At 48.1% G+C, this 230,686-nt stretch carries 181 protein-coding genes, 8 tRNA genes, 1 pseudogene and 1 riboswitch (2 of these 191 only partly in view); of the genes and pseudogenes, 88 read left to right on the top strand and 102 right to left on the bottom strand.

Going from position 1 to position 230,686, the window contains the following annotated elements:
- On the bottom strand, window positions 1-512 hold the beginning of the coding sequence (dnaK, locus tag J2S36_RS06095) for a molecular chaperone DnaK (protein WP_309956548.1). The gene continues 1,369 nt to the left of window position 1, outside the view; the window shows 512 of its 1,881 coding nt (coding positions 1-512); it begins with the start codon at window positions 510-512; the stop codon falls past the left edge of the window.
- A 519-nt stretch (window positions 513-1,031) separates the two neighbouring features.
- Between dnaK and J2S36_RS06090 the strand changes: the two genes are divergently transcribed.
- Window positions 1,032-1,988: an ROK family glucokinase gene (locus J2S36_RS06090; RefSeq protein WP_309956546.1), complete on the top strand. Its 957-nt coding sequence runs from the start codon at window positions 1,032-1,034 to the stop codon at window positions 1,986-1,988.
- Window positions 1,989-2,233: 245 nt separating this feature from the next.
- On the opposite strand, the gene J2S36_RS06085 is transcribed toward J2S36_RS06090, so the two are convergent.
- The 7 genes from J2S36_RS06085 to J2S36_RS06055 form a co-directional block, all read right to left on the bottom strand.
- Complete coding sequence (locus J2S36_RS06085; protein ID WP_309956544.1) at window positions 2,234-3,472, bottom strand: anaerobic sulfatase maturase; 1,239 nt, start codon at window positions 3,470-3,472, stop codon at window positions 2,234-2,236.
- Window positions 3,469-4,614: an ROK family protein gene (locus J2S36_RS06080; protein ID WP_309956542.1), complete on the bottom strand. Its 1,146-nt coding sequence runs from the start codon at window positions 4,612-4,614 to the stop codon at window positions 3,469-3,471. The genes J2S36_RS06085 and J2S36_RS06080 overlap by 4 nt, the downstream gene beginning before the upstream one ends.
- A 112-nt stretch (window positions 4,615-4,726) precedes the next feature.
- Window positions 4,727-6,268, bottom strand: coding sequence for a sulfatase family protein (locus tag J2S36_RS06075; RefSeq protein ID WP_309956540.1), 1,542 nt, complete (start codon window positions 6,266-6,268; stop codon window positions 4,727-4,729).
- 18 nt (window positions 6,269-6,286) lie between these two features.
- Window positions 6,287-7,747, bottom strand: a complete 1,461-nt coding sequence (locus tag J2S36_RS06070; RefSeq protein WP_309956538.1) for a sugar porter family MFS transporter — start codon at window positions 7,745-7,747, stop codon at window positions 6,287-6,289.
- 394 nt (window positions 7,748-8,141) lie between these two features.
- Window positions 8,142-8,576, bottom strand: coding sequence for a cupin domain-containing protein (locus J2S36_RS06065; RefSeq protein WP_309956536.1), 435 nt, complete (start codon window positions 8,574-8,576; stop codon window positions 8,142-8,144).
- Between the two features lie 150 nt (window positions 8,577-8,726).
- A complete protein-coding gene (locus J2S36_RS06060) occupies window positions 8,727-10,052 on the bottom strand; it encodes an MFS transporter (RefSeq protein WP_309956534.1) in 1,326 nt (441 codons plus the stop codon).
- A 23-nt stretch (window positions 10,053-10,075) separates the two neighbouring features.
- Window positions 10,076-10,210 carry a hypothetical protein gene (locus J2S36_RS06055; protein ID WP_309956531.1) on the bottom strand — a complete coding sequence of 45 codons (135 nt, stop codon included), beginning with the start codon at window positions 10,208-10,210 and terminating at the stop codon, window positions 10,076-10,078.
- A gap of 187 nt (window positions 10,211-10,397) precedes the next feature.
- Between J2S36_RS06055 and J2S36_RS06050 the strand changes: the two genes are divergently transcribed.
- A complete protein-coding gene (locus tag J2S36_RS06050; protein ID WP_309956529.1) occupies window positions 10,398-11,720 on the top strand; it encodes a DUF4921 family protein in 1,323 nt (440 codons plus the stop codon).
- 30 nt (window positions 11,721-11,750) lie between these two features.
- On the opposite strand, the gene J2S36_RS06045 is transcribed toward J2S36_RS06050, so the two are convergent.
- Together J2S36_RS06045 and J2S36_RS06040 are read right to left on the bottom strand one after the other, a co-directional pair.
- Window positions 11,751-12,386 carry a GNAT family N-acetyltransferase gene (locus tag J2S36_RS06045; RefSeq protein WP_309956527.1) on the bottom strand — a complete coding sequence of 212 codons (636 nt, stop codon included), beginning with the start codon at window positions 12,384-12,386 and terminating at the stop codon, window positions 11,751-11,753.
- A 71-nt stretch (window positions 12,387-12,457) separates the two neighbouring features.
- Window positions 12,458-12,628, bottom strand: a complete 171-nt coding sequence (locus J2S36_RS06040; protein ID WP_309956526.1) for a hypothetical protein — start codon at window positions 12,626-12,628, stop codon at window positions 12,458-12,460.
- Between the two features lie 26 nt (window positions 12,629-12,654).
- Here J2S36_RS06040 and J2S36_RS06035 point away from each other — a divergent pair, with 26 nt between their 5' ends.
- The 3 genes from J2S36_RS06035 to J2S36_RS06025 all read left to right on the top strand — a co-directional run bounded on the left by J2S36_RS06035 (window position 12,655) and on the right by J2S36_RS06025 (window position 15,147).
- Window positions 12,655-14,004 (top strand): ATP-binding protein, encoded by a 1,350-nt coding sequence (locus tag J2S36_RS06035; protein WP_309956524.1) that lies wholly within the window; start codon window positions 12,655-12,657, stop codon window positions 14,002-14,004.
- Between the two features lie 488 nt (window positions 14,005-14,492).
- Window positions 14,493-14,756, top strand: coding sequence for a type II toxin-antitoxin system RelB/DinJ family antitoxin (locus J2S36_RS06030; RefSeq protein WP_309956522.1), 264 nt, complete (start codon window positions 14,493-14,495; stop codon window positions 14,754-14,756).
- Window positions 14,746-15,147: a type II toxin-antitoxin system death-on-curing family toxin gene (locus J2S36_RS06025; RefSeq protein ID WP_309956520.1), complete on the top strand. Its 402-nt coding sequence runs from the start codon at window positions 14,746-14,748 to the stop codon at window positions 15,145-15,147. The genes J2S36_RS06030 and J2S36_RS06025 overlap by 11 nt, the downstream gene beginning before the upstream one ends.
- 192 nt (window positions 15,148-15,339) lie before the next feature.
- Here the strand turns inward: J2S36_RS06025 and J2S36_RS06020 are convergent, their stop codons facing one another.
- The 18 genes from J2S36_RS06020 to J2S36_RS05935 all read right to left on the bottom strand — a co-directional run bounded on the left by J2S36_RS06020 (window position 15,340) and on the right by J2S36_RS05935 (window position 37,089).
- Entirely contained in the window at window positions 15,340-16,035 is a 696-nt protein-coding gene (locus tag J2S36_RS06020; RefSeq protein ID WP_309956519.1) for an ABC transporter ATP-binding protein, read from the bottom strand.
- Window positions 16,025-17,788: an ABC transporter permease gene (locus J2S36_RS06015; RefSeq protein WP_309956517.1), complete on the bottom strand. Its 1,764-nt coding sequence runs from the start codon at window positions 17,786-17,788 to the stop codon at window positions 16,025-16,027. The genes J2S36_RS06020 and J2S36_RS06015 overlap by 11 nt, the downstream gene beginning before the upstream one ends.
- A 61-nt stretch (window positions 17,789-17,849) precedes the next feature.
- Window positions 17,850-18,902, bottom strand: coding sequence for a thiamine ABC transporter substrate-binding protein (locus J2S36_RS06010; protein WP_309956515.1), 1,053 nt, complete (start codon window positions 18,900-18,902; stop codon window positions 17,850-17,852).
- A gap of 199 nt (window positions 18,903-19,101) precedes the next feature.
- Window positions 19,102-19,202: riboswitch (TPP riboswitch) on the bottom strand.
- A gap of 67 nt (window positions 19,203-19,269) precedes the next feature.
- Complete coding sequence (locus J2S36_RS06005; RefSeq protein ID WP_309956514.1) at window positions 19,270-19,527, bottom strand: DUF4235 domain-containing protein; 258 nt, start codon at window positions 19,525-19,527, stop codon at window positions 19,270-19,272.
- A 61-nt stretch (window positions 19,528-19,588) separates the two neighbouring features.
- The gene (gene mnhG, locus J2S36_RS06000) at window positions 19,589-20,098 is read right to left on the bottom strand and encodes a monovalent cation/H(+) antiporter subunit G (protein WP_309956512.1); all 510 of its coding nucleotides are present in this window, start codon (window positions 20,096-20,098) and stop codon (window positions 19,589-19,591) included.
- Window positions 20,095-20,523 carry an MrpF/PhaF family protein gene (locus tag J2S36_RS05995; RefSeq protein ID WP_309956510.1) on the bottom strand — a complete coding sequence of 143 codons (429 nt, stop codon included), beginning with the start codon at window positions 20,521-20,523 and terminating at the stop codon, window positions 20,095-20,097. Before J2S36_RS05995 ends, mnhG begins: the two co-directional genes overlap by 4 nt.
- Window positions 20,524-20,525: 2 nt before the next feature.
- Entirely contained in the window at window positions 20,526-21,419 is an 894-nt protein-coding gene (locus J2S36_RS05990) for a Na+/H+ antiporter subunit E (protein ID WP_309956508.1), read from the bottom strand.
- The gene (locus J2S36_RS05985) at window positions 21,416-23,125 is read right to left on the bottom strand and encodes a Na+/H+ antiporter subunit D (RefSeq protein ID WP_309956505.1); all 1,710 of its coding nucleotides are present in this window, start codon (window positions 23,123-23,125) and stop codon (window positions 21,416-21,418) included. The genes J2S36_RS05990 and J2S36_RS05985 overlap by 4 nt, the downstream gene beginning before the upstream one ends.
- The gene (locus tag J2S36_RS05980; protein WP_309956504.1) at window positions 23,125-23,658 is read right to left on the bottom strand and encodes a Na(+)/H(+) antiporter subunit C; all 534 of its coding nucleotides are present in this window, start codon (window positions 23,656-23,658) and stop codon (window positions 23,125-23,127) included. The genes J2S36_RS05985 and J2S36_RS05980 overlap by 1 nt, the downstream gene beginning before the upstream one ends.
- Before the next feature lie 3 nt (window positions 23,659-23,661).
- A complete protein-coding gene (locus tag J2S36_RS05975) occupies window positions 23,662-26,802 on the bottom strand; it encodes a Na+/H+ antiporter subunit A (protein ID WP_309956502.1) in 3,141 nt (1,046 codons plus the stop codon).
- A 150-nt stretch (window positions 26,803-26,952) separates the two neighbouring features.
- Window positions 26,953-27,564, bottom strand: coding sequence for a dCTP deaminase (gene dcd, locus J2S36_RS05970; RefSeq protein ID WP_309956500.1), 612 nt, complete (start codon window positions 27,562-27,564; stop codon window positions 26,953-26,955).
- Between the two features lie 94 nt (window positions 27,565-27,658).
- Window positions 27,659-29,296, bottom strand: a complete 1,638-nt coding sequence (locus tag J2S36_RS05965; RefSeq protein ID WP_309956499.1) for an MGH1-like glycoside hydrolase domain-containing protein — start codon at window positions 29,294-29,296, stop codon at window positions 27,659-27,661.
- The gene (locus J2S36_RS05960) at window positions 29,296-30,147 is read right to left on the bottom strand and encodes a carbohydrate ABC transporter permease (RefSeq protein WP_309956497.1); all 852 of its coding nucleotides are present in this window, start codon (window positions 30,145-30,147) and stop codon (window positions 29,296-29,298) included. The genes J2S36_RS05965 and J2S36_RS05960 overlap by 1 nt, the downstream gene beginning before the upstream one ends.
- Complete coding sequence (locus J2S36_RS05955; protein WP_309956495.1) at window positions 30,137-31,054, bottom strand: carbohydrate ABC transporter permease; 918 nt, start codon at window positions 31,052-31,054, stop codon at window positions 30,137-30,139. The genes J2S36_RS05960 and J2S36_RS05955 overlap by 11 nt, the downstream gene beginning before the upstream one ends.
- Window positions 31,055-31,095: 41 nt before the next feature.
- Window positions 31,096-32,385: an extracellular solute-binding protein gene (locus J2S36_RS05950; RefSeq protein ID WP_309956493.1), complete on the bottom strand. Its 1,290-nt coding sequence runs from the start codon at window positions 32,383-32,385 to the stop codon at window positions 31,096-31,098.
- 63 nt (window positions 32,386-32,448) lie between these two features.
- Complete coding sequence (locus J2S36_RS05945; RefSeq protein WP_309956491.1) at window positions 32,449-33,399, bottom strand: DMT family transporter; 951 nt, start codon at window positions 33,397-33,399, stop codon at window positions 32,449-32,451.
- Window positions 33,392-33,973: a NanQ anomerase/TabA/YiaL family protein gene (locus tag J2S36_RS05940; RefSeq protein WP_309956490.1), complete on the bottom strand. Its 582-nt coding sequence runs from the start codon at window positions 33,971-33,973 to the stop codon at window positions 33,392-33,394. Before J2S36_RS05940 ends, J2S36_RS05945 begins: the two co-directional genes overlap by 8 nt.
- On the bottom strand, window positions 33,967-37,089 hold the full coding sequence (locus J2S36_RS05935) for a glycoside hydrolase family 2 TIM barrel-domain containing protein (protein ID WP_309956489.1): 3,123 nt from the start codon (window positions 37,087-37,089) through the stop codon (window positions 33,967-33,969). The genes J2S36_RS05940 and J2S36_RS05935 overlap by 7 nt, the downstream gene beginning before the upstream one ends.
- A 384-nt stretch (window positions 37,090-37,473) precedes the next feature.
- Between J2S36_RS05935 and J2S36_RS05930 the strand changes: the two genes are divergently transcribed.
- On the top strand, window positions 37,474-38,508 hold the full coding sequence (locus J2S36_RS05930; protein WP_309956488.1) for a LacI family DNA-binding transcriptional regulator: 1,035 nt from the start codon (window positions 37,474-37,476) through the stop codon (window positions 38,506-38,508).
- A gap of 167 nt (window positions 38,509-38,675) precedes the next feature.
- Here J2S36_RS05930 and J2S36_RS05925 read toward each other — a convergent pair whose 3' ends face one another.
- The 3 genes from J2S36_RS05925 to J2S36_RS05915 all read right to left on the bottom strand — a co-directional run bounded on the left by J2S36_RS05925 (window position 38,676) and on the right by J2S36_RS05915 (window position 46,064).
- A complete protein-coding gene (locus tag J2S36_RS05925) occupies window positions 38,676-39,569 on the bottom strand; it encodes a class C sortase (RefSeq protein WP_309956486.1) in 894 nt (297 codons plus the stop codon).
- A 266-nt stretch (window positions 39,570-39,835) separates the two neighbouring features.
- A complete protein-coding gene (locus J2S36_RS05920) occupies window positions 39,836-41,320 on the bottom strand; it encodes a SpaH/EbpB family LPXTG-anchored major pilin (protein ID WP_309956483.1) in 1,485 nt (494 codons plus the stop codon).
- A 133-nt stretch (window positions 41,321-41,453) separates the two neighbouring features.
- Window positions 41,454-46,064, bottom strand: coding sequence for an MSCRAMM family protein (locus tag J2S36_RS05915; RefSeq protein WP_309956481.1), 4,611 nt, complete (start codon window positions 46,062-46,064; stop codon window positions 41,454-41,456).
- Window positions 46,065-46,657: 593 nt separating this feature from the next.
- On the opposite strand from J2S36_RS05915, the gene J2S36_RS05910 reads away from it, so the two are divergent.
- The 3 genes from J2S36_RS05910 to J2S36_RS05900 all read left to right on the top strand — a co-directional run bounded on the left by J2S36_RS05910 (window position 46,658) and on the right by J2S36_RS05900 (window position 48,780).
- Window positions 46,658-47,449: an electron transfer flavoprotein subunit beta/FixA family protein gene (locus J2S36_RS05910; RefSeq protein WP_309956479.1), complete on the top strand. Its 792-nt coding sequence runs from the start codon at window positions 46,658-46,660 to the stop codon at window positions 47,447-47,449.
- Entirely contained in the window at window positions 47,446-48,357 is a 912-nt protein-coding gene (locus J2S36_RS05905) for an electron transfer flavoprotein subunit alpha/FixB family protein (RefSeq protein WP_309956477.1), read from the top strand. Before J2S36_RS05910 ends, J2S36_RS05905 begins: the two co-directional genes overlap by 4 nt.
- Window positions 48,358-48,519: 162 nt before the next feature.
- A complete protein-coding gene (locus tag J2S36_RS05900; protein WP_309956475.1) occupies window positions 48,520-48,780 on the top strand; it encodes a GlsB/YeaQ/YmgE family stress response membrane protein in 261 nt (86 codons plus the stop codon).
- Between the two features lie 344 nt (window positions 48,781-49,124).
- Here the strand turns inward: J2S36_RS05900 and J2S36_RS05895 are convergent, their stop codons facing one another.
- Both J2S36_RS05895 and J2S36_RS05890 read right to left on the bottom strand, forming a co-directional pair.
- Window positions 49,125-51,659 (bottom strand): HAD-IC family P-type ATPase, encoded by a 2,535-nt coding sequence (locus tag J2S36_RS05895; RefSeq protein ID WP_309956473.1) that lies wholly within the window; start codon window positions 51,657-51,659, stop codon window positions 49,125-49,127.
- Complete coding sequence (locus J2S36_RS05890; protein ID WP_309956471.1) at window positions 51,640-52,389, bottom strand: helix-turn-helix domain-containing protein; 750 nt, start codon at window positions 52,387-52,389, stop codon at window positions 51,640-51,642. The genes J2S36_RS05895 and J2S36_RS05890 overlap by 20 nt, the downstream gene beginning before the upstream one ends.
- A 320-nt stretch (window positions 52,390-52,709) precedes the next feature.
- On the opposite strand from J2S36_RS05890, the gene J2S36_RS05885 reads away from it, so the two are divergent.
- Window positions 52,710-53,171, top strand: a complete 462-nt coding sequence (locus J2S36_RS05885; protein WP_309956469.1) for a nucleoside deaminase — start codon at window positions 52,710-52,712, stop codon at window positions 53,169-53,171.
- 14 nt (window positions 53,172-53,185) lie between these two features.
- Here the strand turns inward: J2S36_RS05885 and J2S36_RS05880 are convergent, their stop codons facing one another.
- From J2S36_RS05880 to J2S36_RS05850, 7 genes are all read right to left on the bottom strand, one after another.
- Window positions 53,186-54,115, bottom strand: a complete 930-nt coding sequence (locus J2S36_RS05880; protein WP_309956467.1) for a class C sortase — start codon at window positions 54,113-54,115, stop codon at window positions 53,186-53,188.
- Window positions 54,102-57,110, bottom strand: coding sequence for a CshA/CshB family fibrillar adhesin-related protein (locus J2S36_RS05875; RefSeq protein ID WP_309956465.1), 3,009 nt, complete (start codon window positions 57,108-57,110; stop codon window positions 54,102-54,104). The genes J2S36_RS05880 and J2S36_RS05875 overlap by 14 nt, the downstream gene beginning before the upstream one ends.
- A gap of 307 nt (window positions 57,111-57,417) precedes the next feature.
- Window positions 57,418-58,920, bottom strand: coding sequence for a SpaH/EbpB family LPXTG-anchored major pilin (locus J2S36_RS05870; RefSeq protein ID WP_309956463.1), 1,503 nt, complete (start codon window positions 58,918-58,920; stop codon window positions 57,418-57,420).
- A 70-nt stretch (window positions 58,921-58,990) separates the two neighbouring features.
- The gene (locus tag J2S36_RS05865) at window positions 58,991-61,993 is read right to left on the bottom strand and encodes a CshA/CshB family fibrillar adhesin-related protein (protein WP_309956461.1); all 3,003 of its coding nucleotides are present in this window, start codon (window positions 61,991-61,993) and stop codon (window positions 58,991-58,993) included.
- 400 nt (window positions 61,994-62,393) lie between these two features.
- Window positions 62,394-63,461, bottom strand: a complete 1,068-nt coding sequence (locus J2S36_RS05860) for an LLM class flavin-dependent oxidoreductase (protein WP_309956459.1) — start codon at window positions 63,459-63,461, stop codon at window positions 62,394-62,396.
- Window positions 63,462-63,869: 408 nt separating this feature from the next.
- Window positions 63,870-63,958: transfer RNA gene (locus J2S36_RS05855), tRNA-Ser, on the bottom strand.
- A 166-nt stretch (window positions 63,959-64,124) separates the two neighbouring features.
- Window positions 64,125-64,196 (bottom strand) — tRNA-Val (locus J2S36_RS05850).
- 381 nt (window positions 64,197-64,577) lie between these two features.
- Here J2S36_RS05850 and upp point away from each other — a divergent pair.
- The 3 genes from upp (at window position 64,578) to J2S36_RS05835 (ending at window position 67,110) form a co-directional block, all read left to right on the top strand.
- Window positions 64,578-65,216 (top strand): uracil phosphoribosyltransferase, encoded by a 639-nt coding sequence (upp, locus tag J2S36_RS05845; RefSeq protein WP_309956457.1) that lies wholly within the window; start codon window positions 64,578-64,580, stop codon window positions 65,214-65,216.
- 92 nt (window positions 65,217-65,308) lie between these two features.
- Complete coding sequence (locus J2S36_RS05840) at window positions 65,309-66,166, top strand: DUF5926 family protein (protein ID WP_309956455.1); 858 nt, start codon at window positions 65,309-65,311, stop codon at window positions 66,164-66,166.
- Between the two features lie 146 nt (window positions 66,167-66,312).
- Entirely contained in the window at window positions 66,313-67,110 is a 798-nt protein-coding gene (locus J2S36_RS05835; protein WP_309956453.1) for a glycosyltransferase family 2 protein, read from the top strand.
- 65 nt (window positions 67,111-67,175) lie between these two features.
- Here the strand turns inward: J2S36_RS05835 and J2S36_RS05830 are convergent, their stop codons facing one another.
- Entirely contained in the window at window positions 67,176-69,830 is a 2,655-nt protein-coding gene (locus J2S36_RS05830) for a hypothetical protein (protein WP_309956451.1), read from the bottom strand.
- Window positions 69,831-70,007: 177 nt separating this feature from the next.
- On the opposite strand from J2S36_RS05830, the gene pheA reads away from it, so the two are divergent.
- Window positions 70,008-71,135: a prephenate dehydratase gene (pheA, locus tag J2S36_RS05825; RefSeq protein ID WP_309956448.1), complete on the top strand. Its 1,128-nt coding sequence runs from the start codon at window positions 70,008-70,010 to the stop codon at window positions 71,133-71,135.
- Between the two features lie 42 nt (window positions 71,136-71,177).
- On the opposite strand, the gene J2S36_RS05820 is transcribed toward pheA, so the two are convergent.
- Window positions 71,178-72,353, bottom strand: a complete 1,176-nt coding sequence (locus J2S36_RS05820; RefSeq protein ID WP_309956446.1) for a diacylglycerol/lipid kinase family protein — start codon at window positions 72,351-72,353, stop codon at window positions 71,178-71,180.
- A gap of 128 nt (window positions 72,354-72,481) precedes the next feature.
- Between J2S36_RS05820 and serS the strand changes: the two genes are divergently transcribed.
- Window positions 72,482-73,762 carry a serine--tRNA ligase gene (serS, locus tag J2S36_RS05815; protein WP_309956444.1) on the top strand — a complete coding sequence of 427 codons (1,281 nt, stop codon included), beginning with the start codon at window positions 72,482-72,484 and terminating at the stop codon, window positions 73,760-73,762.
- Window positions 73,763-73,883: 121 nt separating this feature from the next.
- On the top strand, window positions 73,884-74,807 hold the full coding sequence (locus tag J2S36_RS05810; RefSeq protein WP_309956442.1) for an HAD family hydrolase: 924 nt from the start codon (window positions 73,884-73,886) through the stop codon (window positions 74,805-74,807).
- A 15-nt stretch (window positions 74,808-74,822) separates the two neighbouring features.
- Here J2S36_RS05810 and J2S36_RS05805 read toward each other — a convergent pair whose 3' ends face one another.
- Window positions 74,823-77,288 carry a hypothetical protein gene (locus tag J2S36_RS05805; protein ID WP_309956439.1) on the bottom strand — a complete coding sequence of 822 codons (2,466 nt, stop codon included), beginning with the start codon at window positions 77,286-77,288 and terminating at the stop codon, window positions 74,823-74,825.
- 238 nt (window positions 77,289-77,526) lie between these two features.
- Here J2S36_RS05805 and J2S36_RS05800 point away from each other — a divergent pair.
- The 4 genes from J2S36_RS05800 to J2S36_RS05785 all read left to right on the top strand — a co-directional run bounded on the left by J2S36_RS05800 (window position 77,527) and on the right by J2S36_RS05785 (window position 79,551).
- Window positions 77,527-77,614 (top strand) — tRNA-Ser (locus tag J2S36_RS05800).
- Between the two features lie 155 nt (window positions 77,615-77,769).
- Window positions 77,770-77,856 (top strand) — tRNA-Ser (locus tag J2S36_RS05795).
- A gap of 487 nt (window positions 77,857-78,343) precedes the next feature.
- Window positions 78,344-78,820 carry a DoxX family protein gene (locus J2S36_RS05790; protein WP_309956437.1) on the top strand — a complete coding sequence of 159 codons (477 nt, stop codon included), beginning with the start codon at window positions 78,344-78,346 and terminating at the stop codon, window positions 78,818-78,820.
- Between the two features lie 658 nt (window positions 78,821-79,478).
- Window positions 79,479-79,551: transfer RNA gene (locus J2S36_RS05785), tRNA-Arg, on the top strand.
- A 444-nt stretch (window positions 79,552-79,995) separates the two neighbouring features.
- Here J2S36_RS05785 and J2S36_RS05780 read toward each other — a convergent pair.
- Window positions 79,996-81,585 carry an ATP-binding cassette domain-containing protein gene (locus J2S36_RS05780; RefSeq protein WP_309956435.1) on the bottom strand — a complete coding sequence of 530 codons (1,590 nt, stop codon included), beginning with the start codon at window positions 81,583-81,585 and terminating at the stop codon, window positions 79,996-79,998.
- Between the two features lie 295 nt (window positions 81,586-81,880).
- On the opposite strand from J2S36_RS05780, the gene J2S36_RS05775 reads away from it, so the two are divergent.
- The 3 genes from J2S36_RS05775 (at window position 81,881) to J2S36_RS05765 (ending at window position 84,102) form a co-directional block, all read left to right on the top strand.
- Entirely contained in the window at window positions 81,881-82,273 is a 393-nt protein-coding gene (locus J2S36_RS05775; protein ID WP_309956433.1) for a rhodanese-like domain-containing protein, read from the top strand.
- Between the two features lie 63 nt (window positions 82,274-82,336).
- Window positions 82,337-82,645: an ACT domain-containing protein gene (locus J2S36_RS05770; protein WP_309956431.1), complete on the top strand. Its 309-nt coding sequence runs from the start codon at window positions 82,337-82,339 to the stop codon at window positions 82,643-82,645.
- A 95-nt stretch (window positions 82,646-82,740) separates the two neighbouring features.
- Complete coding sequence (locus tag J2S36_RS05765) at window positions 82,741-84,102, top strand: PFL family protein (RefSeq protein ID WP_309956429.1); 1,362 nt, start codon at window positions 82,741-82,743, stop codon at window positions 84,100-84,102.
- Window positions 84,103-84,139: 37 nt separating this feature from the next.
- Here J2S36_RS05765 and J2S36_RS05760 read toward each other — a convergent pair whose 3' ends face one another.
- From J2S36_RS05760 to J2S36_RS05740, 5 genes are all read right to left on the bottom strand, one after another.
- Window positions 84,140-84,691: a GNAT family N-acetyltransferase gene (locus tag J2S36_RS05760; protein WP_309956427.1), complete on the bottom strand. Its 552-nt coding sequence runs from the start codon at window positions 84,689-84,691 to the stop codon at window positions 84,140-84,142.
- Between the two features lie 84 nt (window positions 84,692-84,775).
- Entirely contained in the window at window positions 84,776-85,093 is a 318-nt protein-coding gene (locus tag J2S36_RS05755) for a hypothetical protein (RefSeq protein ID WP_309956425.1), read from the bottom strand.
- Window positions 85,050-85,340, bottom strand: coding sequence for a hypothetical protein (locus tag J2S36_RS05750; protein WP_309956423.1), 291 nt, complete (start codon window positions 85,338-85,340; stop codon window positions 85,050-85,052). The genes J2S36_RS05755 and J2S36_RS05750 overlap by 44 nt, the downstream gene beginning before the upstream one ends.
- A 94-nt stretch (window positions 85,341-85,434) precedes the next feature.
- Window positions 85,435-86,748, bottom strand: a complete 1,314-nt coding sequence (locus J2S36_RS05745; RefSeq protein WP_309956421.1) for a class I SAM-dependent methyltransferase — start codon at window positions 86,746-86,748, stop codon at window positions 85,435-85,437.
- Window positions 86,745-87,461: a TetR/AcrR family transcriptional regulator gene (locus J2S36_RS05740; protein ID WP_309956419.1), complete on the bottom strand. Its 717-nt coding sequence runs from the start codon at window positions 87,459-87,461 to the stop codon at window positions 86,745-86,747. The genes J2S36_RS05745 and J2S36_RS05740 overlap by 4 nt, the downstream gene beginning before the upstream one ends.
- 285 nt (window positions 87,462-87,746) lie before the next feature.
- Here J2S36_RS05740 and J2S36_RS05735 point away from each other — a divergent pair, with 285 nt between their 5' ends.
- Window positions 87,747-89,117, top strand: coding sequence for a hypothetical protein (locus tag J2S36_RS05735; protein ID WP_309956417.1), 1,371 nt, complete (start codon window positions 87,747-87,749; stop codon window positions 89,115-89,117).
- A 212-nt stretch (window positions 89,118-89,329) separates the two neighbouring features.
- Here the strand turns inward: J2S36_RS05735 and J2S36_RS05730 are convergent, their stop codons facing one another.
- From J2S36_RS05730 to J2S36_RS05700, 7 genes are all read right to left on the bottom strand, one after another.
- On the bottom strand, window positions 89,330-90,607 hold the full coding sequence (locus J2S36_RS05730) for a dicarboxylate/amino acid:cation symporter (protein ID WP_309956416.1): 1,278 nt from the start codon (window positions 90,605-90,607) through the stop codon (window positions 89,330-89,332).
- 180 nt (window positions 90,608-90,787) lie between these two features.
- Window positions 90,788-92,023, bottom strand: coding sequence for a tRNA guanosine(34) transglycosylase Tgt (gene tgt / locus J2S36_RS05725; RefSeq protein ID WP_309956414.1), 1,236 nt, complete (start codon window positions 92,021-92,023; stop codon window positions 90,788-90,790).
- 14 nt (window positions 92,024-92,037) lie between these two features.
- On the bottom strand, window positions 92,038-92,688 hold the full coding sequence (locus tag J2S36_RS05720) for a queuosine precursor transporter (protein ID WP_309957502.1): 651 nt from the start codon (window positions 92,686-92,688) through the stop codon (window positions 92,038-92,040).
- A 339-nt stretch (window positions 92,689-93,027) separates the two neighbouring features.
- Window positions 93,028-93,324 (bottom strand): GNAT family N-acetyltransferase, encoded by a 297-nt coding sequence (locus J2S36_RS05715; protein WP_309956412.1) that lies wholly within the window; start codon window positions 93,322-93,324, stop codon window positions 93,028-93,030.
- 70 nt (window positions 93,325-93,394) lie between these two features.
- Window positions 93,395-94,240, bottom strand: a complete 846-nt coding sequence (locus tag J2S36_RS05710; RefSeq protein WP_309956410.1) for a DUF4261 domain-containing protein — start codon at window positions 94,238-94,240, stop codon at window positions 93,395-93,397.
- Between the two features lie 65 nt (window positions 94,241-94,305).
- On the bottom strand, window positions 94,306-94,992 hold the full coding sequence (locus tag J2S36_RS05705; RefSeq protein ID WP_309956409.1) for a CYTH domain-containing protein: 687 nt from the start codon (window positions 94,990-94,992) through the stop codon (window positions 94,306-94,308).
- Between the two features lie 96 nt (window positions 94,993-95,088).
- Window positions 95,089-96,483 (bottom strand): hypothetical protein, encoded by a 1,395-nt coding sequence (locus tag J2S36_RS05700; RefSeq protein WP_309956407.1) that lies wholly within the window; start codon window positions 96,481-96,483, stop codon window positions 95,089-95,091.
- A 130-nt stretch (window positions 96,484-96,613) separates the two neighbouring features.
- Between J2S36_RS05700 and ilvA the strand changes: the two genes are divergently transcribed.
- The 7 genes from ilvA to J2S36_RS05665 all read left to right on the top strand — a co-directional run bounded on the left by ilvA (window position 96,614) and on the right by J2S36_RS05665 (window position 103,835).
- Window positions 96,614-97,903, top strand: a complete 1,290-nt coding sequence (gene ilvA / locus J2S36_RS05695; RefSeq protein WP_309956405.1) for a threonine ammonia-lyase IlvA — start codon at window positions 96,614-96,616, stop codon at window positions 97,901-97,903.
- 54 nt (window positions 97,904-97,957) lie between these two features.
- Window positions 97,958-98,794, top strand: a complete 837-nt coding sequence (locus J2S36_RS05690) for a DsbA family protein (protein ID WP_309956404.1) — start codon at window positions 97,958-97,960, stop codon at window positions 98,792-98,794.
- Window positions 98,795-98,894: 100 nt separating this feature from the next.
- Window positions 98,895-99,485: a 1-acyl-sn-glycerol-3-phosphate acyltransferase gene (locus J2S36_RS05685; protein WP_309956403.1), complete on the top strand. Its 591-nt coding sequence runs from the start codon at window positions 98,895-98,897 to the stop codon at window positions 99,483-99,485.
- A 127-nt stretch (window positions 99,486-99,612) separates the two neighbouring features.
- Window positions 99,613-101,160 carry an alpha/beta fold hydrolase gene (locus J2S36_RS05680; RefSeq protein ID WP_309956402.1) on the top strand — a complete coding sequence of 516 codons (1,548 nt, stop codon included), beginning with the start codon at window positions 99,613-99,615 and terminating at the stop codon, window positions 101,158-101,160.
- Window positions 101,161-101,245: 85 nt separating this feature from the next.
- Window positions 101,246-102,088 (top strand): aldo/keto reductase, encoded by an 843-nt coding sequence (locus tag J2S36_RS05675; protein ID WP_309956400.1) that lies wholly within the window; start codon window positions 101,246-101,248, stop codon window positions 102,086-102,088.
- 89 nt (window positions 102,089-102,177) lie between these two features.
- A complete protein-coding gene (gene thiD, locus J2S36_RS05670) occupies window positions 102,178-102,987 on the top strand; it encodes a bifunctional hydroxymethylpyrimidine kinase/phosphomethylpyrimidine kinase (RefSeq protein WP_309956398.1) in 810 nt (269 codons plus the stop codon).
- 125 nt (window positions 102,988-103,112) lie between these two features.
- A complete protein-coding gene (locus J2S36_RS05665; RefSeq protein WP_309956395.1) occupies window positions 103,113-103,835 on the top strand; it encodes an HD domain-containing protein in 723 nt (240 codons plus the stop codon).
- A gap of 92 nt (window positions 103,836-103,927) precedes the next feature.
- Here J2S36_RS05665 and dnaB read toward each other — a convergent pair whose 3' ends face one another.
- Window positions 103,928-105,337 carry a replicative DNA helicase gene (gene dnaB, locus J2S36_RS05660; RefSeq protein ID WP_309956394.1) on the bottom strand — a complete coding sequence of 470 codons (1,410 nt, stop codon included), beginning with the start codon at window positions 105,335-105,337 and terminating at the stop codon, window positions 103,928-103,930.
- Window positions 105,338-105,948: 611 nt separating this feature from the next.
- On the opposite strand from dnaB, the gene J2S36_RS05655 reads away from it, so the two are divergent.
- The 4 genes from J2S36_RS05655 (at window position 105,949) to J2S36_RS05640 (ending at window position 111,255) form a co-directional block, all read left to right on the top strand.
- A complete protein-coding gene (locus J2S36_RS05655) occupies window positions 105,949-106,533 on the top strand; it encodes a hypothetical protein (protein ID WP_309956391.1) in 585 nt (194 codons plus the stop codon).
- A gap of 106 nt (window positions 106,534-106,639) precedes the next feature.
- Window positions 106,640-108,061 (top strand): MATE family efflux transporter, encoded by a 1,422-nt coding sequence (locus J2S36_RS05650; protein WP_309956390.1) that lies wholly within the window; start codon window positions 106,640-106,642, stop codon window positions 108,059-108,061.
- A gap of 188 nt (window positions 108,062-108,249) precedes the next feature.
- The gene (locus J2S36_RS05645) at window positions 108,250-109,458 is read left to right on the top strand and encodes an amidohydrolase (RefSeq protein ID WP_309956388.1); all 1,209 of its coding nucleotides are present in this window, start codon (window positions 108,250-108,252) and stop codon (window positions 109,456-109,458) included.
- Between the two features lie 102 nt (window positions 109,459-109,560).
- Window positions 109,561-111,255 (top strand): MFS transporter, encoded by a 1,695-nt coding sequence (locus tag J2S36_RS05640; RefSeq protein ID WP_309956386.1) that lies wholly within the window; start codon window positions 109,561-109,563, stop codon window positions 111,253-111,255.
- A 182-nt stretch (window positions 111,256-111,437) separates the two neighbouring features.
- On the opposite strand, the gene rplI is transcribed toward J2S36_RS05640, so the two are convergent.
- The 7 genes from rplI to J2S36_RS05605 all read right to left on the bottom strand — a co-directional run bounded on the left by rplI (window position 111,438) and on the right by J2S36_RS05605 (window position 118,521).
- Window positions 111,438-111,887 carry a 50S ribosomal protein L9 gene (gene rplI, locus J2S36_RS05635; RefSeq protein WP_309956384.1) on the bottom strand — a complete coding sequence of 150 codons (450 nt, stop codon included), beginning with the start codon at window positions 111,885-111,887 and terminating at the stop codon, window positions 111,438-111,440.
- Between the two features lie 19 nt (window positions 111,888-111,906).
- Entirely contained in the window at window positions 111,907-112,143 is a 237-nt protein-coding gene (gene rpsR / locus J2S36_RS05630; RefSeq protein WP_309956382.1) for a 30S ribosomal protein S18, read from the bottom strand.
- 169 nt (window positions 112,144-112,312) lie between these two features.
- Window positions 112,313-112,846 carry a single-stranded DNA-binding protein gene (locus tag J2S36_RS05625; protein ID WP_309956381.1) on the bottom strand — a complete coding sequence of 178 codons (534 nt, stop codon included), beginning with the start codon at window positions 112,844-112,846 and terminating at the stop codon, window positions 112,313-112,315.
- A 29-nt stretch (window positions 112,847-112,875) separates the two neighbouring features.
- The gene (gene rpsF / locus J2S36_RS05620; RefSeq protein WP_309956379.1) at window positions 112,876-113,178 is read right to left on the bottom strand and encodes a 30S ribosomal protein S6; all 303 of its coding nucleotides are present in this window, start codon (window positions 113,176-113,178) and stop codon (window positions 112,876-112,878) included.
- A gap of 238 nt (window positions 113,179-113,416) precedes the next feature.
- Entirely contained in the window at window positions 113,417-115,615 is a 2,199-nt protein-coding gene (locus J2S36_RS05615; protein ID WP_309956376.1) for a transglycosylase domain-containing protein, read from the bottom strand.
- A 9-nt stretch (window positions 115,616-115,624) separates the two neighbouring features.
- Complete coding sequence (locus tag J2S36_RS05610; protein ID WP_309956374.1) at window positions 115,625-117,028, bottom strand: AI-2E family transporter; 1,404 nt, start codon at window positions 117,026-117,028, stop codon at window positions 115,625-115,627.
- 71 nt (window positions 117,029-117,099) lie between these two features.
- Window positions 117,100-118,521, bottom strand: coding sequence for a CCA tRNA nucleotidyltransferase (locus J2S36_RS05605; protein ID WP_309957500.1), 1,422 nt, complete (start codon window positions 118,519-118,521; stop codon window positions 117,100-117,102).
- A 139-nt stretch (window positions 118,522-118,660) separates the two neighbouring features.
- Here J2S36_RS05605 and J2S36_RS05600 point away from each other — a divergent pair.
- The 4 genes and pseudogenes from J2S36_RS05600 to trxB all read left to right on the top strand — a co-directional run.
- Window positions 118,661-119,185: pseudogene (locus tag J2S36_RS05600) on the top strand (NUDIX hydrolase); the annotation flags it as partial.
- Window positions 119,186-119,482: 297 nt separating this feature from the next.
- Window positions 119,483-121,921, top strand: coding sequence for a DUF6049 family protein (locus J2S36_RS05595; RefSeq protein WP_309956372.1), 2,439 nt, complete (start codon window positions 119,483-119,485; stop codon window positions 121,919-121,921).
- Window positions 121,922-122,110: 189 nt separating this feature from the next.
- Window positions 122,111-124,258 (top strand): protein kinase family protein, encoded by a 2,148-nt coding sequence (locus tag J2S36_RS05590; RefSeq protein WP_309956371.1) that lies wholly within the window; start codon window positions 122,111-122,113, stop codon window positions 124,256-124,258.
- Between the two features lie 94 nt (window positions 124,259-124,352).
- The gene (gene trxB, locus J2S36_RS05585) at window positions 124,353-125,288 is read left to right on the top strand and encodes a thioredoxin-disulfide reductase (RefSeq protein ID WP_309956369.1); all 936 of its coding nucleotides are present in this window, start codon (window positions 124,353-124,355) and stop codon (window positions 125,286-125,288) included.
- A gap of 69 nt (window positions 125,289-125,357) precedes the next feature.
- Here the strand turns inward: trxB and J2S36_RS05580 are convergent, their stop codons facing one another.
- From J2S36_RS05580 to rpmH, 8 genes are all read right to left on the bottom strand, one after another.
- Window positions 125,358-126,554 (bottom strand): ParB/RepB/Spo0J family partition protein, encoded by a 1,197-nt coding sequence (locus J2S36_RS05580; RefSeq protein WP_309956367.1) that lies wholly within the window; start codon window positions 126,552-126,554, stop codon window positions 125,358-125,360.
- A gap of 55 nt (window positions 126,555-126,609) precedes the next feature.
- A complete protein-coding gene (locus tag J2S36_RS05575) occupies window positions 126,610-127,563 on the bottom strand; it encodes a ParA family protein (RefSeq protein ID WP_309956365.1) in 954 nt (317 codons plus the stop codon).
- 363 nt (window positions 127,564-127,926) lie between these two features.
- Window positions 127,927-128,565 (bottom strand): 16S rRNA (guanine(527)-N(7))-methyltransferase RsmG, encoded by a 639-nt coding sequence (gene rsmG, locus J2S36_RS05570; RefSeq protein ID WP_309956364.1) that lies wholly within the window; start codon window positions 128,563-128,565, stop codon window positions 127,927-127,929.
- An 88-nt stretch (window positions 128,566-128,653) separates the two neighbouring features.
- The gene (locus tag J2S36_RS05565; protein ID WP_309956361.1) at window positions 128,654-129,301 is read right to left on the bottom strand and encodes a Jag family protein; all 648 of its coding nucleotides are present in this window, start codon (window positions 129,299-129,301) and stop codon (window positions 128,654-128,656) included.
- Window positions 129,302-129,632: 331 nt separating this feature from the next.
- Complete coding sequence (yidC, locus tag J2S36_RS05560) at window positions 129,633-130,832, bottom strand: membrane protein insertase YidC (RefSeq protein ID WP_309956359.1); 1,200 nt, start codon at window positions 130,830-130,832, stop codon at window positions 129,633-129,635.
- Window positions 130,833-130,983: 151 nt separating this feature from the next.
- On the bottom strand, window positions 130,984-131,241 hold the full coding sequence (gene yidD / locus J2S36_RS05555) for a membrane protein insertion efficiency factor YidD (protein ID WP_309957498.1): 258 nt from the start codon (window positions 131,239-131,241) through the stop codon (window positions 130,984-130,986).
- A 52-nt stretch (window positions 131,242-131,293) separates the two neighbouring features.
- Window positions 131,294-131,674 carry a ribonuclease P protein component gene (gene rnpA, locus J2S36_RS05550; protein WP_309956357.1) on the bottom strand — a complete coding sequence of 127 codons (381 nt, stop codon included), beginning with the start codon at window positions 131,672-131,674 and terminating at the stop codon, window positions 131,294-131,296.
- 16 nt (window positions 131,675-131,690) lie between these two features.
- The gene (gene rpmH, locus J2S36_RS05545) at window positions 131,691-131,831 is read right to left on the bottom strand and encodes a 50S ribosomal protein L34 (RefSeq protein WP_309956354.1); all 141 of its coding nucleotides are present in this window, start codon (window positions 131,829-131,831) and stop codon (window positions 131,691-131,693) included.
- 453 nt (window positions 131,832-132,284) lie between these two features.
- On the opposite strand from rpmH, the gene dnaA reads away from it, so the two are divergent.
- The 12 genes from dnaA to J2S36_RS05485 all read left to right on the top strand — a co-directional run bounded on the left by dnaA (window position 132,285) and on the right by J2S36_RS05485 (window position 144,305).
- Window positions 132,285-134,021, top strand: a complete 1,737-nt coding sequence (gene dnaA / locus J2S36_RS05540; protein WP_309956352.1) for a chromosomal replication initiator protein DnaA — start codon at window positions 132,285-132,287, stop codon at window positions 134,019-134,021.
- 377 nt (window positions 134,022-134,398) lie between these two features.
- Window positions 134,399-135,532, top strand: coding sequence for a DNA polymerase III subunit beta (gene dnaN, locus J2S36_RS05535; protein ID WP_309956350.1), 1,134 nt, complete (start codon window positions 134,399-134,401; stop codon window positions 135,530-135,532).
- A gap of 99 nt (window positions 135,533-135,631) precedes the next feature.
- Window positions 135,632-136,921, top strand: coding sequence for a DNA replication/repair protein RecF (recF, locus tag J2S36_RS05530; protein ID WP_309956348.1), 1,290 nt, complete (start codon window positions 135,632-135,634; stop codon window positions 136,919-136,921).
- Window positions 136,918-137,577, top strand: a complete 660-nt coding sequence (locus tag J2S36_RS05525; RefSeq protein WP_309956346.1) for a DciA family protein — start codon at window positions 136,918-136,920, stop codon at window positions 137,575-137,577. Before recF ends, J2S36_RS05525 begins: the two co-directional genes overlap by 4 nt.
- Before the next feature lie 326 nt (window positions 137,578-137,903).
- Window positions 137,904-139,919 (top strand): DNA topoisomerase (ATP-hydrolyzing) subunit B, encoded by a 2,016-nt coding sequence (gene gyrB, locus J2S36_RS05520; RefSeq protein ID WP_309956345.1) that lies wholly within the window; start codon window positions 137,904-137,906, stop codon window positions 139,917-139,919.
- A gap of 167 nt (window positions 139,920-140,086) precedes the next feature.
- Window positions 140,087-142,600, top strand: a complete 2,514-nt coding sequence (gyrA, locus tag J2S36_RS05515) for a DNA gyrase subunit A (protein ID WP_374717345.1) — start codon at window positions 140,087-140,089, stop codon at window positions 142,598-142,600.
- Between the two features lie 62 nt (window positions 142,601-142,662).
- A complete protein-coding gene (locus tag J2S36_RS05510; RefSeq protein ID WP_309956340.1) occupies window positions 142,663-143,106 on the top strand; it encodes a DUF3566 domain-containing protein in 444 nt (147 codons plus the stop codon).
- Window positions 143,107-143,370: 264 nt separating this feature from the next.
- Window positions 143,371-143,444 (top strand) — tRNA-Ile (locus tag J2S36_RS05505).
- A 35-nt stretch (window positions 143,445-143,479) separates the two neighbouring features.
- Window positions 143,480-143,608, top strand: coding sequence for a hypothetical protein (locus tag J2S36_RS05500; RefSeq protein ID WP_309956338.1), 129 nt, complete (start codon window positions 143,480-143,482; stop codon window positions 143,606-143,608).
- Between the two features lie 23 nt (window positions 143,609-143,631).
- Window positions 143,632-143,704, top strand: a tRNA-Ala gene (locus tag J2S36_RS05495).
- A 104-nt stretch (window positions 143,705-143,808) separates the two neighbouring features.
- Window positions 143,809-144,021 (top strand): type II toxin-antitoxin system RelB family antitoxin, encoded by a 213-nt coding sequence (gene relB, locus J2S36_RS05490; protein WP_309956336.1) that lies wholly within the window; start codon window positions 143,809-143,811, stop codon window positions 144,019-144,021.
- Window positions 144,018-144,305 carry a type II toxin-antitoxin system RelE family toxin gene (locus J2S36_RS05485; RefSeq protein WP_309956334.1) on the top strand — a complete coding sequence of 96 codons (288 nt, stop codon included), beginning with the start codon at window positions 144,018-144,020 and terminating at the stop codon, window positions 144,303-144,305. The genes relB and J2S36_RS05485 overlap by 4 nt, the downstream gene beginning before the upstream one ends.
- Before the next feature lie 29 nt (window positions 144,306-144,334).
- Here J2S36_RS05485 and J2S36_RS05480 read toward each other — a convergent pair whose 3' ends face one another.
- Window positions 144,335-146,005, bottom strand: coding sequence for an ABC-F family ATP-binding cassette domain-containing protein (locus J2S36_RS05480; RefSeq protein WP_309956333.1), 1,671 nt, complete (start codon window positions 146,003-146,005; stop codon window positions 144,335-144,337).
- A gap of 1,310 nt (window positions 146,006-147,315) precedes the next feature.
- On the opposite strand from J2S36_RS05480, the gene J2S36_RS05475 reads away from it, so the two are divergent.
- The 13 genes from J2S36_RS05475 to J2S36_RS05415 all read left to right on the top strand — a co-directional run bounded on the left by J2S36_RS05475 (window position 147,316) and on the right by J2S36_RS05415 (window position 167,685).
- Entirely contained in the window at window positions 147,316-147,804 is a 489-nt protein-coding gene (locus J2S36_RS05475) for a sensor histidine kinase (RefSeq protein WP_309956331.1), read from the top strand.
- Window positions 147,797-148,456 (top strand): response regulator, encoded by a 660-nt coding sequence (locus J2S36_RS05470; RefSeq protein WP_309956329.1) that lies wholly within the window; start codon window positions 147,797-147,799, stop codon window positions 148,454-148,456. Before J2S36_RS05475 ends, J2S36_RS05470 begins: the two co-directional genes overlap by 8 nt.
- 387 nt (window positions 148,457-148,843) lie before the next feature.
- Window positions 148,844-154,318 (top strand): endo-alpha-N-acetylgalactosaminidase family protein, encoded by a 5,475-nt coding sequence (locus J2S36_RS05465; protein WP_309956328.1) that lies wholly within the window; start codon window positions 148,844-148,846, stop codon window positions 154,316-154,318.
- A 386-nt stretch (window positions 154,319-154,704) separates the two neighbouring features.
- Entirely contained in the window at window positions 154,705-155,583 is an 879-nt protein-coding gene (locus J2S36_RS05460) for a CAMP factor family pore-forming toxin (protein WP_309956324.1), read from the top strand.
- Window positions 155,584-156,193: 610 nt separating this feature from the next.
- Entirely contained in the window at window positions 156,194-158,659 is a 2,466-nt protein-coding gene (locus tag J2S36_RS05455; protein ID WP_309956322.1) for an HtaA domain-containing protein, read from the top strand.
- A 97-nt stretch (window positions 158,660-158,756) separates the two neighbouring features.
- A complete protein-coding gene (locus tag J2S36_RS05450) occupies window positions 158,757-160,724 on the top strand; it encodes an HtaA domain-containing protein (protein WP_309956320.1) in 1,968 nt (655 codons plus the stop codon).
- A 108-nt stretch (window positions 160,725-160,832) separates the two neighbouring features.
- Window positions 160,833-161,903, top strand: coding sequence for a heme/hemin ABC transporter substrate-binding protein (locus J2S36_RS05445; RefSeq protein ID WP_309956318.1), 1,071 nt, complete (start codon window positions 160,833-160,835; stop codon window positions 161,901-161,903).
- Entirely contained in the window at window positions 161,904-163,058 is a 1,155-nt protein-coding gene (locus J2S36_RS05440; protein ID WP_309956316.1) for a FecCD family ABC transporter permease, read from the top strand.
- Window positions 163,058-163,882 (top strand): heme ABC transporter ATP-binding protein, encoded by an 825-nt coding sequence (locus tag J2S36_RS05435; RefSeq protein ID WP_309956315.1) that lies wholly within the window; start codon window positions 163,058-163,060, stop codon window positions 163,880-163,882. Before J2S36_RS05440 ends, J2S36_RS05435 begins: the two co-directional genes overlap by 1 nt.
- Window positions 163,883-164,041: 159 nt before the next feature.
- Window positions 164,042-165,070 (top strand): ABC transporter ATP-binding protein, encoded by a 1,029-nt coding sequence (locus J2S36_RS05430; protein WP_309956314.1) that lies wholly within the window; start codon window positions 164,042-164,044, stop codon window positions 165,068-165,070.
- Window positions 165,067-165,843, top strand: a complete 777-nt coding sequence (locus J2S36_RS05425) for an ABC transporter (RefSeq protein ID WP_309956312.1) — start codon at window positions 165,067-165,069, stop codon at window positions 165,841-165,843. The genes J2S36_RS05430 and J2S36_RS05425 overlap by 4 nt, the downstream gene beginning before the upstream one ends.
- 130 nt (window positions 165,844-165,973) lie before the next feature.
- Window positions 165,974-167,056, top strand: a complete 1,083-nt coding sequence (locus tag J2S36_RS05420; protein ID WP_309956310.1) for a sensor histidine kinase — start codon at window positions 165,974-165,976, stop codon at window positions 167,054-167,056.
- Window positions 167,053-167,685: a response regulator transcription factor gene (locus tag J2S36_RS05415; RefSeq protein WP_309956308.1), complete on the top strand. Its 633-nt coding sequence runs from the start codon at window positions 167,053-167,055 to the stop codon at window positions 167,683-167,685. Before J2S36_RS05420 ends, J2S36_RS05415 begins: the two co-directional genes overlap by 4 nt.
- 263 nt (window positions 167,686-167,948) lie before the next feature.
- On the opposite strand, the gene J2S36_RS05410 is transcribed toward J2S36_RS05415, so the two are convergent.
- The gene (locus J2S36_RS05410; protein WP_309956306.1) at window positions 167,949-168,875 is read right to left on the bottom strand and encodes a hypothetical protein; all 927 of its coding nucleotides are present in this window, start codon (window positions 168,873-168,875) and stop codon (window positions 167,949-167,951) included.
- A 330-nt stretch (window positions 168,876-169,205) separates the two neighbouring features.
- On the opposite strand from J2S36_RS05410, the gene J2S36_RS05405 reads away from it, so the two are divergent.
- Entirely contained in the window at window positions 169,206-169,715 is a 510-nt protein-coding gene (locus J2S36_RS05405) for a peptidylprolyl isomerase (protein ID WP_309957496.1), read from the top strand.
- 220 nt (window positions 169,716-169,935) lie between these two features.
- Window positions 169,936-170,583, top strand: coding sequence for a rhomboid family intramembrane serine protease (locus tag J2S36_RS05400; RefSeq protein ID WP_309956303.1), 648 nt, complete (start codon window positions 169,936-169,938; stop codon window positions 170,581-170,583).
- Between the two features lie 332 nt (window positions 170,584-170,915).
- Here the strand turns inward: J2S36_RS05400 and J2S36_RS05395 are convergent, their stop codons facing one another.
- On the bottom strand, window positions 170,916-171,194 hold the full coding sequence (locus J2S36_RS05395; RefSeq protein ID WP_309956301.1) for a cell division protein CrgA: 279 nt from the start codon (window positions 171,192-171,194) through the stop codon (window positions 170,916-170,918).
- Window positions 171,195-171,443: 249 nt separating this feature from the next.
- Between J2S36_RS05395 and J2S36_RS05390 the strand changes: the two genes are divergently transcribed.
- Both J2S36_RS05390 and J2S36_RS05385 read left to right on the top strand, forming a co-directional pair.
- The gene (locus tag J2S36_RS05390) at window positions 171,444-172,454 is read left to right on the top strand and encodes a class E sortase (protein WP_309956299.1); all 1,011 of its coding nucleotides are present in this window, start codon (window positions 171,444-171,446) and stop codon (window positions 172,452-172,454) included.
- A gap of 1 nt (window position 172,455) precedes the next feature.
- Window positions 172,456-172,611: a hypothetical protein gene (locus J2S36_RS05385; protein ID WP_309956297.1), complete on the top strand. Its 156-nt coding sequence runs from the start codon at window positions 172,456-172,458 to the stop codon at window positions 172,609-172,611.
- Between the two features lie 175 nt (window positions 172,612-172,786).
- Here J2S36_RS05385 and pknB read toward each other — a convergent pair whose 3' ends face one another.
- From pknB to J2S36_RS05355, 6 genes are all read right to left on the bottom strand, one after another.
- The gene (gene pknB / locus J2S36_RS05380) at window positions 172,787-174,718 is read right to left on the bottom strand and encodes a Stk1 family PASTA domain-containing Ser/Thr kinase (RefSeq protein ID WP_309956295.1); all 1,932 of its coding nucleotides are present in this window, start codon (window positions 174,716-174,718) and stop codon (window positions 172,787-172,789) included.
- A 128-nt stretch (window positions 174,719-174,846) separates the two neighbouring features.
- Window positions 174,847-176,280: a penicillin-binding transpeptidase domain-containing protein gene (locus tag J2S36_RS05375; protein ID WP_309956294.1), complete on the bottom strand. Its 1,434-nt coding sequence runs from the start codon at window positions 176,278-176,280 to the stop codon at window positions 174,847-174,849.
- Window positions 176,277-177,812 carry an FtsW/RodA/SpoVE family cell cycle protein gene (locus J2S36_RS05370; protein ID WP_309956291.1) on the bottom strand — a complete coding sequence of 512 codons (1,536 nt, stop codon included), beginning with the start codon at window positions 177,810-177,812 and terminating at the stop codon, window positions 176,277-176,279. Before J2S36_RS05370 ends, J2S36_RS05375 begins: the two co-directional genes overlap by 4 nt.
- Window positions 177,809-179,233 (bottom strand): PP2C family protein-serine/threonine phosphatase, encoded by a 1,425-nt coding sequence (locus J2S36_RS05365; protein ID WP_309956290.1) that lies wholly within the window; start codon window positions 179,231-179,233, stop codon window positions 177,809-177,811. The genes J2S36_RS05370 and J2S36_RS05365 overlap by 4 nt, the downstream gene beginning before the upstream one ends.
- Entirely contained in the window at window positions 179,233-179,733 is a 501-nt protein-coding gene (locus tag J2S36_RS05360; RefSeq protein ID WP_309956287.1) for an FHA domain-containing protein FhaB/FipA, read from the bottom strand. Before J2S36_RS05360 ends, J2S36_RS05365 begins: the two co-directional genes overlap by 1 nt.
- Entirely contained in the window at window positions 179,730-180,428 is a 699-nt protein-coding gene (locus J2S36_RS05355; protein ID WP_309956285.1) for an FHA domain-containing protein, read from the bottom strand. Before J2S36_RS05355 ends, J2S36_RS05360 begins: the two co-directional genes overlap by 4 nt.
- 261 nt (window positions 180,429-180,689) lie before the next feature.
- On the opposite strand from J2S36_RS05355, the gene J2S36_RS05350 reads away from it, so the two are divergent.
- Window positions 180,690-180,775: transfer RNA gene (locus tag J2S36_RS05350), tRNA-Leu, on the top strand.
- An 88-nt stretch (window positions 180,776-180,863) separates the two neighbouring features.
- The gene (gene nadE / locus J2S36_RS05345; protein WP_309956283.1) at window positions 180,864-181,679 is read left to right on the top strand and encodes an NAD(+) synthase; all 816 of its coding nucleotides are present in this window, start codon (window positions 180,864-180,866) and stop codon (window positions 181,677-181,679) included.
- A gap of 10 nt (window positions 181,680-181,689) precedes the next feature.
- Here the strand turns inward: nadE and J2S36_RS05340 are convergent, their stop codons facing one another.
- The 6 genes from J2S36_RS05340 to J2S36_RS05315 form a co-directional block, all read right to left on the bottom strand.
- Window positions 181,690-182,661: a DUF808 domain-containing protein gene (locus tag J2S36_RS05340; protein WP_309956280.1), complete on the bottom strand. Its 972-nt coding sequence runs from the start codon at window positions 182,659-182,661 to the stop codon at window positions 181,690-181,692.
- Between the two features lie 290 nt (window positions 182,662-182,951).
- Window positions 182,952-183,062, bottom strand: a complete 111-nt coding sequence (locus J2S36_RS05335; protein WP_309956278.1) for a methionine/alanine import family NSS transporter small subunit — start codon at window positions 183,060-183,062, stop codon at window positions 182,952-182,954.
- Window positions 183,059-184,714, bottom strand: coding sequence for a sodium-dependent transporter (locus J2S36_RS05330; RefSeq protein WP_309956276.1), 1,656 nt, complete (start codon window positions 184,712-184,714; stop codon window positions 183,059-183,061). The genes J2S36_RS05335 and J2S36_RS05330 overlap by 4 nt, the downstream gene beginning before the upstream one ends.
- A gap of 177 nt (window positions 184,715-184,891) precedes the next feature.
- Window positions 184,892-185,677: a trimeric intracellular cation channel family protein gene (locus J2S36_RS05325; protein ID WP_309956274.1), complete on the bottom strand. Its 786-nt coding sequence runs from the start codon at window positions 185,675-185,677 to the stop codon at window positions 184,892-184,894.
- A 107-nt stretch (window positions 185,678-185,784) separates the two neighbouring features.
- Entirely contained in the window at window positions 185,785-186,687 is a 903-nt protein-coding gene (locus J2S36_RS05320; RefSeq protein ID WP_309956272.1) for a macro domain-containing protein, read from the bottom strand.
- 328 nt (window positions 186,688-187,015) lie between these two features.
- Window positions 187,016-188,365 carry an MFS transporter gene (locus J2S36_RS05315; RefSeq protein ID WP_309956270.1) on the bottom strand — a complete coding sequence of 450 codons (1,350 nt, stop codon included), beginning with the start codon at window positions 188,363-188,365 and terminating at the stop codon, window positions 187,016-187,018.
- A gap of 419 nt (window positions 188,366-188,784) precedes the next feature.
- Between J2S36_RS05315 and J2S36_RS05310 the strand changes: the two genes are divergently transcribed.
- From J2S36_RS05310 to J2S36_RS05300, 3 genes are all read left to right on the top strand, one after another.
- Window positions 188,785-189,843, top strand: a complete 1,059-nt coding sequence (locus J2S36_RS05310) for an MvdC/MvdD family ATP grasp protein (protein WP_309956268.1) — start codon at window positions 188,785-188,787, stop codon at window positions 189,841-189,843.
- Window positions 189,824-190,915: a SagB/ThcOx family dehydrogenase gene (locus J2S36_RS05305; RefSeq protein WP_309956266.1), complete on the top strand. Its 1,092-nt coding sequence runs from the start codon at window positions 189,824-189,826 to the stop codon at window positions 190,913-190,915. The genes J2S36_RS05310 and J2S36_RS05305 overlap by 20 nt, the downstream gene beginning before the upstream one ends.
- 197 nt (window positions 190,916-191,112) lie before the next feature.
- Window positions 191,113-191,586: a ribonuclease H family protein gene (locus tag J2S36_RS05300; protein ID WP_309956264.1), complete on the top strand. Its 474-nt coding sequence runs from the start codon at window positions 191,113-191,115 to the stop codon at window positions 191,584-191,586.
- 1,013 nt (window positions 191,587-192,599) lie between these two features.
- Here J2S36_RS05300 and J2S36_RS05295 read toward each other — a convergent pair.
- On the bottom strand, window positions 192,600-193,283 hold the full coding sequence (locus J2S36_RS05295) for a DsbA family oxidoreductase (protein ID WP_309956262.1): 684 nt from the start codon (window positions 193,281-193,283) through the stop codon (window positions 192,600-192,602).
- A 182-nt stretch (window positions 193,284-193,465) separates the two neighbouring features.
- Here J2S36_RS05295 and J2S36_RS05290 point away from each other — a divergent pair, with 182 nt between their 5' ends.
- Complete coding sequence (locus J2S36_RS05290; RefSeq protein ID WP_309956260.1) at window positions 193,466-195,778, top strand: S9 family peptidase; 2,313 nt, start codon at window positions 193,466-193,468, stop codon at window positions 195,776-195,778.
- A 96-nt stretch (window positions 195,779-195,874) separates the two neighbouring features.
- Here J2S36_RS05290 and mtnN read toward each other — a convergent pair whose 3' ends face one another.
- The gene (mtnN, locus tag J2S36_RS05285) at window positions 195,875-196,762 is read right to left on the bottom strand and encodes a 5'-methylthioadenosine/S-adenosylhomocysteine nucleosidase (RefSeq protein WP_309956258.1); all 888 of its coding nucleotides are present in this window, start codon (window positions 196,760-196,762) and stop codon (window positions 195,875-195,877) included.
- A 5-nt stretch (window positions 196,763-196,767) separates the two neighbouring features.
- Window positions 196,768-197,544 (bottom strand): Fur family transcriptional regulator, encoded by a 777-nt coding sequence (locus J2S36_RS05280; RefSeq protein ID WP_309956256.1) that lies wholly within the window; start codon window positions 197,542-197,544, stop codon window positions 196,768-196,770.
- A 457-nt stretch (window positions 197,545-198,001) separates the two neighbouring features.
- Between J2S36_RS05280 and nrdH the strand changes: the two genes are divergently transcribed.
- The 5 genes from nrdH to J2S36_RS05255 all read left to right on the top strand — a co-directional run bounded on the left by nrdH (window position 198,002) and on the right by J2S36_RS05255 (window position 202,836).
- A complete protein-coding gene (nrdH, locus tag J2S36_RS05275; RefSeq protein ID WP_309956254.1) occupies window positions 198,002-198,250 on the top strand; it encodes a glutaredoxin-like protein NrdH in 249 nt (82 codons plus the stop codon).
- 258 nt (window positions 198,251-198,508) lie between these two features.
- Window positions 198,509-198,910, top strand: a complete 402-nt coding sequence (gene nrdI, locus J2S36_RS05270) for a class Ib ribonucleoside-diphosphate reductase assembly flavoprotein NrdI (RefSeq protein ID WP_309956252.1) — start codon at window positions 198,509-198,511, stop codon at window positions 198,908-198,910.
- The gene (nrdE, locus tag J2S36_RS05265) at window positions 198,895-201,042 is read left to right on the top strand and encodes a class 1b ribonucleoside-diphosphate reductase subunit alpha (RefSeq protein WP_309956250.1); all 2,148 of its coding nucleotides are present in this window, start codon (window positions 198,895-198,897) and stop codon (window positions 201,040-201,042) included. Before nrdI ends, nrdE begins: the two co-directional genes overlap by 16 nt.
- A 224-nt stretch (window positions 201,043-201,266) precedes the next feature.
- Complete coding sequence (gene nrdF / locus J2S36_RS05260; protein WP_309956248.1) at window positions 201,267-202,244, top strand: class 1b ribonucleoside-diphosphate reductase subunit beta; 978 nt, start codon at window positions 201,267-201,269, stop codon at window positions 202,242-202,244.
- A gap of 10 nt (window positions 202,245-202,254) precedes the next feature.
- Entirely contained in the window at window positions 202,255-202,836 is a 582-nt protein-coding gene (locus J2S36_RS05255; protein ID WP_309956246.1) for a low molecular weight protein-tyrosine-phosphatase, read from the top strand.
- A 40-nt stretch (window positions 202,837-202,876) separates the two neighbouring features.
- Here J2S36_RS05255 and J2S36_RS05250 read toward each other — a convergent pair whose 3' ends face one another.
- Both J2S36_RS05250 and hrpA read right to left on the bottom strand, forming a co-directional pair.
- A complete protein-coding gene (locus tag J2S36_RS05250; protein WP_309956243.1) occupies window positions 202,877-203,362 on the bottom strand; it encodes a SprT-like domain-containing protein in 486 nt (161 codons plus the stop codon).
- Window positions 203,363-203,604: 242 nt separating this feature from the next.
- Window positions 203,605-208,050, bottom strand: coding sequence for an ATP-dependent RNA helicase HrpA (gene hrpA, locus J2S36_RS05245; RefSeq protein WP_309956241.1), 4,446 nt, complete (start codon window positions 208,048-208,050; stop codon window positions 203,605-203,607).
- Window positions 208,051-208,407: 357 nt separating this feature from the next.
- On the opposite strand from hrpA, the gene nrdD reads away from it, so the two are divergent.
- Window positions 208,408-210,564, top strand: coding sequence for an anaerobic ribonucleoside-triphosphate reductase (nrdD, locus tag J2S36_RS05240; RefSeq protein ID WP_309956239.1), 2,157 nt, complete (start codon window positions 208,408-208,410; stop codon window positions 210,562-210,564).
- 29 nt (window positions 210,565-210,593) lie between these two features.
- Window positions 210,594-211,151 carry an anaerobic ribonucleoside-triphosphate reductase activating protein gene (gene nrdG, locus J2S36_RS05235; RefSeq protein ID WP_309956237.1) on the top strand — a complete coding sequence of 186 codons (558 nt, stop codon included), beginning with the start codon at window positions 210,594-210,596 and terminating at the stop codon, window positions 211,149-211,151.
- 119 nt (window positions 211,152-211,270) lie between these two features.
- On the opposite strand, the gene J2S36_RS05230 is transcribed toward nrdG, so the two are convergent.
- Complete coding sequence (locus J2S36_RS05230) at window positions 211,271-213,628, bottom strand: VaFE repeat-containing surface-anchored protein (protein WP_309956235.1); 2,358 nt, start codon at window positions 213,626-213,628, stop codon at window positions 211,271-211,273.
- Between the two features lie 193 nt (window positions 213,629-213,821).
- On the opposite strand from J2S36_RS05230, the gene J2S36_RS05225 reads away from it, so the two are divergent.
- Window positions 213,822-214,943 (top strand): endonuclease/exonuclease/phosphatase family protein, encoded by a 1,122-nt coding sequence (locus tag J2S36_RS05225; RefSeq protein ID WP_309956232.1) that lies wholly within the window; start codon window positions 213,822-213,824, stop codon window positions 214,941-214,943.
- A gap of 88 nt (window positions 214,944-215,031) precedes the next feature.
- Entirely contained in the window at window positions 215,032-215,358 is a 327-nt protein-coding gene (locus tag J2S36_RS05220; protein WP_309956230.1) for a hypothetical protein, read from the top strand.
- A 24-nt stretch (window positions 215,359-215,382) separates the two neighbouring features.
- Here J2S36_RS05220 and J2S36_RS05215 read toward each other — a convergent pair whose 3' ends face one another.
- Both J2S36_RS05215 and pgm read right to left on the bottom strand, forming a co-directional pair.
- Window positions 215,383-216,486, bottom strand: a complete 1,104-nt coding sequence (locus J2S36_RS05215) for an App1 family protein phosphatidate phosphatase (RefSeq protein ID WP_309956228.1) — start codon at window positions 216,484-216,486, stop codon at window positions 215,383-215,385.
- 173 nt (window positions 216,487-216,659) lie between these two features.
- Window positions 216,660-218,339: a phosphoglucomutase (alpha-D-glucose-1,6-bisphosphate-dependent) gene (pgm, locus tag J2S36_RS05210; RefSeq protein ID WP_309956226.1), complete on the bottom strand. Its 1,680-nt coding sequence runs from the start codon at window positions 218,337-218,339 to the stop codon at window positions 216,660-216,662.
- A 155-nt stretch (window positions 218,340-218,494) separates the two neighbouring features.
- Here pgm and J2S36_RS05205 point away from each other — a divergent pair, with 155 nt between their 5' ends.
- Genes J2S36_RS05205 through J2S36_RS05195 form a run of 3 tightly spaced genes read left to right on the top strand, consistent with a single transcriptional unit; the run spans window position 218,495 to window position 221,642 of the window.
- Window positions 218,495-218,824, top strand: coding sequence for a hypothetical protein (locus J2S36_RS05205; RefSeq protein WP_309956225.1), 330 nt, complete (start codon window positions 218,495-218,497; stop codon window positions 218,822-218,824).
- A 3-nt stretch (window positions 218,825-218,827) separates the two neighbouring features.
- A complete protein-coding gene (locus tag J2S36_RS05200; RefSeq protein ID WP_309956223.1) occupies window positions 218,828-219,481 on the top strand; it encodes an ATP-binding cassette domain-containing protein in 654 nt (217 codons plus the stop codon).
- Window positions 219,482-219,509: 28 nt separating this feature from the next.
- Window positions 219,510-221,642: a hypothetical protein gene (locus J2S36_RS05195; protein WP_309956221.1), complete on the top strand. Its 2,133-nt coding sequence runs from the start codon at window positions 219,510-219,512 to the stop codon at window positions 221,640-221,642.
- A 78-nt stretch (window positions 221,643-221,720) separates the two neighbouring features.
- Here J2S36_RS05195 and J2S36_RS05190 read toward each other — a convergent pair whose 3' ends face one another.
- From J2S36_RS05190 to purB, 5 genes are all read right to left on the bottom strand, one after another.
- On the bottom strand, window positions 221,721-222,752 hold the full coding sequence (locus tag J2S36_RS05190) for a lysylphosphatidylglycerol synthase transmembrane domain-containing protein (RefSeq protein WP_309956219.1): 1,032 nt from the start codon (window positions 222,750-222,752) through the stop codon (window positions 221,721-221,723).
- 5 nt (window positions 222,753-222,757) lie between these two features.
- Window positions 222,758-225,241 (bottom strand): heavy metal translocating P-type ATPase, encoded by a 2,484-nt coding sequence (locus J2S36_RS05185; protein ID WP_309956217.1) that lies wholly within the window; start codon window positions 225,239-225,241, stop codon window positions 222,758-222,760.
- Window positions 225,242-225,364: 123 nt separating this feature from the next.
- The gene (locus J2S36_RS05180; protein WP_309956215.1) at window positions 225,365-225,607 is read right to left on the bottom strand and encodes a heavy-metal-associated domain-containing protein; all 243 of its coding nucleotides are present in this window, start codon (window positions 225,605-225,607) and stop codon (window positions 225,365-225,367) included.
- Window positions 225,608-225,726: 119 nt separating this feature from the next.
- On the bottom strand, window positions 225,727-226,458 hold the full coding sequence (locus tag J2S36_RS05175; protein ID WP_309956213.1) for a DedA family protein: 732 nt from the start codon (window positions 226,456-226,458) through the stop codon (window positions 225,727-225,729).
- Between the two features lie 10 nt (window positions 226,459-226,468).
- A complete protein-coding gene (purB, locus tag J2S36_RS05170; protein WP_309956211.1) occupies window positions 226,469-227,896 on the bottom strand; it encodes an adenylosuccinate lyase in 1,428 nt (475 codons plus the stop codon).
- A gap of 49 nt (window positions 227,897-227,945) precedes the next feature.
- Here purB and J2S36_RS05165 point away from each other — a divergent pair, with 49 nt between their 5' ends.
- Window positions 227,946-228,128: a hypothetical protein gene (locus J2S36_RS05165; RefSeq protein ID WP_309956209.1), complete on the top strand. Its 183-nt coding sequence runs from the start codon at window positions 227,946-227,948 to the stop codon at window positions 228,126-228,128.
- Here J2S36_RS05165 and J2S36_RS05160 read toward each other — a convergent pair.
- Together J2S36_RS05160 and J2S36_RS05155 are read right to left on the bottom strand one after the other, a co-directional pair.
- Window positions 228,125-229,543, bottom strand: coding sequence for an FtsX-like permease family protein (locus tag J2S36_RS05160; RefSeq protein ID WP_309956207.1), 1,419 nt, complete (start codon window positions 229,541-229,543; stop codon window positions 228,125-228,127). The two genes, J2S36_RS05165 and J2S36_RS05160, sit on opposite strands and share 4 nt — an antisense overlap.
- On the bottom strand, window positions 229,543-230,187 hold the full coding sequence (locus tag J2S36_RS05155) for an ABC transporter ATP-binding protein (protein WP_309957495.1): 645 nt from the start codon (window positions 230,185-230,187) through the stop codon (window positions 229,543-229,545). Before J2S36_RS05155 ends, J2S36_RS05160 begins: the two co-directional genes overlap by 1 nt.
- A gap of 391 nt (window positions 230,188-230,578) precedes the next feature.
- Between J2S36_RS05155 and J2S36_RS05150 the strand changes: the two genes are divergently transcribed.
- A protein-coding gene (locus J2S36_RS05150; protein ID WP_309956206.1) for a sensor histidine kinase crosses the window boundary here: on the top strand, window positions 230,579-230,686 show its start. 672 nt of this gene lie beyond the right edge of the window; 108 of the gene's 780 nt are visible here — the first part of the coding sequence; its start codon is at window positions 230,579-230,581; its stop codon lies beyond the right edge, outside the window.

The raw sequence follows: 230,686 nt of genomic DNA, 5'->3' as shown, positions 1-230,686 counted from the left end.
TCGAAGACGAGGATCAACTCATCTTCTTTACCTTTTTCGAGCCCGTATGCAAGCGCCGCTGCCGTCGGTTCGTTCACGATTCGCTGCACGTTGAGCCCAGCGATCTGACCAGCATCTTTCGTTGCCTGCCGCTGTGCGTCATTAAAGTATGCTGGCACGGTGATGACGGCATCCGTTACTGGCTCACCAAGGTATGCTTCTGCATCTTTCTTCAGCTTCTGCAGAATGAAAGCTGAAATCTGCTGCGCATTGTAGCTCTTTTCGTCAATATCGACTTTCCAGGAGCTATCACCCATATGGCGCTTCACTGAGGAAATTGTGCGGTCAACATTCGTCACTGCCTGACGCTTAGCGATTTCGCCAACGAGCACTTCACCCGTCTTGGAGAAGCCAACAACAGACGGAGTGGTGCGAGCCCCTTCGGCATTTGCAATAACGGTTGGTTCGCCGCCTTCAAGTACGGAAACAACGGAATTGGTAGTACCAAGATCAATGCCTACTGCACGAGCCATTTTCTTTTCTCCTTATGTTTTGCGATTCAAATCGAATCCCGGTTGCTGCGATTCCCGCTGGTGCACAATTCACGCAACCAGCGAAAACCTCAGACCTGCACGAAAATTTGCGTACTTTTCGTGCGCGGAACGCGATTTGATACTTTTGAAAAACTCTTCATTCTCAAGTTTGCTACGCTTCATTAGCTTGCGCCAAATCGACTGACCAATTCTTGAGTCTACTACACTCAACTTTTTGTACGGCAGTTTTATTCCCGAAGAGCTAATGTGTTTCATGTCATAAATTAATTCGGGCTTTATGAAACGCTTGCAATCCAATAATTTCACGCACAAAAGCACATCAGGAAGGCCAAAAACAGCGATCAGCAAATCCCCGGCTGACGCAATACCTCAAAACAATACCTATTTCGGCAGGTCACAGATGCGCAAGCAAATCACAAATCACAGCATCCCGCCACAATCACAAAATTCCAGCCATAAGCCCTGCCTTTAGCACCAAAAACATGCGAGAATATGAGTATGACTCTGAGTATTGGTATTGACGTTGGCGGAACAAAAATCGCCGGCGGTGTGGTAGATGAAAACGGCGAAATTTTGGAGATGGTGCGCATCCCCACTCCTGCAAAAGATTCACAAGCATCAATTGACGCTGCAAGTGAAATCGTAAACGAACTGCAAACGCGTCACGATGTAAAAGCCGTCGGCATCGGCGCTCCCGGCTTTATTAATAGCGACCGTTCTGAAGTCATTTTTGCCCCGAATGTAAACTGGCGCAACGAACCCGTAGCTGCAAAAGTTGCTGAAAAGACCGGCCTTCCCGTCGTTTTGGAAAATGATGCAAACGTAGCCGCATGGGGCGAATTCAAATTCGGAGCAGCAAAAGAGTGCAGCTCCGTCGTGATTGTAACTGTTGGCACCGGTATTGGCGGCGGAATTATTCTCGACGGCAAACTGATTCGCGGTTCGCACGGTTTCGCAGCCGAAATCGGGCATATGAGTCTCGTTCCAGACGGACCGCTCTGCCCATGCGGGGAATATGGCTGCTGGGAAATGTATTCATCCGGCACCGCTTTAGTCCGACTCGCTAAGGAGCGCGCAGAAAAATCTCCGGCGACGGCAGCAAAACTCCTTGAGCTGGTAGCAGGCGATATTGATGCGATTGACGGCAAAATTATCGATCAAGCGGTTGCCGCTGGTGATAGTGCCGCATCCGATTGCTTCGCCGAAGTTGGCAAATATCTCGGGCAAGGAATGGCGAACCTCGCAGCAGCACTCGATCCGGAAATGTTTGTGATTTCTGGAGGAGTGTGCAATTCCGGCGACTTCCTCTTAAAGCCAGTCCGTGAAGCTTTCGAAACACGCGTAACAGCCCGCAGCCTGCGCCCACTGCCAGAAATTCAACTTGCAAAACTCGGCAATCTGGCTGGGCTAATCGGAGCGGCAAATATCGCATTAGAGACGGAATACACAGCTTAAAAGGGAATCCACCGCACGCTTAATAAAGCGTGCGGACAAAATAAGCTCAGCAGGCAGACGGAACAAGGTTAACTAAATATATAAAATAACCAAGGTTGCAGAAATTAACGACGAGCAAATTTGCTGCTGCGTAACTGGTGACGGGAAGTCGGTTTCGCCACCAGTTACGTGCGATTGCGGGGATTATGCCACCAATTACGTAACCCGCAAGCATTTCGCCACCAGTTACGCAAATTTTGCTTTCGTTAATCAGATTCCTGAGACAGGTTCATCTTCATAATTTCACTCGCCTCACGCCCAGCTGCCACTAAACGCGCCATCTGCAACACATCAGCGCGGATATGCCGATAAAAATCCTGATACCCGGCGCAGAGATAATTTTCCGCATTACCTTCCCGAAAACTTCCGCCAACAAAACGATCTTTCGGGCACCCTCCCCAGCAGAACCGCGCTACATCGCACGAACGGCACTTTTCAGCTATTTGCTGCAGTTTCTTTTTCTGAAATGTCTGCATTTTTTGCCCTGCAGCAAGCTCTGCAAACCCGCTGCGATATACATTCCCAAGCTTCCACTCCGGCTCCACCCAGTGATCGCAGGCATAAACATCGCCATTGAACTCCATCGCGAAATTATTTCCACAGCCAGGCGCATGAACACAAACCGAATACGTGCCGAACACTGCCGCCAGTGCCGCATCAAAATCCTGCACAAATACCGTGCCCACATCGCGTTTCACCCAAATATCAAAGATTTCACGTAAAAACTTTCCATACCGGAGCGGATTCACACTCCGCGAAGTTACCGCGTCACCATGCTGCTGATACATTAACTGTGCACCGTGCCCCCAGCCGGCTTCAGCTTTCGCTAAATCTTTCCGTTCTACACGTTCAACAATTGGAATGAACTGCAAGAATCGTGCGCCAAGCACATCACGGAAATATTCGTACACTTCGCGGGGATGGTCTTGATTTGCCGCATGTACCGTACAGAGAATATTCGTTTCCACACCAGCGGATTGGAGAATTTCCCATCCGCGCAGTACTTGTTTGTGTGTGCCGCGGCCAGCTCGATTTACCCGATATGAATCGTGAATATTCGCCGGCCCATCCATTGAAATCCCGACCAGAAAATTATTCTCCCGAAAAAACTCAGCCCACTCAGCATTAATTAAAGTGCCATTAGTCTGAATTGCATGCGAAACCTGCTGCTCGGGACGCGCAAACTGCTTTGCATAGTCCACAGCGCAGCGAAAAAAATCCAAACCGCGTAACGTTGGTTCACCGCCTTGCCAAAGCAGCGTAACCGGCCCATCAGGATGGGCTGCCAAAAATTCTTGAATATACACACGTAAAGTCGCTGTGCTCATTTTTTGCTGCTTCGCATTGTAAAGCAGCTCTTTCGAGAGAAAAAAACAATACGAACAGTCAAGATTACATGCAGCACCAGTCGGTTTTGTAACCACAGAAAGCGGAATTCGCTTCATAACCTCATCACCGTCGCGATACTCTCGTTTTTTATCTGCAAAGCCGCGACGGAAGTTTTCACCGCGCAAACCGCACCCCACGCACAAGCAGCACCATCCATCGGGATAGAACTAATCGGCACTTCCCACTGAATCGCCGGACTAAAATGCCGGCGCATTTGCGCTTGCGTAAGCGAAACAATCTGCGGTAATTCCGCCACGACTTCACCGCCAAGATAAATATGCGACGGATGTGCCGCCATTGCAACTTGCGCACAGGCAAAACCAAGCGCAGCTGCCCCGCGATTCAGCACATCAGCCGTCTGCGGATCTCCAGAATCTAATTTCTGCCGGAAATCAGCTAAAGATTCCACTTCCGCTCCATTGCAGAGCGCCGCATAGGAAGCCGCCAATTCAAGACATCCAATATTTCCGCAGTGACACTTCTGTGCAATACCCGGTATCGAAACATGCCCGAACTCTCCCGCAACCACTTGCGGAATATTTTCCACCGGAGAACTCCACATAAAACAGCTGCCAACGCCGCCGGAAAGCCGCACATACATCTGCGGCGAAGCCGCTAAACTTCCCGCCGGTGAATGCAAATGCGCCAGAGCCGCCATCGCCACAATATTGTCATACACGCATCCGCCCGACCATTCTTCACGCACCATCGCCGCAGCTTTTGCCGCATCACTATCGCGAAAAGCAGACATCGGCAAAGCTACCCCGGTACCGGCAATCTTTTTCGTATCAATCGAGTTTTCAGCTATTCCGCGCATCAGCAGTGAAAGCAACTTTTGCAGCGGCTTTTCCCAACCGCGGTATGCCAAATACTCAAAACTTGTTGAAAACAGCTGCTGACCAGCACGATTAATCAGTACCCCAGCAGCCTCATTCCGCCCAATACTCAGCCCGACGATATATGCTGCACCGTCAACAAGACTCAAATACTGCACTGGCCTGCCAGCGCCGCCTTCACGCGCAGAAACCTCACTCAAAACAAATCCGTCGTGAATCATCGGATCGAGAGCACGAGAAAGGACGGGGCGCGAGACACCAAGCTTTCGCGTAAGCTGTGCGCGAGTATAGCTTCTTTCACCAAGCGCCAATGCAATCAAATCTTGCAGTGTATTGCCGAATTGGTTTATTTGCGCCTGCACTGCCGCCCAATCTCCTCTCGAAGTTTCTTTACATCTACGAAACTCTTTATTATTTCTGAAACAAAGAACTCCAATCAAGAGCTGTGATATCTTCAAATATCACAGCTCTTGATTAAGAACCGAGAACTTCGTCAAGATCAGAACGCGCGGTATTCACCAACGGGACATCAAAATCCGTCATTGCCGCCATCCACTTTGCAAATGAATGGTCGCCGCGCGCACGCAGCTGCTTGTAAAGATTCGTTGCCAGCTCGCTGCGAATCTCACGATAAGCCGGAGCTTCATAAACGTTATTCATCTCCGCCTTGTCATACCGCAAATCGTAAAGTTCATTAATTGATTCCGGAGAAACAACAAGCTTAAATTCACGGGTGCGCAGCATCCGCTGCTGCAGCGGGAAGTGGTGGCCATGGAATTCACAGACAATATCCTCACGCCAATCCGGCACTGTCTCGCCGCGGGTCAGATCCACAATCGACCGTCCATCTTCAACCAAAACCGGATCAAGCCCCGCAATATCGAGCACGGTTGCCGGCAAATCAATTAGCGAAACGAACGCATCTGATTGGCCGACGGCTGAAACACCTGGAATATGCGCAATAAACGGCACGTTATAGATATCGTCATACATTGCCGGGCCTTTATCGTTCATCCGATGCGATCCAGTAAATTCACCGTGATCGGCACAGAAGAACACTGCCGTATCGTCAAGGATTCCAAGTTCACGCGCCACATCCATGATTCGCCCAATCTCGTAATCAATCATTGCCACGTAGCCCCAATAGACTGCAATCAGCTTTTTCCACTGCTCATTCGTAAACGACGATGTCGACCAATAAGTAGCATAATTTTGCTGAATCTGCGGTTTCCCAATCAGCGTATCGCCAAAGTTTTCCGGAAGCGTTACAGAATCAGGATCAATCAAATCGAACCATTCATCCGGCAAGAAATATGGCAGGTGCGGTCCATAGAAATGAACATCAAGCGAGAACGGTTTGCCGTCGTTTTTCCATTCACTGGCATATTTCCGCATCCGCGCAATTGCCGTATCTGCGATAAAACGTTCAAACGTAGCTTCTTCCGGCTGGTCAAGACGAGCGGCAATAATATGCCCGTCGCGATTCCCCGGCAATTTTCCGCGCCAGAAATCGTGAGCTTTCACCGGCGGCAAACCATTTTCCTCCAGCCACGCCACATAGCGTTCATTCGCTACCGGATTCTCTGCACCCCAGAAAGAGTCATCATCCATCCCGAACTTATCCGGCAGATTATGCCCGCAATGATACTTGCCGACGATCCCCACGTTATAACCGTGATCGCGCAGCTCTTGCGTATAGGTCCACGAATCTAACGGAATGTCGGTATTGTATGCGATATTCCATTCTGGATTTGCCAAAACTTGATGCTTCCGCGGAAGTTTCCCGGTAAGCAGCGAAGCGCGGGCCGGAGTACAGATTGCCGTCGGAGTGAAAGCTTGCGTGAAAGCAAAGCCGTTGTTTCCAAAATTATCAAGCACAGGTGTTTGTGCGTGCGGATTTCCGAGGCAGCCAATCGTATCCACCCGATGCTGATCCGTCATAATTACCAGCACGTTCCGGACATTATCTGGAATATCGCGCTGCAAAGGTGCTTTCATACCAGTTTGCGATGTCATTTCTTCATTCCGTTTCGTTTACTTTGTTAATTTATCCATGTCTTCAAGCTCTACGCCTGAAGTTTCGTGCAGATACTTGCCGGTGAAAATCACTGCCAAAACGCCGAAAGCGAAGAAAATCCAGTAAACACCAGCCGGCGACCAAGCCACCATGTATGGGAAAGAAAGTACCACAATCAAGTTCACCACGAAATCTGCACCCGAAACCAAACTCATTGCGCCGCCGCGAATCTTTTGCGGGAACATTTCACCCATCAAAACTGAGAAAATTGGTCCCCACGAGGATGTGAAACCGAGAAGGAACAGGCAGAAGCCAGCAATTACGAGGTAGCCAAGGAACGGTACTGAAGTAATATCCGTATGCCCGGCAGCATTTGTTGGAGCGAAAGTGAATACCGAAGCAATAACGCCAAGCGCAATGAAAATCAGCGCTCCGCCAACCATCAGCATTCGTTTGCGGCCAACTCGATCAACAAGCAAAATACCTGCAGTCACACCAACAATCTTGAATGCGCCTAAGAAGAGCGTCTGATAGAGCGCCGTTGACTCGTCATAACCGACAGATTCGAAAATCATTGTCGAGTAGAAGAAAATTCCATTTGTTCCAGTGAGCTGCTGGAATGCTGCAATTGCGACGCCGACCAGGACGAGCGGACGCCAGTTCGAAGCGAGAATCTTCCCGACGCTCCAACCTTTCATTCCGACCTCGCCGATTGAAGCGCGAATCGAATTAATCGTATCCGCAATTGCGGTATGCTCTTCACCAGTGACTTTTTCCAGAACTTGCGCTGCTTCATGATCTTTTCCAACGCTTACCAGGTAGCGCGGAGATTCTGGAATCGTCGCGGTAAAAATGATAAAGCACAGTGCCGGAATCATCAGGAAGAGGAACATCCACTGCCAGGTCATAATTCCGAAAGCAAGCTCTTTTCCAGCGCCGCCCGAAATGCTGACGATTACCGCGTTAATTACTGCAGACGAAGTTAAGCCAATAATGATTGCAAGCTGGCGGAATGCGATTAACCGCCCGCGAATTGCAGCTGGAGCAATTTCAGCAATATAACCAGGGGCGACGGTGGTTGCCGCACCAAATCCGATACCGCCCACGATCCGGCAGAAGAGCAAGAAAAGATATCCGCCATTTTGCCCGAAAAGCGGTGAAATAACGCCGAAGATTGCTTCGAACATTAAGAATGGACCAACCCACATCATTGTGGTGCGACGGCCGATTTTATCGGAAATCCGCCCTGCAGCGAATGCACCGATAATTGCGCCGATAATCCCTGCCGAACCGGCAACGCCTTGTGCAAAAGCGCCCAGTTCAAAAGTTTTTCCGACGGCACCAATTGCACCGTTCAAGACCATCCCTTCAAAACCATAAAACAATGGACCGAGAGTTGCGATGAGTGCAAGACGGGTAGCATACTTATGCGCTTTTTCTTTTATTGCGGTGCGCTGCGCATTTGTTTGTGTAACCAATTTAATCCTCCGTTAGATTAAGCTGTTTAAGATTGAGCAGCCTGAGCGGCGGATTCAAAATCCGAATACTTGAGCCAGGCTGAAAGATGGATTCAAAAAATCCACATGTTTAATAGAAATAAATGCGTGTTGTTCTAATAAATCAACATCTAATCACGGAGGGGTTTTTGACCGTATGGACGGGCAAAACTGTTTTTTGTGAAGTGCGGCACACCGATTTATTTTCGGCTTTGCCATGTTTATCCGCGTAAATAATTAAAGCTATTTCGCCGCCAGTTACGTCAGCCGATACTCGGGGCACAAAGAAAAATTTGCAGAACCAGTTAAAAGCGCAATAATAAATGCCCGCCCCTCGCTATTCGCGGGAGACGAGCATCTATTTCACCAGGATCTCTTAGTCCTCTTCGTTTGGATCAGCTTCTGCATCCGCCTGTGTTTGATGCACAGTACCAGCCACATGATCCGGGTGAGCATAAATCGTGTAGAGCTTCAACGGCTCGTCACCAGTATTGGTTACGTTATGCCACATATCAGCAGGAACGAAGATTGCGTCGTCGTCATGAACTTCCTTTTCGAAATTCAAATCATCCTCAGCCGGACCCATCTGGCACAAGCCCTTACCGGCTTCAATCCGCAGGAATTGATCGATTCCGTGATGCACTTCCAAGCCGATATCGCCGCCAACCGGGATGCTCATCACAGTAAGCTGCAGCTTTTCACCAGTCCACATCGTAGTGCGGAAAGTATCATTATCGACGGTTTCTTTCTCAATATCGACAACCCACGGCTGCTTTCCTTTGTCATCATATTGATGTGCGTACTCTGCCATATCATTCTCCTAACGACGCCAAGCTTGGCGTTTATTTGGAATCATTACATTTTTATTATCGCGCGAAATTAAAATTTTCACGTTAACTTTTGCTAGAAATGAAATCTCACCCGAAAAATTAAATTTCACCCCAACAGTTTGCAGCTGCCGTTATCTTCCATGTGTGAAAAATATCCATCCAATAGCGACGGTAATCAACACGCCACCAGAAATCCAGTAGGCTGGCGAGAATCCGGCGAAGTCTACAACTAGCCCTGCCGCGATCGGGCCAAGGATCGAGCCAAAATCAGCTGATTGCTGAAAAAGCGAAACTACTGATCCGCCATTTTTCTTCCCCACAATATCGGCAAGCGCTCCTTGCTGCGATGGCTGGATCAGCCCTGACCCATATCCCGCAAGCGCACTCATTCCGATCAAAAGCCAGGTATTTGTCACGTCACCGGTAAATATCGTGAAAATTCCCGAAAGCAGCAAACCTGCCACTACCAGCCTGCGCCGTCCGTAAATATCTGACCAACGCCCCGCAGTGAAAAGCGAGGTTCCGTTGCCGGCAGCAAAAGCCGTCAGCATCCCGCCTGCCAGCCAGACGGGCGCACCCGCAATCGTGCCAGCCAATAGCGGCACGATTGAAAGCCGTACACCCATATTCGTCCAGCCTTGCGCGAATGACGTCAGTAAAATTACCTTAAATCTGCCAATTGCCCAAGCTTCTTTGACCGTAATTGTTTCCTGCGTTGCAGATGGGCGTGCCATTTCTGCTGATTTTGCTGCATCAGTTTGCCCTGACCCATCAGTTTTGCAAGCACTGCTTGCGCTTCCTGCTACCGGATCGTGTTTCTGCTTACGAGTTCGCCAGTGCAATTTATGTTTATTTTCACCAGGGATCATTACCGCGACGATAACTGCCGCGATCGCCAGGAAAATCGCATAGATCACGAAAGGTGGACGGTATCCGAACGGGGCAAGCAATGAGCCTACGGCTGGCCCGGCAATACTCCCGATCAGAAAACCTGAGCCATAAGCCGCCGAAGCACGCCCGCGCGCGCCATCTGGCGCCCATTGGAAAATTAGCGACATTGCCGAGACGGAAAACATTACCGAACCGATCCCACCGACTCCGCGGAAGATTAACAGCTGCCAGTAGTTCGTGGCAAAAGCCGCTGTAAGAGATGAAATTGAGACAATCGAAATCCCAAGTAGATAAACATTGCGCTCATTGAAGCGATTTGAAAACAAGCCGGCCGCAGGCGCAAATGCAAGGCGCATGAATGCAAAAACGGAAACTACGAGCGTTGCAGCAAAGTTCGTAACATTAAAGCTTTTCGCAAATTGCGGCAATACGGGAGCTACAATACCGTACCCGAGCGCAATCGATACCGATGCTGCTACAAGCACCCAGATTTCCTTTGGCAGAACCGTGCGCTTGCGCTTTTTGATTTCTGTTTGATTTTCCTGATTTGCCCGACGGCTTTCCAATTTCCACCTTTTCTTTTTTTACCTCACGCATTTTCCGATAATTCACCTGCGTCTTGCTGTGTAAAGCCGATGCGCCAAATAGTTAGCGCAAACGACCACAGCTTGACTGAATCTGGCCCGATCAATACAACTCGATCAGCTCGGCAAGGATCATCCATTCTCATACTTGTTTATCAGGAATCGCAAGAGATTTCGTTTCAGGAGCTTGTACTGTCGGCAACAATTTTGCGAATTTTACGTAGATCGTAACTCGCGCCACATTAATTTCGCGATTTTTTGGCTAATTCTCGCCTTTTTATAAAAAGGCACTAAAATTTTCTCGGCAGTGCGCGATATGCTTGATTCATGAACAATTCTTTCCGCCCACCACTGACAAAAATGGCTGACGGCACAGTCAAGCAGATCAACCCGTTTTCAGACACTGAAGTCTGGACGGTTCCAGGGCGTGCGCATCGGCCGCTCGAAATGAAACTTCCCAATCCACAGCCCATTGATCCGCAAACTCTTGGGCATACTTGTGCGTTTTGTACACAGCGCGTACTTGAAACCCCTCCGGAGAAATCCCGCCTGGTGAAGAAACGTGATGATGCTGTGATCTATCGTTCTACCGGCGTCGATATGCTTACACGTGAGTGGGAGTTTCGCCGGGTTCCGAATCTGTTTGAAATCGTTTCCTTCGATTACTGGGAGAAAAATTACGATTTCCGTCTTTCGCGGGATGCGCAGCAGCGCTTAGATTCTTATTTTGCTGATCCTGCAGGAAAATCCCATATCCTCAGTGTTTTACGTGCGAAAATGCGTGGCATATATTCAGACGGCGAATGGGATGAGATCCCGGAAATCGAAAAATTCCAACAAGCACGGAATTTATTCGCGTCAGGGCATGATTTGATCATCTCACGTCGTCATTTTATTGACGGAGCCACTGATGATTCGCAACTTGCCTCAGCTGGCACACTTACTCCGCAGGAACATGAATGGTACATCCGTTTAACTGTTGACGCGATGCACGATTTATATCAAAGCAACAGGTACGCGAAATACGTGCAGGTTTTCCAAAATTGGCTGAAACCAGCGGGAGCTTCATTTGATCATTTGCATAAACAGCTTGTCTCTATCGATCAAAGGCCCGTCACCGCGCAGCTTGAAGTGGAGAAAGCACGCCGGAATCCAAATCTGTTTAACGAAGCCGGAGTTGATTACGCCAGCTACCATAATTTGATCCTGGCAGAAAATCAGCACGCCGTCGCAATTGCCGGTTTTGGGCATCGCTATCCAACGCTTGAGATTTGGTCGCGTTCCCCGCATTGCCAGCCGTGGGAGCATACACCAGAGGAGCTGCACGCAATGTCTGATTTAATTCATGCAATGCATGCAGCTACTGGTCCGCTCGTACCGACAAACGAGGAATGGTATTGCAAGCCAATCGATGCAGATGTAGCAATGCCCTGGAAAGTACTGATCAAGTGGCGCGTATCGACACTTGCCGGATTTGAAGGCAGCACAAAAATCTATGTAAACACAATCGACCCGTGGAGTCTGCGCGATCGCGTGGTGCCGCGTCTGCTAGAACTGCGCGCAGAAGGAAAGATTGCTCAAAATATCAATATCGCCACCGAATGTTCATGCAAGGTAAACTCGCTAAAATACAACCCATTCCTGCAGTGAATGCAGGCGAACTAAGGCTGCGGTGAAAGATTATTTTAAGCTAATCCAATAGCGTTGGATTACTTTAGTTTTCTTCCCAGCCTGATCTTCGAAGTTTTCCGCAATTTCAGCTGTGCTTTCTGCTGCACGCCCTTTTTGTTCCACACATTCTGTGCCGGAGCCGTCTTTTTCGTCCGCCAATATTCCGACGGTATCGAGTACCTCATTTTCGAGTACTCCGCCGTTCGCAAGAATCGTCCTACGCGATCCATCGTTAGTTTTATTACAGGTAATAAGGACTTTTTCCAGACCTTCTTGTTTCGCAATTTGCAATACCTGCGCCAGCATTTCTTTCGCATACCCTTTGCGGCGCTGTGAAGGAAGCACACTGTAGCCAATATTCCCACCGAAATTGAGCAGAAACTCGCTAAGTTCGAGCCGTAAATCAATCATTCCAACAAGCTCATCGGTATCTTCAGCCACGCCAAGAAATACTTTTTGCGGCACGTAACCATCGCCATAAGCAGCGCGCCCGCGTTCTGCAAACCTGACCCACTGCGCAAAAGTTTCGCACCGTTCCAGGCCAGCGCAGCCGGCAAGACTATCCCCGTTCGCAAGCATTTGCGCTTTATAATCCATCACTTGCTGAGCATAATGCTCAGTTGGTACAGCTAATTTAATTCCCACTGCAGCCTACTTCCTCACGTTTCATAATTGCGCATTTTAAGATTTTTCATCTTCTCATTTTTCGCTATTTATTACAAAAGTTTTCGAAAATACGCGCGCGCCGCAGCACCTTGCTCTCGGGCGCTTTTACAGTGAAGAGGTGCTGAAATTGGAAAACATTTTTCAATTTGCGGCAAAACATCATTGAAACATTTTTCAATTTGCGTCAAAATGGGGTTAAAACATTTTTCAATTTGCGTCATTCAGCCTGTTACGGAAAGGTTTTCGGATGCAGTCTATATTCAAACGTAAAGCATACGACCAACTAGTTAAATGGAAGCGTCTCTCGAACGGAAACACAGCAGCCTTCCTGGAAGGCGCACGCCGAATCGGAAAAAGCACTGTAGCCGAAGCTTTTGCGCAAAAAAATTATGCAGACTATCTGCTGATAGATTTCGCTTCGGAAGGCCCAGAGATTCGTGAAAACTTTCGCGCGAATCTCAATAATCTCGACGAATTTTTTCGGCTGCTTTTCCTTCTGAAAGGAAAATCTTTACCCGCAGGGGATGCCGTCATTATTTTCGATGAAGTACAGCTTTTTCCGCTCGCGCGCCAAGCGATAAAAGCGCTCGTAAAAGACGGACGCTACCACTACATCGAAACTGGTTCCCTTATTTCCATCAAGAAAAATATTCGCGATATTTTAATCCCCTCCGAGGAATATAAAATCGTGATGTATCCGATGGATTTTGAAGAATTTTTATGGGCCTTAGGCGACAGTGTTACAGCATCAGCAATTCACACAGCTTTTTCTAAAAAATCGCCCGTCGGCGAAGCAATTCATCGAAAAATAATGAAGACCCTGCGCACCTACATGGTAGTGGGCGGAATGCCGCAAGCCGTGGAAGCGTATGTAAACGGCAAAGACTACGAAGAAATAGACTTTATCAAACGGTCCATTCTCAATCTCTATGAAGAAGACCTGCATCGTTTTGACGTAGAAGAAAAAGGACGAGTGGGGGCGATATTTAAAACGCTTCCCGAACAGCTGAGTTCGAAAAAACGGCAGTTTAGATATGCGCTGCTAGGGCAAGGTATGCGCTACCGCCGTCTGCTTGATTCACTCGACTTTTTAGCAGAATCGATGATTGTAAATCTTTGCACGCAGGTGACGGTTCCCGATGTAATGATGGAACTGTATGCTCAGCAATCTACGTTTAAAATGTTTATGGCAGACACCGGTCTGCTCATTTCGCAGACATCACCTAAATTTGACGCTTCGCTCTATAAAGCTTTAATTTTCGGTTCCTCAGGAGCGAATCTGGGCATGATTTATGAAAACATGGCGGCGCAGATGCTTACGGCAAACGGGCATAAGCTGCATTTTCACGAATTCAAATACCAACCAGAGGGAAAAGATAAGGAAAACTCATACGAAATTGATTTCGTGATTTTACAAGGAAAACGCATTTGCCCAATCGAAGTGAAATCTTCAGCATACAAAGCACACAAATCTTTAGATTCGTTTATCGCAAAATACCAAATGAAAATCCCAAACCGCTATGTGCTTTACACCAAGGATCTGCATTTTGAAAACGGCGTCACTTATCTGCCGCTCTATATGGCGATGTGTTTGTAAACGAATCTATAAAGCCGAAAGAGTAGCGCAAAGCGGTAATAATATGCCGCGGAATATGGAATTATCTAGCATAAATCGGCGCTGCACGTTTTATTTGTGTTGGGGCAATGAAACTGGTGTTTGATCGGGTGGAAAGTGGTGTTTTTGCATAGATCAAGCCTGACCGCTATGCAAAAACACCACTTGGAACCAGCTAAACTAGACCCAACTAAAAAGGCGCTGCACATTTTTGTTCGGGCTGCATGGCTACATCCGTCAGACTAACGAACCAAGAAACATCCGCCAGCTTAGCAAACACCGACTAAATCTGAATGCTCAAACCCCAATCAAGAACGGATTACGGGAAGCTAGATGCACAGCCCGCCGTCGCCAATGAAAACCATCTCATGCTCTGTGCCGCGCAATCAACAGGTAAAATAATAAACCGAAATGATTTACGTTGTAAACTATATTGCAGGCAATGTAAATATTTAAGTGAGGGATGTCAAATGGCTACCGTACCAACTCAAATTCGGATTGATGCAGATGTGAAAATTCAGGCAACCCAACTTTTTTCAAAGCTAGGGCTAGATATGTCGAGCGCAGTAAACGTGTTTCTGCGGCAGTGCTTAATGCGCGGGGGCTTACCTTTCGATGTTGCGGTTTTACCAAATGATTCCGAGATTGAAAATGTGTCCAGAGCTGAACTAAATGAGATTTCTGAGCGAATTATTACCCGCAACGCTAAGGTATATAACGAGCTTGCAAAATGAAAGTTCTTACAAGGGAAGACGTTCTCGCGCTGCACAAAGCTTTAATCTCGTATTTTGGAGGAAGTGCTCAACTGAGAGATTCTACGCTGCTAGACGCAGCCATAAATGCGCCATTTCAAACTTTCGGAGGTGTGGATTTATATCCACCTTAATTGAAAAAGCAGCATGTTTAGGTTATTCACTCTCAGCCAATCACCCGTTTGTTGATGGAAATAAGCGCATTGGAGCCCACGCTATGCTTGTATTTTTATCGGTAAATGGAGTAGAGCTTTCATATCGCGACGAGGAATTAGTAAAGCTATATTTAGATATTGCATCTGGAAAAGAAAGCCAGCAAAGTTTAGCGTCATGGATTGAAGCGCACATGATTGATAAGAATTTTCTTCAATAACATCTGACAGTCCCTGCACTTTCAGATTCGCACCAGATGCCGACGAATGGATTCATCCGATCGCGGATATACGAACTGCTTTCAGCAGGATGCGCTGCCTACTTTCAATCAGCCGAATCAACTGTAAGTGCGTGCAGCATTCTTTGCGGCAGCACACGCTTTATTTGCAGCAATATGCACTTTATTTACGATTTACGGCGACACACGCTTTTGCATCTCTTGCATCATCACAATCCGATCAGCTACCAACTTAGCTTCTTCACGATCATGAGTAACAAAAAGTGCGGTAGTACCGGCATCTTTCAAAATCTTCCGCAGTTGCTTCCCCAGCCCGGCACGCAAATCTTTATCGAGTGCAGAAAGCGGCTCGTCGAAAAGAATAATCTTCGGCTTAGCTGCAAGTGTGCGGGCTAAAGCAATTCGCTGCGCCTGCCCGCCGGAAAGCGTCGTCACACTGCGGGCAGCAGATTCACCCATTCCCACAAGCTGCAGCAGTCCCGTCACTTGCCTCTTGATTTCGGCGCGTTTCAAACCAGCCATTTCAAGTCCGTAAGCCACATTCTGGAAAACATTTCGATGCGGAAAAAGCTGCCCATCTTGAAACACCATCCCCACATTCCGCAAATGCGTTGGGATACGCGCCATATCGCACCCGTCGATAAGAATCCTCCCAGCGCTCACACGTTCAAGCCCGGCGACGGCACGCAGCAATGTAGACTTTCCCGAGCCGGAAGCTCCGAGCAGTGCCACGATCTCACCGCCGAAAACCTGCAAATTCACATCTTTTACCGCAGTAAATCCGTTCGGATAAGTCACGCAGACATGATCAAATACCAGCTCTGCTCCATGCTCACCTGCTACTTCAGCTATTTTTCCGCTATCTCGCACGAGATTCCTCACTTCCTTGCGCACCAACCAGCTCCGCAACCACCATAATCAGCCCCGTTCCGAAAGCAAGAATCATTGCACCCGCTAATGCCATACCATAATTATCCGCACCTGGCCGCGAAAGGAGCTTTACGATCACGACGGGCAGCGTAAGATAATCCGGGTTTGCCAAAAACGATGTTGCGCCAAACTCGCCGAGCGAAATCGCGAAAGCAAAACCAAGCGCTAAACCAAGCCCACGCAGCAAATAGGGCAAATCAATCGTCCGCAATACCTGCCACGGAGTTGCGCCGAGAGTCCGGGCAGCCTCACGCATTCGCGGATCAATCGCCCGCAAACTCGGCACCAGCAGCCGGATAAAAAGCGGAAGTGCCACAACTGCTTGCGCAAGCGGCACAAGCAGTGGAGAATCACCGATCGCACTGCCGCTAAAAGCAATCAGAAACCCGAATCCAACCGTCACGGTAGAGACACCCAAGGGAAGCAGCACAAATGCATCAAGTAGCTGTTGCGCTTGTGCCCAAGCACCGCGCACCCGACGCGAAAGCACTAACGCCAAAGGCACACCGATAAAAAATGTGATCAGCGTAGCGTCACCAGCAATTTTTACTGAATGTTCAACTGCTTCCCACACACTGGTACCGCCAGCAAAACCCGCCCCCGGTTCACTTAACAGCAGGTAGTTACGTATGCTCCACTTTCCGTCTGCCTGGAGTGAACGAATCAGGAGCGTAACCAACGGCAATAAAATAAAAGCCACCATACTCAGTGTGAGCCCGAAAGCCCACCAATCTGCCCGATACACCCGGTGATATGAGCGCGCCTTGATTTTCAGTGCTGTCTCGGTATGCACTGTTAGACGGCTGGAAACCAGTAGCGAAATTGCAACTATCAGAAACTGCAATACTGAAAGCATCGCTGCTTGATCCAGGTTAAAGAAAATTGCGGTCTGACGGTAAATCTCAGTTTCGAGCGTGCCATACCCAGGATTCCCGAGCGTAGTCACGATCCCGTATGCTGTCGAACAGTAAAGAAATACAACTCCGGCACCGGCAGCAACTGCCGGTGCAAGTTGCGGAAGTGTGACCGTGATAAAGGCACGCAGCGGCGAAGCACCAAGCGTTCGCGCAGCCTGGCTCATTCGCTCGTCAAGCCCCTGCCACATATTCCCGACCATCCGGACAATTACCGAAAAATTAAAGAAAAGCATTGCCAGCACAACAGCCCAGACAGAATTTTCCAGTCTCAAAAAAGCAAGTGGACCGCGAAAAACAGCACTAAAGGCGATCCCAACCACTACCGTCGGTAAAACAAAAGGCATCGCAATAATGCCGCGGATCAGCTTTTTTCCAGGGAAATCAAGCCGATACAGCGCATAAGCGCCCGGAATTCCAAAAAACACCGAGAGCAGCGTACCGGCGAGCGCCATCCAAACAGTCTGCCAAATAATTTGCCAGGTATACCCGTCGGTGAGTAATGTGCACAGACCCGTAAATAAACTGTTTTCTACGATCCTGGCACTGCCAGCATCAGTGCCGTTTCCGACAGCTTCGGTTGCCCCATATAGTCCGCGCGCAAGCATTGCCCCTACTGGGAAGGCGAAGAAAAATACGAGGAAAGCAAGCGGGATCCCCACTGCAATCCCCCAGCCAATCCACCGCATTTGCTTCATCTTTACTTCGTCTTTCTCCCGCTTATACTGCCCTCCGGCATCCCAGCCGCTACATCTGCTGCCACATTTTCCATAATGCACCGCGATTTTTCTGTTTTGACGGAGGGTAATATAAGTTACTTAAAGCGTACTTGTTTACTTGCTACTTTCCGACACTCTGATATAAGGCAGTAAAATCGTTCAGCCATGCCTTCCGCTGTTTTGCAACTTTTTGTGAATCTACCTTGATTGGATCAGCCGCACGCTTGGCATATTTTGCCCAATCTTCCGGTAATTCCACCCCGTTTTTCACTGGATACACGTACATCTGCTGCGGAAGCGAAGCCTGTACTTGATCAGAGAGCAAAAATTCAATAAAGGCTCGCGCCCCCGCCGGATTTTTCGCATTTTTTACCACACCAGCGTATTCGAGCTGCTCCACACAAGTACCTTCTAAAGCAGCCGTCGCCCCCTTCGACTCTGCAGGCGAGGAAGCATATGAGAGCACAATCGGGTACAAACCTTTCCCTTCCGCACCGGAGAAGTCAGTATAGTATGCATCCGACCAGCTAGAAGCAATTTTCGTGCCGTTAGCAAGCAGCTTCTGCCAATATTCCTTCCAGCCTTCGTCACCATATTTTGCGATTGTGCCGACGAAGAAGGCAAGCCCGGGAGTTGATGCGACCGGATCCGTGAGTACGGTCAGGTCTTTATATTCTGGTTTCAACAGGTCATCGAAGCTTGTTGGAGCCGCAATCCCCTTCTGTGCAAACCAAGTTTTATCAACGTTTAGGCAAACGTCACCTTGATCAATCGCCACAAGTTTGCCGTCAACCATTAGCGAAGCCGGTTCAACAGGTGTTTCTAGCTTTGCAGCAAGATCTTCTTTGATTACTTCTGAGACGGTGAAATTGTCGATACCGTAGAAACCATCTACGACGGGAGCGTCCTTTTTCAATCGAAGTTGATTAATGACGGTGCCGTCACCAGCGGAAATAGTTTTCAGCTGATATCCGCTCGTTTTTTCAAAAGCTGCAATATCAGCTTTATCTAAGGCGAAAGAATCGTGGGTCAAAATAGTGACGGTTTTTTGGGCTCCGTCTTTATCAGCGCCAGCATTAGCGTCTTTCGTTTTCTGATCTGCTAATGAGCAGCCTGCTACTGCAAACACTGCAACAGTAGCAAGTACAGCCGAAACTTTGTGGATTAGTTTCATTTTTCCTCCTCACAAATTGTTTGGAGGGGACTTCACATGATTTCACAGCTTCAGCGAGGAATATTCCAAAAGCATTACATTCATCGCAATGCCAGCACCAGCTGCCAGAGTAACTGCCAGCCTTTGTCAGAAATCATCCTTAGCCGCCAAATCAGCAGCATCTGGATACTGCTGCACTTTTGCCTGTGAAAGCAAGCAAAGTGGAGAGATCTCAACTTCCTTCGCCGGTACTAACCGGAGCAGGTTCGAGGGTCTGCTTTCGCACTCTCAGCGCCTTTCGGCGCTCCCCTGTGGTCTTTCTCAGTATAACCAAAGCCCACTATCTAAATCGCTATTTTCAATCTGGATAGTGGGCTATTTGATAATTTTATGCGTCTGATTCAACGCCGTTACGATACTTTTCTTTCATTTTGCGATCAATCAGTGCAGTGACGATCGCGTTGACGCCCGCAGTGACAGCAGCAAAAGCAGCAATCTGGATCGCCGGCAAATCAGCATCCGTATCATCACCTTTCGGCTTCTGATTTTTCAGCACTTTTTCCCAAAAAACTTCAACACCTTTTTGTACTATAAAACCAGCCCCCGCGCTTACACCGAGACTTACGAGTTTCCAAAGCGGATTCATTATTCCTCCAAATTTTTTCCGGCTTCGCTATTTATTATCCAAGATTTTCTGGAACGATTTATTAATATTCAGATTTTTCTGTACGCACAGAACTTTGTTCTGGATATAACGCGGCAGAGACCGCACGGGGAGAATTTTTTCCAGCATCGCTGAGTGCAGAAAAATTTGCCGTCAAATCCTCCACCGCGGCTTTTTGTATCCGATATTCATCTGTACCCGTGCGTAAATCCGTTGCCAATTCATCAAAAAGCAGTTCACTTTGCAGAACTCGCCCGGTACGGTATCCAGCACGCGAAAGCATATGTGCCGAAATTGGCGCAGAAACTAATTGAAACGCGATCACGATCAGCAGCGTCCAGGTAACTGCCGTGGTGCGCACAAGCAAAATCACTCCCAATAAGAACATGATCAACGAAAAAACCTGCGGTTTTGTCGCAACGTGTTGCCGTGAAAGTAAATCAGGATAACGCATCATGGCGATTGCTGAAATCAGTGTAAAAAGCGTTCCGAGCAGTAAAAATCCCATACCAAAAATATCTGCCAAAAATAGCCAATCAATCAGAAAGTTCACTTACGTTCACCCCGATCTGCAAATCCGTCAACATATTTCTGCCTCATGTGCAGATCATTTTCTGGCCGCGACATCATTTCTTTTGCCGCTGTTTCTAACACCTGGGAATCCTGCACCTTGGCAGTTTTCCGCTCAGCTGCCGCCTGCGCCAACGCTTTTCGCGTAGCACCACTCAAAGGAGCTGAAAATCGCGCTAACGTAGTAGACCCAATAAAGCCAATAATGCTCACAGCCACGAACACCGGAAGCAAATCTGCACGCCGTGTAGCCGCCGCAAGTAGCGCAAATCCGCCGATCACAATCGAAGTGAGCATATCGACAGACACCATCCGATCCAGAGCCGTCGGCCCTTTCGCCGTGCGATATACGATCAGCAGTGCGGAAATAAATAGCAGCACTGCACAACTGGAAATCACATAGCTCATGCCTATTTCACCTCGTCCGTGTGTTCGTTACGCACTTCAGTTTTCTGCCCTTGCAGCCGATTCCCGGCGATCTGCTCCAAAATCTTCGTCTTTTCTGCCGCCACTTCAGGCACTTCCAGCACTCCATATCGCATCAGCTCAGGCCCGGTAGCAGGCGCATAAGGGGTTGGCAGACGCCCCAGGCTCGGATGCGATCCGGGCACATATCCGGCATCCACTAGCTCGTCGTGTGAAGCGAATGCACGCAACACTCGCTCCTCCTGCTCCAGCACACTACGATGCACACCATCTGGCCCACCAGCAAGCCCCATATCAAACACATGCACATAAAGCATCCCGGTAGCGCGATGTGCATCAACCACTACTGAGCCTGGAACCAGCCCGGTCATTCCAGAAACCATTGCAAGATATACGTCCGAATGTGAACGCAGCTGCACGCGGATAATCGCTCCCCGCGGCTCTTTTCCGCTGAGAATAAAGCGCGCCTGCGCAAAAGATGCACGTATGATATCCGCGAAAAAAATCGTGCTCAGCCGGAGCACACCCCACGGCCGGAAGCGCCCATCAAAACGCGTGAATGGGAATGGGGCGATCGTGGTAATAAATAATGCGAGAATAAATCCTGCCACAAAATTGGTGGTATTTAATTTACCCCAGAGCATCACCCAGACGATGGTCAGCCAGATGATCGTCCCCATTGAAGCATGTGGGAAACGGCCTGGACGCCGAGTTACCAATGCTATTTGCCGGGCTGCTTGCGAATTTTTCGCTGCCTGCCGTCTTGCTTGTTTCTGAGCTTGTTTTCGCGCGCGTTTCGCAGTTTCAGTTTTTTGCTCACTGCTTGCAGCTGTGGCGATGCCCGCCGCTTGATTCCTGATGTCGATTTGCTGGATCATTTTGCCCTGCCTCCATCATCCGGCTTTGCTGCAGGCAGATTCTGCTTTGCCCCTGGCGCATTATTTTGCGCATCTTTTTCACTCTCCCGTTTTGTTACATCACGCGAGATTCCACTGCCGCGCCCATCGTCTGGAAGTACCGAAACCACATAAGGTGCACGAGCTTCCAGTTCTAATGCTGCATTACGCGTATAGAGATTTAGTGGGCCGGCAAAAATTGAAAGCAGTATCGTTACTCCCACGAGCGTTCCAGCGGCTGCCGTCATCCCACGCGGATTTTGTTTTGCCGGTAATTCTTCGGGCGGAGTCTGCCAAAATGCCATATTCCAGGCACGCATTACCGCATAAAGGGTCAGCAGTGAGGTAACGATTCCCGCACCAATCAGCACCCAATCGATCCAGAGTCCACGATCTGCTGAGGATTGAATCAACCCAACCTTCCCAAAGAATCCTGAGAATGGTGGAATCCCGGCAAGATTTAATGCCGGAACGAGATAAAGCACAGCAATTAGCGGAGCCGTCCGCACAAGTGCACCAAGTTTTGTTAAAGACGTAGTCCCGCCGTGCCGTTCAATCAAACCGACTACCAGGAAGAGTGCTGTCTGCACCGAAATGTGGTGAATCGCGTAATAGATCGTGGCACCTAGACCATTCACTTGCGAGAGTGAAATCCCCCAGATCATGTAGCCGATATGGGATACAAGAGTGAAAGAAAGAAGACGTTTGATATCGTGTTGCGCGACGGCACCAAGAATCCCCATGATCATTGTGAGAATCGCGAATACACCGACGATAAGATCTAACCGATCCCCAGGGAAAAGCAGTACTTGCGTGCGGATGATCGCGTAAACCCCCACTTTCGTCAGCAAACCTGCAAAGACCGCCGTGACTGGTGCAGGAGCTGTTGGATATGAATCTGGAAGCCAGGCTGAAAGCGGAAAAATCGCTGCCTTCACGCCAAAACCAACCAACAGCAGCGCTTGGATTGCAAGCCGCACACCAGAATCGATTTCCGGAAGCCGGAAAGCCAGCTGTGCCAGATTGACCGTGCCGGTAGCTGCATAAACCAAGGAAATCGCAATCAGGAAAAGGAATGAAGAAAGCAGCGAAACTACCACGTAAACTGTGCCCGAACGGATGCGATCACGCGTACCGCCCAGGGTGATCAGCACGAATGATGCCATCAGCAGCATTTCAAAACCAACATAAATATTGAATAAATCGCCGGAGAGGAATGCGTTAGAAACACCTGCCGAAAGAATCAAGAACGCAGGATGGTAGACGGCGATTGGTGCTGCTTCGTCTCCGTCAGCTGCGCCTTGTACCAGCGAATACAGCAATACCAGCAGTGTCACGGTAAGCGAAGTGAGCAGCATGATTGCCGAGAGACGGTCAGCTACCAGCACGATCCCAACCGGCGCTGCCCAGGAACCGATATCGAGCACGACAGGCCCATCCAGCGACATCACCAGTAAAGCAACCGCCACACCAAGAGATATCGCCAACACGGTTGCACTGATTATTCCCTGCAGCCGGCGTACCGAAGCAAATGCTAACGAAAGCCCCGCGCCCAGCAAAGGCAGTACGATTGGCAATGCGAGTAAAATATTCCAGCCGAGTGTAGCATGCCCATGAATTTGCGATTCAGCTGCGAATAGCGGATTTCCCAATCCGGGAAAGATACTCAAAATATTGATTTGGTTCATCAGCTCACACCCCACGAATCTTTCACCGGATATTGTTCTCGCGGGCGATCCAGAATCGGATCGATCGTGCCGATCAATTCACAATCTTCACGCACACCTTCGGTATCGTCATGCGTCTGGCTCGCATCTTCTTCCACGGTACTTGCAAGATCGGCACGGGCAGCAAGCTTTTGCCGCTCGATCCGTCGCGCAATCCGTTTATCTTCGAGATCGTCTTGTACTTCATCATTACCATGCAACTGCCAGGAACGATATCCCATTGCGAGCAGAAAAGCCGTGGTAGCTAAACCAATCACAATTGCAGTGAGCATCATTGCCTGCACAAGCGGATCAGCCATCGCTTCAGGTGCAGCAGACCCCACAATGGGCGGCTCACCTGAACGTCCGCCAGCAACCAGGAATAAGATATTCACTCCGTTAGTGATATTGGCTAAGCCAAGTACAATCCGGGAAAGTGAGCGTTCCAAGATCAGGTACACACCGACAGCGAGGAGTATTGCTCCAAGAATCAAAAGCGCAAGTGAACTTTCCATGATTTAGCGCACCTCCTGCATCTTTTCGGCGTATTGTTGCCCGTGATCTGCTGACGTGGAATTTTCCGGTATTTCAAATACGTAGCGCTGCGTAGAAAGCTCAGCTTCAGCTTGATCACGGCGCACATCACGCTCAGGCACAATATCGTAAGTTTCTGGAGATTCGATACCTGCGAGTTCTCCGTGCCGATCAATTTCTGCACCGAGGGAACGCAATATATCTAGCACTAGCCCGACCACTACCAGGTAGACTCCGATGTCAAAGAAGATTGCCGTCGCGATCTTCAATTCACCAAGCGCTGGCAGCGTGAGATAAAACTTTGCGGTCTGGAAAATTGTGCCGCCAAAGCACATCGGCACGATTGCCGATACGGCTGCAATCACAAGCCCCGCTCCCATTAAATGCCCTGGATGTAACGGCACCGCCGCCCCGAGCTCATACCGTCCACCAGCCACATATCGTAGTACAAGCGCAATTCCAGCCGTCATCCCCGCTGCAAAACCGCCACCGGGATAGTCGTGCCCTGCAAACAAGAAATATAGTGAGAGCATTACCAGAGTGTGGAAGATAATGCGCGTGCCAACTTCCAAAATCACGGAACGACGTTGCTGCGCAAGCGTATGTGTACCTGCCAGCCAAACCATATTCCGCCCCGGCGCACGCACAGTTTGCGCGATCTCTTTTGCCTGACGGCGGTTCCAGCTTTGCCGCTGGATTTCCTGATCGCCTGGCTTTGCCCACACATTAGCGTTCTTGACACTGCCATCAGCGAGATTCCGGAAACGATCGATCCGGCCTTTCTTGTCGCGAATGAAAAGCAGCGAGGAGACGCCAATAGCAGCAGCTACGACCACAGAAATTTCACCGAATGTATCCCAGGCACGAATGTCTACAAGCGTCACGTTTACAATATTTGAACCGTAGCCGTAGTAGTATGCTTCCTCTGGGAAAGCAAGTGAAATCGGTGCAAATACGCGCGCCCCGGCAGCGAGCCAGGCGATCGCAGCACCCGCTACTCCGACTACTGCGGCAAGAATAATGCGTGCCCAGCGGGTCATCCGCATTGGTCGATTCGAGAAATATGCTGGCAAACGGCGGAGTACCAGAATGAATACGACGAGGGTCATGGTTTCTGCCAGCACCTGCGTCAGTGCAAGATCTGGAGCGCCATAAAGTTCGTATGTGAGCGCCACGCCATAACCAGAAATGCCCATCAACAGCACGGCTTTCATCCGGTGACGCGCGCGGGCACCGATCAGCGCGGCAAGTGCGGTAACGATCGCGACGGCAAGCTGCCCGAGCGAATCAAATCCACGAACCGGCTTGATCACTGCAAGATTTCCTAAAATGAGCGCACTTGTACCTACCGCAAGGGTAAAAGTGAAGATCGTGGAGAGATATGCGGGTAGCGATCCGCGTTGTGTAAAGCTCGTCGCAAAGCCGGAAAGCGTTTCCAAACCGGAGATCAGTTTTTGGTAGGTACCGTCAGCGGTAATTGGGAATTTCCGTTTTTCCGCAATTCGCACAAAGGTTTTACGCACAATGAAAATAAGTACCCCAAGCACGATCACTGCCGTAGTGATCGCCAGCGCAGGAGTAAGACCGCCCCAGATTGCCAGATGCCCGGCTTCACCGGGAAGAGTCTGCGCGTGGAGTGTAAACACTTTTTCTACAGCTTGGTAAGCGAGCCCGAATCCGAGGCTGGCAGCAGCGAGAATGATCACTGGCAGTAGCATCAGCCAGGATCTGGATTTGATCTCAATCTCAGCTACGCCAGCTTTGTTTGCGAAAGCACCCCAGATAAAACGCAGAGTGTAGCCGACCGTGAGTGCCGATCCGAGTGCGATCACGATCCAGGTGCCGGTAGCGCGTAAATCTGCGCCCGGGCTGGTCAAGGCGTGCAGTGCAGCTTCTTTTGCGACGAATCCAGCAAGCGGCGGTAGCCCCGCCATTGATGCAGCCGCGATCATCGCCGAGATTGCTAGTACTGGCATTTTTCGTGCAAGCCCAGTGAGCTGACGCAAATCGCGCGTACCCGTCGCCCAATCAATAATTCCGACGGATAAAAAGAGTGCCGCTTTGAACATCGCGTGTGCCAGGAGCATCGCCAAGCCAGCAAGCATCATTGCGTTACTGCCATATCCGACCATGATCATCAGCAAACCGAGTTGCGAGACGGTTCCGAAAGCGAGCACAAGTTTCAAATCGTATTGTTTCAGTGCACGGTATCCGCCAAGCAGCAAAGTACAGCTGCCAAAAAGCAGGATCATTGCACTCCACACCGGATTCGTGGGGGCAAATCCTGGTGAAAGCCGTGCTACGAGGTAAATGCCAGCTTTCACCATTGCCGCCGCATGCAGATAAGACGAGACGGGAGTAGGGGCAGCCATTGCCGCTGGCAGCCAAAAATGCAGTGGGATCAGTGCCGATTTGCTGAATGCCCCCAGCAGGATGAGGATCAGTGCAGCTGTGATAACGGCTGGCGGTGTGGAATTGGCAGGGATCGCAGCTAGACCAAGTGTGCCATCCTGCGCGTGTGCCACAAGTTCGCTGATCGAATAAGAGCCGCCCGGAGCCTGCCCGAAAATGATGATCCCGAAAAGCATACATAGGCCGCCTGCCGTCGTGACCATGATTGCTTGCATTGCCGCACGGCGGGATGCACTTTTATCGAAGTAATGCCCGATAAGCAGGAACGAAAAGACGGTAGTCAGTTCCCAGAAGAGATAAAGCGCGAGAGTGTTATCGGTCGTGACAAGGCCAAGCATTGCCCCGGAAAACGCGGTGAAAATACCGGCAAATCTGCCCAATCCGCGTGCACTTGCCGAGAAATAACGCGAGCAGTATGCGAGCACTAATGCGCCAACTCCCGTCACGATCAGCCCCATCACCCATGAAAGCGAATCGATCCGGAAGGAAATCTCAAAGCCAAGCTCTGGTGCCCAAGGTAAATTTTCCGTGTAATATCTGGCTGCGGCGGTGGGCTTGGACGCTCCGGAAAGAGCCGTATCATGCAGTGTGAGCAGGTAGCAAAATGCACTGGCTGGGATGAGCGCCAAGATCAAGAAGCCAAGCCTGCCGCGTTGAAGTAAAAACGGCGCAATCATTGCACCTAGTGCGAACACCAAGAGCAATAACAGCATTGATTCTCCTTCAGCTCGTGGATCGTATTGTTTTGTTATCGGCGTGGGCACTGCACTGACTGAATGATCCCACGCCAACTTGCATTATTTGCGGTTCGTGATGGCACTTTTGTGCTTCGGGCGGTACTCGCCATGCAGCCCGGATTAGTTTTATGCTGTTTTATCGTCTGTATTCACGATCGTGCGCGATGTATCGACACGGTGAAAATTCAGATGGGAACGGGAAGCAGTTGGCCCGCGCTGCCCTTGATACCGCGAGTGCGTAGCACCCTGACCATATGGGCGATCTGCCGGTGAAGAAAGCTGGAAGAAGCACAGCTGCCCAACTTTCATCCCCGGATAGAGTTTGATTGGCATGGTAGCTGTATTTGAAAGTTCGAGCGTAACATGGCCAGAAAATCCTGGGTCGATAAAGCCAGCCGTGGAATGCGTTAGCAAGCCGAGGCGCCCGAGAGACGACTTTCCTTCAAGCCGGGCTGCAATATCGTTTGCCAAAGTGACTTGTTCAAAAGTAGATCCGAGCACAAATTCGCCAGGGTGCAGCACGAACGAACCGTTAGCAGGCACTTCGATTAGTGTAGTTAGGTCGGATTGATCAACGGCAGGGTCAATCACGTCGTAACGGTGATTGTTGAATAGCCGGAAGTAGCGGTCAAGATGTACGTCCACGGAGGACGGCTGCACCATTTCCCGATCCCACGGATCGAGTGTAATGCGCGAATTTTCAACAGCATGCAGGATATCTAAATCTGAAAGTAACACCCTTCGATTTTGGCATGAATTTGGATATTTTTCACTAGGATTTCGAGCTTGGCGGAATATGGTGCAGCCGTATTAGTAAAGCCTTGGTTTCACCTCACATCGGGGAGGTGAAAGACACACCCAAAGCGTTCTCATTTTTCTCGCGTACTGCCAGATCAATGTAAAGCGCAGCAGACCAGCCAAAACAAGTAGTAGCCGTCCGGCAACGTGTGCCGCTTCGAGAGTTCACATACTCTACCGGCCCGCCAGCAACCGCAAACATCTCAAGCGTAGACTCCCGCAATTTTGCCGCCAGCTCTAACTCTCCATTACTTTCCAGCCCGTCAGCTACAAGATATGTAGTATTCACCCACGTTGGCCCACGCCACATTGTATTTTCCGCAAAACTTGGATCGTCCTGCGCCACAGTAGGCAAAGGCCATCGCGCATGAAAGCGTTCCGGATTTTCAATATCGGCAGAAAGCTGCCGCAACCGAGAAGAATCAATTCCCGGAGCAAAACAGCCCAGCAATGAAAGGATCGTGCGATATTGGCGTACACCCGCATGGTTCTGTGCAAAATACGCGCCTTGCTCGTCATCCCACAAATCAGCCAACCATCGGCGCAACTGCGGCAAATTATCCAACGGGCATTCCACTCCTATTTCAGCCGCCCATTCCCGCAAAATCTGCTCCTGCACAATTAGATAGGCTAAGAGATCTGGCGAAACTACCGCCCCTGAGGCATCAAATACCGGGCTATCGTCCAACCCCGAAGAGTATGGATGTAAATATTGCGGGCGACCAAGCTCATCACAGTTTTCCGCACGCATCCACCATTGTTGATTTGCCAATAAAATGGGATACCACTTTCGCATCAATTCGGCGCGCTGCTGCGGAGGTAGCTCAGCAATGATCTGCTTCGCCGCCCACGCCCCTAACGGCGGTTTCGTTAAAGGCACTACTTCTCCGTAGCGCAGATTCCCTCGTTCACGCAAGGAAACCAAATCACATGGGGGAAGATCCAAGGATGAAGCCAGCCGACCTTTTTCGTGCACCACGTCAGGGAGTTGTCCGTCCGGTTCAGGCGAAAATGCGATTTCTAACTGTGCGATTGCCAGCTCAATATCTCCATGTTGCAAGCCGAGCGCAATAAAATATGCATCCCACTGCCAGAGTCCCACATACCCAAGCATGGACGGCACCACAATGGTGCGCATCGTTGCATTTTCACCAATTTTCAAAGCGATTTGATTCGCACCAAGCACCCACCAGCAAAAATCCGTCATTTCCTGACGGCAAGTAAGCACCCGTGGAGATTTTTCCATCCATTCCCGGACATAAGTATCAGCTATTTTTTGAAATTCCAGATGTGTCTGCTGAAGCGATTCCGCAGTGAGAAAATCATTTCCGAAAATGCGTAACGAGTCTGCAAGCTGATGCAACTCAATATTCGCTAAATCCACCCATTCAATCGCTGAAGCATTCAGAAGTTGTATCGAGCACGAATTTTCACATATTGCGAGTTCCCACTCTGCGCTGCGTACAAAGCCCCAGCCAATCTCGATTTCGCCTGCTGGAAGACGCGCCACCAAGCATTCTTGCAACGGTACTTCATAACGCACGTAGTAAAGGTCAAGTGTTTGATCTTCCGTCTTCAGCTCCGCAGGATCTTCTTCATAACGCAGCAAAAAACGCGACTTCGGCACTGTAAAAGGCACATCATACAAATCAATAAAAGCTGGATTTTGCATTATCTTCCTCCAAGCCCAGAAGTGGCGAGACTGCTCATGATGCGCTTTTGCCCAATCACAAAGGCAATCAGCATCGGGATTGTAGAAACGGTAGTGGCTGCCATGATCAACCCCGTATTCAGCCCACCGAATTGCCCTTGGAATTGCGAAAGCAAAAGCGGCACAGTGTAGAGTTCGGTGCTGTTCAGCAAAATCAATGGAAGCAGGAAGTTATTCCATGTATCAAGCGCGACGATAATTCCGAGTGCACCTAAGCCCGGCGTAATCAGCGGCAAGACGATCCTCCAATAAACCCGCCACCGCGAGGCTCCGTCCATCACAGCTGCTTCATGCAATTCTTTGGGGATCGAAAGGATAAACTGCCGTGCCAAGAACACACCAAATGGGTTTACCAAAATCGCGGGAATGATCAGCGCTAAGTGTGAATCAACCCAGCCAAATTTACTCATTAGCATATAGAACGGCACAAGCGTAACTTGCTTTGGCACCATTTGGGTCAGCAAAATCAGCCCAAAAAGCCACTTTGATCCTTTGAAAGAAATACTCGCAAAGGCATATCCCGCCATTGATGTGGTAATCAACGCGCCTGCTACCACCAGGACGGTGATGTAAATCGAGTTGAGATAGGCTCTGCCAAATGGGAGCGCTTGCCATGCTTCCAGAAAATTATCGAAGGTCCAGGGCTGAGGCCAGATACTTAATGGATCTGCAAGTAATTGCGGAAGTGTCTTAAATGAGGAAAGGAACATCCAAATAAAGGGAAGAAACATCACTACCGCAATCGCGCCGACGGCGATTTGCAACCCGATTTTGTGCTTCTTCCAAAAACGACGTACGGAATTAGTTGTCATAATGCACCAATTTCTTCTCAAGCCCAAATTGCGCCACAGTGATCACTACCGAGAGCAGCAATAGGCAAATCGCAGCTGCTGAGGATAGCCCCAATTGCCCTTTCTTAAAGCCCAGATCGTAAATCTGATACACGATCGTACGCGTGGCATTTTCTGGTCCAGCATCTTTGACCAGGACGAAAATCAAATCAAATGCCTGCAGTGAAGAAATAAACGCAATCACTGCCTGAAAGAAAATCGTTGGTGAAAGCATCGGGAGCGTGATCGAAAAGAAACTACGTACTCGACTCGCGCCATCCAATTGCGCAGCTTCCATTAATGACGGACTGATATTTTGCAGACCTGCCTGGAAAATCACGATATTCAAGCCAAGCGATGCCCAAATAGTAACCGCACAGACGGCGATCAAGGCAAGTTTTGGATCTTGCAGCCATTGCGGAGGATCGATCCCAAAGACGCTGCCAATCGTAGTCGAAAGCCAACCGTCACCACGTAAAAGTTGCTGCCAAATCAATGCCACCGCAACTGAACTGGTCACCACGGGAGCAAAAAGCATCACCATATAGACGGCTTTATGTTTGATCTGATTCACCATCACTGCAATCAAAATTGCAATAAACAAGCCAATCGGTACTGTCACTGCCGCAATTATCAGCGTATTCAGCACTGCTCGCAGGAAGAGCGGATCGTTGATTTGGTTCATGAAATTATCGAAACCGACAAATTTCATTTCACCAAAACCGTTCCATTCAAAAAATGCGAGATAGAAACTAAATGCGAATGGAATCAACGTAAAGAGCGTCATCCCAATGACCTGTGGACTCAAAAATACTGCCGCCCACCATTTATCACGTTGTTTCCATTTTGGGGTACTATTTACCGCCCCATTCACTGTTTGCACACTCATCGTAAACTTCTTACTTTGCTTCGACGAAAATCAAACTGCACTTACTTCGCACTCTTTTGGAGCCGCTGCGAAATTTCTGCAAGTGCATCTGCGGCACTTTGCTGCCCTTTGAACAACGGAAGCATGATTTGCGTAGCAATATCTGCCGATAGCCCCGGCACAGATGCTTCCGTAGGGCTGTTGGAGAATCCCTGATCCCGCATTTCAATGAGTGCGCTTACGTTTGCTGGTACACCAGAATCCGTGACAACATTATCTACACCCGAAATTGACGGTAGTGCATTTCCGTTATCTTGCAACCGCAGAGTTTGCCCAGCTTTACTCAAATACGCATTAAAGAATTTACATGCAGCAGTTTTATCTTTCGCATTTTTATTTACGGCAAGGAATGATGCTGCCACACCTGTTGGCTCAGCAGCGCCCGAAGCCGTCGGCCAGCGAACTACATCATAAGACTTCAGATCCAACCCGGCACCTGCAAGAGTTGCTACCGTATAGCGCCCCTGCACCATAAATCCGAGCTTATGCGTGACGAAAAGCGCGTCGCTATCAGATCCTTTCGGAAGCTCATCAGCCACAACCAGTTCTCCGGAAGCAAACTTATCTGCCCACTTTTGTAAGTTTGCTGCACTTTCAGCAGTATCAGCGACGAACTTTCCTGATTCGTCATAAGCTGGCGCACCGCTTGCCGAAAGAATCGACTGCCAAGTAGCCCAATAATTCCAGAAAGCAGCACCCTGCAAACCTGCCTTTTGCAGGGCAGCGGTCATTTCAAAGAATTTCTCAAAGGTCCATTGATCGTTATTCGCCAGTTCGACTGGGTCTGCGGTAATCCCAGCAGCTTTGAGAGCTTCACGGTCAAAGAAGAAAGCATCAGGATTCACATCATTTGGCAGTGCAAATGTAACCCCATCTTTTTCTGCTACACGATAGAGATTCTCGGCGAAATCAGCTTTCTTGATTTCAGCACCTGCAAGCGCAAGACAAGTATCGATTGGCTCAAGCACATCATTTGCGACAAGATTCGCAATCTGATCATCGCCGACATAAAACACATCTGGTGCGGTACGCGATGTGAGTTGAGTATTCAGTTTAGAGTGGTATTCGTCGTAAGATGCCACAGGCTGGAATTTTATTTTTAGATCAGCATTTTTCTCGCCGAACTGTTTATTGAAAGTTTCGTACACTTTCAACTCTTCAGGAGTGCCCCAGGTAGACCAGATTACTTGCCCTTCTGCACTTGCTGATGAGCTGCCCGAACAGCCCGAAAGAAGGAGCAGCGCTGATGTAGCTGCAGCTATAGACACATTAAATTTGTGTGATCGTTTCATTGTGAAATCTCCTTTGATTCGACATTTTTGATTTATTTTTGAGTTATTTGTTTTGAGTTTTATTTAGTTTTCTCCGACGCTATTTTCCGCAGCGGATTCGTCGGGGGATGTTGCTGATTTTGTTTCAATCAGCAACATTGCGGTAAGTACCAGGATCCCTCCCAGCACTAACCGGAAAGTTAGCGATTCGCCACCAAACATCACGGCAAAACCGGCTGCAAATACGGGTTCGGTAGTCATCACGATCGCCGCAGTGGTAGCTGAGATACGTGATTGTGCCCATGTTTGCAATACCAGCGCACCAAGCCCGGCAAAGAGCGCCATATAAAGCAAACTGCCCCACATCGGTGCCGTCACAGGGAATCTCACACCATCGAAAAGGCAAGCACTGCCAAGGAACACACCCACGAAAACGATCTGGATCAATGCAAGTGCAATCACATCAGCATTTTTCGTATATCGGCTAATGAGAATGATATGGATCGCGTACATCAACGCGCCTGCCAGCGTGAGCGTTTCACCCCATCCGAGCGCGAATCCACGCAAGCTCAAGATTCCCAGCCCAACGGTGGCAAGCAGGACAGCCGACCAGACTTTCAAGCTCATCTTCGTATGTAGTACGAGAGCTGCAATCAACGGCGTAAACACTACATACATTCCAGTAATAAAGCCGGAGACGGAAGCGTCAGTGTGCAATAACCCGACCGTCTGCAACCATTGCGCAATTGCGTATGCACCGCCAAGGACGGCGCCTTGCTTCCAGGTCTGCGCACTTGCGCGGCGCAGACGCGGAAATTGAAAAATCACGATCAGTAATGCTGCAATCGCGAAACGGATCCCGAGGAAATCATCAGGCGGCACGAACTGTACTAAATCTTTGATCAGGAAGAAAGTAGAACCCCATACTGCGGTCACGAGAAGTAATGCGAGGAATGGAGCAGCAGCAAATTCGCCTTTACCCGCTGCGGGAATTGAAAGTTTTTGGCCCGCTTGCAACTCTGCCTGATCACACATTTTCATCCCCTAACGCGAATTGTAATGGAGCAGCTTGCACACCGATTTTGCGGTTTCGCAGATGTACATAGCTGCCCGCACCGCCAACGATGCGCCAGGCTTCGTCTGGCTCGACAATTAAAATTTGCCCCTGCTTTAGCACAACCTCTTTTTTCTTTGCGCTTTGCGCTAAAGACGACAGATCAATTCTCGTGCGCACTGCATGTGCCTGCGCTCCCAGCTGCTGGTCTGTGATCGCTGATTTTTCCTGAGTCTGCACACTATCCGTGAAGTATTGGATATCGCGCGTATCATCGTATTTTTGCACTTCTTTCAACGCGCTGCGATCCTGGAGCTCAAGACGAGCCTCCCCCGCAAGCACATAAATAACGCTTTGATACATTCTGGAATGCATAAATTCTGCAGTATTTTCAGGCACAATACTCGCACACCAGTAAGTGAGCCCACTTTCAATTGAACGGGCATACTTTTTGGGGTTTGTGATACTTTTTTCAAATGCACGCACCACATTCATCCATTTGCGTGATTCTTGCTGCAACTTTGCAAAAATTTCTAGCGTAGGATAAATCAACATTGCGCCACCTCCGCTGCTTGCTCAGTCTTCGGCGCCTGCTCCGCACAGCCCGTGGCCGCACAATCTTTACCGCTAAATTTTTCCGACAGATTATTTACACTTTCGCGTAAGCTTTCCGCTACGGTTTGTGCGCACTCTCCTGGCGATAACCTGGAAAATAGCAGCCGCATCGTTATTTCCTGTGGCTGCACCTGGTACGACGGCGTCACCTCAGCACCCCACGAGTGCGAGCCAAGACCAAGTATTTTCTCTTCCCAACGCACCACGAGTTCTTGCGGCTCACCGAGTTCATCACGATGCACGGCAGTATCGATCGTATACGCATCCCACAACCAAGTAGACCAAGCCACCGGATTTGTTGCCATCACCAGAATTCCTGCTCCTGTATCATCCCGATGCGCCACCCACCGCACATCCGTGCGCAGCCCATAATCTTGTGGATACACATAAGGCGTTACTAAATCTTTTGCCGTCGTCTGGTAAATCCCCAGCAGTGCAGCTTGCGTCGAATCGGGATAGTTTTCTCCTGGCCCGCGCCCGTAATATTCGATTTGTGAAAGCGCAAGCGGAACCCGAAATTCTAGTCCAAGGTTTGGCAGCAATTGCGGCAGATCGCCATATGGTTGCGCTTTGAAATCAAGGATCAAGATTTCCTGCGCCTGATCGTATTGCCAAAAATAATCACAGTTCCAGCCACGTCGCACCGTGTCTGGAGCATATTTTGCGCGCAGGTGCGCAGTGTTTTGCGTTTGCGTAAATTCGAGTGGGATTTGCCGCGCAAGCTTAAGCAAAGCTGGTTCCCAGTTTTTCTCTGCAAGCGCACGATGATTATCAATTGTCGGTCGCCAGGTAGTGAATTTGGCAAGTTTCGTGGCAAGCTGCATCTGCTCAGCGCTAATCGTCAGTTCGCCCGTCACCGGATCTGCCATAATCTGCATTTTTGGACGTTTGATCACACTATTTTTCGGGCGCTCTTGAGATTTGGCTCGTTCCACTGTGCCAACCATAAATTGGTAGCGGCCAATTTCCTCTTCACCATCGAAAATCACGACGTTCAAGTATTCACATTCGGGTTGCTGAATCTCAAGCAGTATTTCAGTTTGCGCTGGCACATTGCCACACACAATCTCCGATTTAGCAACTATTTTCCCTGCCGTCATGCTTTCCAAACGAAGCCGTACTCCATCCAGACTCCGCGCATACCAGTTATTGCGCACGCACAACTTTCGCGAATCTGTTAGCGAAACTTTAACCGGGCAGATCACCTGCCCATATTCAATCAATCCCGGACTTGGCGCGAGCCACGGAAACACCAGCCCGTCAATACAGAAATTGCCATTATTTGGGCGATCCCCAAAATCCCCGCCATAACAGTATTTGTCTGAAACTTTGATTCCGTGATCGATCCATTCCCACACAAAATGCCCTTGAATCGATGGATGACGATCGAAGACCTGCTGATAATCGTGCAATCCACCCGGCCCGTTCCCCATCGCATGTGCATATTCCACCAGGATTCGCGGCTTTAACATCGCATGACTCCCAAAATCATCCATTTGCGATGCGCGCGAATACATTGTCGAAACTATATCCACGATTTCCGCATCCCGATCTTCTTCGTAAAGCACTGGCCGTGACGGGTCAAGCATTTTGCAATGCTGATACATGGCGTGAAAGTTTTTCCCCCAACCCGATTCATTACCAAGCGACCAAATAATGATGCTCGGATGGTTCCGCTGGGATTTCACATGGCGTTCGATACGATCCAGGAAGGTGGGAAGCCAGTTGGGATCATTTGCGAGACGATTTGGCTCACCCACAAGTTCCATTCCATGAGTTTCGAGATCTGTTTCGGCTAAGACCATTATTCCCAGCTCATCAGTAAGCTCATAGAACCGCGGATCGTTTGGGTAATGCGCAGTGCGCACAGCATTAATATTGAACTTTTTCATTAGCTCCAGGTCTGCACGCATACGTTGGAGTGATACTGCCCGTCCGTGTTCTGGATCAAAATCATGACGGTTTACGCCATGCATTTCAATATATCTACCGTTGAGTAAGAGCACCCCGTCTTTCATGTGAATATCACGGAAGCCGAAGACGATCGGCACAAAATCCGGATCCGAATTTTGTTCGGTTCTGAAAATTAGCCGATAGCGATGTGGCGCCTCCGGATGCCACCAATACACGTCAGGAATCTCAGCGTAAATTTGAAAAAGCTGAGTATTTTGAGTGCCACATTGGATATTTTCGCCATGTTTTCTGCTATTTTCTACACTCACTTCTGAGCTGGCATCTGCACTGCCTGCGCAAATCAATTCACCAGTAAGCGTCTCTAAACGCCAGTGAACTGCTACCGCATTGGCTGCTTGAATTTCTGCTCGGAGCACCCCGGGAGCAGTAGTTTGTGCATCGGGAGCATCGGAGATATGCAATAAAGACGTATCTACCGCAATATCTTGGATCGAATGCGCGGTACGCACAAAACTGTATATTGAACGGATAATTCCACCGCTCGACCACATATCTTGATCTTCTACATAGGAAGAATCCGCGTATTGCAGTACTTTCAGTAAGAGTATCGCCTTACCATCAATCACGTGATCGGTGATATCAAATTCGGACGATAGACGCGAGCCTTTTGCCCAACCAACGCGCGTACCGTTACACCAAAGCTCGTAATAAGTTTCTACCCCGTCCAGACGGATAATTCTTCGCTCTCCCGGGTTCAGCGGTGCAAAAGCAACACGTTTGCGATAAATACCTGTCGGGTTAAGTTTTGGGATCAGTGGCGGATCTACCGGAAACAAATATCCTTCGTCAGTGTAGTGCCAGCAACCATAGCCATGCACCTGCCACGGATCCGGCACTGAAATCGGTTTCCAAACTGCGGCATGGTCAGAGCCGGAACTCCAATCTGCTAAGTCCTGATCGTTGCAGCGGTCGGGTGAATCGAAAAATATAAAATCCCAAATTCCGTCAAGATCATAAAATCCACGAGCTTGCTCACGATCATTGGATCGAGCCGCTTCTAAGCTCTGAAAGTTGAAGAAATATGCGCGTGAAGGAAGAGCTCCTTCACGTATGAGCGTAGGATTTTGCCACGCTACTTTCATCTCTTTTTCTCCTTTCAACGCTTTTTAAGATTGAAACGGGACGGCAATAACGAAACTTCTTCGGATCGCTATACCAATTCTGAAACCGTTTTCAATAGAGTATCAAGGAGCGGAAATATGTGCAAGCGTTTTCCGAATATTCACTAGCGGGATCTTGCTATTTTCAACATCATGCACACCTTCACCGATTAAATCCGTATGCCAAAACAGTTTCGCCATTCTCTAACAAACCCATACACGAATCAGGGAAATCCCCCCCCCTCACTTCGGCAATCAGATTTCAGAGCAGCAAACTTCCGATGGACCCCCAAAAAAACATGCCCCACTATGCTAGTTCTGTATTGCAAGTTTTACAGCACAACGAGAACCCACTAGAGTGAAGTAGTGGATTTATCTAAGGAACTTCCCGCAAAGGCGCGGCGCAAATCAAAAGTAACGATTAAAGATGTAGCAGCTATGGCTGGCGTATCTCGCGCTACCGTCTCGCGTGTAATCAACGGTACTGCTGGCGTTGCCCCTGAAAAAGTGGCAGCTGTGCGCACCGCAATCAAAAAGACAAATTTTCAAATCTCAGTATCGGCGCGAAATCTTGCGAAAGGAAAATCGGAGGCTCTTGCCGTGATCCTCACAGAGCCAATAAATGAGCTCCTGACGGACCCAACCTTTGCCACGATTTTCCAAGGTATCCTCGACGCGCTTACCCCTACGCCAATCACTCCGATCCTGCTTTCCGCATCCACTGAACGTGAACTGAAGAAGTCACTTCATCTCTTTCAACGCGGTGCAGCCGACGCAATTATCCATCTCTCTCCGTATACTGACGACACCTTGCTATATGAACTTGCAGCTACTGAAATTCCAGTTGTGCTTTGCGGACAGTCCGATTTTCCGGCTGTGAAAACTTTTTCCGTAATTTACGCTGACGATCATGCTGCCGCAAAAACTGCCGGAGATTATTTACTCGCGCGCGGCACACGGCGAGCTCAGGCAATTTTAGGGCCAGAGAATAACCCTGCCACCACGAATCGACTCGCCGGATATCGTGAATCTTTGGCAGATTGCCTTTCTGAGCAGATAATTTATGGAGATTGGACGAAGAGTAGCGGATATTTTGCAATGAGTGCATTAATCCACGAAGGTTTGGATTTCGACACGCTGATTGCGGGAAATGATCGGATCGCTGCCGGGGCTTTGGTGGCTGCACAAGAGGCAGGTTTACAGGTTCCAAAAGATCTAAAAATCCTCGGATTTGACGATCATAAAATTGCACGCGAAACGACTCCGCAAATTTCCACTGTGCATCAGCCCTTCTATCAGCAGGGGGCTCATGCGGTTCGTTTGGCGGAAGAAATGATTGATGGGCATCCTGCGCGGACTGAAATTCTCCAGACGCATATTATCGAACGAGAGACAACTTAATCCGATCAACACCGGGCATGTACTCCAGCAACTTACCGTATTTAATTGCCGGTTTCAGGATCCTCAAATGCGACGGCTCCGATAGTAATTATTTTTTGCCCTCCTCCAAATCCAGGAAGTAGCTTCCATATCCGATCAGTCTATGAAACGGTAGCTTGCACGTAAAATTATTGTGAAAGCTCCTGAGCAGCCGTTTTCTGCTTGCGATATGCTTTCACTCCGCGCGCCAACCACCATGCTAAGAAAATCAGTACAACCGCGATTTCCACCGCCCACCACGGGAATCGTGGTAGTTCAGACGGCTTGCCGGCATTGTCAAGATCAGCTTGCGGAGTCGGGTATATTCGTTCCCCAGTGACGAGGATCCGATGCGAATTGATCCCGAGCGGGGTGCAGGTGACGAGTGTGAGCAGATCACGATCCGGGTCTGCTTTGATTGATTCAGTATCGTCTGGATTGACGATTTTTGTTTCGATTGTGCGGTAGACGAGCACTTCGCCGAATACTTCGATCACAATATCGTCACCAATGCGCATTTTATCGAGGTTGGTAAACATTGTGGCATTTGCCAGCCCGCGATGTGCAGTGATCACAGCACGCGTGCCGATTCCTCCAACGGGAAAACTTGTGCCTTGTAAATGCCCGGCACCTTTTTCGAGTACATCATCACCGGAGGTATGGTAGACGGGCAAATCAATATCTGCTGATTCTATTTTCAAACGTGCCATTAGCCCGTGATTTCCCAGACTGAGGATGTCCAGATAATCCCAAATATCGCTGCTTAGCGCGTGTGCAGCGCCAATATCTCCAACACCTTTTGCTTTGCGTTGGTTTGCTTCCAGGAGTGCACCTGAAGCAAGCGCTTCATTGTATCGATGGGCAGCAGCAAGTTGTGCTTCTTTTGCTGGCTGAGCGTTATCGATTTTTTTGCTCTCCGATTCGATCAGCAGCGACTGGTCGTATTGACTTTTCCATGCGGCAATGTCTGGATAAAGCAATAACCCAATCCCCAGGATCACGAGGAAGGCTACGAAGAATCGAGAAAAGAGAGCTTTAAACATATTTCAGACTTTGTGAATGCAGATTTTAGGGTGAGGGAGAGGCTGCGGCGCGGGGCGCGCAAATAACACTTGCGCTATTTATTGAGAGCAGAAAAAATGACGAGCAATTTGCCGCAGACGCACCACGGAGCAGAGTGGAAGAGAAAAGCTTTCACTTCCTGCTCTGCTCCGTGAGTTTGCTGTGTGCAAACTTTCACTGGCTGCAAATTAGCAGCCGTTTTCAATGTCAGTTTGCCCCAACAGAGATTTTGCTTAGTGCCGTGTAATTATGCACGCTTACGACGGGCACTTACGATCTGTACACCACCAGCGAATGCCAATACAGCAATACCAGCGATCGTGAGCAGAATCTTGCCCTGCGCACCAGTCAAAGGAAGGTTCGGACCAGGGACTTTACTATTATTGAAATCTCCATAGCTGTAATCAACTGTGTTATTCTGACGAGTCAACTTAACAGTCTTAACCGATGGATCTAGAATGTACCCGGCTGGTGCCTTAGTTTCCTTGAAATAATATGTTGCTCCATCTGCGAGTGGTGCGTTGTCGGAATCGATACGCAGATTCTTGAAAGTGAACACACCCTGTTCATTTGAAGTGGCTTTGGCAATTGGCTCACCGTTAGCATCAGGTGTAGCGTAAACTGCAAATTCAGCGCCGGAAAGAGGCTTGGAGTTTGCTTGATCAATCTTCTTACCAGTTATATTTCCATAATAAACTTTATCGCCAGGAGTTGGTTTTCCAGGTTCACCCTCAGAATCAGTGTAAGGGTCGTACGTAGGAGTTTCTGGGTAGAAATTGTTCTCTACAATCTTATTTTGTGGAATTTTGGTCACCTTTGTATTAATAGTCAAAGTAACCATATTCTTATTCAATAATTTTTCTAACCCAGACTGGAGCAAGCGGAAATGAATTGCTTTCTTATTATCCTTCTCAAGATTGGTAAGAACTTCGTAATCTTTCCCTACCTGCAGAGGAACTTGGTCTACCTTTACATCGGTAACACTTTCAAAGGTAAGATAATTTTCAAGCACATCGTACATACCGAACTTGCTATATGATTTTGCTCCATCTGCAAGAGCAGGAATAGGAAGCTCGATCTTCCACGGTAGCGTTTTGCCTTCGGTGAAGTGCGCGTCATACTGAGCAGTCTTCTTACCATCTTCATGTACCGAATTCTTCGGATACACATTAACTTCATATAGCCATTCATCAGAAGGATATGGAACAGCAACGAGGAATTTTTCGACGCCCTTCGTTACTTTAACCGGCTTTCCCTTTGACTTAGCCTGACTATAATCAGTTTCTTCGACAAGATATAGACCTAATGGAAGGCTCTCAAATTCGGCGACGCCAAGATTATTTGTTCGCTTTTTCTTAGCCTGATCAAGCTGATTCTCAGTAATTTGATTAACCTTATTATAGAGTGCTTTCGCCTGATCCCAACCTTCAGATTTAGTAAGATCAACGTCCTTCACCTGACGTATTGAAAATTCAACATTTTCTAGAGCAATTGCGCTATCGGGAATCTGATCTACAGCTTTCCCATCACCCTTTTTCCCAGTCCATACAGGATTCTGATACTTATGAATGATAATTTTGCCAGTTTGTGAATCCTTGATATTCGCTAAATCTAGCTGAGCCGCGCCAGGTAATCCTTGTGAATGTGCCGCACCTACACCCGTGAGGGATAAGAGGCCGGTGAGCACAGCAACCGCGAGCGCTTTTACGCCACGGGACTTCTTGATACTCATATTTTTCCTTTACATTACATTTTTTGATTGTTGCCCGATCGAATTTCATGATCAAAATTCGCTCAAGCTGCACAATCAGCTTTTTACTAACTCACATTTTGTGATTTGTCGGTATTGTGTGTTTTTCGTTGCCTTACTTCCGCGCCTTAAGCCACCGCCTTTCGGGCTGTGGTGCCAGTTCGGCTCCGTGAGTACGCCCTGCACTCGCAAAAGCAGCAGCTTTGCGGCGTCGTACAATTTCTGCCGTACCTGCAATTGCCAGCACAGCAAGTCCCAGTGCAGCAAAAATGTCTGCTGCGATGCCGCCGGTAAATGGTAATGGCGGCGCTTGAATATCTACCCGCGGGTCAAAGACGCGCGCGTATCCGTTATTATCTGCCGGTACTCGCACTTTTGTGCGCGGATCCTTTGGCAGCGCAAACCCCAGCGGAGCCCGCGTTTCAGTGATCACGTAATCGCCAGGCTCAATCTTTAGCCCCATGATTCCGGCGGTTGCAATCTGATCTACTGCAGGATTTACTTTTTCGCCTGCCGCATTCGGAGTATCCACTACTACGAGTTTGTGCGTACTAGCATTCCGTGCCCCGGCATCTAGCTTTCCGTCAGTGCCGATGCCGAGTGCATAAGTGAATGCTTCCCCGTCAGAGCGAGAAATTTCCCATTCGGAGCCTTTCAGCAAACCGCGTTTCATCCCATTTGTGGGGAAATCGCTTACGGCTGGATACGTTTTTTCAATCGCCGCCTGATCTTCCTGCGCATACTTTGCCCAGCAGATCGAGTTCATTTGCGTATTCGTAGTGCCCACGTAAATATATCCGTCTTTTACCCCGTCACGATTATCGGCTGCCGTAGTATCCGCAATGGTTCCGATAGTTCGCTCTGCTGGAAGTACATAGCCCGGCGCTGCCTTTGTTTGTACGACGGTATACGCACCGGCGCTCACATTGGCAAATTCTGCCCAGCCATCTTTATTGACGACGGCAGTTTGCACACTTACGTTTCTGCTCTTGGAGCGCAGCTGCACCTGCGCACCCGGCAGGGCGAGCGTGGCATCATTTACGTCATTGATCACTGCGCGCACCGTAAACGGCTGATTCCAGTTTGGCGGTTCCGGTGTGCTCGGCTTTGGTTCAACGTATGGAGCAGGCGGGTTGAAACTCCCTCCTGGCAGGTACGCCCAGGCGTATGCCCAATTACTGTTGCGATAGTTGTAGTTCGGTAGGCGGATCGAACTGGAAAAGTTCGCGTATCCTCCCGGCGCGTTAAGCAGTGTAAACGTGTAGGATCCTGGTTCGATCCAGAATTTCGCCATATTTGCAGCGCGCCCGCCTACGGCCTGCTGATCTGCACGAATAGTACACGAATATACATTCCGCCCATTGCATTTGAATTGCTTATCTTCGTCGTAACTCGTGATCCGCCAAGTAGTGCCCGGTACGGCAGCGCGCGGATTTGTGAGCCGACTATTCAATCCAGTTATATTGATCCCAGACTTCGTTGCGCTTGCGGTAGACATCCCCTCGTACTTATTTTCCTCATACTGCTTCAGCATTTCTCTTGCGTCCATGCTCATCGCATGGAAACGCACTTCAATTTCCGGCACATTCGTAGGTTTCGCTAGCTGAGCTGCCGGCTCACTCAATACATCAATCGCCACATTCCGGTCAGTGATTTTCACTGCCTGATTCGCCGCCTGATGATGCCCTTTCGCGCTGATTTGCTGCAGAATGTAATCACCGGCAGGGAGCTTCTGCCAGCTGGTTTTACCTGCAGTATTAGTCACGTGTGTATCACCTTGCGCATCAAGCAGTGCACGTTCCCCGGAATTTACTTTCCCGTCAGCATTTTTATCAACGAAAAGCGAAAAGACGGAGTTTGCCAGCACGCTGTCCGTGCCCTTGGCTTTATTCGTGACGGTGAGTGTGTATGTCGGAGTTTTTTCTGTCAGGAGGCAGACTTGTGCCGGATCGCCGGGAGTGTTCCCAATCGGCGGCTTGCGCTGATTTTGCACTTCGATCTGTGCATGCGCGGTAGTGCCACTTTTTGCGAGAATCACCGGGAAGTTATTGTTCGTCGGCACACGATATTCCGCAGGCACTTTTGTTTCCACAGCTACATACGCGCCCAATTGCAAATCGTTCCAAGTAATGATGCCAGCATCGCTTGTAAGCAGTTCAGCACTGATCCGCACATCCCCAGCAGAGAATTCTCCATTTTGGTCTTCATCACGGTAAAGGGTGAAGCCTGCGTTTGCCAATGGCTGATTATTCTCACCCTTCTTGATGAGCGTGATCGATCCTTGTAATTCTGGCTCGGTAGTATTCTTCACTTGGCATTCCATAATCCCCGAAATATTCTCTGGCACCTGGAATTTCCACGTACGCTTATCGCCCACAGTTTCCGCAAGGGCAGGTACATTCACGTTTCCTTTTGCGTGCGTACATTTGAGCGTAGAAGTGTACTGGCTCCAATTTGCCCAAGTGAACTGCTTCCCGTTGCGGGTACCTTTTTCTTCAATAATCAAGGTATTACCTGGTGTTACCAGTAAATCACGCGAGTAAGGTGATTCAGAGGCAGTCCCCTGTGTGTGCGTAGACTCCATGTGGTACTGGGCAAAATTATGCACGCCTGCAAATTTCATTGTGACGGTGAACTGATCTTGAGTATGCGCACGCTCACCCGCAATTATTTTCTTTACGCGGGCAACTGGCGCCAGCGAGCCACCGTAATCCATATCGGTTTGGTGATAATCGCCAATCAGCACCGGGAAGATATCTCGGTAATAATTACTTTTCGGCTCCGGAGCATTCTTCCCTCCCCAGTTAAAGGGGTCGCACATTCCTGCAGATACTCCAGAAGGCCCGCGTGAAGTATTAAAAGATAAGGCACCGTTATTGATCCGTTGACCAGTGAGGGCGGAAAATGCGCGCACACCAATCGAATTAGAATTTTCTTGCGCACCACCATAGACGGATTTACCTAACCCGTCATGGGTCGAAACAATCAAGTTGCCGCTGGAATCAAGCACCATCCCTGCTGCTTTTGATTCGTCAATGATTTTCCCCATGAAAAAACCACGTACATATACGGAATCTATTTCTTTCCGATTTGCTGCAGAACCACGCAGCGTCCACTTCGGATGGCTATCCCGGTCAATTTTTCCAGCATTTGGATCGCCTGGATTTTGGAAAGAATCGAACCGAATCAAACCAGTTTCCGGGTCGATCGGAAGATTCGCGAAAGGCTTTGCAAAAACACTTGCAATATCGGGATTTTCATTATATCTGGCATGTCCGGCAGCAATAGTCCATTGATTTTTGAAATTAGTGACGTACCCAGACTGTGCAAGACTCACGCCATTACGCAATGCCGTGTCATAGTCTGCAGCATTTACTCGCCGCATTCGCACCGTATTGTGATAGAGCTTGTCATATGTCGTATTTTCAGAACCACCAGCATATTCACTCATAAAACGCTGATCTTCTAATTGCGCGCCAGGGAATTTCTTTGCCGAGCTACCCGAAAGGAGATAGAGATTTCCACCCGCGTCAAAAGTTAAATCAAAATGCTTATCTCGCACACTATATGAATCGTTCGGATCTACCGCTTCTGCGCGCTCTTCGATATCGCCGAGATAACTTACTTGCCTGGTTTTCGGATTATAGGAAAACAGCTTGAAATTAAATGTATTATATTCGTTTCCTGCCGAGTATCCGCGGCTCCGGGCGTTGGCTTCATCAGCTACACGATTCACTCCGCCAAAGATGTAATTGCCGGACGGATCAACCGTGGCAGCATCGATTTCAACACCCAAATTTTCGACAAAGAATTTTGGCTGCGGATGCTGCAGGAAGTATGTGCCCAGATTGTCTTTATCGGCAGGTAATTCATCGAGATCATAGTGGTAGAAAGCAACAGCCTGGTTTGCACCACCAATATTGTTTCCTTCACCAGAACGGTGTGCGAAAAAGACCTCATTCGTCCGCCGGTTGATTCCCAGCGCATCATGCTTGCCAGTAGCGCCAGGGCTGACGTATTCGGAATATGGCAGGTAGCCAACGAGATGATACTTTGAATTAACAGTCCCGTTATAGTTCAGCCCGACTTTATACAATGCTTGTGTCGTAAGCACGTAAGCAAAATTTCCACTCTGCTCGCGTTCTGAATCCACCTGCGGCACTTCACAACGGCAGTTGCTGTATGACATATTCGTAGAAGTTGCAGGATTTACTGGCGGGCACGCATAGCCAGGAAGTGAATCCAACACATCAGGGTTCGGAAAATAGATTATTTCTGCAAGTGCCGTCGAACGGCGCTTGCGCACTTTTGGCTGAGCAGTATTTGCAGATGCTGTTTCTGCAGCATTGTTTTTCAACACATTCGCTGTTGCAAGCGGAGATTCAGTTGCTGGCGGGAGCGCCGCAGGCGCCTCTGCAGCAGCTTCTGCAACTGCCGCTTCTGCTGCAGGTTGCCCCGCTGGCTGGCTCTGATTTGCTGCTGCCGGTTCGGATTTGAACGTCTGGAGAGTATTTACTGAGCTGCTTTGAAAATTTGCAGCCGCTACTGGCTGAGATATTGCATATATTCGCTCTGCGGGGCTGGTGAATAACACTCCAAAAGTGAGTGTTGCCGCCATGAGGCTCCGGAGAATGACGAAACGATGAGCTGCTTTACGAACCTGCTCGCTTCGCCCACATCCGCGGTGTAGGACTTTCATCCAGACACCATCACGGAAACTCCCCATAACTTTGATCCTTCTCAAAAAATTTTTCGCAACACAGTTTTGCCAAACGAAAAGACACCCAAAAATCCGCAAAGATTTTTACAACACCGCATTGACCTGCATTTATAAAACTTTCAACATTGTCTTCAAACGCGTCGCGTTGCACTTATTCGTTTTGGTGCGATTGGCGAATCTACTCACGATTTATACTTCGGTCAATTTCCACTTTCCGTTTCCGGGAATTGAGTCCTAAGCTTTACAAATTTTTCAAATCTCAAATTGGCGCCAAATCAAATAAAAATCACCCCCCCCCCCGCAGATTTTTATGACCTTAGTCACTTTTTCAAAATGTGTATATTTCGCATTTTATTTGCTATAAAAATCAACTATTTTCTGATATTTATCACGGAAATAGCCGGTAAAATAACTCGACTTGAAAACCGAAAACACGGCACACCACACAAGAAAGTGAGACAAATTTAGATACCAAAGTGGGACATCCCACTGTTACTTCATGCAATACAATTGAAATCCAACAGTAAATTCCGAAATATTAGAAGTGCGAAATAGAGTTAAAAATCCGCAACCCGTCCAAACACATTTAAGGTTGAATCATGAAAATTGTAGTGCTCTATAAATGGGCTCCAGACCCGCAGAATGCTTCCGCTAATGCAGACGGCGTAATTGATTGGGGTGCGAAACGCACGATCTCTGAATACGATCCAGTAGCGATCCATGCCGCCCGCATTTTTGCCGATTCACTCCCAGAATCCACCGAGCTAATTGGAATCACCGCCGGGGAGGCAAGCGCAGCTTCTCCAAAAGCAACACAAGCAGCTGCTTCGCGCGGTCTTGATTCACTGCTCGTAATTGCTGACGACGCATTAAAAGGCGCAACGGCAGATGTGTACGCGCGGGTGCTTTCCGCTGCCATCAAAAAAATCGGCGGCGCCAATTTCATCATTGCCGGCGACGCCTCAGCCGATGCAGGCGGCCAAGCCGTGCCAGGTTTGGTTGCAGGGCATCTTGGCATACCGTCATTCGCAGATGTAAATCAGATTGTGGCAGGCGCAAATACGGGCGAAATCCAAATCCATCGCCACACCGCAAGCACCGCGCAGATCCTTCGCCTGCATCACCCTGCCGTCATTTCAGTAACTACAGACGCAGCTTCAATCCCACTTATCGGAATGAAAGATATGATGGCTGCACGCAAGAAGCCAGTCGAAAAACTCACGCTTGCAGATTTAGATCTCGTTCATGACGTGACACAAGCACAAGCCGCAACAACTCTGATCGCGACGGCAAAACCAGAAGTAAAGCCACGAAAGAAAATTATTTTTGATTCCGAGCAGGCTGCCGCCGAACTGGTAGCAGCCTTGCGTGAGGAAGGGGTACTTTCATGAACACTTGGATCATTACCGCAAGCAACTGTGAAATTGGCGCGATCCTCAAAGCAGCTGGCACAGACGCAAAACTTTTCGTCTGCGGCACTCCTGAAATTGCCGCAAACTTCACTCAAGCGCCAGTAGCGGAAATATTCCATCTCGATCCGCACGATACGCCAGCAGAGGCTTTCGCGCCCGCGATCGCGAAATTCCTCCAGGAAAAGGGTGCAACTACAATATTGGCAGCAAATTTTGCAACCGAACGCGCACTCGCCACTGCGGCAGCAGCAAAAATTGACGCCACCTGGATTTCCGGCGCAATTTCATGGGATCGCACCACCCGGAAAGCCGTACGAAATGTAGCTGCAATGGCTTTGGAAACTGTGGAAATCAGCGGTGCAGCTGCGCTTACACTTCCAGCCGGTACTGGTACTGCCGCAGGCAATCCTGCATCTGATAGTTCAGCACAAGCTGGAAACCCCACTTTCACCACGATCGAAATAGCCGCAGCCGATTCCGTCAGCATCGCCAATGAAACACCACTCACCACTGATCATATCGACCTTTCCAAAGCAGAACGCGTAATTGGCGTTGGGCGCGGAGTGGCGGAAATTGCAGATCTCGCCATGATTCGTGAACTCGCAACAAAGATTGACGCACAGCTTGGCGGCACCCGCCCGCTCGCCGAAGGATCAGGCTGGTTTGATTCCTATATCGGCCTCACCGGGCAACAAGTAGCAGCCGAGCTTTACCTCGCAATCGGCACCTCCGGGCAAATCCATCATGCTGGTGGCGTGCGTGAATCAAATATCATCGCCGCCATTTGCGACGATCCACAAGCACCGATTTTCCAGGAAGCCGATTATGGCATCGTGGGCGATTTATACGAGCTCGTGCCACAAATAATGACGGCTTTATCCGAGTAAATAAATTTGCGAGAGGCGCAAAACATCCACCAAGAGCAAAAAAATTAGTTGCTAACTAACCCATTTTCGCGATTCATACTAGGCTTTTTCGCGAATCTTCTTGACGTCAAAGATTCAATCAAGCAAGACATTCCAGTCTGACGTCACAGAAAGGAAACACAAATGGGAAATATTATCGGTACCCTAATTTTTGGTCTTGTGATTGGCGCGCTTGCCCGCCTGTTCATGAAAGGTAATCAAAACCTTTCCATCATCGCAACAATGCTCTTGGGCGTAGTTGGCGTAGTAATCGGCAACCTCATTCTCGGCGCATTCGGATACCCAATGGATACGCGCGGAATCGACTGGATCCGCTGGGTCGTCTGCACCGTCTGTGCAAGCGTCACAATTTCGATTTATCTCGGAATGGCTGCAAAAAAGTAATCATCTGCTGATCTTGCAGCAATTTTCAGGCTCCCGCCACAACGCGTGGGCTGAAAATATTAAAACGGTGGGCAGCCATCCACGCATTTGGCTGCCCACCGAGGGGGCGCGATTTGAAACTCTCGGAGGCACTAATTCCAAAATCTCAAACCGCGGTATTCACTTTGCACTCATACACACAACGACAAAGAAAACATGACAATCATAGAGAAGAATTTTGAAGTTCTGTCGTTATGTAAATAGTATGCACGGCAAACCTTGAAAGGCTCGCAAGTAAAGCTGGGAATTTCCTGGGATTTTTGCCAGCAACTTTTCTTCCGCAGCAGATTCTAGATTTGCGAGTTTTATGCCAGACGGCCACGCACAATCCGCCAAAGCAACTCAATTAAAACTACACCAATCCCACCGATCATTACCGCCGTCCACATCATTTGCGAATTACTCGAATCAAGCAAAAATAGCTGCTGCGTGAAACTCCAGTTGAAAATAATGCCATAACCTGCAAGCGGTAAAACAATCAGCAACCACTTCCACCAATTAAACGGCCGCGCCACACAAGCAAGCACCCACGTAGAAGTGATGATCAGCGCTGCAAGCGCCGCAGTAGATTCCTGCACATGCACTTGCGGCACCCGTCCCCCAGAAACTATCAAATAAGTAGCGAATGAACTTGCACCCACGATCACACCTGAAGGCATCGCAAAGCTCAATACCCGGCGCACAAACCCATCCCGTGCCCGTCGATGATTCGGCGGCAATGCGAGGATAAAAGCTGGAATACCGATCGTAAACCAACCCGTGATCGTCACATGGATCGGCTGGAATGGGAACGGCACAGCAGCAACTATCACGAGCATCGCCATCATTGCCGAATACGTGGTTTTCGTCAGGAAAAGATTTGCCACGCGCTCGATATTGCCGATCACTCGCCGCCCTTCTGCCACCACATGCGGCAAAGTAGCGAATTTATTATCAAGTAACACAATTTTCGCTACTGAACGTGAGGCTGAAGAGCCTGACCCCATCGCAACCCCAATATCGGCATCCTTCAAAGCAAGCACATCGTTTACGCCGTCTCCCGTCATCGCCACGGTATTTCCGCCGCGCTGCAGGGCATGTACCATTTCCTGTTTCTGCTCAGGCCGGACACGGCCAAATACTCCGCCTGCCAAAACTTGCGCATCAAATTCTGCACTATTTCCTTCATGATCCAAATCTCGGGCATCCACACCGTGGGAAGTATCAATCCCCAAACGGTTTGCGACGGCAGTCACAGAGCGGAGATTATCTCCAGAAATTACCTTCAAAGCAACATTTTGGGTATTGAAATACGCGAGTGTTTCTTCCACATCCGGACGGATCGTCTGATCGAATACAAGCACAGCTAATGGCGTAAATCCAGCACTAACAGCGCATTCTGCACGATATTGCGCCACTGCACAATTCACTTCACCAAGCAAAAGCACCCGCAAGCCGTCATTTTCATAAGCTGCCACTAGCGAAAGCCAATTCGCGTGATCCTCCGCGACCGGTTTAAGAAGCACATCTGGCGCACCAATAATATAGTTCGCGTGCTTCACGCCAGTTTCAGTTAATGCAGGCGCATTTTCCACAGCAGCTCTTGCCGGATCAGTATCGAGCGAAAAACTCACACCCGACCATTTATTCGCTGAACTAAAAGGCTGCCGGGCGATCTCATGCCACTGATCACGTGCAGCAGGTTGGCTAAATTCATTACGTATCGCCAGCATCGTCATATTCGGGTCTGGATCACTCCACGAGATTTGTGCCAGAATCTGCCGATATCTCTCACTCACAGCGATGGACTGCGCCGCTGCCGAAGCCGAGATTTCACTTCCACCCGCAGCAGGAGTGCTTACTTTTGTGCCGTCTTCACTTTCACGCGGCGCATACGCATCACGAAATTCGAGCTTATTCTCTGTGAGCGTGCCTGTTTTATCGGCACACACCACGTTCACCCGGGCTAATCCCTCAATTGCCGGCAATTCGTTTACTAAGCAATTCCGTTTTCCAAGCCGGATCACCCCTAGAGCAAATGCCGTCGAGGTAATCAAAATCAATCCTTCGGGCACCATTGGCACCAGTGCACCCGTAATTGCCAAAATCAACGAATTCCAATCCTGATGCCCGCCACGGTATTGCATCACAATCGTGAGCAGCCCAACCGGAATCAGAATCCAGACGATGTATTTCAAAATCGTGTCGATCCCCTGCTGCAGTTTCGACTTCGTGAGTTCATACTTCGCAGCTTGCGCAGCGATCTTCGCCGCATATGATGCCTCCCCCACGCGCGTTACACGATAGGCGCCGGTACCAACCACTACGAAGCTCCCAGAGAGGATCTCATCACCTGGCTGCTTCACCACCGGATCAGCTTCACCCGTCAGCATCGATTCATCAACGGCGAGATATTGTGCGTCAAGCACGCTCCCGTCTACCACGATTTCTTTACCTGCCTGCAGATAAATCACATCATCAAGCACGAGCTGCGCTTGCGGGATTTCGCGCTGTACCCCATCGCGAATCACTGTTGGATGTTCTTCACCAATCAATGTGAGCGATTCGAGCGTGGCGCGCGCACGTAACTCCTGCACGATCCCAATTGCCGAATTTACAACGATCAGCAGCCCAAAAGCACTGTTAATCCACGAACCCGTCGTAATCACCAGCACAAAAAGAACTCCGAGGATCGCGTTGATCCGGGTAAAGACGTTTGCGCGAATAATATCGCCGACGGTTTTTCCCGTGCGTGGCGGAAGTTTATTGATTTTCCCCTGCGCGATTCGCGTTTGTACTTCGCCTTCCGTCAAGCCGGACAAAGGCATCTTATTTTTCGGATTATCGACACTGTTTATCATTTCGCCGCGCCTTTTCGATCGTTAACTCACATACTCCGGGCCGCACTCGTGGACGCAAAAATGCGCGTTCGGAATTATCACTTAAATATTGCACGATTTGGCTAACTTGCCCACGATGGATTTCGCAGACGATTTGATCGATGCTGCCGTCCGTATCGCGGAATGGGCATGTGCCAATGCACAGCGTGCGGCAATTTTCGCTATTTAATTTCGCAGCATGGCCGACGGCAGAGAGTAAACTGCGTAAAATGAATACTTTTTCCTGGTCTGGCAGATCCTGATATTCGGTATCGCTGCGAATCAACCCCCGGGCTTCTGCGGCAGCAATTTCATCAAGCTCTCCAGCCCAATATGCTCCCAACGTATAGGCGAGCGATTTTGGATTATCTGATTTCATCCGGAACATTTCGGAAATTGCACATGCAAATTTTGAAACGTACACACCAAAGACCGCATCAGTTTTCGGCGCAATTGAATAGTATGCCCAGGCTGGCCGTCCCCGAGATGCGGATCCAACTTTGCTGCGCTCAATCAGACCGGCCGCGTATAACGCCTCGATACTTTCCCGCACGGAGTTTTGATGCAGATCTTGATCTTGCGCAATCTGCGCAATCGTCATTGGTTTGACCATACCTGAAAGATATCTGAGCATTGCATGATTTGCAGGAGAAAGTTGCTGCATTGCTGCGAGCAGACTGCCTGTTCCGATCGGCGGAGGCGTAGTGCGCATTCCGACTTCCTTACTATGAATTTTTCCAAGAAATATTTCGGACTATTTATACCGTCATAATCGTACTAAATTGCATGAAGTTTAACATTATCTATACATTTGATTAACATAATCTAGTTTTCTGATAATTCTGGATTTCCGCCGGCAATAAGCTGCCGTTTTCGGCTGCCACACCAGCTTTTCCTGGCAGCTGCGCAGCTGCGCGGATTTAGCTTAAAATTAGTTTTGATCTGGCACAGATTTTGTGGCGATCTGTATTTGGCAAAGTGCAAAATACTTCCCGATTTCGATTCGATCACCGGCAGCAGAAAGGCGTTTTGATGCGTGAATTTGCAAATAGCCTGATGCGTGAGGCGATGCTACTTGCCGATCAGGCAGGTGCAGCGGGCGATATCCCCGTCGGCGCGATCGTTTGTGATGGTGCGGGAAAAATTATCGGACGCGGATTTAATACGCGCGAAGTGGCTGCAGATCCGGTTGGTCATGCAGAAATCAATGCCTTGCGTGCCGCAGCGAAAAAACTCGGCGGCTGGAATTTAGCTGGGTGCACCTTAATCGTCACCCTTGAGCCGTGCACGATGTGTGCAGGAGCAATCATTAATTCGCGAATTGACCGGGTGATTTTTGGCGCATGGGATGAAAAAGCCGGTGCCGCCGGTTCTTTGCGTGATGTGTTGCGCGATGCGCGGCTGCCGCATCAGGTCGAAGTAATTGGCGGGGTGATGCACGCCCAGACGGCAAACCAGCTGCGGGAATGGTTTGGCGAAAACCTCCGCAGTTGATCTGCGCTGAGATTTTATTGCGAGCTGACGGCGCCCTGGTTTGTTTCTTGTGTTTCTTGTGTTTTTCGCTTTACAGGTGTGCGCGCAAACCAGATAAACCAGAGGCACAAGAGCAATGCCAGACACCAAATCACGATCCACCACGGAAAGTGTGGCAATGCTGATACTGCCTCAGCTTGTGCGACAGCATCATCTGGCTCTGGCGTTACTCGTTCTCCCGTCACAATGATCCGATGCGAATTGATCCCCAGCGGGGTGCAGGTAATTAATGTAGCGAGGTCTGCTCCCGCCTGAGCACGAATTGATTCGGTTGCGTCTGGCTCCACTATTTGAATATCTGAGATCTGGTAGACGAGGGTTTTGCCGAAAATCTGGAAGATGATCTGATCACCGATTTTTGCCTGGTCAAGATGCGTGAACATTGCCGACTCTGCCAGGCCGCGATGTGCGGTGATCACTGCACGCGTCCCTGCGCCGCCAACTGGCAGCGCGGTACCTTGCAAATGCCCTGCACCTTTTAAGAGTGTGGTGTCTGAGGAGCCGTGATAAATCGGCAAATCGATGTCCGCGCTCGGCACGAGCACCCGCCCCATCAGCCCGCTTTCGTCCACTAACAGTTGCTGATCATAGGGCAGTAGCCCTTGATTTTGCGTGGTTAGGTGCTTTTCGCGAGTGGTCGGCACGTGCCCGGCAATATCTACTAGCTGCTCCCCGGCAAGCAGTTCATTATATTTGTGTGCTTGCTGGATTTGTGTCGCTTCATCTGGCACCGCGCGCTGCGCAAGATCTTCGTATGCACTGACGATCCGTGATTGCCGCAGTTGGCTAAACCATTGCGCTGCCTGTGGGTAAAGCACTACAGTCGTGCCGAGCAGAAAAAGTACTGCTACCACGATCGCAGATTTATTGATTCGCTTTTTTGTTTTTTGCCTATGCTTTGGCACGCATCTGCCTCCGAATCGCAATCACGCCATAAATAAAAGCAACACCAGCCAGGATAATCCCAATTACGGTGAAAATGTAGCTGCCTAAACCACCAGTTATCGGAAGTTGCGGGAGGACATCAGCTGAAATTCGCGGATGTATCGCGTCTCCGGCAGCTTTTATCTTCCCCATTTCTTGAATTGTGATTTCGCCTTCGAGTGTATTTGGCGGGTCATATCCTGCTGGAGTTGTTGTTTCTTTGATTTCATATGTTCCAACTGGAATTTCCTTTAGTTTGAAGTATCCTGCGCGTGGATCTTGATCCAAGCCAGTGCATGCATCTGCCGTATCTGCCGCACAATCAGCAATATCTGAAATATTACTTTCCGCACCGTCTGGCGATACTACTTTTACAGTGAATACCGAACCACGCAAAAGTTCACTCGCTTCATTCACGGAACGCCAACTGATACCGGCAACTTCCCGTTCAGCTACCGGATTGCTCAGTTTCGCTTCGGTGAGTGTTTCACCAGCTAAGACGGCATTTGCAGCAATCTCTACCGGTTCCAGTACTGGTTTTGTCCAGTAGTAAACGCCACTGCCTGCCACGGGTGCAGCTTGCGGATTTCCGTTTGCCGTAATTGTTTCCTGTTTTACTACGCAAGTAGAGCCAGGAATGATTTGTTTTTGTGCCGGGTCTGATTTCCACACCGTTCCTGCTGCCACTGGCCCCCAAGTGCCCGTTACTGGTGCCTTATCTGCATCTGTGCCGGTTGTGGGTGGAGTACATGTGTATGTGCCAGAGAACCGCAGGTTTTGATCGTATGTTGGTGTGGTTTTCAGGTGCGTGCCATCAATTGTGGGTTTTACAGAAATCTGCGCGAAAGGCTGATTCACAAAGTTGCATTCGACGGCAGAGCTAGGCGTGAATTGAAATGCGATACCAGCAGCATGATCAGTGCTATTCGGAAGTACTTGCGGAGAAAGCGGCGTATTTTTTGGCCAAGCATAGGTGCCTTGCTGATTCACTGTTGCCTGTGTGCCTGTGCTTTCAGCTAGGATTTCACCTACCGGCGGTGTATCTACCCAGCTCGCTTTGGGAAGCAGCTTACATACTGGTGCCGTGTAGTTTCGGTATGCCGGATTGATAGCTTCTGTGATTGTTGCCGTGATTGGTGCTTCGAGGTTTGTTATCTCAGATACGTTCGTAGTAATCGGGATAGTTTTTTGCGAGTTAAACTTCATCCGCCACGATGCTTGCCCTTGCGCGTCTGTGGTTTGCGTGGCAGTGAGATTATCTTCAAGGAAGCTGATCCCAGGAGTATCGGCAGTGAATTTGAAGCCGTCTCGCTTTGCTGTGGGCACATCCTGCCCATTCGTATTAACGATTTTCTTGGTTACGTTAATTGCAGGACGAATAAGGGTTACAGCGTGATCTTCTACTTCACCATTTTCGACAAGGGAATTATGTTCAAAGGTAGACACATCTTGGGTAGTGGCAATTAGGCGCAGCAAACTAGGAGCAATATCAGGGCTTGTCTTGCTTGGAGTCATTGTACTATTAACATCCCAGACAAGTTTGGCTGATTTAGAAGCAAGCGAACACGTGGTGTTATAGCGTTCAGTTTCAGTGAATTTTCCGTCAGCATTCCAGTCTAACCATGCTGATACATGTGTAGTTTTTCCTTCAATGGGTGAGGGTTCACATTTGATTGTGAGTTCGTGTTTGCCCGGATATGCGGCGGTAATCAGTGGATCAGAAACAGCATCTTCGTCGTCGTAAGACTCGAGAGATGTGGAATTTTTCCGATCATCGTTTTCGAGTGTCGTCCAAGAATCTTTCCCAATGTATAGCGTTTCCGTATCAGGCCCGTTTCTGCCCAGGTATGGGGCAGGTACGCCTTCAACACGAGTTTTTTCTACGCGACGATCAATGAAATTAATATGGTGACCTTGCGGTTTCTCGGAAATTAGTGGCCACATATCACCTTGGATCAGCTGCTGCCCCATTGCGCCAGCCTGCCCGTAGCTTTTCGGCCCGTCGCCAAGGTCTACCCCGATCACCATCCCGATTGCAATATAGTTACCGCCCTCTGTCCAGAGTTCTACGTGTGCCCCATTTGCATTGGATGCAAACATGGTAGGGGTTGGGTGGAATTCTTTATTGCTTACACCTTCGGATGTGGTAACTTCGATTTGCCGATCGGTGGCGAGGCGTTTTAAGCTTGAGTGTTTCCAGCTTGCATTGCTATTTCGCTGCCCAATCCATAGGTTCTTATCGGGATTGGCAGGATGATATTCCAGCAGCCCCCATTCTACCTGCTTTGTGTCGATTTTTGCGGGTGTCATTCGATTATATTCACCCCCCGACATTGTTTCTGCATCAGCAAAAACTAGCCCTGAGAGGGGCACGTCTACGTCAGCTCCATTTTTTCTTTGCAATACAGCTTTACAAGAAACATCAAAGCGAACTCGCTGACTGATGTTTACACCGTACACACCAATACCTACTGGTAGACCTTTCTTTTTTACGTCATCGTGAGCTTGGTAAATATCGTCCCAACCGTCGTGGGGCCATGCGCCGGGAATATGTACTACTAGTGCTTTCTCATCACTAGCAAGCTGATCTGTGTATTTTCCATTGGTTCCTCCCAGATCGTGGTAAAAATTGGTGAGTTTACATGTGCGAATCAGTTTATTTTCCCCAATGGTGGAAACGTTTTCCGCCGTATATCCGCCGTTTTTATTGATCTGTGCGGCACTGATTTTGAAGGCTGCCTGTTCCGTCCAGTTGATTTTCTGCCCTGCAAGCTGAGCTGGATCTTTTGCTGCTGACCAGTCGATCCAGTCGATCAGGCTATGGTATCGAGAGGTGTTCTCTTCGGTGTAACCGCCTTCGCCGAATGCTGCGTAGGCAGGCTGTTCGCTCGAAATTGCGCTCACCACGGTAATCGGGGCGAGGATGAGTGCGATTGCACTTGCGATCAGCTTTTTTCTAATTCCAAGGCGGTTCATTTATCTGGCACTTTCTGTGGGGTGGGTAGCGCAGGGATCGCAGTTTGTAATTTCGCTGCTTTGCTTTGCCGTGCGTCTTGATAACTTGCCCGGCTTCTTGCACTACCTGTTTTCATTTAGAGTTAAATTTTTCCGCCCCCCCCCAGAAACACTTGCTTATGAAAAGGTTAGGTATTGATTTTTTAGTGCATCTTGTGATGCGGCAATAAAAGAGTGCTCGCCACAAACAATTCTGCTTTATTTGCGGCGAGCACCTACTTTCTTAGTCACAATGAGTGATGATTGATCCTCTTTGCAGTCAAGCTACTTACTGTTCGTTTGAGCGACGGCGGAGTACTACGAAACCGTAGCCGAGTGCAATTGCGGTAATTGCGGTGCCGACCAGGGAGAGCAGTACTGCGCCAGCTGCACCCGTGAGTGGAAGCTTTGGCAGAAGCTCAGTACCAGTTTCCTGTACGCGGAGGTTTACTACATCGAGTGTCAAGCCGGTGGTTTCAGGTACTGTTTTCACCTGAGCAGTCTTGTATTCATCCGCGATGTCATAGCCAACTGGTGCCTTAGTTTCTTGTACACAGTAATCTCCTGGTACTACCTGGAGCACTGCCTGCCCCGCATCCGTCTTAGTAGTAACTAATCGGAAAGCGCCCTCAGCTGGATCTTCACAAGCTTGACCCTTTGCCGGCCAAACCTTGAATTCAGCACCAGTCAAAGGTTCTTGCTGCTTGTTCTTCTTATTGATCGTCAGTGGCGCAAAAGCAAGCTTAGTTGGCGTTCCGATAAGAGGATCGCCTGGGTTTTTATGTGGATCATCGGTTGATGGGAAGGTTCTATTGTTGAAAGTTGTTTTTGCTTGGTTATCAACATTTCCTTCTACATTTTCCTTAATCGTGCCAGTAATCGTGACAACTACTTCATCTCCTGATTGAATCTTGTCAAGTATATTAGGAGCAAATGAAACCGTCACCAAGTTGTTGTTAGTCACTTGCTTTGTCGCAGTAATATCTGCTTGTGGTGCACCGCCACGCTTAACTTCTACAGTCACGTTGTTAGAATCAATCTTTTCCACGTGTGTTGGAATCTGGTCGGAAATGTTAAATACCTTCAGAGTCTCACCTTCAGCCAGCTTTGGTACACGCTGATTAATCGTCCAGGTGATTTTATCGCCTGGGAAATGTGGCTTCTTCGTGATCGTCTTTACTGGCTGATCATCCTTGGTTACTACAGTGTTCTTTGGATAAGCATTTACCGTATATTGCCATTGATCTTTAGCAACGTATGGAAGTACCACTAGGAATGGAGCAGCCGGCTTCGTAACTGTATATGGTGCAAACGTTTCCTTAATCAAATATACACCAAGCTCAAGATTGCTCTTCGTGGTAAGACCTTGCAAAGAAGTAGGCGTAAATTTTTCTTCTTTTCCAGTAGTAACTGGCTGCTGCTTAGCATCCTTCACAGTACCGTCAGCATCTACCTTCAAGCCTTTGATCTTTGCCCAACCAGCATTGGTTGTTAAATCAATATCTTGCAACTTTGCATAGGTGAATACCACGTTCGCAACTGGCTTTGCGCCTTCTGGAATCGGGTTAACCTCAGTGCCGTCAGGTACCGGCTGATTCGTATTATCTGGGTTAGCGTACTTGTGGATATTGATCGTACCCGTCTGGTTAAAATCAATATTTCCTGCACCTACAGCTGGTGCAGGAGCACCTGTCTGCCCAAACGCGAAAGGGGCGGATACTACGAGCGCTAAGCTCGTAAACATCCCAGCAATTAGGGCAAGTGTTTTCTTACCTACTTGCTTTGTTTTCATTATTTCTCCTTGTTTTTAATTACTTTGTGAACGCTTTGAGATCGAAAAATCAGCCAGCAGCTGCTGTGCTTTAATTCGATCCGCCCTTTTCACGCCGCTGATAAACAGTGATTCCTCCAAATGTTGCAACCGCGATGATCCCAACACCGAAAAGAACAAAAATGTATGTACCTAAGCCACCAGTGATCGGCAATTGTGGTAATACGGATGCCTTGATTTGCGAATGTGGAAAATCTCCCGCATTCTTTCCACCAGCTGCAATATCACCAGCGCCAAGCGTGCCGGAAATGTCGCTCGGCTGCTCATAACCAGGTGGCACTATGGTTTCAATAATCTGGTATCCGCCAACTGGCACGTTTTCAATCCGGAAAGTTCCAACGCCTGGGTCTTTATCCGCTCCCGTACATGCGGCAGCCGTTTCAGCTACACAATCGGTAATATCGTCAATATTGCTTGCCGCACCTGCGGTAGGGCGAAGCTCAACTCGGTATGCGGCACCAGCAAGCGGTGTATTTCCGCCGTCCACTGCCCGCCACGAGAGCGTGCTCAGCTTTACTTTCTCCACACTATTGATCACGGAAGCTTCTTGCAGCTCTTCACCGGCAAGTACTGCCTTAGCAGTGATCGGCTGCCCAACTTGAGCATCCTTCCAACGGTAGAGTGCCGAGCCAGCTACTGGAAGCGCATTTTCAGTAGTATTTTGAGAGCTGATCTTAGTTTGCTTGAAAGTACAGCTAGAGCCGGGAATGATGTGGGCTTTCGCCGGATCTGAAGTCCAAGCCTGATTAGCTCCGATCGGACCCCAGTCACCTTTTACTTCCGCAGCATTCGCAGCACTCCCGTTAGCCGGTGGAGTACAAGTATATGTTCCGCTAAAGCGCAGGTTCGGATCATAAACAGCCCCATTTTCGAGTGCAGCATTGTCCAGCGTCGGCTTTATTGAGATCTTCGCATAAGGTTGATTTTTCACCACGCAATTCACTGCCGAGCTCGGCGAGAATGGAATCTTGAATCCGCCCGCGATCGTCTCGCTTGCCGCAACCGATTCCAGGGTAAGCGGATCTTCCTTCGGCCAAGCATAGGTATTCGGCTGATTAATCGTATTATTATCTGCCACATTACCTACCGGGATAGTGCTCGTCCACGGAGCTTTCGGCTGGATCTGGCAAACTGGCTGCGGATACAGCTGATACTCAGCTCGTTTAAGTTCCTCAACCGTGGCTTGAATACCGGTTTGCAGATTCGTTAAATCGTCCACATTCGTAGTGAGTGGGATCGGCTTATTCTTATCTGCAGCAAACTTCATCCGCCAAGATGCTTTGCCAAGATTGTCTGTACTTTGCTTCGCTTGCAGGGAATCGTCCAAGAAGTCTACACCCGGAATCTTTGCCGTAAATTCAAAATTGGAAAGATTAGTGTTCTTCCCTGGAGTACCGGCTGTGCCCACTACCGATTTGGTGATATTAATCGCCGGACGCACGAGCGTAACTGCATGGTCCTCCACTTCGCCACGAATCACGAGCGACCCATGATCGAAAGGCTCTGTTACTGGATCCTGCACCGTGGCAACCAAGCGCAGCAAACTCTTCGCTACATCAGCTTTATCAGCGCTTGGCAGCATTTGGCTTGTCACATTCCATTTCAGGCGCGCTGTATTAGTATTACGATCGCAGAGCGTATCATAACGTTCAGTTTCGGTAAATTTTCCGTCAGCATTCCAATCTACCCATGCTGCGATATTCGTTTCTTTACCATGAACAGTGGTAGGCGTACACTTGATCTGCAAATCATGCAACCCAGGATAAGCTGCCGTGATCAGCGGGCCAGAAACCGCATCTTCATCATCATATGTATCTAACGAAGTGTAGTTTGCATTATCGTCATTTTGCAGGGTAGTCCACGAATCGTCACCAACAAAAAGCGTTTCCAAATCAGGGCCCTTTTCGCCAAGATACGAATCCGGTACGCCTTTCACTACAGTATTACGCAATCTCTGATCTGAAAGTTTCAGATAGCGATTGTCTGTGACGGATTCTAAAGCAGTGAACATATCGCCTTTGATCAGCTGCTGCCCCATCGCGCCAGCCTGCCCGTAGCTCTCTGGCCCATCGCCAAGATCTACACCAACCACTACACCGATCGCGATATAGTTTCCACCTTTAGTTTTCAGCTCAAAATATGCACCATCTGAATTTGACGCATAGAAGGTTGGGGTTGCAAACGGATCAGTGGAGCTGTCACGCATCTTATTAGTGACTTCGATTCCCCGATGCTTATCCAGATTCTGCAGCTTTGAATTTTCCAAACCGCTCTGACCCTGCAATTTACGCACAGACATATCTACTGGATCATCTGCTGCTTTATGGTATTCGAGCAAGCTCCAATTTACGGGTTCTGCTGGATCGATCTTATCTGGTACTACCCGATAAAGTTCCTGTGGAGACATCGTTTCTGCATCTGCAAAAACTAAGCCTGAAATCGGGATATCGAGTTTCTGCTTATTTGCGCGAACCAGCTTCGCGCCACATTTCACATCAAAACGCAGCAGCTTCCAAATATCCTGATCTCCACCGCCAATACCTACGGGGATCCCAATCTTTTTGCCAGCATCATACTTCTGATAAATCTTTGGCCAGCCATCACGATTATATGAACCAGGCGTGTGAAAATAAATTTTCTCCTCACCAGTAGCTGGGCTGGATGAATATTGATGCTGCTCAAGAGTTGTATGCTGACCAATTGTATTGGAGAAAAAATTATTCAAAGTACAAGTGGTCACAATCCGGTTACTCCCCACCTGCGTATCGCTAACTACGGTGTAACCATCTTGGATATTTTTTGCCGTAACACTGCCGGCTTTTTGACCACTCCAGTTAACTTCCTGGCTATCCATCTGTGCCGGGTTTTTGGCTTTCGTCCAGTCGATCCAATCGATCATGCCAAGATATTTGGAAGTATGATTCGGATCCGAGCCGCCTTTTGCAAATTCAGCATGTGCTTGCTGTAAATCAAGCGGAAAAACACTGACTGCCAGGGCAACAGCCGCAGTTGCTACCACAGCAAAAGTTTGCATCAATCGTTTTCTACGCTTACATACTTGACTCATCTTTATCCCTGCAATATAAACCAATACAAGCTTTCGTGAGATCTATAGATAACTACCAACGCTTCGCTTGGAAAATCTTCAAAATCCGATCTCCAGATTAAGGACACCATGTAGTAGGTGTAAACCTGCCTTGCTGATGATTACTGTCAGTAAAAATGAATGACTCAATTTAACCGCAAAACAACGCCATTACCGCCCCCCCCCCCCCGGAAAAATTATTTGAAGTAGATCACACCACCATCTCAAGGACTTTCAGCACAGTGATTTTGTATTTATTACGGGGAAAAACCTAAAAATAAATGCGCGCCTAACTTCGCAAAATTAGGCGCGCATATTAACCTGTTAACGCATTGTTTCCGGACGAACGTTACTGGATCGGATCACCTTCCGTCAGCCCTGCAGTTGCCGGAATCCAGCCGAGCGCAGGAGCTACATGCTCTGCGAAATTCTGCAAGATCCGCACATTCGTATCTACGCCGAGCTGATTTGGAATCGTGATCATCAACGTATCTGCTGCCGCGATTGCCGGATCGGCCTGCAGCTGCTCGATCAATACATCCGGCTCCGCAGCATAAGTGCGACCAAAAGTGGTCTTTGTAGCACCTTCGATATAGCCGATTTCGTCTTTATCCGATGCCAGCAACCCGAAAAGTTTCCGATCATCAGCAGAAAGTATCGGGAAAATCGAACGCGATACTGATACGCGCGGAGTCCAATCGTGCCCCGCCGCTTTCCACGCTTCACGGTAGACTCGAATCTGCTCCGCCTGCAATTCACCCAGCGAACTACCATCGGCTTCCGAAACTAAGGTAGATGACATCAGATTCACGCCGTCACGCGCAGCCTGCACCGCAGACGCATTCGTGCCAGAACCCCACCATACGCGCTGCTCCAGATTGGGCGAATGCGGGAAAATCGGCAGTGGCGTGCCCGGCTGATACATCCGCGGGTACTGCTCTTCAAGCGCATTTGCTTCCGCAATAGCATGCCCGCGAATTGCCGCTAAAAATAACTCGAACTTTTCACGTGCCATATCTGCACCATTTTCGGTTTGTGCAGCATAGCCAAATGCCTGCCAGCCTTTCTTTGCCGGCTCAGGTGAACCACGCGATACGCCCAAGGCGAGCCTGCCGTCCGCCAATAAATCAAGCGCTGCAGCTTCTTCAGCAAGATAGAACGGATTCTCATAACGCATATCGATCACGCCGGTGCCGACCTCGATATGCTTCGTAGCGCCGATTATTGCAGCGAGCATCGGCATCGGAGCCGCGCCCTGCGGAGCGAAATGATGGACACGGAAATATGCGCCATTTACACCAATTTCGTCCGCAGCTTTTGCGATCTCAAGCTGTGAATGGAGATTTTCTCGCGCGTCCATTCCGCGCTTGCCGCCAACGGCATGATGTCCAAAACTAAGAAATCCAAATGCTTTCATAATTGAATCTTAAACTATTTTATGTGTAAGCGCAACCCTGCATTGCTCCGCGCCACACCCGAAAAATCGCGACAAATTCCTCGCCGAACACACCATCGACAAAACCAAAAAATACCAACCCAAAAAAGGAACAATGACGCGAGACAACACCACACAAAATAAAAAATGCCTCGCGACATAGCCGGAACTATGTCGCGAGACAACACACATGGCGGTGACGGAGGGATTATCAAAATTTTTGTGCTGCTTCGCATCCCCAAAAATTCTTGCCCCGCTACCAGCACAGCTGGTAGCGCTAAGCCGAAAAACACTAACGTGTTTTCTTCACGGCTTAGCCCTCACGGGTTCAAATCCCCCCGAAAACACAAAAAGTTTCTGCCAAGTAGACAAGCTACTTGGCAGAAACTTTGGCGGTGACGGAGGGATTTGAACCCTCGGTAGCTATTAACTACACAGCATTTCGAGTGCTGCACCTTCGGCCGCTCGGACACGTCACCATGCGATAGAAACAATCACACGCCCTGTAATCATACGTGACGCCAACAAAATCGCCAACTCAGAAAATAACTCATGCGCATGAACTCACAAGAAACAAAGCGCCTACCATCTACCACCTACGCAAATCCGCAGCGCAGCAGTCAATTCCGCAAATAAAATAATCGGTGGGCGATACTGGGATCGAACCAGTGACCTCTTCCGTGTGAAGGAAGCGCGCTACCGCTGCGCTAATCGCCCGCACGAGTAAAACACCCGCCGTGTACTCAAAATAAGATAGTCGCTCAACTCTAAAAGTGCAAATAAAATGCAAAGATCCAAAACCTGCACTTACACACCTGCTACGCAAGCAACAAGGAAGATGCCACTCACGCCACGCAAAATCAGCTCACACCCAAACTCCGATCACGCATAGAATAAACAATTGCTGGTACCTGCATGGCGATTGCAGACGGTAAAATAAAACTCGAAGCACACATCAGCACCAACAAGTAGCTGAAAGTAGCAAAACTAAGCCAAAAGCTCACCCAGCAGATAATCAAATGATGCAAATTCTGCAAAATAAAAATAAACCCAGGTAAATTAAAGAAGATCAAGAAAACAAGAGATAAAGAGCAAAAAATGAAACTCACGGTAATTGACCATCCACTCGTCTCACACAAACTCAGTGTGCTTCGCGACGAAAAAACCCCGTCACCCGTATTCCGGCAACTCGTCGAAGAACTGATCATGCTGCTCGCCTACGAATCAACTCACGAAGTGGCAGTTACAGATCAAGAAATCACTACCCCGATTCAGAAAATGATTGGCAAAAAGCTTGCTGCACCAATGCCGATCGTGGTCCCGATTCTGCGCGCCGGGCTCGGAATGCTCGAAGGCATGATGAAACTAATGCCTTCAGCTGAAGTTGGATTCCTTGGCATGAAACGCAACGAAGAAACACTAGAAGCCGTCACATATGCGAACCGACTTCCAGACGATCTCACCGGACGGCAATGCTTCGTGCTTGACCCAATGCTCGCTACCGGAAACACACTCATTGATTCCATCGACTATCTTCTCGAACGCGGCGCCCGTGACGTCACCGCGATTTGTATTCTTGCCGCTCCGGAAGGACTTGCTGCACTTGAAAAACATATCGGCGATCGGGGCGATGTGAAACTTTTCGTAGCTGCTGTAGACGAAAAACTGAATGAGCACGGCTATATTGTGCCAGGTTTAGGAGATGCAGGAGATCGCCTCTACGGGATCGTTGATTAATCATCAATCCTCGATTAATCTGATCTCAACCTGAAACAAAATCAGAACACGCACACGAAAACACAAATACGCTACAGAAAACAGGAGTAAAAATGGGCAAACAAAGCCGTCGCGCAAAAGAAAATAAACCAAAGCGGAAGCGCATCCAATTCGTGGAGCGCCCCTTCGCCGGGATTCCATTTGAGGCCGAACTTGTAGCAATGCGCGAAATCCTTGCCGCTGGCACATTAACGGTAAAGACGAACGCCGAAAATGGCGCTGCCGATGTCATGCTCGTAAGTATGCTGCCGCAAATGGTGGGGGCGCTTCGCCGGAGCGATGGAAAACTTCTCGTTGCCCTCCAAACGGTAATGAATTCCGGCGATCTTTCCCTCGATGTAGCAGACCGTCTATTGCACGCACTTGAACTCAAAAATGGCGAAACATACACGCAAACCGAGCAGCCAGAGCCAGGTAAACGCTTACAAGACGTGCTCGATCTCGCAGCGGATACCGAATTTACTTTGCATGACGATTTTGGATTCTGGATCGGTGCTGACGAAGCTGAAAAATCAGACGTACAACAAGCCATTGCACAAACTAAAGAGCAGCTCTTCCCGACTGCGGAAGTAGCAGGCGTACCAGGCGCGTTCTGGACGAAAATGCAGCGCGAATTCCTGCGGTTAGTCCGCCGTGAAGATCAAGATACCGTACTGAACGCACTTGCACGGCTGCAGCAACGCCGCGAACTGAATTTTGATCTGGCCCGCTTCGTTGGCGCTTTCCGCGCACAAGGCCTCCTGATCCCAGTATTTGAACTCGACCCAGGTACCACGGCTGCAGATTTGGAAATTCCGCTGGCGAAATTTACAGAGCTGCTCGCTGGCGAAATCACAAATACGGCACCATTAACCCCAGAAGAGCGCCGTGCAAAAGCTGGGATCGTCTCCCGGCAAGTCACGCTACGCTAACTATTTGGCGTTAAATCAGCCATTCGCCTTTCAGTGCTGCACTCCCACCTGAGCGCAGCACTGAAACATCGGGCAGTGCACACGCTAAACGTATTAGAATAGAAGCTGTTATTCCAGCAATAAACAAGTTCACGAGAGGAACTGCCATGCAAGGCAATCAACGCGTCGCAGCGATTATTCCGGCGAAAGACGAGTCGGTGCGAATCGGCGCCACAATCCGTGCCGCGCGCGCGATCCCACACGTGGATTTAGTGATTGTAGTAGATGACGGTTCCGAAGACGACACCCAAAAGGTGGCACGAGCCGCAGGCGCCACAGTGATCCGTCATTCAGTAAATCGTGGTAAAGCTTCCGCGATGGAAACGGGAGCTGGCGTGGTTGCAATGCGCGATGCTGACGGGGTACCGCCTCGCCTGCTGCTTTTTCTCGATGCAGATTTGCAAGATTCCGCACTTGAATGCGCCCCGCTCGTCAGCCCAGTAGTGAATGGCGAAGTTGATTGCACGATCGCATATCTTCCACCGCAAGAAGGTGCCGGCGGGCATGGTTTCGTGACGGGGCTCGGGCGGAAAGCAATCAAACGTCTCACCGGCTGGCTCCCCCAGCAACCACTTTCCGGTCAACGCTGCCTGACCCGTGCAGCATATGAAGCAGTACAGCCTTTCGCTTCCGGATGGGGTGTGGAAGTAGGAATGACGATCGATCTGCTGGTAGCAGGATTCACGGTGCAAGAGATTCCATGCAAACTCGCACACCGTGCAAGCCGAAACGACCTGGCAGGCACATTGCATCGCGCAAATCAGTATAAAGATGTTTGGCGGGCAGCAATGAGCAGGCAGATCAGCCGGCAAGGAGTACCAATAGAAATGCGTTCAAATGCGGAAGCCTCCCCCGGCAAGCCATATAACGCGTACCGTGCGGATGTGCGGCCGAAACACCGCTAAGAATCAATCCTTGCTCCGCTGCGCAACAGCTTTGCGCCATCTATCCACTATGGAAACTGTAGTGATTACGCTTCGGTTGCAGAATTTGGCTGCTGCCAATCCAATAGTGTGCCGAAAGCGAGCGCAAAACCCAGCGGGAGCCCGTAAACCAGTCCGATAAAAGGTAGCAATAATCCCGAATCATTGATCGCTAAACCAAATATCAGCAGCATCAAAATCGCTATCTGGCAGGCCAGGAAATCAGCCGGCAAAACTACCTTCCCAGCGATCGTCAAATCCTGTGCATGAAACACCGTCCGCACCCGACTAAAATGCCGCAGCTTCCAGATTCCACATACCGCGAAGAAAATCACGAGCAGCCAAACGATACCCGACACATCAGTGAACCATCCCGCAAGTTTCCGAGAAACCACCGGAAAGAAATCTCCTTGCAAAACCGATTCAATAAATTTCCCTAAATGTGTACGTTTCCTCGCCGGGCGGAGCCAATCAAGAATTGCAATCCCGACGGTACTGGCCAAACCAAGTAGCAGAAAAACGAAAACTGAACGCCGATTCAAACGCCGCCCCAAATGCAGCAGCAACAATACCAGGAAAGCACAGATCATCGCCGGCGGCCCACCGAAATCTGCACCCAGCATTGGGGAACCATCTACATAGACTGCGAGTGCAAGCATGACCGTCACGAATAAATATCGGTAAGTGTTTGCGGCACTTGCGATGCGCATCAGGTGCAATCCGAAAGCCGTCAGAATCAACATTGAGAGTGCAAAAATGACGAATGCGGAATTCCCAAATCCATAGAATCTTCCAGCATGCTGCGCTTGCACTCCAAATATTGACGAGAAGTGCAAGTATGATCCGCCAATCACGTCAAGCGTGAGAGTGAGCACGGTGATCAAAGCAATCAATGCTACCGCAATCGTACTTGGCGCAATTTCCGGGATAGCTGTTGTGATCCGCCAAACTGTGCTCATCTTCCGGGAAATCTGCCAGATGCTTTGCGCAATCACCCAAGCCAGGAACAAGATCAGGAAGAGTGAAGTGAATGCGGAAAACGGCAAATACCACCAGGAAAATAGATTGATCAAGAATGATGACACTGGGATCGCACCGCAAGTGAGAAGCAAAATGTGGACGAAAGGAGCAGCAGCAAATGCCTCAAATCGCAGCTTTCCCAATCCTCGCGGTGCAGTAGGCGTTTCACGATCGGGGTCTGTAATTATCGGCGAAAGCGCTCCTTCCCGTCGGCGCAGGATCAGCACCGCAAGAATACTTAAAATAACTACAAGCACGGAGAAAGCTACGAAGGCAAATCCGAGCGATGAACGCACCGCCTCAGCTCTAATGCCGGTTTCGATCACTTTTGCGATTTGGCTGCCGGGCGTATTTTTTCCGAGATAATTCGTGATCGGAGCGCCAACAGCATTTTTTAGATCGACTTCCATGCCGTTGGCATTTTGGCTGTTTGCATTAGCAGCCAGCGTTGGCAATAAATCCGTACTTTGCACTACGCCAGCGATCCGCGTCGAATTTGTGAATGCGAGTTCGCTGCTATCGATCGCAGCACCGCTTTTGATCGCAGCAGAATTTGGCAGACTGGCTTGTTGAGCTACTGGCAGATCCGGTATATCCGCTAAATCTGCTGAAAAATAAGCTTGCATTTTCGCGCCAGTGCGATCAGCTTCTCCAAGTGAAGCGAAAATTATTTGTGTCCGGCGAATTTTCCCGGTGCTCAGAGAAAAATCATCATCTTGACGGCGCAATTCGTCAAGCACCAGCGCAAAACGTCGATCAATCTGCGCTACATCATTAGCAAGTGCCGCGCCAGGCGAAGCAGGCGGGTGAAAAGATGCACTCAGCGCGCTCGCGCTTTGCGGATCTTTTTTACCATGCGCAGCAAGCGGCGCATCATTGCGTGCCGCACCAAGATCTGCGATGACCATTTGCGCATCAGCCAGTTTCGCAAGGGCATTTTGCAATTGCACCACATCCGAGTTGCGCTTGCCTACTGCATTATCAGCGGCAGTAACAAGCCGAGCTTTACCAGCTTGCACCGGAGCAAGCTGGAAATACTGCACTTTCGTTTGCTGCATGCCAGTTTTTAAGTTTGCTCCAGCCATCCCAGATTTTAGCTGTATCGCGGAATCTCCGATATTTCCAGACTCATTTCCCATCGCGAGCGCAGCGCCTGCCCCAATCACCCCGATTTGCTGCGAGTTTGCAGCTAATACCTGCGCTAAGTTACCAAATTTCGGTTGATATTTATTCCCGTCATTTGCCACAAGATATTGCTCCCAATCAGCGATCTGCCAGGTGCGATGATTTGCTTTGATGATTGGCAAATGACGGCATTGTTCATCAGCTTGCGCTAACCCAATCGTGCGCACTCCAGTATTCAAAGTAAGCCACCCTGAATCAGGGCATGTTGTATCGGCTTGTACCTTCACCACTAAATTCGCTACTTTTGCCTGCTCAGAGGTGGCGGCACGAAGTAAGTTTGGAGCTGTTGCGGGATTCACAAGATCCCAACTCACACCCGTCGTACCAAGAAATATCGTGCGTTGTGCCGCTGGATTTCCAGGATTGCCAACATCTGCTTGCAGCTGTTTATCGAGAAAAGCGATCCGGAAAAGACTCAACAACACTACAGCAAACAAAACGCACAGACTAAGCATCAGCATGATCCTTGCCATTCGCTGCTGCATCGTTGCTTTCATCTTCTCACTCTCTGATTTATTTTCACCTAATGGGTGCTTGCGCCACTGTTCGCAAAATAGTTTTACACTTATTATCTAGCACAAGGCGTAATTCCTTCTAATGAAAGCGCCTGGTTTCTGCCATTAGCGGTGCTGATCGGCACGATTCGCGCCAATTCACATACAGGAGCTTTAATTATGGGGAAAAATCCGCAGCATCTGGGGGATCACGATGCTTCTTTTGCAAATCCGGATGGGCGGCTGCAGCGTTATGCTTTCCTTGGGCCGCGGGGCACATTTTGCCAACAAGCCTTGAATCAGGTGGCTGCGGAAAATACTGCGCTCCATATTCCAGCCCTTGATGCACCGCGGGCTATTGATCTGGTACGGCAGGGGAAAGCGGATTATGCCGTCGTACCAATCGAAAATTCAGTGGAAGGCGGGATCAACGCTACTCTTGATGCACTCGGGAAAGATGCGCGCTTAGTGATCACTGGCGAAGTTATTGTGCCGATCAGTTTCGTGCTTGCGGTAAAAGACGGCACGCACCTGAGCGATATTCGCCGCATTTCTACGCATAATGCGGCATGGACTCAATGCCGTGATTGGATCATGGCAAATCTTCCCGCAGTGGAATATCTTCCTGCTGCATCTACGGCAGCAGGAGCAGCACATTTAATGGAAAGCGATGCGCCCGGCTATGAGGCTACACTTGTCTCACCACTTGCCGCAAAGCAATATGGATTGACGGTTTTGCGTGATGATGTAGCCGATAATCCAGATGCACAAACACGCTTCGTAGTGATTGGCAAAGCCGGCGAAATTCCGTCGCCCACTGGAAAGGATAAAACGACCCTCTTAGTGCAGCTCCCTACTGATGCTGCAGGAGCATTGCTGCAACTGCTTACGCAATTTGCTGCGCTTGGGATCAATCTTTCACGAATCGAATCACGCCCGGTAGGTGATGCGCTCGGGCGCTACGCTTTTTCGATCGACGCTATCGGCCATATTGCTGAGCAGCGGATGCGAGCCGTCCTTGCGGGATTGCATCGCGTCAGCCCAAAGGTAACTTTCCTCGGATCGTATCCGGCAGCGCCGATACCTGCCACCGCGCGATCTGCGCAACGAAATCCGCTCCCAGAGCATCACTCTCATCATGCTGCTGGCAGTCATGCTCAAGATCCGGCTGCTGCTAATGGAACCACTCCAAAGGAACACAGCTTACACAAACTCACGGCAAACCAGCCCACACCAGGCACAAGGGATGCAGATTTTTATGCCGCAAACGCCTGGGTGGAAAGTTTGCTCGGGAAGCAGTTTAGCTAAAATTTACGACGGCATTGCGTGCTGCGCACAGTTCAAATTTCATTATTTGCGTACCCGCACATGCAAAGCGCCAGGATCAAGCGAGACGGAAAGCTTATTTGTATAGCCGAGTACATCACCATCGATCTGCACGGCTTGCAGTGTGCCAGTATGCACTGTGCATGTGCGCACCCGCAGTGTATCCAAATCTCCCGCCACAGAATTTTCTGGAAGCCAGGAACGATCACGCACTCCCAGATTTTTCGCAAGCACCCTTCGCACTAAATCAACCCAGCCAAATACTCCGCCTTTAATATTTAAGACCGCCAATTCTAGCCAGGAATCTGAAGGGTCAACATTCGGATCAAGCACGATCCCGCCGGTGAGCTCACCGCAGTTCATCAACATCACCGAGCGCGCCTCAGTGTTAATCCGTTTGCCCGAATCGCCCAGGTGGATCGCTACATGCATCTTATCCGCAAAGAGATTTTTCATGCCGGCACTCACATAAGCAAGCCAGCCTACTTTATCTTTCAAGGATGAACTCGTCGAATCCATCACGTCAGCATCAAAACCCATCCCGCTGATCACAATGAATGCATATTTGCCAGGTTTGGCTAATTTCAGCTCTTCTTTACGTGCCCACTGCACTAGCCGTTCATCGTGTAGATTGTCGGCAATTTCAATCCACCCCACATCTATCGGCCGAGTACTTCCCGTCAGCGCAATTGAAGCCATATCACGCGGAGAATTAAGTGGCAGATCAAGATTCCGTGCAAGTAAATTTCCAGTACCGACGGGAAGCAAACCAAGTGGCGTATTCGTGCCTGCCAGCTCTTCTGCCACCGCACGCACAGTGCCATCACCGCCAGCTGCAATCACTACTGAAGCGCCAGCAGCAATGGCTTTCCGGGTTTGCCCTGGGCCAGGATCTTCAGCAGTAGTTTCCAGCCAGACTGGCTCTGGAAGGGAAGCTGCTACCGATGCTTCCAATAAATATTTTCGCAACTCTTCCCAATTGGCTTCTTTGGTTGGATTGTAAACCACGTATGCTGGTCCAGAATCTGGTTCTCCTACTGTTCCAAGGATGCTTTGCAAAGTTGTTGGAGAAATATTTCGGATCACTTTTCGCAGATGCTTATGGGCGCGCTTCATCCGTCGCAAAATCAGAAAGCAGAGAAACAAAGCTGCGCTTGCTGCTATCAATGCCAAAATGGCTACAATCGAATCCCAATTCATGCTTCCATGCTAACCCATCGGCTTCGCAATCGCGCGGCAACAAGCAGTTGAATAACGAAATCGCCATGCGGTAACCAAAACTTGAAATTAATTCGCATAACATTGCAGATACGGCATATCCTAGAGGCATGATCGATATTCGTTTTATCCGGGAAAATCCAGAAATTGTGCGCGCCTCGCAGCGTGCACGCGGTGCAGATGAAAATCTTGTTGCAGAAATCTTGGCAGCTGATGAAAAGCGCCGTCAATCTCTGCAAGCTTTTGAAGATAAGCGTGCAGAGCAAAAAGCGCTCTCTCGTGAGATCGGAAAGGCCGCTAAAGAAGATCGGCCAGCAGTACTTGCAAAAGCAAAAGCACTCTCTGATGAAGTGAAATCGCTTGAGACGGCTTCTGGAGAAGCAGCTGAAGCTTTCAACACTGCGATGTATAAGCTGCCAAATATCATTGTTGCCGGCGTACCGTCAGGCGGCGAAGACGATTACACTGTGCTGAAGCAGGTCGGGAAGATTCGTGATTTTGCTGCCGAAGGCTTTACCCCGAAAGATCACCTCGATGTGGCAGAGGGAATCGACGGTGTTGATATGGCACGCGGCACGAAAGTGGCTGGCTCGCGCTTCTATTATCTGAAAGGTATTGGCGCACGGCTAGAACTTGCTTTGCTGACGGCTGCGGTGGATCAGGCTGAAAGCTACGGTTTTACCATGCTCACCACTCCCACTCTTGTAAATCCGGAGATCATGGGCGGCACTGGATTCCTGGGTGCGCATGCAGACGAAATTTATTACCTGCCAGCTGACGATCTTTATCTCACCGGCACTTCTGAGGTGGCGCTCGCCGGATACCATAAAGATGAAATCATTGATCTTGCTAACGGGCCAAAACGCTACACTGGCTGGAGCACCTGCTATCGGCGTGAAGCTGGATCTTATGGCAAGGATACGCGCGGGATCATTCGCGTACATCAGTTTAATAAGGTCGAAATGTTTTCGTATTGCGACCCAGCAGACGCAGTGGAAGAGCATCAGCGTTTCCTCGCTTGGGAAGAAGAAATGATTGCGAAAGCTGAATTGCCGTACCGGGTAATCAATACCGCTGCGGGTGATCTTGGATCATCGGCGGCGCAAAAGTTTGATTGCGAAGCCTGGCTGCCAACGCAAAATCGGTTCATGGAAGTTACTTCCACCTCGAATTGCACTACATTCCAGGCGCGACGGCTGAATATCCGGCATCGCTCTGAAATTGGTACTACTCCTGTAGCTACCCTCAATGGCACGCTTGCTACTACCCGTTGGTTGGTGGCAATGTTTGAAAATCACCAGCAGCCTGACGGTTCACTTTATATCCCGCAGGCGTTGCGGCCCTACCTGGGTGGCAAAGAAGTTATCGCGCCGGTAGCTGCTGCAAAATAACTGCCGGTGAGCGTGTGAATCTGGGCGGGATTGCGGTTGCTTCCAGTTTGCTGTTTTGTTTGCTGTAGAAGTTTTCGCAATTCCGGTCAAATAAGCTAATAACGAGTGAAGTAGGGGCAATTTGGCTGATCTGAAAATCTGGCATGAAGCAGTAGCGGAGGCGCGCCTGCATGGTTTGCCTGCTGCCGGGTCGCAGCTTTTTATTGCGCTCGATATTGACGGTACGCTGCTCCGTCATGATACTTCTGTTTCGCCACGGATCGTGGCAGCAATCCAGGCACACCTCACTGCCGGTACGCATATTGTGATCTGCACTGGGCGGGGGATTTCTGGCGCGCAGATCGCGATGCAAGATTTAGGGATCAATAGTGGCTATGCGGTATGTGCTAATGGGGCAATAATCGTTACCGTCGGGGATGGAAATGATGACGTGAGCAGCGCTGGGTTAAAACATGAAACAGTGCCACTTTCAAGCAACGTTAGTTTACCTACTCCGACGGTGCGTTTGCTTACTTCGCATACTTTTGATCCGCGAAAAGAGATCGAGCTTATTTCCCAGGCATTGCCACAAGCATTAATTTCAGTGGAATCTGTGCAGGATGTACGGCGTGTGAATCGCGAATTTCCTGCCGGTGAGATGACGGGAAAGTTCCAGGTATTGCCAGTATCTGAACTTGCTCACCCGTACTGCACTCGACTCACTATCCGCACCCCTGACTTATCTGGGGAAGAACTGCTAGCACGGATTGACGCGCTTGGATTACATGCGGTGGAATACGCGATTGGCTGGTCTGCCTGGATGGATATCAGCCCGAAAGGTGTTACGAAAGCTACCGGGCTTGCTGATGTGCTCGGCTATCTGAATTTGCCACGTGAGCATACTGTGGCAATTGGCGATTCCGGGAATGATTGCGAAATGCTCGCATGGGCACAGCTCGGAGTGGCGATGGGAAATGCGCCGGAATATGTGCGTGCCCACGCAAATGCAATTACTGAAGACGTAGATCACGACGGTGCAGCGCTCGTGCTTGCAGCTTTGCTTTAAGTTTTTGTAATAAATTCACGAATGTTTTTTCGAAAATAAGTGGCGCATATGCGATTCGTCTTCACGATTTCGCGCAAGAGTGCCTGTTAGTAACGCAAAAATTGCGGGCACTCCAATATATAGTCCTTCTTTAATCATGATTGCACCAGAATCGTTGATTGGTACAGCAATCAGGATGCCAGCCGTGATTCCAATAATTAATGGAATGGTTGCAGGCAGTGAAATCATTTCACGGATAGTTGCGAAATGTTCTCCGCTGAGCTGATTCAATTTCCGTGCTGCGAATATGCTTAACAGCGTGATCACAATGACCACTGCAATCAGCCAAAGCAAATCTGGCCGTCCGAAAAATGAACGCGTAACATCGCGAATTTTTCCTCCAATGAGGGCAAATGATTCTGCCGAGCCAAGGCTTTGCCAGAATTTACCAATATGAGAATTTGCGTTTCCACGTGCATCAACAAAGCCAACTATTCCCATTATGGTTACGGAAAGCAAGATCCACACTAGCCCATGCCACCAGCGTAAACGTAAACCGGCTAATAAAATTGCAGCGATTCCGAAGCTGGCAATGATTCCTGGCGGGCCGCCAAAATCTGCTCCCCAACTTGGCATGGCGTCTACCGCTAAGGTAAATAATCCGATTAACACTACTATTAGTGCGATTTTTTTCCTTTGCTGCGGCGATATTCGTGATCTTGCAGGTGCCGTTGATGCACTTTCCCGAATATCAGAGTTGGATGCAGCAAACTTATCCGTCATTTTGCTAATCGAAGTTATTTTTGCCCCTAAAATCTGATAAATAATTGGCAAAGTGGCAAGCAGGCCGGCAATAATCAAAATTAGATAAGTCCGATTTGAAATACCGTAGTATCGACGCGAAGTTAGCACTAGCGAGCCCATGAAGCCGTTGCGTTGATGTAGGGAACCAGCAATAATATCGCTGCTGAGCACAAGGAATGCGATTGCAGCGATTATTCCTACTGGGTGTTTTGAAAATTGCGCCAGCCCAGTAAGTAAACCGGCTAAGAAGATTGTGAAACCTATTCCAAATAGATTTGCCCATTCTGGAGTATCAAATCTCGGAATGACTGCAAGTTTCCACCACGGGAAAAAATTTAGAATTAAGGCTGCAGGCACAAAAGCAAACACAAAGGTATTTCCCAATTCTAAGATCCGCCAACAAATTCGCGGAGCACCCCATTTTTTACCGGCAGCTGCTGGCCGGAGAAAAAATAATATTAAAGTAAGCGCAATAAATATGGCTGCAAGTAAATTAAATATTTGATACCAGTTTGCAGTGGTGGTTTTTACTACATAGGCGTGGTCTTCTACGTCTTTTATGGTTTGTAATGCTTCGGCAAGAGAATTTTTTGAAATAATTTCTACTTCAGAGTAATCTCCAACAATAATTTCACGCACATTTGGAATTGTGATAAACCCAGTAGCACGCGTGGTAACAGAATAAATCACTCCAGGAGCAGTTGATATTGACGTATTTGAGCTGCCGCTATTTTGGTTCAGGTTCGAGTTCGTTGCAAAGAAATGTAACTGTGCGCTACGCGAACGATCTCCTAAAGAGGCAATCACTACGCGGCGGGGATTTTTGCTGCGCTCGTTAGCGCGTAACACGTTGCTGAGCTCGTTTTGGATTTGCGCAATACGAGGAGCAGTGTTTAAGAGTAGCGAATCCCCGTTTACACCGCCAATATCAACCAGCACATTATTTTGTGCGTGATTTAGTATTTGTATTAGACGATCTTGGGTAACCGTATTAGAGCGCGGGATATCAACTGCGGGATATGGATACCAGTTATTTACTTCGCCGTCGCTATTGGCAAGCGGCAGGGCAGCATTTCTGCCAACTCCCACAGTATCGGCAGGGAAAGGTGATTCTTTTTGCCATTTTGTATTGGCGATATGATTTGAAAACTCAGAAATATGCACTTTTTGCGGTGCAGTAAAATCACCGTCTTTTAATATTGACGGTTCTTCTGTAAAAATGACCGGATTACATTCCACAGTATTGGGATTTAACGGAGTCGGGGGCGATACTCGGTCAAATACGTCTCCATTAACACGCAGTGACATCCATCCTTCTTCTGCACATGTCCGCGGGTTCACGGTGCGTGGCGAAAGAGCTGCGAAGGAATAGTTTGCAAGGTTTTCTTTTAAGTTCGGATTTGTGAAATCTAAGTCGGAAAAGTCAATTCCAGCAGTGCCGATAAAAAGCACACCATCTGGATTTCGTTTTGTGTTTTTTTGTTGCTGCGTATTGTTGGCTGCATTCAACGTGCCCCCGTATTGAATCGGAGATTTGGAAGTTTGCATATCAGCTGGGAGCACAGAATTTTGAGAAGTGGCAAAAGCAGAAGTGGCTGGTAGTAGAATGGACATCAAGATTAGTGCGAAAATCGTCAAAATAAAAAAGATGCGGGCAGTAAAGCCTGTTCGCAACACAAAATCTCGATTTTTCCACACATTTGCTCCTTATTTAAGATTTACACTAAATTCTAGTTTATTAGCCGTTGCGAACTATTCGTAGAAGCTAAAAGTGAAAATGTTGTGAGTGATTTTCACCCTTATTTCATTTTTCTAATAATTTATTTTTATCTTTTTAGTGATTTAGTTTAGAATCGAAAGGCGTAGTTGCGCCAGTGGTCATGTGTTAAATCATTTTCGGTTTCCCTTGAAAGTGGTTTTGCGCAAGCTGCTAAGAGGAGAGTTGTCAGAGCGGCCGAATGAGCTGGTCTTGAAAACCAGTATGTAGTAACCCTGCATCGGGGGTTCGAATCCCCCACTCTCCGCCGTTTTGTGTTAGTAGCTGGTCTTGCACCAGCTACTAACACAAAACACTTGAGTCTGCGGATTCGAATTTATTTTCAATATGCGTCAGCAAAGTTAGGTTTCTTATTTTGCTCTTGTCGTGTAACAATTGAATACGGATAAATTCAATATATAAGGAGACATGCCTGAGTGGCCGAAAGGGGCACCCTGCTAAGGTGTTAGTCGCAATCGCGGCTCGAGGGTTCGAATCCCTCTGTCTCCGCTGAAGTTTCTGCCAAGTAGCTTGTCTGCTTGGCAGAAACTTTTTGTGTTGTTTGGGGGATTTGAACCCGTGAGGGCTAAGCCGTGAAGAAAACACGTTAGTGTTTTTCGGCTTAGCGGTACCAGCCACGCTGGTACCGCACCAAGAATTTTTTAGAGCGAAAGCGAGAAAAAATTTTGGACTCCCCCCGCAATGTCGTTGGCGCAACTTTCGCAAGAAAGTTGCAAGCACTCTCCGCTACACACCCCGTCAGACCGTTTGTTTGGCGGGATGTTTCTTTTGTTTAAGCTGTTTTCTGGCTCGCCGCGCAGAGTAACAAAAACTGAAAAACTACGGCATTAGCAGGGAAAACAGCAACACAAAGTGGTATACGTCATAAATTACTTATGGCGGTTAGTTCCATATTCAACTACACTTTCAGCCAGTAGGAACTCACATATTTATAAATAAAAGTAAGAATAAAACAACAAACGAAAGGCGAGTCTACATGGCACACTCCCTGGAAATTAACCGCACCTCGAAACGGTTCGACATCGGACTGCTCTTACTCCGTGTATTCCCGCTCGTGATGATATTTCACGGATTCGCGAAACTCGCTCACTTTTCTGGATTTGCGAAAAGCTTGGAAAACTTCCCAGTATCCAGTGCAGCCCCAACCCTTTTTGCAGTACTGATTGTTGGCGGCGAGATTGTGCTCCCAATCCTGGTCGCAGTTGGATTCTTTACCAGAATCAGCGCGCTTCTTGAAACAGCTATGATGTTTGGTATCTGGCTATTTGTTCCAGTTATGGGCTTAATCAATTCCGGCGGCAGCCTTCTCGATGAAAACGGCGGTGTCGTTGGGGAAGGCTCGTTAATGTATCTTGCCCTTGCACTTCCGGTAATTTTCCTTGGCGCAGGCCGCTACTCTCTCGACTCCGCTCTTGCGAAAGGCGGAAACCCGTTCTTCGCCAGCCAGGTTTAATTACGTTTTGAGATTTTCGCCGGATGGCGAGCGGAAGCTAAAACTGATTGCCGAAGATTACACATCTCCAGCGATATTAATATCCGCTCCTTCGCGGTTTGCCTGCTTCGCGATTCGTCGTGAATCTGATTAACTTTAATAAAAACGAGTCCTTTCAGCATTTTCTTTGATCGGACTCGTTTTTCTATTCGTTTTTGCAGCGTACCATCTGAAATCGTCAGTTAAATCAGTCAGAATCACTTCCTTACATATTCGAGGCTGCAAAGAATATCCGGCTGCGCAGCTGTGTGAATGGTTGATCTAAAATCTTTGATCCGTCTTAGGGCAGGCATTCTTCAGGCTGGAAAACAAACTTAAAAGGTTAATCTGCTCAAATCCGCTAAGATGCTTGTTAATTACTTTCAGGTATTGAGCGCCCCCTCCAAAACACTTCGGTTTTCTTGACCGTAATTACACCAGAGAGCTGTGAAATCACAATAGTCACCAAGGTAACTGCAATAAAGGCTAGTGCCTGCTTCTAAACGCACCTGTACCGGCATGAAAATTAAGAGAAATTGAATCACTGCACGCAAAACACAGAGTGTGTCCACCGCCACGTAGATTCCATTGGCTTTTTTCACGTCGTTCGCTATAAACTTAATGAGTTCAAACGGAACATGCGCCGATAGCTCAATGGATAGAGCACTTGACTACGGATCAAGAGGTTGGGGGTTCGAGTCCCTTTCGGCGCGCACTTCGGCTCGATGGTTGACTTCATGTCCTGTCGAGCCGTTTTTTATATTTTAAACATTTCCGCGAACAATCGGGGCTAAGTACCAAAATGCGGGTCTAATGGCGGCGTGTCGTTAGAGGCTAAGCGTAGGCCAAGCGACAAAGTTCGCGAATCGCACGTAACTAGTGGCATAATCCGTATTATTTAACGTAACTGGCGGCGAAATCGGCGGTTTTCTGTAGCGACGGGAGAGCCGTCGTCACCTTACGCCTGTGACCAGCACAAACGCAAGCACTTCCGACGGAAAAAATCCTCGCCTAAGTTCTTGCCACCACTTACGTAAAGAAACCAACTTCCCGCCACCACTTACGCAATGAACCCGACTCCCCATCACCACTTACGTAACAAAAAAAATGAAAGAGCCGCAAAACCCAATTGCCAACCCCTCAAAAAAAATCCGTCATTAACTTTGATAGTTCTTTATATTGAAGGTTGAATCAAATCTCGATAGCAGGCTGGCGCTGGGTTCGTGGGTAATAACGATGACGATTTTGTCAGTAATACCTAGAATGTAATCAAATACCAGTTCACTGGTTTTCGGGTCTAAGTTAGTGCTTGGCTCGTCAAATATCAGCACATCGTAATCATTGATTAGGAATCGTGCCATATCGATGCGCTGTTTTTCACCTTGTGAAATCTGGTGCCGCGCACCTTCTTCAATTTTTTGGCTGCGCAGTTCAGTACTAATCTTTAACTGCGCGTAAAGTTCAACAGGAGCAGCGCAGTCGCGGTTTAGCGTAATATTATCTTCGACAGTTCCGGGGATGAAAAAATCATTTCGTTGAATATAGGCAATGCGGCTAAATAAATCAGCGGGCAAAAGCGTCTCTCGCCGGGCTTCATTGATGAGCACTTTTCCGGTGAAAAATCCCGGATCATAATATCCCATCAGAAGTTTCATCAATGTAGATTTGCCTGATCCCGATTCTCCGACGATCGCGTACCGCTTACCCTTTTCAAAGCGGTAGTTAAATCCAGAAACCAAGTTTCGTCCGCTTGGCAATGTAACTGCCACATCCTGATATTCAATCTTTTCCACACAAGTATTTAATGCTGCTCCCGACTCCTGCGGAACGGTCAAAAGCTCGTTAAAGGAATCGAAAATTTCACTTACCGTACCCATCAGGTTCTTCGAGTGCACGAATGACTGTACCGGATTGAAAACGTTATTCAACAGATTGATTGCAGCTATCAGCATTCCAATCGTTAAATCACCATAAATTACGAAATACACCCCAACCCCGAAACAGAAAAGCTGCGCTAAGAAGCTAACAAATATCCCGAAAGAATCAGCACTCCAGCTGGTGGCGTAATATCCGCGTCTGCTTGATTCAAATTCTTTATCTGTATCCAGGTAAACATGCTGAAAGTTTGGAAATAAACCCAAAAGTTTAATCTGCTCGAATCCTCTCAGATGATTGTTAATTACTTTGAGGTACTGAGCGTTCTTTTTCGAAAACACTTCAGTCTTTTTGGCCATGATTACACCAGGAAGCTGTGAAATCACAATAGTCACCAGGGTAACCGCGATAAAAGATAGCGCCAGCTTCCAGCTAATCCAAAAAATCAGGGAGATACTCACAATTGCGGAGGCCGCATCGGCAACCATGTTGCATTTCGGAACCAAATAGTTCTCGTGCAGGATGTCGAATTTCTTTGTAAAAATATTCAGATAATATTCATTCGGCTTTGACTCGTATTCACTCAGCCGAAGACGATTAATTCCCGCATAAAGTCCCGATTTAGTTTGGTTGATTACTCGATATGCATAAAATGCCCGCAAAGCATTGTAAGCCAGCGAGAATAAAAACCAGCACGCAATAATTCCTACACACACAAAAAGTTGATACAGCAGCGAGTTTTGATCTTGGCCAATCAAATCAACTAAACCGCCAAGCTTCAAGGCAAATACACCGAGCGCCGCGGCACAAAGCAATCCAACAAAACCGGTGAACAGAAAAAGCAGACGATTATCAGCAATTATAGATTTCATGGATTAATCTCCTTATTCTCCTTACCTGCCGAAATTTTCGGAAAGGATAACGCGCCGCACGTTGAAATATCACCCTCAAAACTACCTTCCGCTCTATTTCCAATGCACAACACATTCCACTACACGAGACACTCGTTATAGCTTTAATCAGCCCCGTTCTCCGATTCCGCCCGAATCACTAACATTCTTATGCTCTACATCTGCACAGCAGCATTGCCGATCACGCGCTTGTGCAATAAAGCAGTAAACTTTCACACGCGATTTTTAACGCAAGTTTTAGGTATATCCTTGTCTCATGTTGAACTATCTAAAAATTCACGCAAAAAACAATCCACAGCAGGAAACCGCGAAAAAATCTGATCACAGACTTGAAACCGAAGCCGCATCCGATGAGCTGAAAACTGGATATTCAGCAAACACCGCCCCAATACTGCTTGACGTGCGCACTCCTGCAGAATTTTCCGACGGACACCTTGCGGGTGCAATCAACATCGATTTCACCGCGCCTGATTTTCTGCAAAAACTCCAAAACTTCGATCCGCACGCGCACTACATTCTATATTGCCGTTCCGGAGGACGCGCCTCGGCTGCACTCTCCCAGATGACACAGCTTGGATTTCAAAACCTTAGCAATGCCCACGGATACTCGCAGGCTTCCCAGGATTTACAGATCCCAATAGTTAAATAACACTTCAAATAACCGTTTTGAACATTCACCCGCAAATCACTTTTCTTTAGGTAGAATTTTCTCATGATTGCTATTATCACCGTCACCGGAAACGACCATCCCGGCATCATCGCTGCCGTCACTACTGGTCTTGCAGAATTAAACGTAAATGTATTAGATCTTTCTCAGCAAATCATGGGCGGATACTTCACCATGATTTTACGTGTTGATACCGCAAATCAACGCATCTCCCACGAAGCTACCGCGCATAAGCCGCAAGAATGTGGTTCGATCACTGCCCTGCAAGAAAAGATGACGCTCGTCGGTGATGCACAAGGCGTACTGATTCGCGTGCAAAGTGAAGAAATTTTCCGCGCGGTCACACATATTTAACCACCAGCCCAATCTCTCAAATTTCAGTGCATTAATGCATTTGAGCACTTACACAATCCCGATCTCCGTCCGCATCAACTCGAATCGAAAGCACCATGGCCATTCTTGACTCCACACAAATTCTCGACACGATCGATATGGTCGAAAAATACCGCCTCGATATCCGCACCGTCACGATGGGAATTTCACTACTCGAATGTGCCCGTCCGACGATGGAAGAAACCGCGCATGTAGTGTACGAGCGTGTTACTAATCAAGCAAAACACCTGGTAGAAGTGTGTGACGGAATTTCCCGTGAGCTGGGAATGCCGATTGCGAATAAACGGATTTCCGTCACGCCAATCGCGCTCGTAACGGCCAGCGCACAAGGCGACCCAATTTTCGTGGCAAAAGCACTCGACAAGGCCGCAAAAGAGACTGGTGTAGATTTTATTGGCGGATATTCGGCACTCGTAGAAAAAGGAACGACGGCTTCCGATCAGCGGCTGATTGATTCAATCCCGCAGGCTCTCGCGGAAACCGACTTCATGTGTTCGTCGGTAAATATCGGATCTACCCGCGCCGGTATCAATATGGATGCTGTTGCCCGAATGGGTGAAGTAGTAAAAGAAGCAGCCGAGCTTACCGCAGACCGGAACGCTATCGGTGCCGCAAAACTCGTTGTCTTTGCAAATTCGGTAAGCGATAACCCATTCATGGCTGGCGCATATCACGGCGTGCAGGAACCTGATTGCGTGGTTTCGGTAGGCGTTTCCGGGCCGGGCGTAGTTGACCGCGCACTCGGCACGCTTGCGGGTGCCACACTGAATGAAGTTTCAGAAGCAATTAAAGGTGCAGCTTTCAAAATTACCCGCGCCGGGCAGCTGGTTGGCAAACTTGCATCCGAACGGCTTGGTGTACCGTTTGGAATCGTGGATCTTTCGCTCGCGCCAACGGCTGAAGTCGGCGATTCCGTCGCTCGGATTCTGGAGCATATGGGATTAGATCATGTTGGCACGCACGGCACCACGGCCGCACTCGCCTTGCTGAACGATGCAGTGAAGAAAGGCGGAATGATGGCTGCTTCCCGCGTGGGCGGGCTCTCTGGTTCTTTCATTCCCGTCTCGGAAGACGAAGGCATGATCGAGGCTGCAAGGCTTGGCGTACTTTCGATCGATAAACTTGAGGCAATGACGGCAATCTGCTCCGTCGGCCTGGATATGATTGCAGTGCCTGGCGATACTCCAGCTGCCACAATTTCGGGAATGATTGCTGACGAAGCAGCAATCGGAATGCAAAATTCAAAGACGACGGCAGTGCGGGTGATTCCAGTGCCCGGTAAAGGTGTTGGAGAAGAAGTGGATTTTGGCGGGTTGCTTGGGCGCGCACCGATCATGCCCGTAAATCAGGTTTCAAATGCTGGCTTTATCGGGCGCGGCGGGTTTATTCCAGCGCCGATTCATTCACTGAAGAACTGACGCCGGTACCGATTCTCCGATTTTCCAAGCGAAACAGTTAGTTGAGTTCCTTTTTGTAAATATAGGCAGTGCCATGTATTTCGCTTGGCACATCGCCGATTTGCGCATATCCGTACTTCTCGTAAAGTCCAATATGCTGAGTAAGGATATAGATTTCACGATTTTCCATCTCTTTTAGCTTTGCTTCAAGGAAGTTCACAATACGCTCCGATAAATGCTGGCCGCGATACTCTGGATTTACATAAATAAACGCAATCCAGGGAGAAAATTCTGGGATTTCGATAAAGTCCTGTTCCACTATCGCGCCAAAACCGGCAATCTTCCGTGCAGTTTCCGATTCTGAATTCCGGGCAGCACAAGCAGGTGCGCTATCAGAAGCGGATTTACTCTCAGTATCTTCCACGTCTGTGTTAGCAGTATCCTGATCAAGCAAAAAGAACAGCTGTGCACTCTGCCCAAAACGCTTATAAAACGTACCTGCCGTGAGATGTTTATGCAGCATCTCGCCAGCTTTCCATTCAATTTTCAGAAGAAAACCCAGTAAATCATCCTGCATTGCCGTCGGGTTAAATTCTATAAACTCCATCATCTGCATATTCTCCTCAGAATAAAGCGCGCTTCTTCCAGTCTGATTCTCAGCGCATTTTTCAGACTTTTCTGCCAATCTAGAACTTCATCGGCATAGTTTCACAATAGCTTTACACGCGACAGCAAACAAGCGGTTTTCACATGAGGCAAGACAATGCCGGAATCGATACTTTCCTTTTCCGTGTCCGGACACCGGATCAATGATTCCGTGCTCTGCCATTTCACGCAGCAGCGCAGAGCTTCTTGTTGGTTTCAGGCCAAGCACCCGCTGAACATCAGATCTTCCAAATGCTCTCGCCATGCCCAATACCTCTTGTAATACCTGAATATGAGAAGCGGTTTTTGCTGTGAAAACATCATCAATGTTCACTTTCTCCACTCCAATATTCGCTTTTTGAGTCAATGTTCGCTTTTTCCGGTTCTTTGAAAATGCCGTCGATATGCAATGTTCGGTTATGCAGCGGATGATTCTCGTTAAGCAGAAGATTACGAAGAAACAATTCAAGATATTCCGTAGTTTCGTGAACACCATTTTTCAGATCATTATAGTTTGCCCTAACGAGTGAATTCCGAAAATACCATGCGTTCTCAGCGAAAATATCATACGGCTCGGATTCTTTGATGTATTCCTTAAACGGGTCTTTATTCACTCCAGATCACCTCGCTGCTTTTGTCCATGCAAGAAACTCACCGCTTCACACTTATCGTCTTTTCGCTGCTTGACGGTACTTCACTTGGCTCAACCTAAGTTTGAGATAAGAGAACGACCGTCTCCACATGATTTGTATGCGGGAAAATATCGACAAGCTGCGCTTGATCAGCCTGGTATGCTGGCATCTGCGCAAGATCTGCAGCAAGCGATTCAGGATTGCATGAAGAATAAATAATTCTTGCAGCTCCCGAACGATTCAGCATCCGCGCAAGCTCTTTTCCAATCCCGCGGCGCGGCGGATTTACCACCACAATACTGGGCTGAGCGCCTTGCGCTAGCTGCTCACGCGCCCACTGCACGGCATCACCGGCAACAAACTCTGCTGGCAGATTTTGTTGCCGAGCAGATTTATTTGCAGCAGCTACCGCATGTTCCGATACTTCTACACCACGAACCAAGACCCTGGAAGCCAGGTTTTTTCTGCCTTTATCCGCTCCAGGATCAACCCCAGCTGCACCCTTCCCTGTTTCTGCTGCTTTTACCGCGACGGCAGCCGCGAGCGCGAAACCTCCCACGCCGCAATACAAATCCCAGATCTCGATTGGCTTATGCGACGCACTGCAAGTTCCAATCTCACCGTCGATATTCATCAGGTGCGCTGCAAGATAATCGTAAATCCAACCTGCTGCCCGCGCGTAAAGTGCCTGCGCCATCTGCGTATTCGTCTGGAAGAACGACTTCGGCTGCAAGGAAAGCAGCAGTTTTTCACTATGCGAATTGATCCCAACCGTAAGCGGCATTTGCAGCTCGTTCCGCTTACTTACGATAATTTCTTCCGCACCTTCAATGATCGCCTTCCGTTCCGGCTGCACGTTGATTGAGCAAACCCGTAACTGTGGCAGGTTCGCTTCCAGCCAAGAATAATATTTGAAGATAATTCCTCGCACTCCCCGACGGCGCACTACAAAACGCACCATCAATTCTCCGCGCGCAGATTCCGTCACAATAATAAATTTCAGCACACCCGTGTTTGTCTCAAAACGATACGGGGTGAGTTCGCAGCGGGTCACAAACTGCGCCAGCACTGGAATTGCCGCACGAATACCGGAAGTCGGTAAAGGGCACTCACGCAAATCTTGATTGGCAATTCCCAGTTTTGGTGCGGCCGCGCTCCCTGATACCACAAGTTTTACTTTATTCCGAAAACCGCTAATCTCTGATACCGCTGGATCACACCATGCACGTACTGGAAGCAGTTGGGAAACTCGCGCAGTTTTCTGTGCAACCTGATGCTGGTACGGAATTTCGATCAGCGTGCATGAACGGCATTCCCCGCGTTCATAGTATGTACACTGCAATACACCGCGAAAAGTATCTGTACCGTCATTGACGCAGGAATTTTTCACTGCAAACTCCCACCAGCTCCAAGCTCAGCAGCTCGCGCATTTTCTGGAAAAAGTCCGGCGATTGCCGCCTGTACCGAACTCACCACGGAAGAAAAATCAGAATGATGGTCAAGCAGTTTCATCCCTGCTTCAATCAGTGACCGGTTAATCTGCGCATTCACCATTGCCCGCGCTGGATCAATTTTCTGCCAGAGCGCAAAAATTTCCATGCCCAGATTTTTATGAAAATTTGCCACCGCAGGCGAAGCATATGGAGAGTTTGCCGCACTTTTCTTCACCTCAGCATCGTTTACCGCGCTTTTCCCGTGGTGCGGTGCATGCGAACTTGTCTCATCAGTATTTTTTCCGCGCATTCCCCCACGATGGCGCATTACCGAAATCAGCCAGGAATGCCCGGTAGTTTGCGCCATTTCCAGGCTGGCAAGTGCCAAATCGAGTACCTGCTTACGTGGATCATCACTGCGATTTACCCGTTTCTCTACCGAATTTACCCACAACGGCAAATATCGTTCTAATACCACCAGGCGCAAATCATCGATTGACCCTACGTAGCGATAGATTGAATTTCGCGCAATCCCGGCCGCTTTTGCCACTGATCCTGCCGTTAACGCTCCCGGGCCAGATTCTCGCAAAATCTTCTCTGCCGCATCTACTAATTTATTAAACATCTGCTCATGATGCTCTTTTACTGTGGCAGCCGATATTTTTGGCATCTTGCGAGCCTTCCTTTGATCTATTTTGCGACACTTGAATTATAAAGCCTAATCTTATGCAGAAATCCCACCTTAAGCACACACGGCATATTCAGAAAATGCGATTGTGTGCCGGATAACCGCAGATCCGCCAGAAACCGATTTTCCGTGTAAGTCTGTAAAGTTTTCCTGCAAATGCACAAATAAAGCATCGGGTTCCACCCGATTCCTGCTCGCACTCCTTTTCTACCAGCAGGATTTCATTTTAGATTGAGCCTTTCACGTAAACCTGCCAGAATTAAGTGCATGGATTTCATGGATTGGGCATTGAAAACTGCCGGGAACCATCCCCAGCTGCATCATAGTTTGGTGACGGCAAACGGAGATTGGCTTGAGATTTTATTGGCTGACGGGCGCACATTCCGTTTTCGTCCAAGTGCTTTGATCCAGGAAGATGCGCCACTTGCGGCTCGTACCGAAGCGCTGAATCGTTTGATTTCAGTCGGGATCAAAAACGCGCCCGAAATTTCTACAGCTCACACTTCCGCTTCCGAGATTGCTCCGCAAGACTCTACCGCCCCGAAATCAGCTTTCCCGCTCCAGGATCCACTGCCAGGCGACCCCGAAAATAACAGTGGCACCCTGAAACAAGCCGTCCTTCCTGATCCAGATTCAGCCGCCAATCCGTTGCCTACTCCACTTGCGGATGCCGTACTACTTCCGATCGTGCGCAATGCTGAAATTTTTCTCAATTCGCATCATCGCGATGATTCAATAGTGTATTTGCCGCTTACAGATTTCATTGCCGCCGGTATCGCATTAGATTTCCCAGATGAGATTCGCCCAATCTACTATTCACAAATCACTGCTGATAATCGGGAAGTAGGAGAACTGCTCGCAAATTCAGTACTTGAATTGCGGGGGATCACCGATTCGCTGAATGATTCATTAAAACTCGAAGTAATGAAAATTGCCGGTGCAGAAATAATTTCTTTTACTAATCCAGCCAACTACGAATCGTCGTGGTTTTGCGATCTGGAGATGCTGCAACAACTTGCACAGCAAATTTCTGCTGCGCACGACGGGGCACTCCCTTTGTTTGTACCCGCAGCTACTACAAAGTTTTATCTCATATTCGACACGGATCCACATTTAGCTGATTTTTTTCGTGAGCTTTTAGCTGGGCGTGAAGCGTCCCAGGCAATTTATCCGCTTCCGCATACTGTAGCTGCTGACGGGTGGCGCGAATGGATTCCGCTTCCCGGATCAGAGCTCTCCGAAATACTCGGCACACTCCGCGGCTTTTTCCGTGAAAAAATTTATGCCACGCAAGTAAAACAGCTGCTCACCTGGGGAGATTTTGGTGCGGTGAAAGATTTCCAGGCGAAAGTAATGCAAAACGGTGAACGCGTATCCAACACAAATTGGAGTGATGCAGACCATATTGGCTCAATCCCTGATACTGATTTTATTACTTTTGTGCGTGAGCCTTCCCCACACCCGTGGGAACCAAATAAAGCAGCAAAGTTTACAATTCGCGCATATATTGCACGCGAAATCTGGGCTGAAGGATTCCACCGCGATGAAAATATGTGGCCACCGCGCTGGATAGTTTCCGGATTCCCTGACGAAAGAAAATTTGCAGAGCTGCAATCCGCGAGCACCCGCGAGTTTTGATAAAAATTTTATATGCCGCGAGGCATAACTTTTCAGATCAGAATTTCTAAAATATATTTTCAAGCTGAGAGTTAGCGGCAAATATTTGCTCCCACGATTCGGTGATCTGGCAGTAAATATGCCGAAAAATAAAAATATTCCCTGCTGCGCTGCCCTCAGGCAAGTAATCCACAGCAGGGAATATTTTTCAAAAAACGTTAATTCGGTTCAGACTACGCCTCTTTCGAAGTAAGCTCGCGACCAGAGACAATATCTTCTGCCGCTTCCATTGCCGCACCCTTCTCTGTGCCAAGCGAACCTTTTGAAAGCGCATCGACGGCGATCGCAATCGCACCGTCACCGGTAACATTAGTTGCTGTACCAAACGAATCAGCAGCAACATACATTGCCACCATGATGCCATACATCGGATCTGTAAATCCGAGCATTCCCTGCAATACGCCTTGCGCAGCAGTGATTGCACCTCCCGGCACGCCAGGTGCAGCCACCATAATCACGCCGAGCATCATGATAAATCCAGCCATCGCACTCGGAGCTGGATTAATTCCCATCATGTATTGCAGTGCAATCGCAAAAGCGGTAATTTTGATCGTCGAACCAGCTAAATGGATTGTGGCACACAGCGGCACCACAAAATCAGCAATTTCACGATTCACACCATTGTTTACTGCGCAACGTTCCGTTACTGGAATCGTAGCTGCCGAGGAAGAAGTGCCAAGTGCCGTAAAATACGCATCTTTCATTCCCCAGAGTGCCTTTAACGGATTCTGCTTTGCCATGCTGCCAGCAATCGTATACTGCAAAAGTAGCATCACGACGGTAAGCACAAAGGAGAAAATGAAGATTTTTCCAAGTGCTACCAGCACTTGTGCGAACTGCCCAGATTTCGACATATTCATAAAAATACCGAGAATATGCAACGGAAGTAGTGGCACGATCGTCTTGAGAATCACTTTCATAATCAGGTCGCGTAATTCTCGGAAAATCGCCATCATCTTATCAGCGCGCACTGCAGCCATACCAAGACCAAGTACAATCGCCAAAATTAGTGCCGTCATCACACCGAACACTGGAGGCATCGCAAAGCTCGGATCCATGATCGAAGCTACAGCATTTTCCGGGGATGCTAGGTCCGGCACTTTTTGCCCCGACAACAGCCACGGGAAAAGTAACAAGGCGATCCCCCACGTACCGAAACCAGCCACCATGGTTGAGCCATAAGCAATTGCCACAGTCAGGAGGAGCCATTTTCCAGCAGAACGCCCAAGCTCAAAAATCGCCGGAGTTACCAGCCCGATAATGATCATCGGCACAACGAAACTCAAATATTTTCCGAAAACATCATTGAAAGTGGCAAATGGAACAATTGCCCAGGACGGTAAAAACTGGCCTAAAATTGCACCGACAATAATTGCAAGAAGCACCCAGAAAAGGAGTGTCTTCGACATTCGTTTCCACAGGCTTAGCTGTGGTTGCTGCGTGGTATTCATGTTCAGCTTCTTTCTGTGAAATTTACGCTCTCACTAATGCGTTAATTTACGTTCAGGCTAATCTGCACAAAGCATAAATCCACCAAGCGTCCACACTTCGGAACGAAAACTGCCAGAAAAATAAAGAAAAGTGACGAAAAGCAATATTTTCGTCACTTTCCGTGTAGAAAAACTACCTTGTTACTGCGTTCTTGTGCCGTAAAAACGCCCCAACATCTCAGCCTTAAATTCATCATATTCACCGGCTTCAATTGCGGCACGAATCTGGTCTACAAGCTGTACTGTAAAATACTCATTGTGAATCGTTGCCAGAGTATTTGCAATCATTTCTTTCGCTTTGAAAGTGTGATGTAAATACGCTTTCGAATAATGGGTGCATGTGTAACAATCACAGTCTTCCACAAGCGGTGAAAAATCGCGTTTAAACTCGGCGCGGGAAATATTGAATCTGCCGTCGGGAGAATAAATCGCGGCATTTCGTGCCACCCGCGAAGGATTTACACAGTCGAAAGTATCCGCACCTGCTTCAATTGCACGGAAAAAATCATCCGGTTCAGAAATTCCCAGCAGATGCCGTGCCCGCCCTTCCGGAAGCTCCTCACACACCCAGCCCACAATTGTGCCCAGATTTTCTTTTTCGAGTGCACCCCCAATACCGAAACCGTCAAATACTTGTCCGTCAATTTCCATTGCCCCAAGATCACGCGCCGCTTTCCGCCGCAAATCTTCATACTGCGCGCCTTGAATCACACCAAAAAGCTGCTGATATGGTTTGCCTTCACGCTCAACCGTAAGTTCTTGATGCGCACGAAGGCATCGCTCAGCCCATAACCGCGTCCGTTCAAGCGATTCTTCTTGGTATGCGCGCGAGTTGAGTAAGGTGGTGAGCTCATCAAAAGCAAAAATAATATCAGCACCGATTTCATGCTGGATCCGCATCGAAACTTCCGGCGTAAAGCGATGCTTCGAACCGTTCAAATGCGAACGGAACCACACACCGTCATCATCTACATTTGCCAGGCGTTCTTTGCCATGAGCTGTTGCATTATCAGCTACCGTCTTCCCTGAAAATTCTTCTGAGAGGACCTTCTTAAAACCTGATCCCAGACTCATGACCTGAAATCCACCCGAATCGGTATATGTTGGCCCCTGCCAGTTCATGAACTTTCCAAGCCCACCAGCTGCATCAAGAATTTCTGAACCAGGTTGCAAATAGAGATGGTACGCATTCGCTAATACCGCCTGCGCGCCAACAGCCTTTATGCTCTCTGGCAGCACGGATTTCACCGTCGCCTTCGTGCCAACCGGAATGAATGCCGGTGTGTGGATCTCCCCGTGAGGGGTATGGATTACTCCGGTACGGCCAAGGTGTTTGCCGTCTTTAGTTTCAAGTCTTTTGTTTATCGAAAAGCTCATACTCACCAAATTCGTTACTTATACTCAATTTCGTGGCGTTTCACCCACCGGATCACCAGATACGTGATTGGCAATAACACCACTTCCACACCAACTTTATAGAGGATCCCCACGATCGTGAGATTCAAAATCGTGCCAAATGATTCCACTCCAAGCCATGCTACAAGGCAGAAAATTACAGTATCTGCAAATTCACCAACAACCGTCGAACCGATCAGCCGCGCCCACATCTGCTTTTCGCCATATTTTTCTTTGATCCACACAAGCACATACGAATTTAGCAACTGCCCGACGATATAGCCAAGCAGTGAAGCTGCCACAAATCGCGGAACCACGCCGAGCACTGCGGCAAAAGATTTTTGATATTCAAGATCGACGGCTGGAGTTTGAATAATGATCCAAAAAACTAATGACGCAATAATGGAAATTGCAAAACCCATGAAAATAGCACGACGTGCCCGCCGAAAACCATACACTTCAGAAAGTACATCACCAATAATATAGGTGAGCGGAAAAAGGATCGCACCACCGTCAAATACTAACGGCCCAACTGCGATCAACTTTGTTGCACCAATATTTGAAAGTAAGAGAAAAGCTACAAAGCAGACGGCAAAAATATCGTACATTGACCGACGGCCACGAAGAGATTTGCGCACATCTCTCATTTCATGCAAAATTTGGCTATTTTCAGTGTTTAGAGACACAACTCATCCTTTCGGTGGAAGCTTGCAAATCTTTCCAAGAGAAAATTCCGCCCATAAATCAAAGCGAAAAATCAGCACTCTAGCTAAAGATTTGAAAATAACGTGTAAAAATACTCGTCTGGCGCTGCCACCACCAAGACGCAAAACCGATGCATTGCCACTGACGGAAAATCAGAAAGCAGTGATCGCTTTTGTGGAGCAGATCGCTCTTACTCCACGGAAAATTTTACGCGGCACAAATCCTGCCGGCAAACATTTCCTGCGAGCCTGTGGGAAATCACAAAGTACTACACCGAAAAATCATTCAGCAACCGGATAGCCGGGATTATCTGCCACAAACTTTTGCACATAACTGCAAATTGGCACGATCTTCCGCACGCCTTGCTCCTTTTCAAAATCGAGCGCTGTGCGTACCAGCTCACCAGCAAGCCCCCGCCCCTGGAAGTCTTTATGAATAACGGTGTGGGTAAAGAAAATTTCTTCCTCATTCAGGTCGTAGCTGAGATAGCCAATCACGCGATCATCTGGCGCGAGCCGCAGCTCCCATTGCCCACGTGGTTCGTTGTTCACAATTTCGTAAGCCGCTTCGTCATTCATATTTACTCAATTCCTCCGTTGTTAGTTTATTTCTTAGCTTTTCCAAAGAAGCATTTCCCGCACTGCGGAATCAATACATCACACGGATCACCGCATTTTGATCAAAAGGTGAAAGTTCCTGCGTGATTGCCAGCTTTTCACCTTGCGAACTCCCCAAAGTTTGCCCTGGCAAAAGATAAGTATTTGAAGTAATCAGATAGTTTGCAATATCTGCTAGGAGCAAATAGATTTCATCCGGATTACGCAGAGATTCGCGAACCTCTAAATCAAGATGCCCAAATAGTGGCAAACCGAGTGTCCGCCCAAAGCTCAAACCGGCATTTTGGGTGCGAATATTCACCCACAACGGCAAGGGAACACGCCCTTGCGTTAAAGATTCAGCCAGCTCAGTGATCATTTGTGGTGGTTGCACTACCCCAAGTTCACTGCGAAATACGCCCACCGCAGCAGACTCGCGCATCAATGCATCAAGGATCTCCGTGAGTAGAATATGCGCCGAAACCATTCGCTTCCGCCGCTTCACTTCGGGGATTTGCTGTGAAATCCCGTCATTATCAGCATCTTCGCCAGCTAACACTCCCGCTTGTGCCGCATCAGCTGGCGCATAAAGTGTAATCGGCAGATGAAATACATGATCAGGCAATTTTCCGCCACCTGGCACTTGCAATGCGCCACTTATCGGGCTTAAAAGCGCTGTCACGCCCTGCTCCTGAAACTGATATAAATCCCCTGAGACTACATTTGGCTCATTCGGATCAGCAACTACATGCTGCCAACTACCGTCAGCTTTGATCGACCAAATCTCCCGCAAGCGGACAATCGCCGCCGCAAGATCTATCGGCGCATTAAATAACGCCACAACCGAAAGCACTTCCGGGGCAGACGGGTGAATTGCTGAAATTCCAAGCTGTTCCATAGCAGTATTTTATCCCAGGCTCAGGCACCGAAAACACATTGATTTCATGCTTCGCGTAAACATCTTTATGCACTCCGCAAATCAAGGAAAAACGGACCGCGCGCTGCAAGCTCTTGCCGGAATTGCGTATCCCACTGATTCCAAGGCTCTTTTGCCAGTGAATCATTTGTAAACCGCGCATCAGCAGTCACTTCAGTGACGGCAAAATCCGGGATTTGCAAATCAACTACTGGACTCAAGCGCTCACATTCAGCAACAATCAACCCTTCGTTTTGCCCTGCAAATACATCAAATTCCCAGCCATCTTCACTCACCCACAGTGAATATCGGGATTTTAAGACGAGATTCCCTGAGCGTTGCAGAATCTGCACTGCCACATCGAGATCCATTTCATGCTCAAGTTCGTACCGTTCACCATTTACTGACGGAGATTTCACAGCAATCGTAGCCTGCACACTCGCAGAATCGGCAGTCTCTGATCGTGAAAGCAACTGCGTAAGTATTTTCCGTTCATAAGCACCAAGGAAATCAACAGCTTCTGCAAACTTTGGGAATTCAATTTCACCCATCCCGCGAAAGCTCAACCGCACTCGGATCGCATACCCGCCCTGCGCAAATACGTAAGCCTGCACAATGATCTGCTGCGACCCATGCTCACGCGCAGCCTGCGGTAAATTCGCAACAAAAAATTTCCGTTCAAATTCAAAGGGGATTTCACGCCCGTCCGCACCTTCATGCAATTGCTCGTGCATTTGTTTTTCTTCTTTCCGTTACTTCCAAGATTTTAATGATTGTGTAATTTTCTGCTCACGCACTTTCCTTCAGCCTCTGCGCTGCAAATTCTGCACTTATTTTTCTTTTTCCGAACCATGCACACTTTGCGCACCAAGCATTGCGAAAACTCCATCCCGGTAGCTGAAGAATGTATCGCTTGCCGCTCCTGTACCGACAATAATTTTTCCAAAACTCGGATCAAGCACTTCTCCCGTCCGCACATTCACCAATCTTCCCTGCGCTAAACAGAATGGAGCCTGTGCGCTGACGGGGCGGCATGCACCACCAGGGCGAACCCCGCGCCAAGTATCCCGCCCAAGCCACGTATCCCCATATAAATACGCATCCAGCAGCTTTGTCTTTCCGTGCCCCGCAGATTCTTCCGCACCAGCACTAACGCCACCTTTATTTTCAGGCATTTCACTCTCTGCACCCGCTTTCAAAACTGCCAATTTCTGCATCAACTGAGTGAACTGAATCTCTGGAAATGCACCCACGAAGCGGTAACGCATTGCCGGAGCATCTTTTTGCAGCGGTAAAGTTTTTATTGGATCACCGTTCAGATCGTAGGAAGATAATTCCTGCTTCGCCAAATCCACACAAACTGCGCCCTTTTCACCGATTTCACACCAATCTGCAGGGAGCATCCGCATCATCGGGAATGCGAGTATCTGCTGCTGATCTGCCGGAGAATTCTGCGGCAAGATCACTTGGTTGCGCCGGAATTGAAATATCTGCGTGCGGCTTTCTTCCGCACTTTGCTTTTCAGTTTCTCCCTGAGCATCTCCCATATCTGCATCTGTGGATTCACCAGCAGTTTTTGGCAAGGCAAAATCTTGCTGAAAGAATTTCTCACTCGCAACTACTTTTCCATCCGCATCAAGAATCGCTGCCGTCATGCGCTGCTGCTCAATCTTAAACACTCCCAGACCGCGCAAATAACTCCCGATTATGGTTGGCGCCTGAGAGTCGAGCGGATTCAACTTCGACCATCTAAACTTTTCTTTCCCGTCGCGTAATTCCAATGCCACTAAATCAGTTTGCGCCCCCTCAGCTGCGCTCCCGATCACATTGAAATACACTATTCCGTCATGCGCGACAAGATTTTCAATCTTCCCTGACGGTACTGTATAAGTCCATTTTTCCAGCACCGCACTTTCCCCGACACGCGCTAAAGCCACCAAAGTTTGCTTCCCGGAATCTTTGGTGAGCACTACCACATCATCATTTTTCTCCGCAAACGTGACAGCAAGCGGCGCAGTGGAAAATTCCGCTTCCCAAATCCGCCTAAGCCCAGTTTCCAAAGGATTTAACCCAGCATTTTCCTGCTTTTCTTGCTCCTGCGGCGAAGGTTGCAGCTGCTGAAAATCATCTGGCTTTGCAGGTTCAAGCGCAGGCGTGCACGCCCCCACAACCATCGCGAGCGCGGAAAACACCGCCAAATATGCCAAGTTTCGGACAGGACGCATAAGCTTCTTCTAACCTCATAAAATAGGAGCAACACAAATAGCCTAATACACGCTTCGGGAGCGCGTCTCATTAATCACAGCTTTCGTGCATGTAAACAAGCTTCGCTATCCCATCACCATTTGGAGAATCATGGTCAATAACGAAAATCTATCCGATTACAATCTGCCGCAACTACCGAGCGGCACGGATGTGGTACTCGCAGCGCAAGTACTGGGAAACGAAATCCGGAAAACTCCGCTTGAACGCTCACCACGCTTGAGCAATAAACTTGGCCGCGATATTTTTCTCAAACGTGAAGATATCCAGGTGGGGCGCTCATATAAAGTACGCGGAGCATATAATTTCATTTCCTCACTTGCCGCTGCCGATGCTGCTCGCGGAGTAGTTTGCGCATCAGCTGGCAATCACGCACAGGGAGTTGCATATTCTTGCAATCGTCTGCAAATCCAAGGCACTATTTTCATCCCGAGCACTACCCCACGGCAAAAACGCAATCGGATCCGCGATATTGGCGGTGAATGGGTGCAGGTGCGAGAAGTAGGAGCAACTTTTGATGAATGCTCAGCCCAGGCTACTAAATACGCGGTAGAAGCTGGTGCCGTCTACGTACATCCATTTGATGACGCGCGCACTATTGCAGGGCAAGGCACGGTTGTAAAGGAAATTTTCGATCAATGCCCAAGCTATCCGGCCGCAATTCTCGTACCGATCGGCGGCGGCGGTTTGCTTGCCGGCACACTCGCCTGGATCAAGCAATTTCATCCCGAAACAAAAGTAATTGGAGTGGAGCCAGCAGGTGCAGCCTCAATGCAGGCAGCATTCGCAGCCGGTAAGCCCGTCACTCTTCCGGAAGTAGATACTTTCGCTGACGGCACTGCTGTTGCCCGCGTTGGAAATATCACTTACGAGATTGCTCGTAAATTTGTTGACGCGATCGTCACTGTACCCGAAGGCGCAATCGCTTCCGAAATGCTTGAACTTTACCAGGTGGAAGGAATCATTACTGAACCTTCAGGTGCACTTTCAGTTGCCGCATTACGGAAATATGTAGATTTAGCAGCTCTTCCTGCCGGTCCGATCGCCTGCGTGCTCAGCGGGGGCAATAATGACGTCTCCCGATATGACGATATCGTTGAGCGGGCAATGATCCATGAAGGCTTCCGGCATTATTTCCTCGTCACGTTTCCGCAAAAGCCTGGCGCGCTGCGTTCTTTCCTGAATGAAGTGCTTGGTGACGGTGACGATATCGTACTTTTTGAATATACGAAAAAACATAATCGTGAGAAAGGTCCGGCACTCGTCGGGATCGAAATTGATGATCCAGCGAATCTTACTGGACTTTTGGCGCGCATGGATGCTTCAGAAATTGAAGTCGAAAAGCTTGAACCAAATTCACCCGCATTTGGCTTCGTGCTGTAATTTCACCGGCACAGCTTTTCTCAATCTGCCCATGAAAAAGGTAGGGTTAAGGTTATGACTCAAGAAAACAGCTATTCGGCCGTAGCTCCCGCTGCAGCACAACAAAATAAGACCAGTAAAATATTGATTATTGCGCTGATTGTGCTGGCAATGGTAGCTACCGTCTTCGCCACTCTTTTCTTTACCTCCCAGGCAAATCCTGGTGCGAATCAAAAACAACGGGCACAAACGCAAACCGCGCAGGCTGATCAACCAGGATCTGCCACGCAAAATGGTACACAACCAGGAGCAGGCGAAAACCAGCAGCCTACCACTGCACAACCAGTTTCTCCTGAGGCAAAGCAAGCAATCGACGCGCAGCATCGTCTGGATCCAAAAGATCCAATGGCGAAAGGGGATGTAAACGCACCCGTTGTGATCGAAGTATACGCAGACTTCCGATGTGGGCACTGTATCAACTACACACTCAATACTGAACCAGAATTAGAATCACGCATCGCAGCAGGCGAAATTCGTTATGAATTTAATTCACTTCCAGTGCTCGGCCCGGATTCAACACTTGCAGCATATGCCGCACAAGCCGCTGCAAATCAGAATAAGTTCTGGGAATATCACAATGAGCTCTTCAAACTCGCTGCGAGCGGGAATGCTGCATATAACGACGCAACTTTCAATCAGCTCGCACAAAAAGTCGGGATAAAAGATCTCGCAAAATTTACTGCAGATATGAAGAGTCCGGATACTGCGCAAAAAGTTGCAGCTGATTCTGAGCGCGCCCAGCAGCTGGGAATCAATGGCACCCCGTCCTTCCTCATCGGATACAGCTATCTGCCTGGCAGTGTAGACACCGACACTTTGAATCACATCATCGACCTCGAACTCAAACGTTAAAATCGCGCAATCAGTTAAATATCCGATTTATCGATAAGCGTTTTCGCTACGGTAAAGCCAGAAAATTTTACTCTTGATACCCGACCTAGAAGGGATCCTTATGGGATTTTTGAAACTGCTTTCATCGATTTATCTTTTCTTCTCACCAGTAAAACTGATTCAAGGCTCACCGCTGCCGAAAAAGTGCATTGTGATCGGCGCTCCGCACACATCAAATTGGGACGGAATATTAATGGCGATCGGCTTATGGCAAACAAAACGGAAATTTCGTTTCTTCGTGAAAGACTCCGCAGTAAAATCGCCCTTTGGACCGCTGATCAAAGCCGTCGGCGGGATGGCAATAGATCGTTCAGCGAAACATGGCGTAGTCGGTGCCGCAGTCGAAGCAGCTCAAGCAGCTGATGATTTCCTCCTCGTGATCACACCGAAAGGTACCCGCGGGAAACGCGATTATTGGAAATCTGGCTTCTACCATATCGCCTACCAGGCAAAGCTTCCCGTCGTACTTGGATATCTGGATAAAAAAGGCACCAAGAGCTTTGGGTGGGGCAAGACGATTCAGCTTACTGGCGATATGCAGGCAGATATGGATCTGATTCGTGAGTTTTATGCCGATAAATCCGGATGGAATCCGGCATTGAAAAGCGAACCGCGACTGCGCGATGAAGATAATAAAATGTATCTACAGTAAAGCAAGATCAGGGCAGAGCTTCATCAGCCAGCATTTGGTCAGTGCTGGCTTTGGCAGATCAGCCAGTGAAAGTAAGCGAAACTGGCATGGTTGAAAATAACGAAAATAATGAAAGAAGATGAAAGCAGTGGTAGAAAAAATTACCCAGTGGCTCAGTACGCTTGCCCCAAAATATCTTGCGCAGGAAAATCTGAAATCCAATGCGCCGCATAAATTCCCTGGGTATCACACAATCGAATATCAGTTTCAGGCACCCCTCGATTTTTCTGAACAATATTTTGCAGCTTTTCAGCTTTCGCCCTCCGAACAGGCGCTGCTCCCGCCGGAAATCACCGTCTTCGCGCGAGAATATATTGGTGACGGCGGAGAAAATTTACCCCGCCTAGTCTACTTCCAAGGCGGCCCTGGCTCAGCTGGCACTCGTCCGGCACCAATGGGCGGCTGGATGCAGGAAATGCTTTCACATTACCGGATCGTAATGTTAGACGAGCGTGGCACGGGCTTATCGCACGCTATGGACGCGCTGCGGATCAGTGGAATTTCGAGTGTAAAAGCGCAAGCCGCATACCTTGCCTGCTTCCGTGCAGATCATATTGTGGCTGATGCCGAGTTACTCCGTCGGCTCTTGCAAGATAGTGAAAAATGGAGTGCTCTTGGGCAGTCTTTTGGCGGTTTTTGCCTCACCAGTTATCTTTCATTAGCTCCCGGCGGGCTCAGGCAGGCCTTCATTACCGCCGGATTGCCGTCCACCGTCCGCCATGCGGATGATGTGTATCTTCGCACCTGGGAAAGCCTGGAGCAGCGCAATGCCGAATATTTCCGGCAATTTCCCGAAGATGAACGTACTTGCTGGGAAATCGTAGAGCACCTGGCTGAATTTGCAGAATACTTACCCACGGGTGAACGGCTCACCCCGCGCCGTTTCCGGATGCTTGGCATCACGCTCGGCCGCTCTTTTGGTTTTGAAAAAATGCACTATCTCCTGGAAAATCCATTCATTGAGATTAATCCGCAAATAGCTGCAAAGCCAGATTCAGCTGCATCTAGCACCCGTCGGCTTTCCAGCCGATTTCTCACAGCCGTTAATGCCGAACTGAGCTTTGCCGATACGCCGCTTTACTGGACACTACATGAGACGATTTATGCCCAAAGTAACGCACTTTGCGCGTCTGGGTTGGGGAATGACGGCTCTGCCGCAACAGCATGGTCTGCACAGCGGGTGCGGGAAGCTTTCCCACAATTCCGACTACCAGATTTATCTGATGGAGCACGTGGCGAAGCTGAGTTACGAAAACGTGTGGAAGCCGCCGGTTTCGGTTTCCGATTCTCTTGTGAGCATGTATTTTCATGGCAAGGTAGCGAAGATCCGGCATTACAAGGACTAGCTCCCGCTACTGAATTTCTTGCCGGATTTGAGCATTTCCCGCCATTGCACCTGCCCGAAGTGCTCGCTGAGAATAATGTGCCGGTAAAAGCCTGGATCTATCAGCCAGATATGTTTGTACCCGATGATCTTTCGCTGGAGACGGCAAAACAGATTCGCGGTTTACAGCCCTTGATTTCTGAAACTTTCCACCATGATGCACTGCACACGCATACAAAAGAAATCATCTCTGCTTTTATCGCTGACGAGAATCGTAATCAGGCAGCGGGAATCGATACGGAAAATATTTGATTCATAGCAGCAGCGCAAGCAGAGTCTTAGTTCTCAATTTGTGAAAACTCTTGCGGCGCCAAACTTATCGGAGAAAAATAAGGTCATGATCCAAATTCCTGAATACACATTAAATACCGGCGCAAAAATGCCCGCATTGGGCTTTGGCACATATCAGGTAGCGCCGCAAGACGCCACCGAAGTAGTGCTGCACGCGCTTGAACTCGGCTATCGTCATATTGATACTGCCCAAATGTATGGCAATGAGCGTGAGGTCGGTGCAGCGATTGCAGCCAGCGGGATTCCGCGTGAAGAACTGTTTATCACTACAAAGCTGAATAATTGCAATCACGAACCAGACGCAGCGCGCGCTGCGTTCGAGCAATCTCTCACCGATTTAGGGCTCGACTATGTAGATTTGTTTTTGATGCATTGGCCACTGCCGATGCGGTACGACGGAAATTTCGTTGGCACGTATAAAGTGATGGAAGAGTTTGCCCTCGATCACCGTGCAAAAGCAATCGGTGTATCAAATTTTGAGCCGCATCATTTGGTGCAGATTCTGCGCGAATGTTCGGTTGTACCGGCAAGTAATCAGATTGAACGTCACCCTTATTTGCGGAACCGTGCGAATGCAGAGTTTTGCCGGAATCAGGGGATTCGCGTAGTAGCTTGGAGCCCGATTGCGCGTGGTGCCGTCCTGAATGATCCCGTAATCCAAGAGATTGCGCATGAATATGATGCTACTGCGGCACAAATCGTGCTTGCCTGGCATCTTGGGCGTGGCACGTCAGCAATCCCGAAATCAAATTCGCCCAAACGCCAGGCTGAGAACCTTGCCGCAGCGCAAATTCGCCTTACTGCCGGTGAAATAGCAAAGATCGACGCGCTCGATAAGGGCGAATTTGGAAGGCAGGGGCCGCATCCTGATCAAATGAACGCCATCTGAAACGCATCACGCAAGCACTAAACGTGCTGCGCGTGCATGCGTCAATGATTATTACTGCAACTCGTAAAACAACTAAAGTGAGGACGAAAATGGTTGCATTCGCATATACGATCGCTGGTTCAGAAGCTACTGGCGGTGCTGGATTTCAAGTTGATTTGAAAACCTTCCACCAGCTGGGATGCTATGGTGCAGGTGCATTGACTTGTATCGTCTCATTCGATCCGAATAATCACTGGGCGCATCGTTTCGTACCGGTAGCTCCACAGATTATTGCCGATCAGATCGAGGCTGCCACCGCCGCACAGGATCTGGATACGGTCAAGATTGGGATGCTTGGGCATCCGGATACGATCCATACCGTCGCCACAGCTCTCAAAAAGCAGCCTTGGAAAAATGTGGTACTTGATCCAGTGCTGATTTGTAAGGGGCAAGAGCCTGGGCAGGCACTCGATACGGATAACGCGCTGCGGGAAGAAATTTTGCCGCTGGCTACAGTTGCTACCCCAAATTATTTTGAGGCTTGCACTCTTGCGGGCATGGAAAAACTTGCTACTGTGGAAGATCTTGCCGAAGCAGCAAAGCGAATTTCTGCACTTGGCCCCAAATATGTAGTTGTAAAAGGTGGCACAGAGTTTCCGGGGCCAGATGCAATTGATGTGCTTTGGGACGGTAGCGAGGCGATTGTTTATTCCGCTCCAAAGATTGGCAATGAGCGTGTCTCAGGAGCTGGCTGCTCGCTTGCTGCCGCGATCACAGCTGAACTGGCAAAGGGCACTGAGATTCGCATAGCCGTAAAGATTGCGAAAGAACTAGTGACGGCAGGCATTCAGGCGCGCGTATCTGGGCATACTCCCTTTGATACCGTCTGGCAGGGTGCGTACGCTTCAAAGCAAGCATGATCTGCTGCAGCCGCTTTCACTATTTCTAGATCGTGGGGATTACTGTTGAATAATGGTAATCCCCAGATTTATTTTTATTTCTTTTTCTGATGAATTATTAGCAAAGATCAAGCGCAAGGAAAGTTATGGACAGTTTCGGGCGTTTTCCTGATTTCGCGCAGTTACGTGCATTTTTAGTGCAATCATTGCGGGAATATTTATTTTCGATCACTGAAAAATCTGCAGCTGCGCGCAAATATCGGTTTGAGCATTGCTTGCGGGTAGCACAGATTGGGCGGCAGGTGGCTCTTGCCGATTCAACTCCACACCAGCCGATTGATCCTGATTCGCTAGAGATCGGATGTTTGCTGCATGATATTGGAAAATGGGATGCTCTCGTGCCGGTAGATCATGGGCGTGCCGGAGCTTTACGCGCCTACCGTTTATTGCGTGATGCAGGGTTAGCACAATCAGTTTGCCAAGAGCTTGCACAGGGGATTGCAATGCATGTGGACGGGATTTGGAATCCTGGGGAAAATGGGGGCACTTTCACGAATCGTAAGGGAGAAAAATATTTCGTCTTTGATCATGCACCCTCATTCCTTGCACGGCTAATTGGGCAATGCGACGATATTGACCGTTTCTCTACTTACCGTATTTTCGATACCTTGCATTACTTTAAGTTTTTGGAATTAGATTCTGCTGCGCAAATTCAATGGATTGACCAATATTTAGAAAAGCTTGCTATCGAGAGCGAAAAATTGCGAGATACTGCAAGTTTGCGGCAGCGCTGGCAGGAAAATATTGATTATCAACGCCGGTACTTCCAACGCCTACGCAAAGAAATTGCAGGAAGCATCGCGCCTTAAATGACGAAAAACAAATCACAAAGCTAACTCAGCCGCGTATTTGTTACTTTCTGTGCGCATCGCGCAGAATTTCACAAGAAGTCTATGCAGTTTTAATAATCCTGGTTTGTGAAATTATCATTCGCTGCAAGATTCGCAAAACGTGTACGGTTACGCTGAAACATCAACTCCACCGAACCAGTTGGACCAGAACGATTCTTCCCAACAATAATCTCTGACGGCGGCTGATCCATCTGATCTTCACTTTCCTTATTGTGAATCAATAAAATCACGTCAGCATCCTGCTCAAGCGAACCAGACTCACGCAAATCAGCCACCTGCGGACGCTTATCATTACGCGCTTCCGGATTACGATTCAACTGCGCCACAGCAATAATCGGAATTCCTAACTCTTTCGCAAGCAACTTAATCGAACGTGAAAACTCCGAAACTTCCTGCTGCCGCGATTCAGGCGTCCGACCACCTGAAGTCAGCAGCTGTAAATAGTCGATCACAATCAATTCAATTTGATTTTGCTGCCGCAATCGCCGTGCTTTTGCGCGGATCTCCGTCATCGTTAAATTCGGGGAATCGTCCACATAAAACGGGGACTGCCCAATTCGTTCAAGGGTGGAAGCGATCGTATTCCAGTCACGTTGTTCTAAATCTCCACGAATCAACTTATTGAGAAATACTCCCGACTCTGCTGCAAGTGCGCGCATCACCAATTCTGTCCGGCTCATTTCCAGGGAAAAGAAGGCGACAGCTTTCCGCTCTTTGATTGCCACATTTCGGCAAATATCCATTGCCAGTGTAGATTTTCCATAACCTGGGCGCGCAGCCACAATAATCATTTGCCCCGCACGCAGTCCGTTCAGACTTGCGTCAAGATCATAAAATCCCGTAGGCAACCCCGCCATTTCACCATCACGTGCATTATTTATTTCGATTTCTTTAATCACATCTGGAATGATGTGCTCGAAATCTGCGTAATCATTCACGATATGCTGCTCGGCAACGGCAAACATTTCCTGCTGCGCTAAATCAATCACAGCATCCACATCCAATCCGTCACCACCTTGTGCCAACTGCACGATTTTTGTACCGGCGTTGATCAAAGCACGCAATTTCGCCGTATCTTGCACAATTTTTGCATAATGCACTACGTTTGCAGCCGTCGGCACCATACTCACTAAACGATAGAGATAGTCTTGCCCACCGCAACGCTCCAGTTCGCCGTCTTTCTTCAATGCCGCAGATATTGTGATTGCATCTGCCACACCGCCTTCACCAAAAATTTTGATGATTGCATCGAAGATCGTAGCATGCTGCGGACGGTAGAAATCCGTTGCCCGGAGTACTGGCACAACTTCCGAGATCGCGTCTTTATTGATCAGCATCGCCCCGAGGACACTCATTTCGGCTTCGAGATTTTGCGGGGGTACACGCGTGAAGTCCTGCTGCATCCCACCGCTCGTTGCTGCACGTTTTGCAAATTCATCTCGTTGCCGTTCCTGCACCATTTAACTACTCCTTCTGGATCGCTATTCGCCATCGCCGTCAGTCCTTGTTTAATTATGCGCAATTTTCTCACGGCAGCAATAATGCAGACGCAATTTGCACCAAGCGAGGTACTGCATTAAAAATACGTCATGCTCCATCTCGCTGCACCTGCTTTCCAGCTTTCTCGCTACTGCACTAAATCGAACTATGGAAATCGGTGCAAAATAGGTGAATCATGGATAAATGAAAAATGCAAACCACACGCTCAAAACGCCATGTGGATAACTGTGGACACTTTAAGAAAATATGTGGATTGGTTTTCAGATATTCGTGGATAAAACCATACTGAAGGCACTTTCAACGCACTTACCCACACGATTTTTATCCACAAAAGTGGATAATCTGCGAAGAATCGCGAATTTTAGCCACACGTAATTTCCACAGCTGTGGATACATATAAGTGGTGAAGATCCTGAATTTCACTCTGGATTTAGAAAAAGTTAAAGTTGAAACACGCCCGAATTTGACATGTATTTACCAACAAGCCGCACGCTGCTTCGCCCTAAACCGATAGACTGAAACTAACTATTCATCAAACCACACTTGATCTATGCGAGATAAAGGAAAAATCATGGCGCACGCTTTTGAATCCAGTAACACTTCCGGATCAGCCTGGATGGGTGGATCAAAGCATAATCCACTCAAATCAAAACCAGCAAGTGCATGGAAAATGCGCACAGAGGCCGCTGACGATTTCCTTGCCGGAGCAGTCTCACAACAAAAACCAGCTAAAGCAGCCCACACAAGCAATAATGCGCGCACTGCACGAGTAAAACAAGCAAAGCAACAACGCCCATCACGGCTTGTATCCGCACCGCAGAAACAACCGTTTCTGACACAACTTGCCGAATCGTTAAAGCAAGATATCGCTGAAGCTGCACGTGAAGCCAATAAAAACAACACAACAGCTACCGGAAATTCACAAACTACTCCCGCTACTCCGCCTCCAGCTCAAGCACCAGTGCCAGCCGATTCTTCCCTGCCGCAACAACTGGCAGCAAAGAATGAAAAAACATATGAATCTTTCAGTGAACTCCTGAAAAATCTAGACCGTCTTCAAGGCGAAGAACTCACTTCCGCGATAAAGAGTACTATCAGCGCAAATATCGGTGTAGTGATTGCCGTTATTTTCGTACTGTTCCTGATAATGTTCTGATTCTTCCAGTTTGCAACACGCCGATCTACAACACATCCGCACCTCCCTGCCCGCCGATCCGATCTTGCTCAGCTGAAATATCGTCACTAATATTCCCCACTTTCTCATGCATCAAAAACACGAAATTTCCCGTCTTCATCCCACCTTGCCGGCTGCTGCACCAAACGATCTACACGCAGTGGATCGGAAAATCATTCACCTCGCTTTAACGTCATTAGGCACATTGCTTGTTGAACCCCTCCTGGTCGCAGTAGATTCAACGATGATCGGGCGTCTTGGCACCACCGAACTTGCCGGGCTCTCCCTTGCCTCAGCCGTCCTCACCACGATTGTTGGACTCTGTATTTTTCTCACCTACGCCACTACCGCAGCTACCGCCCGCGCTTTCGGAGCAGGTAAGAAGCAGCAGGCTGCACGCTTAGGAATCGACGGAATCTGGCTCGCAGCCGCACTCGGCGGATTACTCTGGATTTTCATTTTCCTCTTCGCTACCCCAATTTTGCAGCTCTTTGGCCCGCAGCCGCAGGTATTGCCACATGCCGTCGGGTATCTGCAAGCCTCCGCAGCTGGTTTACCCGGGATGCTGCTTGTGCTTGCAACTACCGGAGCACTGCGGGGTTTTACAGATGCCCGCACGCCGTTGATTGCCTCAACTTTCGGAGCCTGCTTAAACATTCCATTAAATATCGCATTTATCTACATCTGGGGATTCGGGGTTACCGGCGCTGGGATCGGCACGGCCATTGCGCAAAATCTGATGGGCGCATTTCTGACCTGGCGCTTTGCGCGTATCGCCAAAAAAGTACAGGCAAATCTAGGTTTTTCAGGCTCTGGCGTGTTCAGCTCCCTGCGGGCTTCGTTCCCGTTACTGGTGCGCACGATTTCATTACGCACCGCGCTTTTGGCACAAATCGCCGCAGCTACCGCACTGGGAACTCTCGCGCTGGCCGCCAACCAAATCGTATTTACGATGTGGAATTTTGCAGCTTATGGTCTTGATTCACTCGCAATCGCCGCGCAAATCATGATTGGGCAAAGTTTGGGAAACGGCGATAAGCAAAGCGTAAAAACGATCCTGCAGCGTTGTATTAGCTGGAGCTGGCGTGCAGGCATCCTACTTGGATTTAGCTTTGCCTGCTTCGCCTTATTTATTCCACAACTGATGTCATTCGATGCAAAAGTGCAATTAATGAGCAGAGCTGCACTTTGGCTGATTGCGCTTTCGCTGCCGATCAGTGCGCTTACCTATTTACTTGACGGGGTATTGATCGGCGCTGGTGATACGAAAAAACTAGCCAAATATATGCTTATCGCACTTTTTAGTTTTCTCCCTTTTGCCGCCGCCTTGATCCAATTTGGTCCGCGACTAGCGCTACATTTCGCTACACCTACTCACGCCATGCTTCCAGACGGAATGACCCTCGGAATGCTTTTGCTTTGGGCTGCTTATGCGTTGATTTTCATGGGTGTACGTGCAGCTACGATGTATCGACGGATCAAAGATGAAGCTTGGATGCATCTTTCTTGATCCGAAAATTTAGCTTCACGATGAATCCCGAATCGGTAAATCCTCGCAGATCTCCATACGCTCCTTCCTCATTGTATTTACGCAGCTGAACATCTAGATACTCACGTATATCTCAGATACTTGCAAAAACCATCTCACGCGTGGAAAGCCATCTAGACCTAAAGGCTAATTAATGCATATAGTTAAGTATGAGCACAATATATGAAGCCTTAGAAAAGTATACTTCCTGGCAGGAAGATCTCTACGTCCATTTCCATCAGCATCCAGAACTTTCGATGCTTGAGGTGGAAACCGCAGCTAAGATTACCGAGATTCTCGATTCTCTTGGCTATACTACGCACCAAATTGGCGGCGGCGTCGTTGGTGTATTAGAAAATGGTACCGGGCCAAAGGTGCTCTTCCGTGCCGATATTGATGCCCTTGCCGTGAAAGAAACTACTGGTCTGCCATATGCTTCCACTGCAAAAGCACCGAACGCAGCTGGCGAACTCGTACCTGCAATGCATGCATGCGGGCATGATATGCATATTACCGCAGCTCTTGGCACCGCGCGCGCACTCGCAGAGCATCGCGATGAATGGGCTGGCACCTATATTGCGCTCTTCCAACCAGGTGAAGAGACTGCGCAAGGTGCGAAATCAATGGTGGCTGACGGGCTGACGGAAAAAATTCCTACTCCCGATTACTGTTTCTCGCAACATGTTCTCACCACTCCTGAATCCGGGAAAGTAGGTACTACTGACGGTCCATTCCTCTCCACGGCAGCAAGCTTGCGGGTGAAGGTTTTCGGCAAGGGCACACACGGTTCTATGCCGCATCTTGGAATTGATGCCGTCACCTTAGCAGCTGCGATCGTGACCCGGCTGCAGACGATCGTGGCACGCGAAGTGAGCCCATTCGATTTCGGTGTGGTGAGCGTCGGAAAAATTTCCGCTGGTGCTGCTGCAAATGTGATTCCAGGGGAAGCTGAATTGCTATTGAATGTGCGTGCATATTCCGCAGAGGTACGTGAACAGCTAATTTCTGCGATCAAGCGGATTGTCACTGCTGAATGTGCCGCTTCTGGATCGCCGCAGGAACCAGAAATCGACGTTTATGACGAATTCCCGCTCACTTATAACGATCCAGAACTGAATCAAAAACTCACTGCACACTTGCGTGCCGTCATGGGTGAAGAAAATGTGGTGGCGCTAAAGGCGCAAACTGCTTCTGAAGATTTCTCCACGATTCCAGATGCTTTTGGTTGCCCATACATCTATTGGGGATTCGGCGGATTCACTGCTGAGCAGGAGAAGTTCCCGAATCACAATCCTGGCTTTGGTCCAGCATTGCAGCCGTCCCTCGCGACCGGCACGAAGGCTGCAACCGCCGCAGCGATGCTTTTCCTTGGCAAATAAATTCAGCTAAAACGCTTTCGCAAACCGCTTTACTGATCCGGTTTGCGAAAGCCCTCATTGGATCTATACTGAAAAATTCATACACACTGTAGGGGGATTACCTTGAATGCAAAAACTGCGCGAAAGGCGCAAAAAGGGAAAGCTCCAGAAAAGTACCAAGGCACTGAGAAACTTCTTTGGGGGATCGTTCTTGCCGTCGTCACTTTCTGGCTTTTTGCGGGGACGGCAGGCACTGTCGCTCCCGAAATCATGGCGGATATCAACGCCAATCATGAATATCTTGACGCTTCGTCTATGAATCTTGCAGTTTCGATCACAGGCCTTTTCTCCGGTCTGTTTATCGTGCTTGCGGGTGGTACTGCCGATAAGGTCGGGCGCGTAAAAGTTACACTCGTTGGCGTAGCACTCAATATTCTCGGATCCGCATTGCTTGTTTTCGCAGCTGGCGCACTCGCACTTCCATTGCTGATCATTGGTCGTGTGGTCCAGGGCTTTGCAGCAGCTTGCATCATGCCTGCTTCAATGGCTCTGGTGAAGTCTTATTGGGACGGTGCCGCTCGTCAGCGCGCTGTGTCGATGTGGTCGATTGGTTCCTGGGGTGGTTCCGGCTTAGCCGCGATCTTTGGCGGTACCGTAGTGAATTATGTTGGCTGGCGCGGGATTTTCATTGCCTCGATTGCAATCTCCGTGATTTCTTTCTTGATGATTCTTGGCACGCCTGAAGATAAGGTCGAAAATACTGCCAAGAAGGGCTTTGATTACATTGGGTTGGCGACTTTTATTTCCGCTACGCTCGCTTTGATGATTGTGCTGCTTTATGGTTCAAAGATGGGTTGGGCTTCGCTCAACACAATCGGGCTCGCGATCTTCTCGATCGTTTGCTATACGGTCTTCTATCTTTGGGAGAAGAAGCAAAGTACGCCATTCGTGAACTTTACCCTCTTCAAGAACACCACCTTTACCGGTGCCACAATCTCAAACTTCCTGGTCAATGGCACAATCGGAATGTTGATCATTTCGCAGCAAGTAATTCAGATGGCAGGGCATAAGCCTGACGGCAGCGCATATACCGCATTCGATGCTGGTTTGCTCTCAATTGGTTACGGTATTTTCATCATTTCTTTCATTCGTGTTGGTGAAAAGCTGCTGCAAAAATTTGGTCCACGCAAACCAATGATTTGGGGTGCGCTGATCACGATCGTTTCTTGTTTGATGCTGATGGCAACGCACCTCCTGATCGGTGCATACGTTATTTTAGCGATTATTGCATACTGTCTGTTCGGTCTGGGTCTTGCATTCTACGCAACCCCGTCTACTGACGCTGCCCTCTCTGCACTTCCTGCAGAGCAAGCTGGTGCCGGCTCAGGGATCTACAAGATGGCTTCATCACTCGGCGGCGCAATTGGTACTGCAATTTCACTCGCGGTTTACTATGGTCTGCAGGGTTCTGTAGTACCAGATATCATCACGCTGCAGGGTCGTACCGATAATGCTTCGATTCGTCTTGCTGCAATGGTGGCACTCGGCGTTTCGCTAGTATTCCTGCTACTGACGATCGTTTCAATCGTGATGACGATTCCAAAGGGTGGTGGATCGAAGGATCTGGGTCGTGTGGAAGAGTCTGCAGCTCCGAAACCACAGCTTCCGCTTGATGCACAAAAGCGGGCACTGCTTGAGCGCCTTGCTCATCGTGATTTCTCAGATCTCGAATATGTCGAGAAACAGCTTTTGATTCGTGATTTGCAGTCACTTGATCGGCGTTTGCTTGAGGAAATAGTCGAGCAACGCAAGAGCTGAAGTCTCCCAAAAAGAGCCTGGTTCCGCAGATCCTGCGTCTAACCAGGCTCTTTTTAGTTATATTTTTAGTGAAGTTAATAGTTTTGCGCGGCACAAAATAAATGTGGTGGATGTGAGCTTTGGAGCTCACATCCACCACATTAAATTATTTCTCGTAACTCAAAGTTACTGTGCAAACCGCATTACTTTGCAGACTGCACTGCAATCTTCACCTGTGCGGTGATTTCATCGTGCAGTTTCACACTACCTGCATATTCGCCCACGGATTTGATCGTGGATGCGAGGTTCACTGCCCGGCGATCAATCGCCTTACCCGACAGTTCAGACGCAGCTGCAGCCACATCAGCAGTGCTTACGCCACCGAAAAGACGACCGTTTTCGCCAGCGGTCTTCTTGATTACGAGCACATTGGATTCGAGTGCATCACGCACTTCACGAGCTACTTCGAGATCGTGAGTTGCACGCTTCCGATTCGATTCAGCAATCTGATCGATCTGCTTCTGCGCACCCTTCGTCCATGCCACTGCATAGCCGCGTGGAATCAGGAAGTTCCGGCCATAGCCGTCCTTCACCGTCACTACTTCACCTGCGGTACCCAAACCTTTTACTTCGTGAGTCAGGATGATCTTCATATTTATTCAATCCTCCTTATCAGCGATTCGAGCTGGTGTAAGGCAGAAGCGCCATTTCGCGTGCATTCTTCACTGCACGTGCAATCTGACGCTGCTCCTGCACGGTTACTCCGGTAACGCGACGGGAACGGATCTTGCCGCGATCGGAAATGAACTTCCGCAGAGTTGCGGTATCTTTGTAGTCGATATTCTCGACCCGGGCCGACTTCAATGGGTTGGCCTTCTTCTTTGGCTTGCGCAATACTGGCTTTGCCATTTTCTTTTCCTCTTTCACACAAACCTTCTGCACTGCTCAACTTGTAAGCGATAGTGAATCACTGCTCCAAGAGTGCACGCAAAAGGCGAAAGTCTTTTCTCTCAACGCTCAATCGTTTAATGTTTCCGCAAGTAAATCTAAATCGAAACTTGCGAAAACTGATCAGCATTTAGAACGGCGGTTCATTATCAAAAGATGATCCTTGTGGATCTTGTGCCCACGGATCGTGATAAGCGCCGCCTGCCGGAGCGTCATAGGAGATTCCGCCAGCGTTCGGCTGGCCACCTCCCTGATTGAATCCACCACGGGAACCTGCACCATAGCCACCAGCATTTCCGCCACTCGTGCGGTTCACGGTAGCTGTGGCATAACGCAAAGATGGCCCAACTTCTTCGACCTGAATTTCAATCGAGGTCCCCTGTGAACCGTCCTGCCGCTGGTACGAACGCACCTGCAATTTACCAGTAACGATTACGCGCATCCCTTTCGTCAACGTCTCTGCCACGTGCTCTGCATACTGTGCCCAAACTGCACACCGCACAAACATTGCTTCACCGTCTTCCCACTCGTTGGTTTGACGGTTTAGCGTGCGCGGAGTGGATGCCACAGTGAAGTTCGCAACGGCACGCCCGGAGCTAATGTACTTCAGCTCTGGATCGCTGGTGAGATTCCCGACGATGGTGATACTTGGTTCGCCTGCCATCTTGCTTCGCTTCCCTTCAGTTTCTTCGATTAGTCCTCTACCGGAGCTGGCTCAAAACGCAGCAGCTTAGTGCGAAGCACTGCTTCATTCAAACCAAGCACACGATCGAGTTCCTGAGCGGTAGCTGGTGTAGCGGTCATGTATACCACTACGTACACGCCTTCAGACTTCTTCTTGATTTCATAGGCCAGACGGCGCTTGCCCATAATATCGACCTGATCTAGCGTGCCACCTTCATTTGGGACGACGGCAAGCAGCTTGTCGAGGAAAGATTGGAGATTACGTTCATCTACTTCTGGATCGAGAATGATCATCATCTCGTACTGACGCATATTTACCCACCTCCTTTGGTCTCTAGCGGCCATGGTATTTCCATGGCAGGAGGGTTATGCATCGGATGTTTTTCTGTAAAGTTATTTTCATCTTTGCCAGAAAAAGCACCACGCCGTTTGATTCTACCTGAAAACTCTGCACTTTTGCGTGCGGATTTCGCCACATCTTGCCAATGCTTTACTGCAAGGCACAATCGAAGCTAAAACAAGTGCAAGATCCGCCGGGTGCCGAAATAAATTATTCACCTTCCGAAACACCAGCGCCAGGATCTGGCTCACCAGCAACACCTGGCTGCCCACCGTCTGCTGGTGGCTGTGGTGCAGGAGCATTACCAGTAGTACCTTCTTGCCCAGATTGCGTTCCACTATTTCCTGCAGGCGCTTCTACTCCTGGCTGCTCCCCGCGCGGTTGCTCAACTTGCTCCTCAGCCGGTTTTTCCGTTTCGGAAGGCTTCGGCGCAACTGGTGGCGGTGATTGTAGTGCAAGTAATTTCGCTGGATCTGGGAATTTCAAACGCTCCGCGTTCAGCAACGCCGGCTTCGTATAATCCCACCAAATTTCTAAGGGGAAAGTCACGCCGTATACCGTCCGTACCCCGCCAAATGGGGTAAGTTTTTCTTCTGCACCGTTTTCTCCGCTTTGGAACATATTCACAGCCGTCACCATTTGCGGCGTATAGCCGATAAACCACCCCGAAACCGGACCAGAAGATGTGCCAGATTTTCCTGCATATTCGCGCCCTTTTGGCACGCCGATCCGCTTTGCGACGGCCGATCCGGAAGATACCACTGAACGGAATGCGTGCGTGGCAAGAGTCGCAGTATCTTGCTTGATCACTTGCTTTCCAGAGGTATTTCCCGTATAAATATTTGCCCCACTCGAATTTTCCACCGTCCGCACAGTATGCGCCTGGTGTAATTTTCCGCCAGCAGCCACTACACCATATGCCTGCGCCATTTGTTTTGCCGTCACTGACGTGGATCCAAGGACATTTCCGATATTTGCATCCAAACCCGGCGCATCTTGCGGGATCCCCATTTTCACGGCAGTCTCAGCAGTGGTACTCGCCCCGATTTCCAAGTTGAGATTAATATATGGAGTATTCGCCGATGTCCGCGTCATCCCCACCAAATCGAGCGCACCATAATTAATCAAAGAGTCATTAGAAAACTCAAGATCTGTACCAGGCACACGCATCGTTCCCGGTGCAGGGAATTTCTGATGCATCGGCACATCTTTTTCAATCGCACCTACGAGCGTGAAAATCTTAAAAGTCGAGCCTGCCTGCGCCCGCGATTGCGTAGCGTCATTTTGCTGTTGCACCAGATAATCTTTCCCACCGTAAAGCGCATAAACCTCACCATTTTGGGGATTCATCGAATATGCACCCACCCGATTATTTGCCGGGCGGTCTTGTGGCAGCGCATTTACAGCCTGCACCAACAGATCTTGCTTTTCCTTATTAAAAGTACTCACAATTTTATATCCGCCGTTAGCTACCTGATCCTCCGTAAAGCCAGCCTGATTCAGCAACTCAGCTTTCACCGTCTGCAGTAAATACCCATTCGTGCCAGCAAGCGTATTCGCAGTTTTTTGTTTGATCGTATCTGGGAATATAGCCAATGCCTGATCACGCTCTGCGGGCTTGATCCATTCATCTTCTGCCATTAATTTCAAGACCCGCGTATATCGCTGCCGCGCTTTTTCAGGATTGACGGCAGGATCCCAGGCACTCGGTGCTGGAATCACCGCGGTAAGCAATGCGGCCTGCTCCAACGTTAAATCTTTCGCTGGCACACCGAAATACGCTTGTGCTGCAGCCTCAATCCCATACGCTCCGCGACCAAAATAAATCGTATTCAAATAGTTTGCGAGAATTTCTTCTTTACTTTGCGACTGGTCAATTTTCAATGCCAAGATCGCTTCGCGCGCTTTCCCGAAAAGCGAAGTTGTAGTCCCTAAATAATATCGTTCAGCATACTGCTGGGTCAGCGTGGAACCCCCTTGCCTGGAACCGCCAGTAAGATTATTCCACAATGCGCGAATGATTCCCTTCGGAGAAATCCCGTTATTTTGATAGAAAGAACGATCTTCCGAAGCAACAACGGCATTCTTCATCACCGCAGGGATCTGCTCAGCTGGAATCACCGAGCGATTCACATCCGAAAGTGTACCAAGTTCAGTTTTTCCGTCATCATAATAGACGGTAGTGGTTTGCGCGATCGCAAAATCTGCTGGCTCCGGCACGGTAGTGCTCACATAAAGCCCGAAAAACATCCCGATCCCCAGCGCGAAAAGCAGCATGAACGAACCTACAACCACGCGCCAACTTGGCAACCAACGCCGCACCCGTCCCTTCCCGGCACGCGGATAATCAATTTTTCGCTTTTTTGGCCGCGTCGGCTGTTTTCTGTTTTGCCTGGCTGCTTTCGTCATTACAGATCCTTATTTCTTTTTCGCAGATTTTACGATACGTTGCACTTTGGCATACTTATTTGCCTTTGCTTTGTACTGATTCTTTGCCGTGCGCTTAATCTTTCGCGTCAAACCGTGCAATGGCCGTCCTTGCCTGTGGAAAAGCGGCAAATTCTGCACTCTCGTACCCGCAGCTCCTGGTACCGTTGCTGCAATTTCTTCTTCCATCGGCGCATGTTCAACGTCATACCAGCCAGCAGCTTCTCTTTTCCGCGTATCCTTCTCAGATACAAAGTAGACGTCTAGCCACCGTGTGCGGGGATCTGAATCAATCAACAACGCCTTCATGAAGAGGGTTAACGGAACAGCAAGGATCGAACCAAGCAGCCCCACAATCACCGTCCAAATAATTAAGGAAATAAAAGTGACAGACGGCGAAAGCCCCACCACATCACCAGTAAACTTCGGCTGAATAAAAGATTGGAACACGACATTAATGACGGTATAGAGCACCGCAACCCAAATCATCGCCTGCCATCCCTGATCAAGCAATGCCATCAGCATTGGCGGTAGCACGCCAATCACAAAACCGATATTCGGAATATAGTTCGTAATAAAAGCCCACATCCCCCAGGTCCAGGCCAGCGGAATTCCAATAAATTGCAGGGCGAATACGTCAATTATCGCCACGATCAAACCAAATATCGTGGAAATGATCCAGTATGCCCGGACTCGCTTTTCAAAACCTGCCAAAGCAATTGCGAGATTTGAATGACTCTTGCGCGCCACCCGCGAACGCACTTCAAGCCGGACAGTATCAAGAGTGATAAAGAAAAGTGAAATTACAACGACAGCGATCAACCCGCCAATCGAAGAGAGCGAATCAACCAGACTCCAGGCCCAGGAAATCAGCGAGTTATAGTTCAGATCATTTAAGAAATTTGAAAAATCTTTGGTCTTGATCCCAAATTGACTTGCAAAATTAATCGCTTGATCAATAGTTTCCTGAAATCTTCCCGAATAATTCAGGAGTGTTTCAGGCACAGGCGTAAGCGCCCATACCGTCACCGAAACTATCCCGATAAACACCACTATCAGCGTTACGAAAGTGGCAAGCATCGCGATCCAGCCAGGCACTCCGCGTTTGATCAGCGCGCGCCCAATTGGGCGGAATGCCAATACGAGCGTAAGTGCAAGAAAAATTGGCGTAAAAACACTCTCAATATAGTGAAATCCAGCAAGAGAAATCGTCAGCAATGAGAAAATCGCAAGCACCATCAAGCCCGTAGGCGCCCGCCCGTCAAGATGCTCATCATTTTCGGTACCAACCACGCGCGGAGCGCTCTCAGCTGCTTTCGCGGCAAGTAACTTACTTGCATCCTGAGAATTTCCACTAATTTCCTGAAGTGTAGGATTTTCGCTCGATTCCGCCATTTTCACTCCTCTCGAACTGCTCTAATTTTCGCACATTTTGCAGCAAATCCGTTGATCCTTCGCACCAATGTTTAAGTTTCACGCTCTGCCCACCACTGTTGCAGCCGCCTTGCAGCCTCCTGCTTTCCCAGTGGTCCTTCTTCCAGTCGTAAATCTAATAAGTATTGACGGGCAATTCCAACCTCTCGCCCCGGCCGCAAACCCAGCAACTCCATGATTTCTCCGCCGTCAAGATCAGGACGGATAGCTGCGATTTCTTCCTGCGCTTGCAGCATTTTCACGCGTGCTTCCAAATCATCCATACTTGCTTGTAAGATCCGCGCCCGCCGCTTATTGCGGGTCGTGCAATCCGCGCGGGTGAGCCGATTCAGGCGCGAAAGCAATGGTCCAGCATCTGTCACATATCGCCGCACTGCGCTATCTGTCCAAACCTGCTCACCATAGCCATGAAAACGTAAATGCATTTCGACAAGCCGGCTCACATCCTTCGTGGTTTGCTTATCAAAACGTAGTGCATTCATTCGTTTTTTCGTGATCCGTGCCCCTACCACATCATGAGCATGGAAAGAGACGGTACCGTTTGGCTCAAAGCGACGCGTAGCAGGCTTGCCGATATCATGCATTAGCGCGGCAAAACGGAGCACGAAATCCGGTTTCGGGACTTCACCGTCAGCATCTGTTTCTAAATCAATTGCCTGATCCAACACGGTAAGAGTGTGTTCGTATACATCCTTATGACGGCCGTGCTCATCAACCGTTTCCCGCAGTGCGGCAAATTCAGGAAGCACATATCCCATTACATCCGTCGCTACAAGCAACTCGATCCCCCGGCGCGGATACGGCGAAATTATCAGCCGCTTCAACTCTGCTTGGATCCGCTCTACCGAAACGATCTTGAGGCGCTCTGCCTCACTTACCATTGCTGCCATCACCCGCTCAGAGACGTCAAAACCAAGCTGTGCCGCAAATCTTGCTGCGCGCATGATCCGCAACGGATCATCAGCAAAAGACTGCGTCGCAGGCGCAGGAGTTTCCAGTACGCCAGCCACAAGATCAGCGAGTCCTCCGCATGGATCAACTAATTCAAGTTGCGGCAAACGCACAGCCATCGCGTTGACGGTGAAATCACGGCGAGTTAAATCACCCGCCAGATCCTTTCCATAATTCACTTCTGGTTTACGCGAATCAGGCTCATAATGTTCATCTCGATATGTGGTAATTTCCACCACTAAGCCGTCACGTGCACCACCGATCGTGCCGAACGCTTTCCCAATATCCCAGACACTTCCACCCCAAGAATCAAGCAATTCTTGGGTCTTTTCCGGATGCGCGGAAGTGGTGAAATCAAAGTCATGGATCGGCATCCCGAGAAAAGCATCACGAACTGGGCCCCCAACCAATGCCAATTCTTCGCCAGAACGTGCGAAAATAGAAGCTAGTTCAAGAATTGCTTGTGGAAGCGAGCTGAGGGTTTGGTGCCCCTGAGCAAGCATCCGAGCGCGCTGGTTGCGGCTAGCGTCTCCGTCAGTGCTAGGAGAAAGTGTAAATAGATCAGAATTCGTCACCCTCTAAGAGTGCCACGTTTCGGATCATGAAGCACTTCTTCAAGCCGAAATCACTACCAGACTTACAATGCAAGAAAGACCAAAACCTTTTCGCGGCAGGAGCGGTGGTCCACATTATGTGAAACGCGCCGCTAGCGCACGTACTTATTATCGGCGCAGTAACCTGCCGATTTCTAACGAGACTTCTGCCGGTGGCGTAGTCGTGCAGGTGCAAGATGGTCAAGCCTATGTAGCTGTAATTGCACGCAGAAATCGTGGGGGCAGGCTTGAATGGTGCCTGCCGAAAGGGCACCTGGAAGGGCAAGAGACGGCAGAACAAGCCGCTGTGCGTGAAGTGCGTGAAGAGACGGGGATTCATGGGCGAGTATTACGCCATCTCGCTTCGATCGATTACTGGTTTTCCGGAGATACCACGCGGATTCATAAAGTTGTGCACCACTTTTTACTGGAAGCATTAAGCGGTGAGCTGACGGTCGAAAACGATCCCGATCATGAGGCGGAAAATGTTTCCTGGGTGCGGATAGATTTAGTCAGCAGGCAATTAGCCTATGCTAACGAGCGCCGCATCGTAAATATCGCCCACGAGATTTTACAACCAGGTGTTACCCAGCCGTCTCCGCACACACCTTTGCAAACTCCGCAGAAGCGGAGAATTTATCCGGGATATCGGCAGCGCCGGAATGATCCCAATCCAGACTATAATTCAGGTAGATGACGGCAAGATGGTCATTCCCGGGCAGTGTAGCTGCCACTTCGGCATTACTCGATTGCCTTGCCGGAAGATAAACCACAAGTATAATTGCAAGATTTGATTTTCAGTAAGGAGCAAGCTACGAGCATTCAACGCAGAGATCATGCCGCCAACAAGCAGCAGAAAATTCGCTCCTGCTTGGCTTTTTTGAGTGCGCTTTTTACGGGAATCGCAGTACTTTTTGGGCAATTTTTTGCACTTCCAGCGGCGGGTGCAGCTACTTCTGCTGCTCCTGCCAAGCAAACTGCGCCCACCAGCCAAAACGCACATCTGGAAGTTGCGCCCGGTGAAATTACTGGAGAAATATCTCATTTTGCTGCACCTTGGTTGGCTCCAGCTGCGGATCTCAGATTCACTTTCGAGATTGCAAACGGCACGAAAGAACCCTTGCCAATTTCCCAGATTGCCGTCAATGCACAAAATACCGTCGCCAATTCGCAATATTTGCTTTATTACTGGATGCGCGGCGATATTGCTGCTCACCCACTATCTACCTATCCGGTAAAAATGACGGTTCCAGCTGGCGAAACTAAGCGTATTGAGGTGCGCATACCTGCTGCTGAAATTTCCTGGTCACGCAACGAATTTGGGTGGGGTCCGCGCGGAATTGAGGCGTGCGCGATCCCGGAATTTGCCGCTCGCGATCACGCAGCGAAAGATCTGAAATCCATCTGCGACCGCTCTGTGACGGTGGTTACAGCTGAAAAAAGTGTTACGCCAATGCCGGTAGCCATCTCGTATCCTGTGATTCTTAGCCCTGCACAGCTTTCCCAAAAAACTTCTCCGGCTGATTTACTCAGCACAAAGTTTCCTGCTCCGTCACAGCATCTGCGCGAAGCAGATGCGCCAGATCCCGATCAGCAATCAACTGCTGTTGCGAATGCGGGATCCACGGTGGCAGGTAGTGATTCCACACCGCAAAATCAAGATGCGCCCCCTGCTGAAGATCTCAAGAGTGAATCGAAACAACCTTCCGGAGCTGCTAAAGATTCCGATCAGCAGCTTTCGCCTCCGCAAGATGCGGCAGATCCAACGCGTTCTGCGCAAGCAGATTTAGAAATATTACGCGCGTATCTGCCACGGGAAATTTCAGAAAGTTTACAAAAAACCATTAGTAGTCTCGATTTCCCTGGGGTGACGGCTTTTCTTGATTCTGCTTTGCTCGCAAATAAGCAAGTGCAAAAATTCTTGCAGCATACACAACATTTACAACAGCTCTTCCTGCCGTATGCTGACGCTGATCTAGCCGCACTTTTTCTTGCAAACCAACCAGATTTAGCTCATGATGCATTGGCTTTCCGCCTGCAATCATTGCAGCAATCTCAAGCTCAGAGTAGTGCTGGAAAAAGAGCAGACGTTCGGCAAATTGCACTTTTGCAAGATTTGCCGAGCGCTACCCTGCTCAGGATGCTTGCGCAGGAGAATGTGTACACGGCAATTGTGTCCGGAGCGCAACGTGAAATTGCGGGCGAATTTTTCTACACGCAAGAAGCTACCCGGAAGATTTCGCTTCCCGGAGCGAAGGAGCATGCCGATAAAAAAGCTACCGAGTTCACGCTGCTCTTCAGCCACGATCAGATTTCTCATGCACTATCTGGCCGTCTCACCACCTATCAAGATACCGCTGGGATCGAGTTGGATCGCAGCGATCGGGAACCACTTGCGGTGGCACTTTCTGCCGTCTACTTCAATGAAGCTCCAAACCTGTCACGTCCACTTCTGATTCAGATTCCGCGCCAACTCGCAAACTCGGTGGCAGCAGACGGAAAACAAGAAAAATTAGCTGAAATATTAAAGTCACTCACCGCAGCACCGTGGCTTAGCGCCACCTCTGTATCTGGAATAATCAAGCAGGATCCGCCAATACGTGATCTTCCTTGGCGGGATCCTGTTCAAGCGGCTCCTGAAAAGGATTCAAAGCCTGCCGCTCAGCCGCTGATTTCTGCGCAGGAAATAGCACATCTTTCAGATGCCGCAGCGCGTTTCGTCAGCGATACGAAAATTTTTCCAGCAACGCCTGAATTTACCGATTTAGCAAAAGCGTCCGCGCTCACTGCACTGGCTACTTCTTGGCGGGAAAATCCGCGTGCGCGTGCAAAATATTTGCAAGAGCTATTCAATCCGGCACTTTTTTCGCAGAATTTGAGTTTTGAGCCGAGCTCCCCCATCAATATGATTTCGGAAAGTTCTTCTTTACCAGTAAAAGTACGTAATAATTTTAATTTTCCAGCGCAAGTACAAATTGATTTAGTTTCGCCTGATTTGCGGTTGAAAAGCAATCAGACGGTTCGCGTGCAATTACAGCCGAAACAAGTGCAGAGTGTCGGGATCCCGCTGACGGCTCGCGGGTCTGGCAATATTAAGGTAAAACTGAAAATTCTCGATTCTGCCGGTATGGAAATTGGCACTCCGAGCATCCTTCCGATGCGGATCCGTGCAAATTGGGAAAGTACCGGCACGATGATCCTTGGCGGATTTTTTGCGCTCATTTTAATTTACGGTATTTACCGTTCGGTACGTGGCGGACGGCGTGGCAAACCGATGAGCCAGGCTGAGATTGAATCAGCAGTTCAATAAATATTGGATATTTGCGTTGCCGCCGATTTCTTTTGAATTTGCACAAATAGTATTACTTGCTTCACGGTCTTGTCTTTACGCATTGACCGACTACTAGCAGGTAGACTTGATCTGAAGTATAACCATGAAGCATGGGCAATCATTTAGCTTGTGCTTCTTTCCCGAGCACGATTACATGGTGATTGAATTTTGGAAGACTCTGTTGCAAAAACTCTCATTGCAGATCGTTACGAACTCGTAAAACTCACTGCGCATCAGTATCACGCCCCGCAAACTGCCAGCTGGGTTGCCGATGATCAGGTGCTTTCACGGAAGCTGCGCGCAATTGTAATTGATGCAGATCATCCATTTTGCGCAGGAGCTGTTGATGGCGCTCGGCGCGCTTCACTATTTCGCGATTCACAATCCGTAGCGATTATCAGCGTGGAAGAAACACCGTCAAGCACAGTGATTTTTACCGAATTTCCGCTTGGGAAAAATCTTTCGACTGCGCTTCGTGCCGCCCCGAAATCTCCTGATCAGAAATCGTTGCTCCCATCAGATTTTGTACACGCCATGATTGGTCAGGTAGCACGGATAATTGCAAACGCGCGGCATTTTGGTTTGCGCTGTCTCCATCTCAATGCAGCAAATATTTATCTTACTGATGCAAATCAAGTAATCCTTGACGGTTTAGGAGTGCTTGCGCCGCTGCACGGAGCCGTCCTGGATCTTTCAAGCGAGCAGCTGGATCGAGCGGAAGCACGTGGTCTTGTGGTGTTCCTTGCTGCCCTGCTTTTGGGTGAAGATTTCCCACAAGATCCATCCGAGCATGATGCACGCGTCCACGAAGCTTTTGCGATGGCTACCGGAAGCAATCTGCCGCAGCAAATCATTGACGTTTTCCGCAATGAAATCAATGGTAATGGTCCACAATCCGCCGGTGATTTCATGCGGTTACTTGCACCTTGGAATAATGCAGCGATTTCGCAATTTCTTTCCACACTCAATATTGCGAGTGCGTTTGCAGATGATCTTTCTGCCAATATTGAAAATCCATTGGCGTCAGATGAATTTTTGGAGGAGGTTGCAGCAGAAAACGCGAATTTGGCGATCACTCCGAATTGGCCAAAAGTTTCTGCTGCCAGCACTGATCCTGCAAGCACTGCTGCCAACAGCTTGAGCGCAACTGAAAATATCGCAGATCTGCCGCTTGCCGAAGTGGTAAATGATGATGCGGATTCAGTTAATTCACTTGCTGCGGATCTAGTAAGCGCCGATACTGCTCATTCCAGTGTGGAAACATCGCAAATAGTAGCCTCCGCTGATGCTTCTCCGTCCGATTTGGTGCAAGAAATTTTATCCGTTCCAGCTGTTGATGATCCATTGGCTGGCAATGAAGATTCAGCGGATCCTGAAAATGCGTCTTCCCCGAATACTGTTGCAGATTCGCTTCATGATCCTGCGGGTGATGAATCAAGCTCAAATACGATTGAGATCGCTTCCGAAACTGTAGCTGAGATTGAAGTAACAGCTAAAACAGCGATTACGGGCGAAACTTTCAGCGATACAGCTAATCCAAGCATTGTTTCGCGAGAATTGGATGACTCTTTCCAAGAGGTGGCGGCTAAGACGCAATCCATGCAGGCAAAAGAAGTGCTCTCGCAGCAACCTCCTGCGCAAAATTCACGCTTAAATTCTGCTACTTTAGTGTTGCTCTTTTTCCTTGGAGTTATTACATTTGCACTACTTTTTGGATTCTGGCGTGTACTTCAGCCGCTTGATGCCGAGGATGCTGATCCGGGAACTGTGCAAAGCACAACAGAAGATAATCCAAAAAATAATGACGAAAAAGCTGAGAAACAAGCAGCGGCTGCTGCCCCTGCAGTAGCTGTGCCAGCCGTCATCGAATCGCTTGAACTGGTTTCTTCAGATACTTCCCTCTTGGCTGAAAATAATTCAGCTGCTGCTTCGCTGAAACAAGGTTTGCAGAATCTTGCAGACGATAATCCAGAAACTGCTTGGAGCACTTGGTGGTTCCGTACTCCGGCGGTCTACGAGCAGGGTAAATTGGGAGTTGTAATTACATTGAAAGAAGAAACGACTCTCAATGAAGTATTAATTAACACTCGTTCTAACGGTGGTCTAATTCAATGGCGCAAACTCGATGCTGCTCATCCTGTTGACGCAAATATTCTTGCGAAAGCTGAAAAGATCGCTGAGGCCGAATTTTCAGCTACCCTTTCACTAAAGGCAACGCAGCCGATGAAAACGAAAAAGTTCCTGCTCTGGATCGATCAAATCCCAAGTACCGGGAATGAAAACAGAGCTGAAATCGTTAATATAACACTGAAATAATTCTAATTCAGCACCTCTGCGTGCACTATTGCGAAATGAAAACTTTACGGAAAGTTTCACTCTGCAATTTGATAATCAAAGAATGAGAGGAAATATGTCTGAAATTCGTGATGTAATCATTGTCGGATCTGGTCCAGCTGGTTGGACTGCCGCTATTTACACTGCACGCGCAGGGCTCAAACCGCTTGTACTCGCAGGCGCATTAGATGCCGGTGGTGCTTTAATGACAACTACTGAAGTGGAGAATTTTCCTGGTTGGCCTGATGGAATTCTCGGGCCAGAGCTGATGGAAAAAATGCAGGCACAGGCAGAGAAATTTGGTGCCAGTGTGGAATATGAAGATGCTGTTGAGCTATCTTTAACTGGCGATATTAAAACTATCAAAACTGAAGATCAGGAGTATAAAGCAAAAGCTGTAATCCTTGCGCTCGGTTCGGCATATAAGAAACTCGGAGTAACCGGTGAAGCCAAATATTCTGGAAAAGGTGTTTCCTATTGCGCTACATGTGATGGTTTCTTCTTCCGAAATCAAGAGATCGCCGTTATTGGCGGCGGTGATTCTGCCGTTACGGAAGCTTTGTTCCTTGCCCGATTCGGTTCTACTGTGCATCTGATTCACCGTCGTGATCAATTACGCGCATCGAAAGTGCTGGCTGACCGTCTGCTCACAATGGACAATATAAAGATACATTGGAATTCCCAAGTTGTGGAAGCAAAAGGCGACGGATCTGGCAAACTCAACTCCCTTGTTCTACGCGATACTGTCACTGGTGCAGAACGCGATTTAGCTGCGCATGGAATGTTTGTTGCAATCGGTCATGAGCCTCGTTCTAAAGTGGTTTCACAGGAAATTGAATGTGACGAAAGTGGCTATATTAAAGTTGCTTCTCCGTCCACAGCTACGAATCTTCCTGGCGTATTTGCGTGTGGCGACGTAGTAGACCATCATTATCGGCAAGCAATCACAGCTGCTGGATCTGGCTGCGCTGCCGCGATTGATGCCCAAGAATATCTCACTGATCGCGCTTGATCCTTTCAGAACATATTTTCTTTTATAAATAAATTTTTGGGGCGTTTCACGTGAAACGCCCCAAAAATTTTATATTGGTTTTTCATTGATTGCGGCAAGGATTCGATTTAGATCTTCGGTTGATGCGAAATCAATTGTAATTTTTCCTTTTCGCAGACCGAGCGAAACCTTCACACGCGTTTCAAATCTTTCTCCAAGGCGTGTAGCAAGTTCAGATAATTCCGGCGCCTGCGTATAACTTCGGTTTTGCCGACTCGGTTTCATTTCAATATTTTCGCCAAGGGCAACAATTTCTTCCGTTGCTCGCACAGAAAGTCCTTCTGCAACAATTCGTTGCGCAATTCGCTCCATTGCAGCTGCATCCGGTAAAGCTAAAAGGGCTCTTGCATGCCCTGCTGATAGCACACCTGATGCGACCCGCCGTTGCACTAATGCCGGTAATTTAAGTAATCGCAAAGTGTTTGAAATTTGTGGTCTTGATCTTGCGATACGGCGAGATAGCTCTTCTTGTGTGCATTGGAAATCTTCCAATAGTTGTTGATATGCTGCTGCTTCTTCAAGTGCATTAAGTTGCGCACGATGAAGATTTTCCAATAGTGCATCACGTAATAGATCTTCGTCTTCAGTGCGTCGAACAATTGCTGGAACAGTGTCTTTACCTGCTAATTGAGATGCACGCCAGCGGCGTTCACCCATAATTAGTTCGTACCGGGCACTTGGATTATCTTTGATTTTTTCATTTAGTGGGCGTACAACGATTGGTTGTAATACGCCCACTTCTTTGATCGAAGCAGCTAATTCATCTAAATCTTCTTCGTCAAAAATCTGCCGCGGCTGCTTTGTATTTGGCACTATTTCAAAAACTGGAATTTCTCCAAATGTAACACCCGGTACTGGTACTAATTCATTTTCATCATTTACAGTGTCTTGCGCTTTACTACGCTCATAAACTTTCGCTTTTTTCTGTGCGTGATTAGAAATCGCGTTTCCTGAATCAGCAGTTTCATTTATTTTCTGAGTTGTTACAGATCGCTGTTCTTTAACTCTATTTTTGCTCGACTTTTGCTTTCGCTCTTTTTTGTTCTGATTATTAATCGGCTGATCCGCAATAAACGACGCTGCTATATCGGTGCGCTCAGCTTCGCTATTCGATTTTAGATTCGGTTTTGTAAAAAATACATCAATTGGACTATTTTTAGACTCTCGCTGGCTTTCAGGAATCAGCGCGCCAATCCCCCGCCCTAATCCTCGTCTTCTTTCAGCCATTTCCACTCCTTAAATTCTTTTAATCAAAATTATGATGTTTCACGTGAAACATCGATTATTCAGCTCGTTCAGCTATTTCTTTGGCCGCAGCCAAATACGCGATCGCTCCGGTAGATCGTGGATCGTATGTAATAATCGATTGCCCGAAACTAGGTGCCTCAGAAATTCGTACTGAGCGCGGAATTTCAAATGAGAGTGTTTCATTCGGAAAGTATTCACGCACCTCTGCCGCAACATCTTGTGCTAAATTTGTACGCTTATCATACATTGTGAGCAAAATCGTGCTGACAACTAGATTTGGTTGGAGATTCGCTCGAACGTTTTCAATCGTCTTCAATAATTGCGTTAAACCTTCAAGCGCATAGTACTCTGTTTGAATTGGAATCAATATTTCATTCGCCGCAACAAGCGCATTGAGTGTAAGCATCCCTAATGACGGCGGACAATCAATGATTATGTAATCTGGAACCGCTTCCGTTTCACGTGAAACATCGAGATATTGAGTAATAGCATCTCGGAGACGATATTCGCGTGCTTCACCTTGCACTAACTCGATCTCTACTGAAGAGAGATCGATTGTCGAAGGTACTACTGCTAAATTTTCTAAATTTGGAGAAACTGTAAGTACATCAAAAATCGATAAGGATCGATTGATCACTTCATATACTGATTGCGTACCAACTGAATGTACTACGCCAAGCGCGGTAGAAGCATTACCTTGTGGATCTGCATCTATCAACACTACTTTTAACCCGTATTTTGCAAGTGCTGCTGCGATATTAACAGCCGAAGTAGTTTTACCCACACCGCCTTTTTGGTTAGCTACAGTAATTATTCTGGTTTTTTGCGGCTTTTTGAATGGGGTGCTCTCAATTTTCCGCAGTAACTGTAAATCCAGTGCAAGCTCAGCGCCAAGCGGAGAGTCAAATAATTCATCCTCGCTCGCTGTTTTTACAGCTGATGCGGTATCAGAATCAGTACCAGTTACTTCTTTCGTTGGCTCTGTCATTGATTCTCCTTACTTCGTTTTCCAAATATACTCAGATTTTGTCCACAATGGGAATAGATCATTTTCGTAGTCCTTGTTTTTATCCCATCTAAAAACAATTCCTGAATGTATAAATTTTGAGATATTCTCCTGCTCATGCAACACGATATATTCGATATGTATTTTGTGTTTTTGAATCAGGATCTTCAATTAGTTCTCAAATCTCGTGTTAACTAGAATCGGGTAAACTTCCAAATCTATGATGTTTCACTTGAAACATTCACATATTCAAATTCAACAAAATATTATTTATTTTTTGTTTCACGTGAAACACGATATTAAAGTTCAAAACTTTTCAAAGTTAATGCAAAAATCTCGTTATCGCTACTTCTTTTTCACTTCGAGTACACGCGTTCCTTCATCAGTACCCCAAACATCAACATCGTAAATATCAGCCCAAGCGGCAGAATACTTTTTCAGTTGCTTTTTAGCTTCGTCTATCTCAGCCTCAGCTCGGATCCCTTTCAAAGCTAAAAGGGATCCATTCTCTGAAACGAGTGGTAATGTCCATGGAATTAATTTTTTCAGAGCAGCCACGGCTCGTGCAGTTACGAACTTAGTCGAATGTTTTCCGACCAATTCTTCTGCTCTTGCACGAATCACCTGTACATTCAGAATTTTTAATTCATCTTTAACATACTTCAGCCAGTCCGCGCGACGTTCCATGGTTTCAATAAGATACACATTAATATCAGGACGAATTGCAGCAATCACCATCCCAGGAAACCCTGCACCAGAACCAACATCTGATAATTCAGATCCGTGAGGTAAAAACTCCAGCAATGCAGTGGAATTTAAGATGTGCCGGCTCCATAATTTATCCATTTCACGTGGACCAACCAAACCGCGGAGTTGCCCTTCCGATTCTAGTAATTGCGCAAAGCCAAGCAATTTCTGCCAGGCTTCTTCGCCAAATCTCTCAATACCGCCCGCTGGCGGAGATTGAGTTGAAAAATTATTCATCTAAAAATAACCACCATCTATTCACGATACAAGAAATATTACCTACTAAAAGTGGTAAGTAAAGACTAAATAATTAGCAATAGAAAACTTATTCTTCTGCTTCCTCGCCGAAATCAGCTGCTACTTCATAATCATCAATTTCGTCAGCGCTAATCCCAGATTCGAGTGAATCTGCAGATTCTACTGAATTAATCTCATCTTCATCTTCGTAAGCAAATTCTTCAACAGTTGGCTCTTCGAGATAAATTACTACATGCCGCGATGAACCAAAACCTGAAGAATCTGAGTAGAGCCCTGCAGCAGCTACAACATCATGCACTACTTTCCGCTCAAAGGGATTCATTGGACGTAAAGCCACAGGCTCTTCAGTCTCTTCAACTTCTGCTACTGCTTCTCGTGCAATATCCTGAATCTTTGCACGCTGATTCTCCCGATATCCGAGCAAATCTAACATCAAGCGGGAACGTTCATTGGTTTGTTCTTGTACAGCCAAACGAGTCAATTCTTGTAGCGCATCAAGAGTTTCGCCATGCCGACCAATAAGCCGCTTTAATCTCCGATCTCCACCATCTTCAGCAACAATTGCGATATTTGCGCGTTCACCTTGTATTGAGATTTCTAAATCTCCATCGAGATCTGCAATATCAAGCAACTCTTCGAGATAATCTGCGGCAAGCTCACCTTCTTCATCAAGACGTGCGCGCAAATCTTTTACTTCAAATTCTTCTTCATTCATGATTGATCCTCAAATTCTCTTGCCGATTGGCTGGTGTTAATTAAATATAAAAGTCTGCTTTTTACAGTTTACAGTGGAAAAGCGAATCGAGCGAAGCAAGACGCCGAAAACTCCACCACATTCCGCACAGAAAGAATCACTAGAAAACTAACTTTTAGTAGTGGCAAAGGTGAATCGGAAAGCGTGCTTATTCCAAATAATTATCAGTGTGAGGTGCGTCGTTTTTACAACCGTTCTACTTCACATCGATAAGGAGAGCACAATATAAATTTTGGTGGTCTTCCGAGCAAAAGAAAGACCACCAAAATTTCATTTACTTTTTCACAGCGTTTTAGAAGTTACGATGTCGCTTCGACTGCGCTTGCTTCTTTTGCCTTGCCTGCTTCTTAGCTTGAGCTCGCTTCCGCTCAGCTGCACGTCGTTCATATCGCTTCTGTGCTCGCTGTGCATCTGTCAATCCATCAGCGCCAATCTCCGCACCATCGTCATCTGCTTGTGGATTCTCAGCACTCTCCTGCAAACTTTCGGGAAGTGGTCGGCCAAATGCATCAATCTTGCCAGAAGCTTTCTTAGAACGTGACTTTCCTAGCGGCTGCTGACGTTGCCCAGTTTGCAATTCCCCGTTAAACGAACCACTACGTGAATCTTCTTCAGGAGGCAATCCTTTAGCGATTCGCTTCTTTCGATCACGTTCAAGCTTCGCTTTGTAAGCTGCTGAGCCCGGAGCTGGATGACGATAAATCATCCAAGTCTGTTGTCCAATATTCCAGAAATTACCCGTCACCCAGTAAACCAATACGCCAACCTGGAAAGTAGTACCAGTAAATACATAAATCAGCGGCATTCCGTAAAGCATGTATTTTTGCGTCTTATACATTGGGTTACTCGGATCGAGTGCACTCTCCGGTAAATTCTTCGTCATAATTTGCTTTTGTGTGAAGAATAGCGTCACAATCAAGAGCAAAATCATGACCACTGCAACAATATAAACTGCCTTTGGTTGTTCATAAAGATGGGCACTACCAATTGAGCTTGAAAGTGGAGCACCGAATACGGTAGAGGTCGAAATTTCTTTCGCGATATGCTGATCAATTGGTCCAATTGATTTCGCAAGCCCATATTTTCCAGTAGAAATTGGTTCAAGTGCCCGAAGCAATTGGAAGAGCGAGAAAAAAATCGGCATCTGAATCACCACTGGCAGACATGAAGCAAATGGAGAAGTACCGTACTCACGATACAATGCCATCGTTTCTTCTTGCATCCGCCGTTGTGAAATTGGATCCTTGCGCCCTTTATATTTCTTTTTAATCTTTTGCATTTCGGGCTGCAGCTGCTGCCCCATCCGCGTTGACTTCATCTGCTTGTTAAAAAGCGGAATCATCAGGGCACGTACTACAACCGTCATTCCGACGATTGAAAGTACCCAGCCAATACCGGCGCCATCAGGCAATCCGAAAAGAGTCAAAAGTTTATGTACGCCCGTCATAATCCAGGCAATAACCCACATAATCGGGAGAAGGATAGTATCCACAGATCTTCTTTCCGTCGTAGCGCATCCTGCACAAGCACAGGGAGTGCCATATTTCTTTATTTTTCTAGTGCATAGTCTAACGAGAAACTCATATTTTTAGCACGTTCATTTTTGTTCTGCAGCAAATTATCGCTGCCAGCCGAGTAGAGAATTATTCTTCTGCTGCTCGCTCACGCATCAATTCGGTATAGCCAAGCGGTTTTTCCGGCCATTTCCCATGCCGTGGGACGCGATCCACTCCCCCTTTACTCCAAGGATTACAGCGTAATAAGCGCCACGAAGCCAAGAGCATCCCTTTCAATAAACCATGAATTTTCAAGGACTCAATCGTATAAGCTGAACACGTCGGATAATATTTGCATCGCCGCGGAAAATTTACAGAAATCTTTCGTTGATAAAGTCTGATCATAGCGATGAACGGGCTTACCAAAATTTTCCTGATATCGTTCATCTCGAAGTTTCTAGGACTCACTGAATGAACTTTCTTTTTCTAAAAAATCCCCAAATTTTAACCGCCGGAGATTTTTTTCCAGCGCCAGTGAAAGTTCAGCAGATGACGCGTCAGCCGCAGGGCGAAAGGCACGGATCACAATTTCGCTTGCACCCAATACAGGCAATTTTTTCCGCACGATTTCACGCAACCGCCGGGTAACTTTGTGCCGTGTAACAGAATTCCCCACTGCTTTACCTACGACGAAGCCGACCTTCGCGAGGTCGGCTTGTGTCTTTGCTTCACGAGATATCGCATACACCGCTAAAAGTGCGTTACTGCTCTTCTTGCCCTTGCGAAATACTTGTTGAAACTCGCTTGCTTTGCGCATCCGATTTGCTGCAGGCAGCATAATCAGCAATAAACCTTTAAGCAGAAATCTTTTCGCGACCCTTGCGGCGACGTGCTGCGAGGACTGCGCGACCTGCACGGGTGCTCATGCGCTTGCGGAAGCCGTGTACCTTTGCACGACGGCGATTATTTGGTTGAAAAGTACGCTTGGTGGTCATTGATGACTCCAAAATAGTCGAAAACGAAAACACAACATTTACATATTGCGGTGTGCCTTCTTAACACACTAGACCTTAGCACTTTACGTTGTTTTTCCTTGACGGGTCAATACTTTACACACCTGCGTGAGCGATATCTCAGAGCAAAAAAATTCCGAATTTCACTTTCTCGATTCATCCACATCTGTTGATAAATTTTGTGAATACATTTTTCTAAATAATTTAGCCAAAACAACAATGAAATTACACAAGTGTAATTTCCACAGGTGTGAATATTGCTGTGGATAAACTTATGCATTTCCACAATTTCTGTTTTATCATTATGAAGCAATGTGATATGTACTCAAATTTTCTGAAATCGTACTATTTCTCGTTCGCGCGAAATATGCGAAATAAAAGTAAAAAAGTAAATATTTTTATGCTCATTTTCTTTATGATTGGACGAAACTACACATGCACGGAAATTCATTTGCCGTCGATACTTGGAAAGCAGCCACTGAATTGCTGCGCGCTGAAGGTAAACTATCCGATTCGCAAATTGCCTTCGTTCGCCTTGCACAGCCACTGGCACTCAGTGAGGATCTCTTTCTCCTCGGTGCTGGTTCCGAATTTGTGAAAAACTGGCTGCTGGAACACGTTTCCGCAGTAATGACAACGCAACTATCAGAAATTCTGGGTCGTCCAATCAAACTGCAGATTTCTGTTGATTCGGCATTTAGCGAGCAACAAAATCACGATGCAAACCATCATGAAAATAATACAGACAGATATGAAAATGCTGGTGGAAAAACAAATATGCCAGTTCAAAGTACATATCCAGATACTAAAAATTACACTGCTGAAGATCTCGATTCACACTTCACTGCCCAAACCATTACCCCAAACAATATCTATGCCGAAGATTCACACTTTTCTCGCACGAATACTTCCGCAAATTCATTTTTTGACGCCCCCGATTTCACGGAAACAGAAAATTTCCCCACTCCTGAAGCACTAAATTCTTATGACGAGCCTCCTTACCGCGAAACACCAATAACTACAGAAGCTGAAATTCGTTTTACAAACTCACGTGAACCCAATTTTGCACCAGAATTTCCTGCCTTGACGCTCCCACAAATGCCGTCAATAACTACACTCCAAGCGCAAGCACGGCTCAATCCGCGCTACATTTTCGACAATTTCGTGATTGGCGAGTCAAATCGTTTTGCACACGCCACTGCCTTAGCCGTTTCTGAGGCACCCGGCTCTACATACAACCCACTATTCTTATATTCTGATTCCGGAATGGGAAAAACTCACCTGCTCCATGCGATTGGGAATTACACCGTCAGCCTTTATCCGAATAAAAAAGTGCTTTATATTTCCTCAGAAGAATTCACAAATGCATTTATTAATGCACTTCGTGATAACAAGATTTATTCCTTCAAAGATCAATTCCGGAATGTGGATGTACTTTTGATCGACGATATCCAATTCATTTCAAACCGTGATTCGACGATCGAGGAATTTTTTCACACCTTTAATGCGCTCTCGAATGCAAATAAGCAGATTGTGATTACCTCTGACGTAGCACCAAAATTCTTACAAGGATTTGAAGAACGCATGATTTCACGCTTCGCATCGGGAATTACTGCATCTATTGATTTGCCAAATTTGGAAACACGCATTGCGATCCTGGAAAAGAAATCTGCCGCTGAACAGCTGCACGTACCACGCCAGGTGCTAGAATTTATTGCATCAAAAATGACGACGAATGTGCGTGAAATGGAAGGTGCTTTGCGCCGTATCGCGGCTTTCGCTGATCTTTCTAGCCAACCCGTCTCATTAGATATGGCGCAACTGGTACTTAAAGATATGCTCACAGATTCTGATTTAATACAGGTCACGGCAGGAATTATCATGGCGCAAACGGCAAGCTATTTCAATATTTCTTTAGAAGATCTGAAATCGCCAGTGCGCACGCGCTCATTTACGATGCCACGCCATATTGCAATGTATTTGTGCCGTGAAATGACAGATTATTCCCTACCAAAAATCGCTGAACTCTTTGATCGTCGTGATCACACCACCGTGCTCAACGCACTGCGGAAAGTAGAAAAGCAGATGACGGAAAAACAAACTATCTTTAATCAGGTTACAGAGCTCACTACGCGGATCCGTAATGCAGCAAAAGAGCAAGCACAAAGTTAATTCAAATGCCAGCACTAATGAATATTCAAAGGCTGATTGCGGTGAATAAAAGCGAATAAAAGTTGTTTTCCACAACGCCAGCGAATAAGTTGTCAAAAATTGTGATTCAGATGTTGAATGAAAACCCAAAAGCTGTGGAGAAAAACTATTTGAAAATGGCTCATCCACAACCGTGAAGAATTCATCCAAATTCTTATCAACCAAAAATTCACAGTCGAAAATGGCTTTCTGAAAACGAAAAAGCTACTTTTCCACAGAATCCACAAGCCCTATTACTATTACTAAATAAATAATTACAAATTTGAGAATTTGCCAACGAGTGTCTATTCCGGAAATTCTCGCGTAAAATCGAATCAGATTTGAGAAAGAGGTACGTCGTGAAGATTCAGGTAATGCGTGATGTTTTCACAGAAGCTGTATCTTGGGTAGCCAAGACGATTCCAAGCCGTCCAGCAATGCCAGTACTTGCTGGTTTGAAATTGCGTGCTTCGCAGGAAGGTACGATTTCGCTTATTTCCCGAGATTCAGATATCACCTCACATGTCGATATTGAAGCTGCGGTCGATGAGCCAGGTGAAGTATTAGTAAATGGGCGATTACTCGCTGAAGTGTGTCGGAATCTGCCGAATAAACCAATCAATTTGGAACTTGACGGAACTCAAGTTGAGCTCGAATGTGGTTCGGCTCGCTTCACACTTAAAACGATGTCAATGGATGACTATTCAGAAATTCCACCACTTCCTCCCGTAATTGGCACAGTTGATGGAAATGAGTGGCAAGAAGCAGTTTCGCAAGTCACGGTAGCTGCATCAAATGATGAAACTTTGCCAATGCTTGTATCAGTATGTTTAGAAATTGATGGTGCAGAAATTTCACTTATGGCTACAGACAGGTACCGTCTGGCGTTGCGTGAAATCAACTGGAAGCCAGCAGACGAAAAGATTCAACAACGGATTTTAGTACGTGCTTCCCGGTTACTTGATATTGCAAAATCTTTGGGTACAGTAGGCACAATCGAAATTTCTTTGGATAATTTAGAAAGTCCGTCACTCATCGGCTTCAGTGGCGGTGGCAAACAAAATACCGTGCAGCTAATTGATGGTGAATATCCACAAGTACGCACACTTTTCCCGACTGAAGTTACGGGCTATGCCGTAGTTGATCGGCAGTTGATGGCTGATGCAATCAAACGATCAAAAGTGGTGGTAGAGAAGAATTCTTCGGTGCGTCTTTCATTTACTGAAGGCGAATTGGTGATTGAAGCAGGTCAAGGTGATATGGCGCAAGCTTCTGAAGCTCTTCCAGCTGAATTGAATGGTGAAGATATTTCGCTTGCGTTCAATCCGAACTTCCTCTCTGACGGATTAAGTACAATGAATGCACAAAATTTCCGTTTCTCATACACACAGCCAGCGAAACCAGCTGTTATCAGCCCAGAAAATGATCAGGGTGAAGTGGATGAAAGTTTTAAGATTCTCCTGATGCCAGTGCGCACATTCGGTGGACGGTGAGGCAGCTTCATCAGCTCTGTGCAAACGCCAGATCGTGTGTAGAAAATTAAAGAAAAATCGGAATTTTATTTCGGCAATAGTATTTAGTCGCAGGTAGAAGTGTATATTTCAAATTTAGCCTTGCATGATTTTCGCTCGTACCGCGAAGTTGTATTGCAACTAAATCCTGGAATGAATATTTTTATTGGCGAAAACGGGCAAGGAAAAACGAATCTCGTTGAGGGGATCAACTATCTTGCTACTTTTGAATCACATCGAGTTGGTGCTGATAGTGCTTTAGTGCGGTTGGGTGCAAAAGCCGGAGTAGTGCGTGCAAAAGTTTTGCACGGAGAATCTCCCACAATGCTGGAAGTAGAAATCCTTGCTGGGAAAGCAAATCGTGCCCGGATCAATCGCGGGAAAGCTCGTCCGCGGGATTTGCTTGGAATTGTGAAAACGGTACTTTTTGCGCCGGAAGATTTAGAACTCGTAAAAGGAGATCCTAGTGCACGGCGGAAATTTCTTGATCTTTTGATGATTCAAATTCAGCCGAAAATGGCTGGAATTAAAAGTGAATATGAAAAAGTTTTACGTCAGCGTGCAGCACTTTTGAAAACAGCAATGAAAACGCGCAACCGGGGTGGAATTTTTTACGAAAATGCGCTGGATGTCTGGGATTTGCAGCTTGCTACTTTGGGTGCACAGATAATCGTGGCAAGAACAAAAATCATTTCTAATTTACGCGGATTTGTAAAGAAATATTATGCGGAAGTTTCTGGCGGAAAAGGGGTGGCGCGCATTGATTATGATGCGAGTTTGCAGCGTGCGTTCGGATTTGAGCTGCCAAATGCGGAGTTGATCAACGCTGCTGAAGGGATGCTGGCACGAGAAGAAATCCAAGATCGTGAAACGCAAATGCGTGATCGAGAGCAATGCCAGGAAATGCTGCTTTTGGCACTACAGCAAGTACGTAGCAAAGAAATTGAGCGGGGAGTAAATCTCGTCGGCCCGCATCGGGACGATTTGCGTCTCGTGCTGGGAGCTTTACCTGCGAAAGGATATGCCTCACACGGTGAATCATGGTCATATGCGTTAGCATTGCGCTTGGCCTCGTGGGATTTATTGCGTTCACACGAATCAGATGTGTGGGCAGACGAGAGTGAACCGATTTTGATTCTTGATGATGTATTTGCAGAATTGGATTCACGCAGGCGCACGCGGCTGGCAAAAATAATTGCTCCTGCTGAGCAAGTATTTGTAACGGCAGCTGTAGGTGATGATCTGCCAGCAGAACTTTTCGGCACAAAGTTTTTAGTGGCAGACGGGGAAGTGACTCCATTTGCAGAAGAATCTCCTTTCTTGCAGATAGCTGAGCAGCTATCGGCAGAGTCCGGAGGTGATATCTCATGAGTTTCATCAGTAATGAGGAAGAAATCGATCAATATTCAGAGCAAGATTTTCTGCAAGATAAGATGCAAGCTGAGGAAAGAAATGTAGTTGCTGCAGCAAAAAAGGCTGCTGCTTGGCAGCATGGAGATGCGCTTCCGTTGCAGTTGCTTGCGCGTGCACGGCTGATGGCAGAAATGCATGGCTGGGTGCGTCGGAGAAAAGAAACAAAACAGATCGAGTCGAAAAATGAACCAATTGGCGATCCTGTATTTATCCCACTTCCTGGGCAGGAAGTAGGCTCAGGGGCACGGCCGTCAGTGCGTGATCCAAAATCTTTGGGCTTGATGCTCGGGCATACTCTGCTTGAACGTGGTTGGGGTGCACAACTGGAAGTAGCGAAATTGCATGGGCAATGGACGGTAATTGTTGGAAAAAATGTGGCGGCAAATGCGCAAATTGAAGAATTTGATGCGGCTGGTGTCCTCACTATTCGGGCGCGCACAGTTTCGTGGCAGACGCAGCTGCGTGCACTTGCGGCGCAGTTAGATGCACGGCTGGCACAATTTTTGGGTGAGGGAGTGGTGAAAGAAATCAAAATTCTCGGACCGCATCAGCGTTCTTGGAAGCACGGCAGGCTTTCAGTACCCGGTCGTGGTCCGCGCGATACCTACGATTAAAGAGTTTAATAAAAGTACTGTGCCAGATTTTGGGAAAATGCAAGAATTTAAGAACAGAAAAATCCTTAGCTTTCCGTAAAGGGAAAAGTGTAAATATCTTGCACGGAGAATGTGTATCTTCGATTTATTGTCTATTTCGCGGTACAATTGATTTGATTATCGGTTGTGTAGGCACCTACTCAAAGAACGGTAGAAACGAAAATAAACGTTACCATGTTATTTTGAGAGCTACCCCACACATAAGCCTGTTTCCGAAATGGCATGGCGCCAGGTTCGGATTACATTTCGTGAACGCGATGATGTAGATATAAAGGAGATTGCAAAGCGTGGCTGAAGAACAAAAGCCGACATATGGAGCATCAGATATTACTGTCCTTGAAGGTCTCGAAGCAGTCCGCAAACGTCCTGGCATGTATATCGGTTCTACCGGTGAGCGTGGATTACACCATCTTGTTTATGAGGTAGTGGATAATTCCGTTGATGAAGCTTTGGCCGGTTACTGTTCGCATATTGAAGTTACACTTTTAGATAACGGTGCGGTGCGTGTAAGTGATGATGGTCGTGGAATCCCTGTTGATTTACACCCAACGGAAGGTGTTTCAGCTGTACAAGTGGTAATGACGGTACTTCATGCGGGCGGTAAATTTGGTAATGGTTCGTATGCAGTTTCCGGTGGTTTGCATGGTGTGGGTATTTCCGTCGTAAATGCGCTCTCTACCCGGATGGAAACGCAAGTGCGTCGGCAAGGATATGTCTGGCGAATTTCCTACGAAAATGGTGTGCCATTAGCTCCGCTTGAAAAGGGCGAAGCAACTACCGAAACAGGTACTACCCAAACGTTCTGGCCAAATCCGGAAATTTTTGAAACTACACATTTTGATTTTGAAACTCTGCGCAAGCGCTTCCATCAAATGTGTTTCTTGAATAAAGGATTGCAGATCACGTTAATTGATGAGCGTGCCGAAGCCGTCAGCGAAGGGGACGAAGTAACTGGCGACGAAGCTGGAATCGAAGATAATCCAAAACCGGGGCATGCTGAAGTTACTTATCGTTACGATAATGGATTGCATGATTATGTATCACATTTGGTGCGCACAAAGAAAGTAGAACGAATTCATCCAGAGCCGATTTATTTTGAGGCCGAAGATACTGAAAAACATATTTCCGTCGAAATTGCAATGCAATGGACGAGTGCATACTCCGAATCAATGCACACCTTCGCGAATACGATCAACACTACTGAAGGCGGTACACATGAAGAAGGTTTCCGCACCGCACTCACTTCAGTGATCAATAAATATGCACGTGAGAAGAATTTATTAAAAGATAAAGATCCGAATCTTTCTGGCGATGATATTCGCGAAGGATTAACTTCCGTCATTTCAGTGAAAATTGGTGAGCCACAGTTTGAAGGGCAAACCAAAACAAAACTTGGCAATACGGAAGTGCGCACATTTGTGCAGCAGCAAACCTACGCCCAACTCACCGACTGGCTCGATATGCATCCCTCGGAGGGGCGTGAGATTATTCGGAAAGCTACGCAGGCATACAGCGCTCGGCTCGCAGCGCGGAAAGCACGTGAAGCAACCCGGCGCAAGAGCGTGCTGGAAACGGCATCAATGCCAGGAAAGTTGAAAGATTGCACATCCCGGAAGCCAGAAGAATGTGAAATCTTTATCGTTGAGGGTGATTCCGCAGGTGGATCGGCAGTTAGTGGGCGCGATCCGGAGCATCAGGCAATTATGCCGATTCGCGGCAAAATTTTGAATGTGGAAAAAGCCCGTCTCGACCGCGCACTTTCCTCCGATACAATTCAAAGCTTAATCACAGCGTTTGGAACTGGTGTGGGGGAAGATTTCGATATTAGTAAATTGCGCTACCACAAGATCGTATTTATGGCAGATGCGGATGTGGACGGGCAGCATATCGCAACACTGCTGCTTACTTTGGTCTATCGCTATATGCGTCCGCTGATTGAGCATGGAAATATTTATCTTGCGATGCCGCCGCTTTACCGAATCAAATGGACGAATTCTCCGCACGATTATGTGTTCTCAGATAGAGAGCGCGATGAGGTGCTTGCTGCGGGTATTGCTGCCGGAAAAAGATTGCCGAAAGCAGACGGGCAAGGAATTCAACGGTATAAAGGTCTTGGTGAAATGAATGATCACGAGTTGTGGGAGACCACAATGGATCCGAAGACGCGTACATTGAAACAAGTGTCAATTGGTGAAGCAGCAGCTACTGACGAGACTTTCGCAGTATTAATGGGTGAAGATGTGCAATCACGGCGTTCATTTATCCAACGCAATGCACACGATGTGCGCTTCCTAGATATCTAGAATTTGGAAATCTAAGTATCAATCCAAGGGCACAGCACAGATACGGCACCTGGAAAAGACTTCAAAACTTTGGCAGCTAAAGGGAAATCGTGAGTAAAGATAACGAAAAAAACGAAGTAAGCACCTATGATCACGGAGCGATCAAAGAGGTTGATCTCCAGCGCGAAATGGAGAACTCATATCTTGATTATGCAATGTCGGTCATTGTTGGTCGCGCACTTCCAGATGTGCGCGATGGACTCAAACCAGTGCATCGTCGCGTAATTTATGCGATGTGGGACGGCGGATACCGGCCCGATTCTTCCTTCTCAAAATCAGTGAAGGTAGTGGGCGATGTAATGGGTAATTTCCACCCACACGGCGATGCCGCGATTTATGACACGATGGTGCGTCTGGTACAGCCGTGGAATATGCGTTACCCGCTTGTTTCGGGGCAAGGTAATTTTGGTACTGCCGGTGATCTTGGTGCGGCAGCAGCGCGATACACTGAGGCGCGGATGGCTCCGTTAGCTGTCGAAATGGTTCGTGATATTCACGAAGATACGGTTGATTTTCAGCCGAACTTCGACGGCTCAGTGCAAGAACCCACAATTCTTACGGCACGTTTCCCAAATCTGCTCGTTAACGGTTCAGAAGGAATCGCCGTCGGCATGGCTACGCGGATTCCGCCGCATAATTTGCGGGAAGTTGCTGCGGGTGTGCAATGGTATCTGGAAAATCCGGAAGCTTCACGTGATGAACTGCTTGCCCAGCTAATGTTACGTGTGAAAGGACCAGATTTTCCGACGGGTGCCACGATTCTCGGGACAAAAGGAATCGAAGAAATGTACCGCACAGGGCATGGATCGATTACTCAGCGTGCAGTGGTAGAAGTGGATGAGATCAACGGACGGCAGTGCTTGGTGGTTTCAGATTTACCGTATCAAGTAAATCCAGACCGGCTCCTTGATCGAATGGTTGAAGGCATTAAAGACGGCCGTCTGCCTGGAATTGCAGATATCCGTGATGAATCTTCAGGGCGTGCTGGGCAGCGGATCGTCGTCGTCTTAAAACGTGATGCCGTCGCAAAAGTAGTGTTGAATAATCTTTATAAGCATACACAGCTGCAAAATAATTTCCCGGCAAATATGCTTGCCTTGGTTGATGGTGTGCCGCGCACACTTTCTCTAGACGGGTTTGTATATCACTGGGTACAGCATCAAATGCAGGTGATCCAACGGCGTACCGCATATCGTTTACGTAAAACCGAAGAACGCCTGATGATTTTGGAAGGTCTTGCGAAGGCACTTGATGCGATTGATGAAGTGATCGCTTTGATTCGGCGTTCGCAAACCCCTGAAGAGGCACGTACTGGATTGATCCAGCTGCTTGATATCAACGAAGTGCAAGCTGATCATATTCTGGCAATGCAGTTGCGCCGTCTGGCAGCTTTGGAACATCAAAAGATTCTCGATGAGAAGCGGGAAAAAGAAGCACTTTGTGTAGAGTATCGTGATATTTTGGCAAAGCCAGAACGTCAGCGCACGATCATTTCTGAAGAATTGGGTGAAATCGTAGCGAAATTTGGTGATGAACGGCGCACGAAGATCCTTCCTTTTGACGGTGAAATGAGCGTAGAAGATTTGATCCCAGAAGAAGACGTGGTAGTCACCATTACCCGTTCTGGTTTTATTAAGCGCACAAAGGTAAGCGAATACCGTGCCCAGCATCGCGGCGGAAAAGGGATCAAAGGTACGACGTTGCGCGGTGACGATGTAGTGGAGCATTTTGGTATTGCTTCAACGCATGATTGGCATTTGTTCTTTACCAATATGGGTCGGGTGTATCGAATCAAGGGCTATGAGATCCCAGAAGGTTCGCGTGAATCGAAGGGGCAGCATGTAGCGAATCTGCTTGCATTCCAGCCAGAGGAGACGATTGCTTCAGTGATCTCGATCAAGGACTATGAGCAGGCGGAATATCTGGTACTTGCCACTCGTGATGGTTTAGTGAAGAAGACACGCTTGCAGGATTATGATTCACCGCGTGCAGGCGGATTGATTGGAATCAAACTGCGTGAGCATGAAGACGGTACGACAGATCAAGTAGTAGCAGCACGGCTTGCAGATGAGGGCGATGATCTGATTCTCGTCTCGCGCAAAGGGCAATCTTTACGTTTCACCGCTACGAATGATGCACTGCGGCCAATGGGTCGCGCAACTTCTGGCGTGACGGGAATGAAATTCCGTGAGGATGATTCTTTGCTGGCTCTTGATGTAGTGCGGGAAGATTCTGAAGTTTTTGTAGTGACGGAAGGCGGATTTGCAAAGCGTACGAGCGTGGATCAGTACCGTGTACAAGGCCGTGGCGGGCTTGGGATCAAGGTGGCGAACTTGGTTGCAGCACGCGGTGATCTTGTGGGAGCTTTGATCACGCAGCCGGGTGATGAAGTGCTGTTGATTATGGCTTCTGGCAAGGTGGTACGTTCTTCCGTCGATGAAGTAAATCTCACGGGGAGAAATACGCAAGGTGTCACATTTGCCCGGCCGGATAATGGCGACGGCGTGATTTCAATCGCATTAAATCTGGAAAAAGATGAAGATGAAGTAGCTGAAGTAGAAACAGATGCTGTCGGTAATGTGGCGGAAGTTGATGCGGCAGCAGCGGCAGAATCTGCAAAAAGTGCGGAAGAAACTGAATAAAAGCGGTACTATCGTGTGTGATGATTTCTTTTGCACGATATTGGAGAATTTGGAGCAAAAATATGAACATCACTGAGAACCAGACGCAAGAAATGCAGGTTAATTCAGTTGCGGAAAGTCAGCCTGTAGTGCGACGGCGGACAGTTGGGGTGCGCACCGTAAAAATGACGGTATCGCGGATCGATCCATTTTCGGCGATTAAAATTTGTTTCCTTGTATCTGTAGCGATTGGAATCATGATTGTGGTTGCCGCAACAGTGCTCTGGTTTGTACTGGATGCGATGTATGTTTGGTCGAGTATCAATGATTTCTTAGTTACATTAAAGAATTCGGCGATGCTGCAGTTGGCGCAATTCCTGGAATTTGGGCGGATGATTCCGTTTGTGGTTGTGGTGGCTGTGTTGCAGGTGATCATGTTTACATTACTTGGCGGGATTTTTGCGCTCGTCTTTAATGTGGTGGCGATGCTTGTAGGTGGATTTAAGATCACTGTTACGGATGAATAACTAGAAATTGCTGACGGTACTGTTATTTGTACTGGGAGGCGTATTATTGAGCTTTGCTTTTCGTTTGCGGGTTCGTGAGTGAAGGTGAGGATCTGGATATGTTTTGCAGGATCCGAATGGTAGCTATCGGCAAAAAATATGTGAGCTGCATTGCTTAAATCTTGATAGTGGCAAAACAATTTGAAAAGTTTGCGTGAAGTGAGTTAATCTAGTTCGGCACGCAATGATGAATTTAGTTTTGAATTCTGAATGCGGTTCGCAAATGGGCCTATAGCTCAGTCGGTTAGAGCGCCACACTGATAATGTGGAGGTCGATGGTTCGAGTCCATCTAGGCCCACTGTGAGATGGTTTTCATCTCCACAAGGAGGAAAAATGAAGAAAGTAGTTTTCTTTGTTGTTGCAGCCGTGATTGGCTATCTCGGCTTTCTGAAGATTTCAGAAAGGCGCGGGATTCAGTCGATTTGGCAGCAAGCTACAGATGATGTAGAATCTTCCAAGTGATCACATTGTGATTGCGAACCTTCGGGGGTATGGCGCAATTGGTAGCGCACCTGCTTTGCAAGCAGGGGGTTAGGGGTTCGAGTCCCCTTACCTCCACCGTTAAGACGCTCATTTTGATACAAAGTGGGCGTCCTTTTGTTTTTCTCCTTGCTGACCAACCAGCTGTTTGAATACACTGTATTCAAGGGGAGGAAGGTGTCATGACTACGATGAGTATCCGGATGAACGAACACGATGCGGAATTAGTGCGCAGGTTCGCACAGTTCGAAGGACTCACGATTTCTGACTTCGCCCGCAATGCGATCTTGGAGAAAATCGAGGATGTCTACGATCTCCAGGAGTTGCGCGAGGCGATTGCTCAAGATTCTGGTGAACGTTTCAGCATTGATGATGTGTTGTCTGAGATTGCATGACGGCATCGCAGGGCACTGTGTGGCGTGTTGAGCTTACTGCGCGTGCGCGCAAGCAATTGAAGAAGATGGATCGGTTCGACGCGAGGATTCTTGCGACGTGGATTAAGAACAATCTCGACGGTTGTGCTGATCCGCGCGTCTTTGGAAAGGGCTTGACTGCCAATCGGTCGGGTGAGTGGCGCTACCGCGTTGGCTCATATCGGATCCTTGCACTCATCCGTGACGATACCATCACGATTGAAATCTTCTCAATAGGTCGAAGGGATAAGATTTATAACCATTAAACAGAACTTCAACTAGCGAAAGTTGAGAGTTAGCGCAGGTCTTGCGTTCCGAGCAGTGGATCTGCTGGGTTTAGCTCGAGTTGTGTTCCTTGCCAGTGGTTGATGAGCCAGCGGTCGTGACTGGCGATGATGAGTGTGCCGTTCCATTGACGTAATGCGTCCTCTAGTTCTTCAATTGCGGCTAGGTCGAGGTAGTTGGTTGGTTCGTCAATGATGAGAATCTCGGGTTTCTGCGCCACGGCCAATGCGATCTGGGCTCGACGCTGGTTCCCATCTGAAAGTTGACCGACCGGAGTGGCCCACATGGATGGGTGGAGTATTCCTGTGCCGAGTTCTCCGATCCCGTTGGCCCAGTGTTCTGGGCGAAAGTAGGAATCTGTTGTGCGTGGTAGTCGTTGTGGGACGTAAGCACGCTGCCCACTGGCCCAGATGGTGCCGCTGGCTTCGCCACTAGAGTCGCTTGGTGGTTTCCCATTTGCGATCCACGTGAGAAGTGTAGTTTTTCCTGATCCGTTCGAGCCAGTTAGTAATAAGCGTTCGCCTGCGGCAAGGTCAAACGTGATAGGTAGAAGCCTGCCAGTAACCGTGGCACTTCGTGCTGTGACGGCCAATCCACCACGTGAGCCGACTGTCGGAAGGTTGAGCTTGAGCTGGTAGTTGCGGGGTTTCCGCACCTCATGTTCAGCAAGCTCTTCTAGGCGTTGATCGTCATTACGGGTGCGTCGCAGTGCGGTCTTTTCTGCTCGGTCAGAAAAGAACTTACGCGCCTTACCCTGAGCCGTCGTTAATTTCACTCCACCACGAGCAATATCTTCGCTGCGACGGCGATGAATCCGAATCGCACGCTTTTCATGTTGCTGGATGGTGTGAAGCTGTTGATGTTCCATGCGGGCTTGTTGTTTGGCGGCAAGATAATTACTGTACGTTCCGGAGCATCGGTACACGCCCGACACGGCCTCTTCTCCTTCGGCTGTGGCCAGTTCCTGCCACGGAGCAATATCGAGGTCATAGATGACCGTGGCTGTCTTTTCAATAAACGCACGATTATGGCTGGTCATGAGCACTGGTCCTGGCCAGTCTTTTATCCGTTTAATCAGAAGGGCTACGGCTTCGTCATCGAGATGATTGGTGGGCTCATCCAAGACTAAAATTACTGGTCTAGCCAACAAGATGCCTGCCAGTTCGAGCCTTCCAGCTTGGCCGGGGGATAGTGTGCTGAGTTCGCGTTGTCGCCCACATCCAGTTAGCTGACCTAGACCTAAACCTGATAGCACTTCGTCGATTCGAGCTCCGAGCGACCAGGCGTCAGTTAGATTTAGCTTGGTGAGTAAGTGATCGTACTCTTTAACGAGTCGCGCTGAGCTTTGGGCAACTGCTAGTTGCTTCGTCACGTGGTCGAAGCGAGTGAGCAACTCCCGTGGGTCAGTCAATACGTCATCCAGATAGTCTTGAACCTTACCGGCGGAATCAAGAACGTACGGGAAGCGACAAGAACCCGCGCCCCCTGCATCAACGACGGTGATGTGGCCTTGGTCGGGGGTGAGTTCTCCTCGTATCAGGCGCAGCAGCGTGGTTTTACCAGAGCCATTAGGGCCAACAAGTACTGCGCGCTCACCGTCGCCAACGGTGAATGAGATGCCATCTAGGAGTGGCTGGGCGGAAAATGCAAAAGAAAGATTGGTTACCTCGATAGTAGACATATTGATCTCCATAGTCGTCGAAACATTTGGTTGCTTCTCGGCGTAGCTGAGTGGAGATCACAGGACCATCGGAATTAACACACTCCCAGGAATTGGAACGAACGCTACTTGGTAACTAGCCTCCATCATACCGAATACGCTGCTGGTAGTCACCCGGAACTCACTCGGGACTCCTGTCAGGACGAAATGCACCCACCCTGCATCGTTATGCACCCACCCTCGTGCCCTTTGCACACACCTAGCCGTTCAGTGCACCCACCTAGAGCCTTGTATCAAAATGAGCGTCTTTTGTTGTGTCGGGGGTGTTGATGCAGTGACGCAGGCTGAGCTGCGAAAACTTGTTTTTGGGGTTAAGCGTCAAAATTGTTGCTTATGAACACGCCGGTTGCGCAAATAAACGAAAGAATGCACTTGGCTGGGGCGCGTCTTGCGAGAACAAGTTCATACTCTCACTAATTTCGTCTAGCAATCCAGACTCACCCGATGCTGCAATTAGGATGAAGATTGTAGACTTTTCTTATTATTTATCGGTGGTGTATTTGCGATTGAAATGAGCAGATTTATGTTGAATCCCTCGACTATAGGTTGGATAGCGGCGTCTTTGCTTGTGCCGGTTGGGGGCGGCAATCGCGATAGCCACGCGTAAGACGAAGGCGTCTAGGGTTGTCCAAACCTACCCGAAGGAATCAAAGCTGTTCATGTTCCTGCTTGGTATTCTTGCCCTAGCAGTAGGTGTCTACCTTGTTCTTGAGGGGCAAGGGGAGAGCAGTTCCGAAACACCACGTGGTCGGAGACGAAAGCCTCGCTGGACAAAGTCAAGCAGGAGCTGGAAGAGCTACGCAACCAATTCAACACCAGCTCCACGAATATTTTTACGGCTGGTGGCGGCGTGTAAGGCATTAACAACGGGACTGTATCGATACACAAGCGTACTCGCGTAGAACGGTGAATTATATTTTGGTAAAGTTTTACCAACAACTCTGCAGTTAGTTCTATTACCTTGTTCACCCAAGATCGGAGTTTCGCGCTGGGCGCTGCACAATGCTCTAGCAGGTAGGGGAGTTTATGGTGAGTGCTGAGGATTTGACCGAGATTTCATATGGTGAGGTCTTCACTCGCCAGTAGGTCGTAGAGACCATGCTCGACCTCATCGGATACATCCCTGACCGGAACCTCGCTCGCACCCGCCTCATTGAAGCTTGCCACCCACAATTGATACAAATTGGCGGCTCGTATGCGTTGGCTGCGTGAGTGGTTCAAATGAGAGATGATTGGTTCACCCCGAGCTCGCTGACGAGATTGACCCGCTCATGGCCATTGCTCAGAATGCTTCTCGCCGATTACGCCCGACGATTATGGAATTAAACCTGTCCATGGCTGAGCCGAGCTTGCGCGCGACGGTGAAAGAATCCGCAGCGATGCTACGCACACGATCCATGGTGTTAAACGCGGAGATGGTTGCCGATATTGACCAGTTACTGTCTTGGAAGGCTTTGCTCACGGCATCGTTGTTTGTTCGTGAGGCTGCAACGAACGCGTTGAAATATGGGCAAGCGTCAACCGCGGTAGAACTTTACGTGGATCTTGAAGGCAGTGAGGTGGCGTTGATGATGAATAACCAGATAGGTACTGAGCCAATTAATCAAACCTTTAGGGGTGGATTCGGGATAGCAAATTTGCGATCACGGATTGAAAGTGAGGGCGGGTGTATGAGTTTCGCTTCTACCGGCTCACGGTGGGTTATTAACGCCACTATTCCGAACCGCAAAGCCAGTATCGAAGGAGATGCCGATGAGTGAGAGTATTCGAATCCTGATCGCTGATGACGATCAGATTATTCGTGAAGGCCTTGCTAACTTATTGAACCTGCAAGAAGGTCTTACCGTGGTAGCAGCTGTAGCGGACGGGAGTTCAGCGCTGCGGATGCTGGCAGACCAAAGCGTGGATGTGGCTCTGTTGGATGTGGATATGCCTATTCTTGACGGTATTACTACCGCGAAAGAAATTAAAAGATTGTATCCAGATATTGTGGTAGTGATGCTCACCGCATTCGAGCATGAGGATTCTCTTGCGCAATCTCTAGCTAGCAACGTGCGGGGGTTTCTCACCAAAGATATACCCGCTCCTGAGCTTGCCCAATTGATCAAACAAGCCTCCAACGGCCAGCGCGTGTTCGGGTCGCGCCCCACCCAAATACTTACAGAAGCCTATCTTGCTTCAGGTAAAAATGATTCCGCATACGATGACTTCCGCCAAAAGGTAGATCAGTTACCAGACTATCTGCGCGGGGTATTCGATCTACTGATCCAAGCCCTGCCGAATAAGACCATCGCCCGTCAGCTCGGGATCACTGAAGCTACTGTGCGTTCTTATATTTCTGAACTCTTCACCGCCACGGGCTTTACCAACCGAGGTGAGCTCACCATCACCGCCATCAAAGCAGGATACTAACATCCATTCAAGTACGACATAAGGCTGGTGACGATCTTTTCGATATCGGCTCGATTGGCATCTTATGCTTCAACCACGAAGGCTTACTCTTTACCCATACGGGATATTTGCAGTGTCTTGTATCGTTGACTTTATTGAAAATTCTTGCGCCACCGCGCGCTGTTGTAATAATTATGAACCAAATCAGCAACAACTATTAATATTTCTGAACCCTAATTGGTGCTAAAATCCTACTTGCGCGTTTTGTTTTAGCAGTAGAATGAAAACTCACAAACAACCAATATTTCTTATCAACAACGATGTTGACTCATAACGCGGCGCACAAGGCAGTGTGCGGACGTAAATGCAGCACATACACCGTTTGATATACATGTGACGGAGAAATACATGAGATTAAGAAAGATAGTTGCGGGCATCGGGGCTGCTGCGCTGATAAGTGCAGGTTTATTCACTCCTTCCGCGTTTGCCAAGGCGACATACGAAAAGCTAGATCAAAGCAAGATAAAAGCTGTGTTAGCTTCTTCGGAGGAACCTGCTGAAAATCCTAATGGGATGAAGGAACATACCCTTGATGGCAACAAAAATACGTTCTGGCATTCAAAATGGAGTCCAAACGAACAGCAGCCTCCGCACATCTTGGTTTATGACCTTGGTAGTAAGGTAGCGAATCTTGGGCGCGTGACGCTTACACCTCGGCAGGTGAACAGTTCTGGGCGGCTGCGTGATTATGTAGTGATGGTCACTAGCAATGAGCAGTGTGCTAATGCTGCTACTTTTACCAAGGTACAAGAGTCAGACTGGAACACTGTTGCTGAAGATACTGTGCCACGTGATGATACGCAGCATCGTTTCGACGATATCAATCTCGATTTCGCTCCGGCAGCTGCCCGCTGCGTTATGGTTGTTTACAAGAATTCCTATGGCGGCGACGGTTCTGAGAAGACGGCTTCGTCTCTTGCAGAATTTAACGCCTCCACAGTAACGGGATACGTAGCTCCGAGACTTCACACCATTGGCGGGAAAGTAACGGACGCTGATGGTGCAGCGTTGCCGGGTGTAACGATTCAGATCGGAGAGAAAAGTGCTGTTACCGGTAATAATGGTGTTTACAGTATTGAAGTCAATAAAGGCGAACACGTAGTTACTGCTGCAAAACTGGGATATACAGATGGTACCAAGACCGTCACTATGGAAAATGAGGATATTGCTGATATCAATTTCACTTTGACGAAAGAAGCAGAATCTCCGACCCAGACTCTGCGCACTCCTGCGATGACCGTGAAAGTAAAAGAAAATTTCCCGGCTGTGCTGAACTATACGCTGAAGTCGGGGAAGGTGATGAATGGTCAGCTGCGAGATGTACGCCAAGTAGCCATTAATGGCACTACGGTGACGCTGAAAGACAGCGATGTTTCGTTTCAGAAACTGAGTGATACACAAGCTGAATATGTATTAACCATAAAAAATATAGCGCAAAATATTGATGCACGGCTGACGGTAAAGATCGTTGCGAAAGATAATACGCTTGCGCTCAATATTACGAAGATCGAAAATAATGCTGGAGCCGAAAATCCAGTGCAGACGATTCAATTCCCGAATCAAAGTCTTGTGTCTGTGACCTCCGATGCTGAAAATGCACAGTTTACCGGGGCTCGTATGTCGAGTGATACCAGCAAATTTGGCGATACAAGTTTTGCTGTTGAGAAAAACACTAATGTGCTTGGGGAAGATTGGATTTATGCATTCGTTTCTGGCGGTGGCGTGAGTGCTGGTTTGTGGAGCAATTCTGAGCATGACGGCACGACTGCGGTGGATGTGGTTGCTGGTGGTGCTAGGAATACGAGAGTGATTGCTGATACTCAGAGTGTTGGTGCAGCTAAATCACTGGGGCTTTCCAGCGCGCCGTGGTATTACAAGCGGATTGTGCGGGATACCAAAGGGCATACCTATACTGTTGCTGAAACCGAGATGCCGAAGATGGCTGTGGCGCTTACTGAAGACGCCAACAAGGATGGTGCGATCAACTGGGAAGATGGTGCAATCGCTTATCGTGCGATCATGAATAATCCAGTGAAAGCTGAAGAAGTGCCAGAAATTGTGGCATATCGTATTGCAATGAACTTTGGTGGGCAAGCACAAAATCCTTTCCTAACTACTCTTGATAATGTGAAGAAAGTGGCTCTTCATACTGACGGTCTTGGGCAAGGAGTTTTGCTGAAAGGCTATGCAAATGAAGGGCACGATTCTGGACACCCAGATTATGCCGACATCGGGAAACGAATCGGCGGTCCAAAAGATATGAACACCATGATGGAAAAAGGTGTTCCTTATGGTGCTCGTTTCGGTATTCACGTGAATGCGTCTGAAATGTATCCTGAGGCAAAAGCTTTTAGCGAGAATATGGTGAAGCGTAATGGCAAAAACCTTAGCTACGGCTGGAACTGGTTGGATCAAGGAATCGGTATTGACGGCATTTACGATTTGGCATCCGGTGAACGTGAAAAGCGTTTCGCGCAGCTGAAAAAGCTTGTCGGCGAGAATCTGGACTTCGTTTATGTGGATGTCTGGGGCAACAATACATCTGGTCCGGAAGACTCGTGGGAAACCCGCAAGCTTTCGAAGATGATCACCGATAACGGGTGGCGTATGTCTACAGAATGGGGAGTCGGAAATGAATACGATTCTACATTCCAGCACTGGGCTACTGACCTTTCCTATGGTGGAAGTGGGATGAAGGGCGCGAACTCTCAGGTGATGCGCTTCCTGCGAAACCATCAGAAAGATTCTTGGGTGGGCGATTGGCCTGCATACGGGCCAGCTGCACAAGCTCCTTTGCTTGGCGGCTATAATATGAAGGATTTTGAAGGTTGGCAGGGGCGTAACGATTACGATGCCTATATTTCAAATCTTTTCACGCACGATGTGTCTACTAAGTTTATTCAACACTTTACTATTGATCGCTGGGTTAATAATCCGCTGAGTGCGACTTCTGTACAGGATCCAAATACGAATAATGGAAACGAGCAGATCGAATTGTCTAATTCTCGTGGTGATCAGCTAGTTTTGGCTCGCGGATCGAATACCATGAGTGATGCTCAGTATCGTAATCGGACGATGACTCTCAATGGTAAAGTAATTGCCCGCGGAGCTGTGCGTCCTGGAAACAATGATCGGGGTGTTGGTTCTGAATCATATTTGCTTCCGTGGAATTGGGATACGCAAACAGGAGAATTTGTTTCACCGGATAATGAGAAGCTCTATCACTGGAACGCTCAAGGTGGAACTACTACTTGGCAGCTTCCAGATACGTGGAGTGGAGTGCAAAATGTGAAGCTCTACCAGCTGACTGACTTGGGTAAAGCGAATGAGCGCATTATTCCAGTAAGTAATGGGCAGATCACGATCAATGCTGAAAAAGAGATTCCTTACGTGATTTATAAAGGCGCTGCAGCCCCTACTCCATTGACGGTGAAATGGAGTGAAGGTACGCATCTTGTGGATGTTGGCTTCAATGGCGGAGCAGAAAGCCTGAAGCAGAACTGGAATATTGCAGGAACAGGTACAGCTGTGATTGCGAAGAGCCAGTACAGCAACCCGATGTTGAAACAGTCTGGTTCTGTTGCAGCATCACAAAAGATTACTGGTCTAGTTCCTGGCAAACGGTATGCCGTATATGTGGGCGTAGACAATCGGAGCAATGGTGCTGCTGCGATGCGCGTACTTGCCGGAAATCGTGTATTGGGCAGTAATTACACTGAGCGAAGCGCTGCGAAGAATTACATCAAGGCTTATACACACAGCACAAGATCTGCAACTGTGGATGGAACCAGCTATTTCCAGAATTTGTATGTGTGGTTCACAGCTCCTGAATGTGGGGATGTTGCTTTGACCCTTTCACATGAGGGTGCAGGCGATGTGTATTGGGATGATGTCCGGATAGTGGAAAATGGCTATGACGGCATTGAATATGATAGTCATGGTCTGCTTTCCAAGCTGTCGAATGATTTTGAAAACAATGCGCAAGGTATTTGGCCATTCGTTGTCTCAGGATCTGAAGGTGTGGAAGACAACCGTGTGCATCTATCTGAACTACATGAGCCATTCACTCAGGCTGGCTGGGATGTGAAGAAGATGGATGATGTGCTTGATGGTACCTGGTCACTGAAAATCAATGGGCTCGTGCAAAAAGGCACGCTAGTTTATCAGACGATTCCGCAAAATGTGCGTTTTGAGCCAGGTGTTGAATACAAGATTTCTTTCGATTATCAGAGTGGTTCAGCAGGAATTTATGCAGTAGCCGTGGGTAATGGAGAATTCGCATCAGCCCAGACGGATCTTGATCCGTTGGAAAAAGCCTTAGGGACAGATGCTCACAAAGAGTTCACACTCAAGGGTGCTGCTGATGGGCAGAGCTGGTTTGGTATTTTCTCCACAACTACTCCACCTGATCTGCAAGGTAACGTGAATAAGAAGGGACGTCCTACTAATGCCGGAAATTTTGGCGGCTATATGGATTTGGTGCTAGATAATCTTGTGATTGAACGGATCGATCCTGCAACGCATACTGTGGCAGAGGTGAAAGAGAAGATTGAAGCGCTGAAGAGTAAGTATGCAAATTTTGCAGGCGTATCCGATGAGGCAGTGCGTGTTTTTGCTAGCAGTATCGTGAAGGCGCAAGTGCTTATCAATAAGGATGGTTCCGGTGAGAAAGATGCGGCAAATGCGTTTGCTTTGCTCGAAGCATTAGCTGAGTATATGCAGCATGCTCCTGGTAATGACGACAGTCCTGCCTGGGATATTGCTGCTGAGAATTACACTGTGAATGCAGGAAGTGCGCAATCGCGAAGCGGTAACGAAGGTCCAAAGGAATTAGCTAGCGATAATGATCCAAGCACATATTGGCATACTGCTTGGGGTAAGGATACTGTGGATGGCACTACCAATTCTGCAGCTTGGTATGAGTTCAATTTGCACAAGCCAACAACGGTTGACGGTGTACGTTATCTTCCGCGCCCGGGTGGTGGAGCCGCAAACGGGAAACTTCATCAGGTGAAGATCCTGATTACGAAGAAGGACGGCACTGTTACCACCGTGGATCACACCTTTGAGGATAATGCAAGATGGCAAAAAGTCACTTTTGCTGCTGTTGAGGATGTGACTAAGGTGCGTGTTCATGCGCTTACCACCGCAGGAAGTAACGCGTCTCAGGCAAATCAATTTGCTTCCGCTGCTGAGCTTCGTATCACCACTGTGCGTAATGTGGAAAGACCTGCAATCGAGGTAGATGTGGATTCCTTTAAGGGCGTCATTGCAAAGGCAGAGAAGCTGAAGGAAGCTAGCTATACTCCTGAAAGCTGGGAGATTTTGCGGAAAGCATTGAAAGCAGCGAAAGAAACTGCTGTTTCTGAAACTCCTGCAGCTTATGACGTAGCATTAGCGAAAGAAAATCTTGAAAATGCTCTTGCTGCTTTAGTTCTGATCTCTGATCCGTGCCAGCCTAGTACCGAACCGGGTGGCGAATCTGGTGGCGAACCGGGCACTGAGCCGGGCACTGAACCGGGCGGCGACCAGCCGGGTACCGATACGCCGGGTAAGCCAGAGGTGCCAGGTCAGCCGGGTAAGGATACGCCGGGTAAGCCAGGGGTACCAGGTCAACCTGATCTGGATCCGCCAAGTAAGCCAGGGGTACCAGGTCAGCCGGGTAAGGCTGCGCCGCTGCTGGTGGATGAGCGTGAATCTTTGAAGGTTGCGAAATTGTCAGAAACTGGTTCAACTCAAAAGAACGTTTTGCTTGGAGCAATGGCTCTGGGCCTAGTTGGACTTCTTGCAATCTTTGGATCACGAAAGCGTCGAGAGGATTAATGCAGAGAACTCAAGTATTTTCTGAAATCAACGAGTTCGATTAAAACCGAAAGAGATGGAGCAAGAATCTTGCTCCATCTCTTTTATCGCTTATTATCGGTATTTTTGGCTTAGTGGACAGCATCTGGCTTGGGTCGAGTGTCTCGCGGCATGCGGGTCTTAAGTGCCGAGTATTAGGATGGTTTTGAAAAGTTTGCTTAAAACTCGGTGTAAAGTCTGTGGAAATTAATTGAGAAATCAGTGTAAACGATTGTTTTAATTTCAAGAAAACGCTTGACAGCGCCCAATAGCGTGTGTGACTTTAGTCTTGTCGGATTTTTCGATATCAGGAAATTATTCGTATAGATCAATCCGTGTGGATAATTTCAGGAAGGAAATATTTTATTATGAAGCGTACTAAATTAGCAAAGATTGCTATTGTTCCTGCAGTAGTGGCTGGCTTGGTTTCTCCAAGCATTGTTGCAAATGCTGCTCCCGTCACAACTAAAGCTCCTGTTGTTGCCGCTGTTTCGGCTGATGCTAATGCACAGATTCGTGAACTTGATGCACTGGTGCAAGACGTTCAGAACTTTGAGGCTGAAAATGCTCAGGCAATTATGCAGGCGAGCATCTCTTCGCGGAGCAGCGAAAAACTGCCTAATTACGCGAATGAACTCAAAGAACTTATGAATACTGCTTTTGAGCTCAAAGGCACTATCACGGCTGCTATTTCTGGTGAGCTGTTGGTGGATCCGGCACAAATCACTGATTTCGTTTTCACAATTCCAGCGCGGATCCAATTGTTGAAGGCTGCGATTGATACAGTGAAGCGGGCTATTGCGGATGAAAACGGTCTGCGGAACAAGCCACAGTGGGTGCAATGGTCCGTAGGTTTGGCAATAACGAAAGCAAGCATCCGGATTCTGAACCCACTTGCTTCTACTGGTGATATCCAAAAGTCTCTCGAAGAACTGGCAAAGGATATGCAAGAAGGTCTTGCAGCTGCTGATCGTGGCGATAATGACCGCGCTAATATTTACGACAAGTCTGCTTTGAACAAGGTGATTTGGAATACTCGTTTCGAGCGTGATCGTCACGTCTTGGGCAAGGCAAAGTTTGCTGATTACAATGCGTTGAACAAAGAAATCACCAAGGCTGTTGGCGTATGGTTCCGGGTTAGCGCTACCTATGCTGAAGTGAAGACGACGATGGCTAATCTTGACCTTGCTTTGACAAAAGCCAAGGACGCTGCTTTGCGTAACGTAAACAAGCTGCCAAAGAAGTAATTTCTTTTCTCAATAGCTAAAACTAAATTACAAATGCTTTGCGGAGATGCTTGAAATTAAAGCATCTCCGCAAAGCATAATGAGTCGTATCCAGCTCCTCACGGATTGTGGTTTTCGTCAGCTCGTCGAAAAGTGGGAAAGCTTGGAAACTACCACTTTGCGTTTAGTGTAAAATTTCACACTAAATATTTCGAATATGGACCTTTTGTTGTTTTGCGTTTTGCTGTGCGAGTTTCAGGTTTATTGCTTCTGTGTTGGTAATGCGAAACTTTAGATTTGCCTAGTATCGAGGTATTTTTCGCTTATTATTGGGTTTTGCAACATAAATATTTCGATCCTACTGCACGCTGCAAAGTGTGATTTTGTCTTTCTGGGATAATAATTTAACATTAACTTTCTGGTGGGTTAGTGGTTAATTTCATCTGCAGCTACAACCTTGTTTTTTGGAATGACTTAAAAATACTTATTGTTGATACTTCAAATTTTCCTCTGTAAGCGATAGATTACTTAGGGTAGCCTAATTTCCGTGCTGCCTAAGTGATTTGGACGCCCGATTCACACCTGCTGTGATTCAGTCCGCACTTAAACTATTACAGAGGAAGAAACTTCAGTGACTTCAACTTCTTTTCTTCATGGCAAGTTAAGCCGTTGCGCATTAGCAACATTGGCAGCGTTCGGGTTCGTCGTTGCTAGTACCTATCCTGCGGCAGCAGAGACATCTGCGCCAAAGTCCGACTCTGGTGCGAAAGTAGATATTGCATCACTTCCAGTGAAAGGCGGGCAGTTAAACTGGTCCTTGCGTAGATCATTTACTAAGTATGCGGGAGGATCACGAGAATTCATTGACGGAGCTACTGAAAGTGCTCCAGACAAAGGTTATCGTTTTCCGCTTACCGCAGTTAAGTCTGAAAATGGGCGGACTGTGGCTTCATACCGTGGTGGCACAAAATTCCGTGCACACTGCGGTTCGGACGCGGAAGAGTCTTGTATCTTAAAAACAGATATGTGGAACCTTAGTGTAGTGCTAAACGAAGGTAATGGTCTTGCAGATCAAAACTGCAAATATCAAAAGTTTGATAAAGATACCAAAAAATGGTCCACAATCGAAGAACCGAATTGTGCCTATATTCAAGGCGAATTCATCTCTGGAATGGGCAATCCCCCCTATACTCCGTTCGCTTCACAAAATAGACCTGAGTCTTCCGCAGTTGAAAAATGGGCACCGGAAGGGAAACTGGTTTCCAAAGGGCCTGAGCCGCTAGTGCGGCTTGACCTAAAAGGAATTAAGCCAGAAAAAGCACAAGACGGCACAATTATTTATCGCGACGTACCTACCTATCTTCTTGAAGGCGGAAACGCGATGATGGGCTGGCAGTATGGATATGATCAGCCCATGGAGAAAGTTACCTTCTCATACAATCCTGGCGGGGTTATTGAAAAAGAAGCAGATCTTTCCGCGAAAGATAAAAAGTTCGCACCGGCTGATTCGTACTCAGATAAAGCTCCAGAAAAGTTGTCGAAAATCTTGCCTCGTCGAATTGGCAAGATTGGATCCGAAATTATTGTAGCTACTCCTTATACTGGTTTTACATTGCTGAATAGTAAGCTGCAAGAGGGCGGTGAAAAATCGAAACATTCGGCGATGCTGCCATATAATCCAGTATTCACCGTCGCTGAGAATTACGTCTATTTTGCAAAGACGAGTAAGCCCCCGAAAAACAACGACCCCATGTATGATTTCACGAAAGCAGCTGGCTCTGAGGTTTATCGTGTTCCGGTAAGTGGTGCAGCTTTCGGTAAAGAAGAGCTTGTAAAGAGTGTTCATGGAGTAATTACTGGCTTAGCTTATAACCCGAAAACGAAACTGGTAGGTGTAGTTTCGGTGGAAAAAGCCGCCAAGAACGATAAAGACGGTCAAAAGAGTTACGGGTATTTCACCGCAATTAAAGCAGATAAAACTGTTGTAGTAGAAAAGCGTCTCCCGCTAAATAAGGAAGTTTTGACAAAGTTCCCGCATACGATGAAGGAAACGGTTTTTGGAAAGACGAGCTATGTGGGGAATGCAGTACTGCTTGCCGCCGCTGATGGTTCATGGATTTACTATGCGGCACAAAATGTGAAAGATACCGATCCAAAATCAAAGTACACGGTAGTCGGACGAGCTGATGCTTACTCGAATCATAACCACAATAATTTGTTGTATCGAATTACTTCCGATGGAACTGCAACTTACCTGGAAGGATCAGATACTCCGCGCAGTTATGCCGATCAGGCAATGCCGTTCTTTGCTTTTGATGGAGTAAATCTGGTTCGGTACAACACTGAAAAAGCCGGTTTATCGCGGATGCAGGTTTTGAAATATAGTGACGGCAAGCTGACTACGCTTATTCCAGAGAGCCGTTTCGGTAATGCTATTGGCACTGCGACTGCCGCAATTGATCCGGCAAGCTGGGGCATTGGTGTGATTACACTTGATACACGGCGCGGAAAATTAGTGCAAATTGCACCTTCTGGGCGTGTAGTAGCAGAACAAGATATCCCAGGTGGAACATTTTCTGCGACATCTATTCAGCATCAAGGAAGCGCAATATTTGATTCAGCGAGTGGTATTTTATATGTGCCAATGCTGGGAACAGATGGAAAATTTAAGATTGGCAAATTCCAACGATCTGCAAACTATGTTGAACCAGTTGCAGAGCAGGTTCTTGGTACTGAACTTGATCCGTATGTAGATCGCGGAAATCCGAATGCACAGCCGCCAAATTCTGAACAGCCTGCAGCAGAAGTTCCAGCACCCGCAGATGGAAAGCCGCAAACTTTGCCAAACTCCAGTACGGTGCAAAATCACAATAACGCTGCCGACTCTACGAATAAGCAAAATGTGACTGCGAAAGTTAAGCAAGATTTACCGGCAAACAATGTAGCTGCTGGTGCTGATGCAAAGATCGCGCAGCTTTCAAAGACGGGCAGTTCAGCTGCAATCGCTGGCGGAATCGCACTTTCCTTCCTTGCAATGGGCGGAATTTGCGTGGCCTGGATATCTGCACGGAATCGTGCTGCGCTGAAATCAGAGTGAGATCCAGTTTGATGCTGGTGTCTTTCGCGAAAAACTGAAAATAAATTAAATCAACACATAAAACACATAAAAGTAAATCAACGGAAAGGATCGCCAAATGGCATCCACGCTTCGGAAATCATACTCAGCGCTGCTGGCTTTAGCAGTGCTGTGCTGTGCAGCTTTTATTGCACAGCCGGTGGCAAACGCAGCTGAGCAACAGCAAAATATTAAATCTTCCACTCTCGAATGGGGAGTGAAGAACAGCTTTCTCAATTACATCGTTAACTTCAAAGCCTTTGGTGGATACTATGAAAAGAAGGATGGTGTAACAGATAACGGTGGAAAAGCTGGTAAAGATTTGACATTCAATTGGCCAGGAGCTTCTACTGGCGGATTCGATGCAAAAAATTCAGGTACTTTGAAGTTCTCTGGCTCACTTTATTTCAACTCGCATAAAAGTATTTTAGAGACAACTTTCTCTGACCCACAGATTACAATTGAAGGCTCCACAGCAAAGCTTTCGGTAGCAGTAAAGGGACGTCCTTATAAAGACCCCTTCACAAAGATGGAAATTAAAGATTACGGACGGATGACTATTGCTGAATATGCTGATGTGAAAGTAGTGCAAGACGGAAATAACGTCACTATTACCGCAGGTACGGGCGAGATTACGACACAGGGAAAAATAGCTTTTGGCGAAGTCTTCTATCAAGTGGGAGATCCAATTAATGGTTTCACAGTGAATCTGACTACGGAATCAGCAAACGAAAAGCCTGCACCAAGTGCAGGTGCTTCGGAAAATCCTGCAACCCCGAATAATCCGCAGCCTGGGAAAGATGAACCAAAATCTGAAACAACCGGAAAACCGGCATTAACAGCCCAAGTTACGAGTGCAACTAAAGCGGGTTTGAACGTAAAAGCAGCAGTTACCAATGTAACTTTACGAGCAGCTGCTAACGTACCGGACACAAAGAAAGATGATGCCGGCGTATATTTCGCAGTAATCGCGAAAAACGATCTTGATTCTTTGCGGAGCAATCCAAAGGCCGCAGCCGGTGTCGCTTTCGTATCTAAGAAGATGCTGAAAGGGACGACAGCAGAAGCTACGATCAAAGTTCCGGCAGCGAAAATTGATTCTACGAAAGAATACACCGTAGTAGCGTGGAGAGCACACGGAATGCTGAATGATGCGCGGCTGCTTGCGGCAGCTCCGCTGGCCGTCAGCGCAGAACAGTTCGCAGCTGTGTTCCCGGAAAAAGTAGTGCAGCCGGGAGAAACTTCCACACCAGCTCCGGCTCCGGCAGTTAATCCCGGAAAAACTCAAGCCGAGATTAATGCGGCGCAGTGCCGCGATTTAGCAGCGCAAGTAGCACAGCGTTCTACCAAAAAGATCGTCGCTAATGGTTCACTTAATTGGGGCGTGCGTGACTCTTTCACTGCTTATATCCGTGGTGCTATCGCGAAAGGAAAGATTGAAAGCTCGATCTGGAACGGTACTACGTTTATTTGGCCAAGCGCCGGCGGAACCTATGATACTGCTACGAAGAGCGGTACTTTTAAGTATGGCGGCACCGCACATTTTACTGGGCACAATGGAATCCTTGATGTAACTATTTCTGCTCCGATTGTTACGATCAACGGTGGTACAGGTACGCTGTCCGCTTATTTGAAAGCAACTAACGTAGAAGGAAAATTAGTGCAAAACGGGCGCGTAAATCTCGCTACTCTCAGTGGAATTTCGGTAACTGCTGCAGGCAACTCTTTCTCCTTTACGGTTAAGAATGCAACTCTTACAAGTGCTGGAACTGCTGGATTCGGTGGCTTCTATCCAGTGGGTGAGCCATTGAATAGCCTCAGCGGAAAGGGAACATTGAGTGCACAGTATCAGATTCAAAAGAGTGCAGACGGTGTTTGCACAATCGTACAGTATGGAGCTAATGGTGCTGTAGTATCTCAGGGGCAAAACGTTAAAACCCTGAGCCAAACAGGTGGCGCAGTATTGCCTGCTGTGACTATTGCTTTGCTTCTTGTCGGTCTTGGTGCTTTGGCATTACTCGCTAAAAAGCGCATAAATATCCACTAATTAAAACCGACATTTAGTTGGGTGAAAAGGGTAGGTGTGCAGTAGCAATATAATGCACTGCACACCTACCGAAATTATGTTAATAAAACAATCTGTTTGGAGAATATAGTGAAAAGATTCGCAGTACTCCTAGTCGCAATTATTACTTTAGCCAGTGCATGTTCTGCTCATGTGAAAGAGGAAAAAGAGACAGTAGCAAGTAAAGATAAGTCGGTCAGTGTCGAGAAAAAAGCAACTTCACTTCCTGACCCGCGGGAAATTACGGGTCTATCTGCTGTGGAAGGAATACCTGATCCGGCGGTAATTGAGGGTGAGTTCTCACAAAAGCTTCCGGTAACCGTCACTGATGTAGAAGGAAGGTCAGTAACAATTACCGATACTTCACGCATTCTGGCTCTTGATATTACGGCCACTCTTTCACGCACAATTATTGCACTTGGCTTTGGTGATTCGATTGTGGGACGGTCAGTGTCTTCTACAGAAACAATGCTGGCAGATTTGCCGGTAGTAAGTTCTGACGGGATAGCATTGAACGCTGAAGCAATCTTGAATCTGCATCCGACGGTTGTTTTTACCGACCGCACTCTTGGGCCGCCAGAAGTTATTTCACAAATTCAAGCTGCCGGGATTCCCGTAGTCATTACTGAATCAGATCATTCTGTTGATACGGTTGGAACTGAAATTGAGGCGGTAGCATCCGCTCTTGGTGTGCCCGAAGCTGGTAAGGCTCTGTCAAAGCGTGCCGAGCAGGAAATTACTGCTGCAAAAGAGCAGATTGCGAAATGGGCGCCGAAAGATCCATTAAAAATTGCGTTTCTTTATGTGCGCGGTACAGCTGGAGTGTTCTTTATTTTTGGCGGTGAAGAATACGGGGCAATTGATCTCATTGAAGGTGTTGGCGGAGTTGATATTGCAGCGAAAACTGGAATTACAGGGCTTACACCAGCAAATGCGGAATCTTTACTTGCAATGAATCCGGAAGTTATTTTCACAATGACTGGAGGTTTGGAATCAACAAAAGGTATGGAAGGTCTTTTAGCAAGACCTGGTGTTTCTTCTACGATTGCGGGTAAGAAACAGCGAGTTGTGACGATTCCGGACGGTCTGTCATTAGCTTTCGGTCCGCAAACAGGCGATGTGCTGCTTGCAGTTGCACGTGCATTGTATGGGGTGAAATAAGTGAATCAACCGAATATCGCTAAGGGTAAAACAGTTGGAGAGCCGCAAGTAGGCGTGGAAAAAATACAAGCGGATTCGGAAAATGTAACCTGCGGCGCGCAAACTCTTACAAGTGGCTTATCTCGGCGTAAGCGTCGGCGGGCAATCACTTTTTTGATCCTGACATTATCTCTTGTGCTGCTCGTATTTCTTTCAGCTGGAATTGGGCAATTTGCGATTTCTCCAAGTAATGTGCTGCGCGGATTTTTCGCGTACTTCGGTTTTACGGAGCCACCGAAAGATCCGTTGATTATGGCAACTTTATGGAATATTCGTTTCCCGCGAATTGCGTTAGCGATTCTTGTTGGTGCTGCGCTGGCAGTGGCAGGAGCGGTAATGCAAGCAATTTTCTCTAATCCGCTTGCTGAACCAGGTGTGATTGGCGTTTCAGCCGGCAGCGCCGTCGGTGCATCAATGGCAATCGTCTTTGCGCCCTATGCCTTTGGCGGATTTTCTGTGCCGGGAGCAGCGTTTTTGACTGGACTCCTGGCTGCTTTTACCGTCTATATGCTTTCTTTCTCAGCTGGAAAAACCGAGCCGCTGACACTAATCCTGACCGGAATTGCTGTTACTGCGGTTGCGACGGCACTGACTTCGATTGCAACATATATTGCTCCTGCTACTGCACGTGATCAAATCGTGTTTTGGCAAATGGGATCCTTCGGTGCCGCAAACTGGATGCAGGTAGGAGTAGTTGGGGCAGTAGTGCTTACGGGTCTGATCTGGAGTGTGTTGATTGCACGCAAGCTTGACCTGCTTGCACTTGGTGAACGTGCAGCAGGGCATATTGGTTTGAATGTGCAAGGTTTACGTACCTGCGCAATCGTACTCACTGCTTTGCTTACTTCTGCTGCAGTAAGCTATGCTGGCGTGATTGCTTTTGTGGGTTTAATTGTTCCACACGTATTACGTCTTGCAATGGGGCCGTTAAATAGTTATCTGCTCCCAGCTGCTTTGCTTGGCGGAGCAGTACTGCTTACCGGTGCGGATCTTTTAGCGCGCACAATTATTCCTTTTTCTGACCTGCCGATTGGGATTTTCACTGCGCTTGTCGGCGGTCCAGTATTCTTTGTATTGCTTCGCCGGAACTTGCGCGGAGCGAGGAAAGCAAACTGATGAGTCATAATCTTAATACTTTAGAATCTGATGTGTCTATGAGCGATACGAGAATAAATAATCAGCCGATGCTTCGCGCAGATAATGTTTCTTTTTCTTACGGCACTCGTGAAATTCTGCATGAAGTTTCGCTAGATGTGTATTCTGGAGAAATTATTGGTGTGCTTGGACCAAATGGCACAGGTAAATCTACTTTGCTGGGAGTGCTCACTGGTGATCTTTCAGTGCAGCACGGCGTGGTTCAAATTGGTGGGAAATCCTTGCAGGAGTACACGCGCCAAGAGCTTGCACGCACACGTTCGGTAATGCCGCAGGCAAGCGAGTTTCCATTTTCTTATTTGGTTTATGATGTTGTTTCGATGGGGCGTTCAGCTTGGGGCACATCTGAAGCGGAAAATGCGCAGATCGTCCGAAATGCGATGCAATGTACTGATGTTGCAAAGATGGAAGATCGGGATATCATGACTCTTTCTGGTGGTGAAGCAGCGCGCGTCACCTTAGCGCGGGTGGTGGCACAGGAGGCGCGGGTAGTGTTTCTTGATGAGCCGACGGCTGCACTCGATATTGCACACCAGGAACGTACAATGCAATTGTGCCGGAATATGGCGAAAAATGGTGACGCAGTGATTGCAATTATGCATGATATTCAGCTTGCGGCAGCATACTGTGATCGAATTTCTTTGCTGAAATCCGGAAGGGTGGTTGCGTGTGGGACGCCAAGTGAAGTATTGACAAGTGAGCAATTGAGCTTTGTTTATGATTGGCCGATTCGTGTAATCCCACATGGTAATGGAGCGATTGCGATTGTTCCGGAAAGATCATGATTTTCGGGAGTTACTAAGCTAAATTGGCGTAGTTGCAACTGTGATCCTTGCGCAGATCAGAAGGTCGAGAAATTTACGTTTCCAAAATTGACGAAAGTCATTGCAAATAGATGACTGCACGCACTGCAAAGTGCGGAAAAGTTTATTCATAATCGAAATATGGATAAAACAAGAAAAGCTCTCGAACTAGTTTCAGTTAAGAAACATTTCGGAAAAATTCGTGCCGTCGATGGTATCTCACTCGATGTGCAGGCAGGTACTGTGCTGGCATTATTAGGTGCAAACGGTGCAGGAAAAACAACTACACTGGATTTGATCCTGCATCTGAATAAACCAGATGCAGGTGAAATTCGTGTCCTCGGTAGGCGGCCGAAAGAAGCAATTGCCGCAGGTGAAATTGCTGCAGTACTGCAAACGGGTGGGCTCCTAAATGATATGTGTGTCGGTGAAGTCATCTGGTGGATCGCAAGTACTTTCGGAAAGCAGATAGCGAATAAAGAAAATTGCGAACGTGTAATGCAGATCGCAAAAATCACTGAACTTCGTGATCGAAAAATTGGCAAATGCTCCGGCGGTGAACAGCAGCGCATAAAATTTGCACTCAGCTTGCTTTCTGATCCTGAAATCCTTGTACTCGACGAGCCGACAGCAGGCATGGATGCAAATGCACGGCATGAATTCTGGAAAGTAATGCAAGCACAAGCGGCAAAAGGGAAAACGATAATTTTTGCTACACACTATTTGCAAGAAGCGCAAGATTATGCCGATCGGATCGTGTTAATGCAACACGGAAAAATTATCGCAGATGGCACCGTCGGCGAGATTACTGCACAGCAACAGCGAAAAATTACTTTCACAGTACCGCCTGCGGAAATTGATCCCACGATACATGCTCTTACTGTGCGCTTCCCAGAACTGAAGATCACGCAAATTGGTGATTGGCGACTGATGATCGAAACACAAAATTCTGACGAATTTGCACGTGAGCTTTTACAAATACCCGCAGTTTCAAATTTGGAAATTGCTGCGCCGTCGCTAGAAACAGCATTCTTCACGCTTACCCGCACAGATACACAAAAGCAAGACGAAAGCGAAAACAAAACGGAAAGCAGTATCCAGAAACACAATAAAAATCAGCAAAACGCAAAAATTGCACAAGATCAGACCGTAAACGGAGATGCATCATGAACCGCTCACTGACAACGAAAATCTTTAGTTTAGAACTGAAGCGAACCTTTCGCGCTCCCGAGTTCCTGTTTTATACGATCGCGCTTCCGTCAGTGATGTATCTGATATTTGGTGCTTTAGCGAATTATGGAAAACTTCCGGTAGGAGATACCGAAACTAATTGGTCGTTTATCATTATGGCAAACATCGCTGCTTATGGCGCGATCCTCGCAACTACATCAGTAGCAGCTGATGCGGCAGTTGAATGGATCCAGGGATGGGGGCGGCAGATTGCGCTCACTCCGCTGAAAAGCAGCAGCTTCATCAAAATGAAGGTAAGTTTGGGGGCTGCAATTTCACTACTGCCGATCACAGCGATTTTCATTATTGGTGCAAGTACGACGGCGCAAGCAGAGCTAAAAGACTGGTTTATGACTGCATTAGTGCTTTTTATTGGAGCGTTTTCTTTTGGCTTTTACGGAATTGCAGCAAGTTTGATCTTTCGCTCTCAAAACGCCGTTTCGATTGCTACCGGGTTAACTACACTGTTTGCATTTGGCGGAAACTTATTCACTCCTCTTGAGGGTTTTTTACTTGATCTGGCAAGGTTTTTCCCAGGATACGGATATGGTGTATGTGTGCGGTACCTGGCAAGTGAAGGTACCCAAATCACGATGAATGGAAATTCATATACGGAAAGTCTCACGGTTGGGATGATTAATTTTGCTGCGTGGACGATAATTTTCCTGTTGCTTGCGCTTTTCGCGTGGAGGCGCGCAAGAACACGTCGATGATCGGCTTTGAATAGCACACAATACACACGGAAGTGAAAGAACTGGAAAAGTAATGTCATATACGCGAAAAGAAATTATTTTCAGTAGCTTAATGAGTTACATTTGGCTTATTTTTCTCTACAATCCAATTATGGCAGCGCTGGAATTGCCAGTCAGCTTCCGGATAATTTCCCTGATTCTCACTGGTCTGTTTGCATTGGCGGATATTTGCACACTTGCATTTTCGTGGATTGATGCATCAGTTGGTGAGAAAAATTATCAATATTTTGACGGAAAACATGCACTTCGGTACGATACTTTGATTTCTTTTCTGATACAGGTAGTACTCGTGGCGGCACAGATGCCATTTCTGGGAATCATGCAAAGTCTGAATTTTCTCCCATTCTTGGTGGCTGCTGCTACATTCGCACTTCCGCAGCTGACTGCAGGTATTACCGGAATCGGAATGGTGGCAGTTTCTTTTCTAATTCCATATTTATTTGATCCGACAAAACCCTACATTTCAGACTCATTTTTCTCGACGTTATTTGTGTTTCTTCTTGTGAGTGGAATTGCGTTTTCGGTTCGTGCCTCAGTGGAAAGTGAGCAGCGGAAACTGAAAACAGCAATTCTGGAAGAGCGAAATCGGCTTGCAGAAGATGTGCATGATGTATTAGGGCACACGCTTACCGTCATCGCGTTAAAAACCGAATTGGTAGCGAAAATTGCCGGAAAAGATCCGCAGCGGGCACAGGCTGAGTTGCGTGAAATAAATCAATTGGCGCGAGAATCGATTGAAGAAGTTCGTTCTACCGTGCTCGGATTGAAAGTGCATGATTTTAGTTCTGAACTAAAATCCGCAACCTATGCTTTGGAGACTGCAGGGGTCAAGGTAATTCAGCAAGGTGTGGAGGTGACGAAGCTAACTCCGCAAAAGAGCGTTATTTTTGCCTGGGTGGTTCGAGAAGCAACGACGAATATTATTCGCCACGCAAACGCAGCTAATGCGATGATTAAATGGGACGAAAAAACATTGCTGATAGCAGATGATGGAAAAGGAATTTCATCTAACACGGTAGGCGGTCAAGGGCTGGCAGGTTTGAAAGACCGAGTATCACGTGTGGGAGGAATTGTGAAAATCATAAATATTCAGCAGGCACAACAAAAACTGGAAACAGTAATTGGACTGTGTAACATCCCAGATTCGGGCACAATTGTTGAGGTGAGCTTTTGAGTAGTGAAAAAATCCGGGTGGTTTTAGCTGATGATCAGGCATTAGTGCGCGGAGCGATTGCTGCACTTCTCGAATTAGAAGACGATATTGAAATCGTCGGGCAAGCAAGTAACGGTCGAGAATTGCTGGCAGTAATACGTGAAGTTATGCCGCAGGTAGCCGTTGTAGATATTGAAATGCCTGATATGGACGGAATCACGGCAACAAAGAAAATTATGCAGGCACAGCAAAGCGGGATCGCTACAGATACAAAAATACTGATTTTGACCACATTTGGGCGTCCTGGATATTTGAAACGCGCTCTTGCTGCGGGGGCGAAGGGTTTTCTGGGAAAAGAGACTCCGGCAGCGGAATTAGCGCAAGCGGTACGCAAAATCGCCAGCGGTGGCACGCAGGTGGATGTGAAACTCGCTGCACAATCTCTTTTTGAAGGCGATAATCCGTTAACTGAGCGAGAAATCGAAGTATTGCGGGCAGTTGAAAAAGGGATGCGGATAAAAGATATTGCCGGAGCAGTACATTTAAGTGCAGGCACAGTAAAGAATTATCTTTCAAATGCGATTTCCAAAACGGGTGCACAAAATTCGGCTGGTGCAGCGCGAACCGCGCGCGATAACGGATGGCTTTGAGCTCGTTCGTGTACCAAATTTTCGTGCACACGAAATCAGTAGCTTGCTGGATTCTGCGATGAATCGCGAAAACGATGTGGCTTGATACTGTGTATGCGTGAATTTGCGGACGATAGGCGGCAAATTATTTTGATCCAAATGATGTAAAAACGAGCAGCACGGGAGAGGGGGGGGCGAAACCCGCATTGGCGGTTTTTCGATATTTACTCCCGCGCTGCTCGTCTGATTTTAATCAAACCCTGTTGCGCCTAAATTCGCAGATTTTACTTTTCTACTGCTTCCTTCGCTGCTGCTACTTTTTCTTCAGCGGCTTCCTTCAGTTCGGCAGCTTTTTCACCAGCGTCTTCGGCTAGTTTTTCAGCAGCATGCTTCGCCTGGGATACTTTTTCTTCAGCAGCCTCTTTTACATCCTCAGCCTGCTGTGCTAAATCTTCTTTCACAGCTTCGGTATCAAGCCCTTCAGCATCATCCCAGTATGCTTCAGCCCAGGGATCTTCTTCTGGCTCGCTCCGCTTCCATGCGTAATACCCAGCGGCTGCGGCTGCGCCGGCAATCAACACAAAGAATACCCCTTTGCGGCTCTTCTTTTCCTGCTGCGGGAAGAACTTGGCAAGCTCAGTACCGGCAAGCGCTTTTTGAATATCTTGCGATGCTGAAGCTGACAGCTTCTTTGTAGATTTTGCTAACTTTTTCGCGTCTTTTCGGTAACGCTTTGCTGCTTTCTTTGCCTTCTTTTCCGCCTTCTTCCGAGCGCGGCGAGAAAGCTTCTTGCCTTCTTCGGCTAACGGAGTAAGTGATTCAGATGCAGCAGCAGCGGCAGTTTTTACACCTGCAGTAGCACTTTCTACAAGCTTATCCTTGCCCTCTGCAACTTTTTCGCTGAGACTTTGCGCAATCGGCGCTACTTTTTCTTTCAAATCTTGTGCCATAGGAGAAACCTTCTCTTTCAAATCCTGTGTTACTGGAGTAATTTTTTCTTTAATTTCCTGCGCTACTGGAGTGACGGCCTTGCCGACTTCTTCAATTTTCGGCCCAGCCCAATCACGAAGCTTTGCTACGCCCGTCTCTGCGCTGCTCAGGGCAGTTTCGAGTGCTCCTGCAAAGACCTCCTGGGCAGTATCTTTCAAATCCGCTACCGTGGCCTGTTTTTTAGCTTTGCGGGAGGTAAGCAAATCACATACTTTTGCCATTTTGGCCTCCATATCTTCGGCACAACGTGCCGACTCAAGGTGACGGTTACTTGCGAGGAGAGAATTTTGCAGCGAGAAAAATTGTTTCCTAATTTCTCCACAGCTTTCCCCGTCAGAAATTTCGCTTATACATAAGACTATGTGATTTTTTCTTTGATCTGCATGCTTTTACGTAAATTCAGCTAATGGCAAGCAATCTTTTCGGTGCGCGAAAGGATTTGTTTCGATCTTTGTGTTGCAATGGAAGTTCGCGATTGCCGATAGCGAAAGTGGTAATAGGATTTTGGAAGGATTCGCGCCAAGTGTGTTGAGTGTGGAAAAATGATGTTTATGAAAGCTACATTAAAGACCAATTTTGGCAATATTGAAGTAGAGCTATACCCGCAGTATGCTCCGCAAACTGTCGCAAACTTTGCTGAGCTTGCAACGGGAAAGCGTGAATGGATTGATCCGCAAACTCGTGAAAAGACGATGCGTCCACTGTATGACGGTACGATTTTCCATCGGGTGATTGATGGTTTCATGATTCAGGGCGGCGATCCGCTTGGTACTGGTACTGGTGGTCCAGGTTATCGTTTTGGTGATGAATTCTCGCCAGAAGTTAACTTTACTGCGCCTTATATGTTGGCAATGGCAAATGCTGGCCCGGGTACGAATGGTTCACAGTTCTTCATTACTGTCGCGCCAACTACCTGGTTGCAAAATCATCACACTATCTTTGGTAAGGTCACTGACGAAGCTTCACAGGCAGTTGTGGATCAGATTGCCACCACGCCAACGGGCGCAATGGATCGTCCACTTGAGAACGTCGTGATCGAAACAATTACAATTGACGAATAATTTCTTTTTCGATTTTATCGAAGGCGGGTCTGCAAGCAGGCTCGCCTTTCGTCTCATTCCAAAGCATTTATCAGGGCTAAATTGACTACTAAACAGTAGAGTTATTCCGCAGATGTTTTCTGCCAGGCGGATTTGTGTGAGATCGATTCGTTCGAAAATTTGCGGTAGATGATTTTTTGTACGGCGAGAATTGTGACAAGCTGAAATGAACGGAGCATGAATGCGTAATTATGATGATTTCCGATTTAATAATGGTGCTAATTCTTGGCGTCGAAAATTGGCTGGAATCTTTGGAGCGTCTTCGGGAAAAGCGGCTAACGTTACGCAAATTATTATTGTTGTGACGATTGCTTTCTATTTACTTACGATGGTGTTTAAGTGGGTGTATTTAGATTTGCTCTTTTATCCGCCACTTGCATTCATTGAACCGTGGCGGTTTCTCACTTCTGCGCTTTTACATGCTGATTTTATGCATATTTTCTTCAATCTCTACTCACTGTGGCTGCTTGGTAGTGTAGTTGAGCCGATATTTGGCAAATTTAAGTTTGCGGGGCTCTATCTTTTCAGTGCGATTATCGGTAGTTTCTTCGTATATGGCTATGCCTTGCTTTTTGGGCAGATGCAAATAGCTTTAGTGGGTGCTTCCGGTGCGATTTTTGGTCTTTTTGGGGCGATGCTGATCTTAACGCGGCACGTAAAAGGGAACTCCACCGGGATCATGATTTTACTCGGAATCAATCTATTAATTGGCTTGCTTAATCCTCAAATTTCGTGGCAAGCACATCTGGGAGGGTTTCTTGGGGGCGCATTCTATACGTGGTGTTTGCTTGAGCTGAAAATGTTGCAGCGGAATGCTCGAAACTACTAGAGCGCTGATTTAACAATTTGTTTTAGTTATTTGCGCGCTGTGGATGATCGCAGCCGGTGGAAAGTTGATCCACAGCGAAAGCTCTTTCTGGCATCCAGAAATATGGATATTTCCGCAGGTCAAAGGAATTACACCGATGTAATTATCCACAAGTAAATTCACAGCTGTGGAGAATTACAATGATGTAATTTCGGGTTGGTGATCGCAATTTACGATAATTTATTTCGGCTTCATCATTACGAATAAAAACACATCGCCGGAATCTGTGGAGAAACCAGCGATGTGCAGAAACGAATCACTAATCGATTGACTGTTGTTAACCCAAGATGGATTTACTTCCAGCCCATCGTCATCAGGAAACCAACGAGCATTAAACCAATCCCTACAAACAGATTAATATTTCCATTGGTAAGACCAGGAATTGGCCATGCGCCATTCGTGACGTACGCCGTCACAATCACGAGTAAACCAATAATTGCAAACGCCACCATGACCGGCGCCCACCAGCGCGGTGATTGCGCCGGTAACTGGGTGTGTTGTGTTTCCGTAGTGCGACGAGCCTTTATTTTTTCGGCTGCTACTACCTTTTTCCGCTTTTTAGATTCAGGCATCTCAAATCCTTAATTACAAGATCGGGATAATTGTGTCTATTTATCTTTAGAATATCGGCATTATGCGAATTAGCGAAATGAAATCCGTATCTAGTGCGCCAAAACGCAGATTCTGCTGCATTTAGATTTTCAACTATCGGCGATAAATCATTTCACGCTAGAATTTCCCAGAGTAGACTTGCCGCTAACGATCAAAAATGCTTTATAGCGCATCACCCAAGAATCAGGGTATTTGAAAGGAATCACGTAGTGAACTCAGATAATATGGTCGGTAATTCGCAATTAGTATTGCAGCTGCCGAGAGATGCTGCTTCAGAATATCCAGATGGAACTGAGAAGAAGCCGCTACCGGTGCGCAGTGAGCCGCGCCATGCCCGTAATCCACAGCGGAGAAAACGCGGTTTCTTTTCAACACTTTTACTTATTATTGGTGAACTTTTGATGACTGCCGGGATCGTAATCGGATTGTTTGTGGTTTGGACTATCTGGTGGACGAACGTCGTCAGTAATCATGCGCTGGAACAAGAAACAATCGAGATTCAAGAGCAATTCGGTGAGTTGCCGCCAGTCAAAGCAGCACCAGCTCAGGCAGGCGAGCCGCCGAAAGTGGCGCCAGTGGGCAATGGAAAAACGATTGGGATTATCCGGATTCCTGCATTCGGTCTGGATAATCAAACTCCGATCAAAGAAGGCGTCGATAAGTGGATTCTTGATCAAGGTGTATTCTCACACTATGAAGAAACAGCCATGCCGGGCGAGATCGGTAATTTTGCGACGGCTGCACACCGCGATATTTACGGTTCCCGTTTACGTGACGTACACAAGCTTGAAGCTGGCATGCCCGTGATCGTTGAGACGCAAGATGCATTCTTGGTATATAAGATTCTCAGTTATGAAATCGTCACGCCAAAAGATGTATATACGATTGCGCCAGATCCTTTTGCAGCAAAAAAGTCTTGGCAGAGCAGTGGTACTGTTCCAGCACAGCATCCAACGCGTCGCTTACTCACGCTTACTACATGCGATCCAATCATGGTTGCCTCACATCGCTATATTGTTTACGCTGAGTTTGATTATTGGACCAAACGTGCAGATGGTTTACCGAAGGAACTGCTTGATAATAACGCTTTGCAAAAGCTTGGTGCGCAAGGCGCAGACGCTGCAGTTGTAAAACCACAGGTGCTTGCAATGAGTGGGGTAAAAGAAGCATTGAAGCAAGAATTTTCGACATTCCGCCCAGTGGCAGTGAAGGAGAACTAAGATGTATGGATTTATTTGGCGGCATTTGCCTGGTCCAACATGGCTAAAATTCATTGAAGCACTGATTATGATCGTTGGAATTGTGGCATTCCTTTTCTTCTATGGATTCCCGTGGATCAGCGAAAATACAAATCTCGGTTCAGTAACAGTGGATTAAAACGGAATATTTTGCAAAAAGGCAGCTGCTACATGTAAATACGGTGCAAGGTTTAGATGCACAATTTACTCCGTTTATTTTATTCAGCAACAAGTAAAATTGCCTTAATAATATCTCAGCCCTGCCGGTCTTGAACCGAGCAGGGCTGAGATATTATTAGCTGGCGCTGCTGATCTCACGGAGTGGAATTATTGCCACCGGCACCAGTGCCGTTGCCGGTACCGTCATAACCACCGTTATTGCCAGATCCACTGGAATTTTCGCCTGAATTATTATTCGGATTATCCTCAGACTCAGGATTCGGCGAAGAAGGCACTTGCGGAGCTGGTTGCGGACCATCCGAAATCACTAAAGTGATTCGCGTATTGTATGGAACCTTCCCAGCTAACGGCTCCTGACGCAGCACAGTGCCTTGCGGAGCCTCATTGTGTTCTCGATTCGAATCAAAGTTCAGCTTTAGTTGATTCAGTTCGTTCTGTGCGTTTTCGAGTGTCTTGCCCACTAAGTTCGGCAGAGAAACTTCGCCACTGGCTACAATCAGCTGTACTGCAGATCCGCGTGAGACTTTCGATCCGGCGGAAGGCTCGGTAGCAAATACAATTCCTTCTGCCGTACCCGCGTGATCATCTCGCTTTACAGTACCTATCTCAAGCCCGAGTGCTTTTAACTGCCTAATTGCCGCTTCTTCCGTCACGTTTCCGCTAGTTAAATCTGGAATCGCAACCTCACCTGCGCCAGAAGAAAAATGTACCGTCACTTCCGTGCCACGCTTTACTTCTGCCCCGACTTTCGGGTCGGAAGACACAAATAAACCAGCTGGGATTTTTGGATCTTCTACCGGCTCACCCTGCACGAATACCAGCCCAGCGTCTTCAAGCAATTGCCGTGCCCGTACCTGATTACTATCTTTCAGATTTGGCACTGCCACCACGGCTTTCTCAACAGCAGAATTCTGTGCAAAGGTAAACCAAAGCGTAGTTCCGATAGCCGCAATTACCAGGAAAATCAGGAAGGCCCATAAACCTGCACGAGATTTTTGTTCCACCTGCACTGGAGAAAGCGAATTTTGTGTATTTCCGCTGAGCGTATTTGGATCAGATATTGGACTGCCGGGGAAGATGGAAGTCGTTGGCGGTGCGGATAGGGCGGCTCCTGGAGCCACTTGCGTTACCATATCTGACGGACGCGGAGGAGTGCGGTGCGGCATTACGCGTGTTTGCCATGCGCTGATACTTGGAGCGTCAATATCCTCGCCACGAATTACCGAAAGCAAATCGGAACGCATCTGCGCCGCATCCTGATAACGATCTTCGCGCCGCTTCGCCAATGATTTCATCACTACGCGATCAAGCGCATTGGGAATATCCGAAGCAATCGTGGACGCTGGTTTTGGGGCTTCGGAAACATGCTGATAAGCCACAGAAACAGCCGAATCGCCTTGAAATGGCGGACGCCCCGTGAGCAATTCATAAAGCAGACATCCAGCTGAGTATAAATCAGAACGTGCATCTACCACTTCACCTCTCGCCTGCTCGGGAGAAAGATATTGTGCCGTACCAACCACAGAGTTGGTGGAGGTCATGGTTGCGGCAGAATCGGCTACGGCACGGGCAATTCCGAAATCCATCACCTTCACTTTACCGTCTTTGGTAAGCATGATATTTCCAGGCTTAATATCGCGATGTACGATTCCTTCATGATGTGAATACTCAAGTGCAGAAAGCACACCCACGATAATTTCCACGGCTTCTTTGATCGGCAATGCTTCGCCGCTACTCAGCAGCTTTGCGACGGTGCGCCCGCGCACATACTCCATCACGATATATGGCAGCGGCACAGACTTTCCGAGCTGATTGAGAACTTTTTCTTCGCCAGTATCATAGACAGCCACAATTGACGGATGATTCAGAGCTGCCGCTGATTGGGCTTCCCGCCGGAAACGAGCTACGAAAGTTGGGTCAGAGGCAAGATCTGAACGTAAAACTTTGATCGCGACAGTGCGCGAGAGGCGGGTATCGTAGCCAATATGTACTTGTGCCATCCCGCCGCGGCCAATCAAATCACCGACCTCATAGCGTAGCCCGAGTAACTTTGGGATATCCGTCATGATGAAAACTCCTTATGACATCTTTTCCGATATCTTGCATCAATATCTTTTTCAATCCTGCCAAATCTCAACAGGAAATAACATTCTGAAAGGTTGCGATTTCGTTACAATAAAGATTATTTCACTTATTATTTACTCCCCGCGGCATTAATCACAGCCATTCCAATCGGTGCAGCCTCACGAAAACCCCACCCGCCATTCTCAAGAAAGACGGCCACTGCCACTTTTGGATTTTCGCCAGAATCAAATCCAATAAACCATGCGTGCGGATCAATATTGGCACTGATTTCAGCAGTACCGGTTTTGCCCGCTACTTCGATCCCGGAAGCTGTGCGACTCATCCGATTAGATTTCATTACATCACCCATTATCGACTGCAGGATTTGCGCATTTTCCTGCGAAAGTGGGGTCGAAAATTCTTCCGGCGAATTTTCTTTGAGCACTTCCAAATCTGCACTAAGCACCTGATCTATCAGGTAGGGTTTCATTAATTTGCCGTCATTTGCCACGGCAGCAGCCACCATTGCCATCTGCAACGGGCTGACCTGGATATCGCGCTGCCCGAAAGAATCCATTGCCAATGCCACGGGATCAGCAGTATTTGGGAAGCGTGAAGGGCGCACATCGAGTGGGATTTGCAGCGGCTGATGGAAACCAAATTTCTCGGCTGTGGCAATCATCTTTTTTGCGCCGAGATTCATTCCGGCAATCGCGAATGGAGTATTGCAGGAAAGCTTCAGCGCAGTACGTAAATCGGCTTTTCCTGAGCCATTCCCGCAAGCGCCAGAAGTATTGGTGATTTCGATATTTGTGCCAGGAGGCGTCCAACGGGTGGGAGCTTCGAGAAGTTCCTCAGCAGTGATCCCGTTTTCGAGCATCGCTGCCGCTGTTACGATTTTGAAAACCGATCCGGGCGCGTAAAGGTCTGCGCCGATAGCGCGATTTAAGAGCGGTTTGTGTGGGTCTTTATTGAGCGTATCCCACGCATTTTTCGCAACACTGCCGTCAAGCGAAGCTAAACTGTTTGGATCAAAACCGGGTGTAGAGACGAGCGCCAGGATTTTCCCGGTGGCAGGCTCTAGGGCGATGACGGCTCCGCGCCGACCAGCCAGACCAGCAAATGCGGCTTGTTGTACACGAGGATTGATCGTGAGCGCGAGCGATCCGCCTTTTGGTGGGTTGCCAGTGAGCAACTCTTGCAATCTTTGCGAGGCGAGAGAATCCGCAGAACCGCCAAGAATTGCATTACTTGCGCGTTCTAAACCCGTCATTGACGCATAGGCGACCGAAAAATATCCGGTGAGTGCTGAATAGAGCGGACCATTTGCATATTGGCGCTGGAATTTATACGGCCCCTGAGCGGGCACAGAGTTTACAATTTCTTGCCCACCGGCGATCATTGCTCCGCGTTTCACACCAAATTCTTTATAGAGGGTTCGCACATTCCGCGAATCTGCATTCAATTTTGGGGCGGCGAAGAATTGAATATAGGTGAATGCGATCATTAACGTGAGAAACATGATCGTGATGACGAGCCCGATTCGGCGTAACGGACGGTTCATAGCTGTACCACCTCCGTCTGATATTCATGATCAAAATCTCCATCGGATGCAGTTTTTACAGCATCATTATTTTCTGCTGAATCGCTAAGGATCGTGGCAAGTTGTTCGGTAGAAAGCAGGGAAAGCGGCTGATCTTCCAAATCTACAGGGCGCCTTGCTGCGTCAGACATCCGCAGCAATAATCCAATGATGATCCAATTTGAAAGCAGCGCTGACCCGCCAAGAGCGAGGAAAGGCATTGCCAAACCAGTAAGTGGGATTACGCGGGTGATCCCGCCAACAATTAAAAATACTTGGATCGCAAGTACGGCACCAAGCCCGCCAGCAAGCAGCTTCCCGAACCCGTCACGGAGGTGAATCCCCGTCTTTAATGCGCGGAATACGATCAATAAATAAATCAAGAGAATCGCGATGGCACCTACAAGACCGAGTTCTTCGGCGAGGGAAGCGATGATCATATCGGAATTTGCAGCATAGGCACGAGTGGGATAACCCTTACCCAAACCTGTGCCAGTTAGACCACCAGAAGCCATTCCAAACCAGCCTTGCACAATTTGATATGAGCCGGCTTTAGCGTCATAAACTTCCTGATCGAAAGCATGCAGCCAGATTCTGAAACGGGCCAGGATATGCGGACGGAGCTGCACGATCACCCACACCCCGGCTGCGGAAAGGATCCCGCCAATCAAGATCCATGAAATACGCTCGGTAGAAATGTAAAGCATCACCACGAAAAGCCCAAAGACAAGCAACGCGGTACCAAAATCGTTTTCAAAAGCAAGTACGCCGAGGCTGAAAATCCAAGCCAGTAAAATCGGCGCAAAATGGCGAATTTGTGGTAGTTGTAGTCCGAGAATTTTTTTCCCGGCAAGTGCGAGATTATCACGCTGTACGACGAGATATCCGGCGAAGAAAATTACGATACAAATCTTTCCGATCTCTGCGGGCTGAAAGGAGAAACCAGCAAGCGAAATCCAGATTCGCGCCCCCTGGAATTGCCTGCCGATCCCCGGCAATATCGGCATTAACAAGAGAAAAATACCGAGGATTAGTGAAATATAAGTGAACCGCCGGAGTTTTCGATGATCGCGAATAATTACAAGAGTGGCGAGCATCGCAGTGAATCCGAGCATCCCGAGCAGCATCTGCCCGCGTACTTCGCTACTTTTCGCTCCGGCAGCGAGAAGTGAAAAATCGATTCGATGAATCATCACGAATCCAAGCCCGGTGAGTAAGACGGTACTGGGGTAAATTATGGGATCAGCCCATTTTGCAAAATAGCGAATTAGAAAGTGCCCACCAAAAATTATGCATGCGCCGATTATCGAAATGATGAGGAACCCAGACGGCGCTAAATAACTTGCTGGATCTGGAGCAAATGCGTAATCGGTAAGAAACCAACCCAATTCGAGAAATGCACACACGATAATGAGCAAACCAAATTCTTGCCGTCTTCCCGTCCGCGCAACGGGCATCCCGGGATCGCGGCGCTGTTCTGCCGTGCGGTGCGAATGTGAACTGGTGTAACTCATTCTGTTGCGGCTTTCTGATGTGTGGAAAGATTTTTTACGACTTCCCGGGCAGCGTTTAATGAATCACGGGTAATTGGAGTTTCGAGGCGAGTTTGCACAAATTCGGAAAGATCATTGATCCGCGTATCGCTGCGTTCAAGCAGGTGGCTGAGCTTGATCGGGCCAATTTCGGTAGGGATCCCGCGGTAAATTGCCACATATCCGTCAGCTGGAGCTACATAATATTTCGTCTGCGACCATGTGTAGGCAGCAAACAAACCACCAGAAACCAGAAGTAAAATCGCGAAAAAAGCAGCGATTTTCGCTCCGCGATGGCGTTTTCTTGGAATCGGTGTAGATGCCTGTGAATTAGCAAAATCTCTTTCTGGTGTGAGCAGTGCAGAATTTTCGGTTTCATGCTGCGGCAAGGCAACGGAATCCGGAGTAGGTAAGGCAATCAGCGCCGGATCGTCAGGTAAATTCACTAAGGCACTCCCGCCGATTTGCCCCGATCCGCCATCACCAGGAGTGGGGATCAATGCAGCTTGTATTGCCTGAATTTCTGCGGCGTGAAGAATTGAAATCTTTCGAGTTTCTGCTGCGCCAACGATTTGCGGCTGGGTGAATCCAATATTCTCAACCTTAGTTGTATTCGTTTCAGGGATTGGGGCTTCGCCGGTATCGTGTGAATCAGCGTTTGCAGCAGTATCAGGCACTTCGATCACGTCTACCACTACGACAGTGATATTATCTGGCGCGCCACCAGTGAGCGCGTGCCCGAGCAAAGTTTCAGCGCAATCTTCCAGATCTGCAATGCCAGCAAGCGTGGCATGGATTAATTCCATCGAGACTGGCCCATATAAGCCGTCAGAACAGAGCAGCCAGCGATCTCCCGGAATTGCTTCACGCACAGATTCATCAATCGCAATTTCCCGTTCTTCGGGGTCATCACCAAGCGCGCGCATGATCACATTTCGCTTCGGATGGGTTTTCGCCTCTTCGGCGGTAATCTGCCCAGTATCTACCAGATATTGCACAAGCGTATGATCGTGTGTGATTTGCGTGAGTTTTCCGCCGCGTAAAAGATAGGCGCGGGAATCGCCAATATGCGCCATTGCGAGTTTATTGCCGCTGCGTAACACTGCCACGCAAGTGGTGCCCATGCCGGCAAGTTCAGGATTTTTTGCAGTGCGGAGCACGAGCTCAGTATGGGCATTGTTGAGCGCCATACGTAAACGCGGTAAAAGTTCCTCTGGCTGATAGGTGCCGTCAATCTCTGCGAGATGCGCGATGGTGACGGCAGAGGCTAAATCACCGGCTGCTGCTCCACCCATCCCATCTGCCACGGCAAACAAATTAGGTGAAGCATATCCAGAATCTTGGTTATTTTTTCGCACTAACCCCACATCGGAGGCAGCAGCGAAACGTAGTTGAATCGCCATTAACGTACCTCCATAATGGTTTTTCCAATCGTTACCCGCACGCCTGGCGGTAAGGTGATCGCACCATGAACCTGCTGATCGTTCACCCAAGTACCGTTTGTAGAGCTTAAATCTTCGAGAATGACTTTCCCATCTTGCAGGTAAAAACGCGCATGCCGGGCTGAGGCGTAACCGTCATCAAGGACGAGTGCCGAATCTGGGGAACGCCCGACGATAATCGGGGAATTACTGATACGGATAGTGGTGCCGGCAAGTGCGCCTTGCAAGACGTAGAGACTTGGCGCTGCAAGTGTTTGCGGGCTTAGCTGTGCTGAGGATCCAGGCTGAGCTGCGGTATTGCTGTGGCTGATTTGCCGCTGGGCACGGGAGTTTGCGCGTTTCCGAGCTGGCAGACTTCCACCATAGACGTCATTGCGCACGGTTGCGAGTGCGAAGATGACGAAAAGCCATAGCAAAATGAGGAGCCCGAACCGAGCAATAGTTACTACTAACGCGCTCATTGCGCCTCCGGGGAAGTCCAAAACATGATTTTGGTGCGTCCAATGGTGATCGTATTGCCGTCAACCAATGTGGCGGCAGTGATTCGATGCCCCTCTACAAAGCTACCGTTGGTGGTGTCTAAATCTTTTGCAATCACGCCGTTTGGTGTTACTCGTAATTCAAGATGTTTGCGCGAAACGCCAGCATCATCAAGTACGATATCGCAGCTTGAACCGCGCCCGATAGTGGTGCGGGCACCGGCAAGAATATAACGATCAGCGCCGATTTCAATGATCGGGTTTTGATCGGAAGCAGAGGTGTAGGTAGCAGGAATGACGGCGCCGCGTTTTGCAGTGGCTGCTACGATAAACTTTCCTTTTGCGAGCGAATCGCGCTCTTCGAAGTTGATTGAAATCGGGCCGAGGAAGGTGTAGCGCTGCTCGCGCGCATGCCCTTGGGCTACTTTCGTGAGCTCTGTGATGAGCTCGGCTTCACCCCATTCAGCGATTTTGCCAAAATCGCCTGGAGTTAAAGCAATAGTGAAGGAATTCGGTACCACTATGCGTTCGCGGGTGATCGAGCTTGCACGGTCGTCCATCGCCTTTTTAATCCCAGTGGCTAATTCAACGGGCTGGAGGTTCGCAGAAAAAGCGCGTGAGAACAAGCTATTCACCGCGTTTTCTACGCCTTTTTCAAACTTTTCAAATGCGCTCATGCGCTCCGTACCTCACTTCCTCACACCAAATCTGGCGGGAGAGCGCAAATTTCTCCCGCTATCTTGGCTATTACTTCCAGATTTTACTCTATTGCATTGGAGCAAAGATAGTTTCAGGGGTGGAAATCAGGGTTTTCAGGGGTGAGTTGTGGATTTATTTTGCGTGAAGGAATACTTTGCGTGTAAGCTTTTCTCAGTTACACGACGCGATGAGCACGGTACACGGTTTTCTGTGGCAGTGCGTGAGTGGTTGGTAGCTTTGCTCGAGTGGCGGAATGGCAGACGCGCACGGTTCAGGTCCGTGTGCCCGCAAGGGCGTGGGGGTTCAACTCCCCCCTCGAGCACCAAGCAAAACTGCTGGTAGGAAACTTTCGTGAACTACCACTAGCAACATCCTCCTCCACGATAGTCGCTTGGAGGCAGTAGAATCGAGATATGTTACAGCATCAAATTATCTCCGAACTCGGCGTGAAGCCTACAGTCAATTACGAAATCGAGCTTGCACAGCGCGTCAATTTTTTGGTCGAATACTTGCAAGCTACCCGCGCAAAAGGGTATGTCTTGGGTATTTCCGGCGGTGTAGATTCCACGCTTGGCGGACGGCTTGCCCAGCTGGCTGCAGAACGTGTGCGGGCAGCAGGAGGCGCTGCCGAGTTTATCGCCGTCCGGCTTCCGCATCATATCCAACGTGACGAAGCTGATGCGCAGGCTGCTCTCGAATTTATCAATCCGGATCGGTTGATTACCTACAATATCGGCGCTACAGCTGACGCGATGGAAGCAGAATATGCGCAATCCATTGGCGTAAAAATCAGTGATTTCAATAAGGGCAATATCAAAGCTCGTTTACGCATGACTGCACAATACGCAATTGCTGGCGATCTTGGCATGCTGGTGGTCGGCACGGATCATGCAGCCGAAGCCGTCACTGGATTTTATACCAAATATGGTGACGGTGGAGCGGATCTCACTCCGCTTTCCGGCTTAAATAAACGGCAAGTGCGTGGCTTCGTGAAGTATTTAGGCGGCGGAGCGGCGCTTGTAGGTAAAGTGCCAACGGCAGATTTGCTTGACGGCAACCCTGGACGTACGGATGAGGACGAACTCGGTTTGCGCTACGACGACATTGATGACTACCTTGAAGGAAAGATCGTTCCCCCGGAAATTGCTGCGCGGATCGAGCAGTTTTTCGTGCGCTCACGGCATAAGCGCACGATGCCTGTGACCCCTTGGGAAACCTGGTGGAAATAAAATTTCTCGATCAGTGCTGCCGGCGATGAGCAGCGAGTACTGGAATTGCAAAAAGCGAACCCCAGATAAAACCACAAATCATTGAGCCGATCGTATCTGTAAGCCAGCTGAGGAACCCGCCAATTCCTGGTACGGCTGCAGGTGAATGTGCCAAGTAGTGAATGAAATCTAAAATCGGTGAGAAGCCTAAATCGGCGAAACCTTGCACTACTAGGTGCCCACCTACCCACATCATGGCAAGCGTCCCAACTACGGAGATGCAAGCCATTACCTTTGGCATCGCCTGTACTAGCCCGAATCCAAAACGATACTTGAAATCTGTCTGCTTTGAGGCGCCGTGCATCATTCGGATGCCGAAATCATCCATCTTCACCAATACGGCAACTGAACCGTAGACGAGTGCAGTGATGAGCAGCGCGGTCGCGATCATTGCCGCTACAAGCAGCCCAAAGGATTGATCTTTGATTTCGTTTAACGCAATCACCATGATCTCTGCAGAAAGAATGAAATCTGTGCGGATAGCGCCTTTCGCGAGCTGGTCTTCTGCTGCTGTGGTGTGTGTGGCACTTGCCGTGGCTGAAGTTTGCGCATCTTGATCGACGGCAGGTGTTTCTTTATGTGCACGCTGCCCAAGCAGCCATTCGATTACTTTCTCTGCGCCTTCGAAGCATAAATAGGTGCCACCGAGCATCAGCAGTGGCGTAAGCAGCCATGCTGCCCAATAGTTGATCGCCAAAACTGCCACAATGATCAGCAATTTATTGATCAAGGAGCCTTTCGCGATCCGTCCGATCACTGGCAGTTCGCGTGCTGGGTTCAAGCCTTGCACATATTGTGGGGTGACGGCAGTATCGTCTACCACTACGCCGATCGCTTTTGTGGAAGCTTTGCTGGCAGCGCCCGCAATATCGTCGAGAGATGCGGCAGCCGTTTTCGCAATTGCAGCAATATCGTCAAGAAGTGCGGCTAAACCTACAGCCATCGCAGGATCTCCTTCAAATTAAGTTTTGCGAAATTTTGCAGATGCAAAAATATCTGATTTTTGCACGAAATAAATCTACTCGCTCATTATATTCGGATCATGCTGGATCGTCTTGGTGTGGAAAGCGTTGTGCGAAAAACTGCATGTAGGCAAAAGCCGTGTGTCAGGTGAGTTGCACATGCGTAGCGCAGTTGAAAAAGATAAATGGGTTTGCGGCTCGCCATAGATCTTGACGATTCCGCAAACCCATTCGAGATATTAATGAATATGCATCTGTGTGCTGAAGAATTTTATTCAGCATATTCTTTCGTGTGTCGCATCAAGTGTACGACGGAGGTGATCAGCCCACCCCAGACTGTCACAAGGGATACTCCAAGCATTACAATCGCTGGTGTCGTCATGATAAATCCTCTCCGGCAAGTGCACGGGCGCGCTCTGCCTTGTGTGTTTCGAGAGCTTCGCGTGCTTTCTGCACTGCAGCTCGCTCTGTTGGAATTGTGGCTTCTGGATCGTGGAAGTCTACTGCTTCATATTTATCTATTGGAGTTTTCCAGCGGGCTACAGCGAACGCGAATGCCATATAGACCACTAGCGCAATCATCAGCCAACCGAACTGGTAGATAAATTCAGTTGGGTATCCACCGTATCCATCGATTAACAGTGAATAGATGGTAAGTACAAAACTGACGCCAAGCACGATCGGGGAAACTACAGCCACCAGGATGTACCACCATTTGCCGAGCTTGAATGATGAGTAGTGGTTGAGATGGTTTCGCAGGGCAGGCAGTTTCTTTGCCTGATAGCAAACTAATACGATCATGATCAGCGCGGAGGAAACGATACCGATTTCGTTGATGTACTTATCAACCACGTCAAGCGCATTTAAGCCGTTTGTGCTGGAGAAGAAAATAATGGATGCGGTGCCTGCAATACCGACAGATACAAAAGACGCTACCTTGCGGGTAAGCCCGAATTTATCCTGGAAAGCAGCAGCCGATACTTGCACGAGCGAGAGCAGGGAAGTGAAACCGGCAATTGTGAGCGACGCAAAGAAAATGAAGCCGAAAAGTGGACCGCCAGGCATCAGTGAAATCGTTTGCGGGAAAGTGACGAATGACAGAATCGGGCCAGTAATGCCTTCAATTTCGTTTAGTCCGACACCGCGTTGAGCAGCCATGTAGCCCAAAGTAGCAAATACTCCGATTCCGGCAAGAATCTCGAAAGAAGAGTTTGCAAAGCCGGTGACGAGTGCCGTAGAGGTGATATCAGACTTTTTCTTCAAATAGCTCGAATAGGTGATCATGATCCCGAAAGCTACTGAGAGTGAGAAGAAAATCTGCGAATATGCAGCAATCCAAACGGATGGGTTTGCCAAAGCTTCCCAGTTCGGGGTGAAAAGTGCCGTCAGACCTTCTGCTGCTCCTGCAAGGAAAAGTGCGCGCACTACGAGTGCCAAGAAAATTACTACGAGGAGTGGCACGAAAATCTTGTTTAGGGATTCGATCCCGCGCGTCACGCCAAGTGCAATGACGAATGCGATTCCAGCCCACACTGCAACAAGCGGCCAAAATACGCCTGGTACGATTTCGGCGTTAAACCCTGGATCTGAAACTTTCAGAAATTCTCCGGTGAAGAAAGCCATCGTATCTTCACCCCATGAGAGGTCGATCGAGAAAATCATATAGCGTGCAGCCCAAGCCAGAATCACGGCATAGTAAGCCATGATCACTAAGCAGATAAGTACATGGAACCAGCCGAGCGCTTCAAATTTATAGTTGATCCGGCGGAATACGGCTGGCGGTGAACCACGGAAACGGTGCCCCAGAGAGTAGTCGAGAAGCAGGATTGGAACACCTGCTGTCAGTAATGCCACCAAGTATGGGATTAAGAATGCTCCGCCACCGTTAGTATAAGCTATGCCTGGGAAACGCCAGATATTGCCTAAGCCGATTGCCGAGCCGACGGCAGCCATGATGAAGCCGAATTGACCAGACCATTGCTCGCGCCCGGCGGCGGTTGCCTTACCGCCACTTGAATGAGCTGTTTTAGCCATAGTGCCCTACCTTTGAAAAATCGAAAATCGCGTCGGTGATCAAATCGATCAATTCGACAATTAGTGCTGATTTGAAATCTGAAAAGATATGGCAAATTTAGGCGGAAAATTCACTTGGTGAGAATTTTGTCCATATTTTGGATAGTGTTGTGGGTGGTGGGGGCTTGCGCCGAGTTTTTACTCAGTATTCTGCTCATCATGCTGACGTTTGATTTTGCGCAGATTTCGCCGTCCGTCCTTAGCGTTTGCTGGTGGGGTGGAATGCGAATTGGTGTGGTGTAATTTCTCAGATATCCCAGCAATGCTTCCGGCGCCGATGATCCGCGGTCTGCGCAGCCTGACTTTAGTGATGTCGTAAGCGGTGGGTAGAATCCATTTGTATTTCCGGGCGAGAGAGCCAAAGACGGCGACGGAGATGATTGCCAATGCCATGCCGAGTGTGTAATGCCCCTGACGCTGGAAGAAGACCATCTGCGCAGAGGCAAAAATGGAAAATGTGGCGTAAAGCGGTGCCCCGCCGAAAACCGTCGGTACTTTATTGAGTGTGATATCGCGAATCATTCCGCCGCCGATTGCCGTCACTACACCTAGGAAAATTGCAGGGATCGGGCCAAGCCCGGCAGAAAGTCCTTTGGAAGCACCAGTAGCCGACCAGCATCCCAGGCAGAGCAGATCCCCTAAAATCATGACGGTTTGCCAGCGGCGAGAATCCAAAGGCAGGAAGAACGCGATCGTAGCCGAAAATACTACACCGCCTAAATACCAGGGGTCAGTAAGGGCGACGGGGAAACCGATGCCGAGCATCACATCGCGGAGGATTCCTCCGCCGAGTGCTGCCATCATTGCCAGAATGAAGAATCCGACGATGTCGAAACCGTATTTACGTGCGAGAGTAGCGCCAAGTAGGCCGTTTGCAATCACACCCGTCACGTCAACGATGCGAAAAATAGTTTCTGAATCCATTTGAATCCGTATCTTTCAGGAACCTGGCGGGATGAGCCGATCAAAGTCAATGAACGAATCCGAAAGCAGCGTAAAAGCTGACTGAAATTAGCAAACGTATGTTTGGATCAATCGGATACCCAAGTGGAGAGAGTGTGTGAGTAGACTTCCGAATCTACATCTGAATGCACTGAAAAGACAATCAAATCCAAGGCGTCTGGATGGATCCGCCACCATTCTTCAACTGTGTCAAGCGCAATCTTGCATGCTACATCTTTCGGGAAGCCGTTCATGCCGGTGCCGATAGCCGGGAATGCAATCGTCTTGATATCTCCCTTTTCGAGTGCGAGATTCAGTGAATTTCGATAACAATCAGCAAGTATTTGCTTGTGTTCATCAGTAAATTCGCCAGCAAAGCGCGGCATATGCGTATGAATAATATACTTCGCTGGCAGCCGATATCCGCGGGTGATCTTTGCTGACCCTGGAGTTTCCGGCTTTCCTTGTAGCTCCATGATCTTAGCTGCGTCATTCTTCAGCCACGGGCCGGCTTGTGAGTGGATCACCGAATCAAGGCAGCCGTGCAGCGGGATCGGGCAGCCGGAGAGGTCGTCAAGCGAGGTATTTACTACGGCATCTACCACCACTTCAAGGATATCGCCGCGGTAGAGCACCACATCGTTCGCGTTTACGAAATCGCAATTTGGAAGCTGATCCGAAATGCGGCGCAAATTCAATACTTCTACCCGACCGCGCTTCCCAATTTGCCGGTAGAGCAGGGTGTTGATTGCGCGTGAAGTGATTGGATCGATCGGGCTGGCCTTCCGGATTGCAAGCTCGGCAAGGAGCCAACGCAGCAAGCCGTCATCGGTCGAAAGATGAGCCATTGATGATGCGCCGGTATAATGTTTATCTTTCAATCCGGAGAGTGCCGTCATTAAAAGATCATAATTCGAGCGGCGATCATTCATCGGTGCAGGAAATTCTTCGTCTAACCGAATCGCATCGCGATAATCAGCAAGCTTGAGCATTTTCAGCCTTTCATTAAGCGGGATTTGCGGGCTTTCAGGGGAATGACTACGATCCGTGATGCGGTGAGCTGGACTCAGTTATTTGCACGACGTTTCGCAGTTGTTGTCTCCCTATAGCCTATCGTGCAAACCGGAGCCGGCGAAAGGTGAGAACCGCAGCTTTGAGGAGTTCCACTTTCTGATACAAATATTAGATTTTCAAATATATTTTACGTCCCGGTGTTTTATATCAGGGGGTGTGCGGTAAATATTCCAAAAGGAAAGGTTCTAGCGGATGTTTGGCGGCGCAGAAAGTTTTTCTGTGCACTCCTTCAGCTGCTGGTGTTTCTCATTTGCTGCTTGGGTTATTTGGGTTATTTGGACTGTCTGGGCTATCCGCAGCAGTTTCGGTGCTATTGACTGGGGTCCAGGTGCTTGAATTACCAAGGCTGCGGATTGCTTTGCTGCTTGCGAGAATTAACAGTGCGATGAGATTGATTATCGCACCGAGAGCAAATCCATAAGCGGCAAGCCCGTGATTTACGAGATTTCCGGCAATGAACGGAACGAAAGCTGTTAATCCGAATTCCATGATATTGCTTGCTGAACCGACTCGGGCTTGGAAATCGCTGGGGGTAGCAGAAAAACAATATCCGCCGAGCAGGGCGCCGATGAATGGGACAATCGCACCGTAGAGACTTAAAATGAGCAGGAGCTGAAAGTATTGGTTCCAGAAAATTGTGGCTGCAGCGATTAATGCCATTCCAAGAAGCAAAATGATTAAGCCTTTTCCGGCAGGAATCCGCGCGGAAAATTTTGCAGAGAGCGCTGCTCCGCCCATCATAATCAATGCAAATAAGGTACTTAAAAGTGATATTTCCAGTGGCGTATGCCCGCGGGTAATCAGCGCATAATCTGCGGTGAAAATAATCATCATCATTCCGCTGCCGATAAAAATGTTTGCAATCAGCAGCGGGCGAATCCGGGAATGAGTGAAAATAAATTTAAACCCGGTTTTCAGGTCGGCAAAGAAGTTTCGGATAATACTTTCTTTTTCCGCAGTATGATCTTTATTTTTCTGTGATCCGGCGATTTGCTGCGCCGATTCTTGCAGATCGGATTTAGGGCGTAAATCTGCACGGATTAGTTTTGCGCAAATTCCAAGAATTGCAAGGCAGAGGGAAGAGAAGAAAAATGGAATCGCGTGCCCAAGATGATAGAGGAAGGCTCCAATTGGTCCTCCGGTAAGCTGAATTGCGGCAGCGCGTCCTTGATTGATACTGCGGACAGCGATGAACTCTTCGTTGCTTTGAATAATTGAACGTAGTGCGGCGTTATCGGCTTCGCCAAATAAGCCGTCGGTGATACTGGTGAGCAGCACGATTGCGAGAATCGCCCAGACGGGAATAATTCCGATCAGGATTAGCGTCCCAAGTAATGCCCATAAGATTGCGCCGCTGAAACTGCGCAGGTACATGCCGATCCGCCGGTCGATCCGGTCAATTAGTACACCGCCAAAAAGAATTACTGCGAGTGTGGCTATTTTCCCTGCTGTTTGGATATTTCCGGAGATCGCGGCAGAACCAGTAAAGGAAATAATGATGAATGGGAGCGCTAAATCTTGAGCTGAGCGCCCAAACATATCTGCGGTGGTGGCGCCAAGCCAAAGCCCGTAGTCACGCTTATTTGAGATTTTCATATCTATATATCTACTTCTAAAAATTTATTTTTATTTGTGTATCTCGAAATTTGAACACATGTTTTATTCAAGGCTGCTTTTGATATGTTTGACTTACGGTGCAGAGTTGATTATAAACGAAATTTTAAAGGAGGTGAAATATGTCTTCGATGGTAGAACTAGCCAATCAAATTAGCGAGCTAGTGGAATCTCAAACAACAGTTACTGCAGATGAACGTATTAGTAATTTTGTCGACGACTACTGTTTTATGGATTCCGCTTGGATTATCAAGAAAGATAACTAATTTATTTTTATGGGCTGTATCAAAAGTTTCGATTAGAATTTTCCAAATCTAATATATCGTTTTAGATTATCCGGGAATGTTCTGTTCGAATTTTTTGGTACAGCCTTTTTTTATCTCTAACTTTTGAGGTGTTAAGTGGAACCGATTCTTTTTAGAACTTCTCCCTATGTTTATTCAAGAAAAACAAAAGATGTAGATTTTCAATCAAAAATGTTTAATCTTGGTGTCGCGCCTGACGTTAAAAATGTGGTGAATTGCATTATTGTCGCGACGAGTAGTGATGATAGTGAAATAAGTCATTTATCGTTGTATTTAGCAAAATACGGAATAAGGATGCTTCGTTTTGATTCTGATATTACCGACAATAAAATATCGACAATTCTGAACGGAATTATTTATACAAAGCAGGGTGAAAAGCTTAGACCATTATTATTTTGGAGGCGACATTTTACATGCGTCGATTATTTATCTTCGTCTGGAATGGTGAAAGATAGGGATGTTTATATTGGCTCACAGAGTGATGCGTTAATGGAGTATATATCAGAAGTTTCTTCTATTAGTATTAATGCGAAATCTGTTTGTAGAAGTAGAATGCGGCAGGTTGAAATTGCTTCTTGCGTCGGTATGTGTACAGTGCAATCTGTAGTTGTGACTAACCTTTTAGAAGCTATAAATATTTTTGGTGATGGGATTAAGAAATATATTGTCAAACCGATTGGATCTCATTGGATTCATTGGCCACCTTGTTCGCTCAAGGGAATTTTTCCGAAAATAGTTTTGCGTGATGAGATCATTAACGCGGAAGAAGAGCCAGTACCTGTTATGGTTCAGCCGTTTATAGAACATGCTTATGAAATACGAGTTTATTTAATTGGGACTGACATTATTGGATATTCAGTGACTGGTAAGAGTAATGCCGATTCTTTATGGGATTGTGGTGAAAATCTGAAAATAGCGCCGATAGATGTGGGAATTGAACTCCGAAAACTAATATATGACTTCCAGAGGAAGGCATCAATTGAATTTGGTGCCTTTGATTTTCTTGTCACAGAGGAAGGTGACCATATATTTCTAGAAGTAAATTTATTAGGAGATTGGAAATATTTTGAAAAATCAGCTAATGATCATCGAGTTACATGTGCGGTAACTAAATATATTTTAGAAAGGTTTAGAAGTGAAGATAGCTGCATCTAAGTTCGGGGTGTTGATGGTAAGGGACGGATTGCTTATATGGGATGATGTGCTTAATCATAAACAGATTCCAATCAATAATTCCGATCTTCCTTTGCTTGGAATTTTTAAACGTGTACGTGAAGTGAATGATGAACTGTTAATTGAATTAGCTAGACATGATATTGGTATGTACAGAGTTCAGCAGTTTTTACAATTGCAGATTTTACTTGATATTACTAGTGAAAGATACAGTCGCGAATTGGATTACTTAACTACTTGGTCAGGTTGGGGTAGTCTTGCAAGATTGTTTAATTTTTCCACACGGACGAATCGTGAAACACGTGTTCTTACGGTAGAAGAAGATAGAAAGCGCTTAGCAGAGAAAATTGAAATACTTCCTCCGCCGGAAAGGTTTTGGTCGCTAGAATCAATAGAAGATAGTGTCGCTAAAGTAGTTTCTCTACCGCGAGTAGAGACAATTAATGAAGTTTCTTTTATTGAAATATTAGAGTCGCGTCGTAGTATAAGAAGTTTTTCAGTAAATGCGGTTTCTCTTAAGATATTCAGTGAATTTCTTAAATACTGTGCTGGCGTTTCAGAGTCACGAATACGGACAGAGGATGATATTTTTTCGGGAAATTATTTTAGAGCAGCGGCATCCGGTGGTGGGCGTGCTTCAACAGAACTTTATGTTTATGTGCGTAATGTGGATGGTTTGATGCCAGGTAGTTATCGTTATTTGCCTGAAAGTAATGCTCTGGAGTGGTGTTCTTCGAGCGTTTCAGATGATTTTCTACTTGAAGCTGTCTCTGGTCAAAAATGGATGTTAAACGCTGCATTTATTATTTTTCTTACTGGAAATGTTGCTGCCCTTAAATGGAAATATCAAACTGCCCGTTCTTATCGTTGCTTATTCCTTGATGCTGGTCACATGGCGCAGGTTATACAAATGTGTGCAGCGGCTTTAAATTTGGGAAGTTGTTTTTCCCTTATGCAGCGTGATGAAATGTGGGAGGAAATGATGGGTGTTGATCCTGCACTGGAAGTGGCGATGGGAATAATCCCTTGTGGTTTTCCAGAATTTAATGATTAATGATTCCAAAAGCAGTATGTAGCCATTCTGTATAGATAATTTGTTTGAGTATCGCTGCTGCCGCTTGGCTTCCGCCCGAGCTGCGAATAAAAGTCAATCATACTGATAGTTGCCTTGGCGTGGTTATATGCCAGAATAGAAAGCGGTAAACAGGCAGAGATAAGTTCAGAAATACAGGAATCATGAGGGAGTATCAGATGGAAACGAGCGGGCCAGTTGGCGTAATTAAGCCAGGGTTTGATTTTATTGTGGCTACAGACGGTTCGTGTTCGGGTAATCCTGGGCCTGGCGGGTGGGCGTTCGTGGAGCAAAAGACTGGTTATCATGAAAGCGGCGGTGCGCATCAGACCACGAATAATATTATGGAGCTTACCGCAATGATTAAAGCACTCGAATATGTGGGCGCACAAGGATCGCTGCTAATTCGTGCAGACTCTTCATATGTCATTAACTCAATGACGAAGTGGGCGCCCGGTTGGCGCAAGCGCGGCTGGCGTAAATCTGACGGTAAACCAGTGCTGAACCGCGAGCTTATCGAACGGCTGTTAAATCTTTATGAAAGCCGGATTGGGCGGACGGAAGTTGAGTGGGTGCGCGGCCATAACGGTGATGTGGCGAACGAGTTTGTAGATCGGTTGGCTGTAGCGCAAACTGCCGCACACCAGCAGTAGCAGGCTATATATCAGCAGTAGCGAGCTGCGTATTAGCGGCGGATAATAATCATTTCTCCTTAATTAAAATTGAATACGAGCAGAGAGTAACTACTGGAATAATCCAGGAGCCGAGGAATATTACGGAGTATTGGCTGAATAAACTTTCAAAAAACACGAGTGTGATACACGCATACAGGGAAATTGTGAGCAGCGGCAGTGCAATTTGAAATTTCCGATTTAGATCGGGAGACGATAACAATTTCAATTCAAATGCGAGTAATAGTGACCAGATTGTGATGGCTACGAAAGCGGCGATATGTAAATTCAGAAAAGAATCGCCGCGCAGATAACTTGGAAGGAAAAATTGGTGATACCAGGAAATGCTGACGATGCAGATTAGGGGCTGAATAGTCAAAAGGGTAAAGAGAAGTACGATTTTCGTTCGATTTTTTAACATTTCAATCCTTTGCATGCAGCGGCGTATCTATATTTGTCTGATTAACTGTGCTGAAATATTGCGGCATTGCGATATTTCAGCCAATCTTTAAGTTGAAGTTGCAGATTAAACAGCCTGCAGGGGAGAATCTGCTAAGCCTGGCCGTTGCGGAGACAAACGCACATTATGCTTTCGTGAGCTTGCTTTACGGAAGTGATAGACAGGGTATTAAACTTGTTTTAATCGTGACCTGTGTTACTATCGTATCTTTAGTTGATGTGACTTGTCTAGCAAAATATCTAATTTTCGGAAGAAGATTACGAATTTAAAATAACGATTTTGCCCGATGAGATATTTTCGTGTGTGCGATTTCGGGGTGTATGAGTAAACGGTTTGAATTGGTTGTCTGTACAGCGTGATAAGTGCCGGTTTCCCTCGACTTCCGCCGGTTTCCCTCGACTTCCGCCGGTTTCTTCAACCTCCGCCATTTTCCGGCATTTCAAGCAGTATATTCAGGCGGGCTTGAAAGCGGTAAAATTTTGCTAAATGGCGGAAGTCGGGGTGTTTGCTGCCGTTAATCTATCACTTTTGAAACTTAGAGCTGCGGTTCTGCACGCATTTGCGTAAGTGCCTGTTTGATTCCGTCGGCGAAAATTTCAGCTGTTTGGCAGCCGGAAACACCGAGTTTTCCGCCAATCACGTAAAACGGTACACCAGTGATGTTAATCCGCGCAGCATCACGGATATCGGCACGGACCGAATCGGCGTGCTCGCCAGATTCAAGTTCAGCTTCGGTGTGCTCGCGATCCATCCCCAATTCTTCCGCAATATCGATTAGCGTATCTGAGTCTGCGATATTTGCGCCCTCAGAAAAGTAGGCTTTCCAAAGGCGTTCAAACATTTCCCCGCCTTTTACAGCCGCTTCTTCCGAATTTTGCCCAGTAGCTTTCGCCGCATAAATCAGCTGATGTGCGAGGAAAGTGTTCACCGGCTGTACTGCATTCCAGTCATAGGAAATTCCATACTCCGCACCCAACTCAGTGATTTTTGCAAAGCTTGCAGATACTTCCGTCAATGGAATTGCATGAGAATTCGCCAAATGTTTTGCCAAAGTCTCGTTCGTGCTTGCAGGAGCATCGGCGCGCAACTGATAAGAGTGATATTCAACAGCCACTTTTGCGCCCGAAAGTGCAATTCCTTTTTCTAGACGGCGTTTCCCAAGCCAACACCACGGGCAGGCGACGTCAGCCCATGCGTGCACCACAATTTCGTGTTCCATGCATTCCACCTTAGCGAGAAACGTGAAAAAATCCCACATTTTACAAATTTTGCTGGCAACATTTGGAATTTAGCTGCGCGATATGGGAATCGTAATTTAATCATGAACACATTATGAGGTGTTTTCCCAGCGAAGCAGCCATGATTCCGGATCGGATTGCGTAAATCCGTATAATGAAGGGCATGGCTGAAGAAATAGATCCAAATCTGGCAACTAAAATTCCAATGCTTGAAAAGCGTCCAATTACCCGAATTTTTCACGGTGATGAATTTGTAGATAACTACGAATGGTTGCGGAATGCGTCAGAATCCGAAGTATATTCGCATATTCGTGCAGAAAATAATTATTACACTACACAAACAGCGCATCTGGAAGATTTACGCAAACAACTTGTGAGCGAGTATGCGGCGCATACACAGGAAGACGATTTGGGTGTGCCTACGCTGCAAGGTGATTACTGGTATTGGAGTGAGACTCGTAAAGGAGCAGCGTATCCACTGTTGTGGCGTTTGCCGCGCACAGATTTTCCGAGCCGTCCTGCCGTTGGCAATGCAGCTGTGGTCAAGCAGGCACAGCTAGTTTATGACGCAAATTTACTTGCTGCTGGTGAAGAATTTTTTGCAATTGGATCACGCGCGATTTCGCGTGACGGCAGACTGTGTGCGCTCGCGATCGACACCTCTGGCGGTGAAACTTTCCGGTTGCGGATCCATGAAATCGCAAGCGGCGCAGTGATAGATGATGTGGTTGTTGGGATCACTTACGGTTTGATTTTCAATGCTGATGCATCGCGCATTTATTATTTGCGCGCCGATGATGCCTGGCGTACCTGCGAATTGTGGGTTCATCAGGTAGGTGCTTCTGCGATGCAAGATGTGCTGCTTTGGCGGGAAAATGACGCGCGATTCGAGGTCTGGATCGAAGCTTCGCGCAATGGAGATTGGCTGGTTCTCAATACTTCATCACGTACTACGAGTGAAGTGTATTTGCTTGATTTACGGGTGGCCAAAGCTGGTGATATAGCAGGAGTGGCAGCAAAGAGTAATGTTAGCGGCGAGCAGGATCGCGAAATAACTGCAAGCTATCTAGAAACTAGGGTAGCTCAAGATTTGCATCAGCCTGCACCGTTCTCGATCGGCGGCAGACGCGAAGGTGTGGAATATTATGCTGAGCTGGTTGCAAATGGGATCCTTGTCAGCCACAATTTGCATCATCCCGATTTTGAGATTGCGGTTGCAAATGAAGTAGCGCCATTTGATTTGACGCAACTTCCGGTAATTTTTTCTCCGCAACCAGGTGAGCGTGTTGTGGAGCTTGCCGGTTTTGCCAGTTTTGCTGCCGTCCAGATGCGTGTTGCGGGGATGCCGCAGATTCGGATTTTGCGCCAACGGCAGGATTCACTTTCGGCTGATCTCTCATCTGAGTCTGCCTGCTCTGATTTTGCAAATACTGCTCAGATTTGCTGGGAAATGGCGGAATTAATTCCCACGCGACCCGGTGAAACACTTGAACTTGGCGTGAACGCCGAGTGGGATTTACGTTCTTTGCAATTTACGCGTGAGGCACTCATTACGCCGCTTACCGTCAGCGAATATGATCTCGATTCGCGGCAATTGCAGGATTTGAAAGTTACGCCTGTGCCGAATTTTTCTCAGAGCGACTATGTAGAATACGTGGAATGGGTTACTGCCCGGGATGGTACGCAAATCCCAGTCACGATTGCACATCGGGCAGATTTGCGGCGTGATGGGAAAAATCCGGGATACGTAAATGGGTATGGTTCTTATGAAATCACGAATGACGTGTGGTTTAACAATCTGCTGATTTCACTGCTTGACCGCGGGGTGGTAGTGGCTTTTACACATGTGCGTGGCGGTGGAGAATTTGGGCGCGCCTGGTATGAGCATGGGAAATTGCTTGAAAAACGGAATACCTTCACTGATTTCATTGATTCGACGCGGTATCTGGTGGATCTTGGGTTGCTTGATCCACAGCGAATTGCAGCTGAAGGGCGCTCTGCAGGCGGACTTTTGATGGGGGCGATCGCGAATCTTGCGCCGGAACTTTATCGTGTGGTGCTTGCAGGCGTTCCGTTCGTAGATGCGCTCACCACGATTTTGAAACCGGAATTACCGCTCACTGTTGGTGAATGGGAAGAGTGGGGTAATCCGTTGGAATCACTGGAAGTATATGAATATATGCGGAGCTATTCCCCGTATGAAAACATTTCTGCGGTGGAGTATCCTGCGATTTTAGCGGCTACTTCGATCAATGATGTGCGGGTGAGTTTCCTTGAACCTACAAAATGGGTGGCTGCTTTGCGTGATCAGACGCTGAATTATGCGGATGCGGAAAATGGAACTGATATTGCCCGTCCGATTTTCTTGAAGACGGAAATGGTTGCTGGGCATGCGGGCGGATCTGGGCGGTATCAGCGTTGGGAAAACCGTGCCAGTGAATATGCTTTCATCCTTGATCAGCTGGGTCTTTCATAAAGATTCAGATTTTTCCAAGGACCAGAGTGGCTGTGCGGATCTGGATTTTGCAGTTTTGCAAATGCGGGCTTGCACAGCCACGGTTTTTTTGCAGTTTTACAATGATTTGGGCGCAAAATTTTCCACAATATCGAGTGCGATCTGTGCTGCCTGTGCAGCTACTTCGGAAAGCTCGGCATGAAAGGAGATTGACTGGTCTTCTGGGGTGCTGCAAAGATCAGATATTCCACGCACGGCCACGAACGGAGTATTTGCATACTTTGCTGCTACTTGGGCGAAAGCTTGTGATTCCATGTCTGCCGTCAGACCATCTGGAAATAATTCGCGGGTTGTTTCCACGTTTGCGTCCGTTACGAAGGCGTCTGAGCTGAGCATCTGACCAGAATATGCGGTTATCTTCAAGCCTGCTGCTCCTGCTTCGCTGCTGGCGGTTTTTGTCAGGGCGGCTGCGATTGCTGTACGTACATCGTCGGTGATTGAGATGCTCGCTGGATTTCCTGGTACCTGACCAGGAGCGTAGCCAAAAGCAGTGGCGTCGGCACGTGAATTGAGATATTCGGTGCCGATCACTACATCACGCACGCGCGAATTTGGATGCAAACCACCGGCTGAACCGGTACAGACGATGATTTCTGGTGCGTATTGTGTCAGTAGTGAGCTGAGCGTGGCGGCTGCGTTTACCATGCCGATGCCGCTGGTGGCGAGCAAATAGGAAAAATTCGGTTTTGTTTGTGCGTTTTCTTCCACGGATAGACGGATCGGGCACGTGATCAGTTCGGTTGCACCAAATTCCGTTTTTATCTGTGTGTGGTCGATTATTTTAGACTGGTTTATTTTTTTGAGTCGCGCGATGAGCGCATTTCGGAGTTCCGTACTTTCTGCTGGCATCGCTGAAATGAAGAGTGCGGTGATCGGGATCCGCGATATCGTGCGAGGTGTTAATTTGCTGGGTGGTTCTAGGATTTGGTCTTGGTGATTGTGCATACCTTTTATCCTTTACGGACGGGGGCTTTTTCCGATTTCAAGTGGCTCGGATCCAGTTCTTGACATTTTGGGCAGATTCCCCAGAATGTTACTTCGGCTTCGTCAATTATGAAATCGTAAGCATTATCGATATCGAGGCAGGGCGGGTTCGGGTTTTTACATTTCACGTCAATGATTTTGCAACAATTGCGGCAGACTAAATGGTGATGGTTGCGGTTACGTTGTAATTCGTAGCGCGGTACTGAGCCTTTTGGCGCGATGCAACGGAGCAAATCTTTTTCGGTGAGTGTGTGGAGCACATCATAGACGGCTTGTGTGGAAATAGATCCAAGACGTTGCGTAACGCCATTTTTTACTTCTTCCGCAGTTAAATGCGGATGCTCTGCTAATTCAAGCAAGATTGCCAGGCGCGGTTTGGTAACGCGGAGACCGGCATTTCTGATGTATTTTTCAAAAAAAGATTGCACGTTCCTATCTTTCCGGACTCTTGGTGTGTAAGCAACGTGAAGGGTGAAAATGCGGCTAATTAGTTTTTGTTTGATGGGTTTTTGATGTTTGTTTTGGGACTTTTTAGCCGTGTTGTGCAGATTTATTGTGATTTTGGTGGAGGGGTGTGCTGGTTTTATTGGTGGCGCTGTCAATTTACGACACGCCCGGATTTTCCGCCACGCCGCATATTGGGAAAATTTTACTGCTGTTCCGAAGCGGAAAGCATGAAATTTTCCACCATTGTGGATAATTTCCAGGGGTGAGTGTGGAAAGGGTGGAAAATTATTTTCCACAGGCTGTGGTTAAGTGGAAAATTTTTTTGAAATTTTTCTTAGGAAGTGAATTTTTTGGCGTAATTTCGGGGCAAAGTGTGCGTGGAATGAAAAAGCAAAGAAATTTCTGGGGAAGGTGATGCGATCCTGAAAATGTCCCAAATAGTGCTGGTTTTTCCATTACTTTATGCAATGGAAAATTTCGCTTTAGGTGGAGCAAGTGTGTGGTTCTCCTTTTGGCAAATGTCTTATTTTGGCAGTTGCTCCACCTTTTAGCGAAAGCTTTCCACAGTCAAATTGAAATCGGAAATAACGAGCGCGAGATATCACACAAGGCACACTATGTAGTGGTGCAGCGAAAATCGCGCCACTAGGTGTAGTGTTTATATCTGTAGTTCTCAGGGTTGATAAAACCGCAAAATTGAGCTGTTTGAAAGAAAATTAGCTAGTAAAACTAGCAGAGAGGAGCATGGAAAAAATGAGTATTACTGTTTACACCAAACCCAATTGTGTGCAGTGCAATGCTACGAAGCGTGCATTACAGAAGAACGGTCTGGAGTTTTCAGAAGTTGATTTAACACAAGACGAAGCTGCTCTCGCTACAGTGAAAGCACTTGGCTATCAGCAGGCACCAGTCATTTTTGCCGATGGTGATCATTGGGCTGGATTCCGTCCAGATAAGATCAAGGCTTTAGTGAAAGTTTCAGCGGAAGCTGTTTCTGCTTGATCTTTGAAGATGCAGTCTGGAGCGTTTATTTTGCAAATGAATAAGCGCTCTGGATGCATCATTTCTTCGTGGTGGTGCTTATCTGCAGCAGGTTCTGTAATGCTTTATTGGCAGCAATATAAGCGCTATATTTTGGCTGACGGTATCTTTGTAAGTTTGTTTCAAATACTAAGCGGTTTGAAGAATATCACAACGAAATTGCAGTAGCTTGGCGTAGCGTCAGTTTTCAAAAGTAGTCTCAGAAAGGAGTGGATGAGAATGGTGCAGATCGTTTATTTCTCATCTGCTACGAATAATACGCAGCGGTTTGTGGAAAAATTGGGATTTCCGGCGCAGCGGATTCCACTCCGCAAAACAGATCCAGAGGTGCAGATCAATCAGCCATACGTGCTCATTGTGCCAACCTATGGTGGAGGAAATCTAAAAGGTGCCGTCCCAAAGCAAGTCATAAAATTTTTGAATGACGAGCACAATCGCAGTTTACTTCGCGGAGTGATTTCGAGTGGTAACACAAATTTCGGCGAAGCCTATTGCTTAGCTGGCGATATTATTAGTGCCAAGACGAAAGTGCCGCATATGTATCGGTTTGAACTTCTTGGCACCCCAGATGATGTGAAAAAAGTACAAATAGGATTGGAAGAATTTTGGACACGACTTTAACCGATATTGGTGAAGAAATCACTGCTCCAGGTTTGGATTATCATGCGCTCAATGCGCAGTTGAATCTGTATGATGCTGACGGAAAAATTCAGTTTGATGCAGATCGGATGGCGGCGCGGCAGTACTTTTTGCAGCATGTAAATAAAAACACCGTCTATTTTCATGATCTTGAAGAGAAGATAGATTATCTGATTACTGAGGGATACTACGAAAAAGACGTGATCGAAGCCTACGATTTTGCTTTCATAAAAGAGCTATTCAAAGCCTGCTATGCGCATAAGTTCCGGTTCCCTACATTCCTTGGCGCATTCAAGTATTACACCTCGTACACCTTAAAGACTTTCGATGGTACACGTTACCTTGAACGCTATGAAGATCGCGTTTGCATGGTCGCTTTAACGCTGGCAAATGGAAATGAAGCATCCGCGATGGAATTAATGGAAGAAATTATTTCCGGGCGCTTCCAGCCAGCAACTCCTACCTTCCTGAACGCTGGTAAAGCAGCTCGGGGTGAGCTCGTTTCCTGCTTCCTATTACGCATTGAAGACAATATGGAATCAATTGCTCGTGCGATCAACTCGTCATTGCAGCTTTCCAAGCGCGGCGGCGGCGTAGCTTTGAATCTTTCAAACCTGCGTGAACTAGGCGCGCCAATTAAGAAGATCCAAAACCAATCTTCAGGTGTGAATCCAGTAATGAAGCTGCTTGAAGATGCTTTCTCCTATGCAAATCAGCTTGGTGCACGCCAAGGAGCGGGCGCCGTCTATCTCCATGCGCATCATCCAGATATTCTGCGATTCCTTGATACGAAGCGGGAAAATGCAGATGAAAAGATCCGAATCAAGACCCTCTCACTCGGAGTGATTATCCCCGATATTACCTTTGAGCTGGCAAAGCGCAATGCTGATATGTATCTTTTCTCGCCATACGATATCGAGCGTGTTTATGGAAAACCATTTACCGATATTTCAGTGACGGAAAAATATGAAGAAATGGTTAACGATAAGCGGATTCGTAAATCAAAGATCAATGCCCGCCACTTCTTCCAGACACTTGCCGAAATTCAGTTTGAATCCGGCTATCCCTACATTATGTTTGAAGATACCGTTAATAAAGCGAACCCGATCGCCGGGCGAGTTACGATGTCGAATCTTTGCTCGGAAATCTTACAAGTTTCCGAAGCATCTGAATTTAGTTCAGATCTTAGCTACACAAAAATTGGAAAAGACGTCTCATGTAATCTTGGCTCATTAAATATTGCCAAGACGATGGATTCACCAGATTTCGGGAAGACCGTCGAGACGGCGGTTCGTGCACTGACAGCCGTCTCGGATCGGGCAGATAATTCTGCTGTGCCGTCAATCGAGCGTGGAAATAAGATGTCACACGCAATCGGTTTAGGGCAGATGAATTTACACGGTTTCCTTGGGCGCGAGCGAATTCATTATGGTTCACCAGAAGCTCTCGATTTTACAAATATTTACTTCTATACAGTGGTTTACCATGCGATTCGTTCCTCAATGCAGCTCGCAAAAGAACGCGGAGAAAAATTCGAGAATTTTGAAAATTCCGATTACGCTAAAGGCACCTATTTTGATAAATACATTGATCAGGAATGGCTGCCTGAAACAGCGCGTGTAAAAGAGCTCTTCGCAAAGATCCAGATCCCGACACAAGAAGATTGGAGCAAGCTAAAGGAAGATGTGCAAAAATACGGCATGTACAATCAAAACTTACAAGCCGTTCCGCCCACTGGTTCAATTTCTTATATCAATAATTCCACATCTTCAATCCACCCAATCGTTTCACAAATCGAAATCCGCAAAGAAGGCAAAATCGGTCGCGTTTATTATCCGGCTCCATATATGACGAACGAGAATCGCGAATACTATCAAGATGCGTATGCAATTGGTCCACAAGCGATCATCGACACTTATGCCGTCGCTACCCAGCACGTAGACCAAGGGCTCTCATTAACGCTCTTCTATCCAGATACCGTCACTACGCGCGATGTAAACAAGAATTATATTTATGCGTGGCGGAAAGGAATCAAGACCCTTTACTATATGCGAATTCGTCAGGCAGCTTTGGAGGGCACAGAAGTCGAAGGCTGTGTTTCGTGTATGCTCTAATGCAGACAAAAGCAGGTAAATTGAGATTTGCAGATGTTTTTCACATTGAGCAAATTGGCGTTCAGCAAAACACTGCAGAATAAACAGTGGCAGCAATAATTCGGATGATAATTACCTGCGGGAAAATAAGCGGAAAATTTCCAGGCTACATCAGCCTGGAAATCCGTCAAAGAATTAACAGATCATAAATTTTACGAAATTGCTCTCAGGATCAAGGAGGCGCTATGGCAGGCGAAAAAATTAAGCTGGTTTCTGCAGTGCAGGCAATCAACTGGAACAAAATTGAGGACGAAAAAGATCAGGAAGTCTGGGAGCGCCTGACGGGTAATTTCTGGCTACCAGAGAAGATCCCACTCTCAAACGATATCCAATCGTGGAATACGCTTAAGCCACACGAACAGCTCATGACCACCCGCGTCTTTACCGGCTTGACGCTTCTCGATACGATTCAAGGCACCGTCGGAGCAGTATCACTGATTCCTGATGCCATCACCCCGCATGAAGAAGCAGTGTATACGAATATTGCATTCATGGAATCAGTGCACGCGAAATCATATTCCTCAATATTCTCCACACTGATCTCAAGTGAAGAAATCGAGGAAACATTCCGCTGGTCAGAAGAAAATGAATACCTGCAGAAGAAGGCTGAAATCGTGCTCAGCTACTACCGCGGAGATGATCCCGAAAAGCGAAAAGTAGCATCTACAATGCTCGAATCATTCCTCTTCTATTCCGGATTTTATGCTCCAATGTATTGGTCTGCACACGCAAAACTCACAAACACAGCCGATTTGATTCGCCTGATCATCCGCGACGAAGCAGTACATGGCTACTATATTGGCTACAAATACCAGCAGGCAGTGAAAAAAGCATCGCCAGAACGCCAGCAGGAATTAAAAGACTACACTTTCGATTTACTCTACGATTTATACGAAAACGAAGAAGGCTACACAGAATCTTTATATGACGAAATGGGCCTGACCGAAGATGTCAAGATGTTCTTGCGTTACAATGCAAACAAAGCCTTAATGAATCTCGGATACGAGGCACTTTTCCCATCAGATCAGACGGCAGTGAACCCGGCAATTCTCGCTGCACTATCCCCGAATGCTGATGAAAATCATGATTTCTTCTCCGGTTCAGGTTCTTCGTATGTGATTGGCACTGCTGAAGCAACTGAAGACGATGATTGGGATTTCTAAAATTATGAGTATGCCTTATCGCATACTTATAGTCTGCACTGGAAATATCTGCCGTTCACCAATGGGTGAAATCGTGCTGCGGGAGAAACTTTCACAAGCAAAAATTACTGATGTAGCAGTAGCTTCCGCAGCCGTCTCGGCTGAAGAGCAAGGAAACCAAATTGATACACGTGCGGCGCGAGTATTACGAGAAGCTGGATATTGTGTCCCAAACCATCGCGCACATCAAGTGACCCGAAAAGAACTGCAAGAATTTGATTTAATTCTGGCAATGACAGCCGGGCACGCGCGCAGACTACGTACAATGATGCTCACAGATTTAACGAAACTGCATCTCTGGCGCGAATTTGATGGCACTTGCGAATATGCTGTACACGGCGTATTCGGTGCAGGCGGAATACTTTCTAGCCCCAGCGAGCAAAACCAAAAACGCTCACGATATGCGGATTTCACAGTTTCTGACGGTGCATATGATGTTCCTGATCCCTGGTACGGCGGGCAAGCAGGATTCTATGACACGCTCGCCATAATTGAGCGCGGTGCTGAAGGGATTTGCGAATTTATAAACTCTAAACAGCGAGATACTCAATAAAATCGCGAAACTTCCCAGGATCATCGGATTGCGCTGGCATTTACGAAATCACCTCGCCGGTACGAGTATTGCGCCATGAAATTAGATGTTTGGGAGAAAAAGTCCGGGAGCATCTGGCGCAAGACTGCGGAGTGCGCGGACGGCGATAGCGGTCAATTTTGTGCTTTGCAGGGCAGGTGCCAATCCATAATGGTTTCGGGCGAGCAGCATTATGGATTTCATTTGTGGCATCTTCACGGAGGTAAGCGATCGGTTTTGCGCCAATTTCGATGCATTTTGCACGCCAAATTTGATTATGCCCATGCGCTGCGCCGACGAGTGCGTGCGCGATTTCATGCAGGATGATCTCTCTGACTTGGGTTTCTGAATACGCCGTTGTGAGCTCGCGCGAGAGGGTAATTTTTCGTTTGCTAAAATTTGTAGCTCCGGCACGACGGCGTGCACGATCAAAGCCGAAGCTCCAATCGTGCAATTGATACTCTGCTAATAATTCCCAAGCCAGTTCAGCGGCTGATATCAGATCCATAAACGAGTTTTCGATTTTCTTTGTTGAAAGATATCACTAATCGGAGATTTATCACGTATCACCAATTCGTGCCGGGGGGGGAAGCTTCCTTCCGCTTCCGCTTCCTTTTCTTCGATTACGAGTCTAGCGATCACACTGCGTTGAAATAAACTACAATCAGCTACTTTGACTGTTACGTGGAAAACATTGTTTCAATATGCTGATTTCGGCTGCCCGCGTCCGCTATATCGTAGTCCGCGTGATCAAGAAGAGAGAAGTTTTTGGATTCGCTGCGGAGAAACTTTCATTTTCGTACCTAGCGGCTGTGCAAAAAGAGATACCCGCAGTTCTTGGAGCATCCATTTTGCCTGCTCCAATGTGGAAGCGCGAACGGGATCGTATTTTTCGCTGCTGAAAGCTTCTTTCTCCGCTGTAAGTAAATCTTCCACTTCGGCAATAATTTCCGCATTTCCATCATCGCCGGCAAGATTTTCTGGTGCCTTCTCGATCCGATACTTCGCCCCGTTCAAATAACGAATCAAATCAAGCAAGGCTGCATCCGGCGTATTTGCAACAAAGCCGTCATAAATCAATCCGCTGATCTGGGTGCGCACATCTTCGATCGTGTTGATCATCGCTGGAGATTTTGCTGCCGGAGTGGTGTATGAACCTTGCACTTCACTCCATGCGGTGAAAATACGAGTACAAATTTGTGCGAGACGATAAATTTCATCTTCGATCCGGTCTTTCAGGAATTTATGCAAAGCACGATACTCTGCTTCGCTGCGGAGCCGTCCGAGCGGGCATTTATGCTGTTTTGCCCACTTCGTTCCAATATTTCGCACAGCGGCAAGATGTAAATCCTGCACAAAAGTAGCAGTATTCGGATATGGGGATCCGGCGAGTAAAAGTGATTCTGTACTGTTCCAGCGTGAAGTGATTCTGCCTTCAGGAAGCAGCAGTTCATTTGCCAAGAGCCGGATGATACCTTGCTTGTGATCTCGTACTTGCAAGGCAGGATCAGCCAGCACGCGCAAGGAGACGCTCACCTTGCTGGGATTCGCTCCTTGCTGCGTGGTGCCTGTGTTCGGGACTTCGCTTAGCGCAGGATAACCGCGGACCACAGTTCCGTTTGCGCCAACAGTTTCAACCAGTTCCGGCAATTTTCCATCGCGCAGCTTGGGCCAGGTCTGCAAATCTTCAAAATCTGCGGTTAAATCTGCTGCATCTGCTTTTGCAGTAGTTCCGTTCGCAGTTATTTTCTGTGCATGCGCTGCTGTCATTTGACCGTTTGGATGCATATTCTGCTGTGTTTGCCGAGCTGCCCCACCGACGATTATTTGTGCCCGGGCGGCGTCTAAAGCTTGCGCGACGGCTCCTTTTACTACACTTTCCACAGCATTGTGTGTTTGTGGTGCAAGATCACGTTGGAGTTTCGTCAGTGAGTGCCCTTCATCAAGCACTGCTCCCCGTTCAGAACGTACGATAAATTTTATTTCCAGATGCGCTGGAAGCGTCAAGGTATTCCAGGTTTCAGGAGGAATCTCGATATTCCGCAATATTTTCACAGCATCGGTGAAAGCTTCTGAAAAGCTTTGCAGCCGCGGAGAGTTCTCGTTATTTTTGAAATCCGGCGCAGCCTCATCTGTATTTGTAGCATTTTGATTTGAAGTATCCGCACGCTTTCCCAGATTTCCAGTGGCTTCATGCCATGACGGGAGAATCTGCAAAATTTCGCGCGCGACATCGGGGGCAGGTACGAGATTCCGGCGGATCGACTTTGGCAGGGCACGGATCGTTGCCTGCACCAGCTCAGGCAACATCCCCGGCACAAGCCAATCGAATCCAAGATCCTGCAGTTGTGGCAATACCGTAATGGGCACTTCGATCCGCAACCCGTCAGCATAAGCACCTGGCTCGAAACCATATTTGAGTGGCAATTCGATTTCGCCCTGCCGCCATATTTGTGGAAAATCTTCAGCATGATAAGCAGTCGTGCCAAGGAGGAAATCCTGCGTGAAATTGAGTAAATCTGGCTGCCGGCGCAGCTCTTTTTTCCACCACGTATCAAAATGCCTTCCAGAGACGATATCTTCAGGGATTCGCTCATCAAAGAAGGTAAATTGGGCATTTTCGTCGGCTACTAGCCCATATTGCCGCAGTCGAGTTGCAACTTCCTGAGCTTGTGCAAGCTCGCGCAGATTATGCTTCATGAACTTATGGTGTGCACGCCACTGGTTTTCAACAAGACCATGCCGGATGAAAAGTTCACGTGCCAATTCGCGTGCATCTGGTGTGCCAACTTTTGAAAGCAATACTGGCCGGTCGGCAACTATCGTCATCCCATAAAGCGTGATTTTTTCGTGCGCCATTGCAGCACCGTTGCGCGTAGACCAGTAGGGTTCTGAGTATTGATGTTTGATCAGATGCCCGGCAACTTTTTCAATCCAATCCGAATCTATCCGCGCGACAGTGCGGGCAAAGAGCCGGGAAGTTTCGACAAGCTCGGCCGCCATTACCCACGCGGGAGTGCGCCGATATAAACCAGAACCAGGCCAAATCACGAAATGCGTGCCGCGAGCACCAGCATAATCACGCTTACGTTCATCCCAATTGCCAAGATTTGAAAGCATCCCAACAAGCAGTGACTGATGGATCGCTTCAGCAGCGGGTACGTCAGCAGAATTTGCAAGTGTTTTGACGGCAGTAACTATATCGCGGTGGTGCGTCGAATCTTTGCCCTCATCGGCGAGTGCCCGTGCAGCCTCCTGTAGTTGCTGCTGGTCAGGGATGGAAATCTCGTTCAATGTAATCCCAAGCGGTTTCGCAAGCTGCCGAAGCTGGAGCACTACATCTTCCCATTCACGGAAACGAAGCCAATGTAAATATTCTGCCCGACACATTTTCCGGAATCCCGATCCGGAAAGTTCGCGCTGCTGTGTGCGCAGATAACGCCAAAGATTCAGGTAGGCGAGAAAATCAGAACTTGCTTCGGTGAAGCGGGCGTGGAGCTGGTCTGCCTGTGTTTTAAATTCAAGCGGGCGCTCGCGTACATCTTGGACACTCATCGCTGCCACAAGTATCAGCACTTCTGCAGCGCAGCCGTTTTCATTTGCTGCCAGCAGCATTCGGCCTAATCTCGGATCGATTGGGAGGCGCGCAAGTTTGCGACCAATCTTTGTGAGTTTTGGTTGCCGTACCCCAATTTCCAATGCTCCGATTTCTTCAAGGAGCTGCGCCCCGGCGCGCACGGCACGTAAATCTGGCGGGTCAATGAATGGGAAATCTGCTACTGTGCCGAGATTTAATGCTGCCATTTGGAGGATTACGGCTGCCAATGAAGTGCGCTGGATTTCCGGTTCAGTAAATTCTGGGCGGCTGGCAAAATCGTCAGCAGAATAGAGCCGGATCGCGATCCCGTCAGCAATGCGCCCGCAACGGCCGGAGCGTTGATTTGCAGACGCTTGTGAAATTGGCTCAATTGGCAGGCGCTGCACTTTAGTTTTGTTTGAATAACGAGAGATGCGTGCTGTGCCAGGGTCGATCACGTAACGAATCCCTGGTACTGTGAGTGAAGTTTCAGCGATATTGGTAGATAGGATGATCCGCCGATGATTGTGCGGCTCAAAGATCCGGTGTTGTTCGCCTGCGGAAAGGCGTGCGAAAAGTGGTAATACTTCCACTGCGCCAGGAATCTTTGAGCTTCCGCCAGGTGCGATATATCGCGAGCCTAATTCGTCGTGAAAAGCTTTTTGTGTTTCGCGGATTTCGCCTTCGCCGGAGAGGAAGACGAGAATATCTCCGGCACCTTCTTGCATGAGTTCCGATGCTGCGTTGAGGATTCCTGAGATTTGATCTTGCGGTTCAGCATCGAGATATTCGCTTGCGGCAAAGTCTGTTTCGTGATTGGGCGTGTTGATCTTTGCAGGGGTTGCAGGAGTGAAGGGCGAAAGTGTGCCCTGTTTGCAGCTGCCGTCAAGCGGACGGTAGCGGATCTCTACCGGATACGTGCGGCCGGAGACTTCAATTATTGGCACATTCTGGGATGCTGACTGTGTGTATTTCGCAAAATGTGCTGCGAAACGTTGGGAGTCAATGGTGGCTGAAGTGATAATTAATTTTAGATCTGGCCGGCTTGGGAGGAGTTGCGCCAAATAGCCGAGAAGAAAATCGATGTTCAGTGAGCGCTCGTGGGCTTCGTCGATAATGATGGTGTCGTATTTTTGGAGTAGCGGATCAGCTTGGATTTCAGCGAGTAGGATCCCGTCCGTCATGAGTTTGACGAGCGTATCGCGGGAGACAATTTCGGTAAAACGCACCTGATAGCCGATTGTGCCTCCGAGATTGATCCCAAGCTCTTTGGAGATTCTTTCGGCGACGGAGCGGGCTGCGATGCGGCGGGGTTGGGTGTGCCCGATCATGCCGTTTATCCCACGCCCAATCTCTAGGCAGATTTTTGGCAGTTGAGTAGTTTTGCCTGAGCCTGTTTCACCGGCGAGGATGACTACTTGATGTGTGCGGATGGCTTGTGCGATATTTTCACGCTGTGCGCTTACGGGTAGCTCGGCAGGGTAGTTGATGTGCGGCAGACTGGCCTTGCGGGCTGCTAATTCTGCCGGGGTGAATGGTTTGTAGCTATTTCGTGGCTGACGGCGATTTTTCTGCCGTCGGCTTTTATTGTGCGGGTTGCTATGCTGATTCTCCGTCACTAATATCTCTCCAAATCATTCCTGGAATTTGCCGATCTGCCGGCACCGGGCTATTTTCCTGTGTCTATCTTAATGCGTGAGTAGCAGCTGGCATGATTTTAGGGATGTTTATTTTTTATGTTTCACAAGTTTGATTTTTATCAGCATTTTTCCGTGAGTGATCTTGAGAACGTGATCGGTGCTGCATCGTTTGCATGAGCGATCTTTTTCCGGGTTTCGGTGTTTGATATTGGAAGATGGGAGGGCAAAAATGTGATTTTCGGAATCTGTGAAATCTTTGCGTGTGTCGATTGGAAATAATGCTTAAGGAAGCTCTAAACTCTATATCTAGTTGTTTCAAAACTAAGGAGCCACAAGATGTTGTTGGATAATATTGTTTCTCAGGATATTTGCGTAGAGAAGCGTGACGGGCGAAAAGTTCATTTTGACGCCTCGAAAATCTACCGTGCAATTTATCTTGCGCTGAACGCGAACGGCATCGAAGATCATCCATTTGTGATGCAGGCAGTGCATGCCGTCATTGAAAAGCTTCCTGCTCGCGATCTTTCAATCCCGGAGATCGAGACGGAGATCGAGAACTATTTGATGGCTACAAAATATCCGAATGTGGCACGTGCATATATTGAGTATCGCCATGAGCGTGATTTGATGCGTGAGCAAGCTACGGATGTTACCTATTCTGTGGGTCGTCTGCTGCAGCGTGATAAAACTGTGGTAAACGAAAATGCGAATAAGGATTCCAAAGTATTCAATACGCAACGTGATCTTACTGCCGGTTCTGTGGCGAAGGCTTATGCATTGCGTTCAATGTTGCCGCGTTCTGTAGCGAATGCGCATATCAAAGGCGAGATTCACTTCCACGATCTAGACTATAGTCCGTTTCAAGCAATGACGAACTGCTGCCTGATTGATGTTGCAGGAATGCTGAAAGACGGATTCCAAATCGGAAATGCGCGTGTTGAATCGCCGAAGTCGATTAATACTGCCACGGCGCAGATTGCCCAAATTATCGCGAATGTGGCTTCTTCACAGTACGGTGGCTGCTCGGTAGATCGCACAGACGAAGTGCTCGCGCCGTATGCTGAGCTGAATTTCCGCAAGCATCTGCGGGATGCAGAAAAATGGGTGGCGCCTGAACTGCAGGAAGAGTACTGCTGGGAAAAGACACGGAAAGATATTTACGATGCGATGCAATCGCTCGAATATGAAATCAATACCTTGTATTCCTCGAATGGGCAGACTCCGTTTGTAACTCTCGGCTTTGGTCTTGGTACTTCGGAATTTGAACGGGAAATCCAGTCTGCAATTTTACGTGTACGGATTCGCGGGATCGGGAAGGATCGGCACACAGCAATTTTCCCGAAACTTGTATTTGGTTTGCGCGATGGTGTGAATTTGCGTCCGGAAGATCCAAACTATGATCTTAAACAGCTTGCGCTTGAATGCTCAACAAAGCGGATGTACCCAGATGTGCTTTCGTACCGACGGATTGTAGAGCTTGAAGGGGATTATAAAGCGCCGATGGGTTGCCGTTCGTTCCTGCCAAAATGGGTTGATCCACAAACTGGTGAAGCGGTAAATGCGGGGCGGAATAATCTTGGTGTAGTTACGTTAAATATTCCGCGGATCGCAATCGAAGCGCATGGGGAGAAAGAAAAGTTTTGGAAGATTTTTGCTGAACGCATGGAGATCGTGAAGGAAGCCTTGCTCTTCCGTGCTCAGAGGTGCGAAGATGCGACCCCGGAAAATGCGCCGATCCTTTATAAGCATGGAGCATTTGGGATCCGTGCAGCGGAAGGTGAAACCGATGTGCTGCAGTTCTTCCGTCAGCATCGTTCGACAGTTTCGATTGGGTACCTTGGGCTCTATGAAGCTGCGACCAGTTTTTATGGTCCAGATTGGGAGACGGATCCGGAAGCAAAGGAATTCACGCTCGATATTTTACGTAAACTCAACGAATATGCCGAAGCGTGGAAAGCAGAATATCCGTATTGGTTCTCGATTTATTCCACTCCAAGTGAATCATTAACTGACCGTTTCTGCCGTCTTGATCAAGCGAAATTTGGTTTGATTCCGGATGTTACGGATAAGGATTACTATACAAATTCTTTCCATTATGATGTGCGGAAAAAGATTACTCCTTTTGAAAAGATTGATTTTGAGGCTCCGTATGCGCAATACACGAAGGGCGGGTTTATTCATTATTGTGAATATCCAAAATTGACGCATAATCAGGCGGCACTCGAAGCAGTATGGGATTATGCGTACGATAAAGTGGCTTATCTGGGTACGAATACGCCAATCGATCACTGTTATAAGTGTGGTTTTGATGGCGAATTTGAGCCGACGGCAGAAGGGTTTATCTGCCCCGATTGCGGTAATGAGGATCCGGCAACTTGCGATGTGGTGAAGCGTACTTGTGGGTATTTGGGTAATCCGCAAAAACGCCCGATGGTGCATGGGCGGCATGTAGAAATTTCACGCCGTGTGAAGCATCTGGATGCAGCTGAATAACCAATACACAAAATCGTGAAAATGCTGAAATGGCAAATTTAGATGAATCTGGAGTGCGTCAGCCTGCACCTGGTGAATGGCAGGCGGGCGCACTTTCTGCTGGGTATATTGCAGACTATAAGCCGTTTAATTTTGTAGATGGTGAAGGTGTGCGCTGCTCATTGTATGTTTCTGGCTGCCCATTTCGCTGCCCTGGATGTTACAACAAAGCTGCCCAAAGTTTTCGTTACGGAAAACCGTATACTGCTGAGCTTGAAGAACAGATTTTGCAGGATCTTGCCCAGCCGTATGTGGCAGGACTATCGCTGCTTGGTGGAGAACCGTTCTTGAATACAAATATTTTGTTGCCGTTGGTGCGGCAGGTGCGGGAACGTTTCGGCATGACGAAGAACATCTGGATTTGGTCTGGCTATACTCTTGCCCAGCTACAGCAAGAGCCAGATAAAACAGAACTTCTTGAACTGTGTGATGTGCTTGTGGATGGACCGTTTATCCAATCATTATTCGTGCGAAATCTTCCGTATCGGGGTTCAACAAACCAAAATATTATTGATTTACATACCGGCGAACTGAAGATTTACGAATGATTCACCTGTAATTGTAGCTTTCAGGTAAATCTTTCAAGCTTCAGTTCACCGGCGTTCCGAAAATAGCTGCTAACTATTTACTTTTGCTGATCATTTTGGTGATTCGGAAAGCGAAAACGTTATTCTTTCCGATTCCGGCGAATCCATAGAAGTGCGCCACCACTGCCGATAGTGATTGCAGCAAATAATGCGGGGAAGATAATATTTCCTGCTCCAGTAGCTGCCAGTTTTGGTTGATCTCCTGGATCCTTCGGTTCTGGTTCTGGTTCTGGATCCGGTTCTGGTTCTGGTTTAGGTTCCTCCGGTTTTGGTGCAAATTCGATTGTCTGATTTTTATCTGTAAGATCTGTGTGCACAGCGATTTCTTTTCCATCAGCAAAGAGTTTTTCAAATGCCACAGTGCGGATACCGGCAAATCGGGCAGCATCAACCTTGAATCTTACTTCACTGCATCCATTTGCAGTTTTGGGTGTGAATTTTTTGTGTGCAGTGATTTGTTTTTCGTCAGCACTAAGTAATGGTTTTCCTGACGGTAATTCCATGAGCTGACCGCGAATTTCATACTCTTTACCTGCTTGCAAATTGGTGTAGCAAATATTATCGACTAATTCTACGATTCCTGATGCGGGTGCCGTTTTCTTCCCTTCATAAGTAAGTGTGGTATGTAAATCTGGTTGATGTGAAACGGTAAATTGTTCGGTTTTATCCGTTACTGAACTGGTGTATGGTTTAACGCGGTCATCTCCTGGAAAGGATGTAACGAATACGTAAGTGCCTGGCGTTAATATTCCATCCGCGCTTTGTTTGGCACGAAAATCTGTGGCACCAATACTTGGGAAGAAACCATTATTTGCCGGAATGTTTATCACACTGCCGATTTGTGCGGCTTTTCCGATATTCTCATCAAGTACTGCCATCCCTTCCGGGAAGAAATATAGACGCTGCTCAATATGGGGCAAATCTTTCTGGAAACGTTGATTGCCGGCAAATATTCCATGATCGCGGGGGAACCCGGTAATGAAAACATCATCTACAAGATATGTGCCAGATTTTGTATTACGAATGCTCAAGGCAGTGTCGATAGCAATTTCATGACGGTGAGAAATAGTTTCTGCCGGGATTCCAAAACCGTCTGCCCAATCAGCGTGTATCAGTTCAGCAAGCTTTCCCTGAGCTGATTTTTCGACACTCCAAACAACCGTCACAAATCCTGGCTCAGCAGCTTGAAACTTTGCTTGAATTTCTTTTGGACCATCAGCTTTTACCACTACGCTGCCGATTTTCTTTGCGTCAGACGGTATTTTGGAAGATTGCGCGGCAGGAATAGCCCCAATGAAATATGCGGTAGCGCGGTATTGCACAGGCACATATCCTGGCTCGACGCCATAATCTTTTGCAGATTCACGATCGAGCGAAAGCCAATTTCCATCCGCATAATTCGGGTCTGCAGCAGCCTGGAACGTGTCCGTGAAAGTGCCGTCATCAGTGATTTTTTGTACCTGCGAGGTGCCGATTGGCTGGAAATCGTAAATTACTTTCCAAGTTGGGCCAGGAGTGGTAATCTCAGTTAAATCGATTTTCGGACGATTCCCGATTGTAATCGTATTTTGCGATTTGCCATTAGTCTCAAGCAAAGTAAGCGTAGTCCGTCCGCTTGCGATCCGTGAACTTACGCTCACAGTTCCATTTCCAGTAGCTTTCCATGCCAAGGAAATCGGTTCAGCTGCGGTGGTACCATTCCACGTATTCGTACCAGTTTCTGGAAAGATTGCAGGTCCGGTGAGGGTAACGGTGATCGACTTTCCTGGCAAATACATTCCCGCATGATTCGTTACGCCAAGCGAGTGAATTAGTCCGTGGCGTTTTCCTGCACCGGCGATAGTTCCTTTTTGATATCCGACAGGAGCGGCAGCAATTGCTTCTGCAACATAAATTCGTGCTTGTGCTTCGATGAAACTTGCATATTTTAAGACAGCTGCACGCAGATGCTGGATATTTTCCTGTGCCGTAGTATTCGGGTAGAGCGCGCGTACGGCACCGGGAGCAGGTTCATCTTCAAAGTTAAGATGCGCAAGATAAGAAACTCCGGCAAGCACATTAGGGTCTGTTGAATGCTGATATTTTTCCATCAGATAAGCCATTTGAGCAGTAGTTACTTGCAGTCCTGCGGGAGCAGTGACGGTTGGTTTAGTGAGTGTGGCGACGGAAAGCACATCTTCAGCCTTCGGGTCAGCTTGCGTTACATTTACACACCAGGTCGGGATGCCCTCTGAATTGTTCAGGTCGGGGTGCCGTCCAAGATATGTCGAAAATTTGTTTCCAGGAATCGGTTCAATCAAATATCCGAGCTGTTTATCTTCGCTTTGCCGGTACACTTTATAGCCGGTTTCGTCAGCTATTGCGTGTGGTAGCAAGCCGAAACATGCGCAGAAAAAAGCGATGCATCCGGCAATTATTCGTCTGCTGATCAAAATCACGTTGTTCTCCTTTGAAATAATTCTTTGGCAAAGTTCAGTCTGTATCGTTTCGGAAATAGAAGCAGCAGCGCAGCGCAAAACTGTGGAAGGAGTAGGCATAATCTTTCACTGTGTGAAACACATGAATTAAGCAGCTCTCATTTTTCATTGCAGAAGCATAATATTGCGTCACTTCCCGGCTAAGATAAAGCACATGACACTGTTTCTTGCCGCTATTGCAGTAGCGCTTTGTGCTTTTGCGATCTTCACCGTGATTCCCGGTATTTTCGGGGTGTTCGAGCTCTTACTTTCCTTACCGCTCGCACAGCTCATTTCATTCCGTTCAATTCTGACGGTGTTCTTCCTCGGAATTGGGATCTGCTATCTGCTACCAGCATTTCTCTCACGCAATAAGCTTCGCCGCATAATCGCATCAATAGCGGCAATTTGCCTACTCACCTCCGGTGCGGCACACGGAATGACAGTGATCTCACGCGGATTATATTTCTACGATAATCTTGCACAAATTGAAGGCGACGCAAAATCTGAAACTCCGCATCTAAACGTGCTTACCTATAACACTAAAGGCGGTGCAACAACCACTTCCGATATTGTAAAAATAATGCTTCACGACGCGATTGACGTAGCAGTACTGCCGGAAACATCCACGCAGCAAGGCGAAGAAATCCAGCAAGCGCTCGCGGCTGCAGGGGTAAATTTCCAGCGGTTTGATACGCAAACGAGTCAATGGGAGCCGGATTTTTCTTCTACAGTGATTTTAGTTTCTGGCAAACTTGGCGAGTACCGGCAACTTGATCTGAGCGCGATCAGCGGGAAAAAAGCAGCCGATCAGTCGGCAGGTAATCTAGAAAATGCACCGACGGAGAAAACGGGAGTAGCTGCACCATTTTCAATTGTTGGGGTGGCTCCGGCAGATACGCAATCAAAACTCCCGCGATTTTATGGAGTGCATCCAATTGCGCCACTGCCGTCTTTGATGCAGCGTTGGAAAGCTGAAATTACTAAAACTTACAGTTTATGTAAAAGTGGAGAAAATTTTGTGCTGGCAGGAGATTTTAACTCAACGGCAGACCATCAGGCAGCACTTGAGATTAGCTGCCGCGATGCGGTAAAGGAAGCAAGAATGGGCGGCTTGGGTACGTGGCCGGCAAAGTTCCCGGTGTGGCTTAGTGCGCCCATTGATCGCGTTTTGACTGGCGGGAATAACTATCGTGGAGCACAAGCAAAAATTGTGAAAGCTGGCGCCTCTGATCATGCGGGAATTGTGGTGCAATTGCGTGCGCATGAGTTTGCGACGGCTGCTGCGCGTTACTAAAAATTAAGTATGAGCTGAGTTTTTCATAGATTCGGTCTACACTGAAAGCAATGGATCAGTTGGGTAAGATCGGCAAAGGAGCAAATAAATGGCTTTTCTACGGACGGTAACAGTACTTGGTTTAGGCTATGTTTTAGGTGCGCGTGCTGGGCGCGAACGCTATGAACAAATCAAAAAGCAAGCAAAAAAGCTGTGGAATTCAGCGCCAGTGCAAAAAGGACGTAAGAAGGCGAAGGAGACTGCTTCGCAAACATTTCAGCGTGCCACGGATGCTGCAATTGCAAATGCGAAAGGCGCTGCAGCGAGCGTAAAGGATGCCGCATTTGGTAGTGCTGAAAGCGTGGCAAACGCAAAAACTCCAATGGCGGATGAGATTATCGTCGAGCCGATCGAGGATTTTAGAGAGCGCCGCTGACGGTATTTATTATTTACTGCTAGGTCAGTTCAGTGCTTGCGCGGCGAGTTCAAAGCCGTCGCGTCCACGTACTATTTGCGTGCCGTGCCGTTCAATATCAGAATCTTTGCGGATCCCTTCGCTTGCATCCGGTGTACCGTGTGAAAGCAGTTGCTCTACTGGATTTAGTTCGCGCAACAAAATCATTTTCACACGGCTTGGATGGTCACGGGTGAGATCATCGTAAATTAGCGGATCGTGCTGCCCGTCATCGCCGACAAGATACCATTTGATATGCGGAAACATAATCAGTAAATTTCGCAGCTGGCTCTTCTTATGCTCCTGCCCAGAACGGAACAAGCCAGTGGGAGTCGGCCCCCAATCCGTCATCAAAAGCGGCCCGATCGGGAAACGATATTTGCGGATAAACGCAAGCAAAGTGGAATAAGTGTTCCAGGCGCCGGTAGATAGGTAAAAGACGGGAGCTTCCGGATCGCACGCTAATAATTCACGATAAAGATCCGACATTCCGGGCACAACCTGCCGCGAATTTGTGGGCTTCACGAAAGAATTCCAGGCAGCGAGAGTGACTCGCGGTAGCCAGGTAACCAAAATCGTATCGTCGATATCAGAAATCAGCCCAGTACATGCAGTTTCAGACACGATCATCACTGGCGCAAAAGCCACTTCACCCTGGATCGGCGTAATTTTTACTTCATGCCATCCAGGGGAGAATCCATGATTTTCTACATTTAGCTCAATGTAACCGTTGCGGTCGGTCCGAGTATGGATCGTGTGTCCATTCACTTCGATCGTGACGGGTAAAAACCCAACTTGAGTAGTGAAAAACTGACGCCAGCCGCGTTGCGCTTCGGCTCCAGTGGTGATCGCTAACTCTGCAAAATCGCGGACGGCACGCGTAGTGTTTTTTCCTGGAATGCGCGTATTCCGCAGAAAATCAAGATTCAGATGCGTGCGCAGATGATCAGGCTCGGCCATTACTGCACGTGCAAGAATCCGCAACTGGGTAGTTGATCCGTAACCAGAATACGGGATAATTTGCGGCACCCAACCTTGCTTGCGCCGGCGCAAGATCCCGCGCCGGTTGATCCCGTCCTCAAGTGATCGGGCAAAGTTTGCTAAAGACATGCTTTCCTGTTCTCCGAATAAGCCCACTGCAATACGTGCGCGGCAGGCTTAACGGGGCATTTGGCTAATAATACTGCGAATATTAAAGCGAGCAGCAGTGGATGCGCCGAGACGATCCTGCCTGGCACATCTGAATCTGCTTCGTCTCACTCATGATTAATCGTTTTTCGATGCTAAGCATCAAGAGCTGTTGCCACAACTTCCTTCGCCGCTTCTTGTACCTGCTGTAAATGCTCTGCACCTTTGAAAGATTCTGCATAAATCTTATAAACATCTTCAGTGCCGGACGGGCGGGCAGCAAACCACGCATTTTCGGTAGTCACTTTCAAACCGCCGATTGCTGCACCGTTGCCGGGGGCATTTACCAGGCGTGCAGTGATTTCCTCACCTGCCAGTTCGGTAGCCGTCACAGCTTCTGGCGAGAGCGCGGCAAGCTTTGCCTTCTGCTCCTTTGTGGCGGGTGCGTCAATTCGTGCATATGCTGAAGTTCCATACTGGGCAGTTAGTTCACGATGTAATTGCGACGGCGACTTTCCGGTAACGGCAATAATTTCCGCAGCCAGCAAATCCATAATCAATCCGTCTTTATCGGTGGTCCACACAGTGCCGTCTTTCCGCAAGAAAGAAGCTCCCGCAGATTCTTCACCTCCGAAACCGGCAGTGCCGGAAAGCAGCCCCGGTACGAACCATTTGAAACCAACTGGTACTTCCATCAGCTGCTTGTCCATGCCGGCAACCACGCGGTCGATTAACGAGGAAGAAACGAGTGTTTTCCCTACCGCGTTTGTGCGCCAATTCGGACGATGCGTGTACAAATATTGGATGGCTACTGCCAAATAATGATTCGGATTCATCAAGCCCGCATCTGGGGTGACGATACCGTGGCGGTCAGCATCTGCATCATTACCGGTGGCAATATCGAATGGAGCCTTGCCGTCTGCTCCCGGTTTCATCCGCGCAAGCAGTGAAGCCATCGCGTACGGGGAAGAACAATCCATGCGGATCTTGCCGTCCCAATCGAGGGTCATAAATGGCCAAGCCGGATCTACTTCAGGATTGACGACGGTGAGATCAAGCCCGTAACGTTCACCAATTTCACCCCAATAGTGTGCCGAAGCACCACCCATTGGGTCTGCGCCGATGCGCACGCCAGCATCCCGAATTGCGGAAAAATCGATCATCGACTCAAGATCGGTAACATACGCTGAAAGATAATCATGACGGCGTGTGCTTTCAGCTGCTAAAGCATCCGTGTAAGAAACGCGCTTGACCTTGCGCCAGCCGTCGCGCAAAATCTCGTTTGCTCGGGCTGCGATTACTTTCGTGGCGTCTGAATCGGCTGGACCGCCGTGCGGAGGATTGTATTTGAATCCGCCGTCGCGCGGAGGATTGTGTGACGGGGTGATCACGATACCGTCAGCTAGACCTGGGCCCTGGGTGCGGACGCCGCTTGCTGTGCCTGCACCGTTTGCCGTCAAAATTGCGAGTGAGACGGCGGGAGTGGGAGTATACGAATCGCGTGCGTCAATGCGCACTTCGATATTGTTAGCTGCGAGTACTTCAAGCGCAGTGCGCTGTGCTGGTTCGGAAAGCGCATGTGTATCACGCCCAATATAGAGCGGGCCGGTGATTCCTTGCGCTGCACGGTATTCCACAATCGCTTGCGTGGTGGCTACGATATGTGCTTCGTTGAATGCGGCATCAAATGCTGATCCGCGATGCCCAGAAGTGCCAAAGACAACCATCTGATTTGGATCTTCCGGATTTGGTTCGAGTTCATAGTATGCCGAAATGAGAGCATCGACATCAATTAAATCTGCTGGGGTGGCTTTTGTGCCTGCGCGTTCGTTCATAGTTCCATCATGCCAAAAAATATGCCCGCGGGGTAGCGAAAAGCGTGCGGATTATTTTTCGAAAAAGCTTCTTTCGATTTAGCGGCAGTGTATGATTCAGGTAACGCTAGATACGGCGTTACCGGGTAATACAATTAATTTAAGAAGTGATTGTGATGACGAAGAAGTCATTAGCAAAATATCTTGCCGTGATTACTGTAGCGGCACTCTCATTTGCTGCCTTGCCTGCGTTTGCAATCAGGGCATCGGAATACGGGGTTGCCGCTTATACTTTTGGGCGCACGGTATCTGTGCAAGATATTTCAGAAGACGGCAATAGTGTATATGCGCTTTATAAACGTGCAGGAATTAAAACCGTATATACGCTGTATAACAGCAGCGGTGTGGGAACTACGGTTTCAAAAACGGATGCAACTACGATAAACGCGCTGAAAGCTTGTGTGGATGATTGGTTTACAGATACATGCAGTAAGTGGAAGTATTAGTTCATGATTGAAATACAGAACTTGACTTTCGGATATCGGAAAGGTGAGCCGATTTTTGATCGGCTCACCGCAAGTTTTTCTGCTCAGTCGATTGCGATTATGGGAAAATCTGGCGCGGGAAAATCTACATTGCTGCAGCTGCTGCAAGGCAGACTCCGCCCAGAGACAGGAAAAATAAAGGTTCTTGGTTATAATCTTGCAGATTTTCGCTCATACACAAAAATTTCGGCTTTTCGCCGTGAACACCTTGGAATCGTGCCGCAAATCCCAACTTTTATTGACGAGTTAGATGCACAAACGAATGTTGCAATTTCTGCTGCAATTTCCGGTACGCCAATGGATAAAGCAATGCGGCAGGCGCGAACAATGCTCCTTAAATGTGGGGTAGATCCAACGCAGCCAGTTCCCACCTTATCCGGCGGCGAACGCGGACGCGTGGCTGTGTGTCGCAGTTTAATCACCGAACCAGAGCTGATTCTCGCCGATGAGCCATCTGCTGCGCTAGATGTACCGACAGCGCGGAATATTGTGCAGCTGCTTTTAAAATCTCCAAAAGCGAAAAGCGTATTGCTCGTAACCCACGATGAAATGATTGCAAATATGTGTGAATTAGTGGTAAATCTCGATGAAATAATTTCACATAAGCAAAATAGTTAAAGATTTATTCAGTTTAGCAGGTTCATAGATGCCGCGATTTTATGCTTCACTTTTCACCAGCGCACGGAAAGTTCCTTCAGCAAAGTTTGCGCTTTCTTTTGGTTTTCTGCTGGTTTTCTTTGCGATACTTGCACTTTCGCTAATGCAGGGCGTGAGAACGGGAATGTATGAGCGGGAAGCTGCGCGCGCGCAGATAGTGTTAGCTGCGCCAGAATCTGCACAGGATCACTCTGGAGCTTTATATACACGTCCGAGACTGGGAAGCATGGCAAATGCAGATGTGTACGGGCTGATGGTTTATGTGGCAGACCCAGCTGCTGCTCCGCCCCATCCAGGGATTAGAAAATACCCTGATCCAGGAGAAGTTTTTGTTTCTGCACCGCTTGCGCAGGTGTACCAGCTTGGCGAAATTTCTCCGTGGGGGAAAGTGGCAGGAGTGCTTCCTGACGAGATTCTTTCTTTGCCAACAGAACATTTTTTCATTTCAGCAGTGAAACGCATCCCGATAGCCGATTATGAGACATGGGGAGAAACTATTGGTTATGGCAATGACGATAGTGCGAGCGGTGAAAGCTGGAATCTTCCCGAATTTATTTACATATTCTGGCAGTTTATGTTCTTTTCGGTAATCCCAGGAATCGTAATTATGGTTGCCGGACTTTTTGCAGCAGAAGCCTTTCGCGGCAGGGTTTTACTGCTTAGAGACCTATCTGCAAGCCGGAAGAGTATTTTCTGGTATGGCGTCTGTTTCGCGCTTTTACCGCTAATCTTATCCCTTGCAGTAATCTTGTTAATGCTCCTGATTTTGATGATATTTCCGCAAATATATTTGCCATTTGTAGATTTAGTCTTGCTGCGGGTGGATGTTTTCCGAGCGATGCCGTGGCTATTCGGAGGAATTGGCAGTGCCGTAGGTATTTGCCTGCTTATCAGTGGCAGTGCGGCACTCTATATTTCGCGTGGAAAATCTACGCTGAAAATAACAGCTTTGATTAAAACAATTTATGCAAAATTGAAACCGCTGCGAAGCGCGGCAGGATTGATCGCATTCTTTGCAGCGATTTACCTTGCGTTGCGCCCAGATTTACGCAGTGAAGAAGCCGCCGTCGCGCTTGTTGGAGCGTTAATCGTATTCTTTATCCTAATTCCGCGTGCGCTGATAATTGGCATTAATTATCTCTATAAAATCATTGTTCAGATTCGCCCAAATCCGGTTACGATTACTGCTGCCGCAAAAACTGATAAATGTGCAGGCGCCTTGGAGAAACTCGTTGCCGCTGTATTCGTCGCTTTTTCGCTCCTCGGAACTGCGAGTGTGTACTTTGCGCAAGTGGATACATCTGTAGAAATGCTGGCTTCAGCGGCGAAGCAAATGCAGTCATCGGTAACTGATTTCAGATGCAGTGAAGAAATTTCTGCAGATACTGAACTGGCGAATCTCTTACAGCCATACGGCGGTATTGCGCGGCTATATTTAGAATCTACGCCTGAGGGTCAAAATCCCGCATATTTAGTTATGGATGCGGCAGGCTTGCATAGGATTAATTCTGCACCGGGAAAACAGCTAAATTTTGAAAAAATGGCAGCTATGCTCGGCGTGCCAGCAGAGCAAATTGTTACTGCGGTTCCAAATAATGCGCAATTAATTGGGTGTTATGTGATTGATCAGGAGGGAAATCATACGCGAATTCAAGCTCAGGTAACTGCACACGGATACGCGGTATCAACTCCGAATGATTCATATCTTGGAGGAGTACGGGGTCAGGAATACTATTCGCGATGGCTCTTATTCTTTGGGGTAATCATCGCGGCACTAATAACTTGCGGCGTGATGGCACTCAATGCGGCAAAAGCACTTTCTGAATTTGGAATCTTGCAGTTACGCACAGTTTTCGACTGGCCGCGCAGGAAACATATTCAATTAATCGCACTGGTGATTGGGGTGCCGTTATTTATGGCAGCCGGAGCAGCTTGTCTTTCTTATCTGCTCACTGGGATTGCATTCCAAATTCGCTCCAGTACTTATTTCGGACCAAGCCTAGGCGCAGCGGGAATTCTCTTTCTGATGAGCCTGCTTAGCGCCGTGTTCTTTGTCGCGAAAACGATCTTTGAAACCCGAGATCGGGCATTAGAAAAAAGAGCACGAATTAGAAATAAATAGCAGCAGTTTTCAGAGTATTCGTTTAGGTATTTATCCTGAAAAATAATGAAAATCGCGCAGATACCCGATTGCGGGCAGTCATACGAGATTCTTTTTTCCGGCGATTTGCAGTGCAATCCAGCCAAGCGGCGCGCGCCCCCAGAACGTGAAAAGCCGATAGAGTATTGCCGTCGAAAAAGCGATTGAGTACGGTACTCCGGCGATTACCAAACCTCCGGTGAGTGCGGCTTCCACTGGGCCGATACCGCCAGGCGTAGGAATCGTAGAGCCGAGCATATTTGCTGCCAGATAAGTGAATGCAAGCGTCTCAAGCGGAAGTGTATCGCCGAAAGAAAACAGGGCGAAAGTAAAACAAGCAGTAAAACTAGCTGCGCTGATCAGAGTTCCGAAAAATCCGAGAAGTAACCGTTTCGGATGGGTAAAAAGCCAAAGTAGGCGTGGGGAAACCTGCAGATAAGTGGGTTCAATTTTCTTCCAAATAAACCGGCGGAAGTGTGGAATTGCGCTAATCAAAACAATAATTACGGCGATGAACACCAGCGTGGTTAGCGTATTTCCGCTCGGCAGTTTTTGGACGGAAAAATCTCCGGAAGTAAAAGATAATGCCAATAACAGGAATAACGTCGTGGTTAACTGAGCAAGCTGCACTAGCGTGACCGTCGCTAAAGCCGGAGCGGAGGGCATTCCGCGCTTTTGCAGAAACCGAAAATTTAAGGTAGCCGGGCCGATCCCGGCGGGAGTAATGATCGTAATTAGCGAAGCAGCTGCTTGGATCAGCACCGAATCTCCAAGCTTTATTGGTTCTTGCACGTAAGCATTTAGTGTGATCGCTCCACCAAGATAAGTGAAAAGGGCAGCAGTAAACGAAGCTGCCATCCATAATGGATTCGCGTTTGTAAATATTGCAGATAAGTTTGCGAAATCTATTGAGACGAAGGCAAAAATCATTGCAATCATAGCAACAGCCGTGATAATTAGTGTCTTAACTGAAAAATGCGGATTTTCCACGCCAAAATCTGTGAGCTTTCTTTCTGCGGTTTCTGGATAGTTTTTGGTTTTTATTTTCGGATCTAAACCCGTTTCAGAATAAGTGTACGAGTTTGGCTGCATAATTTTCAGTCTCGGTAGAGTCGCAGTGAATTTGCCACCACGATTACAGAACTGGCAGCCATTGCGGCAGCAGCGATACCTGGAATGATCACTCCAAATATGGCTAAGGGGATCGCGAGCAAGTTATACCCGAATGCCCAGGCAAGATTTTCCCTGATAATACGCAGTGTACGGCGCGAAATCTGAATCGCTTTGGTGACGGCTGGCAGACCGGAAAGTACCGTAATATCTGCGGCAGCTTTTGCCACATCAGACCCAGAGCCGACGGCAATCGAAAGATCTGCTGCTGCCAATGCTGGCCCGTCGTTTACGCCGTCACCAAACATGCCGACAGATTTTCCTGCTGCTTGTAATGCTTTTACGACAGCCACTTTCCCTTCTGGACGCACTCCGCCTTGCGCTTGGATCTTCAGTTCAGCACCGACGGCTGCAGCAATTTCTGGCGCATCTCCGCTGATCATGATCGGCTCGATCTTTTGTGCTTTCAGATCTGCCAGCAGTTGTGGGGTTTCTGGGCGGAGAGTATCTTTCACGCTGAATATTGCAATTGGTTCATTTGCGAAGGTGCAGACTACTGCCGTCGCACCTGCTTTAATGTTGATTTCTTCGGTAAGGATGCGTATTTCGCGAAAATCAGTTGCAATGAATTTCGCGAGCCAGTCGATATTTCCAATTGCAATAGGCAATTTTTCGGCTCGCTCTGATGGAAAATCAAGGCCCTGAGTAGGCTCGTAAAATCCATGTACTCCAAGCCCTGAACCGGAATCAACTTCCGTGATTATTGGGCGTGCTGCTGGCGGCGGCAAAGTTTGATCTACATAACGCACGATCGCCTGTGCAATCGGATGTGAGCTGTGTGCCTCTAAGCTGGCAGCAATTTGCAGCACTAAATCGCGTGGCAAATTTTGTTGCGTGGAAAGCCAGCGAATACTGCTCACTTGCATTTCTCCGGTAGTCAAAGTACCGGTTTTATCTAATACGATCGTATTTATTGCGTGAGCACGCTCTAATACTTCCGGGCCGGAGATCAGGATTCCGCTGCGGGACGCCGCGCCTGATCCTACGAGTAATGCCGTGGGGGTAGCAAGCCCGAGGGCGCAGGGGCAAGCCACCACCAATACGGTGATTGCAGGGATGAGAGCTGCTTCAAAAGTACTGCCAAAAGCGAGCCAGGCAGCAAAAGTAAGTAGTGAAATTAAAATTATGCACGGCACGAAAATGGAAGAAATCTTGTCTGCAAGCCGTTGTACATTGGCTTTTCCGGTTTGTGCTTGAGTCAGTAGCCGCCCCATTTGCGCCAACTGTGTATCCTCGCCTACGCGAGTGGCGCGTACGAGTAGCGAACCTGAGGTATTTATCGTTGCGCCTGTTACACTATCGCCAGGTGCAACTTCTACCGGCACGGATTCGCCGGTTAAAAGTGATGCATCGATAGCAGAAGTACCTGCGATCACTACACCGTCGGTAGCGATTTTTTCACCTGGATTTACGCGAAAAATTGCACCGACAGTAAGCTGTGCGGCCGGGATTTTCTGCTCCACCAGATTTCCCTGCGCATCACGCACTAAGAAAGCAGTATCCGCGGCAAGCTCCAGCAGCGCGCGCAGCGCACTCCCCGCATTCCGACGGCTTCGCGCCTCAAGCCAGCGTCCAAGAAGTAAAAACGTTACGATCATTGCTGCTGATTCAAAATAAATGTGTGGAGCCATGATTCCGGGTGCGGCGCCCGCAGTGCCGTGTGCTCCAAGGCGATGGATCCCACTCATCTGCATCGTGTAGCCGAGTTTTCCGGCTCCCGTGAAAAATAATGCCCAATATGACCAGCCGAGAGCAGCGACCACACCTAAAGAAACAAGCGTGTCCATTGTGGTTGAGCCGTGCCGGGCAGCACGAAAGGCGGCGCGATGGAATGGTAAGGCGCACCAGACCCCAAGCGGAAGGCAGAGCACGCCGATGACCCATTGCCAGCCAGTGAATTGCAAAGCCGGAAACATCGAGAAGATGATGATTGGCGTACTGAGAAACAGTGCGATCCAAAATTTTGTGCGCAAATCGCGCACTCGTTTCATTCCGGCTGCTTTTACGTCTGCCTCAAGCGCGGCAATATCCGTATCGCTGGCTGAATTTCGGCCGCCGTCAGGATCAATATCGGTGCGGGTGAGGAGCTTTGCGCCGTATCCGGCTTTTTCCACGGTCTGAATCAAATCTGCATCACGCAGAGTGGCAGCTGCCTGGGTAATTTCGATATGTGCACGTTCGGTTGCAAGATTGACGACGGCATTTATGCCAGCAAGTTTATTTAGTTTCTTCTCCACCCGTGCCACGCAGGAAGCACACGTCATTCCGGTAATTGCGAGATCGACTTCCGCGATCGTGGGCATTGATGAAGATTGAGGATCGTCGCCCAAGCTATTGCTGTACTGGCAGGAATCTGATTCGTGCGTATTTGCGCGCGAAAAAAGCGGATCGATCGCTGGTGTTTCGTTCACGGAAAATATGCCTCAATTGGAATTGAAAAGAAATAGCGTGGTGTAAGTATGATGCAAGGTGCTGCGGAGTGAATCAGCGTGCTGGTGGCGATACTGATTCGCGCGAATAGCTTTTGCTTAAAATTAGTTTGAATAGCGAGTGATTTCTTCGATTGCGTAATCTCCAGCTTCGGCTACTGCTTCCTGAATTGCCGCATCGGAAATATCTTTGCTAATAAACATATCGACGGTAGATACTCCACCCGAATTGAGGAGCACGCTCACACGATCAATGCCGCTGACTTCTTTTAATTCTTCCGTTACGTGTTTCGCACAGTTTCCACATGTCATTCCAGAAACTTTGAGTTTGATCGCATTTTGCGCCATGAGTGATTCCTTTCATTGTTTTGCCGGTGCAGGTAGCTTTCTTACAACGCCCCGGTAGTTGACAATTTTAATACCTGGAAAATAAGTAACGAGAGTGCTTAGCCAATGGCTGAAAAGGTTTAACCTAAATCAGCGTCTGGGGAATCAGTGCTAATTTTCCGCTGCTTTCTTGCCTGTATTTTCTTCACGATCCAGACGATAGCTGCAATAAGTATTACGCCCAGCACGATTTTTGAGAATACGCCGAGATAAACCGCTACTTCGTTCCAGTTTTCACCTAGTGCGTATCCGGCTCCGATCAATACGGTATTCCAGATCGCTGAACCGATCGCAGTGAAAACGGTAAAAAGTGGGAGACTCATTTTTACTACGCCGGCAGGAAGTGAAATCAGTGAGCGGAAAATTGGGAGCATCCGCCCAAAAAATACGGCGCTGCGCTCATGTTTTTCAAAGAAAGCTTCAGTCTTATCGATATCGGAAGTTTCCATAAAAGGCAGTTTGCCGAGGAACCAGCGCGTGCGTTTCCGGCCAAAAAGCCGCGCAATCCCGTAAAGCGCAAATGCGCCGATCAATGATCCAGCCGTTGCCCAGGCAATCGCTTCAAATAAGCTGAAGCTAGTGCCTTTCGAGGCGGTGAAACCGGCTAGTGGGAGAATCGCCTCTGAAGGAATGGGCGGAAAGATATTTTCTAATGCGATGAGGATTGCAATGCCGATCCCGCCGAGAGATTCAATGATGGTGACGGCTAATTCAGCAATTTTCCCAAAGATTCCACCGTCATTACTGTTTGTGGCGGAAGCCGTAGCCAGAATCGGGGAAAGTGCCGTTGTGAGAGGAATGATTTTATGCATCGCTGTGCCTTTAGTTGCTGAGGTAGTTTACTAGTTCGCTTGCAATACCGGTGTAATCTGCTGGCGAAAGAGCAAGCATTCGAGCCTCTAGTTCCGGGGGAAGCTTTAACTCAGAAATGAAGTTTCGCATTGCTGCAGCATTAACACGATGACCGCGAGTTAGCGCTTTCAGGCGTTCGTACGGATTCTCCATACCTTTTACTCCGGCAATTTCGGCTGCGCGCATTGCCTGCTGAATCGGCTCTCCAAGCACTTCCCAGGCATGATCAAGATCTTCTGCCATTCGTTCCGGGTCTGCATCCAGCCCAGCTACGCCGCGTTGGAGATTATCAAGCGCAAGCAGTGAGTGCCCGAAAGCTACGCCGATATTGCGTTGTGTGGTTGAATCGGTGAGATCGCGCTGCAGGCGGGACGTAACCAGGGTGGCGGTGAGAGTATCAAACAAGGCGCAGGAAATTTCGAGATTAGCTTCGGCATTCTCGAAACGAATCGGGTTTACCTTGTGCGGCATTGTGGAAGAACCGGTGGAGCCTTGCGCGGAAAGGTTCTGCTTGAAATAGCCTAGTGAGATATAAGTCCAAAAATCAGTGGCGAGATTGTGTGCAATCCGATTGAAATGGGTGACGGCGCTGAAAAGCTCGGCTGCCCAATCGTGTGATTCGATCTGTGTCGTGAGCGGATTCCATGTGAGTCCAAGACTCTCTACGAACTGTTTTGAGATTGCGGGCCAATCTGCATCGGGTAAAGCTGCAAGATGTGCGCCAAAAGTGCCAGTAGCGCCGCTGAACTTGCCGAGATATTCGGTTTGCGCAATTCGTTTGATTTGGCGGGATAAGCGCCATGCGAAAACAGCGATTTCTTTCCCGAGTGTGGTTGGGCTGGCGGTTTGCCCGTGGGTGCGGGAAAGCATTGGCTGCTTTGCCTGGGCATGGGCAAGTTCGTTCAGCTGTGTGCAGAACTCCTGTGCCTGCGGGAGCCAGACTTCGGCGACGGCTTCCTTTACGGTGATGCCGTAGGCGAGGTTGTTGATATCTTCGGAGGTGCAGAAGATGTGCACGATTTCATGCATTTTTGGCAGCTCTGTGGATGTACCAAGAACTTCCGGTGCAGCATCGAGCCGTCGTTTAATATAGTATTCCACGGCTTTTACATCGTGGCGGGTTTCAGCTTCAATTTCTGCCAGTTCCGCGATATCCGCAGCATTAAAGTTTTCCGGCAGTGCGCGTAAATAGGTAATTTCTGCGTCCGTTAATTTCGGGGCACCAGGCAAAATTTGGTTGCGGGAGAGGAAAATCAGCCATTCAACTTCAACCTTAATTCGGGCGCGGTTGAGTGCGGCTTCGGAGAAGTAGTTCACGAGAGGTTCCGTCGTTTTCCGATAGCGACCATCGAGCGGACCGAGAGCAATTTGGGGTGTGATTTGTGCAAAATTTTCCATACTTCTATTCTTGCACGAATCGCTCTGTGAAGAAGTGTGAGTTTGGTCTGTGTTGGAAATTTGGTTCAATACCAGTCGGAGATATCCGTCGGTAATTAGCGCTTCGCTGCAGTTGGCAGCGAAAGCAGCGGCATGTTTCACCGGAATGGAATATATGCCGCTGCCAGCTGCCGGGATTGTTTGGTTTTACCGCGGAATAAGTATCGTTGCGGCTGGTCGGCGCCGTGGTTAATCGTTGCGTCGGCTTTGCGCTGTGAGTACCTGCCGTTCAATTGGGATGGTTAGTGCGGCGGCGGCAAAGGTAATTGCAGTGCCCAGCCCGACCATCACAAGCAGGATAATCATATCGCTGCCGATTTGCTGGTTCTTCATGAGCCGATAACTGAAACCCGGCAAGATTCCAACCGCAACTCCGAGCAGTGTAGTAACTGTGTACGGCCAGATAACTTGACGGAGACGGGCTGCTGCAAAAACCCCAAACGGTACGCCGGTATTTATCAGTGCCCGCTGTTCCGGGGCGCGGTCAAATACATCGGAAGCTTGCTGAATCAATGTGCTTACCGCTCCCAGCAGGAGAGTGAAAACAAAGACGATTAAAATTCCGATAGTTATATCATGTTTCGCCAATGCTGCCATTGTTTTCATCGTGTTGTCTGTGATGTTCGAAGCTTCCAGTGAAATAAAACCTCCGGATACTACGAGTGCAGTCACTAATCCAATTAGCGATACGGCGCTCACATTGCGCCATGCGGCACGCGGGTCGTCAATTATCCGACGGGCAGCAAGGAGTTTCGCTGCCCGTTTTGTGAGCAGACCGAAACGTGCCGTGAGCTGAATGAAAAGCGGCCCAGCCACGCTCACGCCGACGATTATCAAAACCATTGCGGCAGCGATGGCGAGAATAGTGTCTCTGGTATTGGCCAAATATCTGGCGTTTATGCTCATAAACACAGTAATTGCAAAAGCTAATGCGGCAGCCAGTACCCCGAACCGCCACCAGCGCAAACTGCGGGGAGAAAAACGGCGGGCCACACCGAGCGGAGAAATGGATACGCGCACTAAACCAAGAAAGGTGGAAAGAGCCGCAAGAAGTGCTAAGAAAAATAAAGTGGCAAAGATTCCCCACCAGGGAAGCAGCATCTCAAATGTGCCAATATGTTTACCTTGGAAAGAAATTAAATGCCATGCCGGCAGTGTAGCTAAATATATTGCGAAGCCAATCGTGAAACCGATTAAGTATTGCACCATCGTCTCAATGAGTGAGAGTTTCTGGATTCGCCATGCCGACATTCCAATCAGGCGCAATGATGCTAAACGCTTTACGCGGCCTTGTGCGCCAAGGCGGGCTGCATCCATGCCGAGTGAAAGAAGCGGTACGACTAACAGCCCAAAGGCAATACAGGACAAAAGTACATATGTTTCCCCGATACCGCTTATTGTGCTGCTCGGGATGTCTAGTGCCTGGGCGATACTGTGATTGGCAGACGGCATCCGCTGCCAAAACATCCACATGCCGCCAAAAGTAGTCAGTGTGAGCAAGCTTGCCGCGGCAAAAGCGATTACTGCAAAGGAATCAAGCAGGGCGGCGCCTTGGTGCATCCGCAGCCGAGCTGCGGTGAGCTGAGCAGCAAAACCAATCGTCTTCATTAAGCCGTCACCTCATTCACTGGGCGGTCGGTGTGTACTAAACCATCACGAATCTCCACTAGGCGCTGGCACCATGCGGCCACTTTAATATCGTGTGTAATAACGATCAGAGTGGCGCCGCTCATTTTGGCAGCGGTGGTGAGAATCTGCATTACTTCATGACCGGTAGCCTGATCGAGGGCGCCCGTCGGTTCATCGGCGAAAACTACGGCTGGAGAACATGCTAAAGCGCGGGCAATAGCCACACGCTGCGCTTGCCCGCCGCTCATTTCACCAGGGCGTTTTCTGCTTTGCTCGCCCACTCCGAGGCGGTTTAACCAATCTGCAGCCGTTTTGTTTGCGGAATTTCTGTTTGCGCCGTTTAACAGCAGCGGAAGTGCGGCATTTTCGCGCGCTGTCAGCTCTGGTACAAGCTGTCCGTCTTGGAAAACGAAACCGAAATGCTGCATCCGGATTCGGGAACGAGCGCTATCGCGGAGGGAACTGATGGCGGTTCCGTTAAAAGAAACTCTTCCGGAACTGGGAGTTAAAATTCCGGAAAGAGTGTGGAGAAGTGTAGATTTTCCAGAGCCGGACGGCCCCATAATCGCCACTTGTTCCCCTTTACGAATCGATAAGTCAATCCCGGCAAGTGCGTGCACCATACCGAAATTTTTTGTCACACCAACAGCTTGCAGGAGCACGGAAGATGTTTCATGATTGCCGACGGCAGAATTTTCTGCAGCAGAGTTTGCATCTGAATTATGAATACTGTTTACCTGTATTGAATCGTTCATACTTCTATTTAACCGTGTTGATTTGGTGATAATGCTGGTGCTGTCTCCCGAATTTGGGTAGAGCTGGGTCTACCTTTTGTATCCGCACTGTTTATTGCAGTGCCGAAGAGATACGGATGCGGATAAACTTGGATTGGCAGCCGCGGGTGCTTGCGGATAAAGTACTTGCAGACAAAAGGGGCCGATCTCCTCGCGTTTCAATGCAGCAGATGTGTTAGATGCAGTAAATATATTAGATGTAGTAGATACAGAGTGCGATATGCTTTTTCAACGGAAAACAACAGCAGAGCAGATTAGTGAACTTCGTGCTTCACGGAGGGAAATAGTGCGTGCTTTTGAGATTGAACGCCGCCGTATCGAACGTGAT

Origin of the sequence: Arcanobacterium hippocoleae (assembly GCF_031456295.1) — a bacterium.
Lineage (GTDB): Bacteria > Actinomycetota > Actinomycetes > Actinomycetales > Actinomycetaceae > Arcanobacterium_A > Arcanobacterium_A hippocoleae.
Note: the sequence above shows the minus strand (reverse complement) of the source record. Positions and strands in the feature narration are given on the sequence as shown.

Coding starts and splice junctions, on each gene's coding strand:
- J2S36_RS06090 (WP_309956546.1), top strand. CDS start 1,032: ATGACTCTGAGTATTGGTATTGACGTTGGCGGAACAAAAATCGCCGGC.
- J2S36_RS06085 (WP_309956544.1), bottom strand. CDS start 3,472: ATGAAGCGAATTCCGCTTTCTGTGGTTACAAAACCGACTGGTGCTGCA.
- J2S36_RS06075 (WP_309956540.1), bottom strand. CDS start 6,268: ATGACATCGCAAACTGGTATGAAAGCACCTTTGCAGCGCGATATTCCA.
- J2S36_RS06065 (WP_309956536.1), bottom strand. CDS start 8,576: ATGGCAGAGTACGCACATCAATATGATGACAAAGGAAAGCAGCCGTGG.
- J2S36_RS06055 (WP_309956531.1), bottom strand. CDS start 10,210: ATGGATGATCCTTGCCGAGCTGATCGAGTTGTATTGATCGGGCCAGAT.
- J2S36_RS06050 (WP_309956529.1), top strand. CDS start 10,398: ATGAACAATTCTTTCCGCCCACCACTGACAAAAATGGCTGACGGCACA.
- J2S36_RS06040 (WP_309956526.1), bottom strand. CDS start 12,628: ATGACGCAAATTGAAAAATGTTTTAACCCCATTTTGACGCAAATTGAA.
- J2S36_RS06035 (WP_309956524.1), top strand. CDS start 12,655: ATGCAGTCTATATTCAAACGTAAAGCATACGACCAACTAGTTAAATGG.
- J2S36_RS06030 (WP_309956522.1), top strand. CDS start 14,493: ATGGCTACCGTACCAACTCAAATTCGGATTGATGCAGATGTGAAAATT.
- J2S36_RS06010 (WP_309956515.1), bottom strand. CDS start 18,902: ATGAAACTAATCCACAAAGTTTCGGCTGTACTTGCTACTGTTGCAGTG.
- J2S36_RS06005 (WP_309956514.1), bottom strand. CDS start 19,527: ATGAATCCGCTTTGGAAACTCGTAAGTCTCGGTGTAAGCGCGGGGGCT.
- J2S36_RS05995 (WP_309956510.1), bottom strand. CDS start 20,523: ATGAGCTATGTGATTTCCAGTTGTGCAGTGCTGCTATTTATTTCCGCA.
- J2S36_RS05990 (WP_309956508.1), bottom strand. CDS start 21,419: ATGATCCAGCAAATCGACATCAGGAATCAAGCGGCGGGCATCGCCACA.
- J2S36_RS05985 (WP_309956505.1), bottom strand. CDS start 23,125: ATGAACCAAATCAATATTTTGAGTATCTTTCCCGGATTGGGAAATCCG.
- J2S36_RS05980 (WP_309956504.1), bottom strand. CDS start 23,658: ATGGAAAGTTCACTTGCGCTTTTGATTCTTGGAGCAATACTCCTCGCT.
- J2S36_RS05975 (WP_309956502.1), bottom strand. CDS start 26,802: ATGCTGTTATTGCTCTTGGTGTTCGCACTAGGTGCAATGATTGCGCCG.
- J2S36_RS05965 (WP_309956499.1), bottom strand. CDS start 29,296: ATGCAAAATCCAGCTTTTATTGATTTGTATGATGTGCCTTTTACAGTG.
- J2S36_RS05960 (WP_309956497.1), bottom strand. CDS start 30,147: ATGACAACTAATTCCGTACGTCGTTTTTGGAAGAAGCACAAAATCGGG.
- J2S36_RS05955 (WP_309956495.1), bottom strand. CDS start 31,054: ATGAGTGTGCAAACAGTGAATGGGGCGGTAAATAGTACCCCAAAATGG.
- J2S36_RS05950 (WP_309956493.1), bottom strand. CDS start 32,385: ATGAAACGATCACACAAATTTAATGTGTCTATAGCTGCAGCTACATCA.
- J2S36_RS05945 (WP_309956491.1), bottom strand. CDS start 33,399: ATGTGTGATCAGGCAGAGTTGCAAGCGGGCCAAAAACTTTCAATTCCC.
- J2S36_RS05940 (WP_309956490.1), bottom strand. CDS start 33,973: ATGTTGATTTATCCTACGCTAGAAATTTTTGCAAAGTTGCAGCAAGAA.
- J2S36_RS05935 (WP_309956489.1), bottom strand. CDS start 37,089: ATGAAAGTAGCGTGGCAAAATCCTACGCTCATACGTGAAGGAGCTCTT.
- J2S36_RS05925 (WP_309956486.1), bottom strand. CDS start 39,569: ATGTTTAAAGCTCTCTTTTCTCGATTCTTCGTAGCCTTCCTCGTGATC.
- J2S36_RS05920 (WP_309956483.1), bottom strand. CDS start 41,320: ATGAGTATCAAGAAGTCCCGTGGCGTAAAAGCGCTCGCGGTTGCTGTG.
- J2S36_RS05915 (WP_309956481.1), bottom strand. CDS start 46,064: ATGGGGAGTTTCCGTGATGGTGTCTGGATGAAAGTCCTACACCGCGGA.
- J2S36_RS05910 (WP_309956479.1), top strand. CDS start 46,658: ATGAAAATTGTAGTGCTCTATAAATGGGCTCCAGACCCGCAGAATGCT.
- J2S36_RS05905 (WP_309956477.1), top strand. CDS start 47,446: ATGAACACTTGGATCATTACCGCAAGCAACTGTGAAATTGGCGCGATC.
- J2S36_RS05900 (WP_309956475.1), top strand. CDS start 48,520: ATGGGAAATATTATCGGTACCCTAATTTTTGGTCTTGTGATTGGCGCG.
- J2S36_RS05895 (WP_309956473.1), bottom strand. CDS start 51,659: ATGATAAACAGTGTCGATAATCCGAAAAATAAGATGCCTTTGTCCGGC.
- J2S36_RS05890 (WP_309956471.1), bottom strand. CDS start 52,389: ATGCGCACTACGCCTCCGCCGATCGGAACAGGCAGTCTGCTCGCAGCA.
- J2S36_RS05885 (WP_309956469.1), top strand. CDS start 52,710: ATGCGTGAATTTGCAAATAGCCTGATGCGTGAGGCGATGCTACTTGCC.
- J2S36_RS05875 (WP_309956465.1), bottom strand. CDS start 57,110: ATGAACCGCCTTGGAATTAGAAAAAAGCTGATCGCAAGTGCAATCGCA.
- J2S36_RS05870 (WP_309956463.1), bottom strand. CDS start 58,920: ATGAAAACAAAGCAAGTAGGTAAGAAAACACTTGCCCTAATTGCTGGG.
- J2S36_RS05865 (WP_309956461.1), bottom strand. CDS start 61,993: ATGCAAACTTTTGCTGTGGTAGCAACTGCGGCTGTTGCCCTGGCAGTC.
- J2S36_RS05860 (WP_309956459.1), bottom strand. CDS start 63,461: ATGAAAGCATTTGGATTTCTTAGTTTTGGACATCATGCCGTTGGCGGC.
- upp (WP_309956457.1), top strand. CDS start 64,578: ATGAAACTCACGGTAATTGACCATCCACTCGTCTCACACAAACTCAGT.
- J2S36_RS05840 (WP_309956455.1), top strand. CDS start 65,309: ATGGGCAAACAAAGCCGTCGCGCAAAAGAAAATAAACCAAAGCGGAAG.
- J2S36_RS05835 (WP_309956453.1), top strand. CDS start 66,313: ATGCAAGGCAATCAACGCGTCGCAGCGATTATTCCGGCGAAAGACGAG.
- J2S36_RS05830 (WP_309956451.1), bottom strand. CDS start 69,830: ATGAAAGCAACGATGCAGCAGCGAATGGCAAGGATCATGCTGATGCTT.
- pheA (WP_309956448.1), top strand. CDS start 70,008: ATGGGGAAAAATCCGCAGCATCTGGGGGATCACGATGCTTCTTTTGCA.
- J2S36_RS05820 (WP_309956446.1), bottom strand. CDS start 72,353: ATGAATTGGGATTCGATTGTAGCCATTTTGGCATTGATAGCAGCAAGC.
- serS (WP_309956444.1), top strand. CDS start 72,482: ATGATCGATATTCGTTTTATCCGGGAAAATCCAGAAATTGTGCGCGCC.
- J2S36_RS05790 (WP_309956437.1), top strand. CDS start 78,344: ATGGCACACTCCCTGGAAATTAACCGCACCTCGAAACGGTTCGACATC.
- J2S36_RS05780 (WP_309956435.1), bottom strand. CDS start 81,585: ATGAAATCTATAATTGCTGATAATCGTCTGCTTTTTCTGTTCACCGGT.
- J2S36_RS05775 (WP_309956433.1), top strand. CDS start 81,881: ATGTTGAACTATCTAAAAATTCACGCAAAAAACAATCCACAGCAGGAA.
- J2S36_RS05770 (WP_309956431.1), top strand. CDS start 82,337: ATGATTGCTATTATCACCGTCACCGGAAACGACCATCCCGGCATCATC.
- J2S36_RS05765 (WP_309956429.1), top strand. CDS start 82,741: ATGGCCATTCTTGACTCCACACAAATTCTCGACACGATCGATATGGTC.
- J2S36_RS05760 (WP_309956427.1), bottom strand. CDS start 84,691: ATGATGGAGTTTATAGAATTTAACCCGACGGCAATGCAGGATGATTTA.
- J2S36_RS05740 (WP_309956419.1), bottom strand. CDS start 87,461: ATGCCAAAAATATCGGCTGCCACAGTAAAAGAGCATCATGAGCAGATG.
- J2S36_RS05735 (WP_309956417.1), top strand. CDS start 87,747: ATGGATTTCATGGATTGGGCATTGAAAACTGCCGGGAACCATCCCCAG.
- J2S36_RS05730 (WP_309956416.1), bottom strand. CDS start 90,607: ATGAATACCACGCAGCAACCACAGCTAAGCCTGTGGAAACGAATGTCG.
- tgt (WP_309956414.1), bottom strand. CDS start 92,023: ATGAGCTTTTCGATAAACAAAAGACTTGAAACTAAAGACGGCAAACAC.
- J2S36_RS05720 (WP_309957502.1), bottom strand. CDS start 92,688: ATGAGAGATGTGCGCAAATCTCTTCGTGGCCGTCGGTCAATGTACGAT.
- J2S36_RS05715 (WP_309956412.1), bottom strand. CDS start 93,324: ATGAATGACGAAGCGGCTTACGAAATTGTGAACAACGAACCACGTGGG.
- J2S36_RS05710 (WP_309956410.1), bottom strand. CDS start 94,240: ATGGAACAGCTTGGAATTTCAGCAATTCACCCGTCTGCCCCGGAAGTG.
- J2S36_RS05705 (WP_309956409.1), bottom strand. CDS start 94,992: ATGCACGAGCAATTGCATGAAGGTGCGGACGGGCGTGAAATCCCCTTT.
- J2S36_RS05700 (WP_309956407.1), bottom strand. CDS start 96,483: ATGCGTCCTGTCCGAAACTTGGCATATTTGGCGGTGTTTTCCGCGCTC.
- ilvA (WP_309956405.1), top strand. CDS start 96,614: ATGGTCAATAACGAAAATCTATCCGATTACAATCTGCCGCAACTACCG.
- J2S36_RS05690 (WP_309956404.1), top strand. CDS start 97,958: ATGACTCAAGAAAACAGCTATTCGGCCGTAGCTCCCGCTGCAGCACAA.
- J2S36_RS05685 (WP_309956403.1), top strand. CDS start 98,895: ATGGGATTTTTGAAACTGCTTTCATCGATTTATCTTTTCTTCTCACCA.
- J2S36_RS05675 (WP_309956400.1), top strand. CDS start 101,246: ATGATCCAAATTCCTGAATACACATTAAATACCGGCGCAAAAATGCCC.
- thiD (WP_309956398.1), top strand. CDS start 102,178: ATGGTTGCATTCGCATATACGATCGCTGGTTCAGAAGCTACTGGCGGT.
- J2S36_RS05665 (WP_309956395.1), top strand. CDS start 103,113: ATGGACAGTTTCGGGCGTTTTCCTGATTTCGCGCAGTTACGTGCATTT.
- dnaB (WP_309956394.1), bottom strand. CDS start 105,337: ATGGTGCAGGAACGGCAACGAGATGAATTTGCAAAACGTGCAGCAACG.
- J2S36_RS05655 (WP_309956391.1), top strand. CDS start 105,949: ATGGCGCACGCTTTTGAATCCAGTAACACTTCCGGATCAGCCTGGATG.
- J2S36_RS05650 (WP_309956390.1), top strand. CDS start 106,640: ATGCATCAAAAACACGAAATTTCCCGTCTTCATCCCACCTTGCCGGCT.
- J2S36_RS05645 (WP_309956388.1), top strand. CDS start 108,250: ATGAGCACAATATATGAAGCCTTAGAAAAGTATACTTCCTGGCAGGAA.
- rplI (WP_309956384.1), bottom strand. CDS start 111,887: ATGAAGATCATCCTGACTCACGAAGTAAAAGGTTTGGGTACCGCAGGT.
- rpsR (WP_309956382.1), bottom strand. CDS start 112,143: ATGGCAAAGCCAGTATTGCGCAAGCCAAAGAAGAAGGCCAACCCATTG.
- J2S36_RS05625 (WP_309956381.1), bottom strand. CDS start 112,846: ATGGCAGGCGAACCAAGTATCACCATCGTCGGGAATCTCACCAGCGAT.
- rpsF (WP_309956379.1), bottom strand. CDS start 113,178: ATGCGTCAGTACGAGATGATGATCATTCTCGATCCAGAAGTAGATGAA.
- J2S36_RS05615 (WP_309956376.1), bottom strand. CDS start 115,615: ATGACGAAAGCAGCCAGGCAAAACAGAAAACAGCCGACGCGGCCAAAA.
- J2S36_RS05610 (WP_309956374.1), bottom strand. CDS start 117,028: ATGGCGGAATCGAGCGAAAATCCTACACTTCAGGAAATTAGTGGAAAT.
- J2S36_RS05605 (WP_309957500.1), bottom strand. CDS start 118,521: ATGCTTGCTCAGGGGCACCAAACCCTCAGCTCGCTTCCACAAGCAATT.
- trxB (WP_309956369.1), top strand. CDS start 124,353: ATGTCTGAAATTCGTGATGTAATCATTGTCGGATCTGGTCCAGCTGGT.
- J2S36_RS05580 (WP_309956367.1), bottom strand. CDS start 126,554: ATGGCTGAAAGAAGACGAGGATTAGGGCGGGGGATTGGCGCGCTGATT.
- J2S36_RS05575 (WP_309956365.1), bottom strand. CDS start 127,563: ATGACAGAGCCAACGAAAGAAGTAACTGGTACTGATTCTGATACCGCA.
- rsmG (WP_309956364.1), bottom strand. CDS start 128,565: ATGAATAATTTTTCAACTCAATCTCCGCCAGCGGGCGGTATTGAGAGA.
- J2S36_RS05565 (WP_309956361.1), bottom strand. CDS start 129,301: ATGAATGAAGAAGAATTTGAAGTAAAAGATTTGCGCGCACGTCTTGAT.
- yidD (WP_309957498.1), bottom strand. CDS start 131,241: ATGATCAGACTTTATCAACGAAAGATTTCTGTAAATTTTCCGCGGCGA.
- rnpA (WP_309956357.1), bottom strand. CDS start 131,674: ATGCTGCCTGCAGCAAATCGGATGCGCAAAGCAAGCGAGTTTCAACAA.
- rpmH (WP_309956354.1), bottom strand. CDS start 131,831: ATGACCACCAAGCGTACTTTTCAACCAAATAATCGCCGTCGTGCAAAG.
- dnaA (WP_309956352.1), top strand. CDS start 132,285: ATGCACGGAAATTCATTTGCCGTCGATACTTGGAAAGCAGCCACTGAA.
- J2S36_RS05525 (WP_309956346.1), top strand. CDS start 136,918: ATGAGTTTCATCAGTAATGAGGAAGAAATCGATCAATATTCAGAGCAA.
- gyrA (WP_374717345.1), top strand. CDS start 140,087: ATGGAGAACTCATATCTTGATTATGCAATGTCGGTCATTGTTGGTCGC.
- J2S36_RS05510 (WP_309956340.1), top strand. CDS start 142,663: ATGAACATCACTGAGAACCAGACGCAAGAAATGCAGGTTAATTCAGTT.
- J2S36_RS05500 (WP_309956338.1), top strand. CDS start 143,480: ATGAAGAAAGTAGTTTTCTTTGTTGTTGCAGCCGTGATTGGCTATCTC.
- relB (WP_309956336.1), top strand. CDS start 143,809: ATGACTACGATGAGTATCCGGATGAACGAACACGATGCGGAATTAGTG.
- J2S36_RS05485 (WP_309956334.1), top strand. CDS start 144,018: ATGACGGCATCGCAGGGCACTGTGTGGCGTGTTGAGCTTACTGCGCGT.
- J2S36_RS05480 (WP_309956333.1), bottom strand. CDS start 146,005: ATGTCTACTATCGAGGTAACCAATCTTTCTTTTGCATTTTCCGCCCAG.
- J2S36_RS05475 (WP_309956331.1), top strand. CDS start 147,316: ATGGCCATTGCTCAGAATGCTTCTCGCCGATTACGCCCGACGATTATG.
- J2S36_RS05470 (WP_309956329.1), top strand. CDS start 147,797: ATGAGTGAGAGTATTCGAATCCTGATCGCTGATGACGATCAGATTATT.
- J2S36_RS05465 (WP_309956328.1), top strand. CDS start 148,844: ATGAGATTAAGAAAGATAGTTGCGGGCATCGGGGCTGCTGCGCTGATA.
- J2S36_RS05460 (WP_309956324.1), top strand. CDS start 154,705: ATGAAGCGTACTAAATTAGCAAAGATTGCTATTGTTCCTGCAGTAGTG.
- J2S36_RS05450 (WP_309956320.1), top strand. CDS start 158,757: ATGGCATCCACGCTTCGGAAATCATACTCAGCGCTGCTGGCTTTAGCA.
- J2S36_RS05435 (WP_309956315.1), top strand. CDS start 163,058: ATGAGTCATAATCTTAATACTTTAGAATCTGATGTGTCTATGAGCGAT.
- J2S36_RS05430 (WP_309956314.1), top strand. CDS start 164,042: ATGGATAAAACAAGAAAAGCTCTCGAACTAGTTTCAGTTAAGAAACAT.
- J2S36_RS05425 (WP_309956312.1), top strand. CDS start 165,067: ATGAACCGCTCACTGACAACGAAAATCTTTAGTTTAGAACTGAAGCGA.
- J2S36_RS05420 (WP_309956310.1), top strand. CDS start 165,974: ATGGCAGCGCTGGAATTGCCAGTCAGCTTCCGGATAATTTCCCTGATT.
- J2S36_RS05410 (WP_309956306.1), bottom strand. CDS start 168,875: ATGGCAAAAGTATGTGATTTGCTTACCTCCCGCAAAGCTAAAAAACAG.
- J2S36_RS05405 (WP_309957496.1), top strand. CDS start 169,206: ATGAAAGCTACATTAAAGACCAATTTTGGCAATATTGAAGTAGAGCTA.
- J2S36_RS05400 (WP_309956303.1), top strand. CDS start 169,936: ATGCGTAATTATGATGATTTCCGATTTAATAATGGTGCTAATTCTTGG.
- J2S36_RS05395 (WP_309956301.1), bottom strand. CDS start 171,194: ATGCCTGAATCTAAAAAGCGGAAAAAGGTAGTAGCAGCCGAAAAAATA.
- J2S36_RS05385 (WP_309956297.1), top strand. CDS start 172,456: ATGTATGGATTTATTTGGCGGCATTTGCCTGGTCCAACATGGCTAAAA.
- pknB (WP_309956295.1), bottom strand. CDS start 174,718: ATGACGGATATCCCAAAGTTACTCGGGCTACGCTATGAGGTCGGTGAT.
- J2S36_RS05375 (WP_309956294.1), bottom strand. CDS start 176,280: ATGAACCGTCCGTTACGCCGAATCGGGCTCGTCATCACGATCATGTTT.
- J2S36_RS05370 (WP_309956291.1), bottom strand. CDS start 177,812: ATGAGTTACACCAGTTCACATTCGCACCGCACGGCAGAACAGCGCCGC.
- J2S36_RS05365 (WP_309956290.1), bottom strand. CDS start 179,233: ATGGCGATTCAACTACGTTTCGCTGCTGCCTCCGATGTGGGGTTAGTG.
- J2S36_RS05360 (WP_309956287.1), bottom strand. CDS start 179,733: ATGAGCGCGTTAGTAGTAACTATTGCTCGGTTCGGGCTCCTCATTTTG.
- J2S36_RS05355 (WP_309956285.1), bottom strand. CDS start 180,428: ATGAGCGCATTTGAAAAGTTTGAAAAAGGCGTAGAAAACGCGGTGAAT.
- nadE (WP_309956283.1), top strand. CDS start 180,864: ATGTTACAGCATCAAATTATCTCCGAACTCGGCGTGAAGCCTACAGTC.
- J2S36_RS05340 (WP_309956280.1), bottom strand. CDS start 182,661: ATGGCTGTAGGTTTAGCCGCACTTCTTGACGATATTGCTGCAATTGCG.
- J2S36_RS05335 (WP_309956278.1), bottom strand. CDS start 183,062: ATGACGACACCAGCGATTGTAATGCTTGGAGTATCCCTTGTGACAGTC.
- J2S36_RS05330 (WP_309956276.1), bottom strand. CDS start 184,714: ATGGCTAAAACAGCTCATTCAAGTGGCGGTAAGGCAACCGCCGCCGGG.
- J2S36_RS05325 (WP_309956274.1), bottom strand. CDS start 185,677: ATGGATTCAGAAACTATTTTTCGCATCGTTGACGTGACGGGTGTGATT.
- J2S36_RS05320 (WP_309956272.1), bottom strand. CDS start 186,687: ATGCTCAAGCTTGCTGATTATCGCGATGCGATTCGGTTAGACGAAGAA.
- J2S36_RS05315 (WP_309956270.1), bottom strand. CDS start 188,365: ATGAAAATCTCAAATAAGCGTGACTACGGGCTTTGGCTTGGCGCCACC.
- J2S36_RS05300 (WP_309956264.1), top strand. CDS start 191,113: ATGGAAACGAGCGGGCCAGTTGGCGTAATTAAGCCAGGGTTTGATTTT.
- J2S36_RS05295 (WP_309956262.1), bottom strand. CDS start 193,283: ATGGAACACGAAATTGTGGTGCACGCATGGGCTGACGTCGCCTGCCCG.
- J2S36_RS05290 (WP_309956260.1), top strand. CDS start 193,466: ATGGCTGAAGAAATAGATCCAAATCTGGCAACTAAAATTCCAATGCTT.
- mtnN (WP_309956258.1), bottom strand. CDS start 196,762: ATGCACAATCACCAAGACCAAATCCTAGAACCACCCAGCAAATTAACA.
- nrdH (WP_309956254.1), top strand. CDS start 198,002: ATGAGTATTACTGTTTACACCAAACCCAATTGTGTGCAGTGCAATGCT.
- nrdI (WP_309956252.1), top strand. CDS start 198,509: ATGGTGCAGATCGTTTATTTCTCATCTGCTACGAATAATACGCAGCGG.
- nrdF (WP_309956248.1), top strand. CDS start 201,267: ATGGCAGGCGAAAAAATTAAGCTGGTTTCTGCAGTGCAGGCAATCAAC.
- J2S36_RS05255 (WP_309956246.1), top strand. CDS start 202,255: ATGCCTTATCGCATACTTATAGTCTGCACTGGAAATATCTGCCGTTCA.
- J2S36_RS05250 (WP_309956243.1), bottom strand. CDS start 203,362: ATGGATCTGATATCAGCCGCTGAACTGGCTTGGGAATTATTAGCAGAG.
- nrdD (WP_309956239.1), top strand. CDS start 208,408: ATGTTGTTGGATAATATTGTTTCTCAGGATATTTGCGTAGAGAAGCGT.
- nrdG (WP_309956237.1), top strand. CDS start 210,594: ATGGCAAATTTAGATGAATCTGGAGTGCGTCAGCCTGCACCTGGTGAA.
- J2S36_RS05225 (WP_309956232.1), top strand. CDS start 213,822: ATGACACTGTTTCTTGCCGCTATTGCAGTAGCGCTTTGTGCTTTTGCG.
- J2S36_RS05220 (WP_309956230.1), top strand. CDS start 215,032: ATGGCTTTTCTACGGACGGTAACAGTACTTGGTTTAGGCTATGTTTTA.
- J2S36_RS05215 (WP_309956228.1), bottom strand. CDS start 216,486: ATGTCTTTAGCAAACTTTGCCCGATCACTTGAGGACGGGATCAACCGG.
- pgm (WP_309956226.1), bottom strand. CDS start 218,339: ATGAACGAACGCGCAGGCACAAAAGCCACCCCAGCAGATTTAATTGAT.
- J2S36_RS05205 (WP_309956225.1), top strand. CDS start 218,495: ATGACGAAGAAGTCATTAGCAAAATATCTTGCCGTGATTACTGTAGCG.
- J2S36_RS05200 (WP_309956223.1), top strand. CDS start 218,828: ATGATTGAAATACAGAACTTGACTTTCGGATATCGGAAAGGTGAGCCG.
- J2S36_RS05195 (WP_309956221.1), top strand. CDS start 219,510: ATGCCGCGATTTTATGCTTCACTTTTCACCAGCGCACGGAAAGTTCCT.
- J2S36_RS05190 (WP_309956219.1), bottom strand. CDS start 222,752: ATGCAGCCAAACTCGTACACTTATTCTGAAACGGGTTTAGATCCGAAA.
- J2S36_RS05180 (WP_309956215.1), bottom strand. CDS start 225,607: ATGGCGCAAAATGCGATCAAACTCAAAGTTTCTGGAATGACATGTGGA.
- J2S36_RS05175 (WP_309956213.1), bottom strand. CDS start 226,458: ATGCATAAAATCATTCCTCTCACAACGGCACTTTCCCCGATTCTGGCT.
- purB (WP_309956211.1), bottom strand. CDS start 227,896: ATGGAAAATTTTGCACAAATCACACCCCAAATTGCTCTCGGTCCGCTC.
- J2S36_RS05160 (WP_309956207.1), bottom strand. CDS start 229,543: ATGAAGACGATTGGTTTTGCTGCTCAGCTCACCGCAGCTCGGCTGCGG.
- J2S36_RS05155 (WP_309957495.1), bottom strand. CDS start 230,187: ATGGTGCACGCACTTGCCGGGATTGACTTATCGATTCGTAAAGGGGAA.